Origin of the sequence: Stenotrophomonas sp. SBJS02 (assembly GCF_020428325.2) — a bacterium.
GTDB classification, from domain to species: domain Bacteria; phylum Pseudomonadota; class Gammaproteobacteria; order Xanthomonadales; family Xanthomonadaceae; genus Stenotrophomonas; species Stenotrophomonas africana.
Genome location: NZ_CP109812.1, coordinates 1,847,888 through 2,078,573, shown reverse-complemented (window position 1 = coordinate 2,078,573; position 230,686 = coordinate 1,847,888). Strand labels below are relative to the sequence as shown.

The window sequence follows — 230,686 nt, the reverse complement described above, 5'->3', positions numbered from 1 at the left end:
CGTACGTCGAAGGCGTGGTGGCCGATCGGCATCAGGTACTCGGCAGCGAACTTGCGGTCCTGGTCCAGCGGATAGCTGTCGCCGTTGATCTTCAGCGCGGCACCGAGCGGCAGGTCACGGCCACGCAGGCGAACCCGCGAGCCGTACACCGGGATGTTCTGCTGGCGCAGGCCGTTGCTGTCGAACACCTGCTGCAGCAGCGACAACGACGCTGCCTGGTTGGCATCCACCGCAGTCCCGCGGCGGTCCTCCAGCGCGTCACGCAACTGCTGATTGCCACGTTCGAACTCCGCCGGGGTCACCAGCTGCATGGACTGCGCGGCGGTCTCATCCACATTGCCCTCGGCATCGAAGGCACGCAGCACATAGACCAGGCGGTCGCCGCGACGCAGCGATGTCGAGGTCGGCAGCGTGCCATCCCAGCAGCCCTGCGCGACGGCGGCCACCGGCAGTTCGAACTGCGCCAGCGGTGCGACGCGGTCGGTGTCGCTGCCGCGATAGAGGCTCACTTCCAGGCGCTGGATGAAGGCGGTGTAGTTGCCACGCACATAGAACTCGACCGGTCGCACGATGCGGCCTTCGTCGAAGGCGACCATGCCCGGCGCCGACACCGACAGCTCGGGCTGGCCCATGGCCGGGTCTTCGGTGGCCCAGATCGCGCCCCCTTCCGGCAGGCGGATCATGAACTCACCACGCACGGTGGCCTTGCCCGGCTCATCGATCGCCAGACTGACCCGGCGGTCCGGTTGCAGGGCCTGCGAGCTGGAACGCGTGGACGTTCCCTCGGTCACCGGTTCGTCGTAGCTGCGCGAGCGCAGGCTGAACAACAGTTCGCCCTCGGCGTTGCACTGGTTGCCGTCACAACGGATCGGCGCCGGCTCGTTGGCCGGCGGCGCAGCCTGGGCGGCACCGGCCAGGCCGAGCAGCAGGGCCTGGTACAGAACGGCGCGCTGCAGGTGGGCCGCGCGACGCGCGGTAGAGTGATGCGCGCTCATCGGCGTGCCTCCTGTTGGCGGGCGGCCGCGCGGGTGGCGGCGCTCTCCTCGTTGCGCACGCGCAGGCGCTGCTGCACGGCTGGGCTGAGCTGGCTGCGCAGCGCCTCGAACACGGCATTGGCACGACGCAGGCCCAGCGCTTGGTTATAGGCATGGCTGCCACGCACATCGGTGTGCCCGACCAGGCTGACCTGACCACCCCCCATCTTCTCCAGGCGCGCGGCGATGGCCGCCAGCAGCGGCTTGAACTCCTCGCGAACGACCGCCTTGTCGGTGTCGAACAATACGTTGCCCAGCAGCGCGCCAGCGGCATCGACACCGGCCAGCAGCGAGTGCGGATCCTGCACATCGGTACGCAGCTGCACGGTCAGGCCTGCGCGCGCACTCTCTGCCACTTCGGCCTGCAGTGCGTCGCGCACCACCGCCGCACGGGCGAACGCCAGCGCCTGGCTTTCGCCATTGGCCGCGATCACCACGTCCCCGCCCTGGTAGCGGTCCACCACCTCGCCCATCTTCGCCAGCACGGGGTGATAGCTGGCACGCAGTTCGCTGCTACCCGGAGCGAACAGAACTTCGCCGAGGGCAAGCTCCATGCGTTCGGCCGCAGCCTCTGGCGACTGTGGCAGGCGCACACCGAAACTGAAGCGGGTCGGCACGCCCTGGGTGACCCGTCGCAGCAGCGGATTCTCGGTGGTCAGCTCGGCACCGGCCGGTATCGTGGCCGGGTCCAGCTTGATGATGAAGTTGCGCCCCAGGCGTGCATCACCGCCGTGGACATCGGCCAGGTGGTAGCGCCCGAACGGATCGGTCTCCACCAGCAGGCCTTCCACCGTGGCCAGGCGCACACCGGGGATTCCCTGCTCCTGGATGCCTTCGTTGCCGATCACGTAAGCCACTTCGTAGCCGTCGGCCACGCGTGCGACCTCACGGCGTACAGTCGGCGCGGCAGCGGTCAGGCCCTTGCCGGCGTCGCCACTGAGCTGCACGCTCGTACCCCCCTGCGCATCCATCCGCAAGCGATGCCCCTGTGCGCTCTCCAGCACGAAGTCATCGCTGAAGGACAGTTCGCGCAGGCGTTGGCGCAGCACCACCTGATGGGCCTGGGCGGTGTCGGAGGTCGATGCGCGGCCATGGACCACGCCAATCTGCACCCCGTGCAGCAGCGGCGCGCTGGCATCGGCCAGCGGCTGCGGGCCTTCACCACGGTCCAGCGTGGTCGAACCCGGCACATAGGCCACTGCAGCGAACCCGCCTTGCACTCGCACGCCGCTCAGCTCGGCACTGTCCTGCCAACCGTCGCCGTCGCGATCGTCGAACACGGTGCCGAACACCAGGCTGTCTTCCAGCAGCGGGTCCGCATCCATCGCCACTTCAGCAGTGGCCACGTTCGACAACGGACTGCCGTCATCGGCAGTCGCTACCGCCTGGTTCACGTGGGTGCCGCTGCGCACGCCGGCGCCCACCCGCAGCAGATAGGTGATGGTGGCACTGCGACCCACCGCGATGTCCACCGCACCGATACGCAGCGGCGACTGGCTGCTGGCCAGCGCGAACGCACCGTCATCGTCGGCCACGCGCATCGAGCCATCCACGTAGCTGAAGCCCGGGGGTGGTGTATCGACCACCACGCCATCGCGCCAGTGGCTGCCTCCCACGTTCTCCACCACCAGCTGGTAGCGCACCAGGTCGCCCACCTTCACCCGTCGCGGGCTGGCGGTCTTGGTGATGCGCAGCGAGAAATCAGAGATCACCTTGTGATGCGTCTCGCAGGTCGTGCACTCCGGGGGCGGCGAGCCATCCGGGTACTGCCCGCGTAGACGATTCTGCACCTGGGTCCGCGCTTCCTGGTTGACGATCGCCTGGTAGACGTACTCGTGGCGGCCAACCGGTGTACCGCTCGGCACCGTGCAGACGATGTCCGCGCCCTGCTGCGTACATCCTGCGGGCAGGTTCTCGATGCTCAGCCCAGCGTCGGGCGTATCGACCAGCTGCAGCGGCTGGCGCAGGGCAGCGCGCTCAACGGTGGCAACCAGGGTGTAGCGCAGGCGGTCGCCAGGGCGCACCTCGGTGCCGCTGGCCGGACCGGACTGCTTCTCCAGCACCACGCGCGGATCCGCCAACGCATGTTCGGTACTGCAGTCGCCGCTGCAGGTGGGCGTATCACCGCCACTGCCGAGCACCGCATTGCGTACGCTGCCGGTGGCCTGCGCATTGACCCGCGCGCGATAGCCCAGCGTGTAGGTGCCCGGCGCGGTCCCGGCCGGCAGCGTGCACACCAGTGGGTTGCTGCTGTTGCAGGTGAACGGACCGGGCTGGGTGACTGACTGCAGGTCCAGGCCGCGGCCCAGGGTATCGGTCAGGTTCACCACATCCAGCGTCTGCGAATTGGCGACCGTCACCTCGACGCTGTAGTCCACCGCATCACCGATATCGATCGGCGCCACCGTGCTCGATTGCTTGCGGTAGGTCACCACCGCCGACAGCACCGGCGTGGTGGTGCCGCAGTTGCTGGTACAGGTATTGGTGCCGGTGCCACTGCCCAGCACCGCATTGCTGACGCTGCCCTTGGCCTGCGCGTTCACCTTTGCGGTGTAATCCACCGTATAGGTGCCCGGCGCGGTACCGGCCGGCAGCGTGCACACCAGCGGATTGCTGGCGTTGCAGCTGAAGCCCTGGCTGGCGGTGACCGCGCCGAAATCGAGACCCGGGCCCATGGTGTCGGTCAGGGTGAACAAGGACGTGGTACGCGAACGGCTGACCACGGCGGTGAGCGTGTAGGCGATGCTGTCGCCCACTTTCACCGCACCTGCAGCGGCCGAGGTCTTGCGGTAATCGATCTCGCTGCCTGCCACGGGCGTGGTGGTATCGCAGTTGGCCGTGCACGACGGATTGTCGCCACCACTGCCCAGCACCGCGTTGGTGACCTGGCCGCTGGCCTGCGCATTCACTACGGCGGTGTAGGACAGGCTGTAGCTGCCCGGCACGGTACCGGCCGGCAGCGTGCACACCAGCGGATTGGCGGCATTGCAGCCGTAGGCGCCTGTGCTGGTCACGGCACCGAAGTCCAGACCGGTGCCCAGGGTGTCGGTCAGGATCACCACAGCGGTGGTACGCGAGTTGGTCACCACCGTGGTCAGGGTGTAGGTCAGGTGATCGCCCACCGACACCGGACCGGTGCTGTTCACCGACTTGGCGTAGCTCACGCCCGGCGTTGCCACCGGCGTGGTGGTGTCGCAGTTCACGCTGCACGACGGCGTGTCGGTGCCGCTGCCGAGCACGGCATTGCGCACGCTGCCGCTGGCCTGCGCGTTGACGGTCGCGCCGTAGGTGAGGCTGTAGGTACCGGGCACGATGCCCGTCGGCAGTGTGCAGACCAGCGGATTGGCGGCATTGCAGGTGAAGGCTCCCGCGCTGCTCACGCCTACGAAGTCGAGGCCGTTGCCGAGGGTATCGGTGAGGGTGAGCACACCCGTCGTGCGTGCACGGGTCACGGTCACGCTCAGTGTGTAGTCGATGCGGTCACCGACCCTCACCGGGCCACCGGTGGACGCCTGCTTGGCGTACACCACCTGCGGACTGGCCATCGGCGTGGTGGTATCGCAGCTGCCCACGCAGGACGGGTTATCGGTGCCGCTCGGCACCACCGCGTTGCGCACCTGGCCGCTGGCCTGCGCGTTGACGATGCCGGTATAGGAGAACGCGTAGCTACCCGGCACGGTGCCGGCCGGCAGCGTGCACACCAGCGGGTTGCCCGGCACGCAGCTGAAACCGCCGGCATTGGTCAGGCTGCCGAAGTCCAGGCCGGTACCCAGCGTATCGGTCAGCGTGGCCACCGCCGTGGTACGCGCATTGGCCACTACCACGGTGACGGTGTAGGCGACGCTGTCGCCCACCGCGACCGGACCGGTCGTACTACTGGCCTTGGAGACCGAGATCTTCGGTGCCGCCACCGGGGTGGTGGTGGTGCAGTTGCTGCTGCAGGTCGGCGTATCTGTGCCGGTGCCGACCACGGTGTTGACCACCTGGCCGCTGGCCTGCGCGTTGACGGTGGCGGTGTAGCTCAGGCTGTAGGTGCCCGGTACCGTGCCGGCCGGCAGCGTGCACACCAACGGATTGGCCGCATTGCAGGTGAACGAGCCGGCATTGCTGACACTGCCGAAATCCAGGCCGGTGCCCAGCGTGTCGGTCAGGGTCAACACATCGCGGGTATTGCCATCGGCCACGGTGACGTCGACGGTGTAGCTCACCGTCGCACCCACCGCGACCGGACCGGCCGTGTTGGAACGCTTGGCATAGCTGGCCCGCGTCACCGGCACGGTCACATCGCTGCGCGTGCAGTGGTCGGCATCGGTGCAGCTGCTGCCCGGCACCGGAGGGTTGCCGTTGTTGAACGGATCGTGGCCACCGCCCACGCTGGCGTGGTTGGTCAGCACACCGGTCGCTGCGGCGGTGACCGTCACCGGCAGGGTGAACGCTGACGTTGATCCAGCGCTGCCCGCTGCGGAGAGAACCTGGTTGCTGGTGCAGGTGACATCCTGGCCGCTGGCGGTGCAGCTCCAGTTGCCGCTCACATGCACGCCCGCCCAGTTCGCGACGATGCCGGCAGGCAGCTGGTCGCGCACGGTGATCACACCCGCAGGCACGTTCGGCGGGTTGCCGGTCGGCACATCACTGGTGTTGCTCACCGTCAGCGTGTACTGGGTTCCGGCCTGGCCGTAGTTCCAGATGCCGCCGGTGGCATTGTTGCTCTTCACCACCTTCAACGATGGCGCGGTGATGGTGATCCGGTGATCTTCCACCTCGCCATCATCGGCCACGCCAGTCGGGTTCTGGATCTGTGCCGCGTTGGTGGCATAGCGCAGGCGCACGTAGCTGGTGCCAGCACTCACCGTGTTCGGGACACTCCAGCTGAGGTTGGCCTGCCCGCCGCTGCACGCCGCGATAGTGCTGCGCTCATTGGCATCGAAGCTGCCATTGCGGTTGAAGTCGATCCAGCCAGCCACACTGCCACTACCCACGCAAGCCACCGTCTGGTTGATCTGCGTGCCGGCCTGCATCACGGTCAAGCGGTAGCTGCTCGGCCACGCATCTTCCTCGCGGCTGCCAGCAACGGGCGAGTTATCGTCCCCCAGCGCATCCAGGCTATAGCTGCTCTGCTGTTCGGTATCCGGGCCGAGGCTGCCGAGGAAGTCGGTCAACGGCGGCGCCAGGCCACCCGGTGTGTACGCCGCGGTGTTGATATTGAAGTTGCTGCTGCCCTGCGGAATGCCATCGGAGCGGAACTGCAGGTCATCCACCACGTGCATCGCATCGCCGTAGCTCTGCGGCGCATCGCCGAAGTCGGCGTAGGGCACCAGCAGGCCGATGGCGATGGCGGTGGTCCCGCTGCCACGCATCGAGAAGCCCATGTTCACTGCCAGGTTGCCAGGCGCATGCGCAGCGTTGTCGAAGCTGAGGAAGGTGACCGCCGCCGTGTTGTCGTCGTTGCCGGGGCCGAAGCGGATCACCTGGTTGGCGCCGCTGGTCGACTTGTTGACCAGATACGGCGTGCTGTTGGCCAGGTTCTTGCGGACCTCGACCACGTTCCAGGTGCCCTGCGCGCTGGCTTCAACGAACTCGCCACTGTTGTTGATCGACTCGGCGTCGGCCATCACCACGCCACGCAGGCGATAAGGCGCCCCACCCACGGTCGAGGTGCAGGTGATGCTGAAGCTGGATGTACCACCGGCACGCGCAATGCCGGCAATCAGCTGGTTGCTGCTGCCGGTACCGCCGATGTTGTACAGATCGTCGAGGCTGTCACCGCCAAAGTTGCCGGGACGATAGCTGCGCAGCACGTTGGTCTCGGCCGTGTTCAGCCGGCAGTCGACGCGCAGGTTGATGCCCGATGCGATGGGCAGGTCTATCGATGACGTCGCACCATCGTTGAGTACGACGTTGTTCACTCCGTTGGCACCGCCGCCCCAGGTCAACCACAACACCGTGTTGCGATACGGGCTGCTGCCGCCGGTCGCATACGCGGCCGCCCACGCCAACGACGGCACTGCCATCGACAGCAGCAACAGCAGGCCGCGGGTGATCCAGCGCCCGGGTTTTGAGCACTGCTGGGTTTTCTTGGGATGAACGCATCCACCGCCCGCGCGAATGCGCGACGTCGTCGACTGCCACATGGTGATTTCCCCGGTCGGCTCGCGTGGAGCCGCTGTTCAGTGGGTCGCGTGGGACGAGCTCATGGGCCTGGCCACACGCGCGGACGCACGTTCTGCCGGCTCCATGGCCACTACAACCGTCCCTGGACCCCGTTGGTCAGGTATGAAGTTCTGCAACTACGATACCGCACTGCAACAAAAGTGTGATGAACGTCTCATTTAAACTTGCCGATCCTGGCGTTGTTCGACGACCACAGTTGTAGCAACCCGGAAGTGCGACACCGTGCACGATTCCGGCAGTGCGAACGCCCTTTCCGGCAAGACGTCACGCGAATTCGGCGCGAGTTGCACGCCGCAGCACATCGCGGCGCATTGCGCGCCGCGGACACCCCTATCAGGCCGTCCCAGCACCATGACGGAACGATGCGAGCAGCGTGGAAGCTGCAGATGCCGGTGCCATGCGGCCACGCGCAAGCGACCAGGTAATGCCGTAGAAGCAGGTCCAGTAGAAGTCCGCCAGCCACACCGCGCTGAATTCGACGTTGAACTCGCCTGTCTTCTGACCGCCCAGGAAAAAGGCTTCGAATCGATCGCCTATCGGTGCCCAGCGTTCTGGCAGCAGATGCAGGTCACCCTGCCGCTGCTGCTCTTCCATCATCCGCGCGAACACCAGGGTCACCAGCTCCCAATCGGCGAGCAGCGTGGTGGTGACCTGCTCCAGCACATGCTGTGCATCCGCGCCATCGTCGAACCAACTGGCCGCTGCCTCCAAGCGCTCGAAGCCTGCGGCGAACAACGCCTCGTCGATCGCCTCGCGGGTCGGCGCGAACCGGTACAGGGTGGCGCGACTGATGCCGGCACCCCGCGCCAGCTCACTGAGCGTGCAGCGCGGATGACTGACCAGGGTTGCCGCCAGGGCGTGGTGCAGGTCGCGGCGTGGGCGGGCGGTGGCGGGTCGCATGAAAGGGTCGGAAACCGGGGGTACGAACACGCTAGCATGAATCATCAATTAATAAACTGAATCAAAATTGATTCACCCGAATCACAGATGCGCTACAACGGAGCTGCGTCCGGTGCACCCGGGTCGGTGCATGGCAGGGAACGCGTCACAGGCATCGAAGGAGAAAGGCCATGCTGCATCCACTGCGCGATATCGCTGTGCTGTTCGATGCCAGCGACACCGGACAACGCGTACTGAACATCGCCTCCCACCTGGCACAGGCACAGCAGGCACATCTGGTCGCAGTGTCCACTGCCCAGCATCCCACCGACATCGCCAACGGCTTCGCGCGTGGCGCCGGCATCGCCGCCGCGCTCGATCATGAAGCGCGCGCCGACGCGGCCTGTACCGCACAGTTGATGCAGAACCTGCGCGCACTGTCCGAACCACTGCAGATCAGCACCGAGCTACGCATCGTTTCGGATTATCTGGGCGGAGCCGACCTGGCCCTGCAATCGCTGTACTGCGACCTGATCATCGCCGGCTATCCGCGCACGCCCGGTGCCCCTTCTGGCTGGCACCCGCTGGGAACGCTGCGCCAGACCGGCGTGCCGATGCTGCTGGTACCGCCGCACTGGCAAGGCGATCAGGTCGGCCATCGCATCGTGGTGGCCTGGAACGCCAGCAAACAGGCGCGTCGCGCGGTGGCCGATGCGTTGCCATTGCTCGCGCGTGCACAGGCAGTGCACCTGCTGATGGTCGACACGCCCAAGGCCGAGGCCACACCCGGCGCAGAGATGGCCCAGCATCTGGCGCGGCACGGCGTTGAAGTGGAAATACAGGCGATCAACTCGAGCCAGGGCGGCATCGCCGCGACCATCCGCCAACACGTGCTGGACGCCGAAGCCGATCTGCTGGTTCTGGGCCCCTACAGCCGCAGCCGGGTGGTGGAGCGCGTGCTTGGCGGGGTCACCGAGGACCTGCTTGCCGAAGTGCCGGCGCCGCTGTTCGTATCGCACTAGTCCCACCCAGCCCCGCTCGGCGGTAGCCGGTCAGCGATTGACCGGTATGCCGCCGGAAATACCGGCACAGGTACGACGCATCCTCGAAACACAGGCGATCGGCAATGCGTCCGATCGGCAACTCGCTGTACGTGAGCAGCGCCTTGATCTCCAGCACCACCTGGCGGTCGATCAACGCCTTCGGCGTTTCATCGAAGCATTCGCGGGTGAGCTGCGAGAGATAGAACGGGGTGATGCACAGCGCCTCCGCATAGGACTGCACGTCACGCTGGCGCGTGCTGCGCTGGCCCACCAGCTCCCAGAAGTTCCAAGCCAGGCGTTCTCGCCGGCTGACCTGCGCGGGTACCCTCTTCTGCTTCGGCAGCAACGTGGCCATCTTCAGGAAGAAGCTCTGCAGCAGATTGCGCAGCATCACATGGCGGTGCCGTCCACCGTTGTGCTGCGCGTCCATCATCAGCTGCAGCCACCCCTGCAGCAACGGCACATCCAGCGGTGATGGCCGGCAGTGCGGCTGCTCGTGCAGGAACTGGAACAGCGCATTGGGCAGCACATAGGCCACCTCCGATGCCAGCGCCTTGGGCATCAGACAGACCATCACCACGAAACCACGCGAGCGCTGGCGCAGCAACGCCAGCGTGTCCTCGGCCAACACCAGCACATCATGACGCTGCACCGCTACCTCGCGGAAGTTCAGCGCAAAGCGGGCGCGCCCCGAGACGCATACCAGTGCCGCCAGATAGGCGTGACCGAACGACAACGGGACGCCCTGCCCTTCGGCCAGCGTGCTGACCTCCAGGCGCATGGATTCGTCCTGATCCAGAAGCTGGGGTACGCGGTCCATGGGCCGTTCCGACTGGATTCCGGGGCACAGCATAACGGGCCTCGGCATTGAGTTGTGAAAAGTACCGAAATCATCAAGGTCTGGCCCTGTGCCCGCGATGCGCCGGAACCTAGCCTGTGCACTCTCTTTCCGTATCTGGAACTGCCATGCAGCTACACACCGAACGCCTGATCCTGCGCCCCTGGCGCGACACCGATGCCGCCGATCTGTACGAATACGCCCGCGACCCGCGCGTGGGCCCCATCGCCGGCTGGCCGGTGCACACCAGCGTCGAGGAAAGTACCGAAATCATCCGCACCGTCTTCAACCAGGCGGAGGTCTACGCCCTGCAGAGCCGCGAGGACGGCCACGCGATCGGCTGCGTCGGCATCCTGATCGGCGCCGACAGCAACTTCGAGATCAGCGACCGCGAAGGCGAGATCGCCTACTGGATCGGCGTGCCGTACTGGGGGCGCGGGCTGGTGCCCGAAGCAGTGCGTGAAGTGATGCGGCACGCCTTCATGGATCTGGAGCTGGCTGCGCTGTGGTGCGGCTACTTCGCCGACAACCTGCAGTCGCTGGCCGCGCAGAGCAAATGCGGTTTCCAGCATCATCATACCGAGGTCGACAAGTTCAACAGCTTCCTCGGCGACTACTGCACCGAGCACATCAGCCGCATCACCCGCGAGCAATGGTTTGCCTTGCAGGCCACCTTGCCGGCATGAGCGGAGTTCAGGCCGACGTGCGCTGCATGAAAAGAAGTTCTGGTGTTGAGGACGCTTCAACCTGCTGGAAACCGAGATCGCGGTACAGGGCCACGGCGGCCGTGTTGTCACGATAGACACGCAGGGTGAGCCGCTCGATACCGTCTTCGCGCATGGCCTGTGCACTCATGGCCTGCATGAGCAGCCGGCCAAGGCCGCGCCCGCGTGCCCGTGGGGAAACAATGATGCGGCCCAGGTGCGCAGTGCCTGTGTCGGTCATCCAGTACTGGCCAAAGCCTACACAAAGGTCCTGCTCGTCCAGCAGCGCCCAGCCCGGGCGCACCGCGAGCTCAAGCACCTGCGCGAACCGTTCCGGCGGCAAGGGAAACGGCACGCCGGGGCCCGCCCAGCGCTGGGTGGTTTCGGCGGATTCGGGCCAGCGGGCGACGGTGGCGTAGTGGGAAGGCTGGACGGGGCGAAGGTTCGGTTGCATGACACTCATGGTGCGCCATTTGCACTGGGCAGACACGCTGCACGAGAAGGGTGCCATGGCCCTGTGGGCACGACTGGCGCCGGTGTGGTCTTTGTATGACCGGCTTGATGGGAATCGCGTCATGGCCTGCGCGGCGGCCCTGCTGGGCTGTGCGGCGAAGACTGCCTGTCACTGCCACTGCCTTTGCAGGAGCTGCGGGGCGGTGAGCGTGAGGAGGTGGCGGCGGTGCTGGGCGGGTTGGGGTGTTGTAGAACACCGGACTGCGGTTGCCATGCGGTATGGCGGGTGGTGACCCCGGCCCGATTCGAACGGGCGACCTTCCCCTTAGGAGGGGGACGCTCTATCCAGCTGAGCTACGGGGCCATTGGCAGCAGCAAAGGATACCGCGTCTGGCTGAATGGACCAAGCGCGGGGCGTTCTGCACAGCCCTCGGAGTAGATATGCTGGCCCGCCGCGACCCGTTGTGAACTGGATGTCCGACGTCTGGCGAACCCTCTCCGCCCTCGGCGACAGCCGCTGGCTGCTGCCGATGGCCCTGGTGCTGCTGATCACCCTGCCCCGCGCAGACGCACACCTGAAATGCCGATGGCTGCTGGCCATCGCCGTCACCGCCGGCATCACGCTTGCCTCAAAGCTGGCCTTCATGGGCTGGGGGATTGGCATCAAGAGCGTGCACTTCACCGGTTTCTCCGGGCATGCCGCAATGTCCAGTGTCGTCTATCCGGTCGTTGGTGTACTGCTTGCCGGCCCCGGCAAGCGCGCACGGGCGATCGGCCTGGTAATAGGCGCGCTGTTGGCCACCGCTATCGCCTGGTCACGAATCCCGCTGCATGCCCATAGCCTTTCGGAAGTCATTGCCGGGCTGGCTCTTGGGCTGAGCTGCGGCACGTGGGCACTGCACGCCGCATCACCCATCGCTCGTGCCCCTGCGATGGCTGTTGTCGCTGCCGTACTCGCGGGAATGGTCCCACCCCTCGCCTTGCCGGACGTCCACACGCACCAACTCGTTATTGCACTAGCCAAGCTCATCTCCGGGAGGGCTGAGATCTTCCAGCACTTCTGAAATCTGCCAATTCAATTGCACATTTTCTTCACGTTCCTTGACAGGGCAAATGAATAGCCGCCAACATAGCGGTGGAAAAATTTCCCTCACGGAGTAGGAGACCCCGTAGATGAAGAAGATGATTGCCGCCCTGGCCCTGCTGGGCCTGTCCTCGCCGGTGTTCGCCCAGGAAGCCCCGGTCGCTGCCGAAACCAGCGCTGAAGTCGCTGGCGCTGAAGCCGCAGGCGCTGCCGCCACCGGAACCCTGACCACCGTCGCGACCGTCGGCCTGGGCATTGCCGCCGCCGGCGTGCTGTACAGCGTTGCCGCTGACAGCAGCAAGGATGACGCGGGCAACAACGGCGGCACCGGCACCACCAACCCGCCGACCGGCACCACGGGTACGACCGGCACCACCGGCACCACCGGCACCAACTAATCGGTCAACCGAAGCGGCACCCCCGCCCTCGCCGGGCGATGTTCGGCGAGGGTTTTTTCATGCCCGTTCGGGCCAGGAACAGATTTCGATGGACTGCAAGCGTTTCGTAGCCACAATGACGGTGGCACTCACCCTGACCGGCTGCATGTGGGCTCCAGGTCAGCATCTTCGCTCGAGCACTTTCGCTCGCGATGATCAGCCCATCGGCAATGACCAGATCGATCTGATTCCGATCACGCCCAAGCTGATTGCCATGGAGCGCGCCACCCGCGATGTCGCGTCGATCCCCGCTGCCCTGACCCAGTATCAACCGGGTCCGTATCGCATTGGCGCCGGCGACATCCTCTACATCACTGTCTGGGATCATCCGGAACTGACGGTGCCGGCAGGCCCGCAGCAGCAGCTCAACGCCGCGGGTCGCCTGGTGCAGTCCGACGGCACGCTCTTCTACCCTTACATCGGCAAGATCACCGCCACGGGCAAGACGCCCGGCGAACTGCGCGAAGAGATCACGACCAAGCTGGCGCGCTACATCGAAGCGCCGCAGGTGGACGTGTCGATGCTGACCTACGCCAGCCAGCGCGTCTGGGTCACCGGCGCCTCGCGCCAGGCAGCCACCGTTCCACTGACGGTAACCCCGCTGACCATGGGCGATGCCATCAGCCAGGCAGGCCTGGATCCGACACAGGCTGACCTGTCCGGCATTCGCCTGACCCGCGATGGAACAACGTACACCATCGACCTCGACCGACTGGGCCGCAGCGGCGGCGGTGACACCAACGTGTTCCTCAAGGCAGGGGACCACATCTACGTGCCCTACCTCGATCACAAGGAAGTCTTCGTGGTCGGCGAAGTCAACCAGCCCGGCGCAATGAACTTCAAGACCGGCGAGATTTCCCTGAGCCAGGCACTTGGCCGCGCGCGCGGCCTGCTGCAGACCACCTCCAACGGCAATGCTGTGTACGTGATCCGCGGTTCGAACGACCTGCAGAGCACCCCCTCGAAGGTGTTCCACCTGGAAGCCAAGTCCCCGACTGCGTTCGCTGTGGCCAGCCAGTTCGACCTGCAGCCCGGCGATGTGGTGTTCGTCGGTGCCGCTGGCGTGACCCGCTGGAGCCGGTTCGTGAACCAGCTGCTGCCATTCACCTCCATCATCAGCAACGCCGCCAGCGCGCGTAGCGACCTGGATAAGTAAGGTGGTCCGCACCATGAGCAGGATCGCTCAGGCTGCCACCCGACATGCAAGCCGCCAGCGCCCCGTGGCGCTGGCCTTGCTTGTTCTCATCACCGCAACCAGTTGCGGTGTCGTGGGCAAGACCAGCGTCAAGTCGGTGCAGATCGCACTGCAGGGCAAGCCCGATGTGGAGCCAACGGCTGCCGAGGTTGCTGCCAATCGGTTCCCGCAGATCAAGGTCACCGGGCCTGCGGGTGGCGCGGTCCTGGTGCTTGGCAACATCGATTCCGGGCGCCAGGCGTGGTACAGCTCCGAGCGAAGCATCGTCTTTCTCAGGGATGGCATCGTCGTCGGCACCCACGGCAGCAACCCGGAACTGCAGGACATGACGCTCGAAGGGGATTCCCCCTTCCACGCCCTGCACCGGATAGCAGACGGCACGACCGTGCAGCGTCGCTATGACGTCATGCCTGATTACAGGTATGGAATGAACGTCACCGGCACCCTGGCCACCTTGGGCAAAGAGAAGGTCCGGATCCTGGAGAGCGAGCGCGAGCTGTTGCACGTGCGGGAGCAGCTTAAGGGCAACGGCTGGAAGCGCGACAACCACTACTGGGTCGATCCTGCCAACGGGTTCATCTGGAAGAGCATCCAGGCCATCGCACCCGACACCAGCCTTGAAGTTGTCCAGCTCAAGCCCTACTCGCAGGACCTGCAGAACCGATGACACTGCGACCGATCATTCTTGCGCTGGCACTGGGGCTGGTTCCCCATGCGCACGCCTCATCGCCGATCAACGTCGAAGCGGCCGGCCATGTTCGCAATCCCGGCATGCACACGCTTCCCGCCGAGGCCCGCCTCAGCGCAGCCGCACTCGCTGCAGCGCCGGATGAAGAAGCCTATATGCTGGGCGCCGCTCTTCTTCGGCAACGCTCGCTGCTGTCCCAGACCCGCCTCAAGGCCGGCCTGCTATTCGATCTGGAAACGCTCGCCTCTCAGGAGGATGCCCCGGAGCTCGCCGATGCGGCCGCACAACTTGCGCGCGAACTCGGCGATCTGCCAGTGACCGGACGCGAACCGCAGCTTCTTGATCCGCGCCGACTGGAAGCCAGTGCCTCGGAGAATCGGCCCGCGCTGGCGGGCGACCGCGTCGTCTATCCTGGCCGACCCGAAACCGTGCAGGTTGTTGGCGCAGTGGTACAGCCTTGCAAGCTGCAGCATGAAGCCACACTCGACGCACGAAGCTACCGCAACGCGTGTGCCTTGCTGCCAGTGGCCAGCCCGGATGATCTCTACGTCATCCAGCCCGATGGCAAGGTGGAGCAACTCGGCGTGGCCCTATGGAACCGCAGTGCGCCCGTGCGCCTGGCGCCCGGCGCTGTGATCTACGTACCATTGAGCGCTGCGAAGATCCGCACGATCGCCCCCGATGTCAACGAGGATGCCGTGCGCTTCCTTGCCACCCAGGTGCTGGATGCACCCGGAGTTTCGTACTGATGCGCCATCGCTCCATCCCACTGGCACGCGCCGGTGTCGCCCTTCTCAGCCTCAGCGTCAGTGCTGTATTGCACGCACAAACTGCCCCTTCTCCCACCGCAAGCGATTGGGGCGGCGTTGGCCTGCTGCAGACCCCCACCGCACGCATGGCCGACGACGGCGAGGTGAGCTTCACCGCAAGCCATACCTCGCCCTACAGTCGCTACAACGTGGTGATGCAACCTCTGCCCTGGGTCGAAGGCGCATTCCGCTATGTTTCAGTAGCGAACCGCCGCTATGGCCCGGAATGGCTGAGCGGCAAGCAGAACTACAAGGACAAGTCGATCGACCTGAAGGTCCGGCTGTGGCAGGAAAGCCGGTGGGCGCCCGAGCTGTCCGCAGGCTTCCGCGATATCGGTGGCACCGGCCTGTTCTCCAGCGAATACCTGGTTGCGAGCAAGCGGTTCGGACCGATCGATGCAAGCCTCGGCGTTGCCACCGGCTACATTGGCAATCGAGGTGATTTCTCGAATCCGCTTCGGGTGATCAGCGATCGCTTTGAAGAGCGTCCGCGCGCGCAGGGCACCGGCAACTTCAACAGCAAGGGCATGTTCCGCGGTCCCGTCGGCATCTTCGGCGGCATCGCGTACCAGACACCGTGGGAACCCCTGCAGCTGAAGCTTGAGTACGACGGCAACGACTACAAGCGCGAACCACAGAACAACAGTCAAACACAGAAGAGCCCGATCAATCTGGGCGCAAGCTATGCCGTGAATCCCAACGTGCAACTGCATCTTGGCTGGGAGCGCGGCGACACAGCCATGTTCGGCATTACCCTGCGCGGCAATGTGGCACGAGCGAAATCCACGCCCAAGCTGCTGGATCCGCCTCCGGTTGCGCGAGCATCCGCGGCACCCTCTGCGCAGTCAATGGATGACATCGACTGGCCCGCCTTGAGCCGAACCCTGGAAGAGAACGCCGGCCTCCGTGTCACAGGCATCAGCCGACGTGGATCGGAAGTCATCGTCAGCGGTGAACAGCGGCGGTTTTACTACCCGGCGCAGGGCGTTGGCCGAGCGGCACGCATCCTGGATTCGGAACTGCCATCCGATACCAGCTGGTTCACGATCGAGAACACCCGCTTGGGCGTACCCATCGTGGAAAGCAGCATTGAGCGCAGCACCTTCAACAGCTACCTCGACAATCGCACTCCACTGAGCGAATTGGCCGGCCACATCGAGCAGGCAGCGCCTGCGCAGCAGCGCCGTGAGAGCCTCTATGCGGCGCCACTTCGACGCTACGATGGCGCGTTCAATATTGGATACCAGCAGCAGCTCGGCGGTCCTGATGGCTTCTTCCTGTTCCAGGTCGCAGGCACCTACTCGGCCAACTTCCACTTCACGCGGAATACCTGGCTGAGTGGAACGGCCAGCTACAACGCGTACAACAACTACGACCGCTTCCGCTACGACGCGCCAAGCAACCTGCCCCGGGTCCGCACCAACATCCGTAAGTACCTGACCACGGAAGACCTGACCCTGACCAACCTGCAGCTCACCAGCAATCATCAGCTGGGCAAAGACCTGTATGGCTCGGCCTACGCCGGCCTGTTCGAGGCCATGTACGGCGGCGTGGGTGGCGAGATCCTCTACCGACCCTTCAACGAGCGCTGGGCTGTGGGTGCCGAGCTGAACTGGGTGAAGCAGCGCGATTTCGATCAGCGCTTCAGCTTCCGTGACTACAGCACCACTACCGGCCACGCCAGCTTCTACTATCAGTGGGGCGATGAGCACAAGATCACCAGCATGATCAGCGCCGGCCGCTACCTGGCGAAGGACTGGGGTGCCACGATCTCGGTTGCGCGCGCCTTCGACAACGGCGTGAACATGGGCGCGTACGCCACCAAAACCGACGTTTCATCCAAGGACTTCGGCGAAGGCAGCTTCGACAAGGGCATCTTCATTTCGATTCCCTTCGACTTCCTGCTGCCCCGATCCACGCGCGCGCGTGCGACGTTCGCATGGAATCCGCTGTATCGAGATGGTGGTGCGCGGTTGAGTCGAAGCTATGCGCTGTACCAGCTGACCTCAGAGCGGGATCCGGACTTCTTCTTCGACAATCTCGACAGAATCGACGACTGACGGCGGTCACCCACTCCATTCGACAGAGACCAGGAAAGGGCCGGTTGCCAGCGCAGCCGGCCCTTCTCGTTTGCCTGCGCTGCTCCAGTGTCCTGCAGCCAAAAGAAAGGGCCGGCTGCACATGCAACCGACCCATTCTGTCTCTCGGAGGGAAAAGCTACTCAGCTCACCCCGTCCGAGCAATCACTTCTCGCTTGACGCGTACTCGTAGTAACCATAGCTGTAATAGCCCGTGGCACGCTTCTCGACGGCGTTGAAGATCGCGCCCTTCACCTTTACGCCATTCTGCTCGAAGCGCTTCATCGAAAGCTCGATCTCCTTCGGCTGGTTCACGCCGAATCGAGTCACCATCAAGGTAGAGCCTGCGTGGTTGGCCACAATGGCGGCGTCAGTGACAGCAAGAATCGGCGGCGTATCGACGATCACCAGGTCGTACTCCTTGGCCAAACCCTCCAGCAACTGCAGGAACCGAGGATGCATCAGCAGCTCGGACGGGTTCGGCGGAATATCACCGCGGGTGATGTAATGCATGTTCTCCAGGCCCGGGACAGCATGAATCGCATCCTGCAGGCTCACCTTGCCGGCCAGAACATCAGACAACCCCCCCGAATGCGACACGCCCAGCACCTTGTGCAGGGTGCCCTTTCGCATATCAACGTCGACGACAAGAACCTTCTGGCCCGCCTGAGCGACGACAGCCGCCAGGTTCGCCGAAATGAAGGTCTTGCCGACACCGGGCCGCGGGCCCGAGATGGCCAGAATGTTGTTCTTGGCCTCGAGCATCGCAAAGTGCAGGCTAGTGCGCAGGCTGCGCAGTGCTTCCACCGCGAGGTCGGCAGGCTCGGCGGCGGCCAGAAGGTGAGAGCGACCATCTCCCACCACACGCTTCTTGCCACCCTTGCCCTTCTGAACCTTCAGTAGATTCCGCGAGTTGCTCAGCGGAATGGCCGCGTACACCGGCAGCCCCAGTTCCTCGATCTGCGCCGGATCCTCCACGCCAGGATTGAGCATGCGGAGCAGGAAAACCGCGGCCGTGGACAGGAATGCGCCCAACAGGAACGCCACAAGCACGATCAGCGGCTTGCGAGGTTTCACCGGCTTGCTGATATCGACGATCGCGTCATCAACGATCCGGACGTTACCAACCGTACCAGCCCGCGCAACATCCAACTGCTGCGCCTGGTTCAACAGGGCGGTATACAGTTCGTTGCTGACCTGCAGATCACGGGTATGTCGCAGCAGCTCCTGCTGCGTATCAGGCAGTGCGCTGACCTCGCGGCGGAAACCACTCTTGCGCGCCTCAAGCTCACCGATCTGGTTCAGCATCGCACGGTAGGCGGGATGCTCACGTGTGAAGCTGCGGTCCATCTCAGCCTGCTTCAGGCGCAGCTGCTGGATGCTTGCCTCAACGGCAACCTCCTGCTCGAGCAGACCCTTGGTCTGCATCGTAATGTCAACGGAGTTCGAACGGGACTGGTAGGCCGCCATTGCCGCCTGGGCGTCCTCAACCTGCTTGCGAACGGTTGGGAGCTGGTCCTTCACAAAGGCAAGCTGTGTTGCCGCCTCGGCAGAGCCTCGGTCGACATTCTGTCGCACATACGCTTCAGCAATGTTCTGCACCAGCGCCTGCGCACGAACCGCATCGGTGTCTTCATAGCTGACACGGAGGATGCCAGAGTCCTTGCCCTGCTCGGACGCGCGGATGTCTTCCTGCAGTCCGGCAATGACGTCCAGGCGACGCTGCTTGGTCAGCGTGAAGCGCATGCCCGGATTGGCATTCAGGCTCGCGACTTCAATCCTGATCCCGCGCGCCTCGGCGGGCATGCCGACCTTGCCGGCAAGAATGGCTTCGCCCTCGTCATCAAGCAGCGAGTATTCCCCAGCCTTGTCACCTGCGACAAGCATCATCGGCTCGTCGAGCAACCGTGCGGGAACGTCCAGGCGATGGATCTTCAGCTCATCGCCGCCCCAGCCATAGCTGGAAAGCCCCAGAACCGGAGCCGCCACTTCGCCCTCAGTCTCGCCCGAGAAACGACGCGCAATCAGTCCGCCCACCAATGGGAAACGCCGGGGCTCGATGACCGTCTCGAGCTGCATCTTGTCGACCGCAGTACCGACAATCGTACGCGAGGTCAGCAGCGCAACTTCGGTGGTGGATGCGGTACTACCGCCTCCGCCCAGAGAGGTCAGATCTGCTAGACCCGGAATGGTGGGCATCTTCGACTCAACCTGCACCGTGGCCTCAGCCCGATACACCGGCGGCGTCAGGATCGCGTAGGCGGCGCCAACCAGCGCGAAGAGGAAGGTTGTTCCCAGGATCCACCATTTGCGGTCAATGAGAACGCCCAGCAGATCCCGCAGATCAATCTCGTCGTCTTCGCGGGCGGGCCGCGCACTGGTTTCCTTGGTCATAGCTTCCGTTTCTTGAAAAAACCGCACCAGTGCGGCAATTACTTGATATGGCTGGCCCAGCGGGCAACGCCCTGCTCGATCAAACCGTAGACGTGTTCGAACGCAATCCGCTGCTGGCGGTAGGGATCGGGGATCTCCGACCTTCCATCCCAATGCCCCAACAGGAACGTCTTGCCGCTCACCTGAGGAACCTCGCGGGCGATTCGCGCCACATGGGACTGCTCCATCACCAGCACCAGGTCAGCCGCCGCCAACACAGACGGCGTTGCCAGACGCCCTCGATGGGCGCTGGGATCATGCCCCTTCTCCCGAAGCAGTTCTCCTGCGGTCTCATCTATCGGCCGACCGACCAATGCCTGAAGCCCTGCAGAGGAGACCTCTACCCCTGTGCGGTCCCGAAGCTGGTGCCGCATGAGCACTTCTGCGGTTGGGCTTCTACAGATGTTTCCGATGCAGACCAGCAGCACCTTGTTGAACATGAGCCAATCCTCTGGCGGGCGACGTGGAGCGCGTACGCCAGCAGGCAACGCTACGCATACGAAAGAAAGTTAGCCAAGCAGCATACCTGACATGAAGGTGTAACTGAACCCAGCCCTACCAGGTCAACGGAGCGGCACCCCTACCCCGGAAATCCTGACCCGGGTCACGTTTGGGTGAAGGTTCTGTTATCATCGTGTGATCGATTGTAACAGCTAACTGGTTGGACTGACCGCCGGATCGGCGCCGCCAGCCCCCCGGGCAGCGAGGCGATTGCTGGATGCACGGATCCTCAACAAGGAAGAAATCGACATGTCTTACATGCCCGCACGGCACCATGCCGGGCTCTGGAACGTCTCGGGAAACAGGTTCACTCCTGCGCTCAGCTTGGCCTTGAGGATCGGGGATCCCATCGTCTTGGTGGCGGCTGCACTGACCGCCTATGCAATCAGATTCGGCGATCTGCACATGCCGATGAACTACGCCCGACTGGTCTCCATCACAGTTCTTTTCGCACTTCTGGTCCTTGGATCCTCGTCATTGTACGAAAGCTGGCGCGGGCGCGGCCTGCTCGCGGAACTCGGCAAGGTCGTGATGAAGCTTGCCGTGATCTTCGGAGGCCTTCTCGCCTACTCGACCGCAATCCAAGTCACGGATGAGCTTTCGCGCATCTGGCTTGCTACTTGGTTTGGCTTGAGCTTGGCTGGCGCATTTGCCCTGCGAATTGGCGTTCGCGGCATCGCTGGCTGGATCCGCGCTCGTGGCGCAGACCTCCGCAGCGCGGTCATCGTCGGTGCAACTACCGACTCGGAGCACATTGTCAGCTCCTTGCGATCGGCGACCTGGGCAGGCATCGATGTGCGCGGCTGGTTCGCGACCCCGTCTGATCGAGGCAGCGTGCAGCACGCCAGCAGACTGGGCGATCTGGAAGGGCTCGGCGCCTACGTAGAGGCTAATCACATCGACCAGGTGTGGATTGCACTCCCCATGCGCGATGAAGAGAACATCGCAATTGCCCTGAACCAGCTTCAGCACTCAACGGCCGACATCAAGTTCGTGCCTGACATGTTCGGGCTGCACCTGCTGAACCATTCCGTCGAGCAGGTCGCCGGCCTTCCCGTCATCAATCTCCAGCAGACTCCGCTCCAGGGCGGCGCCCGCCTGATCAAGGCATTGGAAGACCGTATCCTTGCCGGCCTCATCCTGCTCATGATCTCCCCGATCATGCTCGCGATTGCGGTGGCGGTGAAGCTGAGCTCCCCAGGCCCGATCTTCTATCGGCAAGAGCGGATGAGCTGGAACAACAAGACGTTCTGGATGCTGAAGTTCCGCTCGATGCCGGTCGACGCAGAAGGTGCGTCTGGCGCAGTGTGGGCAAAGGCCGGCGAAAATCGCGCCACTCGCGTGGGCAGTTTCCTTCGGAAGACCAGTCTCGATGAACTGCCGCAGTTCATCAACGTCCTCCTGGGCGACATGTCGATCGTTGGACCGCGGCCGGAGCGGCCGGTCTTCGTGCACAAGTTCAAGCACGAGATTCCGTCCTACATGAAGAAGCACATGGTCAAGGCAGGCATCACCGGCTGGGCCCAGGTCAACGGCTGGCGAGGTTCGACCGATCTCCACAAGCGCATCGAGTGCGATCTTTTCTATATCGAGAATTGGTCGCTTTCGTTTGATCTGAAGATTGTCTTTTTGACGATCTTCAAGGGGTTCATCAACAAGAACGCGTACTAGCCAACGAATGCGGCATTCAAGGGAATGCCCTCCCACCCTTCAGTAGAACTGCTCCAAGCAGCATGCCGGGCTAAATGAGAAAGAAAAATCGCTCCTTCGCCCATAGCATCGCCTGGAACTTGGCTGGAGCCGGGATTCCGCTCGCTTTCGCCTTCTTTGCCATCCCCAGCCTTTTAGCAGGCTACGGCAACGAACGTTTTGGACTATTGACGATAATCTGGGCTCTGATCGGCTACTTCAGCATCTTCGATTTCGGCATTGGGCGCGCACTTACAAAGCTTGTCTCGGACAGGCTAGGTAGCAAAAGTACAGAAGACATTCACGACGTCACAAAGACAGCCATGACGACCATGGCTGTCCTCGGCTTGCTAGCATGCACGCTACTGGTTGCTACTGCCCCGCTAATTGCCGGAGCTCTCAAACTTGATGCCAGCTTTCGGGATGAGAGCGTACTCAGCCTCCGAATTCTTGCGCTTGGCATTCCCTTCGTAATCCTGTCAGCCGGCCTTATTGGACTACTGGAAGCACGAGCGGAGTTTCACGCGATCAATCGGGTTCGTCTGCTGATGGGAATGTTGAACTTTGGCGCCCCCCTACTGATGCTCACATGGTCCCATAGCCTGGTACCAGCTACGATTTCACTTGCTGTGGCCAGAGCCGCCACCACGGTGCTCTATTATCAAATTTCCATCCACAAAGGCGCACTGGATGTAGGCACCGGCCGCTTCAACCGCAGTAACCTACGCGAGCTTCTCGGGTTTGGCAGTTGGATCACGCTGAGCAACTTGATCAGCCCTCTGATGGCACAACTGGATAAGGTTGTAATCGGCAGCGTGGTTGCACTGCACCTCCTGCCCTACTATGCGGTGCCTGGGGATCTGGTCAACCGCCTCAGCTTCATTCCCATTGCACTCATAGGCGTGTTCTTTCCGGCATTCGCAGCACATTGGAGTGCGCGGAGACCAGACAAGCTGACGTCACTTTACAAGAGTGCGGCGATTGTAATGTTCTCTACCGTCTATCCGATTGCGCTGGGCATATACGTTCTCGCACCTGAAGGCCTTTCGCTGTGGATCGGCGAGCAGTTCTCCCGGCAATCAACGCCACTGCTCCACTGGCTCTGCGTCGGCTTGGTCATAAATTCAATCGCCAGAATTCCCCACGCACTTCTGCAAGCGGCCGGCCGCCCAAGCATCACCGCCAAACTGCATCTGATAGAGCTTCCCGTCTATGCCATCGCGCTATGGCAGCTGCTAAGCCATTTCGGCATCATTGGCGCTGCCATAGCTTGGTCCGGAAGAATGGCACTCGACTATCTCCTCCTCAGCATATGTTCGAGCACAACCATCCCAGAGTTACGCCGCCCATCAATACTAATGCTCGCAGCGGTGATTATCGGAATCGCCGTAATGACGGCCGCAGCACTTATTCCATCCCCCCTACTCAGACTTGTTCTTACAATATTCTTTGGATTAGCGGGAATAGCTTTGGCAGCCCCTATCGTTCTACGTTTACGTCACGATGATTGAGCCTCTAAAATTCGACGCCACCGTGCGATCAACGACATTGGTTACGGTAACCTATGCGGACCGCATCGAGTATCTGAGTGAACTGCTTCGCCGCGCATTCGAATGCGAGGGAGTGAATCAGGCAGTCGTTGTGAGCAATGCATCGACGTCCGACCTCAGAATCATCGAAAATGAATGGGGTGATAGACTTCGCGTTGTCCGCCTGAGCAGCAACAGTGGATCTGCAAATGGATACTCGGTGGGAATCCAGGCAGCACTCGCTGACAACGCTGAGTTCATTTGGCTAATGGACGATGACAACGCGCCCCGGAAGGGAGCACTGAGGAAGCTTCATTCACAACTTGAAATAACCGCCAGGGCTTATGGGGCCGACAGGTCGGCAGTTTTGGGATTTCGGCCGAGCCACCAGGCGGATATCGCACAAGGCGTGGATCCAGAGCGCGCATATCCTTTGCGATCAAGCTTCTTCGGATTTCACTATCGGCAACTCATCTTCAAAATCAAGCGTCGCATTGGGCCCAAGGCACCGCTCGGCGAAGCGCCCTCCTCCGTCCAGATTCCCTATGCGCCGTACGGCGGACTAATGGCCTCACGAAAGCTGTTTGAAGCCATTGGACTCCCGAACGTCGACTTCGTTCTATATGCCGATGACACCGAGTACACAAGGCGCATAACTGCACGAGGCGGCACGATCTGTCTTGCTACAGACGCGGAACTTGAAGATCTCGAGGAGTCTTGGAATCTAAAGGAAAGCTACCCCAACACCTTCCTGGGCTGGCTGAAGGGCGGATCCGATTTCCGGGCATTCTACGCGGCACGCAATCAGGCCTACTTTGACAGCAAAATCTGGACGAGCTCATGGATCGAGTACAGGATGAACCGTTGCATTTATCTCGGACTATTGACGTTCTTTGCGATCAAGACGCAGAGCTTCGCGCGATATCGCCTTTTACTCAGGGCAATCCGCGATGGCAAGAATTCCCGGCTGGGAATTTCCAAAAGCTTCCCGCTTTGAATCGTCAGAATCCAATGCACCCATGAAAATACTGTTCCTGAATACATATGACGATCCGGCAGACGGCGGTGGCGTGGAGCTTACTGTTTGGACGCTGATCCGCGCCCTGAAGGAAAAAGGCCACGAGTGTATTCTCGTCTCGACCCAACCAGGACGGGCACTTGACCTCCACGAGCGCGAAGGCGTGCGCATTTGGCGCGCCGGCATCCGCAACCTGTACTGGCCAACAAAAGAGAAGATTGCATCTTCGCTATCCAAGCTCGCCTGGCATACGGTTGATGGCTACAGCCGCTTGATGCAGAGCCACCTGAAGCAGGTTCTCGAACTGGAGAAGCCGGATGTTGTGTCAGTACACAGCCTGCCCGGCTGGTCGGCCTCATCTTGGGCGACCATAAGATCATTGAGCATCCCCGTCGTACAGGTTCTGCATGACCAGTACGCAATCTGTGCCCGGAGCTCGATGTTTCGCAATGAGCACAACTGCGAAGTTCAATGCACGGACTGCAAGTTGCTGCGTCTTCCCCACCGAAAAGCGAGTAGTCTGCCATCTGCCGTTATCGGGGTCAGTCAGTTCATTCTCGATCGCCATATCCAGCACGGGTATTTTCAAGGGGTGCCGATCAAAGCGGTCATCAACAATACGCGGAACCCACAATCTCTCGACGTTGGCGCCCTTACGCCTGAACATAAGGGCATTCGCTTTGGCTTCATCGGCCGCCTGGATCCAAGCAAAGGCGTGGAGATTCTTCTACAGGCCTTTTCACGCTTCGAGCACGAGGATGCACAACTCTGGATCGCAGGTGATGGCGACCAGAAGTATGTCGCAGCTCTCAAGAAGCAAACCAAGGACGTACGGGTAAAATTCCTGGGCAGAGTCAAGCAGCGAGACTTCTTCCCGGAAGTTGATGCCGTCGTCGTCCCCTCTCTCTGGAATGACACCTTCCCGGGCGTGGTTTTTGAGGCTCTCGCCTTCGGCAAGCCCGTTCTGGGTTCGCTCCGAGGAGGGATACCTGAAATGATCCAGCACGGCCAGAATGGCTTCCTCTTTGAACCAGACAACGACGGCGAACTTCTCAGCCTTCTGAATCAAGTTGCCAGCAACCCGGAAGAGCGTATCGCTATGGGAGCCGCGGCCAGAGTCTCTTCGCGCCCATTCATGGATACCGAAGCGTGGTTGGACAAGTACCTGGCTCTGTATGCACAGCTCGGAAATCCCGCATGAAACAAGTCACCGTTTCGCCGCCCGTCGCCCAAGCCGATCATGGAAAGCTTGACTCCATTCAAGCACTCCGAGCCGTCGCAGCATTTGCAGTGGTAGTTCATCACGTTGGACTGACCCTCAACAGCTACTACCCCGCTCCTCTCAGCTCCACGCTCACCCTACTGACAGGACTTGGGGCAGCAGGCGTCGACCTGTTCTTCGTCATAAGTGGCTACATTATTTTCAGAAGCACTTCCAAGCTGGAGTCAGGCTTCTCTTCGGCACGGAGCTTCCTGCGGAAGCGAGTGCTTCGTATCTATCCTGCCTACTGGATTTGGACTTCAGTGCTGCTTCTCATGTGGATTGGCGGACTAGCGCTCAAATCCCATCAGTACTCCTTCTCCGTCATCGCGGGCTCATACCTCCTTGTGCCAGTGACCAGAGCGGATGGATCGCTGCACCCCGTCCTCGATCAAGGATGGACGCTGTCGTTTGAAATGTATTTCTACCTCATTTTTTCTTTCATCATCCTTTTTGGCTGGCGTAAGAAGGGCCTTGCATGGATCGCACTCCCCTTCCTGCTAATCGCCTTCGTTGGGCTTCTTCCCGCTGTCCCTGCCAGCATACAAAGCGTGGTTTCATCCCCCTTGGTCATGGAGTTCCTCCTTGGCGTATGCATTGGATGGACTCTCTCCAAACACCCACCCGCATCGCGATCCATCCGCCCTATCCGGTGGGCTTTGATAGCTATCGGAACAGGCCTCTTGGTGTTCGCCTTTCTGCAGGGAGAAGTCAAGGGAACGGGTATTGACAGGCTGGTTATATATGGGGCCCCCAGCGCGGTACTGGTAACGCTTGCGCTGCTTGCTCCTTCAGCACCGATGTTACGTCGAGCAACCTGGTTGGGCGATGCGTCATATTCGATATATCTGACGCATGGCTTCTTCACTTTGGCTCTTGGAACATTATTGAAAGGCGGCTTCAGCCTCGGAGGAGCACCAGCAGGCGTCGTACTGGCCGTGGTCTCGCTCGCCATCCTGCTGATCTCCTCCACGGCCTACTGGCTTGTGGAAGAACCCGTAGCAAGGCTGCTTACCAGAACCGGAAAAACAGGCAACCCAGTTGCTGCATCGCCACTCACCTAGTCCCTCCATGCCCCGCAACCATCGGCTAATAGTCATTGCATCGTGAAAATTCGTACGTCCCGAATCATACTGATTTCGCCGGTTGGCTTCGCCATGATTGCCTATGCATTCTTCTGGGCATGCACCATGGTTCCGCCGTCGGCATATCAAGGCATCATGCATGAGAACAACTACATGTTCATGCATCTGCCATCCCACCTTTTGGTTGGTGGATGCGTTGTCGCGTTCATCTTGGGCGCAACGGTTTTCGGAAGGAGAGCGCCTCATCCTTCGAGCGACCTAAGCAATCGCAGACCCATGGGCTCTGCGCTTATTGCCCTCCCCATTGTAGGGCTTTCGATAGTCAATCTGATTTCCATTGCACTTCTTCTGAACAACAATCCCAACCTATTGACGGGATGGCTTAGTGACGGACGAAGCGCAAAGATGGATCTGGACGCGACCGGAGCAATGACCAACGCGCTCCCGGCACTCTACGCCGCTTGCTGGTGGGGCGCATGGCGCTTGATGGATCGCGAACACTTAACTGGCAAGCGGGAATGGATATTACGATTCGTACTGACTGGCGGGATACTGATCGCCATTTATAGCGCGCTAATCAAAGTCGCGCGCTACGACCTACTCCCCTGCGTATTTGGTCTGGCCGTCGTATTCCTGGCTCATCGATACAGCACTGGCAGATTGAAACTCGCCAAGAGCATGACCTCCTTCCTGGTCATGGTCGCAGCAGTCGCAGCGCTGTTTCTGGCGATGGCATGGCTTCGCGGGAGCGACGAGCTTGCCGCACTAGGCAAGAACGTGATCGGATACACCGCTGCAAGCTACAATCGACTAGCCGCCCTTCTCGATGGGGACATCAACTTCCCTTACTCCGGCACTGGCGTCTACTCGTTCAAATTCCTTACATACATTCCGGTTTTGAATAGATGGATTGATTTCGCATCCCTGTTTGGCATGCCTACCAAGGAAGAAGCCTGGATAAGCGAATTCGGAGCAATCGCACAGTCGGGGCTTGACGGAAGCTACATATGGGCATCCGCGTTCGGCTATGTCTACTCAGACATAGGCATACTCGCAGTGGCCTACTTCTTCTTCATCGGCCTGGCATCAATGGCTGCTTGGCGGAGCATGATCACAGGGCACGTCGCAGGCTTAACAATATATCCATGGATCGCATTCTCCATCCTATTCTGGATGGGTGACAATTTCCTCGCCTACTCGAAGCTTATCGTGTTCGCTGGAACTGCGGTTCTTATGGGGGGGTACGAGAAGCTAGCACGAGCAAAGCGCCACCAGAGCTGATTTGAAAAATCATGATTCGATCGATTAGGAGCTCATTCTTGCTGCTTCCCCAACCCAGCGGGCCAGCCGCGATATGAATAAGTCACTCCACCGACCAACCAAAGTTCTAATGATCACAGCTCGCGCAGACCATGGCGGTGGGCCGCGACATCTGGAATTGCTTCTTCGTGATGGCGCAGGCTGGATCACCCCTTACTTGGCCTGCCCCGAGGACGATCCATACTGGGCGAGATTCAACGAAATTACTGGTGGCCGCGTATTTCGAATCCCCCATAGGAAATTCGAACTTCGCCAAGCTTGGCGCTTGGCAATGCATGCGCGCCGCGAAGGAATTCATCTAGTTCACGCACATGGGAAAGGCGCAGGGCTGTATGCGCGTTTCGTTTCTGCCATAGCGCGAATCCCAGGCGTTCATACCGCGCATGGAATTCATGTTGGAGAGTACGGACGGATTAGCAGAAAGATCTATGGCCTTTATGAGAACGCAAGTTCACTCTGGGTGGAGCACGTAATTCACGTATCAGACGAAGAGAAATCGCAGGCGCGGGCGATTGGATTGTGGCGGAAGCGGCCATCGACCGTTATCTCCAATGGCGTAGTCAGCCACACATCAAGTGAAATCAGCGATATGCGCGACCGAGCGCGCCAAAAGTTGGGCGTGCAGGACGGAAGGCCCATCGCCGTCACCGTCAGTCGATTCGACTATCAGAAGAACATGCCGGAAGCATATGCCATTGCAAAAGCTCTGCCAGATATGCACTTCATCTGGATAGGTTCCGGCGTTGACTCTCCGACGCTAGCAGAGCGCGCCGCATCAGAGGGAGTGAGCAACATCACTTTCCTCGGTCAGGTTGATAACCCATTGAACTACTTGGCGGCCGCGGACGTCTATCTCTCAACTTCGCGGTGGGAAGGCCTTCCTCTGGCTGTGCTGGAAGCAATGTCCTTGGGTATTCCTTCTGTTCTGTCGGATGTTACTGGACATGTCGAGCTTGTACGTAAACATGGCGTCGGGCTTCTCTACACGCTGGGAGACGTCGGCTCGGCCACAGCCGCACTACTGCGTGTTGCACACGAAAAGCCGCTTCAGAAGGCACTCTCGGAGCAGGCACTTCATTCGCAGCTGCACAAATTCTCATCGAAGGTCGTCGCAATGGAGACCGCCGCCATTTACAAGAAAGTACTGAAAGAATGAAAGTAGCGATCATCCATTACTGGTTCGTCACTTGGCGAGGCGGTGAAAAGGTAATTGAGCAACTACTCAGGCTCTATCCAGAGGCCGATGTCTTCACACATGTTGCAAGCCCAGAGATAGAACATAAGCACCTTGCGGGGCGTCGGGTGCAGAAAACTTTTGTATCCAGACTGCCTGGAGCTCGAAAGCGCTATCAGAAGTATCTTCCGTTCATGCCCATTGCCTTGGAGCAACTGGACCTTACCGGCTACGACCTGATCATATCGAGCGAGTCCGGGCCCGCGAAGAACGTCATTACACATCCTGATGCAGTACACATCTGCTATTGCCATAGCCCGATGCGGTATGTCTGGGACATGTATCGGCTATATCTCGCGGATGCTGGATGGCTGACCAGGCTGTTGATGCGACCATTGATGCATTACATGCGAATCACCGATTCCGTGTCGGCCTCTCGCGTTGATCACTTCATTGCAAACTCGAAGTTCATCGCACGCCGCATAGACAAGTGCTATCGCCGAAGCGCTGAGGTCATCCACCCTCCGGTTGAGGTAGACGACTTTGAAGCGCGCGCCGAGAAGCAGGACTATTACCTGCTCCTCGGCCAGTTAACTGCCTACAAGAAAGCTGATCTGGTAATGGATGCGTTCCTTCGCAGCGGGAAGCGCCTGGTCATCATCGGTGAAGGTGAGCAACTGGCGGCCATGCAGGCGCGGGCAACGGATCGAGTCATCGTTCTCGGGCGGCAACCGTTCCCTGCACTGAAGGAGCACTTGGCCAATGCGAGAGCTTTGGTGTTTCCTGGCGTAGAGGATTTCGGCATCGTCCCGCTTGAGGCGATGGCCTCCGGAACTCCCGTCATCGCATTTGCAAAAGGAGGCGCGCTCGAGACAGTTGTAGAAAGCGACGACCCCGACGTGGCCACGGGATTGTTTTTCCACGAGCAATCCGTTGAAGCGATCAATGATGCCATCGCTCGTTTTGAGGCGCGTCCAAGGCCCATTTCGGCTACCGCATGCCGTGCGAGGGCTGAGAAGTTTGGGCCTGATCGATTCAGGGAAGAGCTCTCGTCTTTCATCCAGGCAAAGATCCGCAAGGAAGCCTGATCCAATTAGCCTTTAGGGAAGAATATGAAGGTTCTCATCTGCGGCGGCGCCGGCTACATCGGCAGCCACATGGCCCAGTATCTGGCCGAAGCCGGCCACTCCGTAACCGTGCTCGACAACTTGTCTACTGGTCACCGCGATGCCGTCCGCTGGGGTGAACTGCTGGAAGCCGATCTACTGGCCCCCGAAACACTCGAGCGCGCCCTCCAAGGCCGTCACTTTGACGCCGTGATGCACTTCGCCGCACGTTCGCTGGTGGGCGAATCGGTTTCCGCTCCTTATACCTACTACGCCAACAACGTCACCGGCACGTTGAACCTGCTGGAGGCCATGCGCCGCCACGACATTGATCGCATCGTGTTCTCCTCCACCGCTGCGGTATTCGGTAATCCACAGTCGGATGTGATCGACGAGGACCACCCCAAGGCGCCGATCAACCCCTACGGCGCCAGCAAGCTGATGGCAGAGCGGATCCTCGCTGACGCAGCCACAGCCTACGGCCTGCGCTCGACCTGCCTGCGCTACTTCAATGCCGCTGGCGCCCTGCCCGACCACGGCATTGGCGAGGCCCATGCCTGCGAAACCCACCTGATCCCCAATGTCCTGCGTGCCGCATTGGGCATCGGCAACGCCATGAAGGTGTTCGGCGATGACTACGCCACGCCCGATGGCACCTGCGTGCGCGACTATGTACATGTGCAGGACCTGGCCCAGGCCCACGCGCTCGCTCTTGAGTACATGGACCACACGCCCGGCGCGCATGCATTCAATCTCGGCAATGGCCAGGGCTTCTCTGTCCGCGAAGTCATCGCCGCTGCAGCAGAGGTGAGCGGGCGCAGCATTCAATTTGAGTTGGCAGAACGCCGGCCGGGCGATCCAGCCAGCCTCGTCGCCTCCTCCACCCGCGCTCGCCAATTGCTGGGGTGGCACCCCAAATGGACCGAGCTGGCACCGATCATCGAGAGCGCGTGGCAGTGGCATCGCAACCCGCCCGCATGGTCGCCACAGCCGGCCATTCCTGACACCGCGCGCAGCCTGGACGAAGCCCTGCCAGCCTGAACAGGCACCCCGTACAGGGATGGCCTATCGGTGCGGTTCCACCCCGCACCGCACCAAAGCCCAACCACCTCCCTCTGCTACCATCGGCGGTTCTGTTCATCGCGTCCCCCACCTGCCCGCGATGGCGCCAAACAACGTAACGAAACACAGGAGTCTGCATGTCTTCCGAGCTGCTCAAGTCCCTTGGCCTCGACGCGATCAACGCTGGCACGTACCTGGGCAACGGGGAGTGGTCGAGCGCGACCAGCGGTGAGCTGATCACCCCGGTCAACCCGACCACCGGCGAGCCGATCGCGCAGGTCCGCGCGACCACCGAGGCCGAGTACGAGACCGTCGTCGCCCGCGCCCAGGAAGCCTTCAAGATCTGGCGTACCACGCCGGCCCCGCGCCGCGGTGAAGCCGTGCGCCTGTGCGGCGAAGCACTGCGCAAGCACAAGGACGCCCTGGGTTCGCTGGTCGCCCTGGAAATGGGCAAGAGCAAGCCGGAAGGCGATGGCGAAGTGCAGGAGATGATCGACATCGCCGATTTCGCCGTGGGCCAGAGCCGCATGCTGTACGGCTACACCATGCATTCCGAGCGCCCCGGCCACCGCATGTACGAGCAGTACCACCCGCTGGGCCTGGTCGGCATCATCTCGGCCTTCAACTTCCCGGTCGCGGTGTGGAGCTGGAATTCGTTCCTGGCCGCCATCTGCGGCGACGTGTGCATCTGGAAGCCGTCCAACAAGACGCCGCTGACCGCCATCGCCTCGCTGAAGATCTGCAACGACGCCCTGCGCGAAGCCGGCTTCCCGGACATCTTCTTCCTGATCAACGATGCCGGCACTGCGCTGTCGGAAAAGATGGTCGATGACCGTCGCGTGCCGCTGATCAGCTTCACCGGCTCGACCCAGGTCGGCCGCACCGTCAACGAGAAGGTCGCACGCCGCCTCGGCCGCTGCCTGCTGGAGCTGGGTGGCAACAACGCCATCATCCTGGACGAAACCGCCGACCTGAAGCTGGCCGTGCCGGGCATCGTGTTCGGCGCGGTCGGTACCGCCGGCCAGCGCTGCACCACCACTCGCCGCCTGATCGTGCACCGCTCGATCTACGCCGACGTGCTGGCCACCCTGGTCAAAGCCTACAAGCAGGTGGAAGGCAAGATCGGTGACCCGACCGATGCCGCCAACCTGATGGGCCCGCTGAACAGCGATGGCGCCGTGCAGCAGTTCCTCGATGCCATCGCCCAGGCCAAGTCCGCCGGCGGCACCATCGAAACCGGTGGTACCCGCATCGACCGCGCAGGCAACTTCGTGCTGCCGGCGATTGTCTCGGGCCTGAAGAACAGCGACGCCGTGGTCCAGCACGAGACCTTCGCGCCGATCCTGTATGTGATGCCATACGACAGCATCGACGAAGCCATCGATATGCAGAACGGCGTGCCGCAGGGCCTGTCGTCCTCGATTTTCACCCAGAACCTGAAGACCGCCGAGAAGTTCCTGTCGGCGGCCGGCAGCGACTGCGGCATCGCCAACATCAACATCGGCACGTCCGGTGCGGAGATCGGCGGCGCCTTCGGTGGCGAGAAGGACACCGGCGGTGGCCGCGAGTCCGGCTCGGATGCGTGGAAGGTCTATATGCGTCGCCAGACCAACACCATCAACTATTCGGATTCGCTGCCGCTGGCCCAGGGCATCAAGTTCGACCTGTAACGCTGTTTTGTAGTGCCGAGCCATGCTCGACAGGACGGGCCATGAACACTGCAGGAAGTGCCGCCGAGCATGGCTCGGCGCTACAGGCTGACAAGCCGGTGATTGATTTCACCGGCCGCCGCGTGCTGATCGCCGGCGGCAGCAAGGGCATCGGTCGTGAAATGGCACTGGCATTTGCCGGCGCCGGTGCGCAGGTCTCGGTCTGCGCGCGCGGCCAGGCCGGTCTGGATGCCCTGCGTGCCGATGCACGGGTGCAGGGCTTCGAACTGCACACATTCTCCGCCGATCTGGCCGATCCCGGCCAGATCCAGGCCTGGCTGCAGGCAGCCGCCGATGCACTTGGTGGCATCGATGTGCTGGTCAACAACGCCACTGGCTACGGCATGGCAGACGACGAGGACGGCTGGGCCGCCAGCCTGCAGATCGATCTGATGGCCGCCGTGCGTGCCTCGCGTCTGGCCCTGCCCTGGCTGCGTGCGTCCAGTGACGCCTGCATTCTCAATCTCTCTTCGATCGCCGCGCAGCAGCCGCGCCCCGGTGGTGCCCCCTACGCCGCCGCCAAGGCCGCGCTTTCGCACTACACCACCTCGCAGGCCCTTGCGTTGGCCAAGGACAGGATCCGGGTCAATGCCATCGCACCGGGGTCGATCGAGTTCGATGACGGCCTCTGGGACCGCCGCCGCACCGAAGATCCCGCCCTGTACCACGGTACGCTGGCGAAGATCCCGTTCGGTCGCTTCGGCCACCCGCGCGAGATCGCCGATGCCGCCCTGTTCCTGTGCTCGCCGTTGGCGCGCTGGGTCACCGGCAGCGTGCTCAACGTGGATGGCGGCCAGGTGTTGATGGGCTGACACCGGCACTCGGGTAGCCGCCAACCTTGGTTGGCATGCCTTTCGTCGACCAAGGTCGACGCCTACCCTGCTGAATTGCCCTTTGTCGACCAAGGTCGACGCCTGCCCTCGCATCCGCCGGGCATGGGATTGCCCGGGCAGAGGCACTATCATGTGCACACTGCCAAGGAGGACCCCGATGAGCGTGGCACCCCGACAGACAAGCGCCCTGGCCGTGGTGAGCCTGGTCATGGGCATCGCCAGCTGGACCGTCCTGCCCTTCGTGGCCAGCATCGTGGCCATCATCACCGGCCACATGGCCCGCGCCGAGATCCGCCGCCGCCCGCATGAACTGGAAGGCGATGGCCTGGCCGTCACCGGCCTGGTACTGGGCTGGGTGATGGTCGGCGCCGTGCTTGCCGCCATCCTGGTCTTCATCCTGTTCTTCGGTGGCCTGGCGTGGCTGGCGGCGGTGTCGAACTGACGCCATGACCGCCTCCGACAGCACTGAACGCTTCAGCAGCCGCGTCGCCGACTACGTCCGCTACCGGCCCGATTACCCGCCGGCCCTGCTGGAATGGCTGCACGGCCCGATGGGTGTCAGCCGCGAGGCCCGGGTGGCCGACATCGGTGCTGGCACCGGTATCTCCAGCCGCCAGTTTCTGGCCAGCGGTCACCCGCTGGTGGCGGTCGAGCCGAATGCCGCCATGCGCGCCGCCGCCGAACAGTGGCTGGCGCCACAGTATCCGGACTTTTCCGCCGTCGATGGCCGCGCCGAGGCCACCGGCCTGGACGATGCCAGCGTTGATCTGGTCAGCGTCGCGCAGGCCTTCCATTGGTTCGACACCGTGGCGGTGCGCGCCGAGTGGCAGCGCATCCTGCGTCCGGGTGGCCTGGCACTGATCTATTGGAATTCACGACTGCTCGATGCCAGTCCGTTCCTGATCGGCTACGAACAGTTGCTGCTGGACTACGGTACCGACTACACCGCCGTGGCCGAGCGCTACCAGGACGATGCCACCATGCAGGCCTGGTTCGGCCCCGGTCTGCGCGGCAGGGTGGAGCTGCCGAACGTACAGCATCTGGATTTCGATGCCCTGCGCGGGCGCCTGCTGTCCTCCTCCTATGCCCCGCAATCTGGTCATCCGCGCCACGCGCTGATGATCGACGCTCTGCAGGACCTGTTCGCCGCCCACGCGGTCGACGGCCAGGTCGCTTTTGAATATCGAACCCGAGCCTTCCTCGGCACGCTGGACTGAAACCTACGCATGTATTCGCTTGCCCGCCCCTTCCTGTTCTCGCTCGACGCCGAGCGCGCCCACGGCCTCGGCCTGTCCGCACTGGACCTGGCCTATCGCACCGGCACCACGCCGCTGCTGGCCGCACGCATCGCGCCGATGCCCAGCACGGTGTTCGGGCTGACCTTCCCCAATCCGGTCGGCCTGGCCGCCGGCCTGGACAAGAATGGCGAGCACATCGATGCATTGTTCGCGCTGGGTTTCGGCTTCGTCGAGATCGGCACCATCACCCCGCGCCCGCAGGCCGGCAATCCGCAGCCGCGGCTGTTCCGCCTGCCGGCGCACAACGCGATCATCAACCGCATGGGCTTCAACAATGCGGGCGTGGACGCGCTGGTACGCAATGTCGAACGCGCGCGCAACCGCCGCGGCATGCTCGGCATCAACATCGGCAAGAACAAGGACACTCCCAACGAACAGGCCGTGGACGATTACATCGCCTGCCTGGACAAGGTCTATCCGCTGGCCGACTACATCACCGTCAACATCTCCTCGCCCAACACCGCCGGCCTGCGTGAACTGCAGGAAGAGACCGCACTGCGCCAGCTGGTCAGCCAGCTGCGTGACCGCCAGGAAGACCTTGCTGCCCGCCACGGCCGCCGCGTGCCGATGCTGGTGAAGGTGGCGCCGGACCTTAGCGAGCGCGACATCGACGCCGCTGCCCGCGTGCTGGGCGAGCTGCAGGTGGACGGCGTGATCGCCACCAATACCACCATCGACCACAGCAAGGTGGCCGGCGATCCGCTGGCCAACGAGGCCGGCGGCCTGTCCGGCGCGCCGGTGCTGGAGCAGTCCACGCTGGTGCTGCGCCGCCTGCGTTCGCGCCTGCCCGAATCGGTGCCGCTGATCGGCGTCGGCGGCATCCTGTCCGGTGCAGATGCGGCGGCCAAGATGGCGGCCGGTGCCGCGCTGGTGCAGTGTTACAGCGGCCTGATCTTCCGTGGCCCAGCCCTGGTCTCCGAATGCGTGGAGGCGATCCGCCGCCGCCGCGAAGCGCCGAGCCGCGGCGCGGTGGCCCCACTGTGAGCGCGCCCATGGATACCGTCGACGGCAACGCCCCGCTGCGCTGGACGCTCACCCGCAATGCGCCGCTGCAGGCGCTGAACACCTTCCATGTGCAGGCCAGCGCAGCCCAGCTGCTGGAACTGCACGATGCCGCACTGCTGCCGGAAGTGCTCGCGCTGCCCGACGTGGCCAGTGGCCCGCTGCTGGTGCTGGGCAGCGGCAGCAACGTCCTGATCGCCGAAGACCTGCCGGGCACCGTGCTGGTGTTCGGCAACCGTGACATCAGTTTCCTTGAACACCGCGCCGACCATGCGGTGATCCGCGCCGGTGCCGGCGTGCCCTGGCACGGGCTAGTGATGTGGTCCCTGCAGGAGGGCCTGTCCGGCCTGGAGAACCTGGCGCTGATTCCCGGCACCACCGGTGCCGCGCCGATCCAGAACATCGGTGCCTACGGCGCGCAGGTCGGCGAATTCATCCAGGCCGTGGAGGCCTGGGACTGCCAGGAGCGGGCCTGGGTGCGGCTGGACAACGAACAGTGTGGCTTCGCCTACCGCGACAGCGTGTTCAAGCAGCAGCCGGATCGCTACCTGATCACCGCCATCGAGCTCAAGCTGCCGCTGCTGCACGATCTGCGCATGGACTACGCCGGCATCCGCGAGGAGCTGCAGGCACAGGGCGTGGAGCTGCCGAGCGCAGTGGACGTGGCCAACGCGGTGATTGCGATCCGCCGCCGCAAGCTGCCCGACCCGGATGTGCTGGGCAACGCCGGCAGCTTCTTCAAGAACCCGGTGCTGCCGCTGGAACAGGTCGACGTGCTGCTGCAGCACTTCCCCGAACTGCCCGTGTTCCCGGCAGACCGCGAGGACAAGCGCAAGGTCTCGGCGGCATGGATGATCGAGTCCTGCGGCTGGAAGGGTTTCCGCGAAGGCGATGCCGGTGTTGCACCGAGCCACGCACTGGTGCTGGTCAACCACGGCAACGCCACCGGCGCTGAGCTGCTGGCGCTGGCGCGCCGCATTTCCGCTTCGGTGCTGGAAAAGTTCGGCGTGCCCATCGAACCGGAGCCCCGCCTGCTCGGCGCACAGTGGTGAACACCCCCGCCTTTTCCCCCAGCGCCACCCCGATGCGGGCGGCGCTGCTGATGCTCGGCAGCACCATGGCATTCGGCCTGATGGCGGTGGCCATCCGCTATGCCACGCGCTACGTGCCGACCCAGGAAGTGGCGTTCTTCCGCAATGCCTTCGGTCTGCTCGCGTTGCTGCCGATGTTGCTGCGTCCCGGCCACGCGCCGCTGAAGACCCGGCAGCTGCCGCGCTATTTCGTGCGCAGTGCGATCGGCCTGGGCTCGATGCTGTGCGCGTTCTGGGCACTGGGCCACCTGCCGTTGGCGCAGGCGGTTTCGCTCTCGTACTCCACGCCGCTGTTCGTCACCATCGCCGCCGTGCTGTGGCTGGGCGAGACCGTGCGCGTGCGCCGCTGGGCCGCAGTTGTGGTCGGCTTCATCGGTGTACTGGTGATCGTCCGCCCCGGCACTGCCGGCTTCACGGCCGGCAGCCTGGTCGCTGTCGGTGCGGCCGTGCTCAGCTCGCTGGTGGCGATCCAGATCAAGCAGCTGACCCGTATCGACAGCGCGGACACCGTGGTGCTCTATACCTACGTGTTCTGGGTACCGCTGTCGCTGGTCCCGGCATTGTTCGTCTGGGTCTGGCCCACCGGCATGGCGTGGCTGTGGCTGCTGGCCACCGGCGTGCTCGGCACCGTCGGCCAGCTGTTGTGGACGCGTGCGCTGCGGCTGGGCGAAGTCTCGGCGCTGACCCCGATCAGCTTCCTGCAGCTGCCGCTGGTCACGCTATGCGGCTGGCTGCTGTTCAACGAAACGGTGGACCGCTGGACGATCATCGGTGCCGGCATCATCCTCGCCGCCAACGCGTACATCGCCCATCGCGAGGCCGTGTTGTCGCGCCGCGCCGCAAGTGCTGCTGCCTCGGCAGCAGCCAAGCCCGCAGAATGAAAACCATCTGCATGGACAAGCCATGGGGCCTGCACGGGCAAGCCACGGGTCGTGCATGGACAGGCCATAGGTAGAGTCGACTGTTAGTCGACTGCTTTTCGTTCGGAGCGGGCAGAAACCGCGCTGCGCGCGATAGTCGACTAACAGTCGACTCTACCCGGGGCGATGCTGGCAACGGCCCAGAACCTAATCCAGTGCGCGATACACCCGCTCCGCCGCATCGAACACATTGCCCGGTGCGAACTGCTCCCCCAGGTAATGCAATGACTGCCGGCGCAACTGCGGCGAACGCTCCTCCCCATCGCTGCCCAGCAGCACCTGCTGGAACTCGATCAGGTCCTGCAGAATGCGCCAATGCCGGTACCAGGCGATCCAGCGCGGGTCGCCGCGGTCGCTGCCGTAGCCCTCCTCGAAGCCCAGCGGATTCTCGCGCCCCCAGCGCCCACCAACGGCAGCACCGATGAACATCAGGTCGCGCTCACGCGGTGCCAGCGACAGGCCATCCCAGTCGATCAGGTGCAGGCCACCGTCATTGCCCATCAGCAGGTTGCCGGCATGCAGATCGGTGTGGCACAGATACAGGTCTACCGGCACGTCCTGCAATGCCGCGAGCAGTTCCCGTGCCTGCGCATGCAGCGCCGCGATGCGCGCATGCTGCTGGTCCCATACCGAAACGAATGCGCGGCCCAGCCCGTCCTTCGCGGCCGCCAGGTCTTCGCCGGCCAACCATTGCCCGACGGTCTCCAGTGCCGCAGTTTCCAGCCGGACGATCGGCAGCGCCCGCTGCAGTTCCACCGGCAGCTGTGCGCCGTGCAGGTGCCGCAGCACCTCCCCCAGCCGTTTCCACTGCGTGCGGCTCAACGCCGCCTCGAACCCGGACTGGCCTTCCACATAAGGGAACAGGGTGAACTGCAATCCCCAGCGCTGCACCGACGCACCACCGGTCAGTGCCGGCCACGGCGCGACGATCTCATCGATCCCCAGCGTGCCGCGCAACCAATGCAGGCTGTCCCACACGGCCGGGTCGACCTGGTAGGTGCGGCATTTCAACCACCACTGCCCGTGTCGCGCATCGACGCGATACACGCTGGCATTGGCGTCGGCGCCCACCGGGCGTGGCACCACGGCGGTGGGGGTGATGCCATAGGATTGTTGCAGGACTTCGCCGAGATGCTGCGCCGAAGCGAATGACATGGATGCAAGCGGAAAGTGTTACCTGCCACCACTATCGCAGATGCGCTCACCACGACACAGACATGTCCGTCACAACATCGCCTCGGCAGGACCGGAGAACTAGCCTGCGATGCGCCGCATCACCGTCTCCAGCGGGCCGCGTGCGAACTGCCACGACCACAGCCATGCCGCGCCGGTCGCCAGCATCAGGAACAGCAGTGCCCAGAGCAGCACCGACGCGAGCGATGCACTGCCATCGAGCAGGCCCAGGCTTTCCAGCGTACCCTTGCCCAGCAGGATGTGGCCGACGTACAGGGTCAGGGTCATGCGCCCGGCCGCGGTGAACGGTTCCATCCAGTCACCCGGTCGCACACGTGTCAGCCACAGGCAGGCGGCAATGACACTGCACGCCGCGCCCGCACCGGTGAGTACATAGGCGGGCCCCGGCGGCATCGGCTGCGTTCCCAACCACACCTGCCAGGGCGTTCCCTGCGCAAGCTGCTGCACGCCATGTCCAGCCGCGATCAGCAGCAGGCCCAGTACCAGCAGCGCGCGCTGGACCCGCGGTTGCGACAGCTGCAGGCGTGCCAGCAACATCCCCAGCAGGAAGAAGCACAGCCACGGCAGCAGAGGATGGAAGCCATTGAACAGCAGGTTGCGGGCCGCGCCCGGCCAGTGCCACAGACCGGCGTACTCCAGCGTCTGCCAGTTCCACCCCTGGCTGTAGTCCCAGTGCAGCAACGCCCAGAACGAACCGGCCGCCAGAGCGATGATGCTGTCCAGCAACACCCGCGGCGAGGCCCGCAGCCACAGCACCGCCAACCCGAAATACACCGCGTAGTAGTGCAGGATATCGGCCGGGAACAGGGTCAGGTTGAGCAGGCCCAGCACCAGCAGGAACAGTGCGCGCCGCCAGGTCTGCACACTGGCCGGCCACCACCCCTGCCGCTGCGTGGCCAGCACCAGGCCAAGACCGGCCAGGGTGACGAAGGTCGCCGAGGCCTTGCCTTCCAGCAGATGGAAGAACCCTGCCAACCAACCCTCTCCCTCTGCGGGCACGGCCATCGCCAGGCGGAAGTTGACCAGCACCATGCCGGCCAGCGCCAGGTAACGCGCCAGATCAAGGCCGTGCAATCGCCGGTCAACGGCGTTCATGCGCGCGCCCCGAGCAGCAGCGCGAGCAGGCCAGGATCCAGCGAAGCCTCATCGCTGCCATCGGCTTCGCCCAGCCCCCGACGCAGCGCATCGCTTTCGATGGCATCCAGCAGCACCTGAGCCTGCAGTGCCGGCGCCAGCACGGGACGCCGACGTTCGCGCTGTGCCACCTGCTGCAGGGCTTCGGCCAGGGTCGCCTGCAATTGCCTGCGATTGGCCGCGAATGCCTTGGCCACGGCCGGATTGCGTGCGCTCTCGGCCAGCACTTCGACGGCGAGCGTCGCCCATTCCGGCTGCCGGCAGAGTGCGTGGAAGTCCCGAAGGAACACCAGCACCTGTGCGCGCTCGCCATCGGACGCGGCCAGTCGCTGCAGCAACGGTGCCAGTTCTTCGCTCTCGGCCACCGCCACTGCAAGGATGATCGCTTCCTTGCCCGGGAAGTGGTTGTAGAGATTGCCCAGGCTGACACCGGCCGCCTGCGCGATGTCACGCATGCTGGTCTGGTGGAATCCCCTTGCGACGAAGCACTGCAGTGCCGCTTGCAGGATCAGGATCATGCGCTGCTCATTGCGGTCGATTCTGCTCATGCCATAAATAGTGAACGAACGTTCGTCCATTTTGAAGAGGGTAACCCGGCCACCACCGGACTTCGTTCAGGCAGCCTTGACCTCAACCGCTGTTGAGGCCCGATGCTGCCCGCCCCGCCCAACGCTCAACCCGGAGTTGCTGCATGCCACGGATGATCTCCACCCTGTTCGACAGCCGCGTGCTGTGGTTCCTCGCCCGACTGCTGCTGGCCGTGGTGTTCCTGTCCTCGGGTCTGGCCAAGCTGCTGGCGTGGGACAACAGCGTGGCCGAAATGCAGGCGGCCGGGCTGCAACCGCCCGCGCTGTTCAACATCGCCAGCGCCGTGGTGCTGCTGGGTGGCTCACTGTGCCTGCTGCTCGATCGCCTGCTATGGCTGGGCAGCGGCGCGCTGGCGGTGTTCATGCTGCTGACCATCGTCATCGTGCATAACTTCTGGACCAAGCACGGCGCGGAACAGCAGCTGGCGATGTTCTTCGCGCTGGAACACCTGAGCGTGGTCGGCGGCCTGATCTGCGCGGGCATCGCCAGCCATGCGCGGGCTCAGAAGAACTCGTCGAGCAACCGGTAGAACGCCAGCCGACGCTCGTCGACCAACGCGCCGTAGCGCTGGAACAACGGCGCCACCCAACGCGTGTCGCCGAAGTTGTGAACCAGGCTGCGCGCGGCCAGCGCCAGGTCCTGGTAGCGGTCGGCCACGCCCAGCCGCCCACAGTCGATGAAACCACTGAAACGCCCCTCGACCGCCATCAGGTTCGGCAGGCACGCATCGCCATGGCTGACCACCAGATCTTCATGGTCGGGCCGGGTGCTGCACAGTTCGGCGAACACCTGCTGTGCGCTCTGCCCCAGGCGCTCGTCATCGAAGTCATCGGCGTCGACCAGACCCGCCTCGACGCGGGCGGCGGCGGCCTGCAAGCGCGAGGCCAATCGCTGGTCGAACGGACAGGCTGCCACCGGCAACACATGCAGCCTGCGCAGCGCGTCAGCCAGCAGTTCCACCAACTGCTGCGGCGCAAGTTCCGGCGACGAGGCCAGGTCGCGGCCGGGCAGCGCGCTCATCAGCAACCAGCGCCGGCCCGCTTCTTCGGCGGTGGCAATCACCGTTGGCGCCGGCAGTCCCTGTGCCTGCAGCCAGCGCAGGCGCGTGATCTCATCGCCCAGCTCACTGAAGGCGTCGATCACTTCCGACTTCACGAAGGCATCGGGCTGGCCTGGCTGCTGCACACGAGCAACATCCGCACGCGACACGCCGATCGACCGCCGCTCGATGCGCGCATCGGCCAACGCTTCCTGCCACGCCCGCGGCAGCGGCAGGCCATCAGTGAAGGGATCGGGTGCTCCCATGTCGGGATGCTCCTGTTGCTGGGGACCCTACGGATTCTCGCCGATCCCGAAGCACACCGCCCAGCAGAGCGCGCAATGGAAGGAAGCAACATGAAATTGATGGTCATCGGCGCCAGCAGGGGCCTGGGTCGGGCGTTTGTGGAAGGCCTGAGCAGTGCGGGCGACACCGTCATCGGCGTTTCGCGCAGCCGTCCGCGCGATCTTGAATGCCCCGAGGGCGTCACCCTGCAGTGGATCGAAGCCGATCTGTCCCAACCTACCTTGGCTGCCAATCACATCGCAGCGCAGGCACCGGCCGATCTGGATGTGCTGATCCACAACCTGGGCATCTGGGAAGAGACCGCCTTCAGCGACGAGTACGCCTTCCTCGACGAGAGCGATGCCGCGCTCACCCAACTGGTCGACGTCAACATCACCGCCACCCTGGTGCTGCTGCAGCGCCTGCTGCCGCGAGTGCTCGGCGCACCACGCCCGCAGCTGGTGCTGACCGGATCAACCTCGGCACTGCCGCGCAGTGGCCGCCCGGAAGTGGCGTTCGGCGCATCCAAGTTCGCACTCAACGGCATCGCCGATGCACTGCGCGAGGGTTTCCGCGATCGCCGCCTGGCGGTGACCAGCCTGCAGCTGGGCTACCTCAACACCGACGATGCACTGTCGGTGCCAGCTGCAGAGGCCGCAGCGCGCGGCGACGGCGAGCTGGTGCCGGTGCACGACGTCGTTGCAATGGTGCGCGCGTTGCTGCAGTTGTCACCGTCCGGCTTCGTGCGCGAACTGGTGCTGCCGGCCATCGCCGACCCGCGCTACTGACTGTAGAGGCCTCGGCCCGGGGCCCTTGGTGGCCGCTCGGGCGCCTGTGGTTTACCCTGCTCCTCACTGGCCGTCGGTCACAGGCGGGAACCTGCTATGGATGCGCTTTCACGGGTCTCGGCCCAGGTCCTGGACAGCGCCCTGCCCAGCCTGCCGCTGTACCTGCTGCAGGCCACGGCGGTCATCGGCATGATCGGCGTGCTGTTGATCGCCACCCGCCGCGCCGGCCATGCCATTGAAGGCCGCCGCCTGTACGTGGGCGTGGCGCTGGGCCTGATCTACCTGTTCAATTCCTGGTTCGTGGCCCGCTACACCCAGGGTGTGGTCAAGCTCCACCTGGGTTTCGACATCCTGCTGATCAGCGGCCTGCTCGGCGGCTGGCGCGGTGGCCTGGCCTGCCTTGGCGCGAGCCTGCTGGCCCGCTACCAGTTCGTCGGCACCCAGTATTTCCTGCCGGCCGGCCTCGAGGCCACGCTGCAGATGCTGGCAGGCGTCTGGCTGCGCATGCGCCTGCACCCGCGCATGCTCAATGAACTCTCGCTGCGCATGATCCTGCAGGCCTGGGGCGTGCGTATCGTCGTCACTGCGTTGGGCCTGGCAATGGGCGTAGCTATCATCGGCGCCCATCAGCTGCCCGTGGATGAGCTGGCAATCCAGCGCCTGCTGGCACTGCCACTATCGCTGCTGATGCTGGGTGCGGTGTTCGCACTGGTCTACAACGATGCGCAGATCGATGCACAGCGTCAGCGCGAACACGCCTGGCTGCGCGTCGATCCGATCAGTGGCCTGCCCAACATGCGTGCGCTCGGCGAGCGCCTGCAGCACTACTGGCGCGACAACGACGGCATCGGCAAGGCCTGCCTGATCGTGGCCGAGATGGGCAACCTGCGCGACCTGCGCCTGCGCTACGGTCCGCTGCAGGACAACGGCCTGTGGCAGCGCGACAGCACCGAAGAGGTGCATCGGCTGCTGCCCTCGCTGCCGGCCGGGCAACTGGAGATCTACCAGTTCGGCGATGCCGCGCTGGCGATCCTGGTGCGCGACCTGACCTTGTCCGAACTGCGCACGCAACCGCAGATCACCGAGCTGGCCAGCAACCTGGCCGATCAGGTCGGCCGCGATTGGCCCGGCTTCCGGCCGCTGTTCCGCTGCGCGGTAGTCGAACTGAAGCCACCGGCCGCGGCAGACGATGGCCACCTGCCCTTCCGGGCAATCACCGTGGCGCTGAGTGCGATCGAATCCGGCGTCGTGTTCTTCGACGACCCGATCCAGCGCGACAGCGAGATCGACGCCCTGATTGAAGTCGCCCTTGATCACTGGCTGCAGCAGGGCGACGCCCCGCTGTGCTACCAGCCCAAGCATCGCCTGCAGGATCGCCAGCTGGTCGGCGCCGAAGCACTGCTGCGCATGCGCGACGGCGAGGGTCGGCTGATCGCGCCGATGCGGGTGATCTCGCTGCTGCGCCGGCAGGGGCGGCTGGCTGAACTGGAATGGGCCACGCTGCAGTCGGCCATCCACTTCCTGCAGCAGTGCCGACGCGATGGCACGCAGCTGAAAATCGCCGTGAATGTTTCGGCCGAGTCACTGCGCCTGCCCGACTTCGGCCTGCGCCTGCAGGAACTGCTGCAGCTGCACGATGTGCCCGGCGTGATGCTGCGCCTGGAGATCGTCGAATGGACCGAAATCGTCGAGCGCGACGTCGTCGATGCCAACATCGCGCAATTGCTGGCGGCCGAGGTCACCCTGTCGCTGGACGATTTCGGTGCCGGCTATTCAACCCTGATCCTGCTCTCGCAGCTGGCCATCGCCGAGGTCAAGATCGAGCAGGCGCTGATCGCCACGCTGTCCGACGCCAAGTCGCAGTCGATCGTGCGCTTCATCGTCGAAGTCGCGCACCGCTGCGGCGCCATCGTGGTGGCCGAAGGTACCGAAACCCTGGCGCAGGAACAGCAACTGCGCGCACTGGGCGTGGATGTCGGCCAGGGCTATCTGTACTCGGCCGCGCTGCCGGCCGACGAGTTCCGCCGCTTCGCCGCCAGCTAGACCGCGTAGAACCCCAGGAACATCGCCACCGCCGATTCGGCCACGCGTGCACGCTCCTGTGCGTTCAACGGCGCCTGCCCCATCGTCACCTGTGGCCAGAACGCAAAGCTCTTCACCAGCCCGTGCAGCTGGTGGCCAGCAAATTCCGGATCGACCTCGCGCAGCCGGCCATCAGCGATGGCCGCGCGGATCCAGGCACTCTCGCCGCTTTCCTTTTCACCCATGCGGCAGACGACGGCCTGCGCACGCTCCGGTGAGTGGATGATCTCGGCCATCGCCACCCGCGCCAGGTCGATGAAGTTGGCATCGCTGAGCAGTTCCAGCTTCTGGCCCAGCAACTGCAGCAGCTGCGCCTGCAGCGGCTGGTCGGCGCGGTACGGCAATGCATCGCTGGCCACGCTGCGTTCCCACAGTTCCTCCAGGATCATCGAGAACAACGCTTCCTTGCTCGGGAAGTGGTTGTAGACGGTGCGCTTGGAGACCCCGGCCGCCTCTGCAATGCGGTCCATGCTGGTCGCCTCGTAGCCCGATGCACGGAACTCCTCCACCGCCGCGCGCACGATGGCATCGCGTTTACGGTCGGTCAGGCGTTGTGGGGCACGGGGCATGGCGGGAACCGGATAACTGAACGGACGCCACCATTTTACACCCATCAGTGTACTTTTGAAGAAGGCGAAACTACACTGTGCAGTGTACCCAGCGGACGTCACCCATGAAGCGCCTGCTCCTTGTCCTCCTGCTTGGAATCCTCGCCGTGACCGCCTACAGCTTCTGCAAGTCCTGGTCCCTCCCCGACTTCCCCGATTCGCCGCAGTACCGTGATGGCAAGTTCCGCAATGCCCTGCCCCGTCCGGCGATGGGCCTGCGCGACGGTGCGGAGATCTGGTGGACGTTCCTGTTCAACAAGCCCAAGGGCACCGTCCCGGCCCACCCCATTCCGGTGCAGCCGCTGGACCGCGCTACCCTCGACGCTGCGCCGGACCGCAGTCTGTTCCGGCTGGGGCACTCCACGATCCTGCTGAAGCTGCGCGGCCAGTACTGGCTGACCGATCCGGTGTTCTCCGAGCGCGCCTCGCCGGTGCAGTGGATGGGCCCGGCCCGCTTCCATGCGCCACCGATCAGCATCGACGATCTGCCGCCGATCGCCGGCGTGATCCTCTCGCACAATCACTACGACCACCTCGACCACGCTGCGGTGATGCAGCTGGCTGGCAAGACCGCGCGCTTCATTGCACCGCTCGGCGTCGGCGACCAGCTGATCGCCTGGGGTGTGGACGCCAGCAAGGTCGAACAGCTGGACTGGTGGCAATCGACCGAAGCCAACGGCCTGCGCCTGACCGCCACCCCGGGCCAGCATTTCTCTGGCCGCGGACTGGGCGACAGTGATCGCAGCCTGTGGGCGTCGTGGGTGATCCAGGACGGCGACTTCCGCATCTTCTTCAGCGGCGACACCGGCTACTTCGACGGCTTCAAGGCCATCGGCGAAAAGTATGGCCCGTTCGATCTGACCATGATCGAGACCGGCGCCTATGATCCGCGCTGGGCGTTCGTGCACATGCAGCCGGAACAGACCCTGCAGGCGCACCTGGACCTGCGCGGCAAGTGGCTGCTGCCGATCCACAACGGCACCTTCGACCTGGCCCTGCACGCATGGCAGCAGCCGTTCGAGCGCATCACCGCATTGGCGGCCGCAAAGAATGTGCCGGTGGCCACGCCGATGATGGGCGAAGCACTGGACATGCAGGCGCCGCAGGCGGGTACGCGCTGGTGGGAGACGGTGGAGCTGTAGCGTGCGGTGCGCTTGACCCGCCGGAAACCATGTGGAGCCGAGCCATGCTCGGCTGCGTCAACCACAGAAGCGGCCTGCGGCGCTGCAGTGCGTCATGTAACCGATTACATCCCTTGCTAGCGTAGCGCTCGCCCGATTCCGGTCGAACCTGCGAGGCTGTCCGTAATGACGTTGCGCGCCGAACGCTCCAAGGTCTCCACACCGCTTTTCCCGTTGCGCCCTGCCGCTGCCCTGCTGTTGGCCGCCCTGGCCTCCAGCGCACAGGCACAGACCCTCCCCCCGCGCAGCCAATGGCAGGCCAGCAGTTCCTCGCAGCAGGTACCGGCGATGGCGATCAGCCACCTGATCGACGGCGACCCGAAGACCGTCACCGGCGGCGCCTTCAGCCCCGGCCACTGGTTCCAGATCGATCTGGGGGCCCCCGCGATGATGGCCGGCGTACGCCTCACCTGGGATGTCTCCAACCCGGAAGGCTATTCGCTGCAGACCTCGCTGGACGGCCAGCAGTGGCAGACCGCGTACACCATGGCCAATTCGCTGGGCGACGTGGAAACGCTGTACTTCGCGCCGCGGCAGGCGCGCTACCTGCGGCTGGCCAGCCCGCAGCGCACCTCCGACTGGGGCGTGTCGATCTTCGAGATGGAGCCGTTGGACAGCACGCTCAGCGCACGCATCAGCGGTATCGATGCAACGCAGGCAGCGGCGCTCTGGCAAGGGGGTGGCACGGTCGCAATGCCGGCCGGAAAGGGAGGCGCTCACGCGTTTGAGATCACCCTGCCCCGCGCGCAGTCCACGGCTGGCCTGGTAGTGGAATGGGCGGATGGTGCGCGCGGCGCTGCTCGATTGCAGGCGCAGGACGCGCAAGGCCGCTGGCAGGATCTCGCACACGATGCACAGGCGGCCAGCCATCGGCAAAGCTGGTTGGCCGCCACTGCAGCACAACCCTTGCGTGCATTCCGCCTGAGCGTGGACGGCGCCGCACCGCAGATCGCGCGACTGCGCCTGCTCGGCCCGAAAGCCGTGATGACACCGATGAAGCAGTACCAGATCGCCGCCAGCGGCGCGCAGCGCGCGTTGTTCCCGGCGTCGCTGCAGATGCAGCAGACCTATTGGACCGCAGTGGGCGTGCATGCGGGCCGACAGAAATCGATCTTCGACGAATACGGCAATCTGGAAGCCTTCAAGGGCGCGCCACTGGTGCAGCCGATCTGGCGAAGTGCTGACGGCCGCGCCGCTGGCGCGGCAGGACAGCCGATACAGCACGCGCTGCGGGATGGCTGGAAGCCGATGCCCTCCGCTACGTGGTCACCGCAGCCCGGGCTGGAGTTGCGCAGCGAGGTATTCGCCATCGAGCGCAACGGCCAGCCGGTAACGTTCCTGCGTCATCGCCTGCACAACACCGGAAAAACCCGGATCGACGGCACACTCAGCCTGGTCGTGCGCCCGATGCAGATGAATCCGACGTGGCAGAACGGCGGGCTGTCACCCATTCGCGATGTGGCGATCGATGGACAGGCTGTGCGCATCAACGGGCGCACGCTGCTGCGGTCGCTCACGCCGGTGGCTGCGTCTGGTACGGCGCCGTTCGGCACGGATGGCGCCACGGAAATCACCGCGAACATTGCTGCCGGCCAACTGCCTTCCGCGCAACGGGCGCACGATGACCAGGGTCTTGCCTCGGCTGCGTTGAACTACCGCGTCTCGTTGGCGCCGGGCGCCAGCGATGCCATCGTGGTCGCGTTCCCCTTGGGTACCGCCGCCGCCGATACCAAGGGCGCACTGCCCGAAGCGCCTGCGCTCGATCTGGCCACGCTGCCCCGCGATGCCAATGCGGCGTTCGATTCCCTGGCCACGCAGGCCTCCGCCGACTGGCAGGCACGGCTGGGTCAGGTCGGCCTGCGCCTGCCCGATCCCGCACTGGTCGACATGCTGCGCGCGCAGGCCGCCTACATGCTGATCAACCAGACCGGCCCGGCGATGCAGCCCGGTCCGCGCAACTACAACCGCTCCTTCATCCGCGACGGCATGGCCACCTCGGCGGTGCTGCTGCGCATGGGCGAAGCACGCGTCGCGCGCGACTACCTGGCCTGGTACAGCGAACACGGCGTGCATGCCAACGGTCTGGTCTCGCCCATCCTCAACGACGATGGCACTGTCAACACCGGCTTCGGTTCGGACATCGAGTACGACAGCCAGGGCCAGTACGTCGCGCTGGTGGCCGATGTCGCGCGCCTCGATGGCGGGCCCGGGTCGGTGCGTGCCTATCTGCCGAAAGTGAAGGCCGCGCTGCGCTTCCTGCAGGAACTGCGCGAACGCACGCTGGTGCCCGGCTACAAGGCCGACCAGCCGGCGCCGGAGCGCTTCGCCGGCATCCTTGCGCCGTCGATCAGCCATGAGGGCTATCCGTCGCCCACCCACAGCTACTGGGACGACTACTGGGGCCTGAAGGGATGGCACGACGGCGCATGGCTGGCCGAGGCGCTGGGCGACCACGAGACTGCTGCCTGGGCGCGCGAGCAATACAAGCTGCTCTACGACGCGCTGCACGCCTCGATCAGGGCGACGATGGCGTGGAAGGGCATCGACTTCATTCCCTCTTCGGCCGACCTGGGCGATGGCGATCCAACCGGCGTATCGATCGCACTGGACCCCACCGGTGCGCAGAGCGTGCTGCCGCCCGAGGCGTTGCGCACCACCTTTGCCCGATATCTGGACGACGTGCGCAAGCGCAGCCAGCCCGGCGCGCTGTACGCCTATACGCCGTATGAGATCCGCAACGTGCTGAGCTATGTGCACCTGGGCCAGCCGCAGGTGGCCGATGAGCTGCTGCAGGGGCTGCTGCATGATCGGCGTCCGCTTGAGTGGCAGGTGCTGGCCGAAGTGGTGCATTCGCGGCTGCGTTTCCCGCGCTATCTCGGCGACATGCCGCACACCTGGATCGGCGCCGAGTACGGCCGCACGCTGTTCGGCATGCTGATGCGCGAGGACGATGATGCGTTGTCGCTGCTGCCAGGTACGCCACCGTCGTGGGTGGCTGGCGATGGGCTGGTGGTGGAACGCCTGCCAACAGCGTATGGCACGCTGCAGATGCAGGCGCGGCAGCGCGACGGCGCGCTGACGGTCACGCTGGGCAAGGGGTTGCGCAGCGGGACGGCGGTGAAGGTCTGGTGGCCGGCGCGCACGATGCCGAAGACGGTACGTGTGGATGGGCGTAGCGTTTCAAACTTCGATGCCGAGGGGGTGCGTTTGGCAAAGCCGTTCAAAACGCTGGAGGCGCGTTGGTAGAGGCGAGCTTGCTCGACTGCATGTCGCCGATCACCATGCGCCAGTCGAGCAAGCTCGACTCTACAGGGGCCCTCCGGGCCACGCCCGGTATCATTGCAGCGTCGGCAATCCCGGCGGGTTGGTCTGCGACTGCGGCACCGCCTCCTCGGCCACATTCCACCGTTTCAGCGCCTGCGCATAGGTGCCGCTGCCGATCTGGGTGTTCAATGCCTGCGTCACCGCATCGGCCAGGCCGCTGCCCTTACGGGTGGTCACCGAGATCGCCGCGGCGTTCGGCCAGCCGCCAGGGAACAGGCCCACACGCCGCACCTTGCCGTCGCGTGCCGAGTACGCGCCGGTGGCATTGGGCTCGAACGAGACATCGGCGCGGCCAGTGATCACCGCCAACCGGCCGACCACGGCGTCATCGAAGTACTGGTACTCCACCGGCTTCAAGCCGGCGGCAATGTTCTGCTGGTCCCACTGCCGCAGGATCTGGTCCTGATTGGTGCTGGCACCCACTACCACCTTCAGCCCCGCCACATCCGCCGGCTTCTCGATCTTCTGGATCGGCCCATCTGTGCGCGTGTAGATGCCCAGCAGGTCGTAACGGTAGCTGGAGAAATCGAATTTCTTCTTGCGCTCCTCGGTGACCGTCACGTTCGACAGCACCGCATCGTACTTGCCCGATTCCAGCCCCAGCGGCCAGTCGGGCCAGGCCACCGGTACGATCACCAGCTTCAGGCCCAGCGCATCGGCGATCAGGCGGGCGATGTCGGGCTCGATGCCGACTACGTCCTTGCTGTCGGCCCCATAATCGGCCAGAGGCAGCTGTCCCGGATGGGTCGCCACGGTGAACGTACCGGGGGTGACGAAGCGATAGTCGGCCGGGATCAACGCCTGCGCCTTCGGGTCAAACGTGCCCTTCAGCACGGCGGTGTTGGTGCCGGCCAGGCTGGTCGCGGCTTCGGTACCGGCATCCGGTGCCTGGCGTACGCGCGAATAGACAATGCCGGCGATGCCGATGACCAGCACGCCCACGATCAACAGGGTGCTGCGCGAGGGACCACGCGGTGCTGCAGGGCTCATGGTGTTCCTTCCGGGGTTACAGGGTCTTGGCCAGGAAATCGGCGGTGCGTTGCTGGCGCGGGCGCTCGAACAGAGCCTCGGGCGTGCCCTGTTCGATCACCCTGCCCTGGTCCATCATCACCACGTGGTCGGCCACGCGGCGGGCGAAGCTCAGTTCATGGGTGACGATCACCAGCGTGGTGCCGGAACGGGCCAGTTCTTCGATCACACTCAGCACCTCGGCCACCAGTTCCGGGTCCAGCGCCGACGTGGGTTCGTCGAACAGCAGCACCTTCGGCTGCAGCGCCAGTGCCCGCGCAATCGCGATGCGCTGCTGCTGGCCACCGGACAGCTGGCGCGGGAACGCATCGGCCTTGTCGGCCAGGCCAACCCGCTCCAGCAGCGTCCGCGCCTGCTGCTCGGCCTGCGCACGCGGCACGCCGCGCACCGCCATTGGTGCCTCGATGATGTTTTCCAGCGCGGTCAGGTGCGGGAACAGGTTGAATCCCTGGAACACCATGCCCACTTCCGCACGACGGCGGCGGATCTCACGCTCGGGCAGTTCGTACAACGTGTCACCCTCGCGGCGGTAGCCGATCAGCTGGCCGCCGACAGTCACGTAACCGCCGTCGGCGCGTTCGAGGTGGTTGATCAGCCGCAGCAGCGTGGACTTGCCGGCGCCGGACGGGCCGATCAGCACCGTCACGCTGCCGGCGCGCAGGTCCAGGTTCACGTCTTCCAGCACCGGCTGGTCGCCGAACACTTTGCCTACGCCGTGCAGCGACACCGCAGCTCCCTCGCCCGCTTCCACCTGCGTGGCGATGCGCGGGCGGCTTGCCACGCGCGGCGCGGCTTCGCTCTGCACACGCGGGGGCGATGACACCCGCGACACCGAGCGCTCGCGCTGCAGCTGGCCACGCGCGAAGCGTTGCTCCACGCGCCGCTGCAACAGCGACAGCACGGTTAGGATTACCAGGTACCAGACCGTGGCCACCATCAGCAGCGGCACCACCTCCAGATTGCGGCGGTAGATTACCTGCACGGTGTAGAACAGCTCCGGCAGCGCCAGCACGTAGACCACCGAAGTGCTCTTGGCCAGGCCAATCACATCGTTGAACGCGGCCGGTAGGATCGAGCGCATCGCCTGAGGCAGGATGATGCGGCGCACCTGGCGGCCACGCGGCAGGCCAAGCGCGGCGGCCGCTTCGTACTGTCCGTGGTCCACCGACAGAATCCCGCCGCGGATCACCTCGGCCGAGAACGCCGCCTGGTTCAAGGTAAGACCCAGCACCGCCGCAGTGAACACACCAATCAGCTGCGTGGTCGGATAGGAGAACAGGCTGATGCCGGTGAAGGGAACGCCCAGTTCGATGGTGCTGTACAGATAGCCCAGGTTGTTCAGCAGCAGCAACAGCACCAGCAGCGGAATCGAACGGAACAACCACACGTAGCCCCACGACACCGCCGACAGCAGCGGCGAGCCGGACACACGGGCCAACGCCAGCAAGGTGCCCAGCGCGAAACCGAGGCCAGTTCCGAGTGCGGTCAGCAGCAACGTGCGTCCCAGCCCTTCCAGCACCGGGCGCGCGAAGAACCACTCGGCGAAGGTGCCCCAGCCCCAGCGCGGATTGCCCAGCACGGACTGCAGCCCGATCAGGATCAGAGCCAGTGCCAGCACCGTGCCGAACACCTGCAGCGGGTGCCGGGCCGGCACGATTTTCAGCGCCGGTGCTGGCGCCGGACGAGCGGCAATGCCATCCAATGCGGTCGAAGGCGTGCTCATGCGTGGGCTCCGTGCAGCACGGTCTGCGTAGGCGCAACAACAGGCGCCGGCGCACGTAGATGCTTCTCGAACGGCAGATGCGCGATGGTTTCCGGGTCCGCCTCCAGATCGAACAACGCGGTGTAGCCATGGCTGAGGTACAGACCAACGGCCTCGGGCTGGCGGAAGCCGGTGGTCAGGAACACGCGCCGATAGCCTTGGCGCGCCGCTTGGTCTTCCAGTTCCTGAAGCACGCGACGCGCGATGCCCTGCCGGCGCAGCCCGGGCAGCGTCCAGATGCGTTTGAATTCGGCGGTTTCCGGATCGCGGTGCGGCATGAAGGCGCCGCCGGAGATCGCCACGCCGTCTCGCAGCAGCAGTACGAACGCCCCTACCGGGGCAGCAAAGGCCTGCGCCGGGTAGCGCTGCAGCTCCTCCCGGGCGCTGCCACCGATGCGTCGGCGCACGTCGGCGTAGCGGCTGTCGTACTCCTGTTCCAGGCCATCGAACAGAGGCCGTGCCAGCGGATCATCCACCGAGGTATAGAGGAAGCGTTCGTTGCTGCTCATGCCACGTCCTTCACCAGATAGTCTTCGGCCAGCCGCGCCCACAGGCTGGCGGCCGGTGCGATGGCCGCGTCGTTGAACACGTAGCGCGGGCTGTGCAGCGGCGCACTGTCGCCGTTGCCAACGAACACGAAGCTGCCCGGCCGCGCCTGCAGCAGGAACGCGAAGTCTTCGCTTGCCGTGCGTGGCGCGAATTCCGGCACCACCTGTTCACTGCCGAAGCCCTGCAGCGCCACCTCGCGGATGTAGGCGGTCTGCTGCGGGTGGTTGATCACGCTGGGGAAGCCGCGCGGGAACTCGATCTCGGCACGCGCACCGAACGCGGCGGCGGTCTGCTCGGCAATCCCGGTGACCCGGCGCCGCAGGGTGTCGCGTACCTCGGGCAGGTAGGCGCGCACGGTCAGCTTCAGCTCGACCACGTCCGGAATCACATTGGCGGCCTGGCCGCCGTGGATCGAACCGACAGTGACTACGCCCATCTGCCGCGGGTCGACATTGCGTGACACCACGCTCTGCAACGCGGTAACGATGTGCGCCGCCGCCAGGATCGGGTCAACGCTACCCTGCGGCTCGGCGCCGTGACCGCCCTTGCCGATCACCTTCAGCCGCGCCCAGTCCACCGATGCCATCGCCGGGCCATCGACGAAGCCAAAGTGGCCCACCGGCACGCCCGGCCAGTTATGCAGGCCATAGATCGCATCCACCGGGAAGCGCTCGAACAGGCCATCGGCAATCATCTTCGAAGCACCCGAACCGGTTTCCTCGGCCGGCTGGAACACCAGCTGCAGGGTGCCATCGATATCACCGTGATGGGCCAGATAGTGCGCAGCGGACAGCAGGATCGCGGTATGCCCATCGTGGCCGCAGGCATGCATCAGCCCCTCGGTCTGGCTGGCATAGGCCAGGCCGGAGTCCTCGTGGATCGGCAGTGCATCGATGTCGGCGCGCAGACCGAGACGACGGCTACCCTGCCCGCGCTGCAGCGTACCGACCACACCGGTGCCACCGAGGCCGGTGGTCACCTCGTAGCCCCACTGCTGCAGCAGTTCGGCCACTCGGGCGCTGGTGCGGTGCTCCTCGAAGGCCAGCTCCGGGTGCCGGTGCAGGTCATGACGGATCGCAATGGCCGCCTCGGCGCGTGCCGCGATCTCGGGCAATATGCCAGTGGATTGGGAATTCCGCCGGGAATGGCTCGGCGCTACTGCGGATTCTCCGCTCATCGCCCTACCCCGCCTTCCGCGCCGGTTCGGCATCGGTCGCATGACGGCTGGCCTTGTACGGCAGGTCCAGATGCTCGCGCAGGGTCTGCCCTTCCAGCTCGCGCTGGTGGTAGCCGCGCGCCTGCAGGATCGGCAGCACCTGGGTCACGAAATCGTCCAGGCCTTCGCGCTGTGCGGCGAAGCCGAGAATGAAACCGTCGCTGGCACCGGCGTCGAACCAGCGGATCAGCTCATCGGCCACGTGCTCCGGCGTGCCGATGAAGTTCGGTCTCGGGCTCACCGCTTCAAGCGCCACCTGGCGCAGGCTCAGACCCTTCTCACGCGCATCCTGCTTGATGCGGTCGGTGGTGGAGCGGAACGAGTTGCTGCCGATGTCACCCAGTTCCGGGAACGGCGCATCCGGGTCGTACTGGCTGAAATCGTGGTGATCGAAGAAGCGGCCGAGATAGGCCAGCGCATCCTCCAGCGTCGCCAACGCAGCAATCGCCTGGTACTTGGCCTCGGCCTCCTCGGCAGTGCGGCCGACGATGGGGCCGATGCCCGGGAAGATCTTCACGTCATTGCCGCTGCGGCCATGGGCGATCGCAGAGTTCTTCACCTTCTGGGTGAACGCGCGGGTCTCCTCCAGCGATGGCGAATGGGTGAACACCGCATCGGCGTACTTGCCGGCCAGCGCGATGCCATCGTCGGACGACCCCGCCTGGAAGATCACCGGCTGGCCCTGCGGCGAGCGCTGGATGTTGAGCGGCCCTTCCACCTGGAAGAAGCGTCCCTTGTGGTCGAGGCGGCGGAACTTTTCCGGCGCGAAGAACGTGCCACTGTCGCGCTCACGCACGAAGGCATCGTCATCCCAGGAATCCCACAGCCCTTGCACCACGTCCAGGTACTCGTCGGCGATCTGGTAGCGCAGCGCGTGCTCCGGATGCGGCCGACCGTAGTTGCGGCCCGAGCCCTCCAGTGGCGAGGTCACTACGTTCCAGCCGGCGCGGCCGCCGCTGAGCAGGTCCAGCGAAGCGAACTGCCGGGCGACGGTGAACGGATCGCTGTAGGAGGTCGACAGCGTGCCGGCCAGGCCGATCTTCTTCGTTGCCGTGGCCAGCGCCGACAGCAGTGAGATCGGCTCGAAGCGGTTGAGGAAGTGCGGGATCGACTTCTCGTTGATGTACAGGCCATCGGCCACGAAACCAAAGGCGATGCCGTTGTCCTCGGCGGTACGCGCGATGTCGATGTAGAACTGCAGGTTGACGCTGGCATCGGCCGGGTTGGATGGATGCTTCCAGGCATGCATGTGACTGCCGGGGCCCTGCAGCATGATGCCGAACGGAATGTGGCGCGGGGTCGTGCTCATGGGAATCGCTCCTGCAGGTCAGGCCACCGCCGCGCGCGGCGCGGGCGACAGCAGTTCAAGGGATGTCAGGCGTGCGTCGAGGTCGGCCACCGGCGCATCGAGAATGAACTCGCCCACGCCGAAGCGCCGGTGCAGCGCATCCAGTTCGTCACGCACGTGCTGCGCATCGCCAGACAACACGCTCGGGCGGGTTTCCTCGATGCGGAAGTCGGCCACGCCCACCTGGCGCGCGTACTCGGCAGCCGCCTCCGGGCTGGGCAGGTTCACCGCTTGCCCGGGACCGAGGTGCAGCTTGTAGACCCGCAGCGCACCGATGTGACGCGCTGCGGCTTCAGCAGTCGGTGCTGCGAAGGCCACCGTGGCCAGCAGCGGTGGCTGCGAGGAGACGCTGCGATAGGCATCGAACGCAGCCTCGATGTGTTTCGGGTCGCCATCAAAGTGCGCGGCGTAGACGAAGCGCCAGCCCAGCTCGGCCGCCTGCTTGGCGCTCTGCGGGCTGGCACCAAGCAGAAAGCGCTCCGGCGCCTGCTGCGGGATCGGGCGCGCCTGCGCCTCGGCGTCGGTACCCGACAGGTAGCCCTCCAGGTCGCGCAGCTGCTGGTCGAAATCGGCAAACGCCGGCCGCCCCGCTGCCAATGCAGCCGTAGAGGCCGGCAGGCCACCGGGTGCCTTGCCCACGCCCAGGTCCACGCGCCCTGGCGCCAATGCCGCCAGCAGGTTGAAGTTCTCCGCCACCTTGTACGGCGCGTAGTGGCGCAGCATCACCCCACCGCTGCCGATGCGGATGCGCCGGGTCTGCGCGAGTACCCAGGCCGCGAGCACTTCCGGTGCGGGGCTGGCCAAGGTCGGCGCGGCATGGTGCTCGGCAAACCAGTACCGGTGGTAACCCAACTGCTCGGCACGCTGTGCCAGCTGCAGGCTGTTGCGCAGCGCCTGCTCCGGTGAGGCGCCCTCGGCCACCGGGCTCTTGTCCAACACGCTGATCTGATAACTCATGGTCGCGTCCTCGCTCAGGGATGGGCCACGGGAATGCCAAGCAACCCGTTCAGCGCAGCCAGGATCGGTTCGGCACCGGAGATGTACTGGCGATCCTGGTGCGCGCCACTGGCCAGGTCGCTACGCACGCCCTGCGGCAGCACCAGCTTCGGCAGCGACTGGTCCTGCTCGCCGATTTCGGCGATCACCTCGCGGCGCGGCCGTGCGAAGCCGATGCGACGTACGTCCAGCTGCGCGTCGAGGCCGTCGATGCTCGACAGCGCCCCTTCCAGCAACAGGCTGTGCCGGCAGAAGAAGCGCTGGCCGGGAATCTGTCCGTCCTCGAACTCACGGTCGAGCAGGAACAGGATGGGCTTATCGGTTGCGTCCAGACTCACGGGGTCGTCCTCATCGGGGGCGGCAATGCGATGCCGCTTCGATATCGATGCTAGAGATGGCGGCGACCGACACGGCGATGCCAGGCGACAATCGGCGGTCAGATCCGGCCATGCAGATGCGCCTTGGCCATAAGCAAAGCGCCGCCGGTTATGCCGTCAGGCGATGCGTCGCAGCGGCGCCGCTACCGCCAGCGACTGCGTGGTCAGATGCCCGGCCGCACGCTCGGTCGCCAGCGCGATGCGCGCCTGCAAGGCCACACTGGTGATGTGCTCACCGTCGAAGTCGGCCGGCGTGGCGTACACCCCGATCGGCAGCGTGTGCGCCTGCAGGAAACTGAACAGCGGCCGCAGCTGGTGATCGATCACCAGCGCATGGCGCTCACTGCCACCGGTTGCCGCCAGCAGTACCGGCGTATCCACCAGCGCTTCCAGTTCGATGAAGTCGACCAGGTGCTTGAACAGGCCCGGATACGATCCACGGTGCACGGGCGCTGCCACCAGCAGCAGTTCGGCGGTCTCGATGGTCCGCAGCGCCTGTTCCACTGCCGGTTCCACTTCACCCCGCGACAGTGACTGGCCCAGCGAGCGTGCAATCGGCGCCAGCTCCACCCGCTCCACGCTGGCATGCACCCGCTCCTGCAGAGACGCCAGCAGGTACCGCACCAGCAGCAACGTACGCGACGTCGCCGAACTGGTCGGCGACCCCACCAATGCAACCACCTTCAATGCAGAAGACATGAACTGCTCCTCGATGATGCCGGACTACGTCCGGCCGCCCTTTGCCTTTTATAGAGTCGAGCCATGCTCGACTGCTCCAGATCAGAACCGGTAACTGACCCGCCCGTACCAGTACGCCCCAACGTTGCTCAGCACATCGCCGTTGTCCCAGGTCGTCTCGATACTGGCCACATCAGTGGCGCTGCGCGCGTACTCGGGCACCTTGCGCGTGCGCTTGTCGAACACGTTGTTGATGCCCAGCGCCGCGCTCCAGCCCGCCCCCAGCTCCACGCCACCGGACAGGTTGGTCACCAGCACCGGCGGCTGCTTGTACTCCACGCCGTTGTTCAGGCGCTTGATCGGGCCGTAGTAGGTGAAGTCCAGGTTCGAGCGCCAGCGCCCGTTCTGCCAGCCCAGCCCGGCCACCTGGGTGTAGCTGGGCGTGCGGAAGCGCAGCGCGTACTCGCTGGACCTGGTCAGCAGGTTGATGTTCGGCAGCCCCTGCAGCGCCGCCGGAATGTCGCTGACCTTCTGGATGGTGGTACGGCCGACGTTGGCCGCGTAGCTCCAGCGCAGCTTGCCCCACGTGGTTTCCTGATTCGCCTCCAGCGTCAGCTCGACACCGCGTGTACGCGTGTTGCCCACGTTGGTGAAGTAGCTGGCATAGAACGCGTCACCCGGCAGAATGCTGATGCCGGCCGAGCCCAGCAGCGCATCGATGGTGCTCTTCTGCGCCGCACTCAGCACCGTGCCGCTGTTGTCGGTGACGCGCGCCGGATCCTGCGCGTTGTAACCGATCTGGCTTGACTGACCGAGCTGGCCGCGGATGTCGATCTGATAGGCATCCACCGCCAGGTGGAACGCCGGGCTCGGGTCCCAGGTCACGCCCAGGCTGTAGTTGGTGGCTTTCTCGGGCTTCAGCGGCGTGGCACCCAGCGCGATCGCCGCCGGCGAAGACACCTGCGCCACCAGCGTGGTCCCGCACGGGCAGCTGCCAGTGGCTTGGTAGAACTGCGCGCCCAGGCTGGGCGCATGGAAGCCGTTGCTGACCGTGGCGCGCACGCCCAGCGCATCGGTGAAGTCGAAACGCGTGGTCAGGCGGCCGGTGGAGACACTGCCGAAGTCGGAATGGTCTTCCCAGCGCGCGGCCGCATCCAGATACCAGCGCGAGGTGATGTTGGTGGCCGCGCCCACATACATCGCCTTGCTGTTGCGGGTAGCCTTCACCGCATCGGCGGTGGAATAGCCGACGAACGCCGCGGCACCGAAGCCGGTGTACGACTCCCACTGCCCTGCCCCGCGTTCGTACTGTTCGTGCTGGTACTCGGCGCCCGCGCTCACTTCCAGCGGCGAGGCGAACGCTGCCACCTCGAAGCCACGCCGCAGGTCCAGGTTGGCGATGCCCTGCTGGTAGTCCAGCTTGCCGTCATAGAAATCAGTGGGCGAGCCGGGGTACGGCAGCGAGTAGTTCACCGAGTTGCGCGTATAGGTACGCACTGTGCTGCGGTTGCCGGTCAGGCTGGCGTCGTAGTCCCAGCCCGCGACCTGGCCTTTCACGCCTGCGGTGCCCGTGTACTGCTTTTCCTTGGTTTCCAGCACCGGAAGGAAGCCATCGGGAAACACGCTCAGCACGCCGGGTGCCTTGTAGGTAGTGAAGATGGTCGCCGGCAGTCGGAAGTTCTGGATCGCCTGCGCGGTGCGGTCGCTGGCGGTGGCATTGGCGTAGAACTGTGCGCTGTCGCCCAGGCCATGGCCCACGTTCACCGCGAAGGCCTTCAGCACATACGACGGCGAGCTGAGGATGGTATTGGCCTCGGCATTGCGGCTGGCTTCGGCCGGGTTCGGCGTTGCGCCGGCCGGCAACCGGTTGTTCGGACGCAGTGCTACCCGATTGCCGTTCGCATCCACGGCCGGGTAACTCAGGTAGCCATCGATGTAGCGGCGGGTACGAATCGCATGATGCTGGCGGGTGGTCTCGCCGGACAGGTTGATGAAGCCATCCTGGCCCCACGGCAGGCCGACATTGGCGCGCACGCTGGTACGCGAGCCATCGCCATCGATGCTCTGCCCGCTTTCCACGGCAAACTCGCCACCGTGCGCCTGCGATTTCAGGATCACATTGACCACACCGGTAATCGCATCCGAGCCATAGATGGCCGATGCACCATCGCGCAGCACTTCCACATGGTCGATGGCCGAGACCGGAATCAGTGCCAGGTCTGCCCAGGCGTGCCCTGGGAAGCCGCCGCCATTCGCCCCGCTCACATAGGCGCTGGCATTGCGGCGCTTGCCGTTGACCAGCACCAGGGTGTAGCCGGGCGACAGGTTGCGCAGTTGGTAGCCGCGGATCAGGCTCTCCTGGTCGCTCTGGTAGCCGCCGATCTGGCTCAGTGACGGCAGCGCACGCTGCAGCGCTTCCAGCAGGTTGCCCTGCCCGGTAGCGGCAAGGTCCTCGGCGGAGATCACATCGATGGGCGTGGAGCTGTTCTTCACCGTGCGCGTGCTGGTGCGCGAACCGGTCACTACCACTGCATCCAGCGTGGACGCTGCCACGTTGGCAGTCGCGGCGGTGGCGGCAGGATCGGCATCGGCTTCCGCCGCATGGGTGGACGACGCGGCGAGGATAGCTGTGATCAGAACAGCGAGAGTGCTCAGGACAGGGGTGTGGGCGGCAGGCATGGGGGCTCGTGGGGGTGGGCCGAAAACACGCTTCCATTCAAGAGCCTGTTCACCTGGCGCGACAGGCGGGATCACGTCACCCAACCGTCATATCCGGCCACCCACATGACCGCTGGTAATGAGGTTAGGTGGCATTGCCGGTGCACTGCTGTCTGTAGAGACGAGCCCACGCTCGGCTGCTCTTCGTGACGGCGTCAGATGCATCCACTTCTGCCAATTTTGAGCCGAGCGTGGGCTTGGCTCTACAGGAAGGGATCCGACCCCGGGGCCGCACATGCTCCACAGGCATCACCTCATGCCCGCGCACCACTCCGCGCCGCGCACCTCGAACCGTAGCATCAAGCCATGCCCAGTCCATCCGCCGATCCCAACGCGCCGCTCGTCGCCATCGTCGCCTGCCACGGCCAGGGGCTGTTCGAATTCGGCTGTGCGGTGGGCCTGTTCGCGCCGATAAGACCCGAGCTCGGCGTGGCCTGGTACCGCACCCAGCTATGCGCAGGCGAGCCCGGCGCACTGCGCATGCTCGGCAATGCGCAGGTGCAGCTGCCCTGCGATCTCAGCACGGTTGATGACGCCGACATCATCGTCATCCCCGGTTGGCGCGAACCCAGCGAACGCCCGCCGCAGGCACTGCTCGATGCGCTCACCCGTGCCCACGCACGTGGCGCGCGCATCGCCTCGATCTGCTCCGGTGCGTTCGTGCTGGCCTGGGCCGGGCTGCTCGATGGCCGCCAGGCCACCACCCACTGGCGCCTCACTGAAGCGCTCGCACGTGAGTTCCCACGCATCGATGTGCGCGAAGATGCGCTGTATGTGGATACCGGCAGCATCATCACCTCGGCCGGCTCGGCCACCGGCATGGACATGATGCTGCACATGGTCCGCAAGGATTACGGCGCACGCGTGGCCAACCTGGTCGCCGAGCGGCTGGTGCTGGCACCGTGGCGCGATGCCGGGCGCAGCCAGCGCGTCAGCCGCGCGATCCCCAACGGGGAACCGACGCGTCTGGCGAAACTCATGGAGTGGATGCGCCGCAACCTGCGCGAGCCCCATTCACTGGGCAGTCTCGCCGAGCAGGCTGCACTCAGCCAACGCACCTTGCAGCGGCAGTTTCTGGAAGCCACGGGCCTGTCGCCGATCGACTGGCTGATCCGCGAGCGCGTGGCCTTTGCCCGCGAACTGCTGGAAACCACCGACCGGCCATTGCAGTGGATCGCAGAACAGGCCGGTTTTGGTTCGCAGGAATCCTTCCGACGGCACTTCCGAGGTCAGGTCGATGCGAGCCCTACCGAGTACCGCAGCCAGCATCGCGGCGGTATTGGCGCGGATCGGTTGGTGGGCTGCTGATCCAACTCAGCGCTCTCCAGCGCCACGTGAGAAAAGGCTCACGGCGGACGGTGGAGACCCACGTATAGTGATGGGCGTCACACGAAGCCCCTTCCATGCTCCACGCATTTGCTTACTCCAGCCACATGTCGGCTGGGCTTTCCGATGAAACCCTCCGCCTGATCGTCTCGGGCTCTGCCGCGTTCAATCGCCGGGTGGACGTCACCGGAGCGCTGCTCGTCGACGGGCAGCGCTTTTTCCAGTACATCGAAGGCCCGCCCGACGGCCTGGAGGCGGTCAGGCGCCGCATCCATGACAGCCGTTCGCATGCTGCCGTGGTGCCGGTACTGGACATGGCGATCAGTACCCGTGCCGTTCCCTACTGGGCCATGACCCACATCGAGACCGGGCAGATCGTGGTGTCCGGCCTGGTCAATGCGCGATGGGACGAGTTTGGCCACTCCGTTCCCGGCATGGATCAGCTCGTCGGCCTGCTGCGTCCGCACTTTCCGCGCATCGGCACCGCCGGTGCACGACGCGCAACCGCCGGATGCACCTGAACCGCCGCCGTGCGCGCGCGGGCCCGCGCGGCCATGTAACTCCTGCGGCCGTCATCATTCAAAGCGTCTTCCCCACGGTCTTCTCCACGCCCACAGCATGTCTCCACCCGCTCATTCATCAACGGACGCACGCGAATTGCCCGCTGACCTGTTCGAAATCGTCGTCACGCGTGCAGGCACGGCCCTGTTCGCGATCGACGTGCGGGCAGCCATCGAAATACGCGGCCCGGAAAGGTTCGGCCCGGTAGATCATCCGGGCAGGCCGACCCTGGAGGTGCGCGGGCAAGCGTTGCCGGTGGCCGACCTGTGCAGCATGAGCGGTCAACCGGCATTCGAGGGTGGATGCCCGGCCATGCTGTTGATCAAGGCAGGCACTTCAACGCTGGCACTGGCTGTTGACGAGGTGCTGCAGATCGAGACGCCAGACGCATCTCCAGACGTATCCGCGCGTGCCCAAGGTCGATCGTTCAACTTCTGCAGCCGACACGTCCAGATCGATTCCGCACGTTCGGCTGCGCTGATCGAACCGCAGTCGCTGCTGGCTGCACTCGCGGTGCGGGACTGAGGCGCATCTGCTCAAGTTCGCCTGCAAACCGTCTGAAACCGCATGCGCCAGCACTGCGCGGCAAAGCCGATCACAAACACCACCGTCAATCCCAGCAGCGTCTGCAGCACCACCGGGGACATCGGCGCCGCAGCAATCGGATGCACTGCCGGCAAGCGGGTCAACGTTTCATTGACGCCGGGTACCAACGACAGCAGGAAGCTGAAAGACAGCGCGAACGTTGACAGGTAACGCGCTGCGCGCCCCAGCCAGCGCAGCCGGGCGGCCAGCACGCCGCCGAATGCCACCAGCAGCACGATCACCCCGAATGCGTGGCCGGGGTTGATCCCGCCCGTGCTGGACACGGTGAACGACGTGGCCACCGACAGCACCAGTCCGAGCAGGTACAACTTGCCGGAACGTGTGGCTGGGTCGATCGCGCGATGGCGAATGAAGGCATACAGGCCGGCGAACACCGGTACCAGGCTGACTGCCGTGTGGATCACGCCCAGGGGGGACAGAGAGTGCGACATGGAACATCTCCAGAGTTAAATGTACCTACTAGTAGGTAGGCTAAAGGTTCAAAAAGAAGGCCCACGTCGCCGCAGGCCCCACCACAGTCATGTCAGGCAGTCGCGCTCACCCGCGCAATGGCCAATCGCGCCAGTGCCGCGAACGTCGCCGCATCACCGAAACCGCGCGCGGCCAGCATCGCGCCATGCACCGACGACATGAACGCCTTGGCCTCGTCCGCAGGGGAACCCTGCAGGCGCAACTGGCCCTGCGCCGCGCCCTTCTCCAGCGTCACCGTCAGCCACCCGCTCAGATCCTCGAAATGCCCCCGCACTTCATCGGCAATCTCAGCAGGGATCATTGGTGCCTCTGCCGCCAGCATCGCGCAGATGCAGAACGACGACGTGCCGCCCGCAATACAGCTGGACCAGTAATCCACATAGGCGTTGAGCTCCTGCAGCGGGTCGGCCAGCTGCCGGTCCAGCAGCGCCAGGCCTTCGCGCGCCTCGGCCCGGTACAGTTCAACCACCGTGCGCACCAGGTCTGCCTTGCTGGGGAAGTGGTGATGGATGCTGGCCTTGCTGATGTTCACCCGCGCCGAAACGTCCGCATAGCTGAAGCCGTTGTAGCCACCGGCCTCCAGCAGCGTACGGGCGTGGGCCAGGATCTCCTGGGCCTTGGGCGAGAGCGACTGTTTCATGTCGTCAACCTACTAGTAGGTTGACTCGCTGTCAACTTCCCGCTGCTGGGCTCGCCGGGCATGGCCCGGCGCTACCCGCGCCCCGCTCAGTCCTCCTGCACCAGCTTGAACTCGCGAAGCAGCCCGCCGATCTGGGTCTTGTCCAGCTTGTTCATCAGCAGGTTGCGCAGGAACGCTGGCCCGGGAATGTCCAGTTCCTTGCCATCACGCAGGCGTCCGGTCGCGGCCAGCAGCGAGCGCACGTCATACGTGGAATTGAACACCTCCGGCACGCCACGCTCGATCCCCAGCAAGGTGTACACCGCCTCCATCGGCGTGCGCACCGAGTACTCGGTAGTGAAGATGCAGTCGCGCTGTTTCGATTCAGCGAACTGACCGATGAAGGCGAAGTTCACCGCACCTTCCGGCACCACGTCCGGGCGGTCACCTGCCTGGCGTGGCATGAAGAACGCCGTGATGTACGGCATCATCACCGGCACTGTCTTCGCGCCGGTCGCGGCCAGCTCATCGATCTCTTCCACCGGCACGCCCAGGTGATACAGCCATTCGCGGGTGATCTCCTCGCCGGTGCAGTCCTGCATCGGCTTCTTCACGTAGTCGCCGGGCGTATCCACAAACAGCGAGTACACCCAGACTACGATCTGGTCCTTGGGCTGGTTCTTGAAATGCGGCTGGCGGTTCACCGTCCAGCTCATCAGCCAGCGCGAGTCACGCACGCTGACGATGCCGCCGGTCACTACCTTGCCACTGAACGGGTCGCGCTTGGCAATCTTCTGGATGTAAGCCGGAATGCGCGCATCCAGCGTGGTCACCGTTGCCGATTCCCACTTGGTTTCCGGGATGTGCGCGCCGAACACATCCGGGCGGCCGAACGCCGCATCCTTCGCGGCAATGCGTCGCCACAGGTCCCAGGCAGGCGCCGGGCCTTCGTTCAGGCGCGCTGCGGTGTGGTGATCGCCGTTGTCCGAATTCTCGGTCAGCGAACCGATGGTCATGAACAGCAGATCATCCTTGCCGAGATCCACGCCACCGGCTACACCGTCATGCATCCAATGGATGCGCGTCGCCTGCTTGCGGTCCGGCTGCAGATCGAAGTCGACGTCGGTCACTTTGGTGCCGTACTGGAACACCACGCCCTGCTCCTGCAACCATTTCACCAACGGCAGCACCAGCGATTCGTACTGGTTGTACCTGGTGAACTTCAACGCCGAGAAATCCGGCAGGCCGCCGATGTGGTGGATGAAGCGATGCAGGTACAGCTTCATCTCCAGCGCTGAATGCCATTCCTCGAACGCGAACATGGTGCGCCAGTACAGCCAGAAATTGCTGTCCAGGAAGTCGCGGCCCAGCACTTCGTTGATGCGCTTGTTCTCCATCTCCTGCCGGGTGGCCAGGAACAGCGCGATGATGTCCTTCTGTGCCTGTTCGCTCAGGGTAAACAACCCATCGGTGTGTGCATCTTCGCCGCGATTGATGGTGGCGCGCTGCAGCGAATAGTTCGGGTCGTCCTTGTTCAACCAGTAGAACTCGTCCAGCACGCTGGCATCTTCAATCTCCAGCGATGGAATCGAGCGAAACAGGTCCCACAGGCACTCGAAATGATCTTCCATCTCGCGGCCGCGCGGATCACAAAGCCTTTTTCCGGCACCTTCAGGCCATCCAGCGCGCCGCCGGGAATCTGCTGCTGTTCAAGAATGGTGATGCGCTCGCCGGCCATGCGCCCATCACGCACCAGGAACGCGGCGCCAGCCAGCGAGGCCAGACCCGAACCGACGAACCATGCGCGCTTGTCATCGACACCGGCGGGCTTGCGCGGGCGCGCGAAGGCTTCGTAGTTGCCACTGCTGTAGTACATGCGCTACTCCTTCCTGGAGGGGGTCATCAGGAACCCGCAGCGGGATGACACAGCCATCCCGTGCAGGTCATGGCCCTACTCTAGCGCCGAACCGATGTACCGTTTCCTGCACACACGCTGCGACCGAATGACGCAGCCGCGTCAGAGCTGCCGGCCCAGCAGCATGCCCGGCCAACCGTCCACGTTGTACGGTGCGATGCGTGTGTAGCCACAGGACTCATAGAAGCGCACCAGATCCCCATTGCCACCGCCGTAGCAGTCCACGCGTAGATGGTCGAGTCCGGCAGCGCGCGCCTGCTCATCGGCAAACGCCATCAAGTGGCGGCCGATGCCACGTACGCGGCTATCGCGCGAAGCCACCAGCACGCGTACGTACAGCTCTGGCCCATCGGGCGCCGGTACATAGGGCATCGCCTCACCCAGCGCCAGGAACGCACGCACCTCACCCAGTGCGTCCTGCGCCACCCACGCGCCGGGCAGCGCGCAGGCATCAGTCACCTGGGTGATCCGACGCGGCACCGTCGACCACGGCTGGCTGCCCCACTGCTGCAGATTACCGATCGACACGAACCATTCGATCACCTCGTCGAAGAGCCTCAGCACCGCAGGGGCATCGGCCACGCTGGCGCGGCGGATGGACAAGGTGTCCTTTCCAGCTTCAGTCATGCACGCACTCCTTCCAACGCATCAATCGGCTGCGCCGAGGATGCCGGCCAGCGGCCGGCACTACCAGGGCCAGACGTCCGTGGGCCGGATTTGACATGCAGGTATTTACCTGCATATAGTCCACTCGACGGCGGCGTCTGCCCGCCCACGCGAGGAACCTGCAATGGTGGATATCGCACATCGGGTCGGCATCAAGGCCCCTGCAAGCCTGGTGTATCAAGCCCTGGCCACCCCCGAAGGCGTCGCCGCCTGGTGGGCCGACGACACCCATGGCGATCGCGAGACCGGCGGCACGGTCAAGGCGCGTTTCACGAACAACGGCCAGGAGATCGGCGCCATGGAAATGAAGCTGGAACAGCTCATTCCTGGCGAGCTGGTGCTCTGGAAGTTCCTGGCTGGCCCCGCCGAATGGATCGGCACCCATGTGCGCTTCAAACTCAAACAGGAAGGCGACTACTGCATCGTGCTGTTCACCCACGAAGGCTGGAAGGAACGCGTCGAGTTCACCTCCCACTGCAGCACCAAGTGGGCGGTGTTCCTGATGAGCCTCAAAGCGCTGCTGGAAACCGGCCAGGGCCAACCCAACCCGCACGACGTCAGGATCGACAACTGGAACTGAAGACGCCCCGCATGAATGCAGACAAGGTGTTCAAGGCCCTGGCCGACCCCACGCGCAGAACGCTGCTGGACCTGCTCTGCGAAGACAACGGCCAGACCCTGGGCCAGCTGTGCGAACACCTGGACATGGCCCGGCAATCGGTCACCCAGCACCTGGGCCTGCTGGAAGACGCCAACCTGATCAGCACCGTGCGTCGTGGTCGCGAAAAGCTGCACTTCATCAACCCGGTGCCGCTGCATGAAGTCTACGAGCGCTGGGTACGCAAGTTCGAGCAGCAGCGTCTGAGCCTGCTGCATGACCTGAAACGAGAACTGGAAGGAGAATGACGATGTCCGCAGAGTCAACCCGCTTCATCCACGTGATCTATATCGCGTCCACGCCACAGAAGGTGTTCGAGGCCATCACCCGCCCCGAGATCGCCAGTCGCTACTGGGGCCACGAGAACGTCTCGGACTGGAAGCCCGGCTCGCGCTGGCAGCACGTGCGCGCCAACGAAACGCGCTCGGTCGAGCTGGTCGGCGAAGTGGTGGAAAGCACCCCGCCCTCGCGGCTGGTCATCACCTGGGCCGCCGCCTCGCAGGCCGACAACCCCGCTGCCTACAGCCGGGTCACCTTCGAGATCGTGCCCTACCAGGACATGGTGCGGCTGACGGTTACCCATGAGGAACTGGAGCCGGGCAGCGGCATGGATACCGGCATCCGCCAGGGCTGGCCGATCGTGCTGTCGAGCCTGAAGTCGCTGCTGGAAACCGGCAAGGGATTGGATGTGTTTGCGAAGCCAAACTGAGTCGTGCCGCAATCGGCGGCGGAGCGCCATCCGCCGCCAGCGCTCCCTATCCGGTCAATCACTCAATCTGCGCGACCGCCCATAACTGCCATGCACATCCTGCTTGATCCAATCGGCCAGCAGGCGCAGATAGCCGTCGGTGATCCGCGTAGACACGCGATTGCCCTCGGCATCGATGCGGAACTCGACCATGCCGTGGTCGGTGTCCGGGAACAGGTAGGTCTCGATCGGCTGCCCCGACGCGCGCAGGCGCGACAGGATCGAACGCGTGGCGGCAATCGGCGCGGCGCGGTCCTGCTCGGCCAGCACCCACAGCAACGGTACCTTCAGGCGGCGCAGCGCGGCCTCGGCGTCGTAGTCCCAGATCAGCTCCAGGTTGTCGAAGCGCGCGCGACCGATCCGGCGCAGGTCCGCGTCGCTCATGCGCAGCATGTCACCGCTGTATTCGCCACTGATCGTCCTTGCCCACGGTGCGGCGCCGATCTGCGTACGCACCTTCGCCAGCGCCTCGAACCCTTCATTGAAATGCGTGCGCATCAACTGCGCGGTCGCTCCTGAAAGCTGTCTGACCTGCACCAACGCCGCCGCATCCAGCTGCATGCGCTGTGCCTCATCGAACAACTGCTCGCGGTCCTCCTCGATGGGCGACACCACCAGCCCGAAACCGATCGCCACGAAATCCGCCTGCGAGCGCGTCGCCGCCAACGGTGCGATCCACCCGCCCTGGCTGCCACCGAAGTAGCCGGCCCGGCCGAAACGCCCCGCTGCCAGCGCGCGCGCCTTCGCCAGTGCCGCCGCCGCGTCGTCAGCCAGCAGCTCGAAGTTCTGCGTGTACTCACCTTCCGAGTCGCCGGTGCCACGCTTCTGGTAGGCGAACACTGAAATTCCCTGCGCCACCAGCATCCGCTGGTAGATCGCCGCCACCGCCATCGTGCGTTCCGAGCCGTGCACCAGCACCACCAGCGGCCGCGCCGGGTCGGCCGGGCCGGCCGGCTCGATCAACTGCCCAACCAGCCTGGTTCCCGCACTGATGAACGTTGCCTCGGTATCGCGGGTCGGCAGTCGCTGCCAGCGCTGCGTAGCCCCCGCAGGCGACCTGAAGCTGACCACATCGCCGCTGCAGCTCACCGGTGCGTTGGCATCGCCGGTGGCGCCACGTCGCCCGTCCAGCATCAGATAGCGCTGCCCCGTGGCCGGTGCCGCAGCGGGTGCGCCCAGCACCACGATGCTGCCCTGCCCGTCACCGTAGGCGCTGGCCGTGCACAGCTCGGCGGCTGCAGCCGGCAGACCCGAGCACACCAGCACCGCCATCAACAACGAACGATTCTTCCACCCTGCCATGCCCTTCCCCGTTGCAGTAAACCTGCGTTGCGCAGGCGCCGGGCGCAGCCTAGCGCGTCCACTCGCCAGATTCATGTTGCAACCGCTCGCCGTCGCTCCCCTTCGACGGCCATACTGGGCGGACGATACGGACTTCAGAGCGCACCATGCACACCCATCTCGAACAGATCGGCAGCACCCGCATCCTGCGCAGCGCCGATACAGGCCCCCAGCTGGATGGCAACGCCCTGCGCGACCTGGTCGACGATGCCCTCGGGCACCAGGCCGAGTGGATCGCCATTCCGGTGCAGCGCCTTTCGGCAGACTTCTTCGAGCTGCGCTCCGGCATGGCCGGGCAGTGGCTGCAGATGCTGGTGAACTAACGCCTGCGCTTCGCCGTACTGGGCGACGTCAGCGACTACCGCGCGCAGAGCGAGTCGCTCGACGCGTGGATCACCGAATGCAACCGCGGGCACAACGGCTGCTTCGTGGCCGACTGGGACGCCCTGCTGGCACGCCTGCCGGCCCCCGTCAGCGGCGGCTGAACGCCGCCCGCAGGCCGCCCGCACGCTCACCCTCGCCAGACCCGGTTCCGACCCCGCTCCGACGCCCGCCACCACAGCATCGCCCACAGGCATCCTTGGCGACGTTCGATGAGTGCTTCAGACGCAGAGTCCCTGCACAGCAAAGTGGCGGCGGTCACCCTTGGCTTCTGGGTGATGAAGATCGCCGCCACCACGCTCGGCGAGACCGCCGGCGACCTGCTGTCGATGACGCTCAACCTGGGCTACGTGGCCAGCTCGGCCATCCTGCTGGCGATCTTCGCCGGCCTGCTGGGCATGCAGCTGTCGGCACGGCGCTTCCACCCGGCGCTGTTCTGGTCGGTGGTGCTGGCCACCAGCACCGCCGGCACCACCCTGTCGGACCTGATCGACCGCACGCTCGGCCTGGGCTACGCCACCGGCGCCAGCCTGCTGGCTGGCTGCTTGGCGCTGGTGTTGCTGGCATGGCGCATGTCGGAGAAGTCGATCTCGGTCAGCAACATCGCATCGCGCCGCGCCGAAGGCTTCTACTGGACCGCCGTGCTGTTCTCCAACACGCTCGGCACCGCACTGGGCGACTTCCTCGCCGACGATTCCGGGCTGGGCTTCACCGGCGGCGCACTGCTGATCGGCAGCCTCATCGCGCTCACCGCACTGGCCAGCCGCATCAAGGGCATCAACCGGGTCATCCTGTTCTGGATCGCCTTCGTGCTCACCCGCCCGTTCGGCGCCACCTTCGGCGACCTGCTCACCAAGCCGCTGGAAAACGGCGGCCTGGGCTTCGGCACGGTCGGCTCGTCGCTGGTGCTGTTCACCCTCCTCGCCACGTTGGTGGCGCTGCCGATGCTGCAGCGCAAGGCGCAGCCAGCCAGCTAGCGCGCCGTCCAGCCCCCATCCACCGGCAGCGCCGTACCGGTAATCTGGGCCGCCGCGTCCGAGGCCAGGAACACCACCATCTCACCCAGCTGCTCGGGCGTCACGAACTGCAACGAAGGCTGTTTTTCAGCCAGCAGCGCACGCGCGGCGGTCTCCTGATCCGTGCCTTCGCGCTCGGCCAACGCGGTGATCTGCTGCTCGACCAGCGCCGTCCGCACCCAGCCCGGGCAGATCGCATTGGCGGTAATGCCGGTGCCCGCATTCTCCAGCGCGGTCACCTTGGTGAACCCGATCACGCCATGCTTGGCTGCCACATAGGCCGACTTGTTCACTGACCCGACCAGCCCGTGCACCGACGCAATGTTGATGATGCGGCCGGCGCCCTGCCGCTTCATGTGGGGCAAGGCCGCTGCCGTGGCATGGAACACCGCCGACAGATTCAGCGCCAGGATCGCATCCCACTTCTCGATCGGAAATTCCTCGATCGACGCGGTGTGCTGGATGCCCGCGTTGTTCACCAGGATGTCGATGCGCCCCATCGTCGCGACGGCATGCTCAATCATCCCGCGCACTGCCTCGCCACGGGAAAGATCGGCGCCGTCATGCGCCACGCGCACGCCGAACTCGGCTTCCAGTTTGGAACGGATGCGTTCGATCTCCGCCGCATCGCCGAAGCCGTTCAGCACGATATCGGCACCTTGCCGCGCCAGCGCGGTGGCAATGCCAAGACCGATACCACTGGTGGAGCCGGTGACTACTGCAACCTTTCCACTGAACATGGGCGAGCTTCCGTCGGGCGTTGACTACGAGTGTAGCTCCGTGAATCAAGGCCGCGCGTGGATGACTTTCCCTCAACGCTTCTTGCCCCAAGATCCCGCTCCCGGATCAGGGAGGCAGGCCACCCACCGATCAATGTCGCAAACTGCTGGCTATGGGTGCCATTGAACTCGCGACTGCAAGCACAGATACTCATGGAAACGTGTCAAATCGCTGAATAGGTATCGGCCATGCCTCAATCCCATCCTCCCGTACCAGCGAAGCTCCGAGAAATGCTCAGAGACTACCCAGAGCACATCAAGAGCCTGCAGGAAGCACTTAACTCGGTGACCAACAGGCCCATGAAGTCCCTACCGCCATTTGAGGATGCAGTGTGGAAGCTGGAGGATTGCCTCGACGGATTCATCGATGATGCTCAGGGTGAGCTGACTGCAGCTCAGGCATCCGGTAATGCGCAATCCATTGCAGCGGCTGACGAGAAATTCAAACTGATGTTCCGAGCGCGCTCCGGCAACGGCGGAATGAAAGGCCTCCATGAACTGTACGAGTATTTCAAGGCATCGGGAGAACAGCCCTAAGTGGATACCCCGCATCCGCGATTAAGTCCAGAGGAACATGCTGCCCGCCTCAAGGATGTCATCCTTCCGGAATCTCGTTTGGACCAAGTCACAAGCCAGCCGATGCCTCGAGCCATCGTTCTGGCGGGACAACCCGGCGCGGGTAAAGGTGGACTGGTCAAAGCTGTTGAGATTGAGCTTTCCGATGATGTTGTAAAGGTCGATCCTGACGAGCTTCGCGGCGCTCACCCTGATGCTCGACTCCTGCGCCAGCAGCACCCGTACACATGGGCCGGCCATACACATGAAGACGCCAGCCAATGGGCCAAGGAGCTGCGTTCGACAGCAGTAGAGGGGCGTAGGAATCTCATCCTCGACACCACGCTTGGCAATGGTGATAGCGCGGTCTCATTGATCAAGGACCTTCAAGCCAACGGCTACGACGTAGAGATTCGAGGCGTCGTGGCGCATCGGTTGGAAAGTGAACTTGGCGTGGACGCCCGCTTTTCCAACTCTCTGGATAGCAGAGGCTTCGGCCGCTACGTCCCCGAAGACGTGCGCAAACACGTTTACGATGCCCTGCCCGGCAATCTGGACAAGGTCCAGGCCGAGACCGGCATCCAGATTCGGCTCTACGGACGCGAAGGTGCTCAGGTCTACGACAGCCATAGCGATACCCGCCTACCGGGCGCAGCGCTGGAAGCCGAACGCGAAGCTCGGCTGAAAGACCCTCGAATCACCCAATCATTGCGCGATGGCTGGCGCGCACAAGGCCGCTGGCACGCCGAGCTTGGGGACACCCTGCCCCTCAACGACAAGGTCAGTCCACCAACAACGGCAGCCGTTTTCGATGAGCGCGCAACGCTCAAGGTTGTTGAAGGCATTACACCCAACATCCAGGAAGCACGCGTCATCGACCACACCATCCGCGTGCGTCCAAACATGGTGCGGGGCGCCGTCATCGGTGGCGCCGCAGCGACGGTCGTTGAAGCCGCGACGGAAGGAACAAAGATTGCCGACCTGTACGCGCGCGACAACCGGACGGGCGCGGAAGCCGCGCTGCTGGACCTCGGAGCACGCAGCGTCGGCGGTTGGACCGGCGCGGCAGTGGGCGCCAAGGTCGGTACGCTGCTGGGCATCGAGTCCGGCCCTGGCGCCATTGTCACCGGCATCATTGGTGGCGGTTTAGGCGCCTGGGGTGGCAGTGAGATCATCGATTGGATCGAGAAATACCAGATCAACAACCAGGCCGACGGCACCGGCAGGGTCTGGACGTTTGACCCGGCGCATCCCGAAAAGGGCTGGACGCACGGCGAGCGGGAGATCATAGGCACCGTCGGCACCCTGGCCGATCGCCCTATCTACGGCGCGACTACACTGCTCACGGCCGACGCCGAATTGACCCAGCAACTGAACTACCAGGCCTCAAGCCGGGCCGTCGGGCTGCGGCTGTCCGCGCCGGATCAACCGATCAATCCCTTCAGCATTGCCGGCGATGCCAGCGATACACCCAGCGCACTGCCACGCCCCTGGGAGCGCAATCCGGAAACCGGCGAATGGCGGCGCGAGGTCGTCCATCAGGTCCTCGAGCACGGCGTCAAGAACACCACGGTCGAAGTGGCCGACGCCGTCAAGTCCGCCCAGCTTGACGAAGCCGCACAGGGCATCATGGCCTTCAACGCCGCCCGCAGCTCGGCGGCCTTTGCCAAGCAGTACGAGCAGGCCTACACCGCACAAGGCTGGTCCCAGTACGGACCGATTCCGGATGAAGTGATCTGGGCCCAAGACCATCCCGATCACGTACTGGCATCCGATGGACGCACCTATCAGCAACAGGGCGACGGCGAATGGCTGCATGACGGCTGGATCTACGATTCGCTGGCCGAGGGCAACATCCGCGACGAGTTGAACGGAACCTACTCGCAGATCCGCGCCATCCAACAGATGGAGGCGCCCGTACCCGGCGCCCACGGACGCAGTATCGAGGCACTGACCGTCAACGAGCGCGAAGCCCGCGACCAGGCCATGCAGGAAGCCAATCGACTGGGTGTCGCTGCACCGCAAGCGCAGCAGGTTGCCGCCGCTGCCGTGGCTGAGGTTCGCGGCGAGCACGCCGAAGAACGGCTGACGCCACAAGCCGTGATCGATGCGCACAGCGCTGAACGCGCTGCACTGTCGCCCAACACATCACCCTTGGTACAGGAGCATCGCGCTCCTGCGCCTGCAGCGCCGACGCCTTCGGATCGTGTGGAATCCGTGCAGGAACCGGCTCGCCGCGAAGGACCACGACGGGAGCCGATCGCGGCCGCTGCAACGCAACCTGCACCGGATGAGTCAAGCGAGCGGCAAGCGCATACCGAGGCAAATCCTCCTGCGCACCCGATGCCGGCAGCCCCTGTGCCGTCACGCGGCATTCCCTCCGCTGAGCGATCTCCCGCACAGCCAGAAGTGAGTGCATCATCTACGTCGGATGTCGGGCACCCCGCTCCTGCGCAGGAGCCCGTTGCAACTCACACCCACTCCCCGACCCCGTCGATTCAGACCGAAGTGGCTGTTACTGCTCGTCTCCACGAAGCCGAAGCAACACCAGCGCCAGTCCAGCTTGAGCCAGACGTTCCACCCCCCCTCGCAGCAGCCGAGCCCGCTGTGCCCCCGCTGATAACAGACGCCGCGCCCAAGGTCTCGGAGCACGAGCCTCCTTACACGCCACCACCCGTCGAAACAGAGGCAGCACCACCATCAAGCGCAACGGCCCAGTGCGAACTCAAAGCGCCACCCGCCCCCCTGCTGCCTACCCAGCCTGAGCATCCCGATCACGCCCTCTACCAACAGGTGCGCGAAGGCGTAGCCACGTTGGATGCAAAGCACGGCCGCACGTTCGACGAAGCCAGCGAGCGCATGACTGCCAGCCTGCTGGTGCTGGCAAAGGACAACGACCTGGACCGCGTCGACCACGTACTGCTGAGCAATGCCACGGCAGACAAACCCGCCGGTCACACCCTGTTCGTAGTCCAGGGCGAGCCCAGCGACCCCGCACACCAGCGCGCCGCGATGCCGACTGAACTGGCCGCACAGACCTCGGTCGAAGAATCCATGCAGCAGTTCGACGCCGTCAGCCGCGAAGCGCATCAACGTGCCATCGCCAACCAACTTGAGCAGCAGCTGGAAGATCAGCGCGTGCAGCACGATATTCAGGCCCGCGCCGCCAGCATGGGCTGAGTGGGCAAGACACGTGCGAGATCATTCGCAACAACCCGCCCTCCTGGCCCCTCTGTTTGCCAATCGGCGCCACTGATATCGCCGCACAATCAGAAGAACAGACTCGCTCGCTCAACGGTCGCGAGCGGGTTTGCCTTCCGCACCGCCTCCAGAAAGAGCAGGAAGTCGCGGTTGAACAGCGTCAGGTTGTTGGTGAACGTCACGCACTTTCTGCCCGACGCTTTGCTGAAGCACACCTGCCAGACATAGCGCGCATAGATGACGTCGGACGTTCGAGTGACTGAGGTGATCTGCGAAAGCGGAACTGCCGTGGGCACCGGGCCCCGCCGCAGGAAGAAGGATTCTGTATCAAAGAAGTAGTGCTCGCGATCCTCTTTGCCATCCGCCATCACCAAGGTCATGGACGTGCCGGAAATCCGGCGCGGGGCATCCAAACGCAGCCCCGTTTTTACGGAAGAGCGGGCAGTCGCTGACATTCGCCGAAGGGTGAACCAGAGAATCACCAACGGAAGTGCCGCAAGGACAACAAAGCCTACGGTCTTCAAAACAGTTTCCAGCGTGGTGGGCACACAGATCTCCAGGATGAACTTTCAGGCGATGCCCAAGTAGATCCACGCCATGCGTGGATGACTCTCCCTCAACGCCCCATCACTTCCAATGATCCGGCCCCAAAAACGGCAGGCTCAACACAAATACCGGAACCGCCACCGGCACCAACGCCGCGCCCAGCACCTTCCCGGCCGCCGTGCCAACACCCGGCTTGTCCGTATCGTCCGGTCGGATCCGCTCAGCCCGCGCGGTGATCGACTGCGGCAGCTTTGCCTTCGTGGCCAGCGCAGCGGCATCCGGCAACTTCACTCGCTCGCCGTCACTCTCGAACAGCGCGCTGTAGTAGCTGCCACCCTGCCTGGAAAGGTTGCAGTCCGGGTTGGCCGCCAGCTCGTAGCGGGTCCGGGCTTCAAGGATGTACGGCTGGCGCGTCAACGCAGCGGTGGCCTTGGCCACCCGCGGGCTGATCTCCAACCGCTCCAGCTTGAACTGCGCCGCCTGTTCGGGCGTCACCTGCTCCGGCCGCAGCAGCAGCGCGTAGCTGCCATGCACCTTGGTCCTGTCGGCCGGCACGCGCCAGTCCTCACGGAAGTACAGCTGCGCGCAGACCACGGCCTCGCGCAACGGGCTGTCCATCAGGGCGCGGTAATCACGGAACGGCGCCGCATCAAAGCGCATCGGTTCGTCATAGACCGGCAGCAGGTACAGCTTGCCGTCGTCGGCCACGAACGCGCCGGTAATCTCGCGATTGGAATGGTAGTAGTCCGGCCCGCTGGCGCAACCAGACAGCAGGCCAAGGCACAGCGCGGAGAGAATGAAGCGGATGGACGTTCGCATGTCGTGTTGAATGGCTTCCTTGGAAAACCGGCCTCGCCGATAAGGATGAGGCCAGTCCGCCATGGTGCCACGGCACCGCATGCGATGGAGAACCCGGCTTACTTCAACCGCTCCACCAACCGCTGCCCCACCTCCAGCGCCGATGCCGGGTTCTGCCCGGTAATCAGCTCGCGGTCCACCACCACATGCCCCGTCCACGGCGTGGTGTTGCTACTGAACGTCGCACCCGCTCGCTGCAACGCCGTCTGCGGGTAGAACTTCATCTCGCCACCACCCAGCAGCGGCTTGGCCTGCTCCTCTTCCTGGTTGCTGATCACCGTCATCTGGTAGCCGCTGTAGATCCACTTCGGCGTGGCCGGCATCGCACCCGCCTCCAGCTTCGCCACGAACCCAGCGGCATCCGGCAGCGTGGACAGCAGCGCGATCGGCCCGTGGCAGACCAGCGCGGTGGTCTTGTTGCGCTGGTGGAAGTCGGCCAGCAACCGGCCCAGCGCCGGGCTCTTCAGCAGGTCCTGCATCGGCGCGTGGCCACCGGGAATGTAGACCGCATCAAAACGCGCATAGCCCTGCTGCTCGACGCGCGCCAGGCTCACCACCGGCGATGCCGTCGGCGAGGTCAGCGCCAGCTTCTCCAGCAGGTCCTTGTGCAGCGTCAGCTGCGCGGCATCGTTGCCGAAGTACGCCGGCGTCACCGAGGACGCATCCATCGTCGGCGCCCGCCCCTGCGGCGTGGCGAAGGTCACCTCGTGGCCCGCATCCAGCAGCAGCTTGACCGGCTGCATCAGCTCGTTGAGATAGAAGCCGGTGGACAGCACCTTGCCGTCCTTCAGGTCCAAGTGGTTTTCGTCGGACAGCACCACCAGCACGTTGGCGGCATGCGCGCCGCTGGCGGCCAGGGTCAGGGCCAGCGCGGCGGCTAGCCGGGTCATCAGGTTCATGGGGAGCTCCTAATCGGGGAATGGCCGCCACTTTATTCATCGCTCCAGCGGCGATAAATTGGCCCGATTGCAAAACATCTGTTCGCCGGAGAGCCAAATGAGCCGCAAGTTCGACTACCTGGGCGATGTGGAGGTGTTCCTGGCGGTGGTCGAGCACGGCTCGTTCACGGCCGGCGCGGTGGCGCTGTCCACCACGCCCTCGGTGCTGAGCCGCGCGGTCACCCGTCTGGAAGCGCGGCTGGGCCGCCAGCTGCTGCAGCGGACCACCCGCCGCGTGGGCCTGACCGACGCCGGGCGGCTCTACCGGGAACAGGTGCGCACCGCCTTCGGCCTGCTGGACGACGCCGAGCGCGACGTGCAGGGCCAGGACGGCGCGCTGGCCGGCCGCGTGCGACTGAGCGTGCCCACCACCTATGGCCACTACCGGCTGCCGCCCGTGCTGGCGCGCTTTGCGCAGCAGTACCCGCAGGTGCAGGTGGAACTGAACATCACCAACCGCAACGTGGATCTGGTGGCAGAGGGTTTCGACCTGGCCATCCGCCTGGGCCAGCTGCCGGACAGCGGGCTGGTGGCACGCAAGCTGGAAGACGCGCCACTGCTGCTGGTGGCAGCGCCGGAGTACCTGCAGCGCCGGGGTACGCCGCAGATGCTGGACGATCTGCAGCAGCACCTGTGCCTTCCGTTTGTGATGCCTCGTACTGGGCGGCTGGCGCCATGGATCTTCCGCGACGATGGGCGCGACGTGGACTGGCTGCCGCGTTCGTCCATCGAGACCTCCGACGATGTGCTGGGCGTGGTGTCGCTGGCCGAACAGGGCATCGGCATCTGCCAGAGCTATGCGTTCATCGTGCGCGAGCGGCTGCAGCGTGGGGAGCTGGTGGAGGTGCTGCCGCAGCTGCGCGGGCGGTCGCGGCCGTTCTCGGTGATCTATGCGCCGCATCGGCGGCAGTCGGCGGCGGCGCGGGCGATGATTGAGTTGCTGGTGGGGAATGCGGCTGGGGTTGGGGATGGGGGTGATTGAGGCTGCGATGCTTGCTGGCGGTGTCGTGTTTGAACCGGTTTTCTGGCTGTGCGGCTGATGGAGCGCTGTTGCGATCTGCTGCGACTTAGGAGTTGTTGCAAAGAAGGGGGTCGCGCTATTCGCTTATGGCATGGGCGATTAAGCCACTTCTATTCGCAATCAACAGAGCCACTGCGCGAATGCGTCTCGCGGTGTCGCGTGTTGCACGAATGGTGCGTGCAACAATAGTTCTTCGCTCTCGAATTCCGCGATTCCTTCGCCAGCCTCTTGCGGGAATGGGTGATTCGCTCCCATGCCCCGTTAGTCCGCCTCCAGTACCTGCGGCACATAGATGCGGCGCAACGGCAGCAGGCCCTTGTATCGCGCATCGAACTGCTCGTAGTGGGCGAAGACCAAGTCCACCAGTTCATCGCCGTCGATCAGGCGCAGGTTGCCTTTGCCCTGCTCAAAACTGCGGCAGGCCGGACTATAGCTACCCAAGGTCACAAACAGCCCGTACTCGCCATGGGACAGCTTGCCGTACAGGGCCGACACGTCCTTGTCGGTCACTGTGTTGGGGCTGCTCTTGACCTGCACCTTGATGATGGGCGGCTCGATGCCCAGGTGGTCCTTGTGGGCAATCACGTCCACGCTGGGTTCGTTCACCCGGGTCTTGCGCGCGTGGTAGCCCATGCATTGCAGCAGGTGCACCACGAAATCCTCCAGCGGCAAGCCCTTCAATTCTTGCGCCAAGCGTTTGAGCACGAAGTCGCGGGTGGTGTCTTCCATATCATCGGTGACCAGGCCCACCGAATGGTCCTGGTCCACCGGCAACGCAGGTGGGGACTTGCCGCCCACCGCCGCGCGGAATTCGTCGGCATAGCTTTTGACCTGGAACAGGCTGAGCGCCGAGCCGATTTCGTACAGCGCGCCTTGGGTGAACTGCAGGCGTGGCACGTGGCTCAGCCATTGCACGCTGCGGCGGTGCGGATAGCCTTGGATGGCATCGGCCACGTACTGGTACGGGCCAGTGACGCGGCCAATGTGCACTTGTTTGTCCTGCTTGGAGGGGTACACCAACAGGTCGCCGGCCTTCATCTCGTGCAGGAACCGGTAGGGAATACCCGAAACGGTGGCAATGCCGCCTTTCTTCGCCTCCGGGTAGGCCTGCACATAGCAATGCCGAAAGGCGTCGCGGTCGGCTGCCAGCCGCGACAAGTCGCCCATGGCATCCCAGCCAATGGCAATGCAGCCTTGTTTGAGGAACAAGGCATCGGCATCGCCGGTGCGGCCTGCATGGATGCCCCACACCACTTCATTCATCTGGATGGCCTCGTGTCTGCATGTGGGAGTCAGCCGTCTTCACGGATATTCAGCGGTGGCAACGCAGCGACGATCTTCTGGGTTTCGAGGCTGACGGTGACCACGCGCTGGAACAGTTCCAGCGGGTACTTCGGATCGTGCATGGTCTCGATGGCCCAGTCGTTGGCGTCGTTGACGATGCCGCTGGCCTTGTCCACGCGCACGGCTTGGCGTTCCATCACCCAGTCCAGGGCGGCCTTGCCGTTGACCACGTAGTCCCAGGCGGCTTCGGGGATGCCGGTGAGGGTGATCTTGCTGTTGTAGATCACGGTGCTGCGGTCATTGACCGACTTGCCGGTGTCCGGGTCTTTCTTCTTTCCGAACTTCATCTTCTCGACGCGGTAGTCGGCGTCGGTCAGCTTGCCCTTGGCTTCGATGGTCAGCGGATACTTGCCCGCCGTCTCGTAGTTCAGGTGCAGCGCGGCGAGGTCGCGGCCGGCTTGACTAAAATGCCGGAAATCGGCGGCAGTGCGCACGCGCGGGATACGCGGCAGCTCCTTGCTCAGGTTGTCGGCATAACGTTCTCGGTAATTGGGCGAATGCAAGATGCCGTAGATGTAATAGAACAGGTCCTGCTTGCTGATTGCTTCGCCCGGATAGGCGGCCTGGAAGTGGGCCAGGCCGGCATCGGTGATGGCGTCACGGCGGCGCGGGCCGTCGCCGACCTTGCCGACGAACAGGCCATCATCGGATTGCTGGGTGGCTTCGTCGTAGAGATACAGCGGGAAGTTTTGACCGTTAAACTGAACCTGCAAGTCGGTGACGACATCAGAAACGATTGCGCTCACTCGATCCGAACCGACTCCCGTGATCTGAATCACCAAATTTTCCGAACTTGCATCCGGAAAGATACGCGGCATCTGGTAGACGCAGTTGTTGAAGTGGCGATCGAAGTACAGCCAGTTCTTTGAGAACGGCCGGTAGAGTGCGCAAACAATTCCTTCTGGTCGATAATGCCTTTCATTTTTCCGGCCAAGATCCTGTTTCACTTCTCTGGTCCAACTAATGGAAGTTGAATCGAAATCCAAAAATCCTTCAACGTCCGGCCAGAGATTTTTTGGAATTCCCTCGCAGGCGGACGTGTAGCGAACAACCTCGCCGTTGTAGTAGTCGATCATTTCAGTAACAGTAGATGCCAACTTTCCACGGGAAAAGTTGTAGACCCACGCGTCACGGTTGGTTTTGACGCCGTTCGAGAAACTATCGAACACGGCAGGATCATTTCCTTTTTTGTCTCCAAGTGCGATGAATCTCCCAAAGCTGTCATCACGCTGCTTCAGCCAGTCGCCATGCGTATCCGGGATGATGCGCTGCCAGTCCTGTTTGGGAATGCCGCCCACGCTGCCATAGACTTCGATCTTGGCCAGCTTTTCCTCACGGCTCAGGTAATCGCCGATGTCGTGGAAGAAGATGCGGCCATGCTCGGTGGCCTGCGGATTCTTGACCAACAGCGAGATGGCGATGGGCGCGCGGCTGCCGCTGCCGAAGATCTTGCCGCCTTCCTTGCGCGAAGTTTCGCCGCTGGTGCGCTGGTTGCCACGCAGGTGGAACACGTAAATGTCCGAGTATTCCTCGGCCAGGCTCTGGCGCAAGCCATCGGCGGTGTTGGCTTCCACAAACCCGGCATTGGTGACGAAACCGATAATGCCGGCATTACCGATGCGATCAGATGCCCAGCGGATCGCGCGGATGTAGCTGTCGTACAGCGCGTTCTTCAGCGTGGCGTCCGAGCGTGCCGCGTAGGTTTCGCGGATGCGCGCATCCAGCGAAGGGTAACCAACGTTCGCATTGTTGTCGTTCGCACTGGCTTGCCCCGCCGAGTACGGCGGATTCCCCACAATCACACGGATATCCAGCGCCTTCTGCCGCCTGCGCCGCTTGCTGTTGTCCACCAGCAACGCATCGACGAGATCGTCCTTCTCGTACATCTGAAAGGTGTCGGTGAGCAGGATGCCTTCGAACGGCGCGTAATCGCCGCCGGCCAGCTCGTGATACGTCGCCTCGATATTGATCGCGGCGATGTAGTAGGCCAGCAGCACGAGCTCATTGGCGTGGATCTCGTGCCGGTACTTGTGCGCCAGTTCCTCAGGCTTGATCAGGCCCGACTGCAGCAGGCGGGTGATGAAGGTACCGGTGCCGGTGAAGGGGTCGAGGATGTGCACGCCCTTGCTGCCGAGGGTCTGCCCGAACTCCTGCTGCAGCAGGTGGTCGACGCTGTGCAGGATGAAGTCGACCACTTCCACCGGGGTGTAGACGATGCCCAGGCGCTCGGTCATCTTCGGGAAGGCGTTGCGGAAGAACTTGTCGTACAGCTCGACCACGATCTTTTGCTTGCCGGTGGCGCTGTCGATGCCTTCTGCCCGTAGCTTCACGCTATCGTAGAATTCCTGCAGGGTGTCGGCCTCCTTCTCCAGGTGCAGTTCGTCGAGCACGTCGAGCACTGCCTGCATGGCCTTGGACATGGGGTTGTGGCTGGCGAAGCTGTAGTCGGCGAACAGCGCGTCGAACACCGGCCTGGTGATCAGGTGCTGGGCCAGCATCTCGATGATCTCGGCATCGGAGACCTTGTCGTTGAGGTCGTCGCGCAGTTCGCTTGCAAAGGCGCTGAAGGCGTCGCGGGCCTTGGCCTGCGTCTCGTCCTCCAGCAGGGCCTTGATCCGGTCGATGTGAGTCTGGGCGATCTTCGCGATGTCGTTAGCCCAGTCTTCCCAGTGGTGGCGGTTGCCGCACTTCTCCACCACCTTGGCGTACAGGGCGCGCTCGACTTCGCCGATCTCGAACTCGAATTCGCTTTGCACTTCGGCTTCGTAGCCAGGCTGGGCTTCACCGATACTGTGCTTGCCCTTGGCATTGGCCGCCTTGCGGGCATTGCCGTCCACCAGCCGCGCGGTCTTGCGCTGCACGGTTTCCGCGACGGCGACGACTTCCATCCGGCTGCGGTCCGGGCCGACCAGGTCGAGCTTGTTGACCATCGCGTCGAAGCGGTCGTCATGGCTGCGCAGCGCCTGCAGCACCTGCCAGACCACGGCATAGGTGCGGTTGTCGTTCAGCGCCTCGTGCGGCTCGATGCCGGCGGGAATCACCACCGGCAGCACCACGTAGCCGCGCTGCTTGCCCGGGGCGTTGCGCATCACCCGGCCGACCGACTGCACCACGTCCACCTGCGAATTGCGCGGCGTCAGGAACAGCACGGCGTCCAGCGACGGCACGTCCACGCCTTCGGACAGGCAGCGCACGTTACTGAGCACGCGGCAAGTGTCGGGCGGCGTGGCTGCCTTGAGCCAGTCGAGCTTCGCTTCCTTCTCGCCGGCGTTCATGCTGCCGTCGACGTGCTTTGCCTCGCAGGTCATGCGCGCGGCGTCCTCGATGTCCTCGGCGTCCTGGTAGGCGTCCACGACCGCCTTGAACATGTCGGCGATTTCCTTCGAGCTGACCTTGTGGGTCTTGCCACCCCGGCTGGGCTCGATGACCTGGCAGAACGCGACCGCGCGCTTCATCGGTTCGGCGCTTTCGCCGGCACCCTCGTGAATGCCGAGCTTGGCCAGCGCCTTCCAGCAGCCAACGATCTTGGCGGCATCGTCCACTCGCAGGCTGTTGTTCTCGTCCTTCAGCAGAGTCTGGAGGCGGCGATTGATGTGGCTTTCCTCGACTGCCAGCACGATGACCTTGTAGTCGACCAGCAGGCCACGCTTAACGGCTTCCGAGAAGGTGATGACGAACAACTGCTTGCCGTACCAGGCCTCGTTGTCCATCGAGTACAGAGCCACGTTGTCGCGCTCGGCGACGGCCTTGGCCTCGTTGCCGTAGATGCGCGGGGTGGCGGTCATGTACAGGCGCTTGGCCGCGCGGATGTACCCTGCGTCGTGCACGCGCACGAAGGCGGATTCGTCATCGCCTTCAAAGGTGGCGCCAGTGGTGCGGTGGGCCTCGTCGCAGACGATCAGGTCGAACTCGGCCAGGCCCTGCTGCTGGGCCTCGTGGATGACGGCGATGGAGTGGTAGGTGCTGAACACCACGGTCATGTGGTCGCCGTCGCTGCGCGCGGCCACGCCCTTGGCCAATGCGCGGGCATCGGTGGTGGCCGGGTAACGCAGTTCGTGGGCCAGGGTCTGGATGGCGTCGTCCTGCTTGCGGCCCTTCTTTTTGCCCACGTCGCTGTCCGAGCACACGGCAAAGCTATGCAGCGGGATGGCGCTTTCCTGGGTCCATTCGGTCAGGGTCTGCTGCAGCAGCGACAGGCTAGGCACCAAGAACAGCACGCGCCTGCCTTTGCCGGCTAGGCTTTCGGCAATCCTGAGACTGGTGAAGGTCTTGCCTGTGCCACAGGCCATGATCAGCTTGCCGCGGTCGGCATCCGCCAGGCCGGCGGTGACAGCCTTGAGCGCGGATTCCTGGTGCGGGCGCAGCGATTTCTTCGGCTTCAGCGCGACGGCGGCCTTCGGCTGGAATTTCGCCCAGTCGATCTGGCTGGCTTCCAGGTCATGCAGGGTGATCTTGCTGACAGGCGGCTGTTGGTCGATCAGCGCGTTCTCGGCGTTGTCGCTCCAGTGATCGGTGCTGCTGACGATGACGCGGTGGGCGAAGGGCTTGCGGCCCGAGGCGGTGAAGAAGCTGTCGATGTCCTTCTTCTGCAGCCGGTAATCGGGGTCGTAGAACTTGCACTGGATGGCGTGGATGGCGCCGGTGCCGACTTCCTCGGCGACCAGGTCGATGCCGTCGTCCTTGGCGCTGAAGCCGTGCGTGGGCGCCCATTCGGCCCAGGTCCACACCTGGCGATAGAGGTCCTTATAGGTGGCCTCGTTGCGCAGGTAGGCGAGAATCAGGTCCTCGAAATAGGTGCCCTTTTCGCGCTCGGTCATCGAGCTCTGGCGGAGGGTGTCGAGTAGGGTCTCAAGTGCGGTCACGAATCCGGATCCTGAAAAGCGGAAAATCGAAGGAAGAAATGGACGCGACAAGACTCCAACGCCTTCTGAAATCAATGACATGCTAGGCATCGCATGCCCCGTCCAGCCCTTGATTGTAGGGGCCACCGGCTCAAAGGGCGACTAGCGGGGACGATCGGCAGCCGGAATTATTGCCCGGATCCACGTAGACCCGCGGGAACCAGCCTGCGGGGTCGGCGGAAGGACTTCGCACTCGCCCCTAGACGCCGTCAGCTACCGGATGACCCGGGCGGACTCCAGCCTGTCGACAAGATCATTGACGGGGGGTGTAGAAGTTCGGAATCCGCTCGTTCTCTTCGTCGGTGAATACCCAGTAGGCAAGTCTCCTCTTGGCGAATCCCTCACGTTGAGCTTCGTCACGGGCGGCGTACTGGGTGATGAAGAGCCTGTACAGCGCCCGCTCCTGGCGGAAGCTCCGACGCACCCAGTTGGTTGTAGAAGGCGATCCAGTCAGCGATCACCCGCGTGGCGTGTACCTGGCTCTCGAATCTATGCCGGTGCAGGCGTTGCTCCTCCATTGTCCGCATCACGCGTCGAGGTACTGGCCCAGGACGGTGCGCTGGCCGGCCGCGTGCGCCTGAGCGTGCCCACCACCTATGGCCACTACCGGCTGCCGCCCGTGCTGGCGCGCTTTGCGCAGCAGTACCCGCAGGTGCAGGTGGAACTGAACATCACCAACCGCAACGTGGACCTGGTGGCCGAAGGCTTCGACCTGGCCATCCGCCTGGGCCAGCTGCCGGACAGCGGGCTGGTGGGGCGGAAGCTGGAGGATGCGCCTTTGGTGCTGGTGGCGTCGCCGCAGTACCTGCAGCGCCGGGGTACGCCGCAGACGCTGGACGACCTGCAGCAGCACCTGTGCCTGCCGTTTGTGATGCCGCGCACCGGGCGTCTGGCGCCGTGGGTGTTTCGGGATGGCGGGCGGGATGTGGATTGGCTGCCGCGTTCGTCCATCGAGACCTCCGACGATGTGCTGGGCGTAGTGCCGCTGGCCGAACAAGGCATTGGCATCTGCCAGAGCTATGCGTTCATCGTGCGCGAGCGGTTGTTGCGTGGGGAGCTGGTGGAAGTGTTGCCGCAGCTGCGGGGGCGGTCGCGGCCATTCTCGGTGATCTATGCGCCGCATCGGCGGCAGTCGGCGGCGGCGCGGGCGATGATTGAGTTGCTGGTGGGGAATGCGGCGGTGGTTGAGGACGGCGTGGGATGAGGGTTCCGCTGCTTTCCCGCCGTGTCGGCTTTGGACCGCTTTTCGGCCGGCCTGACTGATCGCGCGGTGCTGCGGCCCGGTTCGGAATACGAATTGTTGTAAAGGCGGCTGTCTCGCTATCCCCTGAAGGTGCGGGCGATTGCGACGCTCTTGTTCGCGATTAGCAACGCGTGTGCGCGAATGCGTCGGATCATGAGGCCTACGGCACGAATAGTGCGTGCCACAATAGATTTCCGCTCTCGAATTCTGCGATCTCTTCGCGAATTTCAATTGGTATTCGGAGCGACTGCGTAAACAACATGGCGCGCCACCAAAAAAGGTGGCAGCGGGTCTGCAAACCCGTGATGAGAGATGCACCTGTAGTTTGCGCTTGTCCGTCGGCACCGTCCCCAAGCGGTGCCGGCGGGCAATCCGTCGGCCTGTATGGCGGGCGGTGCGTGGGGGCCTTCGGGCCCACCGGTCTATGGTGCTATCTCATCCCGGTTTGCAGCCACGCATCGTCCGCCACCTTTTCACGGTGGCACTGTTAAGTACAGCCACGGAAGCCGACGCCATGAAAAAGTCCGACACCTTTTCCTCGTACACCGTTGTTGAGCCCATCAACGACGACACGCCCCTGCCCGACTTGAACTCCCTGCTCGGCATCCTCACCCGCATTCGTGCGGGTGAAGGAGCCGATGGGCTGCCCTGGCCGGAGAACGATGTATCACCCGGCCGCCGCGTAAGCCTGGCGAAGAGCGAACGCGCAATGGTGGGGGCGCTAACGGTGCTGGAGGTGCTGCACGCGGCTGACCGCTGCCGGGTGGCAGCGGAGCCGGAGCGGCATTTGGATGAGGGGGTTGTGGACGGGTTGTTTCTGGCTTGCCGGGGGCTGGTTGAGTGGGCTTGCCATGAGGTAAGGCCGGGGTGATCTTAACCGATCACCCTAGGCCACATAGATATCGGATGCTGAGACCAGCGCCGCTGCACCGGGACGACTAGGCAACAACTGCAGCGCCTGCAACACTCTTTTCAAATCTATCGCCAGGCACCTCTCGTGATTAGGGTGACTGGTCTTCCAAAAATTTCGCCAGGATTGCAGCTGACGGGTAGCTCGACATAGACGCGATGCCATTGGCGAGCTCAACGGGGAAAAGTGCCCCCTCAAATTTATGGCTGACTATCGATGGCAGAGTAGCCAAGATTCGCTTTAGCCCGATCAAGTCCTGAGGGACCGGTCGGTCTCCAGCATCAATGTAATCTCCCGTTGGAACATTCAGGACCATGGACATTCCCGGGTCCAACTTGAGGAATAGCTTCTCCCCCCAATTGGTACGTTTACCATAGGGATTAGACAAATCTGGCGAGCGATAGACCTCGCGACGAACATAATTGTGATCCAACGCGGCATAGCTACCCCGCTCTCCCCGCTCGTGCGGAGCAGCGAAGTGCACGATTGACTGCAAGTGATCGACGAAGGCACCGCTCTTTTCCTGTCCGATGATGTGCACAGCCCTGCCTTGCTTCACGGCGAAGGAGAGGAACTCGCGGATGTTGGGGACGAGCTTGGAGTACTGGCTACGGAGCGATAGCGGGCCGTCCTTTATAAATAGAGTCTCGCCGACCAACGACTTGTCGGTATGCCCCCATGCGACCCGAATGGCGGTGAAAAGCATCAGATGCTCCATGACGAGCATGTAGGACGATGCGACCGAGTCGGGCGCACTGTCCTCATCCATGTCGAGATGGAAGCCGATCAGGTCCGACACAAAGACGACCTGCTTACAATGATCGCAAGTACCCTCGTCGGCATCGTGAGGCAAGCCACCGATCAAGGTGTGGCAATGCGGGCATTCGAAGGAAGGGGACGACGAAGTGCCATCGGACCACTTTTTGTAGACCAGCCACTTGAGAGTGTCGAAGAACGCCCCACCCTGATCGATTTTGAACGAGTCTCGGACAATGTGACGGACAGCGTCGTAGTTGCTTCCCAGCGTGGTGCGCACGTTCTTGAGCGGAAACACGGTGGAATGATAGATCGCACTGCCCCTGAGAACATCCTGCAGCAGAAGCGGGTGCGGATTCTCCTTGTCGATCGCATCAATCTTGACTCGATCGACCAGCAGAAGCGCGGTCTTGACGAACGCGACTTCCTTGGGAGGTTTCCCTTCTGATCGCACCGCAACGAAGGAGCCATCCACTGCCCAGACGCTGCGCAGGGGCAGTACACCCTGAGTGTCGATGGTCTGCCATAAAGTACCAGAGTTATCCGTTGCTGGTGCTTTCGCTTGCTCGAAATCCCTGACCAGCTCCTTCACCCACGTGCTCTGAACCACCGCTAGATGGCCCAACTTGGAGGCCGACTCGAAGGGCAACCTTGTCCCGCCACTGTAAGGCATGTCAGATCGCCTCGAACTTGTTTGCCTGCACAGGAATGACGAACCGGTGCGACATCGTCAGCATACGCATATACCCTGGGGTCTTCGACCTAAGGATATCCTGCTCGATGCCTTCAAAGGCGATCTGCACCCGACCCAACGCACGCGCCTCATCTTGACTGGAGAGATGGCCGACAAAGAAGTTCTCTGTCTGAGCCAACAGGTCCTTGTTGATCGTGGAGGGTGACTGGGTCGAATACACCATGCCAATGTGGAACTTCGCACCCTCCTTGGCAAAACGAGCATAGACGCCTGTTAGGTCTCGCGCATCCGGAGGAAACAGATTATGGGCCTCCTCGAAGTACAGCTGCACAAAACGCCCATCCAAGGTATTGCTGACAAACTTGCGCTCCTGGTGCGCGAATACAGCCTTGGACAGCATGTCAGCAAAATAGCGCCGGATTTCATCTGTCGCATTGCCGAGGTCGAGGATAACCGTAAGCCCGTTGTCCAGTAGGACTAGGATCTCATTAATAAAGTCGCCAGCATGCGGAGAGTGAAAATTCTTGTAGGCTCGCAGCATACTTGGACCTGTACGCCCTGCTGCAGGACTTAGAAAGTCCAGCAACGCAATGTCGTCTGGATCGAACGTGGCCTTCTTCGACTTCTTAGACGTAAGCACCGGATCGGACGGATTGTCACGACGAAATTGAGCAATTACCTCAAGCTCCGTCTTGAGAAGGTCAATGGAATCGATCGATGAGGGAGGCGTTCCTGCACCGGTAGCCGAATAGGCTGCCGACCGGAGATCCACGCTAAAATGCGGATCAAAGTGTTTGGCGACACGAGATACCAGTCCAAGTGCTCGTAGCCGCTTCTCGTCAATATCAAAGCCCGCCTTGCTCAGGATTGCCCAGAACATCTGGATTTTCCGGATCGGCCGAACCTTATCTTCTTCAGGGAGCGACTTGATCCCTTCAATGGAGGGCAGTGTCGCACTGGTAAAACTCTTAACGTAGTGCGCCGTATTGTTATCCTGCTCCAGCATCGAGCCAAGAATTTGGATAGCGGAGTCGGTCTGCTCGTAGAAGTTCAGTCGCAACGGCTTGGATGGCGTCTCCGGGCGGATAGTCAGAGCATAAACCTCACATCGATCTGCATTAGCCGAGCGAATGGATTTGTTCCCATCCTGCGGATTGTCGTTGGCATACTCCCCGTTCACATCGAAGATCAGCTGACCAACCGACTTATCTTCTGCCGTTGCATCAAGCATGCCCTTAGCAATGAGCTTGACCACATTGGATTTACCAAGCCGGGTCTTTCCGAACATCGCAGTCCGGCAGCCCTTGAAATCTCGCATCGAGATTGAAACAGGGATGCGGCTGGTGCTTGCGCTGGACAGGCCGCACTCCATCGTCCTTAGCGCGCCGATCTCGATCTGGCTCTCTGGCTTGACCATGCCATTGACAATCAGCTTCAACAGCGCATCGTCAGGGGAGAAAACCTTGTAGCGATGGGCGCTCACCACATTATTCACATCACCCGAATAGGCTAGCCGCTGCATCGCAGCGGGATCGGCATAGAACATGCCCAGCACGTCGCAGTCCAGCGCACCCCACTGCAATTCGCTTTGCGTCCACACGTCCAGTTCAGGCATAGATTTCTTATGCAGTTCGAAATACGTCTGCTGAACCTGACTACTAAGGGGTGTGGGCGATACGCCCGTGACGCGAAGGAGGGTGAAATGCGCTGGTGCCGCGGCAGCATTCACCGGCGTCATGATCAGAAACGAACCTCGCGGAATGCCTCCGACCGCCAGCTTGTAAGGGTCGCTGGTGATGATCTTTGCGGAGTCAAAGCCCAACTCAAGTACGTACCCCACAAAGCGCATTTTGCCTACTAGCTTTGCAGCTTCATTATTTGCCTCGGTCTCAAGAAAGCTTCGCAAAGCATCGATCGGATTGCCTTGCGTTGCCGAGGTCTGCATCAAGCTTCCAAGCGTGGACATGGCGACTCCTTCAAATATTGCAGGTAATGATGAGCTCTTCGAATTGCTTTCGACTTGCGCCGTCAGCTGAGATTTGCGAAAACCGGCTTGCCGAGCGCGTCAGGAAATCCCAGCTTTCATAAAGCGAGCGGACAGAGTGATGATTGGCATTGGTGGCCACGACCTTGGCCCCGCGCGCAGCCGCGCGCTTGAGCGCCCGTGCCAATCGCTCCTGATCAGCCCATGAAAATAGGATTTCGTTATATTTTATAAAACCATTGAGGTTATGCCGCACGGTGTATGGCGGATCCGCAAAAACAAGATCATCCTCACCGGCCTCATCGATGATTCTTTCGAAATCCCCCACCCGAAGATCGGCCGTGGCTAGTAAGGCGGCCATCGACTTGAAGTCGTCGGTGTCCATCAGGACGCTATCCTTGCTGCCCCGCGGCACATTGAACTCGCCCTGGCGGTTTACACGGTAGATACCGTTAAAGCAGGTCCTGTTGAGATAGATCATCCTCGATGCCTGCTGCACCAAGGTTTTGGGCGTTCGCCCACGGACGGCATAATAATAGCCATCGTCGGCATCGTGATAGCGCTGATGGTAGGCCAAGCTTTTCTTAAGACCAATCCAATGCTCTTTGATGGCCCTATACGCAGCGATCACCTCGGGGTTCACATCATTGAGCACCGCACGCTGCGGGCGCAGGTGGAAGTAGACGGCTCCGCCGCCCAGAAAGGGTTCGAAATACCGGTTGTAGGTAGCAGGAAATAAGCCTCCATGATGCCGGACAAACCAGCGCTTACCTCCAGCCCATTTCAGGAATGGACTGAGCGCTTCCGTGGCGCAATCTACTGGCTCCATGTTCCCCAATTCGCTCCCTATAGCCACGGACTCCACGCCTGCCAGGCAAATCTAGCAGGAATTCATGTCTCGCAACACGCCCGATCATTACTTCCGAGCAATTGCGTCGACCCAGAGGCTCCATGCGTCCCCAAGCCTTCCCTACAGGCATCGCACGCAAGGTAGGCCCCGTGGATTCCCAGGTCCATGCCCCACTGTAATCGGAATCGGCGCAAAACCGCACGTCCCAACACACTTCAGCTGCCGCTCTTCCTACTCGCGCACATCCCGGAGCAAACAGCAGAAAAACGGACTTCAACACCTTGCTTTGATACCTGCACCCCCTATGTGCGCTTGAATGAATTTTTTGAAACTAGCGATCGCCAGAAATCAATCTAGCGATCGCCCACCTGCGGCTCTAATTCAACAGTTTGAATTAGAGCCGGGCACTTCAAAGTTTCACTAAGGGCTCCGGGAACTCATTCCCACTCAATAGTAGCCGGCGGCTTCCCCGAGATGTCATAGACAACCCTCGACACCCCCCGCAACTCATTGATGATCCGGTTGCTCACCGTACCCAGGAACTCATACGGCAGATGCGCCCAATGCGCGGTCATGAAATCAATCGTCTCCACCGCCCTTAGCGCAATCACCCACTCATAAGCGCGCGCATCACCCACCACGCCCACCGACTTCACCGGCAGGAACACGGCAAACGCCTGGCTGGTCTTGTCGTACAGGTCCGCCTTGCGCAGCTCATCAATGAAGATGGCATCGGCCTTGGCCAGCAGCTCGGCGTATTCGCGCTTCACTTCGCCCAGAATGCGCACGCCCAGGCCCGGGCCCGGGAAAGGATGGCGGTAGACCATGGTGCGTGGCAGGCCCAGCTCGACGCCCAGGCGGCGCACTTCGTCCTTGAACAGCTCGCGCAGCGGCTCCACCAGGCCCAGCTTCATGTGCTCCGGCAGGCCGCCCACGTTGTGGTGGCTCTTGATCACATGCGCCTTGCCGGTCTTGCTACCGGCCGACTCGATCACGTCCGGGTAGATAGTGCCCTGCGCCAGCCACTTGGCGTTCTTCAGCTTGTTCGACTCTTCGTCGAAGATCTCAACGAACAGGTTGCCGATGATCTTGCGCTTGGCTTCCGGGTCGCTCACGCCTTCCAGCGCGGCGAAGTAACGGTCGGCGGCATTTACGCGCACCACCTTTACGCCCATGTGCTCGGCGAACATCGCCATCACCTGGTCGCCTTCCTGCCAGCGCAGCAGGCCGGTGTCCACGAACACGCAGGTCAGCTTCTCGCCGATGGCCTTGTGCAGCAGCGCGGCCACCACGGACGAATCGACGCCGCCGGACAGGCCCAGGATCACCTCGTCATCGCCCACCTGTTCGCGCACGCGGGCGATCTGGTCGTCGATGATGTTGGCGGCGGTCCACAGGGTCTGGCAGCCGCACACGTCCACCACGAAGCGGCGCAGCAGCGCCTGGCCCTGCAGGGTGTGGGTCACTTCCGGGTGGAACTGCACGCCGTACCAGCGCTTTTCTTCGTTGGCCATGGCGGCCACCGGAATGCGGTCGGTGGTGGCGGTGATGGTGAAGCCCGGCGGCGCAACGGAGACGTGGTCGCCGTGGCTCATCCAGACATTCAGCTTCGGCTCGCCGCCGTGGTCGCTCAGGCCCTTGAACAGTGCATCGGGGTTGATGACGTTCACTTCGGCGTGGCCGAATTCGCGCTGGTCAGCCGCTTCGGTGGCACCGCCCAACTGCGCGGCCAGGGTCTGCATGCCGTAGCAGATGCCGAAGATCGGCAGGCCGCTGTCGAACACTTCCTGCGGCGCGGCGGGCGCGCCCGGCAGCGTGGTCGATTCCGGGCCACCGGACAGGATGATGCCCTTGGCGCCAAAGCCGGCAATCTCGGCCGGGTTGTGGTCCCACGCCCAGATTTCGCAGTAGACGCCCAGCTCGCGGATGCGGCGGGCGATCAGCTGCGTGTACTGCGCGCCGAAATCGAGGATGAGGATCTTGTCGTTATGGATGTTGGTCATGGTGCCGTTCCAGTGGTGTTTTTCGCAGCGCCCGGCGCTTCAAGGCTCTGCGTCAGCGTGGCGATGAACGCCTCGCGTTGTTGAATATGTGAGGGGTCTTCCTCGTCCCAGCGCAGCATCAGCAGGCCATGCGGTGCGTTGGGGTTGGCGCGATCGGCGCGCGGCAGCTCGGCGATTTCCTGCACTTCGGTGCCGGGCACGATGCGCCGTTGCAGCGCCGCCATCGAAGCGCCCGAATCCGCAGCGCCCCAGGACGCCCAGCGTACGCTCATCCGTGCGGGCTCCAGCGCGCCCAGTACTGGCGTCAGCACCGGATCATCCGGCCCGTGCAGCAGCTCGGTAATGCACTGCAGCGTGACCTGCAGCGGGCGCTCGCCTGTGCCATTCAGCAGCCAGCGCTGCTCGCCGGCGGCCTGCACCTGCCAGCCCTTCGGCAGCGAGAACGCGTTCTGGCACGCCTGCACGTCCTGCAATTGCGAAACCGCCGCGCCCGGAGACCCGGAGCGCGGCGGCGGTTCGGACAACGAACAGCCTGCCATCAGCAGGCTGCCCGTAATCGCAAGAGCAGTTCGCAAGCGCATCAGGCGCGGTAGTTCGGCGGCTCTTTGGTGATCGTCACGTCGTGGACGTGGCTCTCACGCTGGCCGGCGCCGCTGATCTTCACGAACTTGGGCTTGCTGCGCATGTCTTCGATGGTGGCGCAGCCCACGTAGCCCATGGTGGCGCGCAGGCCGCCCATCAGCTGGTGGATGATGCCGCCCACCGGGCCGCGGTACGGCACGCGACCTTCGATGCCTTCCGGCACCAGCTTGTCGGCGGTGGCGGCGTCCTGGAAGTAGCGGTCCTTCGACCCCTTCTCCATGGCAGCCAGCGAACCCATGCCGCGGTAGCTCTTGTACGAACGGCCCTGGTACAGCTCGGTCTCGCCCGGCGATTCCTCGGTACCGGCCAGCAGGCCACCGACCATGATGGTCGAAGCACCGGCGGCCAGCGCCTTGCCGATGTCGCCCGAGTAGCGGATGCCACCGTCGGCGATCAGCGGGATGCGGTCCTGCAGCGCTTCGGCCACCAGATCAATGGCGGTGACCTGCGGCACGCCGACGCCGGCGACGACGCGGGTGGTGCAGATCGAGCCCGGGCCGATGCCGACCTTGACCGCATCCGCGCCGCTGTCCAGCAGCGCCAGTGCGGCTTCGCCGGTGCAGATGTTGCCACCGATGACCTGCACGTTCGGGAAGTTCTTCTTGACCCAGCTGACGCGGTCCAGCACGCCCTGCGAGTGGCCGTGCGCGGTATCGACCACGATCACGTCCACACCGGCGGCGACCAGCGCTTCCACGCGGCGGTCGGTATCGCCACCCACGCCGACGGCCGCGCCGACCAGCAGGCGGGTCGACAGGTCCTTGGCAGCGTTCGGGAAGTCGGTGTTCTTCTGGATGTCCTTGACGGTGATCAGGCCACGCAGTTCGAACGAATCGTTGACCACCAGCACCTTTTCGATGCGGTTGCGGTGCAGCAGCTGCAGCACCTCGTCAGACGCGGCGCCTTCCTTGACCGTGATCAGGCGATCCTTCTTGGTCATGATGTGGCGGACCGGATCGTCCAGCTCGGTCTCGAAGCGCATGTCGCGGTGGGTCACGATGCCGGCCAGCAGGCCGTCGCTGCCCACCACCGGCACGCCGGAGATGTTGTGCGCCTGGGTCAGGGCCAGCACGTCGCGGATGGTGGTTTCCGGGCCGACGGTGATCGGGTCGCGGATGACACCGGCCTCGAACTTCTTGACCTTGGCCACTTCCGCGGCCTGCTGTTCCAGGCTGAGATTCTTGTGGATGATGCCCATGCCGCCGAGCTGGGCCATGGCGATGGCCAGGCGGGCTTCGGTGACGGTATCCATGGCTGCGGACAGGATCGGAAGCTTCAGCTTCAGGTCGCGAGTCAACCGCGTTTCGAGGTTGACGTCCTTGGGCAGGATGGTCGAGTGGGCGGGGACGAGCGAGACGTCGTCGTAAGTAAGTGCTTCAGCCTGGATGCGCAGCATCGGCATACCCGAGATGTGGGGAAGCGCGACATTTTACCCTGTTTTCGCGCCGCGTGGCAGGGGGTAGATGCGACGCAGTGTCGCGCGGGCGGTGATTGGTTCAGGGCGGCTTGAGCGGGTGCCAACCTTGGTTGGCACATCCATCCGGCACCTGGACCCCAGATGGGGCCAAGGCCTCTGCCTGTTTGTGCCAACCAAGGTTGGCACCCACCAGGAGCGGGTCATGCTTGGGGGCCCAAGCCACCTTGGATTGCCTTGGGTAGGTGCCAACCTTGGTTGGCACGATCCGTCCGGCACCGGCACTCCAGATGAGCCGATGGCCCTGATGGCTGTGTGCCAACCAAGGTTGGCACCTACCAGGAGCAGGCCAACGGTCGGCACCCGCCCCAAAGGTCAGCTCAGCGCTTCTGCCGCTTCCAGCGTGTTCTGCATCAACGTGGCCACGGTCATCGGGCCCACGCCACCCGGCACCGGGGTGATCCAGCTGGCCCGCTGGGCAGCCGCTTCAAACCCGACGTCGCCCACCAGGCGGCCGTCATCCAAGCGGTTGATGCCCACGTCGATCACCACCGCGCCCGGCTTCACCCACTCGCCCGGCACGATGCCCGGGCGGCCCACCGCCACCACCAGGATGTCGGCGTTGCGCACGGCCTGTTCCAGCACGTCCTTGGGGGTGAACTTGTGGCAGCTGGTCACGGTGCAGCCGGCAATCAGCAGTTCCAGGCCCATCGGGCGGCCGACGTGGTTGCTCACGCCCACGATGGTGGCGTTGCGGCCGCGCACCGGCTGGTCGGTGTGGCCCAGCAGCGTGGTGATGCCGCGCGGGGTGCACGGGCGCAGGCCGAATTCGCGCAGGGCCAGGTGGCCGACGTTTTCCGGGTGGAAACCGTCCACGTCCTTGCGCGGGTCGATGCGCTGGATCAGCCGGCGCGCGTCGGGGATGCCCGGCAGCGGCAGCTGGATCAGGATGCCGTTGATCTTCGGATCGGCGTTGAGCTGGTCGATCAGGTCGAGCAGCTCGGCTTCGGTGGTACCGGCCGGCAGGTCGTAGTCATGTGCTTCGATGCCGACCTTCTCGGCGGCACGGCGCTTGTTGCGCACGTAGACGGTCGAGGCCGGGTCGCCGCCCACCAGCACCACGGCCAGGCCCGGACGGCTGCCGCCGGCGGCCACGCGGGCGTCGACGCGCACCTTCAGGCTGTCGAGCAGGTCCTCGGCGATACGGCGGCCATCGAGGATGCGGGCAGGATGCTGGGGGGCGGAATCGGTCATCGGAGGCAGGCGTGGGGCGGCGGGGACGCTATTGTCCCCGATTCAGGCCCCCTCGCCCACCGCCACGGCACCGACCGACCCGCCCCTGTAGAGCCGAGGCTACGCTCGGCTCACGCGCGCAGCGCGGCTTTATCGCAACCTCACCGAAGCGCAAGCCGAGCATGGGCTCGGCTCTACAGCCGACCGGCCCGCCCTTGTAGAGCCGAGCCTACGCTCGGCTCACGCGCGCAGCGCGGCTTTTTCGCAACCTGACCGAAGAGCAAGCCGAGCATGAGCTCGGCTCTACTCTTCCTCTTCCGGCACGTCCTGCGGGTTCAACGTCTTGCTTGCCCGCTTCGGCGCGGTGAACGGCGTCGGCGTCGGTACGCCCTGCGGGCTGTTGCCGTAGATCATCCGCGCGCCGGCATTCAGACCACCACCGGCAATCTCCAGCTCGAAGCGCTCGGCGTCGCGGCGGCGGATCTGCTCGGCAATTTCGATCGCATCGTCTTCGTCCGCACCCAGCTCCACCAGTGCGGCCTGGCCAAACAACACCGCCGATTCAAACGTCTCGCGGATCTGGAAATCGACACCGGCATGGATCAGCCGCAGCGAATGTTCGCGGTCGAACGAGCGCACCATCAGCTTGGCCTGCGGGAACTCGTGCGCCACCAGCTCGACGATGCGGTCGGCGGCCTCGGCCTTGTCCACGCACACCGCAATCGCACGTGCGGTGGCCGCACCCGAAGCATGCAATACATCCAGACGCGTACCGTCGCCGTAATAGATCTTGAAACCGAAGCGCGCCGCGCTCTGGATCATCTCCACATCGTTGTCGATGATGGTCACGTCCACGTCGCGCGCCAGCAGCGACTGGCTGGCGACCTGGCCGAAGCGGCCGAAGCCGATCAGCAGCACGCTGCCGGACAGGCCCTCGGCCTCGTCCACGCCGTCCATGTTTACCGTCGGCTTCGGCGCGATGCGCTTGTAGAGCAGCACCACCAGCGGGGTCAGCGCCATCGACAGCACCACCACCGCGGTGAAGTTGGCATTGATCTCCAGGTTGATCACGCCGGCCGATGCGGCGGCGGAGAACAGCACGAAGGCGAACTCGCCGCCCTGCGCCATCAGCACGCCGCGATCGAGCGCCTGCGCGTGGTCGCTGCCCATGATGCGCGCGACCACGTAGATGCACAGCGCCTTGGCCGCCATCAACGCCAGCACCAGGCCAAGGATCAGCTGCCAGTTGCCAGCCACCACGCCCAGGTCCAGCGCCATGCCCACGCTGAGGAAGAACAGGCCGAGCAGGATGCCGCGGAACGGTTCGATGTCCGCTTCGATCTGGTGGCGGAAGGTCGATTCGCTCAGCAGCACGCCGGCCAGGAACGCGCCCATCGCCATCGACAGGCCGGACAGCTGCATCAGCAGCGCCGCACCCAGCACCACCAGCAGCGCGGCGGCGGTCATCACCTCGCGCGCCTTCGATTCGGCCAGCACGCGGAACAACGGGTTAAGCAGGAAGCGGCCGACCAGCACCAGGCCGACGATGGCACCCACACCGATCGCCACCGACAGCCAGCGCGAACCCTCGCCATCGGCACTGCCCGCACTGGGACCCATCCAGGCCACCAGCGCCAGCAACGGCACGATCAGCAGGTCTTCGAACAGCAGGATGGAGACGATCTTCTGCCCAGACGGCAGCGCGATGTCACCGCGCTCGGCCAGCAACTGCATCACCACTGCAGTGGAGGTGAGCACGAAACCGGTGGCGCCGATGAAGGCCACCTGCCACGGCAGGCCGAACAGCTTGGCGATGCTGGTCAGTACCAGCGCACAGGTGACGATCTGCAGCGTGCCCAGCCCGAAGATTTCCTTGCGCAGGCTCCACAGGTGCGAGGGCCGCATTTCCAGGCCGATCACGAACAGGAACATCACCACGCCGAGCTCGGCGGTATGCAGGATGGCCTGCGGGTCGGAGAACCAGCCCAGCCCGAACGGTCCGATCGCCAGGCCAGCGGCGAAGTAGCCCAGCACCGAGCCCAGGCCGGCCCGGCGGAACAAAGGCACCATCACCACCGCCGCGCCCAACAGGGCCACGACCTTGACCAGCTCGCTGGTCGCTGCTTCTACCGCCATGCGGTGTTTTCCCCAAGATCCAGAATCGGGTTCAACAATAGAGCAATGCCCATGACGGCAATAGCACGCCTGTTGCGTCGGATTGTCTTGGGGATGGAACGATACCGGGCGTGACCCCCTGCATCATCCCGAAACCATGTACGCGCCTCAATGGGTGCCAACCGTGCACCCGCCTTCGGTGGGTGCCAACCTTGGTTGGACGAAAACGCCGACCAAGGTCGGCATCTACCAAGGCATTCCCCGGCCAGCCTCACCCACCCCGGCAGAACGCGGCGTAATCGATATATCCCGGGAACGGCACGCCCGGCGCACACACCGGGCAATGCGGGTCCGGCCGGATGCAGGATCCCGAACCCATGCACCCGCTTCGGTAGGTGCCAACCTTGGTTGGCACGAAAACGCCGACCAAGGTCGGCATCTACCAAGGCATTCCCCGGCCGGATTCACCCACCCCGGCAGAACGCGGCGTAATCGATATACCCCGGGAACGGCGCGCCCGGCGCGCACACCGCACAATGCGGGTCCGGCCGGATGCCGGTCTCGCGGAAGCGCATGCCCAGCGCATCGAAGCGCAGCAGGCGGCCGACCAATGGTTCGCCGATGTCCAGCAGCAGCTTCAGCACCTCGGTCGCCTGCAGCACGCCGGCCAGCCCGGGCAGCACCCCCAGCACGCCGGCCTCGGAACAGTTCGGCGCAAACTCCGGCGGCGGCGGCTCGGGGAACAGGCAGCGGTAGCACGGCGCCACGCCGCGCTGGCGACCGGCGTCAAACACGCTTACCTGGCCGTCGAAGCGCTCGATGGCGGCGTACACCAGCGGCGTGGCGTGCTTGATGCAGGCGTCGTTGAGCAGGTAGCGCAGCGGGAAGTTGTCCGAGCCGTCCAGCACCACGTCCACGCCGTCCAGCAGCGCATCCACGTTCTCGGAGGTGACCCGCTCGGGCACGGCCTCGACCTCGATCGACGGGTTCAGTGCCAGCAGGCGCTCGCGCGCGGAATCGACCTTGAGCTGGCCGACGCTGGCTTCGGTATGCACGATCTGCCGATGCAGGTTGCTGCGCTCCACGCGGTCGTGGTCGGCGAAGCGCAGGCGCCCTACCCCCGCGGCGGCCAGGTAGAAGCCGGCCGGGGCACCCAGCCCGCCCGCGCCCAGCACCAGCACGCGCGACTGCTGCAACCGGCGCTGGCCGGCCTCGCCTACCTGTGGCAACAGCAGGTGCCGCGAATAACGGTCGTAGAAGTCGCGGTCGGCGGCGCTGGCCAGCGGCTGCACCAGCGGTAGCGACTGCTCGCGCCAAGCCACGGTGCCGCCCGTCACGGAAGCGACGTTTGTGTAGCCGGCCTCCAGCAGGAACTGCGCGGCATCGACCGAGCGCTTGCCGCTCTGGCAGATCAGCAGGATTTCCTGGTGGAGTCGCGGCAGATGCGCGGCCGGGTCGGCCTGCAGCTCGCACTTGGCCACGCCGCGCGCGCCTTCGGCCATGCCGCCCGCCCGTTCGTGCGCTTCGCGCACATCAATCAGCACGGCGCCATGGGCCAGGCGCTCACGTGCCTGCGCGGGGGAAAGCTCTTGGATGCTCATGTCCGCATTATCGCGCAGGCCGTTCTGCCTTGCCTTGGCCAATGCCCGGCGCTATGCGCGCTGTCCGCGCCCGCCGTGCTGTTCCTGAAGAAGACCGATCAGCGCTTTCAGCCCGGGCGGCACATGCCGATGGCCCGGGTAGTACAGCGAGAGGCCAGGAAATTCAGGACACCAGTCCTCAAGCAGGCGCAGCAGGCGGCCATCGGCCAACGGCTCCAGTGCCAGATGCTCGGGAACGAAGGCAATGCCGATACCTTCAATGGCCGCGTCGACCATCAACGGCTGGTCCGTCAGCGTGATCGGCCCGGAGACGTTCACCCGCTCGGCAGTGCCTTGACGCTCGAACTCCCACCGGTAGATCGCCCCACTTTCGAAGCGGAAACGAATGCAGTCGTGCTGATGCAGATCCAGCGGCCGCAGTGGCCGGCCACGCGCCTGCAGGTACGCCGGCGAGGCAACTGCCGCGAACCGCATGGGCGCGGTCACCGCTATCGCGACCATGTCCCGCGGCACCGCTTCGGTCAGGCGGATACCCGCATCGAAACCGTCCGAAACAATATCGCCCAACCTGCCGTCACTGACGATGTCCAGGTGGACCTGCGGGTACTGGCGCAGGAACCGCGCAAGCACCGGCTTCAGTACGAGCCGTATGGCGCCCTCACTGGCGTTGATGCGGACCGTGCCGCGCGGCGTGCCCGCTTCGGAATCCACGGACTGCAGGGCCTCCTCGATCGAGGCCATGGCCGGCCGCAGCTTTTCCGCCAGGCGCTCCCCGGCGTCGGTCAGCGAGACGCTGCGCGTGGTGCGGTTGAACAGGCGCGCGCCCAGCCGCTGCTCGAGCGCCTTGATCGCATGGCTGATCGCCGACGGGGTGATGTTCAACTCTGCCGCCGCGCTGCGGAAGCTCCGATGCGCCGCCACCGCCAGGAACGCGGTGAAGGTGGTCAGATCCCCTCCGCTCGTTTGTTGAATACGGTTCACCATATCGTGAAATATTGAAGCGATTGTCGTGATAGTCAACCGATTCTACGCTCCGGGTTGTCTGCGGGCACCCGCCCTCGGCGCTCACCCACCGGAACAGGATCAAGACGATGAAGACGATGAAAGCGGTTGTGATGACCGGGCCGAATGCGCCGTGGCAGGTACAGGACGTGCCGATGCCCGTGATCGAACCGGGCCAGGTACTGGTCAAGGTCCACGCATCGGGCATGTGCTACACGGACGTCTGGGCAACCCAGGGCTATGGCGGCGACATCTACCCGCAGACCCCGGGGCATGAAGTGGTCGGCGAGGTCGTGGAAGTAGGCGCGGGCGTGCACACGCGGCGGGTGGGTGATCGCGTGGGCACCTCATGGGTCCAGTCCGCGTGCGGCCGATGCCCCTACTGCCGCGAGAATCGCCCCTTGTCCGGGCAGACGGCGATGAACTGCGATGCACCTCGCACCACCGGCTTCGCCGCCCAAGGTGGCCATGCGCAGTACATCGCCATCTCCGCCGAAGGCACGGTACTGCTGCCTGACGGCCTTTCCTACGTGGACGCGGCGCCGATGATGTGTGCCGGCTACACCACCTGGAGCGGACTGCGTGATGCGGCGCCCCAGCCACGGGAGAAGATCGCGGTACTGGGTATCGGTGGACTGGGCCATGTCGCCCTGCAGCTGTCCAGGGCCTGTGGCTTCGAGACCATCGCCATTACCCATTCCGCAGACAAGCATGCGCTCGCCCTGCAGCTTGGCGCCGACCAGGTCGTGGCCAATGGCAAGGAATTGAAGGCCATCGGCGGCGCTGATGTGCTGCTGGTGACCACCAATGAATTCAGCTCGGCCGAAGAAGCGATGACCGGCCTGCGTGTCGACGGGCGCGTTGTGCTGTGCGGCCTGGACTTCAGCCAGCCGTTCTCGATCTCGTCCGAGGGCGTGCCGTTCCACATGATGCGCCAGCGTGTGATCGGCGCCACCCATGGTGGCCAGCACTACCTCAGCGAAGTGCTGCAGCTTGCCGCTGCCGGCAAGGTGAAACCGATGGTCGAGACCTTTGATCTGGACCGCGCGACCGAAGCCTATGATCGGCTTTCGTCGGGAAGAATGAGGTTCCGTGGCGTGCTGTTGCCGTGGGGCCACGCCTGAGCAAGGCGGCCGCGCATGCACCACAATGAAAAAGGCGGCCCTCAGGCCGCCTTTTTCTACATCACTTGCCCTTGACGTGCTTCATCAAGCGCCGCTTGGCCTTGACCTGCCGCTCGGTGAGGACGTTCTTCTTGCCCTCGTACGGGTTGGTACCCTCGCGGAAGATGAAGCTCACTGGCGTGCCGATCAGCTTGAAGCGTTTGCGGAAGAAGTTCTCCAGGTAGCGCTTGTACGATTCCTGCAGCTCCTTCAGGCGCGTGCCGTGCACGATGAAGGTCGGCGGGTTCGCGCCGGCCGGGTGCACGTAACGCAGCTTGGAGACGTGGCCGCGGATGGTCGGCGGCGGATTGGTCTCGTAGGCCACTTCCAGCGCCTTGTTCACTTCGCTGGTGGTGAAGGTCTTGTTCGCCGATTCGTGCGCGCGGTGCACCGCACGGAACAGCTCGCGCAGGCCCGAGCCATGCTTGGCCGAGATGCGCACGGACTCGGCCCACGGCACGAAGCCCAGCTTCAGCGACAGCATGGTTTCGGCCTGCTCGCGCTGGTACTCGGTCAGGCCATCCCACTTGTTGATGGCGATCACCAGCGCGCGACCGGCGTCGAGCACGGCACCGAGCACGGTGGCGTCCTGGTCGGTCACGCCTTCGGTGGCGTCGAGCATCAACACGGCTACCTGGCACTGCTCGATCGACTGCATGGTCTTGACCACCGAGAACTTCTCGACGACCTCGTCCACGCGCGAACGACGGCGCAGGCCGGCGGTATCGATCAGGCGGTACTCGCGGCCGTCGCGCTCCAGGTCCACTGCGATCGAGTCGCGGGTGGTGCCCGGCACGTCGGAGGCGATCATGCGCTCCTCGCCGAGGATGCGGTTGACCAGGGTCGACTTGCCCACGTTCGGGCGGCCGACGAAGGCGATGCGGATGCGGTTCGGATCGTTGTCCAGCTCTTCGCCACTGCCCTCTTCCGGCAGGCGCTGGATCACTTCGTCCAGCAGGTCGTCCAGACCCTGGCGATGCGCAGCCGACACGGTCAGCATCTCGCCGAAGCCGTAACGGGCGAACTCCGAACGCACGGTGTCCTCGTCGGTGCCGTCGATCTTGTTGATCAGCAGCAGCGTCGGACGCGACAGCTTGCGCAGCCAGGCCAGGATCTCGTCATCCATCGCCGAGGTACCCTCACGGGCATCGACCACGAACAGGATCAGGTCGGCTTCCGCCGCAGCGGCGCGGGCCTGGCGGGTGGTAGCCCCTGCCAGACCCTCTTCCTCTTCCGCGATACCGCCAGTGTCGACGACGAGGAAATGATTGTCCTCGTCCAGACGACAGACGCCGTAGTTGCGGTCGCGGGTGACGCCGGGCTGGTCATGGACCAGCGCATCACGGGTGCGCGTAAGCGCATTGAAAATAGTCGACTTGCCGACATTCGGCCGTCCAACCAGGGCGACCAAAGGCAGCATCGCGATTACTCCAATTTTTAATTTGCCAACCGGAAGGCGGTCAGCTTGCCATCAACGTTCTGCACCAGCAGCACCCCGTCTACGACGACCGGCTGGGCCAGCAGGGCGTCGCCGCCACTTTTTGCCCGTGCCGCCATCGCACCATCAGAGGTCTTCAACCAGTGCACGTATCCCTTGTAGTCGCCGACGACCACGTAATCGCCGTGCAGCGCCGGACCGGTCAGCGATCGACGCGCCAGCTCGGTCTGCGACCACATGGCGGCGCCGGTCGCCTTGTCCAGGCCGAACACGCCACCCTTGTTGTCGGTGACGAACACATTGCCCGACGACACCGCCACGCCACCTGCACCGCCATGGTCGCGCGCCCACAGCGGGCGACCGGTCGGGCCTTCGATGGCCATGGTCTGGTTCTTGAAGCTGCTCACGTAGAGGGTATTGCCCTCCAGCACCGGGGCGCCGTCGACGTCGGCCATGCGCTCCAGCTCGGTACGGCCTTCGCCGTTGCCGAGGTTCTGCTCCCACAGGGTACGGCCATCCTGCATGGCGAGCGCGGCAACCGCGCCTTCGTCCTTGCCGATGAACAGCACGCCCGGGCCGGTGACCACCGGCGCGTTGCCGCGCACCGTCAGCGCCGGCAGCTCGCTCGGGTTGAACCACTTCTGGGTGCCGTTGCCGGCATCGAAGGCGGTGATGCGGCCATCATTGCTGCGCACGAACACCAGGCCCTGGGCCACGGCCGGCGCCGCAATCACTTCACCCGGAACACGGGCGCGCCACTTCTCGCTGCCATCGTTGATGTCCAGGGCGATGACCTGGCCATCCAGCGTGCCGATCACGACCAGGTTCTCACCGACACCCGGGCCGCCGGACAGGCGCAGCTTCGGCTTCTTCTTTTCCTTGGTCGGCTCCCAGGTCCAGACCTTCTTGCCGGTCTGCAGGTCGATGGCGTGCACGCCGCCGGTGATCGCCGCAGCGAACACATGGCCGTTGGCCACGGCCGGGCCCTGGCGCACGCCGATGCGGCGCTCGCCCTTGCCGAGGTTGACCGACCAGGCCTTGTTGACCTTCACGCTCGGCTCGAACTTGACCAGCTCAGCCGGCTCCTGGGCCTTCTTCGCTGCCGCGTCCTTGCCGGCGAACCAGCCCTTCATGGTGCTGCAGCCGGTCAGGGCCATGCCCATCAGGAGCACGGTGGCGACGCGGGTGATCATGACCTTCTGACTCATCAAACCGACTCCGCAGGGGCGGCGACCGTGCCGCCGGCATCCATAACCTTGGTTTCCAGCAGGCGCCGCTGCGGCGCTGCCACGTCCAGCGACTTCAACGCCTTCTCGTACTGTGCACGGGCATCATCACGCTTGCCCTGCGCCAGCAGCGCGTCGCCATGGATTTCCAGGCTGCTGCTGTCGGTGGCGCTGCCCAGCAGCTTGATCGCCTCGTCGCTCTTGCCGGTGGCCACCAGCAGGCGGGCCACACGCTGGTCGACCACGCGCTGCAGGTCACCTTCGACCTTCACGGCGCGCAGGGTGGCCAGCGCTTCTTCATTCTTGCCGGCGTCGACCTGGGCCTTGGCCAGCTGCAGCGCCGCGAGGTCGCCATAGATGCTGGACGGGCCGGCTTCGAGCGCCTTCACTGCCTTGGCAGCGTCGTCGAGCTTGTTCTGCTGCAGGCCGACCAGCGCCTTCTGGTACTCGACATTGGCCGAGGCCAGCTTGCCGCCCTGATCCTTCTGGTACCACTGCCAGCCGGCAATGGCACCGATCGCGATGGCTACGCCACCGAGGATGCTGGCGCCATTCTTCCGCAGCCAGCTGCGGACGCGTTCACTTTGTTCGTGCTCGTCGAGCAGATCGTCGATCGCCATGCGTACTCTCGCCCCGCCCGTCGGGAGGGACCATTGGGATTAATCGAAGGTGGTGAAACCGCGCCTCAGTGCGAAACCGGGACTACGGAGCCTTCAGAGGATACCTGAAAGCGTGCCACGTTGGCTCGCTGGTAGGGGGTCAGATCGACGATAGCGCCGTTCTGCTGAACCTGGACCGCCGATGCGTTGCCCAGGGTCACCCGGGTCACCTGGCCCGGGGTGAAGCTGCGGCTTTCGCCGGACTTGATCAGCGCCTTCTCGACGGTGCCACCGTCCGGACCGCCGATATCAACCCAGCTGTCACCGCTGAACTGCATTTCCAGCGTGTTGCCGACCGCAGCCGGCGCCGGGGCCGAACGCGGCACCGGGGCCAGCGAGGCCACGTACGGGGTCGCGGCCGGCTTGCTGGCCGGAACGCCCGCCACATCAGCCGGTGCCGTCGGCTCAACGCCTGCGGCAGACGGGGTCACCGGCACGGCGGCCGGGATCGCATCCAGCGAGGCCGTGTTCGGCGACGGGGTGGCACTGCCACCGAAGTGACCGCGGGTGGCGAACCACACCGGCACGGCCAGCACCGCGGTGATGCCGACATAGAGCATGCGCCGGCCAAGGTTCTCGGCAATACGGCGCGCACGCGGGGTATGGGTATGGCTGACCAGGGTGGGCGGCACCACCGGCCCGACCTGGGCCTGCTCCAGCAGCTGCCCCACGTCCACGTTGAGCAGGCGCGCATAGCTGCGCAGCTGACCGCGCACGAACACCGGTGCGCCGAGCTTCTGCCATTGTTCTTCTTCCAGCGACCTGACCACCTGGACCGGCATGCGCAGGCGCGAGCCGACATCTTCGAGGGTCAGTCCGGCCGCCTCACGGGCCTGGCGCAGGCGGGTGCCGCAGCCGGCCGCAGTCTCGAGAGCGCTCACAGTCTGGTCATCAATCACAATGCATCAACCCTGGAGTTTAGGAGCCCGCGTCCTGCGGAAATTCCTGTCGAATCCGCTGAAGATAGCGATCAGATGCCGCCCGATCACCCAGCCGCGCTTCGATTTGAGACGCAAGTTGTAACACGGAACGCGTTGCGGGTGCAGCCGCAATCCTACGTTCGGCGAAGGCCCGGGCCTCCATGAAGCGGCCCTGGCGGAAGCTGAGCTGGGCCATCGCCTCCAGCGCGACCGGGTTTCCGGGCAGCGTCGCCAGCGCCGCACGCAGGTCGCGCTCGGCACGTTCGAACTGGCCGGCATCCAGCGCACAGCCCCCGGCATTGGCCTGGGACTCGGCCGGCGTGGCGTAGCCCGGCGCCTGCAGCGCACGATCGAACCAGACCAGCGACTCGGCCGGCCGGCCCTGCTGGCACAGCCACGCGCCGTAGTTGTTGAGGATGTCCCCGCGCTGCGGCGCCTGTTCGGCAGCCCTGCGGAAGCTCTCGCCAGCCTGCTGGGTACGGCCACGGCGCTCGTCGATGCCCGCCAGCAGCACCAGCGCATCGGGAGATTCAGGGGCCAGCTTCAGCGCCTCGCGCGCCTTGCGTTCGGCCGCATCGAGGTTGCCGACCTGCATGTCGCGGGCGGCCAGTGCCAGCAGGTCCTGCAGGCGCACCTGACGCCGCACGCTGTCCGGATCACGGACCGAGTAGACCGGCGCCTCGCTGGGGCCCAGCTTGGCCTTGGGTTGGGATTTGCAGCCGCCGACCGCAACGGCCAGCACGCCTGCGAACAGAACCAGCCAGAGGCGGTCAGGCCGCGGCATCGCTCCCCTTCCCCGCCTGCAGCGTCTTGTTGAACTCCGCCTGGCGGCGGGTGCGGTCCATCACCTGGCCCTTGAGCTGGCCACAGGCGGCGTCGATGTCGTCGCCACGGGTGCGGCGGACCATGGTCAGCACGTTGCTGTCGAGCAGGATCTTCTGGAAGGCGCGGATATGCGCTTCTTCCGAACGCTCGTAGCGGGTACCCGGGAACGGGTTGAAGGGAATCAGGTTGACCTTGCCCGAATCCTTGGCCTGCACCGCGTTGTCGAACTGGCGCATCAGGCGGGCCAGCTCGCGGGCATGCTCGGGCTTGTCGTTGATGCCCTTCATCAGGGTGTATTCGAAGGTGACCGATTCGCGGCGCTTGTTGGCGCGCAGGTAGCGTGCGCACGAGGCCATCAGCTCGGCGATCGGGTACTTCTTGTTGAGCGGCACCAGGGTCTCGCGCAGCGCGTCGTTCGGCGCATGCAGCGACACCGCCAGCGACACGTCGCTTTCGGCAGACAGGCGGTCGATCTGAGGCACCAGGCCGGAGGTCGACAGGGTCACGCGCTTGTTGGCCAGGCCGTAGCCCAGGTCGTCGCGCATCACGCTCATGGCGCGCACGACGTTGTCGAAATTCATCAGCGGCTCGCCCATGCCCATCATCACCACGTTGGTGAGGCGGCGCATCTGGTGCGGCACGTTGCCCAGATGACGCGCGGCAACCCACACCTGGCCGATGATCTCGGCAGTGGTCAGGTTGCGGTTGAAGCCCTGGGTAGCAGTGGAGCAGAACGTGCAGTTCAGGCCGCAACCGACCTGCGAGGACACGCACAGCGTGCCGCGGGTCTTGTCCGGGATGTACACGGTCTCGATGGCGTTCTTGCCATCCACGCCCATCGCCAGCAGCCACTTGTGGGTGCCGTCGGCGGAGGGCTTGTCGAACACGATGTTGGGAACCAGCACCTCGGCATGGGCCTGCAGCTTGGCGCGCAGAACCTTGCCGAGGTCGGTCATTTCATCGAAGTCGGTGACGTAGCGATGGTGGATCCACTTCATCACCTGATGGGCACGGAACTTCTTTTCGCCGAGAACCTCGACGAAAAACTTCTCCAGGCCCGCGCGATCGAGGTCGAGCAGGTTCTGCTTGCCAGCCGTGGGTGCCGACTTCGGCAGCGGCTGGATGGCGGGGGACTGTACGACCTCGTTCACGGCATTACTCTCAGCGCGAGACGACTTCGGTGGCGGCGAAGAAGTAGGCGATTTCAATCGCGGCATTCTCGACCGAGTCCGAGCCGTGGGCGGCGTTGGCATCGATGGATTCGGCGAAGTCGGCGCGGATGGTGCCCGCAGCGGCTTCCTTCGGGTTGGTGGCGCCCAGCAGGTCGCGGTGGGCCAGGACGGCGTTCTCGCCTTCCAGGGCCTGGATCATCACCGGGCCGGAGATCATGAACTCGACCAGCGCGTTGAAGAACGGACGCTCGCGGTGCACGGCGTAGAAGCCTTCGGCTTCACGGCGCGACAGCTGCTTGTACTTGGCGGCCACGACCTTCAGGCCGGCCTTCTCGAAGCGGGCGTAGATTTCGCCGATGACGTTCTTGGCAACGGCGTCCGGCTTGATGATCGAAAGGGTGCGCTCCAGCGCCATGGGATGTCTCCAATGGAATCGGGCCGCTGATGGCCCGAAGGGTAACATGAAAAAAACCCGCGTCGGGACGCGGGCTTAGCCTGATAAACGTAGGCGAATTGTAAAAGATAAAGCGCTGGCGTGGTAGTGCCGGCCGCTGGCCGGCATTGGCCGCCATTCAACCTCCGGGCTGCCGGCCAGCGGCCGGCACTACCCCATTCACCCACCTGAGTGAAATCTGACCGGGCCGGCCGGTTTTGCTGCACTGCAAAATGCCATACGGTACCGTCTGGTCCTAGTATCAAACAATCGTTTGATTAAGGTCCGCCCGCCGATGGCCAAACCCGCCCACTTCTCGACCAAGGACCGCATCCTCGGCGCGGCCGAGGAGCTGTTCGCACAGCATGGCTTCGCCGGTACCTCGCTGCGCCAGGTGACCAGCCAGGCCGACGTCAACATCGCCGCGGTCAACTATCACTTCGGCTCCAAGGAAAACCTGGTCAACGAAGTCTTCCGCCGCCGCATGGACGAGATGACCGGCGCGCGCCTGGCGCAGCTGGAGCGCGCCCGCAGCGAACACCCCGGGCAGCTGCGCCCGGTGCTGGCCGCCTTCGTCGAGCCGGCGCTGGCGCTGGCCCAGGACCGCCAGAACGGCGGCGCCTTCGTGCGCGTGATCGCCCGTGCCTACGCTGAAAAGAACGACAACCTGCGCAAGTTCCTGTCCGACCACTACGGCCACGTGCTGCGTGAGTTCGGCAAAGCGATCGCCACCTGCGTGCCCGGCCTGAGCAAGGAAGAGCTCTATTGGCGCCTGGATTTCCTCGCTGGCTCGCTGACCTATGCCATGGCCGATTTCGGGCTGATCAAGCGACCTGCCGGTGTCACCGAAACGGCGCATCGTGCCCATGCCGCCCATGAACTGATCCATTTCGCCGAGGCCGGATTCCGTGCCGCCGCCCGCAGCGGCAGCGCCCTGCCCGCCTCCATTGATTCCACCCAGTAACTGCTGACCAACAAAGGCCCTACACCATGTCCAATTCCCTGCTAGTCCGCCGCGCCGCCGTGCTGGGTGCCGGCGTCATGGGTGCCCAGATCGCCGCCCACCTCACCAATGCCGGCGTCGACACCGTGCTGTTCGACCTGCCTGCCAAGGAAGGTCCGGCCGATGGCATCGTGCTGAAGTCGATCGCCAACCTCGGCAAGCTGAGCCCGGCGCCGCTGGCCAGCAAGTCGCTGGCCGAAGCCATCACCCCGGCCAACTACGAGACCGGCCTGGAACAGTTGAAGGACTGCGACCTGATCATCGAGGCCATTGCCGAGCGCATGGACTGGAAGCAGGACCTGTACAAGAAGATCGCGCCGTTCGTGGCCGACCACGCGGTGCTGGCCTCCAACACCTCGGGCCTGGGCATCAACAAGCTGGCCGACGTGCTGCCCGAGCAGCTGCGTCACCGCTTCTGCGGCGTGCACTTCTTCAACCCGCCGCGCTACATGCACCTGGCCGAGCTGATCCCGGCCACCACCACCGATGCCGCCGTACTGGAAGGCCTGGAAGCATTCCTGGTCACCACCCTGGGCAAGGGCGTGGTGTACGCCAAGGACACCCCGAACTTCATCGGCAACCGCATCGGCGTGTTCTCGATCCTGTCCACCATTTACCACACCCAGCAGTTCGGCCTGGGCTTCGATGAAGTGGACGGCCTGACCGGCCCGCTGGTCGGCCGCCCGAAGTCGGCCACCTACCGCACCTCCGACGTGGTCGGCCTGGACACCATGGCCCACGTCATCAAGACCATGGGCGACACCCTGCCGAACGACCCGTGGCATGAGTTCTTCAAGTCGCCGAAGTGGCTGGACGCGCTGATTTCCAAGGGCGCACTGGGCCAGAAGACCGGTGCCGGCATCTTCCGCAAGGTCGGCAAGGACATCGTCGTGCTCGACCTGGAGAAGCAGGACTACCGCCCGGCCGACCGCACCGCCGCACCGGAAGTGGTCGAGATCCTGAAGATCAAAAACCCGGCCGAGAAGTTCGCCAAGCTGCGCGAGAGCCAGCACCCGCAGGCGCAGTTCCTGTGGGCGACCTTCCGCGATCTGTTCCACTACAGCGCCTACCACCTGGCCGACATCGCCGAGACCGCGCGCGACGTCGACCTGGCCATCCGCTGGGGCTACGGCTGGTCGCTGGGCCCGTTCGAAACCTGGCAGGCCGCCGGCTGGAAGCAGGTCGCGCAGTGGATCGCCGATGACATCGTGGCCGGCAAGAGCATGAGCAACGCCCCGCTGCCGGACTGGGTGTTCGATGGCCGCGACGGCGTGCACGCCGCCGAAGGCAGCTACAGCCCGTCGCGCAACGCCAAGCTGCCGCGCTCGTCGCTGCCGGTGTACCAGCGCCAGCGCTTCCCGGATCCGCTGCTGGGCGAAAAGTTCGCGCCGGGCGAGACCGTGTTCGAGAACGACGGCCTGCGCATGTGGCACGACGGTGATGGCATCGCCGTGGTCAGCTTCAAGACCAAGATGAACACCGTGTCCGACCAGGTGCTTGATGGCCTGCAGGAATGCGTGAGCCGCGCCGAGAAGGATTTCCAGGGCCTGGTGATCTGGCAGCAGAAGGAACCGTTCTCCGCCGGTGCCGACCTGGCCGGCGCGCTCGGCCTGCTGCAGGCCGGCAAGGTCGACCAGTTCGAAGAGATGGTGCACAACTTCCAGCGCACCAGCCAGCGCATCAAGTACTCCCTGGTGCCGGTGGTGGCTGCGGTGCGCGGCCTGGCACTGGGTGGCGGTTGCGAGTTCCAGATGCACAGCGCCAAGACCGTGGCCTTCCTGGAAAGCTACATCGGCCTGGTCGAGGCCGGCGTCGGCCTGCTGCCGGCCGGTGGTGGCCTGAAGGAACTGGCCGTGCGCGCCTCGCAGGCCGCGGGCCCGGGCGGTGACGTGTTCGCGGAACTGAAGAAGACCTTCGAGACCGTGGCGATGGCCAAGGTGTCCAACTCGGCGGTCAACGCCAAGGAACTGGGCCTGCTGCGCAGCACCGACAAGGTGGTGTTCAACAGCTACGAGGCCCTGCACATCGCCAAGGCCGAAGCACGCGCCCTGGCCGAAGCGGGCTACCGCCCGCCGCTGCCGGCACGCCGCATCCAGGTCGCCGGTGACGTGGGTATCGCCACCTTCAAGATGATGCTGGTCAACATGCTGGAAGGCCGCTTCATCAGCCCGTACGACTACGAGATCGCCGAGCGCATCGCCACCGTGCTGTGCGGCGGCAAGGTCGACCGCGGCACCCTGGTGGACGAAGAGTGGCTGCTGACCCTGGAGCGCAAGCACTTCGTCGAACTGGCCCAGCAGGAAAAGACCCAGGCCCGCATCGCGCACATGCTGAAGACCGGCAAGCCGCTGCGTAACTGATCGCCCCTCCCTGCTTCCGGTGGGTGCCGACCGTTGGTCGGCACTCCGGCTAAAAAATTCAAGAGATCACTGCAATGACCAAGCAAATCCAGGACGCCTACATCGTCGCCGCCACCCGCACCCCGGTTGGCAAGGCGCCCAAGGGCATGTTCCGCAACACCCGCCCCGATGACATGCTGGCCCACGTGCTGCGCAGCGTCGTCGCGCAGGCACCGGGCGTGGACGTCAACCGCATCGATGACGCGATCATCGGCTGCGCCATGCCGGAAGCCGAGCAGGGCATGAACGTGGCACGCATCGGCGTGCTGCTGGCCGGCCTGCCCAACACCATCGCCGCACAGACCGTGAACCGCTTCTGCTCCTCCGGCCTGCAGGCCGTGGCGCAGGCCGCCGACGCGATCCGCCTGGGCAATGCCGACCTGATGCTGGCCGGCGGCACCGAGTCGATGTCGATGGTGCCGATGATGGGCAACAAGATCGCGATGGCGCCGAGCGTGTTCGACAACGACCACGTGGCCATCGCCTACGGCATGGGCATCACCGCCGAGAAGGTCGCCGAAGAGTGGAAGGTCTCGCGGGAAGACCAGGACGCCTTCGCCCTGGCCTCGCACCAGAAGGCCATGGCCGCCATCCAGAACGGCGACTTCAAGGACGAGATCAGCCCATACGAGATCGTCTCGCACCTGCCGGACCTGGCCGATGGCCAGCGCATCATCACCCGCAACAAGATCGCCGACACCGACGAAGGCCCGCGCCCGGATTCGTCCGCTGAAGGCCTGGCCAAGCTGCGCCCGGTGTTCCGCAACGGTCAGTTCGGCGGCACCGTCACCGCCGGCAACTCGTCGCAGATGAGCGATGGCGCCGGCGCCGTGCTGCTGGCGTCGGAGCAGGCGATCAAGGATTACGGCCTGACCCCGCTGGCCCGCTTCGTCAGCTTCTCGGTGGCCGGCGTGCGCCCGGAAGTGATGGGCATCGGCCCGATCGCCGCGATTCCGAAGGCGCTGAAGCAGGCCGGCCTGACCCAGGACCAGCTGGACTGGATTGAACTGAACGAAGCGTTCGCCGCGCAGTCGCTGGCGGTGATCCGCGATTGCGGCCTGGACCCGAGCAAGGTCAACCCGCTGGGTGGCGCAATCGCCCTGGGCCACCCGCTGGGTGCGACCGGCGCGATCCGTACCGCGACCCTGCTGCACGGTCTGCGTCGTCGCCAGCAGAAGTACGGCATGGTGACGATGTGCATCGGCACCGGCATGGGCGCAGCGGGTATTTTCGAGGCGCTGTAAGGTTCAAAGCGTTGCCGGCTGATTGTTGGTTGGCTGTGGGGCCCGGGTGGGTGAGGCTGCCCGGGACACGCCGTAAACCCGTCCCTGGGGGCTTGGCAGCGGCATCCATGCCGCTGACAGTCCCGGTCAGCCTCACCCACCCGCGCCACCCAACATTCCGCGCGGCGGAGGGGTGAGCAAAGGCAGGGTCAAAGGCCGGGGTCAGAGCCCTTTGCTGCGCAAAGGGATCTGACCCCAACAATCAAAAAAAGGCAGCCAGAGGCTGCCTTTTTTGATTGTGCTTCTGCCTTTGATTCCGCCCATCCCGTCCGCGCCGCACGGAAACTGTCGAGAGGGGGCGGATGGCCCTCTCCAAAACCGTTGGCGCCATGGATGGCGCCATCGAGCACCATGGAAGGGCTTTGGCGTGTTTTGGAGAGGGCCATCCGCCCCCTCCCCCACGTATCAATCAAGGCGCCGCGAACGGAGCGCTTGATAAACCTTATTCCGCCAACATCGCCGTCAGTTTCTCCCGCGCCGGGCCGGCCAGCTTCGGGTTGTCCAGCGCGAAGCGGATCGTCGCTTCCACCAGCCCCAGGTGCGTGCCGCAGTCGAAGCGGGTGCCCTCGAAACGATAGGCATCCACCTCTTCGGTCTTCAGCAGCTGCGCGATCGCATCGGTCAGCTGGATCTCGCCGCCGGCACCGCTGCCGGTCTGCTCCAGCAGCTCGAAGATCTTCGGGCTCAGCACGTAGCGTCCGACCACCGCCAGGTCGCTCGGGGCGTCCTCCGGCTTCGGCTTCTCCACGATCTGCGAAATGCGTCCCTTGCGGCCATCGAAGGCCTCGGTCGCGACGATGCCGTAGCTGGCGGTCTTGTCGTGCGGCACATCTTCAACGGCAATGACACTGGCGCCACTGGCTTCGTTGAGATCGGCCATCTGCTTCAGCGCACCAGCACCGCGGTTCCAGATCAGGTCGTCCGGCAGCAGTACCGCGAACGGCTCGTCACCGATCACGGCCTTGGCACACAGCACCGCATGGCCCAGGCCCAGCGCCTCGGCCTGGGTTACGAAAACCGCACGCACGCCGTTGGGCAGCACGTGACGGATCAGCTCCAGCTGCTCCTGCTTGCCGGCACGCTCGAGCTTCTGCTCCAGTTCGTAGGCCTTGTCGAAGTAGTCGGCAACCGCATGCTTGTAGCGGTTGGTGATGAACACCAGGGTGTCACAGCCCGCTTCGATCGCTTCATCCACAGCGTACTGGATCAGCGGACGATCAATGATCGGCAGCATTTCCTTCGGCACCGTCTTGGTTGCCGGCAAAAAGCGCGTCCCTAGCCCTGCCACTGGAAAAACTGCCTTGCGAATTCGCTTGCTCATTGGTGCCTGTTGGCCTCACGTGCTGGAAAGGGCACGACTTTAGCGGATGAAATGTAAGCATCCTGTTCGATCGGTGAGAACTCCGGCATCGTCGCGAACAGGACTTCCTTGATGGTGTCGGTGTCGTAGCTGCACACCGCTTCGCGCAGGCGCGGCACGTTACCCAGCACCAGATCGCGCGAGAACATGCGTACACCGGCCTCGAGGATCTTCGGGTGCGCGGTGGCGCGGTAGTCTTCGTCCGAATAGAACAGCGTCTCGTGCAGCTTCTCGCCCGGACGCAGGCCGGTGTAGATGATCGGGATGTCCTTGTACGGCTGCTTGCCTGCCAGGCGGATCATCTGCTCGGCCAGCAGCCGGATCGGCACCGGCTCGCCCATGTCCAGCGTGTAGATCGCACCGTGCGATGCCGAGGCGGCCGCCTGCAGGATCAGCTGGCAGGCCTCGGGAATCGTCATGAAGTAGCGGCTGACTTCCGGATCGGTGACCGTCACCGGCCCGCCACGCAGGATCTGTTCGCGGAACAGCGGGACCACGCTGCCGGCCGAGGCCAGCACGTTACCGAAGCGCACCGTGACGAAACGGGTATGCGTGGACCTCTGGTCCAGGCTCTGGCAGATCATCTCGGCGTAGCGCTTGCTGGCACCCAGCGCATTGACCGGGTCGACCGCCTTGTCGGTGGAGATGAACACGAAATGTTCGACACGGGCCTCAAGGCAGGCGCGCGCCACGTTCTCGGTCGCCAGGATGTTGTTGCGCACGGCTTCGCGCAGCTGCCGCTCAAGCACCGGCACATGCTTGTAGGCCGCAGCATGGAAGGCGGTATCGACCGGATGCAGCGACAGCGCATGGCGGATCACCGCCGGGTCACCGCAGTCACCCAGTACCGCTTCGATCTCGACATCGGGGAAACTGCGGCGCAGCTCACCCTCGATGGTCAGCAGCAGCAGTTCACTCATCTCCAGCAGGATGATGCGGCCGGCGCCATGGCGCGCACACTGGCGGCACAGCTCCGAACCAATCGAACCGCCGGCGCCGGTCACCATCACGGTACGCCCGCCCAGCCAGCCTCGGATGAGGCTCCAGTCCGGGGTGATCGGCTTGCGGCCGAGCAGGTCCTCGATCGCCACTTCCTTCAGCTGGCCCGGCAGCGACTGGCCCTGCAGGATGTCGCTGAGCTTGGGCACGGTCCGGAACGGCACGCCGGTGCTTTCACAGATGGCAACCACCCGTTGCATGCCTGCGGCGTCCAGCGAGGGCATGGCGATCACCAGCAGCTTGGCGGCGGTCTCGCGGACCACTGCCGGGGCATCATCCAGGCTGCCGAGGATGGGCAGCCCCTGCAGCTTGGCGCCACGCAGGTGCGGTGCATCATCCAGCAGACCGACCGGCTCGAAGTTGCCGGAACGGCGCAGGTCACGGACCAGGGTTTCAGCCGCCTGCCCGGCGCCCAGGATCAATACCCGGCGTGCGCTGGAATCCGACTGCAGCGCCTGATAGTCCTTCCAGGCCCGGTACAGCAGCCGCGGCGCGCCCAGCAGCGCCGACAGCGCGAACGGATAGATCACCAGCACCGACATCGGAACGCCATCGAAGCGCTTCCACATCAGTACCAGCACGATGCCGACCAGGCCGATGAAGCTGGCCTTGAAGATGTTCAGCAGGTCGCTGACGCTGGCGAAACGCCACAGGCCGCGATACAGGCCCACGCGCCAGAACACCAGGCCCTGCAGCAGCAGCACCAGCGTGGTATCGACATTCCAGAGGGGCAGCGCCGGCGCGTTGGGGAGAATCGAGTACCGCCCCGCGTGGAGCAGCTGCCAGCATGCCCAGACCATGAACAGGTCGTGGCAGACGATGGCCGAACGCGGCATCAGGCCGAGAATTCTGTCCCGCCAGGGTGAAGCCATAAGTCAGGTAGTTCCTTGTCGGTGACGCAATCCATTGCGCAGGAAGAGCCAGAGGGCGCTCAGCGCAATGAACCACGCGATCGCCACGACAGCCTCCCACCTCGGCTGCAAATTCGAGCAGACATTAAGCACTGTAATACTGAACAGGCCCAAAGCAAAGTACATCCCTGTCACCTGGGCATGGCTGGCTCCTGCCTGCACCGCCCGCTGGTAGACGTGCTGGGTATGGGGTTCCATCCAGCGTTGCCCTGAAATGATGCGCGCCAGCAGCGTGAAGCCTGCGTCCACGAGGAACGCCGAGGCCGGCACCAGCAACAGGATCCAGTGGATATCGGTCTTCAGGCTTGCGATCGCCAGAACGACGGCAACCGCATATCCGAGTGCGCCACTTCCGACATCACCCATGAAGATCCGCGCCCGTGGGAAGTTGAACGGCAGAAAACCCAGGCAGGCCAGACCGAGGGCCACGGCCGCAAGCGAGTACGGCCAGGGCAGCACTGGTGCCAGGCCCAGCGCGACCACGACAGCCTGGCTGGCGGCAATGCCGTTGATGCCATCCATGAAGTTCCAGATGTTGATCAACGAGGCAGTGAACAGCAGCACCAGCACGGCCAGCAGCCAGCTGCCACCGTGCACCTTTACCAGTGCGGCCAGCAGTGCGGCGGCAATGAAATGCACCATCAGACGGCGCATGGCCGGCAGCGGCCTGTGGTCGTCCCACCAGCCGATGCCCGCCACCAGCACCAGTCCCAGACTGACAAGCAGCAGGCTCGGCATTGCTGCGGGCCAGATCCACATCGCCACGCCCGCAGTGACCAGGAGGCTGATGACGATGGCGATGCCGCCGCCGCGCGGGGTCGCCACGCTATGGCTGCGACGCTCGCCCGGCTGGTCCATCAACTGCTCGCGCAGGGCATAGCCCCGCGCAGCCCACGTCAGCACCGCACTCAGCAGGGCCAGCCCCAGCAGCGCGCCCATCACGAGCCACGGCATGGATCAGAGCACCGCGTAATTCAGCAGCGGCTTGACCGTGCCCCACTCCTTGCAGCTCGGGCACTGCCAGTGGTGAGTGCGTGCACCGAATCCACAGCGGGTGCAGCGATAAGCAGGGTTGCGCACCAGCAGCTGATCGGTGATGTGCTTGAGGTCGTGCAGGGTGGCGGTGGAATCGGCGCCTTCGGCCAGCGTCAGGTCGATCAGCGCGGACTCGCCACGTACCGACGGACGATCTTTCAGCTGGCGACCGAGGTAGGCACGGGCCGGGGCCACGCCCTCCTGCTCTTCCATCAGACGGGTCAATGCCAGCACCGGCGCAATGCCACGGTAGTGCTCGGTCATTTCCGAAAGGAAGGCACGCGCGCCACCGAGATCACCGACCTTGCGATAGTTCTGCATCAATGCGGGCAGCAACTCCGGCAGATACTCGGGGTCGTTGCGGGCAGCGCGCTCGAACGCACGCACGGCGGCTTCGGCGTTGCCCGCATCCGTCTCCAGGCGCCCTTCGATGATGCCCGCGCGTACCGACATGGCATCGGCCTGGTAGGCACGAGCGATCGCCGCCCTCGCCTCTTCCAGCTTGCCGGCGCCGCGGAAACGCTCGGCCAGCTCGCATTCGAACTGCCCGATCAGCTTGCCCATCGGCTCGCCGGTCACGTCTTCGAAGCGGGTGGCATTGTCGATCGCCTTTTCCCAGTCGCGCTCGGCCTGGTAGATGCCGATCAGGTGCTTCAGCGCCTGCGGTGCACGCTGGTCCAGCTGCGCCAGCTCGGTGAACACGGTCTCGGCGCGGTCCAGCAGACCGGACTTCATGTAGTCCTCGCCCAGCGCCAGCAGGGCCTGCACGCGCTGTGCATCGCTCAGGTCATGGCGGTTGACCAGGCCCTGGTGCAGGCGGATCGCGCGATCCACCTCACCGCGACGGCGGAACAGGTGGCCCAGCGCGACCTGGGTCTCGAAGGTTTCCTTGTCCAGCTCGGCGATGTGCAGGAACAGCTCGATGGCCTTGTCCGGCTGTTCGTTGAGCAGGTAGTTCAGACCGCGGAAGTAGGTGCTGGACAGTCGGCTCACCTGGTTGTCACCGTGGCGTTGACCGCCACGCCGTCCGATCACCCACCCGGCCAGTGCAGCCAACGGAACGAACAGAAAGAACCAGAACCACTCGGTGACGAAATCCATCTTCGATCAACGTCCATCAAAAGATTGGGGGGAAACGCCTGCGGCCGGGGTGGCCGCCACGGACTTGTTGGCGCGGCGCAACTGGCTGTAGAGCGGAATGACCACGCTCACCAGCACCAGACCGGCGCCGACCACGACACCGATCAGCAGGGCGGCAATCAGCGCCACACCGACGGAGGTGTTCAATTGGGTAAACAGCAGGTTGATCGACATTGCGGTCATGTTGACCGCACCAATGATCAGCCCAAGGATCAGGACCGCCAGCAGGACCAGCAGACGAAAAACCTTCATGCGACAGCTCCAGTGGCAGGAGTCCGTAGCTTATCCGACTCGCGGCTGGATTCGCACGCGGTGGCGCGACGGGGCTCAGGCCGGATCGGCGTCCAGCGGCAGCACACTGCTGACCCGCTCGCGCAGTTCCTTGCCCGGCTTGAAATGGGGGACATGCTTGCCCGGCAGGGCAACCGATTCGCCGGTCTTCGGGTTGCGACCCAGGCGCGGCGGACGATAGTGCAGCGAAAAGCTGCCGAAACCACGGATTTCGATGCGATCCCCGGCGGACAGCGATCCGCCCATCATTTCCAGCAACGACTTCACCGCCAGATCGACATCATCGGCCTTCAGGTGCGCCTGGCGGCGCGCAAGGATTTCGATCAGTTCGGATTTGGTCATCACCGGCTCACATCAGGGGCATCTCAGCCTGAAACGCCCGGGCAATGCCCGGGCCGTCCAGGAAACAACGAACAGCGTAAGGCCGATTACTCGGACTTGTTGCCGTTCAGCTGTGCACGCAGCAGCGCGCCCAGCTGGGTGGTGCCGCTGGAAGCCGAAGAGGACTGGTATTCCTCCAGCACTTCGCGCATTTCCGCGTCATCCTTGGCCTTGATCGACAGCTGCAGGGTGCGGCCCTTGCGGTCCATGCCCACGAACTTGGCTTCGACCTTGTCGCCGACCTTCAGGTGCTGGGTAGCGTCGTCAACGCGCTCGTTGGCGATGTCGCGAGCCGACACGTAGCCTTCGATGCCGTCGGCCAGTTCGATCACGGCGCCCTTGGCGTCGACTTCCTTCACCACGCCTTCGACCTTGGAGCCCTTCGGATTGGCAGCCATGTACTGGCCGAACGGATCCTGCTCCAGCTGCTTCACGCCCAGGGAGATGCGCTCGCGCTCCGGGTCGACGGCCAGGACGACGGCGTCCAGGGTATCGCCCTTCTTGAAGTTGCGAACGACGTCTTCGCCGGTGGTGGCCCAGCTGATGTCGGACAGGTGAACCAGGCCGTCGATGCCGCCGTCCAGGCCGATGAAGATGCCGAAGTCGGTGATCGACTTGATCTGGCCCGACACCTTGTCACCCTTCTTGTGGGTGGCAGCGAAGGTTTCCCACGGATTGGCGGCAACCTGCTTCATGCCCAGCGAGATACGGCGACGCTCTTCATCGACGTCCAGCACCATCACTTCGACTTCGTCACCAACCTGCACAACCTTGGACGGGTTGACGTTCTTGTTGGTCCAATCCATCTCGGAGACGTGCACCAGGCCTTCGACGCCCGGCTCGATCTCAACGAACGCACCGTAATCGGTGACGTTGGAGACCTTGCCAAAGACGCGGCTGTTGGCCGGGTAACGACGGCCGATGTTGTCCCACGGATCCTCGCCCAGCTGCTTCAGGCCCAGCGAAACGCGGTTGCGCTCGCGGTCGAACTTCAGCACGCGGACGTCCAGCTCGTCGCCGACGTTCACGACTTCCGACGGGTGACGCACGCGCTTCCACGCCATGTCGGTGATGTGCAGCAGGCCGTCGATACCGCCCAAGTCCACGAACGCGCCGTAGTCGGTCAGGTTCTTGACGACACCCTTCAGGATCGCGCCTTCCTGCAGCTTGTCCATCAGCTGCTCGCGCTCTTCCGAGTGCTCGCTTTCGACGACAGCGCGGCGCGAGACCACGACGTTGTTACGCTTGCGATCCAGCTTGATGAGCTTGAACTCGAGTTCCTTGCCTTCCAGGTAGGCCGGATCGCGCACCGGGCGCACATCGACCAGGGAACCCGGCAGGAAGGCGCGGACATCCTTGATGTCCACGGTGAAACCACCCTTGACCTTGCCGCTGATGCGACCGGTGATGGTTTCGTTCTTTTCCAACGCTTCTTCCAGCTCGTCCCACACCATCGCGCGCTTGGCCTTCTCGCGCGACAGGACGGTTTCGCCGAAGCCGTTCTCGATCGAGTCGAGGGCGACCTTGACGATGTCGCCTTCGGCGACGTCGATTTCGCCAGCGTCGTTACGGAACTGTTCGATCGGCACGATGCCTTCGGACTTCAGGCCAGCGTTGATCACCACGACGTCGCCGCGGACTTCAACAACGGTACCGCTGACGATGGCGCCCGGCTTCAGCTTGGCCAGGTTGGCCTGGCTGGCTTCAAACAGTTCGGCAAATGATTCGGTCATTAGATTTACTCTGTTGGACACATGGGTCGGTAGCGTCCCCTTCAGGGGAATGGCGACCGCCCGCCTGTTGGTCGACCCCGGAAACGCAGGTCGTGTGTAGTAGGAAAACCGCCACGCATCATTGCGCGACGGAGCTGGTACAGCACTGCTATGCGCGACCACCACCGATGTTGCTGGCAGTGCTCCCGCGCGAACGGATCAGGCAGCCGGAACCGGAAGCAGATCCATCACTCTGGCAACGACATCTGCGATGCCGATGCCTGTGGTGTCGATGAGGACAGCATCGTCTGCCGGCTTCAGGGGCGCCACGGTACGCTGAGCATCACGGGCGTCGCGGGCCATGATCTCGCGCAGGAGGTCATCAAAGTTAACAGAAACCCCCTTGTCTTTCAACTGCTTATGCCGGCGCTCAGCGCGCTCCTCGGCACTGGCGGTCAGGAAGACCTTGTAGGGGGCGTCCTTGAAGATCACCGTGCCCATGTCGCGGCCATCGGCGACCAGGCCGGGCAGCTCCCTGAATGCGCGCTGGCGCTCCTTCAGGGCGGCCCGGACCTCGGGAATGGCAGCAATGGCCGAGGCCAGCGCGCCGGTGGTCTCCAGCCGCAGCTCGTCGGTGGCATCGGTGCCGTTCACCATGACCCGCATGGCTTCACCCTGCTCGACAAACTGAACGTGGGTATCGAAGGTGCAGCGGACCAGCGCCGAGGCATCGGAGGTGTCGATGTCGGCCCAGCTCGCGGCCACGCCCACCGCCCGGTACAGCGCGCCCGAATCCAGGTAATGCCAGCCCATCCGGCGCGCGATGATGCGGCTGATGGTACCCTTGCCAGCCCCTGAAGGGCCGTCGATGGTCAGGACGGGAGCGAGTGGATTCATGGGGTTCCCAGAGCGTGTGAAGGGGTCATTCTAGCCCCTGTCAGACGCCCCCAACGGGATCTTTTGTGCAACCACTTGAAACCACGAGGAAAAGCCCGGTAGAATGGCGGGCTTGAACGAGCGTCAACTGCCGATTGTCTTTCGCATATCGCGGCCACGCTCCACCCGAACAACTACTGTTTACGCCGAGGTATGCCATGAAAGTCCTGTCCTCCCTGAAGTCGGCGAAGGCCCGTCACCGTGACTGCAAGGTCGTGCGTCGTCGTGGCAAGATCTTCGTCATCTGCAAGTCGAACCCGCGTTTCAAGGCGCGTCAGCGCTAAGCCCAACAGCCTTCGCGGCTGCGGCTGGCCCTACGCGGGGCCGATCCGATGCAAAAAGCCGCCTTCGGGCGGTTTTTTGTTTATGCGGCTTTTTCCTGCCGTTTTTGCTGTAATCGCCTTTCTTGACCACTGGGGAGTAGATCGAGATGAAGCGTTACCTGTCCGCCCTGGCCGTGATGGCCACCCTGGCCGCCGCCACACCGGCGATGGCCGATACCCTGCTTGTCGACCGTGCCCGCGAGAAGCCGGCCGGTGCCCTGCCCGTGCGCGGCCAGAGCATGCAGCAGGTGCAGGCGCAGTTCGGCGCGCCGAGCGAACAGCTGCAGCCGCGTGGCGGGCAGAAGCGGCAATGGCCGACCATCAACCGCTGGGTGTACCCGCAGTTCACCGTCTACTTCGAGAAGCAGAAGGTGATCGACGTGGTGGCCAACCAGGCGGACCCGAACGAAATCGGCCCGAAACCGCCGATCCGTTGATCCCTTTACCCGCCGTGGGCGGGCCTGTGTAGCGAGACCATGAACCAGACCCTTCGTTTTCCTGCCGAGTGGGAAGCCCAGAGCGGCGTCCTGATTGCCTGGCCCACCGCCGACACCGACTGGGCCGACCGCCTGGGCCAGGTGGAAGAGACCTACATCGCCCTGGTCGCGGCCATCACCCGCTTCCAGCCGGTGCTGATCTGCGTGGCCGACGACGATGTGGAGACCTACGCCGAGATGCGGCTGCGCTCCAACCGCATCGACATGGACAAGGCCCACTTCACCACGGCGGCCTACGACGATACCTGGCTGCGCGACTCCGGCCCGATCACCCTGCGCCGCGCCGATGGCGGGTTCCAGCTGCTGGATTTCCGCTTCACCGGCTGGGGCGGCAAGTTCGACGCCACCCTGGATGACCAGCTGGTGGGCGTGCTCGACCAGGCCGGCGTGTTCAACAACGCCCCGGTGCGCAGCATTCCGTTCGCGCTGGAAGGCGGCGGCATCGAGACCGACGGTGAAGGCACCCTGCTGACCACTTGGAAGTGCCTGCACGAGCGCCACCCGGACCGCGACCGCGCCAGCCTGAGCGCCGACCTGGCCGATTGGCTGCAGCAGGACCGCGTGCTGTGGCTGGACCACGGCTACCTGGAAGGCGACGACACCGACGCACACATCGACACCCTCGCCCGCTTCGCCTCGGCTGACAGCATCGTCTACCAGGCCTGCGACGACGAGAGCGACTCGCACTACGCCGAACTGCAGGCGATGGGCAATGAGCTGGCGGCGCTGCGCACCAAGGACGGCCAGCCGTACCGCCTGTTCCCGTTGCCGTGGGCACAGCCGGTGATCGACGAAGGCCGTCGCCTGGCCGCGTCGTACGCGAACTACCTGATCGTCAATGGCGCGGTGCTGATGCCGGCCTATGGCGATCCAGCCGACGATCTGGCCCGCGATGTGCTGGCGCAGGCGCACCCGGGCCGCGAGATCGTGCAGGTGCCCTGCCGCTCGCTGATCTGGCAGAACGGCAGCCTGCACTGCATCACCATGCAGCTGCCGGAAGGCCTGCTGAAGGCATGACGGATGACGCCGGGCCACGCCCGGCGCTCCCCCTGTAGCTTCGAGCCATGCTCGACTGGCCTTTTGTAGAGCCGAGCCCACGCTCGGCTGGCGCGCTCGCGCGACCGGAGCAGAACGCAGCCGAGCATGGGCTCGGCTCTACAACACCGGCCCATTCAGCGCGCGACACGCGGTCGCTGCCCATCCGCGCTAACATGCAGGTTTTCCCCCGCAGGAACGCCCCGCATGAACTCGCGCAGCCCCCTTACCGTCGCCCTGATCCAGGAGCGCAACCACGGTGATGCCGCCGCCAACCTGGCGGTGATCGAAGCACGCGTGGCCGAGGCGGCTGCGCAGGGCGCGAAACTGGTGCTGCTGCAGGAACTGCATAACGGCCCGTACTTCTGCCAGCACGAATCGGTGGACGAGTTCGACCTGGCCGAGCCGATTCCGGGCCCGAGCACCGAGCGCCTGGGCGCGCTGGCGAAGAAGCACGGCGTGGTACTGGTCGGCTCGCTGTTCGAGCGCCGTGCTGCCGGCCTGTACCACAACACCGCGGTGGTGTTCGAGAAGGACGGTACGCTGCTGGGCAAGTACCGCAAGATGCATATCCCGGACGACCCGGGCTTCTACGAGAAGTTCTACTTCACCCCGGGCGACATCGGCTTCACGCCGATCGATACCTCGGTGGGTCGCCTTGGCGTGCTGGTGTGCTGGGACCAGTGGTACCCGGAAGCGGCGCGCCTGATGGCGTTGGCCGGTGCCGAACTGCTGCTGTACCCGACCGCGATCGGCTGGGACCCGGACGATGTGCAGGACGAGAAGACCCGCCAGCGCGACGCGTGGGTGCTGAGCCACCGCGGCCACGCCGTGGCCAACGGCCTGCCGGTGCTGAGCTGCAACCGCGTCGGCCACGAGGCCTCACCGCTGGGCGCGTCGGGCATCCAGTTCTGGGGCAACAGCCACGTGCTGGGCCCGCAGGGTGAGTTCCTGGCCGAAGCCGGCACCGATGCCACGGTTCTGCTGTGCGATGTCGACCTGCAGCGCAGCGAGCATGTGCGCCGCATCTGGCCGTTCCTGCGCGACCGCCGCATCGACGCGTACGGTGACCTGCTCAAGCGCTACATCGACTGAGCTGGAGCCCGCGCATGGCCGTCCTCATCCGTGATGCCGGCCCGGCCGACATCGACGCGATCACCGCGATCTACGCGGTGGAAGTGACCGACTTCGTCAACACCTACGAGTACGACATCCCGGACGCGACCGAGATGCTGCGCCGCATGCGCGACATCATCGATCGCGGCTTTCCCTACCTGGTCGCCGAAATCGACGGCCAGGTGGCCGGCTATGCCTACGCCAATACTTACCGCACCCGCGTTGCCTACCAGTGGACCGTGGAAAACTCGGTCTACGTCGATGCCGCGTTCCAGGGCAAGGGCGTTGGCACCGGCCTGCTGCAGGCGTTGATCGACGCCTGCGTGGCGCGTGGCTACCGGCAGATGGTGGCGGTGATCGGCGAACCGACCAATACCGCTTCAATCAAGCTGCACGAACGCTTCGGCTTCGAGCTGGTGGGCGTGTTCCGTGGCCTCGGCCGCAAGCATGGCCGCTGGCTGGATACCGTGCAGATGCAGCGCGCGCTCGGCGACGGCGCCGACACCGCACCTTCCAATGAATGAACCCATGACCGAAACCCTTCCCGAGACCGGCGACGACCTGTTCGCCGGCCAGCCGGTGCGCGTCGTTGAACGCGACGGCGTGCGCTACACCCTGCTGGGCACTGCCCACGTCTCCCGCGCCAGCGTCGAGGCGGTGGAGAAAGCCATCGACAGCGGCCGCTTCGATGCCGTTGCCGTTGAACTGGACCCGCAGCGCCTGCAGGCGCTGAGCGACCCCGACACGCTGGCCAAGCTCGACCTGGTCGAGGTGATCCGCAAGGGCCGCGTCGCCCTGTTCGCCGCCAACCTGGCCCTGTCCGCCTACCAGCGTCGCCTGGCCGAACAGCTGGACATCGAGCCGGGCGCCGAGCTGAAGCGCGCGGTGGAACTGGCGCGCGAACGCGACCTGCCGGTGCACCTGATCGACCGCGAGGTCGGCCTGACCTTCCGCCGCGCCTCGCAGCGGCTGGGCTTCTTCGGCAAGCTGAAGCTGGTTGCCGGTCTCGGCGCCGGCCTGTTCTCGTCCGAGGAAGTGGGCGAGAACGAGATCGAGAAGCTCAAGCAGGGCGACATGCTGGAATCGAGCTTCGGCGAGTTCGCCAGCGAGAGCCCGGCACTGTACGAGACCATCATCGGCGAGCGCGACCGCTACATGGCCACGCGCCTGCGCGAGGAACACAACCCGCAGCAGCGTGAAGTGCTGGCGGTTGTCGGTGCGGGTCACCTTGCGGGTCTGGCGCGCTATCTGGAAACCGACACCGAAGCACCGGCGCCGCTGCGCGCCGAGCTGGAAGCGGTGCCGAAGAAGCGCAACATTCCGTGGTTCACGCTGGGCATCCTGGCGATCGTGGCGACCGGTATCGGCGTGGGCTTCTACCGCGGCGGACTGGGCGTGGGCACCGAACTGCTGGCGACCTGGGCGATGTATACCGGCGGCCTCGCCGGCCTGGGCTGCCTGTTGGCCGGCGGCCATCCGCTGAGCATCCTGACTGCGATCGCAGTGGCCCCGTTCAAGCCGTTCCGCCTGAGCATCCCGACCGGCGCATTCTCGGCGCTGGTGGAAGCGCGCCTGCGCAAGCCGGCTTACGAAGACTTCCTGAAGCTGCGCGACGACGCGCAGAGCCTGAAGGGCTGGTATCGCAACCGCGTCACCCGCGTGGTGCTCACCTTCATGCTGACCAACATCGGCAGCATGCTCGGCCTGTGGCTGACCACGTTCAAGGTGTGGGGCAAGGTGGCGGGTTGATTGTTCCGTGTAGCGTCGAGCCAAGCTCGACTGCGCTCTGGTAGGTGCCAACCTTGGTTGGCACGCCATGCCCGGCAAAAAAAGGGGGAGCCGCCCCACTACGACCGGCCTCCCCCACACCACAACACGTTGACGTGTATTAGAGCCGGGCAGCGCCCGGCTCTACCCTCTCCAGGCCGCGTGCGCGGCGGACCAGCCGCGTCACGGCACTGCGAATGTCATCCAGCACCGCATAGATGGTCGGCAGGAACAGCAGGCTGACCACGGTCGAGAACGCCAGGCCACCGGCAATCGCGCGCGCCATCGGCGCGTACTCGGGGCCATTGCCGAACATCTGCGTGTTGGTCAGCGAGATCGGCACCATCGCCAGGATCGCCGTGCCCATGGTCATCATGATCGGGCGCAATCGTTCGCGTGAACCCTCCACCAGCGCCTGCGTGCGTCCCATGCCGCCGCGCCGCAGGTTGTTGATGTGCTCGATCATCACGATGCCGTTGTTCACCACCACGCCCATCAGCACCAGGATGCCGATGAAGGACATGATTCCGAACGAGGTGCCGGTGATCCAGAACAGCCAGAACACGCCGAAGATCGAGAACAGCACGCCACTCATGATCGCCGCCGGGAACAGCAGCGACTCGAACACCGCCGCCATCACCACGTAGATCATCACCAGCGCGATCAGCAGGTTGAACACCATCTGCTGCATCGCCTCGTCGTCGTTGCCGTAGTCGCCGCCATCGAAGGTGAAGCCATAACCGGCCGGGAAGTTCATCGGCTTGAGCACGGACTCCATCGCCTTGCGGCCATCGGGCGCGGTGACCTTCTCGGCCAGGTTGGCCTTGATGGTCAGCGTGGTCTGGCGGTTGGTGCGTCCGATCTGGGTGGCTGACGAACCGACGTCGACGGTGACCAGGCTCAGCAGTGGCACGCTGCGGCCGTCGCCGGTGCGCACGCTGAAGCCGGCCAGGTCTTCCGGGCTGCTCTGCTCGGCACCGGCAAAGCGCACCCACACCGGCACTTCGTTGTCACCGCGGCGGAACTCACGCAGCGGCGCACCGCGCAGGGCCAGGCCGACGAAGCTGGCCACCTGCTCGGCATTGAAGCCGAATGCGGCGGCACGCTCACGGTCGACGCGCACCTTCAGCTCGCCGCCCTTCTCGCCATTGTCGATGCGCACATCGCGCAGCTCGGCACGCTGGGCCAGCAGTGGCACCACTTCCTGGCCGATTTCCTGCAGCATCGAACTGGAGTCGCCCACCAGCTGCACCTGCACGCCCTGATTGCCGCCACCACCGCCGCCATCCCCCCCCCTGGTTCCCGACGAAGTAGTCGGTGCGGGCCGACTTCGGAAGACCCTTGCGCAGCTCTTCCTGCAGCGACTTGATGTCCTTGGCGTACTTCTCGTCCAGGGTGACCACGGTCGAGCTGCCTTCCTGTTCGCTGTACCAGGAATACACCTGCTTGACGTGCAGGCGCTCGCGGTTCTCGTCGATCCAGTTCTCCACCCGTGCCACTTCCTCGGACATCTGGCGGTAGGTGTAGGCGCCCTTCCACATGTAGCCGATGAAGATGTCCTTGCCGCCGTCACCGCCGAACATGTCGATCTTGGTCAGCTTCATCGGCACCAGGCTGACCAGCACGACCAGCAGAATGCCGAGCAGGCTCCAGCCACGATGGCGCAGCGACCAGTCCAGCAGTTGCGCGTAGCGGCGCTGCAGGCGCGCGATCATGCCGGTCTTCGAGTGCACCAGCTTGGGCGTGGCCATGCGCGCGGACAGCATTGGGATCAGGCTGACCGCGACCAGCCATGAGGCCAGCAGCGAGACCGAGATGGTGATCGCGATCTGCGCCATGAAGATGCTGATATTGTTGGTCTCGCCAAACAGGTTCGGCACGAACACGATGCAGTGGCACAGCGTGCCGGCGCTGAGCGCGATGGCCACGTTGCGGGTGCCGATGATCGAGGCCAGCCGCGGCTGCCCCGGCAGCCGCTCGCGCTCCTGGTAGATGCTCTCGACCACCACCACGGCGTTGTCGACCAGCATGCCCACCGCCAGCAGCAGGCCCATCATGGTCAGGATGTTCAGCGTCACCCCCACGAAGTACATGAAGCCCAGGGTGATGGTGAAGCAGATCGGAATGGCCAGGGTCACCATCAACGTGGATGGCCAATGGCGCAGGAAGAAGAACAGCACCGTCACCGACAGGATCAGGCCGACGGCACCGGCCTCGGCCAGTTCCAGCAGCGAGGACGTCACCGCCTTGCCCTGGTTGTCGATCACCTTGATCTGCACGTCGCGCATCGACGCCTCCGCACGGATCGACTCGACCTCGGCCAGCGCCGCGCGCGAGACTTCCACCAGGTTGGCGCTGCGCTCCTTGAAAATATCCAGGCCGACGGCCGGGTTGCCATCGAGGCGTCGCCCGTAGTTCATCCGCGCCGGCTTCAGGCGCACGTCAGCGATATCCCCAAGGCGCAGGCCCTTGGCGTTGATCACCAGGTCGCGCATTTCCTGCAGGTCGGTGATCTCGCCCACCGGCTGCACGCGCACGCGCTGGCCGTTGTCGTCGATCTGCCCGGCCGAGATCGAGAAGTTCAGCGTGCGCAAACGCTCGCTCAGCTCGTTGATGCTCAGCCCGTGCGCGTTGAGCCGGTTCGGATCGATGGCGATCTCCACCTCGTTCGGCGGCGCACCGGTGATGTCGACGCGCGCCACGCCGGGGATGCGCTCGATGCGCCGCTTGAATTCGCGGTCGAGCATGTCATAGGCGGTGGTCAGGTCGGTGGTGCTGGCCAGTCGCACCTTCAGCACCGGCTGGTCACTGCTGGACCACTTGAACACGTTGTAGCGCTGCAGGTCGTCCGGCAGGTCGCTGCGGATCGCGTCGATGCGCTCGCGTGCATCGGAGGCAGCGATGGCGATGTCGCGGTCCCAGTCGCTGAACTCGATGAAGATCAGGGCGGCCTCGGAGGTGGCCGACGAGCGCATGCGCTTGATGCCGGTCATCGTCGCCAGCGATTCCTCCACCGGGCGGATGATGGTTCGCTCCACTTCCTCCGGAGTTGAACCGGTATACGGGATCTGCACGAACAGGAACGGCGCGGAGATGTCCGGCAGCGCCTCCAGCGGCAGCCGGAACGAAGCGATCAGGCCGATCACCACCAGTGATACGAAACACATGATGGTGGTGACCGGGCGGCGGATGGAGAACTCGGCAACACTCATGCCGGTTCCTCCGCACCCGCCGCGCTGCCCGCCGCACCCGGTTCGATCTCGCCGGCATGCTTGCGGCCGCGTTCGCGGTAATAGGCATCACCGCGACGATCCATCAGGTCGTACACCACCGGAATCACCAGCAGGGTGAGCAGGGTCGACACCAGCAGGCCGCCGATCACGGTGATCGCCATCGGCGCGCGCACTTCGGCACCCTCGCCCATCGCCACCGCCAGCGGCAGGAAGCCGAACAGCGTGCACAGGGTGGTCATGATGATCGGCCGCAGGCGCGAGCGTGCCCCTTCCACCAGGGCCTCGTGCTTGGCCACGCCGGCCTCGCGCAGCTGGTTGACCTTGTCGATCAGGATGATCGCGTTCTTGGTGACCAGGCCGACCAGCAGGATCAGGCCGATGAACACCACCACCGAAATGGGCTTGCCGGTCAGCATCAGCGCCAGGATCGCACCGACCAGCGCCAGCGGGATGGTGAACAGGATCACGAACGGATGCAGCAGCGACTCGAACTGCGAGGCCATCACCAGGTAGACCAGGAAGATCGCCAGGCCAAAGGCGAAGATCAGCGACTTCGCCGCCTGCGCCAGCTCCTCACCCTGGCCACCGATGTGCAGGCCGACACCCGCGCCCAGCGGCTGCTCGGCCACCATCTGCTGCACTTCGCGCATGGCCGCGCCCAGATCGATATCGCGCAGGTTGGCCGACACGACGGCGACGCGGGTCTGGTCGGCGCGATGGATCTCGCTGGGGCCGGTGGTGGCCACCACATCGGCCACCGCATCCAGCGTGACCGGACGGGTGCTGCCCGGATTGACGATCAGCCGACGGATGCTTTCCACGCTGGCACGATCACCTTCCTGCGCACGCACCAGCACGTCGATCTTGCGGTCACGGAAGCTGTAACGGGTGGCCACGTCGCCACGCACCTTCTTCACCACCACGTCAGCGATCTGGCGCGTGGTCAGGCCCAGCGCACCCGCGCGTTCCTGGTCGAAGCGGATCTGGATTTCCGGGAAGCCCTCTTCCACCGTCGACTTCACGTCGGCGTAGTGCGCGTTACCGCGCAGCATCGCCGCCAGGCGCTGGCCGGCCACTTCCAGCGTCGCCATGTCCTGCCCGCGCAGCTCGATTTCCAGCGGCGTGGAGAAGCTGAACAACGCCGGTCGTGCGAAATCGACCTGTGCACCCGGATGCTGGCCCATGGTGTCACGCAGGCGCTCGGTGATCTCCGCTTCGGTACGTGCATTGCCGCCGCCTTCCATCACCACGGTCAGCTTGCCGATGTTCTCGCCGCTCTCGGTCGGGCTGGCATCCAGGCGGGTGCCGCTGCCACTGACGCCGTACAGCGATGCGACGCCCTGCCCCTTGCCGTGCGCCAGCTGCAGCTCGCGCACCAGCGCATCGGTCTGCTTCAGCGGCGTGCCGGCCGGCAGCTTCACCGTCATCTCGAAGCGGTCCTGGGCCAACTGCGGGATCAGGTCGGCGCCGAGCATCGGCACCAGCGCCATGGTCGCCACGAAGATGATCGTGGCCACCCCCAGCACCTTGCCCGGATGGGCCAGCGCGCTCGGCAGCAGCCGCAGGTAGCCGCGCTCGGCACCGGCATAGGGCTTCATCGCCAGGTCGCTGGCCTTGCGCATCACCGGGCCGACCACCGCGACCACCCCACGCCACAGGCGCACGATCAGCCAGGCCAGCGCGTAGAAGCCCCAGCGCGCGGTCGCCACGGCGCCACGGCGGCCCAGCGCAACCGGCTTCTGCCAGCGGCTCTGCGGTTGCCACGGTTCGTTCGGCGCCTCTTCCGGGAACGCCAGCGGCGGCCGTCCCTTCAGCGAGCTCAGCATCGGAATCAGGGTCATCGACACCAGCAGCGAGATCGCGATCGCGATCGCCACGGTCAGTGCCTGATCACGGAACAGCTGGCCGGCGATGCCGTCGACGAACACCAGCGGCAGGAACACCGCGATGGTGGTCAGGGTCGAGGCGACCACCGCCATGCTCACTTCGCGGGTACCGACGATCGCCGCCTGCAGGATGCCCAGGCCACGCTCGCGGGCCTTGGCAATGCTCTCCAGCACCACGATCGAGTCATCCACCACCAGGCCGGTGGCCAATGCCAGGCCGCCCAGCGACATCACGTTCAAGCTCAAGCCGAGCTGGCCCATGAAGAAGAACGTGGCGATGATCGAGACCGGCAGCGACAGGCTGATCACGAACGTGCTCCAGCCATCGCGCAGGAACAGGAAGATGATCAGGATCGCCAGCAGGCCACCGATCACCGCATCCTTCTTGACGTCGGCGATGGCGTGCTCGATGAAGCGCGACTGGTCCTCGATGGTGGTCATCTCGACATCGGACGGGAACGTGCCCTTGATCTGCTCCAGGCGCTTGCGCAGCGCTTCGGCGGTGGACACCGTATTGGCGTCGCCTTCCTTGTAGATGGCCAGTTCAACCGATTCCTTGCCGCCCAGCCGGATCACCGCTTCGCGCTCCTTGTAGCCCTGGCGAACGGTGGCCACGTCCTTCAGGCGTACCGGCACGCCATTGGCGACCACGCTGGAGCCAGCACCGGACGATGCGCTCTGCGCCGCCGAGGCCGCTGCGATGGCCGCGGCCGAACCAGTCGACGCGGCGATGTTGAACATCTGCTGCAATGCCGAGTCGGCTGCACTTCCGTTCGAGCCCTGGGTGGTGACCAGCAGGTTGCGGATCTCCTCCAGGTCGGCGAACTGGTTGACGGTGCGCACCAGGAAGCGCTGCGAACCCTCCTCCAGGCGACCGCCGGAGATGTTGATGTTCTCGTCCTTCAGGCGCTTGATGACGGTGTCGATCGGCAGATTCAGCTGTGCCAGCTTCTGCTGGTCGATGTCGACCTGGATCTCGTCCTCAAGGCCGCCACCGACCTTGACCGCTGCCACGCCGGTGACCGGCTCCAGCTTCTTCTTCAGGTCTTCGTCGGCATAGCGGCGCAGGCCGGTCAGCTCGCGGACCGCATCGGCATCGCTGGCCGGTGCGGTCTTGCTGGACAGCACCAGGCGCATGATCGGCTCCGTGGACGGATTGAAGCGCAGCAGCACCGGGGCCTTGGCCTCCAGCGGCAGGTTCAGCGCTTCCATCTTGTCGCGCACCTCCAGGCTGGCCTGGTCCATGTTGGTGCCCCAGGCAAACTCCAGCACCACGTCGCTCTGGCCGGTGCGCGAGACCGACTTCAGCTTGCGCAGGTTCTTGACCACGCCCACCGCTTCTTCGACCGGCTGGGTGATCAGGGTTTCGATTTCGGTCGGCGCCGCGCCGGTGTACTCGGTTCGCACGGTCAGCGTCGGGTAACTCAGGTCCGGCAGCAGGTTGACCTTGAGGTTGCCCAGCGCGATCAGGCCGAACAGCAGCAGCGTGACCGTGCACATGGCGATGGTCACGCGGCGGCGGGTGGCGAATTCCACCAGGCCGCCGCGCATGCCGGCGGCGGCGCCGTCGCTCGCCGGCGAGGCACCGTGGTCGTGGCCCGGGCCGGTCATTGCTTGCTCCCGGCCTTGTCTGCCGGCTTGGCGGCCGCTGCGACCGTCTTTGCCTTTGCCTTCGGATCGGCGATCACCTGCACTGCGGTGCCGTCGCGCAGGGCGACCTTGCCGGCGGTGACCACCTGATCACCGGCCGCCAGGCCATCACGGATCTCCACCCACGGGCCCTCGGCGTAACCCAGCTTGACCGGAACGCGTGCGACCTTGCCTTCGCGCACCCGGAACACCGCCGGCTCACCGTCGTCGAGCAGCGCCAGGCGCGGCACCACCAGCGCATCGGCACGCTGGTCGTAATCAATGCGGATGCGCCCGAACATGCCGGGCTGCAGCGCGTGCGCGGCGCCGTCGAAGGCACTGACCACGCGAAACGTGCCGCTGCCCGAATCCACCACCGGCGCGATGCGATCGACGGTGCCGGTGAAGCTCTGCCCCGGCAGCGCATCGGCGGCCAGCGTCACCGGCTGGCCGGCGCGCAGGGTGGCCAGCTCACGCTCGGGCACGTTGAGGGTGGCTTCCAGCCGCGAGTTGTCGACGATGCGGAAGATCGGTGTATTGATCTGCACGAAGTTGCCGGTCTTGATCGAGCGCGAGGCGATCACGCCGGAGATCGGTGCCACGACGGTGGTGTAGGACAGCTCCAGCGTAGCCAGGCGGTACTGCGCACGGGCGTTTTCCAGATCAAAACGCAGCTGGTCGACATCGGCGGCGCTGACCATCTGCTGGCCAACCAGTTTCTGTGCACGCTGGTAGTTGTTTTCCAGCTTGCGCATCTGCGCTTCGCTCTGGGCAACGGCCAGGCGTGCACGGTCCGGGTCCAGGCGCACCAGCGGCTGCCCGGCGGTGACCCGCTGGCCTTCCTCGACCAGCACCGCCAGCGCCACGCCGGAGGTCTTGGCCACCACCTGCGATTCGGCGCGCGGTTCCAGCGCAGCGGTGCCGGTGTAGCTGGCGGCAACCGCGCGATGGCTGGCCACGGCCACTTCGACGGGGACCGCGTCAACCTTCTTCTCCTCCTTGGTCTCGGCAGCCTTGGCTTCGGAATTGGGCCCTGCGGCGCAACCGCCCAGCAGCAGGGAGGTGGAGATCAGCAGTGCGGCAGCGCAGATTCCGCTGCGACGGCCGGACAGGAAGGTTGGGTGTGACATCGTCAGGTCCCTGGAGGATGCGTGGACAGGTGTGGTAGCAAAGTAATGCACCACTTCACGGCAACACCATATCCCAAAGGTCATGGTCTCTTCACGCCGCTGGTCGGGCCACCCCCATTTCAGCTAGATGAAACCTGAGGCTATACTCGGGGCGTTCCGTACCCCACGCCGGAACGACCAGACCCGAATCCCCGGAAACGACACCATGCGCCCGCAGCCGCTCGCCGCTTGTCTCGCTCTGGCCGTCCTCCTGCCCCTTGGGGCCGCCGCACAGCCCGCTCCTGCTCCTGCCACACCTGCCCCGGCCCCGGCTCCCGCCGCTGCCCCGGCGCCTGCCGCCCCCACCGGCAACTTCGACAATGGCCGTGTCCTGGCCTATACCTGCCAGGGGTGCCATGGCATCACCGGTTACAAGAACGCCTACCCCAGTTACCGGGTGCCGAAGATCGGCGGCCAGACCCAGCAGTACCTGGCCCAGGCCCTGACCGAGTACCGCCAGGGCAAGCGCAGGCATCCGACGATGCAGGCGCAGTCGATGAGTTTCAGCGAACAGGAGATCGCCGATCTCGCTGTTTACCTGTCCACCGTCAAGTAAGGCCCGCCCATGTCGAAAGCCGCGCATCCGATGCGTCACGCCATCGCCCTGTCCGTTGCCCTGCTGCTGGCGGCCTGTTCGCAGTCGCAGGTGGAGAACAGCGAGAAATCCGCCGCCGACCCGGGCCATGCCAGCGGCGAACACGGTTCATCGTCCTCCGCCGGCCTGCCGGCAGGTCGCGAGGCAGCAGGTGAAGCCCGCGCCAAGGTGAAGGGCAAAGCCACCAACCAGAGTTGCATCGACTGCCACGGGGCCGACGGCAATGCGCCGATCGATCCGACCTATCCGAAGCTGGGTGGGCAGTACGGCGACTACCTGGCGCATGCGCTGCAGGCCTACCGCGCCGGTGACCGCCAGCATGCGCTGATGACGCCGCAGGCGAAGGACCTGAGTGATCAGGACATTGCCGATCTGGCGGCGTATTTCGGCAGCCGGCCGACCCAGCTGCGGGATCTGCACGGGGTCAAATGACCGCCGGCCCCCGGTCTGTGCGGACCGTTGATTGGTGGGTGCGGACCGTTGGTCCGCACAGATCCGGATATCCACGCATGGCGTGGATCTTATCTCTTGCCGATCTGGCACCTTGGGGGCCGAGAGCCCGGCGTGGGCGACCGTGTGGATCCAGGTCTTGCGACCGAGAAGTAGCTTGGGTCCCCACGCCGGATTCTCCCTGAACCGCCCGAACAGTTGGTTGAGTTGGCGCTCGAACTGATAAGACTGGGCAAGCGGGGAGAGCTCTCGACCCTGTCAGCCTAGCGGAGTTCTGCCATGTTTGGGATCGGGATCGATGTGAGCAAAGCCACGCTGGATGTGGTCGTCCATGGAGAGCAGTTTCGCCAATTCAGCAACGACAAGCGCGGCTTTGTGCGCTTGATTCGGTGGCTGAAGACGTGGCCGATCAAGCAGGTCGTTCTTGAGGCAAGCGGGGGTTACGAGCGTGCTGCTCTGGATGTATTGCACGCCGCCGGCCTGCCGATGGTGCGAATCAATCCGGCGCGTGCACGGCGATTTGCCCAAGGCACGGGCCGTGCCGCCAAGACCGATCGGCTCGATGCGACAGTGCTGGCGCAGATGGCCCATTTGTTGCCGCTGACCCGCTACGTACCGCCTGCCCCTTGGCGGCAGCGTCTGGCTGAATTTGCGCAATGCCGCAGGCATTTGGTGCAGATGCGGGTCAGTGAGATGCAGCGCTTGCGGCGATTGGTCGATCCGGATCTGATTGCGATGAAGCAACGCCATATAGCCCAGCTATCTGACGACCTGAAGCAACTGGATAAAGCTATTGCCGAGCAGCTTGAGGGACAGCCTGGCTGGAAGAATATCGGCACGCTCAAAGGCGTCGGCCCCATCCTGATCAGCACACTGGCCTGCGAGTTGCCCGAACTGGGCAGCTTGGGAAGCAAAGCCATAGCATCGCTGGTGGGGTTGGCCCCGATGAACCGCGAAAGTGGCACCTGGCAGGGCCAACGGCGGATCAGTGGTGGGCGCGCAGTGGTACGCGAAGCCCTTTACATGGCGGCCCTGACGGCCATCCGGTACGAGCCAGGACTGCGCGCGTTTTACGCTGGCCTGAAGGCCAAGGGCAAAGCGAGCAAGGTGGCGCTCGTGGCGGTCATGCGCAAAATGCTGGTGATCCTCAACGCCCGTAAGCGGGACGCCGAGGTGGCCCTCGGCTGCCCCTGACAAGACAGTTGCTACTGAGCCGAGCGTGGGCTCGGCTCTACATCAATCGGCGCAACCGCTGGCGCCGGTCAACGCTCAGCCTTCCAGCTCTTCCCAGCGCGCGTACGCGGCATCCAGCTCGGCCTGCACCTTGGCCAGCTGCTGCGTGTGCGCGGTCACTTCGGCACTGCTGCGGGTGTAGAACGACGGGTCGTTCATCGCCGAGGTCAGGCCTTCGACATCGCCTTCCAGCTTCTCGATGGTCTTCGGCAACTGCTCCAGTTCGCGCGCTTCCTTGTAGGCCAGCTTGCGCTTGGGCGCAGCCGGAGCAGCGGCCGTGGCGGCCGGTGCAGCTGCCGCCGGCTTGGCTGCCGGAGCCGCAGCAGGCGTCGCCACACTGGCCGCATAACGCTGCCAGTCGCTGTAGCCGCCAACGTACTCACCGATCACACCGTCGCCTTCCATCACCAGCGTGGAGGTCACCACGTTGTCGATGAAGTCACGGTCGTGGCTGACCAGCAGCAGGGTGCCGGTGTAGTCGCCCAGCAGCTCTTCCAGCAGCTCCAGGGTTTCCACGTCGAGGTCGTTGGTCGGTTCGTCCATCACCAGCAGGTTGGACGGCTGCGCGAACAGCTTGGCCAGCAGCAGGCGGTTGCGCTCGCCACCGGACAGGCGGGTGATCGGCGCACGTGCACGTTCCGGGGTGAACATGAAGTCCTGCAGGTAAGCATGCACATGCTTGCGCTTGCCGTTGAACTCGAGGAAGTCGCGGCCTTCGGCCACGTTCTCGATCGCGCTCCAGTCTTCGCGCAGCACCGCACGGTACTGGTCGAAATACGCGATCTGCAGGTTGGTGCCCGCATTGACCTCACCCTTGGCCGGCTGCAGTTCGCCCAGCAGCAGCTTCAGCAGCGTGGTCTTGCCGCTGCCGTTGGGGCCGATCAGGCCGATGCGATCGCCACGCAGGATGGTGGTGGTGAAATCGCGGACCATGGTGCGCTCGCCGAAGGCGAACGAAATGTCCTTGACGTCGATCACCTTCTTGCCGGAGCTGACGCCCTGCGCGGCTTCCATCTTGACGTTGCCGCTGAGGTCGCGACGCTGCGAACGTTCGTTGCGCATCGCCTTCAGGCGGCGCACACGGCCTTCATCGCGGGTGCGGCGGGCCTTGATGCCCTGGCGGATCCAGACTTCTTCCTGCGCCAGCAGCTTGTCGAAGCGTGCGTTTTCCTGCGCCTGTGCATTGAGGCGTTCCTCGCGGCGGCGCTCGTAGTTGGCCCAGTCGCCCGGCCAGCTGGTGACCTGGCCGCGATCGATCTCGACGATGCGGGTGGCCAGCGCACGCAGGAAGCGGCGGTCATGGGTGACGAACACCACGCTGCCGCTCCAGCCCTTCAGGAACGCTTCGAGCCAGTCGATGGCCTCGATGTCCAGGTGGTTGGTCGGTTCGTCCAGCAGCAGCACATCGGGGCTGGACACCAGCGCGCGGGCGAGCAGCACGCGGCGCTTCATGCCGCCGGACAGGCGGCCGAACTCGGCCTCCCCATCCAGGTCGAGCTTGGTCAGGGTTTCGCTGACGCGCTGGTCCAGGCCCCAGCCGTTGGCGGCATCGATCTTGGCCTGCACGTTGCCGAGGGCTTCGCCATCGAAGACCTCGGCATGGCTGAGGTGGTGGAACTCGGCCAGCCACTGGCCCAGTTCGCCGAGGCCATCGGCGACGACGTCGAACACCGAACCGGCCGCGCCGTGTGGCACTTCCTGCTCCAGGCGGGTGACACGCACGCCCTGCTGCACGCGGACTTCGCCGTCATCGGGCTTGTGGTCGCCGGACAGCAGCTTGAGCAGGGTGGATTTGCCGGCGCCGTTGCGGCCGATCAGGGCGATGCGTTCGCCCGGCTCGATCGACAGTTCGGCCTTTTCCAGCAACAACGGGCCGCCGACGCTGAAGTCGACGTTCTGTAGGGTAATCAGAGGCATCCGGATATTGTACGGGTTGGGGGCGTCGGCCGGGTTGCACCCGGCACCCGCGGTAGTGCCGGCCGCTGGCCGGCAATCTCAACGGCAACGTCAAAAGCCGGTTTCCTGTGGGATGGCGGGGCGGTGTGGGCCTGCAGGACAGGCCGTAAACCCATCCATGGGGGCTCGATGGCGCCATCCATGGCGCCAACGGTCCTGCAGACCCACACCACCCCGCCTCTGACAGTTTCCCGCGATCTGTCGGAACGGCATTCTGCTCTGGTGGGTGTCGACCTTGGTCGACACGATAGATCCACGCCATGCGTGGATGAGCGCTGCAGGGACTGTCGATGGATGGAATCGACTAGGGGTCTGATGACTTACTCCACCTCCCCCAGCAACACCTGCAACCCCGGCAACCATTGCTTGCCCGGGTGGCGTACCAGCCACAGGGTGCGTTGCAGGGCGGGCAGCGGGGTCTCGAGCACGCGCAGGCGGCCCAGGGCCAAGGGCTCTTCCAGCGCGTGGCGCGAGAGGCAGGCCAGGCCGAGGCCGGCGATGGCGGCCTGCTTGATTGCTTCGGTATTGCCCAGCTGCAGGGTCTGGGCGAAGCCACGCAGGTGCGGCAGCAGCGCCTGTTCCACGGCTTCGCGGGTGCCGGAGCCCGGTTCGCGCAGCAGCCAGCGCGCGCGGCGCAGTTCTTCCAGCGTCCAGCGCGCGGGGGTGTCGGCGGCAGCCACGATCACCAGCGGATCCTGCTGCCAAGCGGTGACCTGCAGGCCACGCTCGTGGCACGGGCCTTCGATCAGGCCGGCGTCCACATCCAGGCGCTGCACGGCGGCGACCACGCCGGCACTGTTGTCGATGCGCAGGTCGACCTCGGCCTGTGGTGCCTGGCGCAGCAGTTCGGCGATGCGTGGCGGCAGCAGGTAATTGCCGATGGTGGTACTGGCGGCCAGCACCAGCCGCAGCGGCGCGCCCTGCGACGGGTCGCCGCCGGCGGCCAGCTGCCGCTCCAGATCGGCGGCGTTGACCAGCAGGGTGCGCGCCGGCTCCAGCAGTGCGCGGCCGTGCCCGTTGAGCGCCAAGCGGCGGCCGATGCGGTCGAACAGCGGGGTGCCGAAGTGCGCCTCCAGTTCGTGCAGCGCGGCGCTGCTGGCCGACTGCGAGAGCGCAATGGCCTGTCCGGCGGCGGTGGTGCTGCCGTGGTCGGCAATGGCGACGAATACCTGAAGCTGTCGCAACGTCAGTCGCATGCTTATTACCTTCTAGATAGGTAGGTTTCACCCATATTATTCGTTTTACAGGTCGGTCAGGCAGGCGCACGCTTGCCCCCATCCTTCCAGCCCTGCCCTTGCCATGAACGCCCCCGCTCTCTCCTCCTGGACCCTGCCTGCCCTGCGCCAACGCTGGCAACCGCGTCTGCCCGGCCTTCTGCTGGTGGGCCTGATCGCGGCGGCATCGCTGTACCTGGCCGAGCTTCCCTGGCTGCAGGCGCATGGCTTGAGCGCACTGACCGTGGCCATCGTCGCCGGCATCGTGGTCGGCAACACCCTTTACCCGCGGCTGGCACCGGGCAGCGCGGCCGGCGTGGGCTTCTCCAAGCACTGGCTGCTGCGCGCCGGCATCGTGCTGTACGGTCTGCGCCTGACCTTCCAGGACATCGGCCATGTCGGCGTCACTGGCGTGCTGATGGACGTGCTGGTGGTTGCCAGCACCTTCGGCCTGGCCTGCTGGCTGGGCGTGCGCGTGTTCAAGATGGAGCGCGAGGCGGCCATGCTGATCGGTGCCGGCAGCGCGATCTGCGGCGCGGCGGCGGTGATGGCCGCCGAGCCGGTGGTGCGCGGCCGCGCTGCGCAGGTCACCGTCGCGGTCTCTACGGTGGTGGTCTTCGGCACGCTGGCGATGTTCCTGTACCCGGCGCTGTATGCCTTGGTGCAGTCGCACGGCTGGCTGGCGATGGACGCGCGGCAGTACGGTCTTTTCACCGGTGCGACGGTGCATGAAGTGGCACAGGTGGTGGCGGCAGGCCGCGCGGTCAACGAAGCAGCGGCCGACACAGCGGTGATCACCAAGATGGTGCGGGTGATGCTGCTGGCGCCGTTCCTGATCGCGCTGTCGCTGTGGCTGGCCCGTGGCGGCAAGGCCAGCGCCGAGGGCAGCAAGGCGCGCATCGTGGTGCCGTGGTTCGCGTTCGGTTTCGTGGCGGTGGCCGGTTTCAACTCGCTGCACCTGCTGCCGGCTGGCCTCCAGGCCGGGCTGGTGCAGCTGGATACCGTGCTGCTGGCGATGGCGATGGCCGCGCTGGGACTGACCACCCACGTCTCGGCGCTGCGCCAGGCGGGCCTGAAGCCGCTGCTGCTGGCACTGATCCTGTTCGCCTGGCTGTTGTTCGGTGGCCTGGCGATCCACCAGGGTGTGCTGGCAATGCTGGGCTGATCAAGAGCGTGCCGACCAGGGTCGGCACCCACATGGATGAGGACCCCAGAGCAGGGAGCCGCCGCGCGGACGGGTACAATGCGCCATGACTGACTTCTCGACCCTGCCGCTGAGCCCGGCCCTGCAGCCCGGCCTGGATGCCCTCGGGTACACCACCCTCACCCCCGTGCAGGCGCAGAGCCTGCCGGCTATCTTGGATGGCCGCGACGTGATCGCACAGGCGCCGACCGGCAGTGGCAAGACCGCCGCCTTCGGCCTGGGCCTGCTGCAGGCCATCGACCCCAGCCTGATCCGCGTGCAGGCGCTCGTGCTGTGCCCGACCCGCGAACTGGCCGACCAGGTCGGCAAGCAGATCCGCAAGCTGGCCACCGGCATCCCCAACCTGAAACTGTTGCTGCTGGTTGGCGGCGTGCCGCTGGGCCCGCAGTTGGCGTCGCTGGAGGGCCATGACCCGCACGTGGTGGTCGGCACGCCCGGCCGTGTGCAGGAGCTGGCACGCAAGCGCGCGCTGAATCTGAGTGCGGTGCGCACGCTGGTGCTGGACGAGGCCGACCGCATGCTCGACATGGGCTTCGAAGAGCCGATCCGCGAGATCGCCGGCCGCACCCACAAGGACCGCCAGAGCCTGCTGTTCTCGGCCACTTTCCCCGACAGCATCCGCGCCATGGCGCGCGATCTGCTGCGCGACGCGGTGGAAGTGACCGTGGAAGGCGCCGACCAGGCACCGGCGATCCGCCACCTGTTCTGCGAGGTGGAACCGGCGCATCGCCAGAAGGCGCTGGCCGGCCTGCTGCTGAAGTACACCCCGGAATCGGCGGTGGTGTTCTGCAACACCCGCAAGGACGTGGACGAAGTTGCCAACTCGCTGCAGCAGTTCGGCTTCTCCGCACTGGCTCTGCATGGCGAGATGGAACAGCGCGACCGCGAGGAAGTGCTGTTGCTGCTGGCCAACCGCAGCTGCAACGTGCTGGTGGCCAGCGACGTGGCCGCACGCGGCCTGGACGTGGAAGAGCTGGCGGCGGTGATCAACTACGAGCTGCCGACCGACGTGGAGAGCTACCAGCACCGCGTGGGCCGCACCGGCCGGGCCGGTGCCAGCGGCCTGGCGATCAGCCTGGTGGCCGGTCGCGAGAAGACCCGTGCCGAAGCCATCGAAGCGCAGATGGGGCAGCCGCTGGACTGGCAGAAGACGCCGCTGGCAACCGCGCGCCCGGCCGAATTGCCGCAGGCCGCGATGCGCACCCTGCGGATCGACGGCGGCAAGACCGACAAGCTGCGCCCGGGCGATATCCTCGGTGCGCTGACCGGTGATGCCGGCCTGTCGAGCAAGTTCATCGGCAAGATCGCGATCTTCCCGACCCGCTCCTATGTGGCGATCGCGCGCGAGCAGGCCAGCAAGGCCGTGGCCAAGCTGGAAGCCGGCAAGATCAAGGGCCGCCGTTTCCGAGTGCGGATGATGTGATTGAAGCAGCGTTGCCAACCCCGGTTGGCAACGATCTGGCCTGGTAGCGGCCAACCTTGGTTGGCCCGTCCATGGCACCCGTCGCGAAAAGTGCTGCCAACCAAGGTTGGCAACTACCGGCTCCCGGCCATTCGCTCTGGTAGATGCCAACCTTGGTTGGCACCTGCCCTTCGATCAGAACACCAGTTCGGTGTGCAGCGGCAGATCCGATTCCCAGCGGGCGCGACCACCGAGGCCGTCCAGTTCGACCAGCACGCCGGCGCCGACCACTTCAACACCCAGGCGGCGCACCAGCGACAGCGCAGCGACCAGCGTGCCGCCAGTGGCCAGCACGTCGTCGATGATTGCCACGCGGGCACCGGCCGGCAGCGCATCGGCGTGCACTTCGATGCAGTCGCTGCGGTATTCCAGCGTGTATTCCTCGCGCAGCACCTGGCCCGGCAGCTTGCCCGGCTTGCGCACCGGCACGAAGCCGACGCCCAGTTCCAGCGCCATCGCGGCGCCAAGGATGAAGCCACGCGATTCGATACCGATCACCGCGTCCAGCTTCTGGTCGCGCCAGCGGTCGGCCATCGCGGTGATGGCACCGCGGAAGTCCTCGCTGTGGGCGAGCAGCGGCATGATGTCCTTGAAGAGGATGCCGGGCTTGGGGAAGTCGGCGATGTCGCGCAGGCGGGAGGCCCACTGCGGAGCGACGATGGCGTCGGTCATGTCACATTGGCTATCTGACGGCGGCATAGGGTACCTGTTCCGGGCGCCGCCTGCCTGTTGGGGGTATCGGCCGGGCTGCGCCCGGCACCTGCAGAGGCTTCAAGCCAAGGCAACAGCAAGAGCAACGGCAACAGCAGGATTCCTGTGGGATGGCGGGGTGGGTCCGGTGGCGGGAGACGCCGTAAACCCGTCCTTGGGGGCTTGGCCGCGGCATCCATGCCGCGGACACTCCCGCCACCGGCCCCACCCCGCCTTCGACAGATTTCTGCGATCTGTCGCGAATCCACGCCATGTGTGGATGAATCTCAATCGAAATCGAATATTTCGAGAATTGAACGAAGAGCATCCACGCATGGCGTGGATCTACCGTGTCGACCAAGGTCGACATCTACCCACAGCAGCGGGAATCTGTCGGAGGTGGGGCGGTGTCGGAGTGCGGGGTGTCAGCCGCATGGATGCGGCTGCCAAGCCTACACGGACGTACTTGCGGCGTCCCCGCACTCCGACACCGCCCCGCCAAACCACGGAATCCAGCTTTTGCTCTGGCTGTTGCGGTGGCCTCTGCGGGTGCAGGGCGCAGCCCTGCCGAAACCCACCCTCAGGAACTGCAGGACAGCATCGAGCAGCCGGCGCGATTGTCCGCCCACGCCGGGCGCTTGCCGGCGAAGTGTTCCAGGCCGGCACGCTCGGTGTATGGATCGCGCAGTACGTCCTGCAACGCATGAATACCGCCGAGGTCGCCCTGTTCGGCGCGGTCGATCGCCTCCTGTGCCAGCCAGTTGCGCAGCACGTACAGCGGGTTGGCCGCTGCCATCTTCGCCAGGCGTTCGCTGGCCGACAGCGGATCGCTGCGCAGGCGCACCGCGTAGTCCTGCAGCCACTGCTGCAACGGTGCCTGCACCGCCTGCTGGCGCGCCTCGTCGTAGTACACCGCGTCCAGAACGCCCGCATCGGGCGCCACCGGATCGATCCGCATCAGCGCGCGCCAGGCCAAGGTCATGTCCATGGCACCGTCCTGCATCAGCTGCTGCCAGCGCAGGTAGAGCTGCAGGTCGTCATCGTCGGCTGCGGCCAGGCCGAGCTTGGCTGCGGCGTCGCGGCGCGTGCAGGCCACGAAGGTGGACTGGTAAGCCGCCAGACCGGCCTGCAGCGGTGCGACATCGGCAAACAGCGGCGATAGTGCCTGCGCCAACCGGCTCAGGTTCCAGTACGCGACCTGCGGCTGGGTACCGAAGCGGTAGCGGCGGCCCTGCGCGTCGGTGGTGTTCGGTGTCCAGTCCGGATCGAAATCCTCGACCCAGCCGTAGGGACCGTAGTCGAGCGTGAGGCCGAGCACGGACAGGTTGTCGGTATTCATCACGCCATGCACGAAGCCGACGCGCATCCAGTGCGCGATCATCTCGGCGGTGCGCACCGCGATCTGCGCGAACCAGTCGCCGTACAGCGCCTCGCCCTGCCCTTGCAGTCCAGGGAAATCACGCGCGATGCAGGCATCGACCAGCTGCTGCAGCAGGGCGGTTTCCCCGCGCGACGCCGGCAGTTCGAAGGAACCAAAGCGCAGGAACGACGGCGACACCCGGCATACGATGGCGCCGGGCTCTGCACGCGGATGGCCGTCGTAGAACATGTCGCGCACCACGTCGTCGCCGGTACCCACCAGCGACAATGCGCGCGTGGTCGGCACGCCCAGGTGGTGCATGGCCTCGCTGCAGAGGAATTCGCGGATGGATGAGCGCAGCACGGCGCGCCCATCGGCGCCGCGCGAGTATGGCGTCGGGCCAGCACCCTTCAGCTGCAGCTCCCAGTGGCGGCCATCCGGCGCGACCAGTTCACCCAGCGAGATCGCACGGCCATCGCCGAGCTGGCCGGCCCAATGGCCAAACTGATGGCCGCCGTAGTTGGCGGCCCATGGCTGCATGCCGGCGTACAGTGCATTGCCGCCAAACACCTGCGCGAAGCCTTCGCTCTCGACCTCAGCGGTATCGAAACCAAGCATCGCGGCGACGTCCGGTGCCCAGGCCAGCAGCGTGGGCGCCGTCACCGGGGTCGGCATCACCGGCGACCAGGCCGCGCCCAGCACTTCGCGCCGGCGCGGGCCGGATTCGGGGTCGCCCGGCAGGGTCTGCAGCAGGCGGTTGTCGAAACGGGGGCTGTCGGTATCCATGGTGCTGAAGATGGGGGCGACGGCCGCCCTCCTCAATTGCCGCTGAGCGCCTGCAGGTGGCCGCCGTGGGCCTCGGCACGCTGGTAGGCCGGGCGCTCGCCGATACGCTTGAGGAAGCCACGCAGTGCCGGCTTGTCGTCGAGGCCACCGCCGCGCGCGGCGGCAGCCTGGATCGGGAAGCTCATCTGGATGTCGGCCGCACTGAAGCGCTCGCCGGCGAACCATGGGCTTTCGGCAAGGCGGCGCTCCATCCAGTCCAGGTGCAGGCGCCGCTGTGGGCCGATGAAGCCACGTTCGGCCTTGTCGGCGATGCTGCGCGCGATCGGGCGCGCGAAGAACGGCATCGACGCGTTGCGGATGCGGCCCATCACCAGGGTCAGCAGCAGCGGCGGCATCGCCGAGCCTTCGGCGTAGTGCAGCCAATAGCGGTAGGCGATGCGCTCGGCACCATCGGCCGGCATCGGCGACGGCGACAGCTGGCGCTGCGTGTCGTAGCGGTCCGCGAGGTAGTCGAGGATCGCGCCGGACTCGGCCAGTACCAGTTCGCCATCCTGCAGTACCGGCGACTTGCCCAGCGGATGCACGTTGCGCAGTTCCGGCGGCGCCAGCAGCGTCTTCGGATCACGCGGATAACGGCGCAGTTCGTAGTCCAGCCCCAGCTCCTCCAGCATCCACAGCACGCGCAGGGAACGGGAGTTTTCCAGGTGATGGACGATGCGCATGGGGATGATCCTTGGGGAGGAATTTCATCCTACCGCGCAGAGTGCATGCCGCTTGTAGAGTCGAGCTTGCTCGACTGATTTCCAGAGACAGTCGAGCAAGCTCGACTCTACAAAGCAGCGGGCAATAAAAAAACGCCGGAAGCTTTCGCTTCCGGCGTTCTGGCTACCAAAAGGTAGCAGACGGATTAGACCGCCTGCACCTGGTCAGCCTGCATACCCTTCTGACCCTGGACGGCGATGAAGGTAACCTTCTGGCCTTCCTGCAGGGTCTTGAAGCCGGTGCCCTGGATGGCACGGAAGTGCACAAACAGGTCCGGGCCGCTTTCCGGGGTGATGAAGCCGAAGCCCTTGGCGTCGTTGAACCACTTGACGGTGCCGGTCTGACGATCAGACATTTGACTAACTCCTGAAACACATGTTGAAAAAATCGCAGCCACCGGGTATCGGGGCCGAGACTGAGTTGCAGGCGTTGGTAAAGCGGATCGATGAGCGGATCGTGAGATCAACTGCACCAGGCCACGATTCACGGTGACCCTAGCAAACACAGTGGGACGAACGATACGCGTGTTTTCTGCAAAAAGCGATAGCCCGGACGTTCATGGGCTGGCCCCGCCCGCTAGACGTGACAAGGGCTGGCAGCCGATCGAGGCTAACCCCGAGTCCCCATTCAGGATTTTCCTACCCTACACTGGGTAAATGACTGAAGCTGAAACCCAAGCTGAACCCGCCCTCCCCCGCATCTGGGTGGACGCGGACGCCTGCCCCACCGTCATTCGCGACATCCTGTTCCGTGCCGCTGAACGCGTTGGCATCGAGCTGACCCTGGTCGCCAACCAGTGGATCCGGACCCCGCCCTCACGCTGGCTGCGCTCGATCCAGGTGCCCCAGGGCCTGGACGTGGCCGACAGCGCCATCGTCGAACGGGTCGCCGCCGGAGACCTGGTCGTCACCCAGGACATTCCGCTGGCCGCGCTGGTGCTGGAGAAGAAGGCCGTGGCGCTGAACCCGCGCGGCCAGCTGTACACCCCGAACAACATGGCCGAGCGGCTGTCGATGCGCAATTTCATGGAAGAGCTGCGCGGCGCCGGAGTGCAGACCGGGGGCCCTCCGCCGCTGGGCCCGCGCGACCGGCAGCTGTTCGCCGCCGAGCTGGATCGCTGGCTGGCCCGACGCCCGGTTCGCTGAACGGCCCTACCCGCTCTGGCCGGGCAGGCACAGGCGCCGCTGGCTGCTGAACCGCCGTGGCTCCCCGCTCAATGGGTCATCGAAGGCCAGCCCCTGCGCCAGCAGCTGCAGGGGCGACTCGAACGTGTCATCCCGGCGCGGCCTCAGCTGCGGATACAGGTCATCGCCCTCGATGGGTGCGCCCAACATCGCCATATGCACGCGCAGCTGGTGCTTGCGGCCGGTTTCCGGCCGCAGCCGGTAGCGCCAGACCGGCCCTTCGGCCTCGATCAGCTCGATCCGACTGCGCGCATTGGGCTCGCCCGGCACTTCGGCCATGCGAAAGAACGGCTCCCCCGACACCAGGCGGCTGTCGCGCTGCAGCGGAAACTCCAGCCCGGGCAGCGCCGGTGCCAGCGCCTCATAGGTCTTCTCGATGCGCCGCTCGCGGAACAGCCGCTGATAGGCATCACGCGTGGCTGCCTGGGTCGAGAACAGCACCAGGCCGGCGGTCAGCCGGTCCAAGCGGTGCAACGGCGCCAGTTCGGTGTTTCCGGTACGTGCGACCAGGCGCGCCAGCAGGGTTTCGCGTACATAGCCACCGGCCGGCGTCACCGGCAGGAAGTGCGGCTTTTCGGCCACCAGCAGGTGCGCATCCAGATGCAGGATGGTCTCGGCGAAGGGAATCACAGGCTCGTCGGCCACTTCGCGGAAGTACTGGATTTCCAGCCCAACCTGCCAAGGCAAGTCCGGCGCCAGTGCCCTGCCCCGCGCATCCTGCACACGGCCTCGGGCGAAACGATCCTGCCATTGCGCGCGGTCGATGCGCGGGAAACGCGCGCACAGGCCATCGAGCAGGCTGGGCCAGTGGCCGGGCGGCAGCTGCAGGCGGCTGGGCAAGGTCATGGCGTCCACTCCGGCCACGGGAAAGAGCGCAAGAGTGCCACCGTTGACGCTGCGCAGACAGACCGGCAACGGACACCCCTGGAGCAAACCTCTATCATTGTCGTCTTTAGTCCACGGACCCCCCATGGCTCTCACCGCCACCATCCGCAAGGCCGAACTGCAGATCAGCGACATGGATCGCGGCTACTACGTGACCCACAACCTGACCCTGGCCCAGCACCCGTCCGAGACCGACGATCGCCTGATGGTGCGCCTGCTCGCCTTCGCCCTCAATGCCAGCGATCGCCTCGAATTCGGCCGCGGCCTGAGCACCGATGACGAGCCGGATCTGTGGGAACACGACTACACCGGCGACATCCTGCAGTGGATCGACCTGGGCCATCCGGACGAATCGCGCATCCGCAAAGCCAGCAACCGCAGCCGCCAGGTGCAGGTGATCAACTACGGCGGCAACGCCTCGGACATCTGGTGGAGCAAGCAGAGCAAGGGCCTGGCGCGCTTCGACAACCTTTCGGTGGTCGACCTCGACGGTGCCTTCGTCGAACTGTGGGGCCAGCAGATCCAGCGCGCCATGCGTTGGAGCGTGTTGATCCAGGACGGTGAAGTGCAGCTGCTCAACGACCAGATCCAGCTCGACGTGATCCCGAACTGGCGCAAGCGCGCCAAGGCATGAGCACGATCCGTTGCGATGTGGTGGTCATCGGCGCCGGCGCGGCCGGGCTGATGACCGCGATCACGGCTGGCCAGCGCGGCCGCCAGGTGCAGGTGATCGACCATGCCAACAAGGTCGGCAAGAAGATCCTGATGTCCGGCGGTGGCCGTTGCAACTTCACCAACACCGGCACCACCCCGGCCAACTTCCTGTCGGCCAACCCGCACTTCTGCAAGTCGGCGCTGGCGCGCTACACGCCCTGGCACTTCATCGAGCTGGTGCACAAGCACGGCATCGCGTATCACGAAAAAGAGCTGGGCCAGCTGTTCTGTGATGTCTCGTCCAAGCAGATCGTGAAGATGCTGGTGGATGAATGCCAGGCGGCAGGCGTGCAGGTCCGTACCGACTGCAGCGTGCAGCGCATCGAGCACGGCAGCGATGGCTTCCGTGTGCACACCCCCCATGGCCTGTTCCATTGCGCCTCGCTGGTGGTTGCCACCGGCGGCCTGTCCATTCCCAGCATGGGTGCTACCGGCTTCGGTTATGAAGTGGCCCGACAGTTCGGCCACCAGGTGCTCCCGACCCGCGCAGGCCTGGTGCCACTGACGCTCAGCGGCAAGCACCAGGAACGGCTGGCCGATCTCAGCGGCGTCGCTCTCCCCATCGAGGCGCGCTGCAACGGAAAGAGCTTCCAGAACTTCATGCTGCTGACCCATCGCGGCGTGAGTGGCCCGGCGATCCTGCAGATCTCCTCGTTCTGGCAACCTGGCGACGCGCTGGAGCTGGACCTGCTGCCCGGCCAGGATGCCGGCGAGTGGCTGCGCCAGATGAAGCGCGAACGACCCGCCGCCGAGCTGCGCACGGTGCTGGGCGAGGTACTGCCGAAGCGGCTGGCACAGCGGCTGTGCGAACACTGGCTGCCGACCGGCCCGTCCGGCAGCTGGACGAGCCGGTGCTGCGCCAGGCCGCGCAGCTGCTGGGCGCGTTCCCGCTGGTGGCCAGCGGCACCGAAGGCTACCGTACCGCTGAGGTCACCCTGGGCGGCGTGGACACCGCCGAGGTCTCGTCTTCGACGATGGAATCCAAGCGTGTGCCCGGCCTGCATTTCGTTGGCGAGGTGCTGGATGTGACCGGCTGGCTGGGCGGCTACAACTTCCAGTGGGCCTGGGCCAGCGGCCACGCGGCCGGTGGCGTGGTGTGAACCACATCGCCGTTCGATGCGTGCAAGGGGTGCGCGCATGGACGGTTCGGCGCGCATCGTGTATCTAGATTTGCAGATTGGGGAGCAGTGCATGCAGAACGCGAACGACATCACCATCCGCCTGCTGATCGTCGATGACAGCGGCGAAAATGCCGAGGCCATCGTCAGCACCCTGCGCAACAGCGGCATCGCGGTACGCCCGTGGCGCCCGCAGGATGCAGCCGAGCTGGCCCAGGTGCTGGCCGGCCAGGCCATCGACCTGGTGCTGGCTTCGCCCTCCCAGGGCATTCCGCTGCCACTGGTGGCCCAGCATATTGCTGCCAGCGGCAAGGACATTCCGCTGGTACTGCTGGCCGAGCGCATCGACGAAGACGAACTGGTGCAGGCCAGCAGCCACGGCATCCGTGCCCTCGCCCTGCGCCAGCGTTCCGAGCACCTGCTCGCTGTGGTCCGTGACCAGTGGGTGGACCTGCAGGCACGTCGTGGCCTGCGCCGCATCGAGGCGCAGATGCGCGAGACCGAGCGCCGCTGCGATGCCCTGATCGCCTCCTCGCGCGACCCCATCGCCTACGTGCATGAAGGCATGCACATCCGCGCCAACGATGCCTATCTGGAAATGTTTGGTTACGAGCATTTCGACGATATCGAAGGCATCTCGCTGCTGGACATGGTCGCCGCGCAGCACGTGGAAGGCTTCAAGCAGCTGCTGAAGGGCCTCAGCCGTGGCGAGGCGCCGCCGCCGCAGTACCAGCTTGATGCCCGTCACGAGGATGGCAGCGCGTTCCCGGCGACGATGGAATTCACCGCCGCCACCTACGAGGGCGAATCCTGCCTGCAGGTGGTGCTCCGCCGCCGCATGGAGTTCGATCCGGAGCTGGCGCGCGAGGTCGAGGACCTGCGCCAGCGCGACCAGGTCACCGGCCTGCTCAACCGCCCGACCTTCATGCTGCAGCTGGAGAGCGCGGTGGCGCAGGCCGGGCGCAGCGAGGGCCAGTTCGGCCTGCTGCTGATCGAGCCGGACCACTACGCGCGCCTGCTGCCGGACATCGGCCTGGCGTCGGCCGACACCCTGATCGGCGCCCTGGCCGGCCTGCTGGCCGAGGTGGTTGGCGAGGACGCGCAGCTGGCCCGCTTCGGCGAACACAATTTTGCCGTGCTGCAGGCCGGGCCCTACGCGCAGACCGTGGCGCTGGCCGAGCGCATCCGCGAAGCCTACGCCGCACACGTCTTCAGCATCGGCGCGCGTTCGGCCACGGTAACGGTCAGCATCGGTGGCGTGCAGGTGGGCGAGAAGATCGCCAGCATTGGCCAGGTGCTGGCACGCGCCAGCGAATGCACGCAGGCCGCCGCCGAACTGGGCAACACCTGCCGCATCTTCGACCCGGCCGCCGCCGACCGCGTGGAGGAAGAGCGCGTGCTGCGCTGGGTCGCCCGTATCCGTGAAGCGCTGGCCGGTGATGGCTTCCAGCTGCACTACCAGCCGGTGCTGAACCTGCAGGGCGAGTCGCTGGAGCTGTATGAGGCCTACCTGCGCCTTGAGCACAACGGCGAGCTGCTGAGCCCGACTGCGTTCCTCGGCATCGCAGAGGAACACGGCCTGCTGGCCGACATCAACCGCTGGGTGGTGTCACAGGCCATCGCAGTGCTGGGCCAACGTGCACGCGAAGGCCATGCCACGCAGATGCTGGTGAAGGTGACGCCGGAATCGTTCGACGACCCGCAGATGATCGCCACCCTGCGACGCGAGCTGCAGGCACAAGGCGTGCCCGGCGAACGCCTGTGGCTGCATGCGCCGGAAGCGAAAGTGTTCACCCACCTGCGCAGTGCGCAGCAGTTCCTGGCCGAAGTGGCGCCCCTGGGCTGCCGCATCGGCCTGGAGCAGTTCGGTTCGGGGCTGGACTCGTTCCAGCTCCTGGCCCACTTCCAGCCGCAGTTCCTGAAGCTGGACCGCGGCTTCACCAGCGATCTGGCGGCCACCCGCGAGAACATCGACCGCATCAGCCAGATCACCGCGCGCGCGCAGGGAGCCGGCATCCGCACCATCGCCGAGTTCGTCAGCGACGCCAATTCGATGACCCTGCTGTTCAGTGCCGGCGTGGACTACGTGCAGGGCGACTTCGTTGGCCCCGCGCTGCCGGAAATGGGCTTCGAGTTCGGGTGACCCCTACCTGCAGAGCCGAGCCATGCTCGGCTGCCGGACTCAAGCGAAGCGCAGCCGAGCATGGCTCGGCTCTACACAAGCGAAAATGCCGGCTTTCGCCGGCCTTTTCATTGATCAGGTCATGTCGACCAGATTTTCGATCTTCACGTCCGGATTGACGTCGGCTTCGTAGTCAACGCCCTCCACGCCGAAACCGAACAGGCGCAGGAAGTCGGCCTTGTAGCCGGCCAGATCGCTGATCTCGTAGAGGTTCTCGTTGGTCACCTGCGGCCACAGCGCAACCACCTTGCCCTGCACGTCCGCAGCCATTTCCTTGTAATCGGCACGCAGGCGGCCTTCGTCATCGACCAGCGCAACGGTGTGGCCATCGCCATCGACCAGGTCGTGGCGCAGGCGATCGATCGCCACGCCGTCGGCCTTGCCGCCGTAGAGAATGTCGTACAGCACGTCGAGCTGCTCGATGCAGCCTTCGTGCGTGCCCTTCTCCTTCATCACCTTGAACAGCAGCGACAGGTACAGCGGCATGGTCGGAATGGCCGAGCTGGCCTGGGTGACCACGGCCTTCAGCACCGACACGCGCGCATCGCCGCCGATCTTGGCCAGCTTCTCGCGCAGGCCCAGCACCTTGGTGTCCAGGTCCTTCTTGGCGGCGCCGATCGAGCCGTTCCAGTAGATCGCCTGGGTGATCTCTTCGCCCACATAGGTGAAGGCGGTGGTGGTGCAGCCGTTGGCCAGCACGCCGGCGTCGGCCAGCGTGTCGATCCACATCTGCCAGTCCTCACCGCCCATCACCGCGACGGTACCGGCGATCTCTTCCGGGGTAGCCGGCTGCAGATGGGTCTCGGTCAGCACTTCCTTGTCGGTATCCAGGCCACGCAGCGTGATCGGCTCGCCGATCGGCTTCAGCGTGGAGCTGATGATTTCACCGGTCTTCGGGTGCTTGCGGCGCGGCGCGGCCAGGCTGTAGACGACCTGATCGACCTGACCGAGATCAGCCTTGATCATCTCGATGGTCCTGGCCTTCACTTCATCGGAGAAGGCGTCACCGTTGATGCTCTTGGCGTACAGGCCGGCCTCGTCGGCGTACTTGTGGAACGCGGCCGAGTTGTACCACCCCGCCGTGCCCGGCTTGGTTTCGCTGCCCGGGCGTTCGAAGAAGATGCCCAGGGTGGCGGCGCCACTGCCGAAGGCAGCGGTGATGCGCGCAGCCAGGCCGTAGCCGGTCGAGGCGCCGATCACCAGCACGCGCTTGGGGCCGTTCTGGATCGGCGGGCGCGCGCGGATGTAGTCGATCTGCTGCTTGACCGCGGCCTCGCAGCCGGTCGGGTGGGTGGTGACGCAGATGAAGCCGCGGACGCGCGGTTTGATGACCATGGATACCTCGGGTTGGCAGATGCGGCGCGCGGGGCGCTCAGCAGGAATACGGGTGCGCGCCTGCGCGCGCGAACCGCAGGATCGTAGTGCGCGGGGGAAGATTGCACAACCGACGCTGGCGTAGGGTGGGGTTTCTCTTTGCAGGGCTGCGCCCTGCACCCGCTAAAAGCCAGTGCCGAAGCAACAGCAAAAAGCTGGTTTCCTGCGGGTCGGCGGGGTGGATCCGGTTGCGGGGGACGCTGCAAGTACGTCCATGTAAGCTCGGTCGCCGCATCCATGCGGCTCACGCCCCCTCAACCGGACCCACCCCGCCTTCGACAGATTTCCGCGATCTGTCAGGACGGCTTTCTGCTCTGGTGGGTGTCGACCTTGGTCGACACAGTAAATCTGATCCGAGTTTGATTATCGATATCTCACAGAAGTGTCGACCAAGGTCGACACCTACCGACAGCCACAGGAGTCTGTCAGAGGTGGGGCGGTGTCGGAGTGCGGGGTGTCAGCCGCATGGATGCGGCTGCCAAGCCTACAGGGACGTACTTGCGGCGCCCCCGCACTCCGACACCGCCCCACCAATCCACGGAATGCCCGCTGTTGCTGTTGCTGTTGCCTCTGCAGGTGCAGGGCTGCAAGCCCTGCCAACAAAAAACCCCGCTTGCGCGGGGTTCTCTGCGTGTTGCGTGCAGCGCGAACGCTTACGGGCGGCGGGCCAGGGCCTCGACGTCCTTCGCCTTCGGCAGCAGGTCCTGCTTGCTGACGCGCAGGAAACCGATCGTCAGCATCGGCACCGCCACCAGGATCGAGGACAGCACCACGATCACCGCACCGATCATGTGCGTCTCGGCCAGGCCTTCCATCGAGCTGCCGCCGTACATGTACAGGGCAAGCGCCGACAGGAAGAACATCACCGCGGTGATCACCGTACGCGACAGCGTCTGGTTGATCGAACGGTTCAGCACTTCCATCGAGTCCACGCGCAGGCTGCGGAAGTTCTCGCGGACGCGGTCGAAGACCACGATCAGATCGTTGATCGCAAAGCCCATCACCGACAGCAGGCCGGCCAGCACGGTCAGGTCGAACTCACGGCCCAGCAGGGACACGTAAGCCACCGTCACGATCAGGTCGAACATCGCCACGATGCTGGCGGTGACCGCGAACTTCCATTCGAAGCGCACCGCGATGTAGATCAGGAAGCCGGCCAGCATGAAGATGGTGGCGTACAGGCCATTCATCGCCAGGTCCTTGCCGATCTGCGGACCCACGAACTCGTTGCGGAGCACGGTGGCCTGGTTGTCGGCAGTGGACAGGGCCTTCACCACGGCTGCGGCGGTGGCCTTGTCTTCGTGCGCGGCGTCGCCGGTACCGGCAGCGTGCTCACCGTGCGGGGCCAGGCGGATCAGCAGATCGGTGTTGCCACCGACACTCTGCACCTGGGCACCGTCGAAGCCACTTTCCTCAAGCTTGGTACGGACCTGCTCGACGTCCACGGCCTTGTCGAAGCGGGCTTCGATCAGGGTGCCGCCGGTGAAGTCCAGCGCGTAGTTGAAGCCCTTGATGCCGATGATGGCGACCGAGGCCAGGAACACGATGACCGTGACGACCATCGCGACATGGCGCCAGCGCATGAAGTCGATCTTGGTGTCGTTCGGGAGGATGTGCAGCGGAAACAGTTTCATGTGCGTGTCGTCCCGTCAGATGGCCACGTTCTGGAGCTTCTTGCGGCGGCCGTAGATCAGCGTCGCCAGCGCACGCGATACGGTGATCGCGGTGAACATGGAGGCGAAAATACCGATGATCATGGTCAGCGCGAAGCCCTTCAGCGGACCGGTACCGAATGCGAACAGCGCCACACCGACGATCAGGCCGGTCAGGTTGGCGTCGAGGATGGTGCCCGAAGCACGTTCGTAACCGGTCACGATCGCGGTCTTGCCCGGCACGCCGGCACGCAGTTCTTCACGGATACGTTCATTGATCAGCACGTTGGCGTCGACCGACAGGCCGACCGACAACGCCAGGCCGGCGAAGCCCGGCAGGGTCATGGTCGCGCCGAACAGCGACATCACCGCGACCACGATCAGCAGGTTGAACAGCATCGCGATCGAGGTGATCACGCCGAACATGCGGTAGTAGACGCTGAAGAACACCAGGGTGAACAGGAATGCGAACACGACCGCGCGCATACCGTTCTTGACGTTCTCGGCACCCAGGCTCGGGCCGACCACGCGCTCTTCGACGAAGTCCATCGGCGCGGCCAGCGAGCCGGACTTCAGCAGCTTGGCCAGGTCCTCGGCTTCCTTCTTCTGCAGACCGGTGGTCTGGAAGTTCTTGCCGAACACGCCGTTGATGTTGGCCACCGAGATCACTTCCTCGTTGACCTTGAAGCCACGCACTTCCTGGCCGTCGACGACGGTCACGGTCGGCACGCGTTCGGTGTAGACCACCGCCATCGGCTTGTTCACGTTGGCGCTGGTGAAGTCGAACATGCGCTGGCCACCGACATTGTTCAGCGTCACGCTGACCGCCGGGGAGCCGCTGTTCGAATCGGTCACGGCCTGCGCGCCGACCATCTGGTCACCGGTGACGATCACGCGCTTGTTCAGCAGGATCGGGCCGCGGCCGTCACGCTGCTGGTAGACCTTCGCTTCCGGCGGGATGCGGCCGGCGGCGATGGCATCCTGCGCGTTGCCTTCAACCACCGCACGGTACTCCAGGGTAGCGGTGGCGCCGATCATGCGCTTGGCTTCGGCGGTGTCCTGCACGCCCGGCAGCTGCACGACCACGCGGTCGGCACCCTGACGCTGGATGATCGGCTCGGCCACGCCCAGCTGGTTCACACGGTTGCGCAGGGTGTTGATGTTCTGCTCGATGGCACCGTTGGCAATCTGTGCGATCTCGGCGTCCGGCACGGTGACCGTGATGCGGTTGCCGCTGACGTCGTAGCCAAGGGTCGGCTGCGCCTTGACCAGCGCGGCGCGGGCACGCTGCGCGGCATCGTCACCCGCCGACGGGCTCAGGTTGGCCACGATGCTGTTGTCAGCACGGCGTTCCACCGACTGGTAAGGAATGCGCGCGTCACGCAGGGTGCTGCGCACGTCTTCGGTATAGGCGTCCAGACGCTTGTCCAGAGCCGCCTTCTGGTCGACCTGCAGCACGAAATGCACGCCGCCCTGCAGGTCCAGGCCCAGCACCATCGGGCGGCCACCGAGTTTGGCCAGCCAGTCCGGCACGGTCGAGGCCAGGTTCAGGGCCACGGTGTACTTCTCGCCGACGGTGTCACGCAGGGCGTCGCTGGCAGCGGACTGCGCCTTCAGGTCCGGCAGGCGGACAATCAGGCTTTCCCCTTCCTTCTCGACACCGACGGGGGTGACACCGGCCGTCTTCAGGTCGGCCAGCACACGGTCGCGCAGCGCATCGTCGATCTGCCCGCCACGGTTGGCGGTGATCTGGAGGGCCGGGTCCTTCTGGTAGATGTTGGGCAGCGCGTACAGCGCACTGAGCGCCAGTACGATCAGGATGACGACGTACTTCCAGCGTGGAAATTCGAGCATTGCTTGGGTCCCGCGCGGCGCCATCCCCGGCGCCGCGGTTGTGCATCGGAAAGGGAGTGGCTTACTGGGCCGACTTCAGGGTACCGGCCGGCAGCACGTTGCCGACAGCGCCCTTCTGCACGCGGATGCGCACGTTGTCAGCCACTTCAATGGTGATGAAGTTGTCGCCGATGTCGGTGACGATGCCGGCGATGCCGCCATTGGTCAGCACTTCATCGCCACGCTTGATCTTCTCCAGCATGGCCTTGTGCTCCTTCTGCCGCTTCATCTGCGGGCGGATCATCAGGAAGTACATGATGGCGATCAGGATGACCGGGAACAGCAGCGTGGTCAGGCCCATGCCCTGCGGTTGGCCGCCGGCGGCCTGGGCGTGGGCGGCGGGAATCAGGAAGGCAAGCAGGTTCATCGTTGGTCCTTTGGTTGGGCGGCGCTTCGGCCGTTTCACGGGCACGAGGTGTCGACCGCGGATCTGGGTCAGCCTTGAAGTATGCCACGGCCCCGGGCGTTCGTCCTTGGGCCGTTTGGCAGGGGGCGTTCGGGTTAGAGGGGCGGGGCCACCGCCCCGCGTGCCGCGTAGAAAGACTCACGGAAGGCCAGGAAGGTTCCCGCCTCGATGGCCGCACGGATGTCGGCCATGAGCTTTTCGTAATAGAACAGGTTGTGCAGGGTGCCCAGCATCGGCGCCAGCATCTCGTTGCAGCGGTCCAGGTGGCGCAGGTAGGAACGGGTGTAGCCACCAGTGCAGGCCACGCAGCCGCAGCCCGGCTCGATCGGGTCCATGTCGCGCGCGTACTGGGAGTTGCGGATGCGGACGGTGCCGAACGAGGTGAAATAGTGGCCGTTGCGCGCATTGCGGGTCGGCATCACGCAGTCGAACATGTCCACGCCACGTGCGACACCCTCGACCAGATCCTCCGGCCGGCCCACACCCATCAGGTAGCGCGGACGGTCGCCCGGCAGCTCCGGGTCCAGGTGGTCGAGCATGGCGTTGCGCTCGTGCTCCGGCTCGCCCACGGCCAGGCCGCCGATGGCGTAGCCGTCAAAGCCGATCGCCTGCAGGGCCTCGGCCGAACGGCTGCGCAGGTCGGTGTGCACGCCCCCCTGGACGATGCCGAACAGGGCCGCGTCGTTGCCGAGCTCGTCATGCGCGTTGCGGCTGCGCTGGGCCCAGCGCAGGCTCAGCTCCATCGAGCGGCGCGCCACATCCTCGGTGGCCGGGTAAGGGGTGCACTCGTCGAAGATCATCACCACGTCCGAATCGAGCACCTTCTGGATCTTCATGCTCTCTTCCGGGCCCAGGAACACGCGGGCACCATCGGTGGGCGAGGCGAAGGTCACGCCCTGCTCGGTGATCTTGCGGCGGTGGGCCAGCGAGAACACCTGGAAGCCGCCGGAGTCGGTCAGGATCGGGCCATCCCAGCGGCAGAAGCCGTGCAGGCCGCCGTGGTCGGCGATGATGTCCAGGCCCGGGCGCAGGTACAGGTGGAAGGTGTTGCCGAGGATGATCTCGGCGCCCAGCGCACGCACCTGGTCCGGCAGGATGCCCTTGACCGAGCCATAGGTCCCCACCGGCATGAAGGCCGGCGTTTCCACCGTGCCACGCGGGAAGGTCAGGCGGCCACGGCGGGCACGGCCGTCGCGGGTCTGGAGCTGGAACTGCAATCGGGACATGGAGCGGTCATTCGGGCAAATAGTTGCCCATTGTCTCCCAAGAAGGCGCGCGCACCAAGGTGCGCGCCTACAGGGGTCTCCGCCCTCCCAGAGCCTCCAGCCTCTTCAGTCGGTCTGCGGGAACAGCAGCATCGCGTCGCCGTAGCTGAAGAAGCGGTAGCGCTGCTCGATCGCGTGCTGGTAGGCCTCGAACACGCGTTCCTTGCCGGCAAACGCGGAAATCATCATCAGCAGGGTGCTTTCCGGCAGGTGGAAGTTGGTCACCATCGCGTCGACGCTGCGGATGCGGTAGCCCGGGGTGATGAAGATCTGCGTTTCACCGGCAAACGGCAGCAGTTCGCCATCACGCATCGCGCTTTCCAGCGCGCGCACCACGGTGGTGCCGACGCCGATCACCCGGCCGCCGGCGGCGCGCGTGCGCCGCACCTGCTGCACCAGCTCAGCGCCGACGTTCAGCCACTCGCGGTGCATCACGTGGTCCTTCAGGTCATCGGCGCGCACCGGCTGGAAGGTGCCCGCTCCCACGTGCAGGGTGACGTGGCCGAAGTCCACGCCCTTGTCCTTCAGCGCGGCCAGCAGCGGTTCGTCGAAATGCAGGCCGGCGGTCGGCGCCGCCACCGCGCCCACTTCGCGCGCGAACACGGTCTGGTAGCGCTCGCGGTCGTCCACGCCCGGCTCGCGCTGGATGTAGGGTGGCAGCGGCAGGCGACCGGCGTGCAGCAGCCACTGTTCCAGCGATTCCGGCACATGGAACTGCAGCACGTAGAACTCGCCATCGCGGCCCAGCACCTCGGCTTCACCACCGGCATCCAGCGCGATGCGGCTGCCGGCCTTCGGCGACTTGCTGGCGCCCACCTGGGCACGTGCCTGCTGGCCGCCGAGCAGGCGCTCGATCAGGATCTCGACGCGGCCGCCGCTGGCCTTCTGCCCGAACAGGCGCGCCGGGATCACCCGGGTGTCGTTGAACACCAGCAGGTCGCCCGGCTGCAGCAGTGACGGCAGGTCGCGGACCTGCAGATCGGTGAAAGCATCGGGCGCCGGCGGTACCAGCAGCAGGCGGCTTGCGGAACGTTCGGCCAGGGGCGCCTGCGCGATCAGTTCAGCCGGCAGGTCGTAGTGGAAATCGGACTTCTTCAAGGCAGTGGGCGGCAACAGGTCGACAATGGCGCGCATTGTACGTCCAGCGTCTGCGAGCCGGCGCACTTCGCGGCGAACGTCGCGCAAAATGCTGCTATGCAGCAGGCTTTTGCGGGGTTATCGCGCAAAAAAACAAGTGCTAGCATCGAGCCGGAAGTCCGCTGCACGAGCCTGCCCCAAGCGCGCGTGATGACGCGCGTTTTGCTTTTGAAGACCCGTGCGACCCATTGTTTCAGGAGATCTGCAATGAGCTTCATCGAACGCCTCGCCCCCCTGCGCAACCAGCCCGGCACCCGCCTCACCTCCGGCCTGGACGACGCCACGCTGACCGCCCTGTCCGCCAACCACCCGCAGCTGATCGCCGCGGTGGACGCCGCCGCCGAGGAATTCGCGCGCGTGCAGGCCGACCTGGGGCCGCTGCTGGCGCAGGACGAACAGGCGCAGATCGACGCGATGCAGGACGGTTTCGTCAATTTCTACGCCGATGACGCGGTGACCCCTTACGTGGCACTGGCTGCGCGCGGCCCGTGGGTGGTCACCCTGAAGGGCGCCGTGCTGTACGACGCTGGCGGCTACGGCATGCTCGGCTTCGGGCACACCCCGGACGCCGTGCTGGAGGCAATGGCCCGCCCGCAGGTGATGGCCAACATCATGACCCCCAGCCTGTCGCAGCAGCGCTTCATCACCGCCCTGCGCGCCGAGATCGGCCACCGCCGTGGCGGCTGCCCGTTCGCCCGTTTCATGTGCCTGAATTCCGGCTCCGAAGCGGTCGGCCTGGCCGCGCGCATCGCCGACGTCAACGCCAAGCTGCAGACCGACCCGGGTGCGCGCCACGCTGGCGCTGCGATCAAGCGCGTGGTGGTCAAGGGCAGCTTCCATGGTCGTACCGACCGCCCTGCCCTGTATTCCGATTCCAGCCGCAAGAGCTACATGCAGCACCTGGCCAGCTACCGTGGCGAGGATTCGGTGATCACCGTGGCGCCGTACGATGAGGCTGGCCTGCGCAAGGTGTTCGAGGACGCCGCACGCAACCAGTGGTTCATCGAGGCGGTGTTCCTGGAGCCGGTGATGGGCGAAGGCGACCCGGGCCGCTCGGTGCCGCCGTCGTTCTACGCCGTGGCCCGCGAACTGACCCGTGCGCATGGCAGCCTGCTGCTGCTCGACTCGATCCAGGCCGGCCTGCGTGCGCATGGCGTGCTCTCGGTGGTCGATTACCCGGGCTTCGAAGGCCTGGACCCGCCGGACATGGAAACCTATTCGAAGGCGCTGAACGCCGCGCAGTACCCGCTGTCGGTGCTGGCGGTGACCGAGCATGCCGCGCAGCTGTACCGCAAGGGCATCTATGGCAACACCATGACCAGCAACCCGCGTGCACTGGACGTGGCCTGTGCCACCCTGGCCCAGCTGACCCCGCAGGTACGCGCCAACATCGCCGAGCGCGGTGCCGAGGCGGTGCGCAAGCTGGAGCAGCTCAAGAGCGAACTGGGCGGCCTGATCACCAAGGTGCAGGGCACCGGCCTGCTGTTCTCCTGCGAGCTGGCGCCGCAGTTCAAGTGCTACGGCGCCAATTCCACCGAGGAATGGCTGCGCCAGCACGGCATCAACGTGATCCACGGTGGCGAGAACTCGCTGCGCTTCACCCCGCACTTCGGCATGGACAGCGAGGAGCTGGACCTGCTGGTGGGCATGGTCGGCCGCGCGCTGCGTGAAGGCCCGCGCCGCGAACAGGCCGCCGCCGCGTAAGCCTCGTTCTTTGTAGAGTCGAGCTTGCTCGACTGCACTTCGTTCAGGCAACGCGATGGTCGAGCGAGCTCGACTCTACTGAACGAAGAGCAGCCGAGCATGGCTCGGCTCTACAGAAGGGCTCATAATCCAAGGACACCCCGTCCCTGACCGCTCTGCGGTCGGCGACGGGGCGTTTTCGTTTCCGGCCAAGAGACAGGAAGATCCATGAAATCGATCTGTGTGTACTGTGGTTCCAACGCCGGCAGCAAGCCGGCCTATACCGAACGCGCCATTGCACTGGGCGACCGCATCGCCCGTGACGGCCTGCGCCTGGTGTACGGCGGCGGCAACGTCGGCCTGATGGGAACCGTGGCCAATGCGGTGCTCGCCGCGGGTGGTGAGGTGACCGGTGTGATTCCGCGCCAGCTGGCTGACTGGGAAGTGGCCCACCGCGGCCTGACCGAACTGGAAATTGTCGGTTCGATGCATGAGCGCAAGTCGCGCATGTTCGACCTCGCCGATGGCTTCGTCACCCTGCCCGGCGGCTTCGGCACCATGGAAGAGATTTTCGAGATGCTGACCTGGCGGCAGCTGGGCATCGGCAACAAGCCGTGCGCATTCCTCGACGTGGAAGGCTTCTATGCCCCGCTGATCGGCATGATCGACCGCATGGTGGAAGAGCGCTTCCTGCACCCGGACCAGCGCCAGGACCTGTGGTACGGCTCGGACATCGAAGAGATGCTGGAGTGGATGAAGAACTACCAGCCGGCCCAAGCCTCGAAGTGGATCGACGAGAAACGTCGCGCCGCCCTGCGCTGATGCCTTCCTGCGCGGCGGCTCAGACCGCCGCGCAGCTCCATGGTGCGGGCCGCCCCAGCAGATAGCCCTGGCCGTAGTCGCAGCCGAGCTCGCGCAGTGTCTGCTGCTGTGCCTCGGTTTCGATGCCCTCACCGATGGTCTCGATGCCCAGCGTACGCGCCAACGACAGCACGCCCTCGACCAGCGCACGCGTGCTCTGCACTTCCGGCCCATGCAGGCCAGCGATGAAGCTCTGGTCGATCTTCAGCGTGCTGATCGGGAAGCGGTGCAGGTAGGACAGTGCCGAGAAGCCGGTACCGAAATCGTCCAGCTGCACCTGGATGCCACGTTCGCGCAGGCCCTGCAGGATGCGCAGGGTGTGCGGACCATCATCCAGCAGCGCGACCTCGGTGATCTCCAGCCGCAGCCGCTGCGGATCGGCGCCGTACTCGTCCAGCAGGCCGAACAGTCGGCCGCTGAACTCCGCGGAGCGGAAATGACGCGGCGATACGTTCACCGATACGTAGCTGTGCCCGCCTTTGGCCAGGCCGGCGATGACCTGTTCGTAGATCAGCCAGTCGACCTGTTCGATCAGGCCGCTCTCCTCGCCCAGCTCCAGGAACGCGCCTGGCAGCAGCAGGCCACGGCGCTCGTGCTGCCAGCGCAGCAACGCCTCGTGACCCACCACCTCGCCGTCGGACAGACGCACGATCGGCTGGTAGAACGGCACGAAATCGTGGTTGTTGATCGCACGCCGCAGGTCGGCTTCCAGATCAAGGCTGCGCATGGCCTGCTCGCGCATGTCCTCGTCGAAGATCGCGCAACGATCATGCCCCTGCGCCTTGGCGCGGTACATCGCCGCATCGGCGTCTCGCAGCAGCTCCTCACCGGTCCGGTAGCGCGGGTTCCACAAGGCAATGCCGAGGCTGCCGGAAGGGAACAGCTCGCGTCCGGCGATCCACATCGATTCCTGTAGGGCCAGCAGCAGGCGCTGGCCGAAATCCAACGCCTGCGCCAGGCCCTGCGGGCACTGCAGCAGCACCGCGAATTCATCACCGCCCAGGCGGGCCACCACGTCCTCGGTGCCGGCCATCGAAACGATGCGCTTGGCCACTTCCACCAGCATGCGGTCGCCGGCGGCGTGGCCGATGCTGTCGTTGACCAGCTTGAAGCGGTCCAGATCGAGGAACAGTACGGCGAACACCGGTCCGCCCTCGCGCTTGGCCAGCGCCAGCGCATCCTGCAGGCGGTCCAGCAGGTGCAGGCGGTTGGGCAGGCCGGTCAGCGCATCGTGCATGGCCTGGTGGGTCAGGCGCTGTTCGGCGCGCAGGCGCTCGCCGATCTGGCCGAGCAGCTTTTCGTTGACCTCGGCCAGTTCGCGCGTGCGCTCCTCCACGCGTTTCTCCAGCTCGGCATGCGCCGAGCGCAGGCGTTGCTGGTCGCGCTGACGCGCCAGGCCGGTACCGATGTTCTGCGCGACGAAGGTCAACAGGCGCTGGTCATGCACGCTGAAAATGCTGTTCTCGCTGTAGCTCTGCACCACGATCGCACCAACCACTTCGTCGTCGCGCAACAGCGGTACGCCCAGCCAGCAATGCGAACGCGCACCGGATTCACGCACTTCGCCACTGGCCAGCAACGCATCGATCTGCGCGCGTGACGCCAACAGTGGCCGCCGGTTGCGCACCACGTATTCGGTCAGGCCCCGGCTGAAGGGCCGTGGCGCGCGGCTGGCGTTGTGCTCGTCCACCGAATACACGAAGTCCAGGCCGTTGCCGGCCGGGTTGACCAGGGCAATGTAGAAATTGCGTGCGTCGAGCAGGCGCCCGACCACCCCATGCACCTGCCCATAGAACTGGGCCAGGCTGTCGGCCGACATTGCCATCTCGGCGATGTTGTACAGGGCGGTCTGCAGCTGTTCGGCGCGGCGACGCTCGGCCACCTCGTCCTGCAGGCTGTGGTTGGCGCGCTGCAGTTCCTGGGTGCGCCGCTCCACCTGCTGCTCCAGCCGCACCTGCGCCTGGCGCCGGTCCATCGCGGTCTGCACGTGCTGGGCAACGAATCCCAGCAGGGCCCGCTCTGCTTCGCCATAGCGCGCGGCATGCTCATAGCTCTGCACCACGATGGCACCGCAGACGCGGCCATCGCGCAGCATCGGCACGCCCAGCCAGTCCAGGCTTTCGGGACCGCGCTGCGGGTCATGCTCCTGTTCCATCACCTGCGCCAGCAGTTTGCGCGAAGGGCCACTGAGCGGCTTGCCATGGCGCAGCAGCGCCACGGTCAGGCTGCGCGGCATCTCGCTGGCGTCATGGCTCTGCGTGGGATCGGCGACGAAGTCATCGACCTGATCGGCAAAGTACAGGAACCGGATCTGGTCGCGCACATCGTCGTATTCCACGATGTAGCAGTTCTCGGCATACATCAGCGTGCCCAGCACACCATGCACGTGGCGCAGCATCTCGGGCATTTCCAGATCGGCACCGGCCAGATCGGCAATCTGGAACAGGGCCTGCTGCAGCCGCTCGGCCTCTTCCAGTGCCTTGATCTGGCCGGCTTGGCGGCCGCGCTGCAGCGCCAGTTCCATCGCCTGCCGGGCAACCCCCCACCATGCAGGCGAAGGCGCCGCCCCGGCTACCGACAACAGCAACCGCGCACCGTCGTATTCCCAGCCATGCTGACCCTCGCCGATTCCCGGCTCCGCAGCCCCCTGGCCGGCAACCGCTGGCGACGGCCAGCCGCCCTGGCCACGACCGAGCTGCGGGTCGTCCCAGCCAACGCGAACCACGGCCGTTTCCGGCAAAAGCGCATGCAACGCGCGCACCAGCGCCGTGCTCAGCACGGCCTCGTGTGGTGACTCTTCCGCCGGTTCAGCATGCGTGGACAAATGACAATCTCTTGGCGCCGTCTGTGCGTCGCCTCCCCTGAGCCGCCGAGCATAGCGCGCCACCCGGGGGGCAATGGAAGCCCGTAAACCCCGAATCGTGCACCCGTACGTTTTTCCTGCTGTCCGTAGCCCCATCCGAGCCATGACCCTCGCCCTGCCCGCCCCCGCCACCGGCTATGCGCCATCGCCCGCAGGCCTTACCCTGTACGCCGTGGAAGCCAGCGCACTGCCAACCGATGAAGCCTTGATGCTGGCCTGGGCCGGTGGCGACCTGCGCGCCTTCGAAAGCCTGTATGCGCGCCACCGCAAGCGCCTGTTCGGCTTCCTGCTGCGGCAACTGCGCGACAACGCGCTGGCCGAGGAGATCTTCCAGGACGTCTGGCAGCGGGTGATCAGCGCCCGCGCCGGCTGGCAGCCCGAGGCAGCGTTCAGCACCTGGCTGTTCCGCATCGCCCACAACCGCCTGAATGACCATTGGCGTGCCGCCCGTCATCGCCCCGCCGCGCCGGCCGACGCCGATCTGCGCCTGGCCGCGATCGAGGATGGGCAGACTCCGGAAGGCGAGCTATCCGAATTCGAACAACGTCGCCGCATCCAGCTGGCGATGGAGCAACTGCCGCCGGAACAGCGCGAAGTGCTGCAGCTGCGGCTGGATCAGGAACTGAGCCTGGAGGAGATCGGCCAGATCACCGGCGTAGGCCGGGAAACCGTGAAATCGCGGCTGCGCTATGCGATGGACAAGCTGCGTGCGGGATTGAACGCATGAACCGAGACGAACCACTGACGCCGGAAGAACGCGAGCTGTCCCGCCTGCTCGGCCGTCGCGCCGAACAGGCACCGCCGGCTGCACTGGACACCGCCATTCTGGCCGCGGCCCGTGCCGCCGTGGATGCTCCGGCTGCCGATGCCACCGCCTTGCCGGACGCGCCCCGCGTGCGGCGCACCCGTCCGCGCTGGCCTGCGGTGTTCGGCATCGCCGCCTCGATGGTGTTCGCCATCGGCATCGCCTGGCAGCTGCGCCCGGAACCGCCCCCGATTCCTGCCGGTGAGACCGCGGTTGCCCCGGCACCGGCCAACGCCGAAATTGCCGCCGCCGACCAGACTGCTGAAAGCCGTGCGGCCGACAGCGCGACTGCAGCTGCAGAACCGGCAGCAACGCCGGCAGCGCCGCCTGCAGCCCCAGAAGCGGCGGCGCCGCCGGGCGCCGATACCCCTGCACCTGCCACCGCGCGCGCGCGCCAACCTGCACCGATGGAAGCGCCTCAACCACCGGCACCGGCTGCACGGTCGATGGCTGCAGAGGCCGCCACCGACACTTCGTTCGCAGCGCTGCCGCCCTCCCCGGCCGCGGCCCCTCCTGCGCCACCCGCTCCTGTGGCGTACTCGGCACCGGCACCGACGTTCGCTCCGGCTCCGGCAGCCGCGTTGAAGCCGCGTACGGCAGCCGCGCCGGTCGCCAATGCTGCCGACGGCGAATCCGCGATGATGCAGGACCGGGTCGAAATCACCTCGATGAAGCGCGAGGCGCCCCGCCGTTCTGCGCCCGGCGTCATGCAGCGCAGCAGCGATGCGGGCCTGAGCGCGGATGCGGTGCAGGCTGAAGTGAGCGCCGATGCGCGCCTGCCGCGCCGGCAATGGCTGGAAAAGATCCGCGAACGCCGCGATGAGGGCCAGCGCGACCTCGCCCGCGCCAGCCTGGAACGCTACATCCAGCAATACCCGGAATCGCGCCTGCCGCGCGACCTGCGCCCGCTGCTGGACGACTGAGTGCCACGGAAATCGGGAGCAACACCGTAGAATGGTGGCAATGCCCGATACTCTCGCCCAGCCGGTCAGCCATACGCTGGAAGTCAAGCACAGCCGTTTCATCGCCCATGCCACGCCGATCGACGGTGGTGTGGCGGCGATGGCGTTCCTGCAGCAGGTTGCAGTGGCCGATGCCACGCACAACTGCTGGGCATACCGGCACGGGCAGGATTACCGCTCCAGCGACGATGGCGAACCGGCGGGCACCGCCGGTCGACCGATCCTGGCTGCCATTGATGGCCAGGGCTTCGATCGGGTGATGGTGGTGGTGACGCGCTGGTTCGGTGGCATCAAGCTCGGCGCCGGCGGACTGGTGCGCGCCTATGGCGGCGCCGCAGCCGAGTGCCTGCGTACCGCGCCACGCCTGCCGCTGATCGCCATGTCCCGCCTGCAGCTGCTGGCTGGCTTCGAGGACCTGGGCACCCTGCATGCCGCCCTGCCCGTCTTCGGCGCCGAGAAGCGCGATGAACAGTTCGATGCCAATGGCGTGTGCCTGCGGGTCGAATTGCCTGCCGATCAGGTCGATGCATTGAAAATCCGCCTGCGCGACGCCACCCGTGACCGTATCCGCATAGAAGACGACATCCAGGATGACTGACAAGGACGACGCCCCCGCTTCGACCCCGCCGCTGCGCCGCCTCGGCAGCCTGCGCACGCTGTGGCCGTTCGTGCAACGCCACAGCGGCCTGTTCACCGCCTGGCTGCTGGCCCTGGCGGTGTCTTCGGCGGCGACGCTGAGCCTGCCGCCGGCCGTGAAGCAGATGATCGATCACGGTTTCAGCAGCGGCGGCCAGATCAACCGTGCCTTTGCCCTGCTGATGCTGGTGGCGGTGGTGATGGCACTGGGCACCGCCGCGCGCTTTTACTTTGTATCGCTGCTGGGCGAAAAGGTCGTCGCCGACCTGCGCAGCCAGCTGTATGCCCACCTGATCCAACTGGGCGCTGGCTTCCACGACCGCAGCCGCAGCGGAGAGCTGGTCTCGCGCCTGACTGCGGACACTGAACTTCTGCGCAGCGTGGTCGGCTCGACCATGTCGGTGGCCCTGCGCAGCACGGTCACTGTCATCGGCAGTCTGGCGATGCTGTTCGTCACCAGCCCGCGGCTGGCCGCATGGTCGCTGCTCGGCATTCCGCTGGCGGTGCTGCCCATCATCATCGGCGCACGCAAGCTGCGCACGGTTGCACGCAACAGCCAGGACCGCATCGCCGATGCCAACAGCCTGGCCAGCGAGACGCTGGGCGCGGTACGCACGGTGCAGGCACATGCACGCGAGCCGTACGAGCGCGGGCGCTTCGACAAGGCACTTGGTGATGCCATCGGTGCCGCCCGCCGCCGCATCGGCGCGCAGTCGCTGGTCACCGCCAGCGCCATCCTGCTGGTGTTCGGCGCCATCGTCGGTGTGCTGTGGCTGGGCGCGCACGATGTCATCGACGGCCGCCTCAGTGCCGGTACGCTGGGCCAGTTCGTGCTGTATGCCTTGATCGGCGGCGGCTCGGTGGGCGCCCTGGCCGAAGTATGGAACGAGCTGCAGCGCGCGGCCGGCGGCATGGGCCGCATCGGCGAACTGCTGCAGGAAGACATCGAGATCCGCGCACCGGCCCTGCCGCACGCACTGCCGCAGCCGCTGCGTGGCGAAATCCAGTTCAACGACGTGGTGTTCCACTACCCGCAGCGACCCGACCAGGCCGCCCTGGACCACTTCAACCTGCACGTGCGCCCCGGCGAGACCGTGGCGCTGGTGGGTCCGTCGGGGGCAGGCAAGAGCACGGTGCTTTCGATGCTGCTGCGCTTCCATGATCCAGCCAGCGGCCGCATCGACGTGGACGGCATCGACGTGCGCCAGGTCGACCCGGCCGAGCTGCGTGCGCAGCTGGCGCTGGTGCCACAGCAGCCCACCCTGTTCGCGGCCAGTGCGCGCGACAACATCCGCTATGGCCGCCTGCAGGCCAGCGATGCCGAGGTCGAGGATGCCGCACGAGCGGCCGAGGCCGACGGTTTCCTGCGCGCCTTGCCGCAGGGCTACGACAGCGAGCTGGGCGAACGCGGTGCCCGCCTGTCCGGTGGCCAGCAGCAGCGTGTGGCGATTGCCCGTGCGCTGCTGAAGGACGCACCGATCCTGCTGCTGGATGAAGCCACCAGCGCGCTGGATGCGCAGAGCGAGCACAGCGTGCAGCAGGCGCTGGAGCGGTTGATGGCCGGCCGCACCACACTGGTCATCGCCCATCGCCTGGCCACCGTGCTCAAGGCCGACCGCATCGTGGTGATGGACCAGGGCCGCATCGTCGCCGAGGGCACGCACGCACAGCTGCTGGCCGAAGGTGGTCTGTACGCTGAACTTGCACGCCTGCAGTTCATCGATTGATGACGTCCGGCTAACATCGGCGCGGCCAAGCTGGCCGCGCAACAGCAGCATCCGCTGAAGGAGGTGCACGATGTCGTTCCGTCAGTTCCCCGCCGTCGACAGCAATGGCGAAAGCCACATCATCATCGAGTTCAAGCCCGAGGCGAACGGCAGCGGGCACCATTCCGAAGCCACGCCACGCTACGAACTGGACGACGGGCGGCCGCTGGTACGCGATGGCCGCGAGTTCACCACCAGTGGCGGTGAGCTGAGGCTGACGATCTGAGGTTCTCCGGGCATGGCCCGGCGCTACCGGATTTCGTGCCGCCCCGCTCTGGTGGGTGTCGACCTTGGTCGACACGCCTTTTGCTTCTGGTAGGTGTCGACCTTGGTCGACACGCCCTTTGCTTCTGGTAGGTGTCGACCTTGGTCGACACGCCCTTTGCTTCTGGTAGGTGTCGACCTTGGTCGACACGCTTTTCGCCAAAGGCGGTCGAGCATGGCTCGACGCTACAAAAAAGCATGGTCAATTTTTCACCAAGCATCTTGACAGCCTTTGCTGCCAAGGGCTGCGTGCGGTTATCCACATGTTTGCTCAGAATCCATCCACACCACCTGTGGATGAATGTGCTCAGCCCAGTACCCGTCCGATGCCGCTGGCGTCCACCTCGGCCGCCGCCCGACGGATCGCCGTCGGATCACTGCCGGCCACGAATCCGATACGGAAATGCACCTCGCCCCCGGGCGTGCGTGAGGAATGGATCGAGGCCAGGCTGATGCGGTGCTGCTCGAACACGTTCAGCAGTTCACGCAGCGAGCCCGGCCGGTCCTCCGGCAAATGCACCGACAGCGCGTTGCGCTCGGTCAGGTCCGCCAACAGGTAACCCACGCGTTCGAACGTGTAGTTGCCGTCAGCCAGTGCCTGCTCGCCGAAGGCATTGCGATTGGCCAACAACAGCTGCTCACGGAATGCACCGCGCGCACTGTCGTCGCCCTGCCCGACCTGCGCCTGCAGAGTCTGCAGCTGACCGATCAACCGCTCCAGCATCGGCGCCACGTACGGGTTGCCGAACTGGATGTCCTCGTAGATCGCCGGGTTGAGCGAGAGGATGCGCGAGATGATCGCGGTATCCAGCTCGAACGATGCCGAGCGGTACGGCATCATCGCGGCCAGATCACCCAGCTGCGGCTGGTACTTGCGCAGCACACCGGCCTGGGCCAGGTGGGTGGCATGCACCATCGCCTGCACCAGCGCCATCATCTGGTCGTGATGCTGCGGCGTGGCGCGCACGTACTCAGCCTGCAACGCCGTGCACAGCGTATCAACCCACGGTTGCCAGTGCCGCAGCCGCGCTTCGCAGACCACCATCACCCGGCCCTTCAGGGTCGGCGCCTTGGGCGGCGCGGTCATCGGGTGCAGGCCGACCACTTCGGCTTGAGAGGCCAACATCGCCTGCACCGGCGCTTCTTTTACCGAGGTCACGTCCAGCCACAGCCGGTCCTGCTCGCGGCCGGCCGACTGCTGCACGTACGCGGCAATCAGAGCCGGCGTATGCCGGATCGGTGCCGAGAACACCAGCACGTCAGCCTGCACCAGCAGCTGTTCCGGCGTATGCGAGTCCGGATCGGCCGGATCGTGGCCGATCACCTGCAGCTGCATGTGCTGCTGGAAGAAGCGGGTCAGCCAGCGCCCGTAGGCGCCGGCACTGCCGATGATGCCGACCGTGCGCGGCGTGCGTGGGTCCAGGCCGCTCATGCCACGCGTTCGGCGCGGAAGCGCGTTCCTTCGGCCAGCGCCGCCGGCGCTGCAGCAATCACGTCGAACTCTTCGAAGCCGTTGTCGAGGGTCGCCTCCAGCGCCGCATGGGTGCCGGCAATCGCGCGCGAGATCGCCTGCTGCATCGATTCGCCGCGCAGCAGGAACGACACCACCAGTGACATCAGCACATCGCCGGTACCGGCCACATCCACCGGCAGCAGGGGCGAGGTCCAGCGCCAGGTCTCCTCGCGGCCGACCGCCAGGGTCACCAGTTCACCCGGGTCGCCGCCCACGCTGTGTGCGATCACCCAGTGCGGGCCACGGTCCAGCAGCGTGCGCGCGGCGGCGCTGGCATCGGCCTCGGCCAGCGCCGGCAAGCCGGTCAGGCGGTTCAGTTCGAAAGCGTTCGGCGTCACCAGCCAGGCATGCGGCAGCAGGCGCTCGGCGAAGATCGCTTCCAGTCCCGGTTCCACGTAGGGACCGGTGTGGGTATCACCAATCACCGGATCCAGGCAGTAACGCAGCTGCGGGCAGGCCGGCAGGATGTCGTCCAGCCAGTCTGCGAAGGCGGCACCGTTGGCGGTGCTGCCGAAGTAGCCGGAGACGAGCATCTTCGCCCGCTGCGGCAGGCCGCGTTCGTGCGTGCCCCGCAGCAGGTCGGCGAACCAGTCGGCCGGCAGCACGCGGCCACGCGTGGTGTCGTAGAACGGCGCGTTGCTGAGCAGCACGGTCGGAATTTCGGCTACACGCACGCCCAGCGCGCGCATCGGCGGTACGGCGGCGCTGTTGCCGGCATGGCCGTAGACAAGTTGCGACTGGACCGAGATGACATCGATCGGCGACGGGCCGTCGGGCCGCTGGCGGCGGCCGTGGACCAGGTGGTTATCAAGGGATTCGCTCATGGCCGCATTCTACGCCCAAGGGGGTTTTCGGCAGGGCTTGCAGCCCTGCACCTGCTCAATGCAACGGCAACGGCCAAAGCCAAAGCGGCATTCCGTGGGTTGGCGGGGCGGTGTCGGACTGCGGGGACGCCGCAAGTACGTCCCTGTAGGCTTGGCAGCCGCCTCCATGCGGCTGACACCCCGCACTCCGACACCGCCCCACCTTCGACAGGTTCAAGCGGCTGTTGGTAACTGCGGCTGTTGTGCCGCACGACTGTTGGTAGGTGTCGACCTCGGTCGACACATCTGTCAGATATCGAATGAATTCATCCACGCATGGCATGGATCTACCGTGTCGACCAAGGTCGACACCTACCAGAGCAGTACGCCGTTCCGGCAGATCACGGAAAACTGTCGAAGGCGGGGTGGGTCCGGTTGCAGGGGTGTCCGCGGCATGGATGCCGCGGCCAAGCCCCCAGGGATGGGTTTACGGCGCCCCCTGCAACCGGAGCCGCCCGCCAACCCACGGATAGCCCGCTTCTGCTGTTGACGTTGCCTCTGCAGGTGCAGGGCTGCAAGCCCTGCAAACCCAACCCCCTCAGTGAGCAGCAGGCCGGGACGGCGGCAGCCACGCCGCCACGATACCGAGCAGCGGCAGGAACGCGGTCAGCTGGTAGACGTACTCGATGCTGGTCTTGTCCGCCAGCAGGCCGAGCACGGCAGCACCGAGTCCACCCATTCCGAAGGCGAAGCCGAAGAACAGGCCGGACACCATGCCGATGCGATGCGGCATCATTTCCTGTGCGTACACCACAATCGCCGAGAACGCCGAGGACAACACGAAACCAATCAGCACCGCCAGCACCGTGGTCCAGAGCAGATCGGCATGCGGCAGCATCAGCGCGAACGGGGCCACGCCAAGGATCGAGGTCCAGATGATCGGCTTGCGGCCGATGCGGTCGCCCAGCGGACCGCCGAGGAAACCACCGGCGGCCGACGCCACCAGGAATGCGAACAGATGCAGCTGCGCCTGTGCCACCGGGATGCCGAAGTGGTGGATCAGGTAGAAGGTGAAGTAGCTGCCGATGCTGGCCATGTAGAAGTACTTGCTGAAGATCAGCACCAGCAGGATCGCCAGCACCTTGGCCACGGTGCGCGACGGATGCCGCGGGGCCATAGACGCGGTGCTGGCCGGACGCGGGGTGCCCAGGTGCAGCGCGTACCAGCGGCCGACATAGGTCAGCAATGCGATGCCGATCAGGGCGGCGCCGGCAAACCACGATGCCGCGTGCTGGCCATACGGCACTATCACTGCGGCGGCAATCAACGGGCCCAGCGCTGTTCCGAAATTGCCACCCACCTGGAACACCGACTGCGCGAAGCCATGGCGACCGCCCGAGGCCAGCCGCGCGATGCGCGAGGCTTCTGGATGGAAGATGGCCGAACCAATGCCGACCATCGCCGCCGCCATCAGCACCACCGCGTAGTTCGGTGCGAAGCCCAGCAGCAGCATGCCGCACAGGGTCGAAGCCATGCCGATCGGCAGCGAGTACGGCGCCGGGCGGCGGTCGGTAGCCATGCCGATCAACGGCTGGAAGATCGAGGCGGTGAGCTGGTAGGTCAGTGTGATCAGGCCGATCTGGGTGAAGCTGAGGTTGAAGCCGCCCTTGATCACTGGATAGATGGCCAGGATCAGCGACTGCATCATGTCGTTGACGACATGCGAGGTGGAGATGGCGGCCAGCACGCCGGGGGCCACCGGGCGTGAGGTGGTTGCGGGAGAAGCCAGGGTCGACATGGATACAGTCAGGTTGGGGGCGAGCCACGCATGCTACGGTGACCTCCCCCTCCCTTCTGCCGCGTTCGGGTCATGGCATATCGCAAAAAGGACATCCCCTGCCAGGTCCGCGAGACTGCGCCGTGGAACGAGGTTCCGGTGCACCGCCCGGTGACCTGCCGCGCCCGCCATTACAAGCCCGGGACCACATCGCGCCCCACCGGCACCGCCGTCACCAGCTGGTGTTCGCCATGTCCGGACTGATGGTGGTGCGTGCAGACGGCGGCCGCTGGGTAGTGCCTTCAACCCGCGCGATCTGGGTCCCGGCCGGCATGGCCCATGCGGTGGACTGCATCGCCGAAGTACACATGCGCAGCCTGTACGTGGAACCGGACTTCGCGCCGCAGCTGCCGGACGAAGCGTTCGCGGTACAGGTGGCGCCGCTGCTGCGCGAGCTGCTGCTGGCCGCCAGCCTGATCGAGACCGCGCATGTGGACGACAGCCGCGACGGCCGCGTGGTGCGCCTGCTGCTGGACGAGCTGCACCGCATGGACGCGCTGCCGCTGCACCTGCCTTCACCCACCGACCCGCGCCTGCAGCGGATCTGCCAGCACATCCAGAAGCATCCCGGCGACGACGCCACGCTGCAGGATTGGGCGCAGGCCCTGCAGGTGGACGTGAAAACCATCCAGCGTCATTTCGCCAGCGAACTGGGCATGACCTTCGGACAGTGGCGACAACAGGCGCGGCTACTGGCCGCGATGGAACGGCTGGCGGTCGGCGACAAGGTCATCGATGTCGCGCTGGCAATGGGTTACGACAGCCCAAGCGCGTTCACCAGCATGTTCAAGCGGCAGCTGGGACAGACACCAGCGGCGTTTTTTTCGATGATGCTAACGGTCCGCGGGCACATGTGGATCGCGCATCAGACGAAATTCCCATGTATCACTGTCCACCAGCGGATAGTGCAACGGGAAAACCTGTCCTGCCACGCGTGCCTGCACCGGCACACCCTCGATCCGGCAACCTCCGGGCTGCTGGAATCCGACCAGCTCGGTAATGCTCAGATTGTCGGTGTCGTCCTCTGCAGAGAAGTACGCGGCAAACGCCGGATTGCCGCTGACACGACGCCGCAGTACGACCCGCCCAACGTCGGGTGCGTACCAGCTGATGCTTCGCTCCAGGCCCTCGACCACGCCATCACCTGCATTGGGCCTGTCCGCCCCGGCAACTGCGCGCGCATTGGACTTCCGCCAGCGCGCTTCACGCTCGATGCGATAGGCGCTGACTTCTCCCACTGCAGTGCGCACGGTTTCGATGGCCGTTACCCGGCTCTGGCCCTGTTCTTCGTAGTCGTAACGATAACGGCCGGAACGCGCGTTGAACTCTCCGGGCTCCTCGAACCTGTCCTGCCACTGGTCACCCACCTTGAGCGGGAAGCGCAGCAGCACTTTGTCGCCCTTGCGCAGCGGATTGACGTCGGCGTACGTATCGATCCATTCACGCCGCAGAGTGCCCTCCGCAATCTCCAGTTCACGCTGACCGTTCTGGACTGCCTTCAGCAGCATCGGCGTCGCCGGCAAACCCGCTCCCCCGGAGTAGGTCCATTGCGTGCCCGGAGCTGATGCCGGCGCTGCCTGCGGGCCGGACAAGGGCGTGTCCAAGCGGCACTCGTCGGCCGATACCGTGCCGATGAAGGACAAGGCTGCAGTCAACGCCCCGTACAGAATGGCGCGAGGTGCCATGCGCGGTTCGAAATGCAGGTGCAGGATCATGTCGCGCATTGTAAGACCCTCGGACACGAAAACGCCGGGCATGGCCCGGCGCTACCGTTCAACACTTGCGTTGAAAACTCAGGACGTCATCCGGTCCCAGAAGCCCTTCACGCCATCCATGAAGGTGGCCGACTTCGGCGAATGCTTGCGCGCCTCCTCGCCGACGAAGGTGGCTTCGAACTGCTCCAGCAGCTTGCGCTGTTCGTTGGTGAGGTTGACCGGAGTCTCCACCACCACGCGGCAGTACAGGTCGCCCTCGCTGCGGCTGCGCACCGAACGCACGCCCTTGCCACGCAGGCGGAACAGCTTGCCGGTCTGGGTCTCGGCCGGGATGCGGATCTCCGCCTCGCCGCCCAAGGTGGCCACGCGCACGGTGTCGCCCAGTGCCGCCTGCGAGATGCGGATCGGCACTTCGCAGTGCAGGTCATCGCCATCGCGCTGGAAGATCGCATGCTCGCGCACACGTACTTCCACGTACAGGTCGCCCGGCGGCGTACCGGCCGGACCGGCCTCGCCCTCGCCCTGCAGGCGGATGCGGTCACCGGTATCCACGCCCGCCGGCACCTTCACCGACAGCACTTTGTCTTCCTCGACACGACCGTTGCCGTGGCAGGTCTTGCAGGGCTTGGCGATGATCTGGCCACGGCCGCCGCAGTTGTGGCAGGCCTGCTGCATGGCGAAGATGCCGCGCTGGATGCGCACCTGGCCGCGGCCATGGCACACGTTGCAGGTCTCGACCTTGCCGTCCTCGGAGCCACTGCCATCGCAGTCGCCGCACTCGGCCAGGGTCGGGATCTCGATCCGGCGCTCGACGCCGCGCACGGCTTCTTCCAGGTCTAGTTCCATCACGTAGCCGATGTCGGCACCGCGACGGGCCTGGCGCGGACCACCGCCGCCACCGCCAAAAATGTTGCCGAAGATATCGCCGAAGATATCGTTCATGTCCGGGCCGCCCGGACGCCGCCACCGCCCATGCCGTGCTCGAACGCGGCGTGGCCGTGGCTGTCGTACATGCGGCGCTTGTTGCCGTCGGACAGCACTTCGTAGGCTTCCTTGCACTCCTTGAAGGAGGCTTCGGCCGCCGTATCGCCCGGGTTGCGGTCCGGGTGGAACTTCATCGCGCAGCGACGGTAGGCCTTCTTCAGCTCTTCGTCGGTGGCGGTGCGGGCAACGCCCAGCACTTCGTAGTAATCGCGCTTGCTCATATCGTGAATCGGGTTCCGGAAAGTCGGGATTCGTCAAAGCGGAAGAGCGGAACCAGGTCCGCTCTTGCGTCGGGCGCCCCGACACGCCGGTGGGCGGTCAGGACCCTGATGCGACAACGGGACGCTGATGGCCAGCGTCCCGTGTCGGTCCGGATCAGGACTTCTTGTCGTCCTTGACTTCGGTGAACTCGGCGTCGACCACGTCGTCCTGCGCCTTGCCGGCATTACCGGCGTCGGCACCCGCGGCACCGCCCTGGTCGGCCGAAGCAGCGGCGAACAGCGACTGGCCAGCTTCTTCCAGCGCCTTCGACTTGGCTTCGATCTGTGCCTTGTCGTCACCCTTCATCGCGGTTTCCAGGTCGGCCAGGGCCGCCTCGACCTTGCCGATCACATCGCCACCGACCTTGCTGCCGTGCTCGGTGATCGCACTACGGGTGCCGTGGATCAGGGCGTCGGCCTGGTTACGGGCCTGCACCAGTTCCTGGAACTTCTTGTCTTCTTCGCGGTTGGCTTCCGCGTCGGCGACCATGCGCGCGATCTCTTCCTCGGACAGACCCGAACCGGCCTTGATCTCGACCTTCTGTTCCTTGTTGGTCTTCTTGTCCTTGGCCGACACGTGCAGGATGCCGTTGGCGTCGATGTCGAAGGACACTTCCACCTGCGGCAGGCCGCGCGGGGCCGGCTCGATGCCGGACAGGTCGAACTTGGCCAGCGACTTGTTGAAGCGGGCCTGTTCGCGCTCACCCTGCAGCACGTGCACGGTCACGGCCGACTGGTTGTCCTCGGCGGTGGAGAACACCTGCGAGGCCTTGGTCGGGATGGTGGTGTTCTTCTCGATGATCTTGGTGAACACGCCGCCCATGGTCTCGATGCCCAGCGACAGCGGGGTCACGTCCAGCAGCAGCACGTCCTTGACGTCGCCGCCCAGCACGCCGCCCTGGATCGCCGCACCCAGTGCCACGGCTTCGTCCGGGTTGACGTCCTTGCGCGGTTCCTTGCCGAAGAACTCGGTCACCGCCTGCTGCACCTTCGGCATGCGGGTCTGGCCGCCGACCAGGATCACTTCGCTGATGTCGCTCGAACGCAGGCCGGCATCGTTCAGGGCGACGCGGCACGGCTCGATCGACTTCTTGATCAGGTCTTCCACCAGCGCTTCCAGCTTGGCGCGGGTCAGCTTGATGTTCAGGTGCTTCGGACCCGACGCGTCAGCGGTGACGTACGGCAGGTTCACTTCGGTCTGCTGGGCGCTGGACAGCTCGATCTTGGCGCGCTCGGCAGCATCCTTCAGGCGCTGCAGGGCCAGCGGATCCTTGCGCAGGTCGATGCCCTGGTCCTTGTTGAACTCTTCAACCAGGTACTCGATGACGCGGTTGTCGAAGTCTTCGCCGCCCAGGAAGGTGTCGCCGTTGGTGGCCAGCACTTCGAACTGCTTTTCACCGTCGACGTTGGCGATTTCGATCACCGAGACGTCGAAGGTGCCGCCGCCCAGGTCGTACACCACGATCTTGCGATCCTTGTTGTCGCCCTTGTCCAGGCCATAGGCCAGCGCGGCCGCGGTCGGCTCGTTGATGATGCGCTTGACGTCCAGGCCGGCAATGCGGCCGGCGTCCTTGGTTGCCTGGCGCTGGCTGTCGTTGAAGTACGCCGGCACGGTGATGACCGCTTCGGTGACCTTCTCACCGAGGAAGTCCTCGGCGGTCTTCTTCATCTTCTCCAGCACCTTGGCCGAGATTTCCTGCGGGGCCATCTTCTTGCCATCGCTGGTCGACACCCAGGCATCGCCGTTGTCATGGGCCAGGATGCCGTACGGGACGTGGGCGATGTCCTTCTGCACTTCGGCGTCGGTGAACTTGCGGCCGATCAGGCGCTTCACCGCGTAGAAGGTGTTCTTCGGGTTGGTGACGGCCTGGCGCTTGGCCGAGGCGCCGACCAGGACTTCGCCGTCCTTGGTGTAGGCGACGATCGACGGGGTGGTGCGATCGCCTTCCGAATTCTCGATGACGCGGGCCTTGCCGCCGTCCATGATCGCCACGCACGAGTTGGTGGTGCCGAGGTCGATACCAATGATCTTGCCCATGGGGGAGACTCCTGAGGATGCTTGTTGGTGTCAGTCCGGCCGTTCGGCCGGTGGATGAATACGATGTGGGGGAGGCTCGTGGAACATTCAAGCCACCTCCCGAACGCTGTGTTCAGCGCCTGGAAAAGCTTGCCAGGCGTTGCCTGGCGCGACCGCGGCCGGGCATCACCCGGCACGGCCGATCAGTCGGCGGCCACCACCACCAGCGCCGGCCGCAGCAGGCGCCCGTTGAGCAGGTAGCCCTTCTGGAACACGGTCACCACGCTGCCCGGGGCGGCGCCCGGCGCCGGCACCTGGCTGATGGCCTGGTGGTGTTCCGGATTGAACGGCTGGCCGGTCGGATCCAGCAGGACCAGACCGTTGTCGGCGGCGACCTTCAGCAGCTGCTTGTAGGTCAGCTCCAGGCCTTCGCGCAGCGGATGCGGGTCGTCGCCAGCCGCCTTCAGGCCTGCATCCAGGCTGTCGAATACCGGCAGCAGCTCGCCCAGCAGCTTCTCGTTGGCGAACTTGCGGGCCTGATCGATGTCACGGGCAACGCGCTTGCGCTGGTTCTCCAGGTCGGCGCGCTCACGCAGCGCATCGGCCCTGACCTGCTCAACTTCGGCGCGCAGGCGCTCAACTTCGTCGTTGACGCCGGCGGTGGCGGCCGCATCGGCGGCACTCTGCTGGGATTCGATATCTGGATGTTCGTGGTTCATGTCTGGGTCCCTGGCGGTCAATCTCCGCCTCCACCCACCCTAGTGTGGGCGGGATGCTGCGTTTCAAGCGTCGGATGTTCCGGGAGTGCGCCCGGCCGGTGAAAAGGCTGCGCCGAGTACATCGGCGGTGGCCTGGACCAGCGGGATCATGCGGTCGTAGGCCATCCGCTTGGGGCCGATCACGCCCAGCACGCCCAGCACCTGGCCATTGGCGGTGTACGGGGCGGTGACCAGCGAGACGCCCTGCAGCGGCATCATCCCGGTCTCCTCGCCGATGAAGATGCGCACGCCCGGCGCCTGGATGGTCCGCTCCAGCAGCTGCAGGATCTCGCGCTTGCTGGAGAACAGCTCGAACAGCTCGCGCAGGCGCTCCAGGTCGGACAGGTCCTGCACCCCCATCAGACGGGTCTGGCCGGCCACCAGCATGTCGTCGGCAGCCGGCTGCAGGGCCTGCTCGGCCAGCTCGATGCTGTGCGCCAGCAGCTGCTCCAGCTCGGAACGGGCGTCGCGCAGCTCCAGCAGCAGGCGGGTGCGGATCTCGGCCATCGGCAGGCCAGCGAAATGGGCATTGAGGTAGTTGGCCACCTGCTCCAGCTGGCCCGGCGCGAACTCCTGGCGGGTCTCGATGACCCGGTTCTGCACCTCGTTGTCGGCAAACACCAGGATCGCCAGCACCCGGCGCCCGTCCAGCGCCACGAAATCGATCTGGCGGAAGGCGAACTGCTCGCGCCGCGGCGCGCTGACCACGCCGACGAAGTGGCTCATCGCCGACAGCAGCTCCGAGGCGCTGCCAAGCAGGGCCTGGGTGCTGCCACCGCCGGCCAGTTCCTGGCGCAGCCGGGCCAGTTCGCCCTCGCCCGGCGGCTGCATCTGCAGCAGGCTGTCGACGAACACCCGGTAACCGTGCGCGGTCGGGATGCGGCCGGCCGAGGTGTGCGGCGACGCCAGCAGCCCCAGGTCCTCCAGGTCGCCGAGGATGTTGCGGATGGTGGCCGGGCTGACCTCCAGGCCGGCCACGCGCGCCAGTGTCTGCGAGCCGACCGGCTCGCCGTCCTGGATGTACCGCGCGATCAGCGTGCGCAGCAGATGGCGCGCACGTGGGGCAAGCTGGTCGGGAGAACCGTGCATGGAATCAACCTGTGAGACACGGACACTAGATAATGGCGACGCATCACCTTGGCAAGTCATTGGACCTCCCTCGCGCGCGTGCTAGCGTTGCGCGGCTGCTGATACCCCCTTACCCATGCTCAGACATCTTTCGATCAAGGATTTCGCCGTCGTCCGCGCCACCGAACTGGAGTTCGGGCCAGGCATGACCGTGGTTTCAGGCGAGACCGGCGCCGGCAAGTCGCTGATGGTCGACGCGCTGGGCTTCCTGTCCGGCCTGCGCGCCGACAGCGGCGTGGTCCGCCACGGCGCCGCCCGCGCCGAGCTTTCGGCCGAGTTCGCGCTGGACCAGCTGCAGGCCGCACGCCAGTGGCTGGCCGACAACGAGCTGGACGATGAGGAGCAGTGCCAGCTGCGCCGGGTGATCCGCGCCGATGGCGGTTCGCGGGCCTGGATCAATGGCCGACCGGTGACCCTGGCGCAGCTGGGCGACCTGGCCTCGCTGCTGGTGGAGATCCATGGCCAGCACGAACAGCAGGCCCTGCTGACGCGCCCGTCGCAGCTGGCCCTGCTGGATGCCTATGCCGGCAACGAGAACGAGCGCCGCCAGGTCCGCCGCGCCGCTGGCGCATGGCAGGCGCTGGTCGATGAATCGCTGGCCCTGTCGCAACAGGGCGACGTCAGTGACCGGATCGGCTTCCTGGAGCACCAGCTGCGCGAGCTGGACCGCGAGGACCTGGAACCCGAATCGATTGCCGCACTCGGCGCCAGCCACCGTCGCCAGGCCCATGCCAGCGCCCTGCTGAGCGCCTGCCAGGCCGCCAGCAACCAGCTCAACGGCGACGACGGCAGCTCTGCGCTGGACCTGCTGCAGCAGGTGCGCCACGAGCTGTCGCGCCTGATCGAGCACGACCCGCGCCTGGGCGAGGTGGACGGCCTGATCGAGAACGCCTCGATCCAGCTTCACGAAGCCCTGTCGCTGCTGGACCGGGTGCATGACGACCTCGACGCCGACCCGGAACAGTTCGAGGAGAACGAGCGCCGCCTGGGCCGCCTGCACGACCTGGCCCGCAAGCACCGCGTGCCGATGGACGAACTGGGCGCGCAGCGCGAGCGCATGCACGCCGAAGTGGAGCAGCTGCGCGGCGCCGACGAACGCCTGCAGCGCCTGGCCGGCGAGATCGACAAGGCCGCCGCCGCCTGGCGCGCACAGGCCGACGTGCTGACCGCCAGCCGTCGCAGCGCTGCGGCCGAACTGTCGGCCACCACCACCGGCATCATCGCCGAGCTGGGCATGGGTGGCGGCCAGTTCCTGATCGAGCTGGAGCCCCAGGATTCCGGCAAGCCCGACCCGCAGGGTGCCGAACGGGTGGAGTTCCTGGTGGCGGCCAACGCCGGCCAGCCGCCGCGCGCCCTGCGCAAGGTGGCCTCGGGCGGTGAACTGTCACGTATTTCGCTGGCCATTGAAGTGGCCGCACTGGATCTGGATGCGGTGCCGACCATGGTGTTCGACGAAGTCGACTCCGGCATCGGTGGTGCAGTGGCCGACATCGTTGGCCAGAAGCTGCGCGCGCTCGGCGAGAAGCGCCAGGTGCTGTGCGTGACCCACCTGCCGCAGGTCGCTTCCAAGGGCCATGCCCACTACCGGGTCAGCAAGGCCCCGGTGGAAGGCATGACCCAGAGCGCGGTGGAAAAGCTGGACAGCAAGGCGCGCGAGGAAGAGCTGGCGCGCATGCTGGGCGGCGTGGAGGTGAGCAAGGAAGCGCGCGCCGCCGCACGGAAGCTGCTGCAGGTGTAATGCCGGCACCCGTGATCGGGGGCCGAAGACCGTGAGGTTGCCGGCCAGCGGCCGGCACTACCCCCGTGGCTGCGTCAGGTCGACGTTCTCCACCAGGAAATCAAGAAACGCGCGCACCCGCAGCGGCAGGTAACCGCCCTGCCCCAGGAACACCGCGTGCACCTCTTCCAGGTCACCTGGGTTGGCCTCTTCCAGCACCGGCAGCAAGCGCCCGGCGGCGATGTCCTGCTGCACCTGGAACGCTGCCAGGCGTGCCATGCCCAGCCCTCCCAACACCAGCTGCCGCAACGCATCGCCATTGCTGGCGCGGGCATTGCCACTGGGCAGCACCATCCGCTCGCGTCCGTCCTGCAGCAAGGGCCAGCCCTGCATCGCACGCGCATGGCCGATGTCCAGACGGTTGTGCGACAGCAGCTCCTCAACGTTGCGCGGCAGTCCATGCCGCTGCGCGTAGGCCGGCGCGGCCACGATCATCATCCGCGTCGCGCCCAGCCGCCGTGCCACCAGGCTGGAGCTCTTCAGCGGACCGGCGCGCACCGCCACGTCGGTGCGCTGCTCAAGCAGGTCGATCACCTCGTCGTTGAGAGTCAGGTCCACACCCACCTGCGGATTGCGCTCGAGGAACGCCGGCAGCAGTGGCAACAGGAAGTGCTGGCCGAATGGGACATTGGAATTGACTCGCAGGCGTCCGCGCGGCTCGGCATGAGCGCTGGCGCAGCGCTCGGCCTCCTCCAGATCGGCCAGTACGCGCAGGCCGCGCTCATAGAATGCACAGCCCTCCGGAGTCAGCTGCAGCTGGCGGGTGGAGCGCTGCAGCAGGCGCGTACCCAGCCGCTGCTCCAGGCGGGCCACAAGTTTGCTCACCGCCGACGGCGTCATGTCCAGCGTGCGGGCGGCGGCGGAGAAGCCACCGGTCTCGATCACCCGCACGAACACTTCCAGTTCGCCGGATCGGTTGATGTCGGGGCGCGCCATGGCGATGAATCCGGTTCACAGATGATTGTCCATGCGCAGTCTAGTTCACAGATGCGTGCGGAATCACCATGGCGCTCCCTTCACTCAGGACCGCCCGATGAACCGCTTGCGCCTGCTCACCGCCACCGCCCTGCTCACCTTGTCCGGGGCCGCCGGCGCCTCAACTGTCCCTCACTGGGTCGCCAGCTGGCAGGCCAGCCCGCAACCGGTCTGGGGTGGGGCGTTCCTGTTCCCGACCCTGGTCCCGGCCGCACTGCAGGACCAGACCTTCCGCCAGATGGCGCGAATCAGCCTGGGCGGGCCTCGGCTGCGGGTGCGACTGAGCAATTCCTACGGCACGCAGCCGCTGCGGATCGGAGCGGCGAGCGTGGCCGCCCGGGCGGGGGACATCCCGCAGCCGCTCAGTTTCGACGGCCAGCCCGGGGTGCTGATCGGCCCCGGGCAGGAACGGCTGAGCGATCCGCTGCCACTGGCCACGGATAACCGGCAGGCGCTGCAGGTCAGCGTCTTCGTGCCGGGACCGACGCCAGCGCAGACGTTCCATTGGGAGGGTCGGCAGACCAGTTGGATTGCGCCCGGCGACCAGAGCCTGGCCCAGGCTCTGAGCGGGGCCAGCAGCACCACTGCCCGGCTGTTCCTGGCCGGCATCGAGGTCGAGGCCGCCGCCAACACACGCAGCGTGGTGGTGCTCGGCGACTCGATCACCGACGGCGCCACCGCCAGCCTCGACCAGGACCAGCGCTGGACCGACCACCTGGCCGCGCGTCTGGCACCGCGGGGCGTTGCCGTGATCAACGCCGGTATTTCCGGGGGGCGGCTGCTGCGCAATGGCATGGGCGAATCCGCCTTGGCCCGCTTCCAGCGTGACGTGCTGGATCAGCCCGGCGTGGCCAGCGTGATCGTGCTGATCGGCATCAACGACATCAGCTGGCCCGGCACCGCGTTCGCCCGGAGCCAGGCCCGGCCCACGCTGGCCGAACTGCAGGCGGGGTATCGCGCCCTGGCCGAGCAGGCCCGAGGCCGAGGTGTTCGGATCGTAGGTGCCACCCTGACACCGTTCGCCGGCGCCCTGCCCGGCACGCCGCTGGACGACTACTACCGCCCGGACAAGGAGGTCCTGCGCCAGCAGCTCAATGCCTGGCTGCGCACGGACAGCCCGTTTGACGCGGTGATCGACCTGGACGCGGCGCTGCGCGACCCGGTCGCCCCCTCACGGATGGCCGCCGCCTACGACTCCGGCGATCACCTGCATCCGGGTGATGCGGGCAACCGGGCGATGGCCGAGGCGGTGGATCTGGAGGTGCTGATGGGTCCATCCACGCATGGCGTGGATCTACCGTAAACAACGAAAAACCCCGGGCAGGCCCGGGGTTTCGTCGCATCTGGCTGGCCGGAACGGCTTACTTGCGCTTCTTGCGCACGTACAGCACCAGCGAGTGCTCTTCCAGCTCGTAGCCATGGTCGGCTGCGATCTTGCGCTGCAGCTCCTCGATCTCGTGGCTTTCGAACTCGATGATCTTGCCGCTGTCCACGTCGACCATGTGGTCGTGGTGGCCGCCGCGGTCCAGCTCGTAGACGGCCTGGCCGCCTTCGAAATTGTGCTTGAGCACGAGGCCGGCGGCCTCGAACTGGGTCAGCACCCGGTAGACCGTCGCCAGACCGATCTCGTCGCCATGCTCGAGCAGCTGGCGGTAGATGTCTTCGGCGGTCATGTGGTGCTGGGCATTGCGCTGCTCGAGCAGCGCCAGGATCCGCATCCGCGGATGGGTCACCTTCAGGCCGACTTTACGCAGGTCGTGGGTTTCCATAGGTCTCCGTTCATTGGCGATTTAGCGCCAGCTGCCTCGGATTGGGTCGCGGTGGCACGCCGGGAGTGTATCATCGGTTTGATTTCCCCAACCGCCAGTCCCGATGCGCAATCTCCTGTTGGTCGCCGCCGTCGCCCTGTCCACCACCGGGTGCGGCATCATCTACAAGCAACCCATCTATCAGGGCAACCTGATCCGGGAAGATGCCGTGGCCAAGCTGCAGGTCGGGCAGAGCAAGCAGCAGGTCACCGCGCTGCTGGGCACCCCGTCCATTCCCGACCCGTTCCACGCCCAGCGCTGGGACTACACCTCCAGCCAGCGCGTGAACCGCCTGGGCCGTACCGAGGTGAAGAACTTCGTGGTGTTCTTCGAGAACGACAACGTGACCCGCTGGGAAGGCGACTACTTCCCGGGCAACGACAAGGCCCTGGCCCAGCAGACCGTGCGCCAGTTCGGCCGCAACCTGCCGAAGGACAAGAAGAAGAAGGGCCGCTGAGGCCCCTGCCCGTCCTCCGGGACGGGTCGCGGGAACTAGCCGCCGAGCGCGCGTCGCCGGCGGTTGTCCTTGGGGTCGGCCTGCAACGGGCGTAGCAGCTCGATGCGGTCGCCATCCAGCAGTGCCTGCTGCGGGCGCGCCAGCACCCCATGCACGGCCACCGCCGGGCAGTCGGCACTGCCTTCCAGCGCGGCAGCGGCAATCGCCTCGGCCACGGTCGCGCCCTCGTCCAGCTGCAACCGGCGCGAAAGCACCCGCTGCGGCCAGACCAGCACCACCTCGACCTCGATCATCGCTCAGGCCTCGTCGGCAACGCGGATGAAGTCGTTGACCATGCGGTCGGCCAGGCTCTGGAAGCCCAACGCCAGCGCCGGACCGAGCAGGCGCGAACTGGGCTCGAAATCCAGGGTCAGGGTGACCTTGCAGGCATCTTCGGCCAGCGCATGGAACTCCCAGCGGCCGTGCAGCTGCTTGAACGGGCCATCGCGCAGCTGCATGTCGATGCTGTGCGGGCGCTGCAGGGTGTTTTCAGTCTGGAACCAGGTGCTGAACGAGCCCAGGCCCAGGTCCAGACGCGCCACCAGGCGGTCCTCGCCCTGCTCCAGGATCTGGGCGGCCGAGCACCAGCGGAAGCGGCGCGGATAGGCCTGGACGTCATTGACCAGGTCGAACATGCGCGCGGCCGAATGTTCGACCAGGGCGCTGCGGCGGATAGTAGGCATGAATACAGGACGTTTCGGCAATCGACCGGGCAGGCCCGAATCGGAGACAATACGGAAATGAGCAAGAACAGCGGCAAGGATAAAGCAAAGAGCGCGACGGCCACCAAGACCATTGCGTTGAACAAGCGTGCCCGCCACGAGTACCACATCGAAGACCGCTTCGAAGCCGGCCTGGCCCTGCAGGGCTGGGAGGTGAAGTCGATCCGTGCGGGCCGCGGCAACATCGTCGACGCCTACGCCTACGTGAAGGATGGTGAGATCTTCCTGATCGGCGCGCAGATCACGCCGTTGATCCAGGCCTCGACCCATGTCGTGGCCAACGACCGGCGCGATCGCAAGCTGCTGCTGCACCGGAGCGAGATCGACAAGCTGGTGGGCAAGGTCGAGCGCGATGGCTACACGATCGTGCCCACCGCGATGTACTGGAGCAAGAACAAGATCAAGCTCGAAGTCGCTCTGGCCAAAGGCAAGCAGACCCACGACAAGCGCGATGCCGCCAAGGACCGCGACTGGGCGATCGAGAAGCAGCGTGTCATGCGTCGCGGCAACCGCGACGCGTAAGGCGGCTGCGCAGCACCCTGTCGAGTCGAGCCATGCTCGACTGCCTTGGTTTTCTGTAGAGCCGAGCCATGCTCGGCTTCGGTAAGAAAAGCAGTCGAGCATGGCTCGACTCTACAAAAGGCGGGTCAACCCGCCAGCACGCCCTGCCCGCGCATGCGCGGTGCCAGGGCTGCGTGCATCACCGCCAGGTGCATCACCACGGCCAGTTCCGATGCACAACGGTCATCACCTGCCCGCCATTTCCGGGCCAGTTCGGCAGCATCCGCTGGCAACAGTGCCAGCAGCTGGGCATCGTCCAGCGCATCAGCCGCGCCCTGCAGCTGGCGGGCCATCTGACGCGACTGCCACACGTGCACGCCAATACTGAGACTGGCCAGCGACATCAGCACCACGGCCAGCCCGTGCTCGAACCACTGCGACAGCACTTCCGGCCCCCACAGCAGGGCCGCGAGCACCGCCAGGCCCGGCAGGCGCCACCCCAGCCAATGGATGCGGCCGCGCTGTGACCAATGCACCACCACCGCACTGGCGACCAATGCCGCGGCCGCGGTTGCCGGCAGTTCGGTCAGCCATGTGGCCGCGAGCAAAACCGCCAGCACCGCCCAGACCCAGCCCGGCGGCAGCGCACGACGCTGGTAATCGGCACCGACCGGCCCGATCAGCTGCCGCAGGCTGCGTTGTTGGCTTGCATCGGTCACCCACAGTCTCCGTGTCTGTCCTGGCCCGGATGGTCGTCGCCAGTGTGTCGCAAATCCGTGCCAATGACGTTAGCAATCCGCTATGACACTGGCTCTACAACATGTTGTGGATTGCCAAGGTGACTGTTCAGCTGATTTGGCGTAGCATTGCCAGCGTTGGGCAGGCACTGGCCGTGGCGACACGGAACAGGCCTTGTACCTTGCAGAACTTGAAGAAACCGGGGGTGCATTGGTTTCGACGGGGGTTGTGAAGTCGCCTGGCGCATGCCGAGGGGGTAGCTTTCCTCGTAAATCCAGCTGCAAAACTCTAGTTGCCAACGACGACAACTACGCTCCGGTCGCTCTCGCAGCCTAAAAACTGCGGTGCGTGACCTTCTGCCGACTTAGGCGGAGCCTCGAAACTGCTTGTGTCCATGCTCGCAGCGTAGAGTCATTATCATGGAATCGCGCTGGGCGGCTGCCTGTCAGTCCGGCACTAGAACACAACAGGCTGGTTCCCGGGTGCGCTTTGCACACCGTGCTGCTCGGGGATGAGATTCAACGGTGAGCTAAGCATGTAGTGCTGGGGATGGAGTGCCTTCGGACGGCGGTTCAATTCCGCCCACCTCCACCATCTGTAAGCAGTTCAGCTGTATCTTGCTGATTCTGTTGGGTTTTGGCAGGGCGCGATACCGAAAAACGATCTTTCCAAAAGGATCTTTTGAGGTATCGCCCCTTGCCTAAGCCCTATCTTCTACGCCGACCTAGCGGACTTCATGTCCGCTTTCTTGTTCCTGTAGACCTGCGCGAGGCTATCGGCTCACGCTTCTTGGTCCGCCGCCTTCCTCCGTCTGCTGTTGACCTTGCCCGCCTCGTCGCGGCCCGCATGGCTGTGGCACTCTCCGAAGCATTCGAGCGCTGGAGGGGTAGCCGCATGGATGACAAGGATAGAGAGGACCTGCTGAAAGTCGTCAGCGGCTCCATCAACCAGTGGACCGGAAACATCCAGCTGCCGAATGGGACTAAGCTCACCGGCCTGAACGTCAATGGGCGAGAAGATGCTCAAGCACTTCTGGAAACGATCAGAGGCTTGGCGTTGCCTGAGCTCTCGGTTGTGAGACTGCCCAATGGACCCACCCGCGCAGATTTCACGCTATCCGACCGCATCGCCCTGTATCTGGCGGACCTGAGGAATGCCAAGACCTCACCCGGCAATCTTCTAGATAGTGAGAACACGCTCATCATCTTCGAGGAAGTTGCAGGACCTGACCTGCTGATGTCGAAGGTCGGGGAAGCTCAAGTCAGAGCGTTTCTGACAGGACTCCATCACTGGCCAAGCAATGCGAGGAAGAAGAGTGACTACAAAGAGCTGACTGCACCACAGATCATGGCCAAGGTCAGGCAGCAGAGAGATAAGGGCATCGTTGTTGCCGGTCTCTCAGATCGGACCCTCGGAAAGCACCGAGACCGGCTTGCCAGCTTCTTTAACGCACAAGTGGCCAGCGGCATCATCGCGCGCTCGCCCTTGGACGGGATCAAACGGCAGAACTCGGCACAATCTGTGGCTGCCCTGCCCCGCCGTCAGTTCACGATTGAAGAGATCAACAAGATCTTTGACCCAGAGAATTTCCTGCCTTGGGCTAAAGGGCGACCTGATCGCTACTGGGGCGTGCTGCTGGCGGCAGGCACCGGGGCGCGGGTCAACGAAGTTGGCCAGCTTTATGCGGAAGATGTTGCAGAAGTGAACGGCATCTGGGGGATCCACATCCGCGCCGTCCATCGCGACCAGAAGCTGAAGAACGCCAACTCGCTGCGCTTCATTCCACTACATCCCCGCCTCTTGGATGCTGGGATCCTCACCTATGCCCGTGATGTCATGGCAGCAGGCCATGAGCGCCTGTTTCCTCACCTGCCTTGGCATAAGAAGGCAGGCTACGGGGATGCCCTCGGAGATCAGTTCCGTGCCTATCTTGTGGGATTGGGCATGATGCAGCCCGGCATGGGCTTCCACTCGTTCCGACATACTGCGAGCACTCGACTTCTCTACGCGGGGGTGCTTAGCTCTATTGCCGCAGCCATTACGGGGCACAAGGCGCACATGCCCGGCGAGCTTGGAACCTATGTAGATGTGCCGACACTCCAATCGCGCGCAGACGCCGTGGCGCTTCTCCCCGTTCCCGAAGGTTTGCCGGTCTATCAGCCCGGAGAGGCTGCGCAGTCTCTCAGGCAAGCGCAACTGAGAGCGAAGCGGAGGGCAGTCAATGCGGCTGCACGTGAACGAAAAGCAGTCGCTCTCGCCAAAAGCGCGCACGCTAAGATGCCAGCAAGTCGCGCGAGGAAGCCATCGAAGGCGTCGTAGCGCCCGGGGGATCGCGGCGACAATGATTAGGCAACGCCATCAACCACTCTAGGCGCTCAAGATTCGGGGCCGGAACCTTGCGATCAACGCAAATGATGGTTTTATGAAAGCTCCCCCACGTTAGGAGCTCCATATGCCCTTAGAAAGAAAGCTGGCTATCGCTAGTCGAGTGTTGTGCCCTTTGATTGCCCAAGACCGGACACGAGACACCCAGGAGCGGATCGAGGACATCATCCATGCTCTCGAAATCGCCGACGAACTGATTAATCGATGCATGGCTCCAAAACCCCCGGCTGACGACCACACTCTGAAGCCTGCCGTTAGGGTCAGAGAAGCCGTGGTAGAACGCGATCAGGTGCAGCTGAGCGACATGATCACAGAACGCCGTGGCGCAGTGTCCAAGCCCACTCGCGGGCCTACCTACCACTGAGTTTTCGAAACGAGGTTGGCTAAGGCCCCGGTTCGCCGGGGCCTTAGCTTGTCTATCAGTGCAACCGGGCTCCAGGCTCTCTGACAGGATTGATTAGGAGCAAGGGGTCCGCTGGAATAGGGGCTTCAGGAGTGTCAATGGGCGCATCCTCCACCGGATATCTACGCAGCAGCACTTCGCTCCAATTCTCCAGCTGCGAGAGGGACTCATCTGTCTGACGGCTGTAGTCCTTCTGAGCGGCGGGGCCAGTGGCCTCGTGAGCGCGTTGATACTCCTCGCGCCCCAGCTCAACAGCCCTGACCCGGCGCGCCCGACGCCGCGACCAGTCTGAGCGATTCAAGAGGCCCGGCCTTGGGTTCTGGCTTTCGAAGCTCTCCAGAGCAAATTCCGCCTGTGCTAGCCCATGCTGAGCACGGTCTTCAGCTTTCAGCCTACGCTTGAAGCGTAGAGCGTCCCGCTTCAACTTCTTCAGTCGCACGAGCAGTTCTTCCAAGTCGCCACGGAGCTTGGGCGCCGACACATGAGCGGATATCAAAGCGGAACTGTTGCGCAGCAACCTGCGCGTGAATTTGAGCCTATCTCGCAGGGCTTCGATCCACGCCTCCGCCCAAATTTCTAAGACTGCTTTCAAGGCAGGGTGGGACGCCGTAGCCCTCTGCTGCATCCGATTGTCGACCGTGATCCCACGCGGCGAGTCTTGACCCATCGCCACACCCAGAGGGCCAACCACATGAAAATGCGTCGGGGTCTGGATGACGGGAGTAGGTTCAACTACGCGCGGCGCGACCGGCCCAATCTGATCGGATGCGGGGTCCATCAACCTGCCCTCTCCTGCGATCTGGGCCATGGCGCGATCCCAAGCAGCATTGTTAGCCTGTTCAATCCGGTCATTGCCCTGCTTAAGGACTGTATCGGCGCCTCGGCGATGCAGCGCTGTCGCATCTTTGCCCAAATGAAGGCCTGGGACGCGCGAAAGCTCCGCCGCTGTAAGCTCATCTCCTTGCTCTGCAGCCTCCGCCGCTTGGTCCTTAAGGCTCCGGTGGTCCACACGGGTCGAAACACCGGCTGCGGCTAAGTGAGCATTGATGGCTTCCCCTACCATCGCGCGGATCCATTCCACTTCGCCTCGGCCTGAAGGACCACCATCCAGCTCCCTGGTCTTGTCCTTCAACCCGTCTGCGTCCATACGCCTGGTCGTAGCAAGGATGTGGACGTGGTAGTTGAGCCCGTCAGCGGTCTGCGGCTCATGGATGCTTGCCTGGACTGCGAACCTGTAACGCTGGACCAGACAGCGCGATATCTCGGCTGCCAGGTCTGAACGCTGCTCATTGCTCAGTTCGTGCGGCAGCGCTACTTCGAACTCCCTAGCGACCGTGGCGTCTTTTCGGCGCTCCGAAGCCTCTGCCGCTGGCCAGAGCTGCCGAGGATCGAAAGCCCAATCGGGAGCGTCGTCGGGAGCGAGGCAACGGGTCTCAACGACCCCACCGCGCCTTCGGTAGTCGTGTCGAAGCCCCGTTCGCTCATCAAGGATCAGCAGGCCTGCACGATAGGCCGCTGCAGCGGTAGAAGCGTGCCCCTGGGCACGGCTGAAAGTCTTTACTCTGGTGTGATAAATGGCCATTGATGCTCCCTATTCTTGGCCCCCGCCCTTGCCTTTATGCCTACGTTTTAGGCTTTGGCAAGCGCTTTTCTAGGGGGTCAAGGGGCACAGCCTCTTGCGCACGCATTGCCCGAAGGGCAATGCCTAAGTGCGCTCTTGCTTGTGACTCTCGCGCTTAGTTTTAGCCCCGGGAGGCCCTATGCCCACCCGATATCAGCGAGCAACTGCGTAAGCCACAGCGGGGGAAACTTCCAAACCACCACAGCCACGCCCAGCAGCGGGGGCACCCAAGCCAGCGCATTGAACGTCCCGATCACTCTGCTCGCGAACGCGCGCCGTTGGCGGAAGGTACCTTCCAGATCATCAAGGCTTTCCGAGACACCACCGCCAGCCGAAGCGCGGGCACGCATACCAGCGAGCGCAGCCTCAAATGCCGTTGTCGTTGTTGCCATCTGCAAACGCACAGCTCTCGCTACACCGCTTACAACGAGAGCAACGATCACAGCACCCGCACAAACAAGCAGGTCATTGCCGATAGAGCTCCCCCCAACCACCGCAGCGACGGCCACAAGGGATATAGGTATGCCCAAGAACTTCGTGGCATTCTCTACTACCGCAGTATTCATCCGTCCAACAAAGTTTAGCTCGGCCTCGACTATCTCGCGCCGAAGCCCTTCAAACGAAATTCGATCCACCAGGCATTCAACGTCATACCGGAATCGACGTAGAACGCCTCCCCAGTGATCCAACAAAACTCCAAATCTAGCCTCTGCGGTAGGCTCATCTGCACACGCACCGGCAACCGCGAGCCGGAAAATGGCTTTGTACTCTTCCGTTCGAACCTTCCCCTTCCCACTCTCTGTTAAGAGATCGCTCAAGACAGCCAGATCAGGGAAATCTCCTTCGAGCATCTTCGCTTGGATGCGCGTAGTGATCTCAACCGTGACCGGAGGTGAACCGGACGAGGCCGGCTTCACGAACACTAGGTGTGATGGTCGCCCGGCCTCGGCGGCAAGGTCCCCACTCACACTTAACTCGCTTAGCAAGCGGATGAGCTCACAAAGATTCTTCAAAACGAGCAGCTCACGGCTCTCTTCCCCTAGCTCTTCGCCAGAAAAGAAATCAAGCGCGGCGATGTAGAAATTTTCAGGAAACTGGCCGCGATGTATTGACTCGCATCTAGCTACAAGATCATCCACTGATCCGTAGAAGCGCCCTGACTCGTTAACGGCGAGAGCCCAAGTGAACTCAAGCTCATCGCCGTCATAGTCAGGGCCGTCCGCGAAGTGACCAAAGCCTGCACCAAGCTCCTGACACCGCTGAACCGCGCTCCTTAATAGCTCATCTGCCGAACCCTCGAAGGAAAACCGCCCCCCTGAGATCAAGGGCATGCCCGCCGCTCGATAGAGTTTGACAACGTCGGAAAACATGATTACAGCTGCCCACGAGCGCGAAGCGCTGCTTCGATACTATCAACGGTCTCTGGCGGCAGGTCGGTCAGCATAAGACTCTTTCGCGCAGCGTCGTAGAGAAGTTCTGAATTGCTGGTACCGACTATACCCGTCTCAAACCACAGCCCCCAGTTCGCCTTCTTAGCGTTGATCCGGATATGCGGCCGGAGCGCCTGGCGGCTAAGGGAGAACTCTTCAGGAATCTGGCATTCGTCCGAATTAAGAAACACTTTCAGAGGATCGAGATGCTGGGCAAATGTGGGATGAACCTTCGCCTTCGCAGCTTGAACAACTTCGTCGAGCTTAACGACTTGGCTGCTATCGAGTGACTGCATGTAATCAACCACCCCTTGCTTGATCTCAGCATGAGAGTCAGCGATCTCCGGCACATTCCGTACGAACTGCTTGACGAACCTCAGCAATTTAGTGGTCAGCTGGGAAGAAGACGTTCCTTTTACGCAACCCAGCGCGTCCACGAAATAGTCCGCGACATCCTCTCTACCCTTTCGATTCACAAAGCAGAGATAAGTCTTCTCCTCAGTCTCTGTAGCCTTCGTGCTTTCCGCATCGTCGTTTCCACTGGGGGCGCTAAGGTGAACTTGGTAGCGCGCCAAGTTGATGCGAGCAGCTTGATGAAGCTTAGACATGTCGATCTCTTTGATCTCCGTAGGTCGAAGATCCTCAGATAAGGTGATCGCGCCCTTCTGCTTGATCATTGCCACCAAGAGGAAATCTGAACCCTTGCTCTGGTATTGACCAAAGAAGATATGACCTCCCGTTGCCCCAGTCTTTTTCTCAGCCTGCTCGCGCAGTTCCTTCATAGCGACTAGCGAAAGATCCATCAGCAGCGTTGGACAGAACTGTGCCGCAAGCAGAGTTCGAACCGAACCTGGAAAGTCCCCCTCCCGATTGGCTGGGGCAAATTGCCCCCATAGCACTGCGCTGCCTTCCTTGCCGACGAGATCTGCCAACTGTTGGGCCAAGCGATTCACCATCTTGTCCGACACGTCTAGCGGATCATTGGCTTTCCGCACCGTCGTCATCGAGTCGTGCGCTTCCTTCTCCAGACTGTGAATCACAGCCCCCTTCAAAACATCCATTTCGCCCCCTGCTCCTCCGGCAAACCGCCGACCGGCCAATAGTACGGCAAGCGCAGCAGTCGAAAAACTATACCTACGGTCAATCTCATAGAGTGAGAGCCTCCCCGGTCCCTTGCCAGACCGGCAAAGTTCCGGGATCCGCCCTCCCCTTAGGTGTTGGCGACGGGGGAGTCAATCACGCCTGCGAGCAAAGGGCATGGATCCCGTATGGGAGGACTGCGACAGTATCGCTAACGGACAAAATAGTGGTTACCTCAGATCCTGCCAACTCGCCGATTACAAGGTCTGAGAGATCCATGCCTTCATCCTAGCGAACCACTCGTCCCGCTCAGATTCATTGACTGCAGTGCTTTTGAGCCAACGATCAGAGTGGCGCACGAAAGGAACCAGCCAGAGCGGGTGAACGACATCCCGCACTTGCACTTCCAGGCGATGAGTGACAACGCCTTTGTAGTTGTATTCCCCAGTGCGGATGGAGAGCACTTCAGCCCGCCGCAGGTAGCGCTCGCCCTTCACGGGGTCCCGAACCCAGATAGTGTCCCTGCCCAGGTCCAAGGCAATGTGATCATGGGATACCGTGGGCTCGAACTCTTCAGGCCTATGCTTCTTCAGTTTGGGCGCTCGGCGACGGAACAGCCACGGCAAGCCCCACAGTAGCGCAAGGGGCCAGAAGACCAGCTGTCCAAACAGCATCAGCCCGAAGACTGCTCCGTCAGCCGTCGTGCCGTCTTCGAACACGGCACCGCACAGCCACCAAAGCGCGAGACCGGTGATGATCCAGCGGATTACCTTGAACAAGGTCCACATACAAGCTTCCTAGCTTTGGTTGGCGGGCTTGAATTCAGCGACGGTCTACAACAGTCCAGTTGCCGCCAACTTTGTCGATAACGAACGTACCAACGAGCTGCTGCTGCTCAATGCGAGTGCCGATCTGGTAGCGGGCCGTTCCAGTGACACTGCACGCGTAACCGGGACTGTCCCCACGCACGCAGTCTCCTACCTTCAAGTGCTCAAACGTCATCGTCGTTCCCGTCGCTTCCTTGAAATACACCGTCAGCGCCTTCTCAACATCGCCACTACCAGGACCACCAGAGCAAGCAGCCAGCAGCGCAGCGGCGGAAACCATCCAAAGCTTCTTCATATGTGTTCCTCGATCAGTCGATGAGTAGGCAGTGATTGCCGGGATTCGTTGCAGTGCCAGGCAGGACTTCGCTATCGATCACTGACCCGGCCTTGTTGATGACCACGACGATCTGGCTAGGCCGGGCGGACGAGTCCTCCTCACGCTCACCGAGGTAAGCCAAGGCAACGACTCCCCCGAAGTCGTAGACCTTGCCGAAGCCAACCACGCTATGCGCTTCCGGAGGCAGCAGAATGGGCTTGCCATCCAGCTTGATAGCGCGTTTGTAGTCTCGGCCCTCTACAGGGTCGATGCGGCCGATCCTGGTTCGGATGGGGCCAGTAGGCGTTGTGGAGCCATGACCCGTGGCCCAGATGAAAGCGGAGACCTTGGGCTTTCCTCCCCCACCCGCGTTGAACTGGCCGCTCTGCAGCTGGCACGACAGGCTGGGCGCTGCCTCGGTAGAAGCAGCGAACGCCAGGAGACCCACCACTGCCCAGCACCTCATATCCATACGACAGCCTCCAGGCTCACTTTTGCGCTGAACGCAAATGACCGGCTAAGCTTATGCGGTCAAACTCTGGAGAGTCAACGTGTTTGTTTCTACCGGATGCCCGCCCCTCAGCCCACGCCCACAGCCCTCGGTCATCGCCTACGCGCAGCACGCGTCGCCAAAGGCTGGACCCAAGCTCAGCTAGGCGAAATGCTCATGGGCGTGGATGACTCAAACACGACGGCGCCTCGAATCAGCCGATATGAACGAGGGATGCACAAGCCAGACCTGGAGACCATCGAGAAGCTCGCGGAGCTTCTGGACCTTCCTGCGGCCTACTTCGTGGCGGCATCGGATGTAGTGGCCGAGGCCATCTTAGTGCTATCGCAACTAGACGGCCCCAAACAGGCAAAGGCCTTGCAACTGTTGAAGGCTCTAGCGAATAAGTAAGCCGTAAGAAGCCTTTGAGCAGAGGAGTTTATGGTGCTATATCAAGGAACGAGACGCGAACGCTTGCGAAGCTTCATTTCCAAAAGTCGCCTTCGCTTGGCTATTTGGTGGGCAGGTCTTGGCAAGAAAAAGGACCCACCCCCGCCGAAGCGAAGGAACAGGCCGCTCCTCTAACAATTTCGCCAACGCTAAAATTATTTGTAGTTCACCGCACTTCCATCAGGATCAGCCTTTCTCACGTGCCAAACAACTCTGCGGCGCCCTCTCGTTATTCCGACGTAAGCAAGCCGGAGCGCCTCATCCGCGCACGCATCATCGTAGCTGTAGCCGGGATACATTCCGCTGACCCTATAAATTAGGTTGCGAAGAGGATGCGGGCTGCCCGCCCTGCAATCATCGATCATGAAGGCAACATCAGCCTCTAGGCCTTTAGCTTTATGATATGTACTGATGGCTAATCCAGGGTAGTCCTTTGGCTTAAAAGCGCTGCGAAGCGCCTTAGATATCTCACCGGATCGCGTCATTACAATCAGGTGATCTTTGTGCTTGCTCTTCATCTTCAGCGCAAGCGCATACTGTGCACCGACCGCTTTCACAAGGTGATCGAGCGCCTCTCTATCGGTGGTTCGCGCCTTAGCCTTACCATACTCAATCAACTTGACACCGTGATCTCCTTCACTCGTGGTGATCTGTGCCCGACAGATCTTCTCCACCTTTGAAGTGACCTTGCTAATGAGCCGTTCCGAGTCCCGGATGATCTGGTCGATAGAGCGAAAATTGGCGGTGAACTTAAGTTGTGGGGCTGGACCCAATTGGGAGTGGGCGGGGAAATACTTCTGGAAGTCAATGAATAGCTGAGGCGAGCTGCCCCGCCACCCATAGATGGACTGCCAGTCATCGCCGATTGCCATGATGCTTACAGGAAGCCCCACATTGTCGGCCAAGATCCTTCTCTGCATGGCCTTTATCCATGCGGCAATCTGAGGGGAGATGTCCTGGAATTCATCGATCAGCAGATGACGCATGGACTGGATCTTTGCTGGTGAGAAGGCTATCGAAGGCGCCCCTCTAGCCATTGCGAGAAAAACTTGATTGAAGGTGTGCAAGCCGGAGTCGGCCATGCAGCGCCGCAGATGTGGCCAAAATAGCGCAAGAGCATCAATGAAGTTGGCGTTGACATCAGCCACTTGAGGAGCCGGAAGTTTGGCGATCAGTTCAGCAACCTCGAAGCCGTGACTCTCAATAAATGAGCCTTGGGCATACATCGCCTCGAAAATCTGGAGAGATGACAGCTCCCCTTGAATCTTCAGAGGAAAGATCGGCGCATCACCCAACTTATCGTTAGCTCCGGATATCGCCAGCCACTTTTGCCGAAGCTGGAACGCGGCGACATCCTCGTGTGACCTAAGCAAGATATAAGGGGTTTCGGCATATCTTGAAATGATCTTAAGCTTGCTATTAACGGCAAGGGCTATGGATACAGGTTTTTGTCCTACCAGCGTTTCACGACCGTTGGCATCAACAGAGTGGTGAATATCCAGCACAATTGGAATTCCAGTCGCGGCTTCGCGCCCATCCGCATATATGCTGTTGTTTCCAATGCTGGCCTTGATCTTGAAGTCACCCGTCTCGACCCCATCGAATGGCCAGCCATCTACTGCCCACGCAGATTCAACAAATCGGCGAACTTGGTAGTCACGCTCGCTGGCGTATGAGAGCTGATAGTTTTTGAGATCTTCTCCGTCACGATCCGAGCGTCTTACAGCCAGCTCACTCTTCAAGATCGACAGAATTTTCCCCCGAAAAATATCGTCATCATTAAAGAGGGAAATATAGGCCTCCCTCAACACGCTCGACTGAGCATCGTTTAGTTTTGAAGCGCCAATTGGGTTATCAACTAAAAACTCATCGACAGGTCCGTCGCCCGCCTTTCCGCCATTATAGAAATCGAAGAACTGGCGCCCTGGGAAAGGAACAGAAGCTAGACCATACAAGACAGAGTGGAATGTCCTGACTCGATTCTTAGCCCACTCATCGTCAACATTGCGCCCCCAATGACGCATCACCTTCACAAGCGACCTGCACAAGTCCGAGCAGGATGCTTTCGTGAAGGAAATGACGGTCAACTGCTCGTCAGGAATCTGCAAATGAACCAGCATGAAGACCACCCTTAAAACCAAGGTGGTTGATTTACCCGACCCAGCCCCTGCCGAGATACAAGTAGCCGGATGATCGGCCAAAATCATGTCCCATTGCTCGTCTGTTGGCGGACTCACCACCTTCGCTTTGACTGCTGCAGCCACCTCGGCTCGCATCGCCGCCTCGACGGGCCCCACAACAAACGGAAACGGCCCATACAGGCCTTGATCGACTGGCTTCGGTGCAGGCGCAGGCAAGTCCTCCACTCGATAGATCAGTTGGCCTTCCTCAAAACCCTTCTTGTAGCCCGAGGAATGCCCATCTTCATATCCATTCCTGAAGCCTAGACGCCTAGCTTCGCCCTGCAGCTTGTCAATGTGTTCGCGAATTATTAAGGCAAGAAGACTCGTTCCCCAACGTTTCAATTTGGGGAGAATTTCCTGAGAGAAAGGCGGCATAGAGATCCAACACTTCTTGACAGCTAGTCACACTAGCAGAATCAAAGAAGGCGCCCAACACCGGCATTTTTATGACGCAAACTGGACGGAAGCGCCGGATAATTGGCGCACAGGCCCCGGCGCGTGCAATCTAATCGCAGGACAGGATTGATACTATTGTGCGACCTAAGGTTGAGGCATGACTCTCGCATACGATTTTCCCTTGACTACTCTTTCGACCTGCTCCCGCTTGGCACCAATCTGTTTAGCAATATCGTCGGCCGAAACACCGCCTGAGGTCAGAAGCCTGATCTGAAGCACCTGGTCAACATTCAATCTGTCATCCCGACCGCAGATCACCTGTGACGCGTATTCAGGCCTCTGCCAAGCCTCAGCAATCCATGGCGCCGGACTCCCCTTTCGAGGATGGTCTTTCGCCCACTCTTCCAAGGCCCCCTCGACCTTGTCAGGAGTAGGCCTAACCTGCTCATCAAGCATTCGGTGCCGATAAAGATAGGCGATACCTGCTTTGCCGCCAGGAATCATGTTCAGCAGGCGCTCGTCGTCCCAGTGGCCTTGTACGAAGGTCTCCTCCAGGTCTTGTATCTGGTCAAGGCTAGGCGCCACACCCATCACCTTGTGATGGACATAGGTCAAGGCGCGTTCCGCAATCCTTTCTCGGTAAACCCTGTGAAACTTGTGACCTGAACCACGCTGTATAGCGGCCCAGTGCTCCCTCCAACGCTTCTTCCAGTCTCGTGATGTGATGCCTATATAGAATGGGCCATCATTGGGGTATTCCGCCCCAGAGCCGAAGATATGTTGATAGAGCGTGTATTTTTGTTGCAAGAAGCGCCCGGCGACTCCTCGCCTAAGCAGTGCAATAGGAGCTGTGAGCAACACTGAGGGAATCGCAACATCTTTCCCGCCTTCGTTGAACTTTCGCATAAGTTTAGCGTCGGCGCGCAACTCATCTGCCGAGGCATAGGACCGACCTCTCATCGTTTCAAAGACGTTGAGAGAAGGATCAGCTACAACTTCAAAACAGAATTGGGGTTGAGCTATCGCCTTCGTTGACGCCCCGTCCTCGCTGACAAAGCGGTGCCCTTCTTTGATTGCGTAGGTTTCAAATGGAAGCTGGAAATAGCGCCATCGTTCCCTGTCTTTCATAGCCACAAGGTGGATGACTGGATATCGCTTTTTCGCAGAAAATAGATGAAACGGGTTGGCCACCAGCGTAGCCGTGCTGCGATCCTGGCGAACCGCTGACGCGAGCAACCTGTCAAAAGCAGCAAAGTGATCATGCAACTCGCTAGGGGCATAGTGCCTATAGGCTTGCCGATCCAAGATCAGTTCCATAGACATCCCTATTGCCCCCCCATCAGCGCGAAATTTCAAGTTTGCTACCCGAACCCCAACTCCAACTCCAACACAGTTGAAGATGGTGCTTGATCAGTCTTGATTCCAGCGTCGCCTCAGCAGAACGACAAAGTCCTCGATCACTCGACGTGCATCCATCGACAGCACCTGCCTGACTTGGTGCGCGGGAGCCAGGAATACAGCCTCTTCATGCTCACCTTGTCGCCATGGGAACTGTCCCGAATTGGGGCTCGCTTCATGCTCCGCCCTGGTGCGCCAAGCACCACCACCATCCCCACTGAGCCTGACGGCTGGCACGACGTGGGTGATTCTCTCAGTGGGATCGATCCGCGACAGCAGCCATGCCGCATATCCAACAGCGCTGGCCAGTTTGCCAGCTACGTCTTCTTCCAAGACCACTGGCAACCCCATCCCCCGCGCCGGAGGTGGCACGGGAAGACTGATCAACAGATCACCGTTTGGCGAAAGGCGCACCGATGCCCCAGACCTGTGGCCGTCCTCTTGGTCCACAACGAGCGCCTCACCTTCCAACCGAGATCGGCTACCGGCCGCCCTATCAAAGATTGGGTGACTGCCAAAGAGTGCGCTCTGCTGCATCTCCGCAATCAGGGACGGGGCCTCCATCTCTGCAGGTCGAAGGATGGCTGAGACGGGACCGCTGGCTATTGCCAGCTGAAGCGTATTCGCCCCATACCCCCTCTCCAGCGCAGGAAGGAGCCTAGTCGCCCTAGCCTTCAACTCTTCAGGATTCAGTGGCGCTACGGCATGCGCCAGCGCGTGCCGATGAATGGCGCGGGTCACCTTGTCTTCCAAGTCCTCTGGGGACGTAAATTCCTGTCGGAAAAGCCCTCCCTCCCAACCTCCGACTTCATTGATCAACGCAACCTGGCTGTCTTCCGGCTGAGCACCTGCCTGCAGGAAGACGAGGATCGGCTTCCGGTTTCGCGCTTCCAGAATCTCTTCGTGAGTAGCCGAGACCCCGCCCGCCTGGGGCACACCGTAGCGAGGCCCCAAGACCAAGATCACCAGATCGGATTCCCGCACTCCGCCAAGGCAAGCAACCTGGGGGGAGCTAGGCCTAGCGCCGAAGTCCTCCGCCATAATGGGACCGTGACCCAGCCTCTCGACGGCACGCTTCACAGCGGCTCGTTCGGCTTCCATTCCGGAAATCAGCGAACTAATGAAAACCTTCATCTCGACACCCCAGATACGACGGTTGAGCGCCAGCGTTAAGCCGGACCAAGAGCCAAGGCTCCATTAGACGATCAGGCGGTCTCCCAAGATGAGACAGCAGGGCGCAAGGCCGCCCCTGCTTGGATGAATTATCCAGGGAACGCCGGGAACTTTTCGTTGGGATGGGAAGCCTTCCAAGTTGTGTAAGCGGAAGTCCCTTCCCATGCAGCGAAGGCACGAGGGGTCCTACCCCGGCCGCTCCAGGTTTCGCCCGTATGTGGCAGCCAATACTTGGGCGCGACTTCCTTCTTCACACCTCCCGCCTTCTTAGGGCCATCCGCCGCCAGCATGCTGACGATCTCGGCGCGCTGCTTCGCAGAGAAGCTCTTGCCGTATTGGGAAACGAGGTTGGCAACCTCCGCGAAGGCATCAGCGGCTTGCTCTTGCAGAAGCTGAACTTCCTGCTCCTCAAGCTTGCGCAGCTCTTCAGCAAGCTTGGCTTTAGCGGAGGCAATGGAATCGAGTGACGGCTTGGTCATTCTTAAAAAACCTGAGTTTGGAATAGACGGAGTGGCGGGGACAAGGAAGCGCCTGAAAACACGCAAGCAACTGCCCCGGCCAGCAATGACAAGTTACGACTTCTACACGCCACAAACAACTCCACAGACGCACTAGAAGGAACTGCACACGCCCGCAATGTGAGCTGAGCAGTCAAGTTGCCTAATAACGTCACGGACCAAAACCACGGGATGGGCGAATATATTTATGTGACCGACATCCCAATGCCTAAATGCCAATAATGTAAGAAAAGTACACTTAGGCATCACCTTTAGTGAAATTAAACACTATAGAAAGCTATCCCGCGCCAATATATTTACAGCCAAATATACATTTAGTTTCAATAACTTACCACCACCACTTCAATGACGGAGCACCTCCCTATTGGCAGGAGCGCCACCCATGACTAGGCATCACCTTAGCGTTAAAAACGGTCCATTTTCCAAATTGACGAAAGCTCTCCCTGCCCTATCAAGGTTTCATCTTACTGATAGGAAGCAACATGAAAGAAGAGCTAGAAAAGAGAATTGAAGCCTACGTTCGTCAACCCTTTGGTCTTCTGGAAGTTGGGTGCATCCGCATTGGGCGCCACGAATTCAAGGACATTCGTGTCCAAGGGCGTGAGTCTGCGATCCAACTGCAGGAAATGCTCAACTCCGCCTCGGATCGATCCAGGCGCAACCGGCTGCGAAAGGACGGCACTCGCTACTACTCCGAGATGCCAATTGGTGCACCAGCGCGCCTGCTGTCGTCAGAGATCGATGACTACCTCCAATACATGGAACACAGGGGCTTGCGCAGTCGAACAATAGACGCAAATGCCCGGTCTCTAGCACTGCTCATGATCGTAACTGGAGACATCCCAGTATCAAGGATCGACACCAAGCACATCCACAAGTTCTGGCAGTTGATGCAATGCGCCCCACCAAGCCTGGCGACTACACCGCGACTTCAGCAGCTTAGTGCCGATGAGCTGATCGACCTCGGGCGGCAGATGGGCGCACCTGTACCAGCCCGGGCGACGCTAGAGCTACATCGTCGCTTCCTGGCCACCTTCTTCAATGGCCTAGTGAAAGCTCAGGCCATCCCGCACTCCCCCTTAAGCGCATTCCCATCTATCAAGAAGGACCTGATAGAAGAAACAGATAGATCCGAGCGTCTGCTTGGCGACGACGATCTGCAGAAGATCTTCAATCCTGACACCTTCCTGCCGTGGGCCATGAAGTTCCCGCATCGATGGTGGTGTCCGATGATCGGCCTTTACACAGGGGCTCGCATCAACGAAGTCGCTCAACTCAAAGTCGCCGACATCATCCACGAGCAAGGCATGTGGTGCATAGCCTTCCGGAAAACCGTTGATGCCGATCTCGCCAACGCGTCAGGAGCGAGAAGCCGCCAGAGCTTGAAGGGAAAATCAGCCATACGCACCATCCCGATAGCCGAGCCCCTACTCGCTGCTGGCTTTCTGGACTATGTAGCGGACATCAAGTCCACAGGACACCCTAGGCTCTTTCCCAACCTCTCGGCTGGCATCAGTCGGAAAACCGGGGAGACAAATGCTCGATACAGCCAGGCGCTGCTTAATCAATATGGCACCTACCTCAAGCAACTCGGCTTCCCGAAAGGCGTCGGGTTCCATGCCTTCAGACATACACTGGCGACAGCATTGGACAACCTGGGAGTGCGCACAGAGGACGTAGCGCTGATCACCGGGCACTCCGTCGTGAAGACAGCACCCGTCCTGCAGGCATCCTACTATCACACCAAGCCCGACTGCGTTCGAGCTAGACAGAAGGCAGCCCTTGATCTCTACAAGCCGCCAGTGGAACTGCCTACATACACCAGAGGTCAGTTCAGAGACCGGATCGGCTGGGGAGCAAAGCTATATCCATGAGCGCAAAACCTCACAGATCCAATGGAAATACCGGCAACAGCCGATCAGGGCCCGAGAATATGGAGTGTCTGCCCCTTGAACCTTGAAGAAAGCCCAGCGATTGGCATAGCACCCCACGATAGCATCTAGGTCGGGCAGTGGTGGTATGCTTAAAATTCAAAAAAAAACAGGCATATCCACATCATGGATGAGAGCATGAAAAAACCGTCGGCATACTGTTTCGAGGTGACGTCTAGTACCGAGAGTTTAGGTTTCCTGACTGTCCCGAGTGAAGGCCATATTCCTCTATCCCTTTACTTTTCCATCAATTCTGACGCCTTCCTCAAACACGCCTCCAACGATTTCATTGTAGAGGCAGACGCCATAGTTGCCGGAAACATTCTTGCCAACCTTCACGAAAATCAGTTGTTGCTCTGCACGACAATGATTAGATTTCACGACCCCAGTACTGGGGTCCAGATTGTTCAAGTGAACTGGCTCAACGGCAAAAGGGAGAGCGTTAAAGCATACTTTGAGCTTCGCTATGATGGACAAGACATGATCATCTATCGCGCCAACTCTTTTGAGTCAATCGGAGCAGACGCAAATGCAGAGATTGCACGAGCTAATCATCGGAAGGCTCAATTGCTCGAAGTGATCCCATACCCCGAAAAATCCGCATCCCCCGACCAGGCCCAACCACCTCGCCGGGTAGACCTTCGTCGAACCTAAGTTGCGCAAGGGGCGCGCGCGCGATGATGACCCTATTGGGCATCATCGCGCTTTGTGACTCACCGGCTTCCGGGGCATTACGCCTTGACTGATGGCAGTTGTCGTGTGGGCTGCCCACTTTTCCTTGGCCGCTCTGTGGCGCAGGCGGAAAGTGAAAATCGGCATCTGTATCTTTTCTGTTGTTTGACATGTTTGCCCACCTGACCTGAAACGGTCAAGCTAGGGCAAACCAGGCATCTGTCAATGTGCAGGCCCGCACAAGATTTTGCGACGCATCAAACCTTCAGAAGGAGGCCGCAAAGTATTTCGCATTCGGAAAGAAGCGACAACCCATAGATGTGCGCCGGTTAGATCTTGCAAATATTCACAGATCCTTCACGGGCCCGGGTTAATTAAATAAACTAGAATTTTGCAGCAATCATGCTGGCAAACCAACCTCCTGCGAATCATCAGGCCTAGCCATGAGCCGAATGCCCTTTTTATTGGGCATCCTTATCACTGAATAATCTAGTCATCGAACGATGGGATTACGGAGCGCAGTCCACTCATGTCGCCCGGAAACAAAGGGGGAAGTCCATCTGGCACTCTCCTCCAGGCCAAATCCACAAACTCTCTATCTTGCTCGAAAGTGTGCATGACCCTGAACTCTGTCACTCCAATGGCGTGAGCTCTTCTCCTGTTGTGCAGACTCATTGCCCGGAACTGGATTGTCCGCATAAGTAGAGAGTAGAGGGACCGCCTCGCCTCAGAGTTGAGCTGAGAGGCGATGGCCTGAAGCTGCGGCTGCTTCCCTATATTGGGAATCAGTTCCAGCATCCCAATCAGCTGGGTCTTGTTAGTCTTTGAGTTGAAACTCACTGAGCAGCACTTACACAGCTGCTTCAAGTCAGCAACCTTCATCCGCTGCAACAATGAAGGAACGGATGGCCGCTGAGACGGCACGGGCTGAGGAAAGTTGAGCGGGAAGCGACCCAGTTCCGAGAAGACCGATAGCCATTCCTCATGCTCAAGCCATCGCCAAGAACGACCTTCGAAGTAGTTCTCCCATACGTGCTCGTAGTATCCGTGAGCATTTAAGAAGCCTCCTTCAACAGCCATGATGTAGTCCTTGATGGCATCTACGTCTTCGGCAGGGATACCCGACACCTTCGCCATCGCTTGGTCGAACACGGCGTCGTAGCAATCGAACACGTCATCGCTTGGCGTGATTTCGAGCGCCTTGTAGCCAGCCTCTTGCGGCACCTGACCTTGAGGAGCGGCAGGACGCCTTGCCCCCACAAGCGACTTCAGAAAGCCAACGATCCCCATAGCTCCCCCCTAAGCCTTCAGCCTGCCTGTATCGCTCTTCTTGCGTTCCTTCCAGGTCTCCACAACAAACAAACACAGCGAGTGCGCTGAGTGGACAACTAGTCGAGCATGGCGCGGAGCGACCTTGTATGTGCGCTTGTGCTGCCCGTGGGCGCTACCCGCATGAGTCCGGAAGGCGCCGATGCCATCGATGATCGAGCTAAGCCCCGCGAGAACTCGCTTGAGGTCATCATCTTCCAGCTGCTCAGGCGACAGTTTGAGGTGCTTGGCGACCACTACCCAAAGCGGCTTGACGGTCTGATTTGAAGGTAGCTCAAGGCCTTCTGTAGCGATGTAATGCTTGCACAACGCCTCAACAATCGCACATGCCGCCGTAACCGCTGCGGCCGGGTCGGACTCAATGAACCTGACGGCGCGTTCAAACTCCTCTTCAACTTCGGAGACAGAGAACTCCTTTAGCGCTTCGCCGAACGCCTTGCTCGGAGCAGTGACCGAGTGCGCACCCAGAATGCGGCCACCGAAACCGTAAGACAGCTGGTAGCGTGCCAAGGCCTCAGTGATCCGCTTACGAGCGTTGAGCTTCTTCTCTGGCTCCCAAGACGGGACCTCGCCATCCATGATGTCTTCGATGAGGTTGCCCAGGATGGAGAAGGACCTAGATACGTCCCCCCTACCCTCTCTGACCAGCCAATTCGTCACCTTATCGACGCAGTTGCCTTCCGGAACGTCCCCGGAAGCGCCTGCTTCATACAGCATCGTCTCCAAGCGTCGATGACTGTAGTAATAGGAACCCACAACGTCACCGATGACGGACGCCAGCGGGCGAGGAAAATCTTTCAGCATGGAGAGTCTCTGTCAATAGACTGGCGGCAGGGCAAGCAACTTGGTTTTACCGCGAAGCATGAAGGCGCCTCCCAATCTGTAGATGAGCCGTGGATGCGCAGGCCCAACGAAGGAAACGAGGACTAGTCCAAGAAGTATAGGCACGGGCGTAATACCGAGATAGTAGGCCCAAGTGAAAGACAGCCGGTCTACCGATGCAAGAGACACGTGGAACTGGACTCGGAGACCGAAAATTAGCCAAGAGGCCAGCGGGCCCAAAACCCAAAGAGCCCAGCCGTGCAGGATACGGGTTCCTCCCCTTCATCTCTCTGCGCGGCATCGCTTTGCTCTCCGTTGATTTCTCATTCCCGGCACACGCTTCAATTCAATCATCACTCAAAAGAGAAGTGATTATTTCATCCACGCCAGACGCATTGTCACGAGCCAAGTTGAACAAATTGTTGATTGAAACCTCAGCCTTCTCGGTCTCAAAAATAACGCGACCCGAAAAATCGAGAATTGCAAAGACGTTGATGAATGACCAGGACCAATCATCGAAGTCGGAGTAATACTTGTAGCGCTTTTCGAAAACTGCCAAGCGCTGATTCTTGTAAGAACACGTTACGTAGACAGAAATGATGTCCGATGTTCCCTGCGTGAGCTGGCCGGGCGGATTCGAGAAGCGCCATTCGACTTTTCCGCTGACCGTCTCCCAGGTGACCTTCTCGACTAGCTTGGCTACGTTGTCATTCATCATTCCACCGACTCCCAGGAATTGTCCTTCTCAATATTTTTAAGAACTTCGATTACGCCAAGCACTTCGTTATGAATCGGCCGTATGCGGCTCACCTCATAAACGTTTTCCAGGCGGACAACTTTGATCTTCTTACGAAGTCTTCTGATGTCACCCCTACTCCAAAATGAAATCTTTCCTGCCGCGCTATCGAGCGAGGATTCAATCCGTGACAAAATTCCGCCCACATCATCAATGTTTTTTGGCTTCATGGCTATCAATAGCTCACTGCTCAACTGCGAAAGATCTCCTCTCAGCTGAGGAACCCTTGCCCGGCGTAAGAACTTTTTCGACAGCTTGCCTGTCAACCTCCATACAAAAAGAGTAACAATGAAACCGACAATTCCTAAGACGTCCGCCACAGTCGAAAGCGTTAGATTTTCCATTTTCCTTCCCGTGCTTTATCTACCCTTATCTGACGGATGAGCTTTCGTCATCGTTTCTTACCGGGCCCTTCGAATAGTTCCTTGCCAATTACTCGACCATCGCGTGAGTCGTAGCAAAGCGCCAGCACAAGTTCAGCCTTCAACCCGTAATTGTAAAAATACGTGCGATCATCCAAGCTGCTCGGCACACTAGGCAACAGGGGCTCCGCCGATGTAAAACGGAATCCATAGGCAAACTGCACCCGGTCTTTCAGAACCGGGGCCTCAGTAATGGAGACTGGACAGGTGTAACTGATTTCCAACCCGTTGTCCTTTACCCAGCGCCGAACCAATTTGGTTGGCACCACGGCATGGAATTGAGTGCCTCTCACCTCACCTGGTGCAGCAGGGATCTGAGCCAGTTGGCAAACCTGATTGCCGTCCTCGTCCCAGTCGTAGCAGCGCATCGTGCCAGCACGAAAGATCTGCTTGTCGGAGTCATACATTGCGTAAGAGGAGCTTAGCGGGAACAGGTGGACATCACCTGTCGCCATAGGCGCTAGGGCTGTATCCAAGTCCTGGATTCGCTTCTTGTAATCGACAGTCGTCTCGAACTCACCTTTGCGAAGCTCAGGGAGCTTCTTACCGAACCACTCCGCAAACATGCGCGGGGAGGTCAGTTGGATCTTGCCAGAGGCCGGGTCAAGTTCGACGTGACTGCTGTGGGGGTCGAACGGCCAAGGACGCCACACCCGAGGCTTGAGTTCCGGCGCCTTGTCAGCGGTTGCTGTCGCACCTGAGCCGAAGGCTGGAGACGCCTCTTCCTTCTGACAACCAGCAAGCGCCAGTCCCAGCCCAAGGACTAGAAAAATGGTAGGCCGCACAAACTTCCCCTGTTCCCATCGATGACCACTTCATTGTAAGCGGAGCGTGAATCCAGTCACATGTCAGAAAAATCTGACAGATGGCCTAGTCAAAAGTGTGAAGCGTCGAAGGGACGATCAAAGAAAAAGCCTCCCGTTTGGGAGGCTTTATTGTTCGACCTTCATACATTAAACCTCTTGACCTACATCACACTACCACCTGCACCATCTTTCGGATCCTTCTGCTCAATAATCTCTTTCAACTCATCCAAGAGATGTTCCTTAGTAACCTCCTCCTCAGTTCTAAAAAGATCCCTGAGCCATACCCAAACCTTCTTAACCAAATCTGCCACGCTCATCTTATCTCCTCTGGTTTTGGTGAGATCTAATTGTATATTATTTGAAGCTGCAAAGCCTCATTCCTAAACGTTTCTTTATCGCCATTCATGATCTGGCAAGAAAAATTCACAACGTTTTCTATCTCTTTTCGACCGAATTTTCGGCTGTAATGAGCGAACACCTCAAGCGCTTCCAAGATATCATCTTCAGTGACCAGATGGCCGCCCGTAAAGACCAAGTTCCGGGCAGTCCCTTCGGCAAAGGAATCACAGGTTGGACCCAGCACGTAGTTCATCGCGTTAAGGCAACGCTCCAAATGAATGCTCGGAGCATTCCTTTTGTCAATGAATACGTCTTCGTCGGATCTTCTATAGGTCAACTGAGTTGGCGCCCAGTCGTGTCCATGCGCGTCAATCAAGCTATCCGCGACAGCATCAATAAGTCCCTCCTCACCCAGGCCTTGAAGCGACTGTAGAGCTGGTCATGGGCGTCATAAGGACCGCCGTTGACGTAGAAGTAGCCTCCACATCGCCGCTATAGGGGGCCATGGCTGGATCGCAGTAGCGCTCCAGGAACCACCGACGCATCGCGTTGGCAATTTGATCATTCGTCGCCTGCATCGATCCCAGCCAATCATTGTCGACCTCGTGCGTCAGCAGGTCAGAGAAGGCCGCATCAGGAGCAGTTCGGGCGAGCTTGGCCGCCCTAGCTTGCTCCAGTGCATGTCGAACCCGGGGAGGAATCTGAGTGCTCACATTAGCGTCCTTGCAGATGTATTGGCGTAGTTCTCAGTATCGCCGAGGCCTAAAGCTTGCGCAGCGCCGCCCAACCAAATTAGGATCATGTATCGTTTGAGGTATCGCCGCGCTAACGCTCGCCACCCCAAGATCATTAGTGGAATCAGTGAGTTATAGGTCTTTTGAGACCTCTCCGCCCACCTCCACCATCTGTATGGCCTGTCGAGGCCGCAAGAAGCCGGATCTCCCGTCAATGGAGTTCCGGCTTTTTTGTTTTCCGAAGATGGCGCCCCCGTCTGATGTCCCGACATCCCCCAATGCCACCCGCATCGGGAGCCAGTCACAGAAGCTGAGATGCGGATCCAGTAAAGTCCCTGCGTCACACGACGTGACCCGAAACCTGAAAGGACATCAGATGAAACGCATCACGCTGTTTATGGGCTTGGCCGTGGCGTTGGCACTGGGGCAGGCTTCCGCTGCCACGCCAGGCTCGCGTTATCTGCAGCTGGCCGCTGACCAGCGGGTACAGCCCGGCACGGCAACGCTGCTTTCGAGCACCATCGATCTGAGCGCCCCCGGCTGGGTGTACGTGCAGTCGGATGGACGGTACTTCCCCGGCGGCAGCTCTGCGGCCAACGCCTACATCACCATCAACGGTGAGGTGGTCTCCAACGACAGCTACATCGACTGGCGGCAGTCGACGTCGGCCCAACAGCACTCCTTCAATGTCATCGGTGCCAAATACCTTCCTGCCGGGCGCCATACGGTCAACCTGGCCGGACAGGCCATCGGTTCGGCCGTCAATTTCGGCTCCGCCAGCAACCTCTCCGTGCTCATCACCTCCGCAGGCTCGGTCACCAACAGCAGCCTTCCGAGCGACACCGCGCAGCTGGACTTCAATACCGTCGGCAGCCCTGAAGGAATGGCATTGCAGGCGAAGGACCGCAAGCTGCTGATGACAGCGCAGGCAGGCAATCCCGGTGGCCCCATCGTGGCAATGGCCTCTGGCCGCGCGTTCGCGTGGGGCAACTACGGCGATGGCATGCTGGGGATTTTCCTGAACGAGCAGGAACCCGGCATCGAATCGATGACCTGGTCGATCAATGACATCTTCAGTGGCGCCGAAACTCAGGCTCCCTTCTATTCGCAGGGCCTGTTCGTCAATCCGCCGGCTTACAGCACCGTCAGCTTCGTCGCGTCCGAATCGCCGTACTACCAACCGCAGGACGCCAACACCAACAACGTAAAGTACAAATTCGGCGCCAACTCGCGACTGGTGACGCTGTCCAACGGATTTGGCGTGGTCGGCAAGGGCTTGAATCCAGGATTCAACTACGCTGCCGCAGGCCCCTACCGCCGCTTCGCCTATGTCTGCGTCGGGACCAATGGCTTCACGCCCGGCTGCCCGTCGGCGGGCTCACAGGTGGTCATTGGTGAGGGCCAGGTCTGCATCCCGCAGGGGCACAACGGGGTGGTGCTGTTCTCCACGAAGTCCCGCGTGCAGGGTGACCCGAACGACGGTGGTGGCAGCGTGTTCCTGTTCCTGAAGATCGATGGCCAGCAGGTGGGCAGCCTCGGCACCCAGCAGTTGGGTTCCAGGCCGGACTCGGTCAGCACCCGTACCATCTCCGCCAGCTACCTGAGCGCGGGATCGTCCGCGCTGGCACCGGGCTGCCACACCGTGCAGGCCGTGGCCCAGGTACTGGGAGATTTCCGCCACATGTCGCTCAATGCCGACATGCCGCTGGTCTGGTTCGACTGACCCATCACGCCGGATGTGGCCGGTGGCCGGGGTCTGTTCGCCCCGCCACCGGCTATTCCTCGACACATTGAAGGACCTGCCATGAAAGCCCCCCTTGCCCTCACCATGTTCCTCGCCGCATTCGCCGCAGCGCAGGCCACGCACGCCGCCGCACCGGCCATTGCTCCGCCTGGCACCTCCACGCTGGAAGCCCTGCTGGCCTGCAAGGCCGGCTCCAACTTCAACGAGGCCGAGGCCATCGATGCACTGCAGGCCGCGGGCCTGGCCAGGAAACCGGGTGGCACCTTCGAGCCGGAGGACAAGCCGGTCGCGCTGTTCGGCGGTACCGTCACCAGTGCCGATGTGAACGTGGCCGAGGGCGAGAAGAGCCTCTTCGTCTACTTGAATGGCGTCGACTCCAAGCGTCTGGCCAAGGCGTGGTCAGTGACCACGGTCAACGAACACGCCAACACGGAGGAGCCTTCATACGTGAAGGCCATCGACAAGCGCCACACCCTGCACGTCATCGCAGGTGACGACTATGAGGGCTATTCCGCTGCGGTGAAGTGCCAGATCACGCCGTAGTGGCCTGATCCGCGCTACAGCCAGCGTCGTACTCGCTGACGGAAGGCGGCGTATGCCTCGGGAAAGCGGGCCGACAGCGCCCGCTCTTCCGGCATGATCTGCAGCCGCGTGATGTACAGCACGAACAGCGGGACAGCCAGCAATGCGACCGGGCTCTGCAGGTACAGCATGACGCCTGCCAGCACCGTGGCCTGGCCCAGATACATCGGATTGCGCGTGTAACGGTACACACCATGCGTGACCAGCGCGCTCGCCATTGCGGGGCGCAGCGGGTTCACCGTGGTACGCACGCGACGGAAAGCCAGCTTCGGCAGCAGGTTCAACGTTAAGCCGATGGCCACCACCCCACCGGCCAGCAGTGCCGGCATCGGCAGCGGAACCACCGGTCCCGCTGCCAGGCGGCTCGCCAGGTAGCCGATGGCGCCACACAGCAGCATCACCAGCGGCGGTGGAACGCGGGTCTCAAGCCAGCGCATCGCAGTCCCTGCATTCGCCCATTCACCTCAGTGTCACACGGGAATACCTGAATCGCTTGCATGGCAGGGGTTTCATGGCACAAACCGACCGCCCGGTATCTTCCGCTTTGACATGCCGACCGCTAGAGTGGCGCCACCGCGCAGGAGGATCGTATGGCTACCACGGGCTTGGGCTTCATTGGCCGCACGACCCTCATCATCACCGTGCTGCTCGCCCTGGGTGGTTGTGCCACGTTGCGCCAGTTCGGGCCGTCGGTACAGGTCGCCTCGGTCACGCCCGGCCAGTACATCGCGCTCAAGCGCGGTGACATCCTCACCACCGGGAAGCTCAGCTCGGCGACGACGGAAACGCTGCGCGTGGCCGGGCTCGATGAAGGCGTCTGTGCCAAGCCGGGCCTGCCCTGCATCGAGGCGATGGAAGCCAGCATCGTGGTGCGCGAGGAAGACAAGCGGTCGAGCCTGGCCGAGTTGTGGCTGCAGTATGCGATGACCCTGCCGGCGCCCAAGCGCGAGTACTCCACGTCAGGCCGCGCCAAGAGCGCGATCACCGAACTGGACGCCGACTTCCAGCCGCGCCTGGACGCGTGGATGCAGGTCGCGCGGCAGGCTTACGCCTATCTGTTCTTCACCGAGCGAACGGCCAACCAGCGGGGTTTCGAGGACCGCCAGACCCAGGTGCGCGACTACTACAACCTGGCCGTGCAGGAAGCCTCGGTGCAGTTGTACAACGCCTATGCCACCGGGCGCGTGCATGCTGAAGCCAGCCATTTCCAGCTCGGCCGCTGGACCTTCGTGCTGGCGCCTTCAGGTGAGGCATCGCCGCTGGACAAGCGTACGCCCACCGAGCTGGTACCGGCGGCCTCGCTGTCGTTCACCGGCACCCTGCGCAGCGTGCATCGCCGCGATGGCTTCGGTGCCGAACTGGTGGCCGTGATGGACGATCCAACCGCCACCCCGGCCACCACGACGCCGGCCACAACACCCGCCACGAAGACCACGCCGGTCCCGCAGAGCTGGAGCGAAATGCCTTCGCCGTCGATGACCGTGCTGCTGCGCTTCTCCGGAAAGAACCTGTGGGAAGTGCTGCACGACGACGAGCCGGAACTGGAAATCCACGATCCCTACCAGGTCACGGAAGTGACCCTGCACGGACAGGAAGTGCCGCTGGCCGCGAACTTCACCGCTGGCTATGCGCTGTGGCTGGCCCGCTCCAACTTCAGTCACCAGTCGCTGCGATCGCTGTTCGGCGGCAAGGGCGGCATCGAAACACCGCATCTGTACATGATGCAGCCCTACGACCCGAACCGCCGCGTACTGCTGATGATCCATGGCCTGGCCAGCAGCCCGGAAGCCTGGGTCAACGTCGCCAACGAGCTGATGCGTGACGACGAGATCCGCCGGGATTTCCAGATCTGGCAGTTCTATTACCCGACCAACATGCCCATCGCGATGAGCCACGATGCGATGCGTCATACGCTGGCCGAGGTGTTCAAGCACTTCGACCCCAGCGGCAAGGCGCAGGCCTCGCATGACATGGTGCTGGTGGGGCACAGCATGGGCGGCGTGATCGCACGGCTGATGATCTCCTCTTCCGGCGATCACCTGGTGGACACCCTGCTGGCGACTGCGCAGATGACGCCGGCACAGCGCGAACTGCTGCGCACCAAAGGCGCACCGGTACTGACCTTCCTGCCGGAACCGGAAGTATCGCGCGTGGTGTTCATTGCCACCCCCCACCGCGGTACCGACGTGGCAGGCACCCGCCTGGGCCGATGGATCGGACGCCTGGTGCGGTTGCCCCTGACTGTATTGGAAGACGTCGCCACCATCGCCAACGACGGCCAGATCGATCGCAGTGACGGCAAGCACGGCTATCAGATGAACAGCATCCAGAACCTGGACAAGGACGATCCTTTCGTCCGCGCCGTGGCCGACCTGCCGATGTCGCCGAAGGTCCGCTACCACTCGATCATCGCGCGCGCCAAGGCCGACGGCCCGCTGGAGAAGAGTGACGACGGGCTGGTGCCATACTGGAGTTCGCACCTGCCGCGGGCGGAGTCGGAGAAGGTGATCGTATCCGGGCACAGCGTGCAGGAAGCCACGCCGGCCATCGTCGAGCTGCGCCGGATCCTGCATGAGGACATGCAGGAGCACGACCGTCAGAACAAGTAAAGCTCAGCGTGGCGGCATCATGGCAGCGGCGCTCTGGCCGGCCGGGACACCGCCACTGCGGCAAGATCGGGATACTCAGCTTTGTCCGTCGGACGCAGCCTCGGTGATCAGTTCGGCCACCGCTACCGGCTGCGACGCCAGCGACGCATGACTGGCATCCAGCGTGATGCAGGCACGTGGCTGCATGCGCGCCGCCATGCGCCGCTGGTTGTCAGGGTGGATCATGTGGTCCGCGCTGGAGACCTGGTACCAGCTCGGCTTGTGCCGCCATGCCGGGTCACTGACGGCATCACCGAACGTGCTCGCCAGCGGCGCCTTCTGGGTGACCGCCATCACCCGCGCCTCGTCGGCCTGCAGGTCCTGGCAGAAACTCTCATGGAACTTGTCGGGCTGCAGCCACAGGTAGCCGTCGCTGTCCGGCGCCAGATTGGCCGCCGCCTGCGGCAGCTGTTCCTGGGTAATGCCGCCGGGACTCTCGCCCGCATCCGGTGCGAACGCGGCGATGAAGACCAGGCCGGTCACGTTGGGTTCGTTTCCGGCTTCGGAGATCACCGCGCCACCATAGGAATGACCGACCAGCAGCACCGGCCCCGGGATCTGACGGATCATGCGCCGGGTCCGCTCTGCGTCGTCGGCCAGCGACGTCAACGGCAGCTCCACGGCATGCAGGTCGTGGAAACCCCGGCGATCGAGCTCCAGTATCACCTTGGCCCAATGCGCGGCGCCGCCCCAGAAACCATGAACCAGAATGATGCTTGGCTTGCTCATCTTGCAGAACTCCTCACTTGGATGGGATCGTTGCCTGACAGCCACCAGTGCTGCCTGAAGCCACCCGACCAGACTACGGATCGCCCCTGCCAGCGGCGATGCACGGACTCCTGAAAACCATGCCAAGGCTCCACATCACCGAATCGCTTCAGGCCGGGTCCGACGCCTTGTTTGCGATCTTCCAGTCCTCGCGCATGCACGGCGGCGACATCACCCGCCACGTCGTGCAGCCCGGTGGATCCCGCATCATTGCCGAGGGACGCGGCTGCTTCCACTTCATCGAACAGGGCACGGCACGCCTGCATGCGGATGCCGCGGTGGTGCCGCTGCAGACCGGCGAGCTGCTGTTGATGCCGCATGGCCGGACACATCGCATCGACTGTGCCAGCGACGCGCCGCAGCCTGCCCATCTGACCACGGCATCCTTTGGGTTTGATGGCCCAGGCAGCCAATTGCTGCTTGATGCCCTGCCCGGCTGGCTGCACGTCCCCGGAGTGGACCGGATGCCGAACGGATTTCCCGCCAGCTCAGCCGATTGGGTGGCGGTAACGCTGGGCGCGATCCAGGTTGAAGCGGCCCGGCCCACGCTGGGCAGTGGACTGATGCTGTCACGCCTGCTCGACCTGTTGTTTGTCTGGACGCTGCGCTATTGGCTGGGAACCTCCAACCCACACAACTGTCAACGCCTGCACGCGTTGGCCGACCCATTGATCGGGCGGGCACTGGCGTTGATGCAGGCACACCCCGCACAGGCGTGGACGGTCGAGTCTCTGGCGGCAAACCTGAATCAATCGCGCTCGAATTTCGCGCAGCGGTTCAGCCTGGCCACCGGCATGTCACCGATGCGCTATCTCGCTGGATCGCGGCTGCAACTGGCAGCGGAGCTGCTGCGCAGCGGAAACCGGCGGGTTTCGCAGATCGCCGGAGACGTCGGGTATCTCTCCGAACCGGCATTCAGCCGTGCGTTCCGCCGCGCCTTCGGCATGAGCCCGAATACCTGGCGCCAACAGATGGCAGCGTCGCGCGAATGAGGGGAAAACCCTCATCGCACATAGGCATCAGCCCTTCTATGCTGGCTCCACTACCCCACTGGAGGTCCGCATGAACACGCAAGAGCCCAGCCGCCACCCCAGCCCCGACCCGGCCGAGCGCGGCGCCTTCTTCCCCTCTCCTTACTCGCTGTCACAGTTCACCTCGGCCAAGAGCAACCTGTCTGGTGCCGACTATCCCGACGCGCGCCGGGATGGTCGCTGGAAGGTGCTGATGATCGCTGCGGACGAACGCTATCTGCCCACTGCCAACGGCCATCTGTTCTCCACCGGCAACCATCCGGTGGAAACCCTGCTGCCGATGTACCACCTGGACAAGGCTGGTTTCGACATCGATGTAGCCACGCTGTCCGGCAACGCCGCCAAGTTCGAGTGGTGGGCGTTCCCGCGCGAGGACACGGAGATAGGCGGCCTGTACGACCGCTACGAAGCCCGCTTCCGCCAGCCACTGCCGTTGGATGAAGTGGTGGCAGGCCTCGATGCCGCATCGGATTATGCAGCCGTGTTCATTCCCGGTGGCCATGGCGCACTTATCGGACTGCCGCAGAGCCGCGCGGTGAAGGCGACCCTGCACTGGGCGATGGCCGAGCAACGCCACATCATCACCCTTTGCCACGGCCCCGCTGCATTGCTGGCCGCAGGCGTCGACGAGGCCGATGGTGGTTCACTGTTCCGCGGCTACCGCATCTGTGCCTTCCCCGATGCGATGGACCGGCAGACGCCGGAGATCGGCTACATGCCCGGGCAGCTGCCGTGGTTCTTCGGTGAGCGCCTGGCACAGCAGGGCGTGCAGATCGTCAACGACGGCATCGATGGCAGCGTGCTGCAGGACCGCCTGCTGCTGACCGGCGACAGCCCGCTGGCCGGCAATGCGCTGGGCAAGCTGGCCGCACGCACGCTGCTCGACGCCCTCGCCGGGCGCTGACCCGGATGAGCGAATTGGTGCAGGCGTTGCTGGAGCTGGAACGCGCCCGCTCACTGAGTGCGGTCGGCGCGGTACTGCGCAGCATCTCTGCACCGCTCGGCTACGACCGCGTGCTGGTGTTCGCCACCGGCACGGGGTTGGAGCGCGGTACCCAGCGCGTGTACTGGATCGAGGGCGACTGGTTCGGTGACGGCAGCAGTACCGACCTCGCGCGCTACCTGCACGCCTGTCCGGTCAATCGCCACGTGCTGGACAGCGACGCGCCATTCTTCTGGAGCAAGCGCCAGGGCGTGCGCGGCGAACGCTATCAGGTGGTGAAGCAGCCACGTGGTGAAGGCCTGCACGGTCTGCAGGTGCCGGTGTTCGGTACCACCGGCCTGGAGGGCGCGATCAGTTTTGCCGGGACAGCGATCAATGCCTCGGCCAGCGCGCGACTGCTGCTGGATGCTGCTGCAACTGCAGCATTCCGTGCCGCACGCCGGCTTGCCGAATCGCCTGCCGAGCGTTCGGGAAGCGCACTCAGCAACCGCGAGCGCGAAGTGCTGCGCTGGGTCGCCGCCGGGCGCCGGCAAGCTGAGATCGCGGCCACGCTTGGGCTTTCCACGCGCACGGTGGAGAACCACCTGCGCCACGCGCGCCAACGGCTGGGTGTGGCTACCACCGCGCAGGCAGTGCGTGCTGCCAGCCGTCGCGGCGAGATCGAAGACTGATCACGGCGAGGCACTTCCGGTGGTCTGGGTCGCGTGTTACACACGCCATGCGCATGTGCGCGATTGCAGAAAGCAAGGATGATGCTGATGAAACTGCAACTGGCCTCGATGGCTGCATTGATGTTTGCATTGGGTAGCGTGGTACCGGCAACCAGCCACGCGGCCGGATCCCCCGGATCGACGACCGATTGCGTGCCCGTAAGACTTGGGCCCAACCTCGTGCATCAGCGCTGCACCGTAACCCGTACTCTGGCAGATGGCACCGTTTTCACGTCGGTGTACTGGATAGACGAGAACGGTCAGTGGTACCTCCCGGCAGACTGATCTGCATTGGACACCGACTACGACTACAAGGAGTGTGATCAATGACGCTGCACAATCGAATCACCGCTTTTTCCTTCGCTGCAGTGGTGACACTTGCCGCGCTGCTGCCTTCAGCACCGGCAAATGCCGCCGAAGAGGTCGGCCTGCAGGAAGAGTGCGTGCCCTTCCGTGCCGGCTTTGGCATCCATCAGCGCTGCACGCTGTACGTGGTCTATGACGACGGCACCCGCGTAGCCAGCGACCACTACAACCGCGACGAGAGCGGGATGATGTACGACCCCTGATCGCGCCCGCGCGATCCGCCGGGCGGCGCCTTCACCGCCCGTCCGGCATCTCCCAGCCGCCCATCCCGGCATACCGCTGCCCTCGCCTTCCATGGCATGCTTCGTGAAACCGTTTTCATGGAATGGAGGGATTCCACGATGTTGTCGCGTTTCCGTCGCCCTGCGCTGTGTGCGCTGTTGGTGCTTGCCCTGCCTGCCGTCGCCTGGGCCGCTACACCGGCGCCACTGAAAGTAATGTCGTTCAACGTCCGCACCCCGGCTGATACCGAACCGGGCAAGCGCTGGCCCGATCGCCGCGACGCGATGGTCAAGGTCATCCTGGATGCGCACCCGGCGGTGATCGGCACGCAGGAACTGGTGAAGGAACAGGCCGACTACCTGTCCGGACACTTGCCCGGCTACCGCTGGTTCGGCGAGGGCCGCCGCGGTGGCAGCGGCGATGAGCACATGGGCGTGTTCTACGACAGCAAGGTGCTGGCCATCGAGGAATCCGGCAACTTCTGGCTTTCGGATACGCCGGACGTGCCCGGCAGCATCACCTGGGGCAACCTGTACCCGCGCATGGTCACCTGGGCCCTGTTCCGGCGTCTGGACGACGGCCGTCGTTTCTACTTCATGAATACCCACCTGCCCTACCGTGACGAGGACGAGCCGCGCCGGGTGAAGGGTGCCGGACTGATCGGAAAGCGACTGGCGACGCTGCCGGTTGACCTGCCGGTGGTGTTGACCGGCGACTTCAACAGCGAACCCGGAGGAGACACCTACAAGGCGTTCACCCGCGTGCTGCAGGACACGCGCACCCAGGTAAAGGCGCCACAGGGCCCGCGCCTCACCTTCCATGACTTCACCGGCAAGGCCACCGTGCAGCTGGACTGGGTGCTGGTGCGCGGCTTCCATGCCCGCAGCTTCGTCACCGATGACCGTCGCATCGACGGTGTGCTGCCGTCGGATCATTTCCCGCTGGTGGTCGAGCTCGACTGGCCCACGCCGTGATCCTGCGCGGCAGCCGCTACGGTGGCGGCTGCCGTGACAACAACCGGTACAGTGCCTGGTGCTGATTGCGTGCCTGGCAGATGCGGGCACCTACGGCAAGGAACACGGCGATGCCGATCAGGCCCAGCCCCAGCAACGGATCCGGCAGGCGCACGAAGCCGATCGCCGCAGCCATCGTCGCCAGTACCAGCAGCACCACAACGGCCACCGACAGCCCGGCATCGGGTGGCCCCGGATCACCGAACAACATGCGCTGGGTATCCCGTTTGTCATCGGTCATCGTCTGTCCTCCCTATAGCCTGCCCCACTAGTTACACGGCGGATACGGCTTCCGGCAGAGTCAGAAACGTCATGACTGTGACCCCGTGCACGGCCCGTGCCGCACCCGCCCATCTTTGGCCATGAAAGAACAAAGGGACGGAAGCCATCGCTTCCGTCCCCTTCGGGTTACTGCACCTGCGCCACGCTCGGTGGCTGAGGCGACTGTCCCCAGCCGCCCAGCGCCTTGTACACACCGACCACGCTGACGTTGACTTCGGATTCGGCTGCGGCCAACGCGTCATCCGCAGCCAGTTGCGTGCGCTGTGCATCCAGCAGCGTGAGGAAATCCTCCGAGCCTTCGCGGTAGCGGATCTGTGCCAGCGATTCGGCACGACGTGCCGCCTGCGCCTGCTCGACCACGATCGCCAATCGCGCCTGCTGCTTGGAATAGCGGGTCAGCGCGTTCTCGGTATCTTCCAGGGCCAGCAGCACGGCCTGCTCATACTGTGCTGCCACGCCTTCGGCTTCCGCCTTGCTGGCGCGCAGGCGTGCACGCACGGTACCGAAGTCAAATGCCGCCCAGCTCAGCGACGGGGTCAGCGACCAGGCCTTGTTGTTGCCATTGACCAGGCCACTGGCATCGCCGCCGAGGAAGCCGACGAAGCCGGACAGCGACAACCGCGGGAACAGATCCGCCGTAGCCACGCCGACGCGGGCGGTCGCGGCCGCCAGGCGACGCTCCGCCACGCGCACGTCGGCGCGTTGGCGCAGCAGCTCGCGGGTATCGCCCAGCGGCAGTGCCTTGGCGAATGCCGGCACTTCGTGCGGCGCAAGCATGGCGGTCAGCGTCTCCGGCCGCTGGCCCAGCAGAACCGCCAGACGATTGCGCGACTGCGTTTCGGCCACTTCCAGCAGCGGGATATCGGCCTCGATCGCCTTCAGCCGCGCACGACTGCTCTGCACGTCCAGCTCACTGCCGGCGCCCAGCTCCCAGCGCGCCTCGGTCAGCTTCTGCGTCTCGCGCAGGTTGACCAGGGTGTGCTGGGCCACGGCGATGCGCTTCTGCGTGCCGCGCAGCTCGAAGTAGTTGCGCGCCACTTCGGCAGCGATCAGTACCTGCGCGTCGGCCAGGTTGGCCTGCTCGGCGTCGAGGTCGGCGCGCGCGGCTTCTGCAGCACGGCGCTTGCGGCCGAACAGATCCAGCTCCCAGCCGGCATCGAAGCCGAGCTGGTAGCTTTCACTGAACACCCGCTGCCCACCCAGCTGCGGATCGGGTTGCTTGCGGCGGTTATAGCTGCCGCCTGCGGTGATGTGCGGTGCCTGGTCGAAGCGGCTTTCGACGAACACCGCGCGGGCCTGGCTGACGCGGGCCACGGCCACGCGCAGGTCCAGATTGTCCGACAGTGCGCCGTGAACCAGTTCTTCCAGCACCGGATCATCGAACTGCGCCCACCAGCTGGCCACCGGCGAAGTAGTGCTGAAGACCGGCTGCTGCGCGCTCTGGAGGACCACTGGTTCCTGCACCGGGGCCTTGTAGTTCGGGCCGACGCTGACACAGCCCGCCAGCACCAGGCTGGAGACGGCCATCGCCAACGTGCGGATCACCATGGCAGCACCTCGCCCAGGTAGGTGAAGCTGCCGCTGGCACCGGATTCGCCGATCAGCGCCATCTGCACGCTGGAGCGCGCGCCTTCTGCGATTTCGATTTCGCCGTTGCCGCCGTTCATGTCGGTCTTCACGTAACCCGGATGCACGGTATTGACCTTGATCGGGGTGTTGCGCAGCTCGTAGGCCAGGCTCAGGGTCCAGCTGTTCACCGCGGCCTTGGACGCGTTGTAGGCGGGAATCTTGAAGTCGTAGATGCCCGATGCGGGATCCGCGTGCAGGGTCTGTGAGCCGAGCATGCTGGACACATTGACGATGCGGCCGGACTTTGCCTGCTTGATCAGCGGCAGGAAAGCCTGGGTGACCGCCACCAGCGCGTACACGTTGGTATCGAAGGTGCGCTTCCAGGTGTCCAGCGACTGTTCCGACGGCGCCTGCGCCGGGTTCTCGATCATGATGCCGGCGTTGTTGACCAGGATATCCAGTCGTCCGTGGCGCTGGCGTACCTGCTCGACCGCTTCGGCGATGCTGGCCGCGTCGGTCACGTCCAGTTGCAGGGCTTCGACCGGCAGGCCTTCAGCCTGCAGCTTCAGTGCCAGCTCGACCGCCGTTTCGCGCTTGCGACCGGCCAGCAGCGTGTGCACGCCCGCCTGGGCGAGCTGGCGCACGGTTTCCAGTCCGATGCCACGGGTGGCGCCGGTGACCAGCGCGATCTTGTTCTGATGGGTATTCATGGATGCATGCCTTGTGAGGGGAAGCCGCCGCCGGCCATTGACGGGCGGCGACGGGGTTCCATGTCAGTGGTGGATGGTCGGCTCGCCGTGCTGCACCAGCTGGCCACCACCGTTGCGGGTGACGAACTTGCGCAGGGCCACGTAGAACACCGGGGTGAGGAACAGGCCGAACAGGGTCACGCCCAGCATGCCGGCGAACACAGTGATACCGGTCACCGAGCGCACCTCGGCACCCGCACCGTGCGACAGCACCAGCGGTACGGTGCCGGCGATGAACGCGATGGAGGTCATCACGATCGGGCGCAGACGCAGGCGGCAGGCTTCCAATGCAGCTTCAACGATTCCCTTGCCGCCCATCTCCAGCTCTCTGGCGAATTCGACGATCAGGATCGCGTTCTTGCACGCCAGGCCCATCAGCACCACCAGGCCGACCTGCACGAACACGTTGTTGTCACCACCGGTCAACCACACGCCGAACAACGCGGACAGCAGGGTCATCGGCACGATCAGGATCACCGCCAGCGGCAGCGACCAGCTCTCGTACAGCGCAGCCAGCACCAGGAAGGCCAGCATGATCGCCACCGGGAACACGATGAAGGCCGCCTTGCCCTGGGTCGCCTGCTGGTAGCTCAGGTCGGTCCATTCGGTGGTCATGCCCACCGGCAACACCTTGCCGGCGATCTCGGTCAGCTTGTTCATCGCCTCGGCCGAGGACAGCAGGCGCGGGTCGGCTTCGCCGGCCAGGTCTGCTGCCGGATAGCCATTGAAACGCAGCACCGGGTCCGGGCCGAAGGTCTGCTTGATGGTGACCATCGAACCGATCGGCACCATCTCGCCACGGTCGTTGCGGGTGCGCAGCTTGCCGATGTCCTCGACCGTCTCGCGGTACGGACCGTCTGCCTGGGCGATCACCTGCCAGGTACGGCCGAACTGGTTGAAGTCGTTGACGTAGGCCGAACCCAGGTAGGTCTGCAGCGTGTCGAACAGTTCGGTGAGCTGCACGCCCTGTGCCTTGGCCTTGACGCGGTCCACCTCGGCATCCAGCTGCGGCACGTTGGCTTGGTAGCTGGAAATCGGGAAGGCCATGCCCGGCGTCTGCGCCACGGTACCCTGCATGGCCTGCACGGCATTCTGCAGTGCGCCGTAGCCCAGGTTGCCGCGGTCCTCGATGAACATCTGGTAGCCGTTGCCGTTACCCAGGCCGAGGATCGGCGGCGGCATCATCGCGAAGGCGAAGCCTTCCTGCAGCCCGGCGATCTTCTGGTTGATCTCGGCATTGATCTGCGCGGCGGTACGGCCATGACGCTCGGCGAACGGCTTGAGCGGAATAAACGCCACACCGGTATTCGGCGTGTTGGTGAACTGCAGCGCGTTCAGGCCCGGGAACGAGATGGTGTGGGCCACGCCATCGGTTTCCTGGGCGATCTTGGCAACCTTGCGCAGCATTTCATCGGTACGCGCAATCGACGAACCTTCCGGCAGCTTCACGCCGGCGATCAGGTACAGCTTGTCCTGGGTCGGGATGAAGCCCGGCGGCACCAGCTTGAAGATCACGCCGGTACCGACCAGCAGGATCGCGTAGACCACGAACACCGCACCACGACGGCCGAGGATGCGGGCAACGCCACGTTCGTACTTCTCCGAGCTGGACTTGAAGAAGCGGTTGAACGGACGGAACACCCAGCCGAACAGGCGGTCGATCAGGCGGCTCGGGCCGTCCTTCGGTGCGCCGTGGGCCTTCAGCAGGCGCGCGGCGAGGGCCGGCGACAGGGTCAGCGAGTTGATCGCCGAGATCACCGTGGAGATGGCGATGGTGACCGCGAACTGCTTGTAGAACTGTCCAGTAACACCCGACAGGAACGCCATCGGCACGAACACGGCGCACAGCACCAGCGCGATCGCCACGATCGGGCCGGAGACCTCGCGCATGGCCTGGTGGGCCGCCGCGGTGGGCGACAGTCCTTCCTCGATGTTGCGCTCGACGTTCTCCACCACCACGATCGCGTCGTCGACCACGATGCCGATCGCCAGCACCAGGCCGAACAGGCTCAGCGTGTTGATCGAGAAGCCCAGCAGGTACAGCGCGGCAAAGGTACCGACCACCGACACCGGCACCGCGATCAACGGAATGATCGAGGCACGCCAGGTCTGCAGGAACAGGATCACCACCAGCACCACCAGGGCGATGGCTTCCAGCAGCGTGGAGACCACGGCCTTGATCGAGTCACGCACGAAGATGGTGGTGTCATACACGGCTTCGTACTTCACGTCGGCCGGCATGGTCTTCTGCATCTCGTCCATCGTCGAGATGACCTGGTCGCGGATCTCCAGCGCGTTGGCGCCGGGCGACTGGAAGATACCGATACCGACCGAGTTCTTGCCGTCCAGCTGCGAGCGCAGGGTGTAGTCACCGGCGCCCAGTTCCAGGCGGGCCACATCGGCCAGGCGTACGATCTCGCCGTCCACACCGCTCTTGAGCACGATGTCGCCGAATTCCTTTTCGGTCTTCAGCCGGCCCTGGGCATTGATCAGGGTCAGGAACTGGCTGTTCGGCAGCGGTTCCGCACCGAGCTGGCCGGCCGAAACCTGCACGTTCTGCTCGCGCATGGCGCGCACCACGTCGCTGGCGGTCAGGCCGCGCGACGCCACCTTGTCCGGATCCAGCCAGGCGCGCATGGCGTAGTCGCCACCACCGAAGATCTGCGCGTCACCCACGCCCGGGATGCGCGCCAACGCATCCTTGACGTGCAGGCGGGCGTAGTTGCGCAGGTACAGGGTGTCGTACTTGCCTTGCGGCGAGGTCAGGTGCACCACCATCAGGAAGGTCGGTGACTGCTTCTGCGTGGTCACGCCCTGCCGGCGCACGTCCTCGGGCAGGCGCGCCTGCGCCTGCGCCACGCGGTTCTGCACCTTCACCGCCGCCGCGTCCGGGTCGGTGCCCGGGCGGAAGGTGACGGTCATCTGCAGCACGCCGTCCGAGCCGGCCACCGACTTCAGGTACATCATGCCTTCGACGCCATTGATCGCCTCTTCAAGCGGCGTGGCGACGGTCTCGGCAATGACCTTGGGGTTGGCGCCCGGATACACCGTGCGTACGACCACCGACGGCGGCACCACTTCCGGGTACTCGCTGATCGGCAGAATTGGAATCGTGATCAGGCCTGCGGCGAAGATCACGATCGACAGCACCGCCGCGAAGATCGGCCTGTCGATGAAGAAACGGGAAAAGTCCATGGAGGAATTCCTGGGAAAGGCGTTCGGCGGGCAACAGCCGCCCTGCCCCTCGTCACGTTGACGAAGGCAGGAACGGCTGCCGCTGGCGCCGGCAGCTAAGCGGGGACGCGGATCAGGAGCCGGCGGATCAGTGGTTCAGCGCAGCGGTGGCATCGCGGCCCGGTGCGGGCTTCGCGGCCTGTGGCTGCATCGCCACGGCCTTTGCCTGCACCGGCATGCCCGGCATGAAGACCTTCTGCACGCCGTCGATGATCACCTTGTCGCCGGCGGCCAGGCCGTGCTCGACAATGCGCAGGCCGTCGGCGGTGCGGCCGAGCTGGATGTCACGGCGCTGGGCCTTGCCATCCTTGTCGACCACGTACACGTACTTGCGGTCCTGGTCGGTCAGCACGGCCTTGTCGTCGATCAGCAGGGCCTGGAACTGGCCGCTGCCGAGCAGCTGCACGCGGGCGAACAGGCCCGGGGTGAACTGGCGGTCGGCGTTGTCCAGCAGTGCGCGGACACGGATGGTGCCGGTGCTGCGGGCGACCTGGTTGTCGAGGAAGTCGACCTTGCCCGCGTGCGGGTACCCCTCCTCACCGGACAGACCGACCTTCACCGGCAGCTCGCTGTCACGCTCGCTGGGGCGCTCGCCCTTGCGTGCCATCTGTGCGTAGCGCAGGAAGGTGCTTTCGTCGGCATCGAAGTAGACGAACACGGTATCCAGCGAAACCAGCGTGGTCAGTACGCTGGCGCTGTCGCCGGCGGTGACCAGGTTGCCGGCGGTGACCATCGCGCGGCCGGCACGGCCGTCGATCGGTGCACGCACCTTGGTGAACTCCAGGTTGAGGCGGGCCGCATCCAGGGCCGCCTGCGCGGCCTGCACGGCGGCGCCGGACTGATCGGCGGCGGCACGACGCTGCTCGGCCGTCTCGGTGGAAATGGCCTGCTGCTCAGACAGACGCTTGGCACGCTCGGATTCGCTACGGGCCAGCGTGGCCTGGGTGCGGGCACGGGCGAGTTCGGCGGCAGCGCGATCATACTCGGCCTGGTAGCTGCGCGCGTCGATGGTGAAGAGCACTTCGCCCTTCTTCACTTCCTGGCCTTCGACGTAGTTGACCTTGTCGATGTAGCCGGACACGCGCGGACGCAGTTCAACGCTCTGTACCGCTTCGACGCGGCCGCTGAACTCGTCCCACTGGCTGACCTGCTTGACCAGCACCGGCGCGGCGCTGACCTGCGGCGGCGGCGGTGCACCGGCTTCTTCGGCATGGCCGCCGCTGCAGGCCGCCAGCACGGCCGCGGCGAGGATCGACACGCCGGCCATCGCAATGCGATGACCGAAACGATGTGGGGTGGAATTGGGGGAAGTCATGGCATGCATCCGTACGGAGGGGTGGTACAGCTAGATGAGAACGTGTTGCAAAAAACAGGCGGCGTATCCTGCGACCTCAACCGTGGTCGAGGTCAAGCGACGCCCGCGGTATCGCGCCAGAGGGGAGGAACGTCCAGGTGCAGCAGGCCGCGCGGCAATTCGGCATCACTGCTGTCGCAGCGGACGATGGCGCGGTTGTCGCGGCAACCATCCAGCAGCGAGACCACGCGGCGGCCGACCAGCAGCGAGCTGGGCCACTCGATGCAGGCATTGGCCGCGTTGGCCGGGGTGCAGACGGGGCTGCAGACTTCCAGCATCTGCGCACGCACCCCCAGCGCCTGCGCTTCCTGGTGCACCACCTGCGCGTACATGCGCAGCGCGGCGGTAGTGATCGAGGTCTCGCCGTAGCCTGCCCATGGCTTGGCGTTGGCCGGGCTGCCGATCATCACGTAGCGGCGCGCATGCACGTTGTCCTGCAGCAGCGGCAGCAGATGACGCACTGCGTGCACGTGCGGCATCAGATCGGCCTGCATCGCGCCCAGCAGTTCATCGCCGTTGCGGTCGGTCACCCGGCCGCGGCGGTAAGGGCCGCCCATTGCGGCGATCACCGCTGCCAGCGGGCGCGGGCGATGCGCAATGCGTTCGGCCAATGCACGGGCCGAGCCGTCATCGCTGAGCGAACCCAGCAGCGTCTCCAGGCCCGGCTCGTCAGCGAACTGCTCATGCAGCGCCGCCAGCCGGCCTGGATCACGACCGACCACCAGCACCGGGCTTCCGGCTTCCAGCAATGCACCCACCACGCCCTGGCCGACGGCACCGGTGCCGCCGAGGACCAGGACTTCGGGCGTCAGTATCCCATTCACGGGACATTTCCTCCCAAATCCGGGATAGTCCCGATTCGACGCAGCCGGTCACCCTTGTGCGGGACCAGGCGGATGGCACCGCCACGCTGCTGACGCATGGGCGCGGTAAACTCACGGAAGTCCTTGTGTACCAAGGAACTCGGACGGGCTTCGACGGTCATCGCCAGGTCCAGGGTGTTCTGGCCGGCGTTCCGGAGTCGGGCAAGAATGTTGCGCAGGCTCATGGCGGACGGGCTCCAATTAACGAATGGCGCCACGATAGACCTCAAACCTTTACTTGATTAGTCCTGATTAAGGGGAATAATCATCCCGCTCCCGGTCCAATCGTTCTGTCACGATTGTCCCATCCCCGACGTCCAGGATCCCCGACCATGTCCCACGATCTCAACGAGACGCTGATCTTCGTCAAAGTGGTCGAGCAAGGCAGCTTCATTGCCGCTGCCAAATCGCTCGGCCTGCCCAAGACCACGGTCAGCCGCAAAGTGCAGGAACTGGAAACGCGCCTGGGTGCGCGCCTGCTGCACCGGACCACGCGCCGCCTCGGCCTCACCGA

191 protein-coding genes, 1 tRNA gene, 1 other RNA gene and 8 pseudogenes (2 of these 201 cut by a window edge) are annotated in these 230,686 nt (G+C 64.1%); 89 read left to right on the top strand and 112 right to left on the bottom strand.

The window, feature by feature from the left end; genetic code table 11:
• The 3 genes from FQS62_RS09830 to FQS62_RS09820 all read right to left on the bottom strand — a co-directional run.
• Nucleotides 1-995, bottom strand: the start of a protein-coding gene (locus FQS62_RS09830) for a TonB-dependent receptor (RefSeq protein ID WP_208043691.1). It extends 2,695 nt beyond the left edge of the window; the window shows 995 of its 3,690 coding nt (coding positions 1-995); its start codon is at nt 993-995; the stop codon falls past the left edge of the window.
• Nucleotides 992-7,165 (bottom strand): CshA/CshB family fibrillar adhesin-related protein, encoded by a 6,174-nt coding sequence (locus FQS62_RS09825; protein ID WP_226053509.1) that lies wholly within the window; start codon nt 7,163-7,165, stop codon nt 992-994. Before FQS62_RS09825 ends, FQS62_RS09830 begins: the two co-directional genes overlap by 4 nt.
• Before the next feature lie 373 nt (nt 7,166-7,538).
• Nucleotides 7,539-8,105, bottom strand: coding sequence for a TetR/AcrR family transcriptional regulator (locus FQS62_RS09820; RefSeq protein ID WP_208043690.1), 567 nt, complete (start codon nt 8,103-8,105; stop codon nt 7,539-7,541).
• A gap of 170 nt (nt 8,106-8,275) precedes the next feature.
• Between FQS62_RS09820 and FQS62_RS09815 the strand changes: the two genes are divergently transcribed.
• Entirely contained in the window at nt 8,276-9,106 is an 831-nt protein-coding gene (locus tag FQS62_RS09815) for a universal stress protein (protein ID WP_049449151.1), read from the top strand.
• Here the strand turns inward: FQS62_RS09815 and FQS62_RS09810 are convergent.
• Nucleotides 9,054-9,947 (bottom strand): AraC family transcriptional regulator, encoded by an 894-nt coding sequence (locus FQS62_RS09810; protein WP_208043689.1) that lies wholly within the window; start codon nt 9,945-9,947, stop codon nt 9,054-9,056. The two genes, FQS62_RS09815 and FQS62_RS09810, sit on opposite strands and share 53 nt — an antisense overlap.
• A gap of 146 nt (nt 9,948-10,093) precedes the next feature.
• Between FQS62_RS09810 and FQS62_RS09805 the strand changes: the two genes are divergently transcribed.
• Complete coding sequence (locus FQS62_RS09805) at nt 10,094-10,651, top strand: GNAT family N-acetyltransferase (RefSeq protein ID WP_208043688.1); 558 nt, start codon at nt 10,094-10,096, stop codon at nt 10,649-10,651.
• Nucleotides 10,652-10,658: 7 nt separating this feature from the next.
• On the opposite strand, the gene FQS62_RS09800 is transcribed toward FQS62_RS09805, so the two are convergent.
• Nucleotides 10,659-11,123 (bottom strand): GNAT family N-acetyltransferase, encoded by a 465-nt coding sequence (locus FQS62_RS09800; RefSeq protein WP_208043687.1) that lies wholly within the window; start codon nt 11,121-11,123, stop codon nt 10,659-10,661.
• Between the two features lie 286 nt (nt 11,124-11,409).
• Nucleotides 11,410-11,486: transfer RNA gene (locus FQS62_RS09795), tRNA-Arg, on the bottom strand.
• 109 nt (nt 11,487-11,595) lie between these two features.
• Between FQS62_RS09795 and FQS62_RS09790 the strand changes: the two genes are divergently transcribed.
• The 6 genes from FQS62_RS09790 to FQS62_RS09765 all read left to right on the top strand — a co-directional run bounded on the left by FQS62_RS09790 (nt 11,596) and on the right by FQS62_RS09765 (nt 17,395).
• Nucleotides 11,596-12,186, top strand: coding sequence for a phosphatase PAP2 family protein (locus FQS62_RS09790; protein WP_208043686.1), 591 nt, complete (start codon nt 11,596-11,598; stop codon nt 12,184-12,186).
• A 109-nt stretch (nt 12,187-12,295) separates the two neighbouring features.
• A complete protein-coding gene (locus FQS62_RS09785) occupies nt 12,296-12,604 on the top strand; it encodes a hypothetical protein (protein WP_010484749.1) in 309 nt (102 codons plus the stop codon).
• Between the two features lie 88 nt (nt 12,605-12,692).
• Nucleotides 12,693-13,799 carry a polysaccharide biosynthesis/export family protein gene (locus FQS62_RS09780; RefSeq protein ID WP_088480621.1) on the top strand — a complete coding sequence of 369 codons (1,107 nt, stop codon included), beginning with the start codon at nt 12,693-12,695 and terminating at the stop codon, nt 13,797-13,799.
• A gap of 13 nt (nt 13,800-13,812) precedes the next feature.
• On the top strand, nt 13,813-14,505 hold the full coding sequence (locus tag FQS62_RS09775; protein WP_088480650.1) for a YjbF family lipoprotein: 693 nt from the start codon (nt 13,813-13,815) through the stop codon (nt 14,503-14,505).
• Complete coding sequence (locus tag FQS62_RS09770) at nt 14,502-15,275, top strand: capsule biosynthesis GfcC family protein (protein ID WP_154348949.1); 774 nt, start codon at nt 14,502-14,504, stop codon at nt 15,273-15,275. The genes FQS62_RS09775 and FQS62_RS09770 overlap by 4 nt, the downstream gene beginning before the upstream one ends.
• Nucleotides 15,275-17,395, top strand: coding sequence for a YjbH domain-containing protein (locus FQS62_RS09765; protein WP_208043685.1), 2,121 nt, complete (start codon nt 15,275-15,277; stop codon nt 17,393-17,395). The genes FQS62_RS09770 and FQS62_RS09765 overlap by 1 nt, the downstream gene beginning before the upstream one ends.
• Nucleotides 17,396-17,578: 183 nt before the next feature.
• Here FQS62_RS09765 and FQS62_RS09760 read toward each other — a convergent pair whose 3' ends face one another.
• The gene (locus tag FQS62_RS09760) at nt 17,579-19,807 is read right to left on the bottom strand and encodes a polysaccharide biosynthesis tyrosine autokinase (protein ID WP_208043684.1); all 2,229 of its coding nucleotides are present in this window, start codon (nt 19,805-19,807) and stop codon (nt 17,579-17,581) included.
• Nucleotides 19,808-19,845: 38 nt separating this feature from the next.
• The gene (locus tag FQS62_RS09755; protein ID WP_049421330.1) at nt 19,846-20,286 is read right to left on the bottom strand and encodes a low molecular weight protein-tyrosine-phosphatase; all 441 of its coding nucleotides are present in this window, start codon (nt 20,284-20,286) and stop codon (nt 19,846-19,848) included.
• 310 nt (nt 20,287-20,596) lie between these two features.
• On the opposite strand from FQS62_RS09755, the gene FQS62_RS09750 reads away from it, so the two are divergent.
• From FQS62_RS09750 to FQS62_RS09675, 16 genes are all read left to right on the top strand, one after another.
• Nucleotides 20,597-22,018 carry an undecaprenyl-phosphate glucose phosphotransferase gene (locus tag FQS62_RS09750; RefSeq protein WP_100442747.1) on the top strand — a complete coding sequence of 474 codons (1,422 nt, stop codon included), beginning with the start codon at nt 20,597-20,599 and terminating at the stop codon, nt 22,016-22,018.
• A 74-nt stretch (nt 22,019-22,092) separates the two neighbouring features.
• Nucleotides 22,093-23,547, top strand: coding sequence for a flippase (locus tag FQS62_RS09745; protein WP_208043683.1), 1,455 nt, complete (start codon nt 22,093-22,095; stop codon nt 23,545-23,547).
• A complete protein-coding gene (locus tag FQS62_RS09740; protein ID WP_100442745.1) occupies nt 23,540-24,562 on the top strand; it encodes a glycosyltransferase in 1,023 nt (340 codons plus the stop codon). The genes FQS62_RS09745 and FQS62_RS09740 overlap by 8 nt, the downstream gene beginning before the upstream one ends.
• A complete protein-coding gene (locus tag FQS62_RS09735; protein ID WP_208043682.1) occupies nt 24,516-25,784 on the top strand; it encodes a glycosyltransferase family 4 protein in 1,269 nt (422 codons plus the stop codon). The genes FQS62_RS09740 and FQS62_RS09735 overlap by 47 nt, the downstream gene beginning before the upstream one ends.
• Nucleotides 25,781-26,908 (top strand): acyltransferase family protein, encoded by a 1,128-nt coding sequence (locus FQS62_RS09730; protein WP_208043681.1) that lies wholly within the window; start codon nt 25,781-25,783, stop codon nt 26,906-26,908. Before FQS62_RS09735 ends, FQS62_RS09730 begins: the two co-directional genes overlap by 4 nt.
• Before the next feature lie 93 nt (nt 26,909-27,001).
• Nucleotides 27,002-28,210 carry a hypothetical protein gene (locus FQS62_RS09725; protein ID WP_154348945.1) on the top strand — a complete coding sequence of 403 codons (1,209 nt, stop codon included), beginning with the start codon at nt 27,002-27,004 and terminating at the stop codon, nt 28,208-28,210.
• A 109-nt stretch (nt 28,211-28,319) separates the two neighbouring features.
• Nucleotides 28,320-29,405: a glycosyltransferase gene (locus FQS62_RS09720; RefSeq protein WP_162292117.1), complete on the top strand. Its 1,086-nt coding sequence runs from the start codon at nt 28,320-28,322 to the stop codon at nt 29,403-29,405.
• Nucleotides 29,402-30,511: a glycosyltransferase gene (locus tag FQS62_RS09715; RefSeq protein WP_154348943.1), complete on the top strand. Its 1,110-nt coding sequence runs from the start codon at nt 29,402-29,404 to the stop codon at nt 30,509-30,511. Before FQS62_RS09720 ends, FQS62_RS09715 begins: the two co-directional genes overlap by 4 nt.
• Nucleotides 30,512-30,535: 24 nt before the next feature.
• The gene (galE, locus tag FQS62_RS09710) at nt 30,536-31,570 is read left to right on the top strand and encodes a UDP-glucose 4-epimerase GalE (RefSeq protein WP_208043680.1); all 1,035 of its coding nucleotides are present in this window, start codon (nt 30,536-30,538) and stop codon (nt 31,568-31,570) included.
• A gap of 158 nt (nt 31,571-31,728) precedes the next feature.
• Nucleotides 31,729-33,261, top strand: a complete 1,533-nt coding sequence (locus tag FQS62_RS09705; RefSeq protein ID WP_208043679.1) for an L-piperidine-6-carboxylate dehydrogenase — start codon at nt 31,729-31,731, stop codon at nt 33,259-33,261.
• Between the two features lie 41 nt (nt 33,262-33,302).
• Nucleotides 33,303-34,112, top strand: a complete 810-nt coding sequence (locus FQS62_RS09700) for an SDR family NAD(P)-dependent oxidoreductase (protein WP_208043678.1) — start codon at nt 33,303-33,305, stop codon at nt 34,110-34,112.
• Between the two features lie 178 nt (nt 34,113-34,290).
• On the top strand, nt 34,291-34,575 hold the full coding sequence (locus FQS62_RS09695) for a DUF4190 domain-containing protein (RefSeq protein WP_005413144.1): 285 nt from the start codon (nt 34,291-34,293) through the stop codon (nt 34,573-34,575).
• A 4-nt stretch (nt 34,576-34,579) separates the two neighbouring features.
• Nucleotides 34,580-35,350 (top strand): class I SAM-dependent methyltransferase, encoded by a 771-nt coding sequence (locus FQS62_RS09690; protein ID WP_208043677.1) that lies wholly within the window; start codon nt 34,580-34,582, stop codon nt 35,348-35,350.
• 9 nt (nt 35,351-35,359) lie between these two features.
• Nucleotides 35,360-36,415: a quinone-dependent dihydroorotate dehydrogenase gene (locus FQS62_RS09685; protein WP_057500944.1), complete on the top strand. Its 1,056-nt coding sequence runs from the start codon at nt 35,360-35,362 to the stop codon at nt 36,413-36,415.
• Nucleotides 36,416-36,423: 8 nt separating this feature from the next.
• A complete protein-coding gene (murB, locus tag FQS62_RS09680) occupies nt 36,424-37,485 on the top strand; it encodes a UDP-N-acetylmuramate dehydrogenase (RefSeq protein ID WP_208043676.1) in 1,062 nt (353 codons plus the stop codon).
• Nucleotides 37,486-37,517: 32 nt separating this feature from the next.
• A complete protein-coding gene (locus FQS62_RS09675; RefSeq protein WP_049449687.1) occupies nt 37,518-38,405 on the top strand; it encodes a DMT family transporter in 888 nt (295 codons plus the stop codon).
• Nucleotides 38,406-38,591: 186 nt separating this feature from the next.
• Here FQS62_RS09675 and FQS62_RS09670 read toward each other — a convergent pair whose 3' ends face one another.
• From FQS62_RS09670 to FQS62_RS09660, 3 genes are all read right to left on the bottom strand, one after another.
• Nucleotides 38,592-39,599, bottom strand: a complete 1,008-nt coding sequence (locus FQS62_RS09670) for an aminoglycoside phosphotransferase family protein (protein ID WP_088480847.1) — start codon at nt 39,597-39,599, stop codon at nt 38,592-38,594.
• Nucleotides 39,600-39,698: 99 nt separating this feature from the next.
• Complete coding sequence (locus FQS62_RS09665) at nt 39,699-40,733, bottom strand: DUF418 domain-containing protein (RefSeq protein WP_208043675.1); 1,035 nt, start codon at nt 40,731-40,733, stop codon at nt 39,699-39,701.
• Nucleotides 40,730-41,320: a TetR/AcrR family transcriptional regulator gene (locus FQS62_RS09660; protein ID WP_208043674.1), complete on the bottom strand. Its 591-nt coding sequence runs from the start codon at nt 41,318-41,320 to the stop codon at nt 40,730-40,732. Before FQS62_RS09660 ends, FQS62_RS09665 begins: the two co-directional genes overlap by 4 nt.
• Before the next feature lie 143 nt (nt 41,321-41,463).
• On the opposite strand from FQS62_RS09660, the gene FQS62_RS09655 reads away from it, so the two are divergent.
• Complete coding sequence (locus FQS62_RS09655; protein ID WP_154348936.1) at nt 41,464-41,889, top strand: DoxX family protein; 426 nt, start codon at nt 41,464-41,466, stop codon at nt 41,887-41,889.
• On the opposite strand, the gene FQS62_RS09650 is transcribed toward FQS62_RS09655, so the two are convergent.
• A complete protein-coding gene (locus tag FQS62_RS09650; RefSeq protein ID WP_208043673.1) occupies nt 41,862-42,665 on the bottom strand; it encodes an APH(3')-II family aminoglycoside O-phosphotransferase in 804 nt (267 codons plus the stop codon). The genes FQS62_RS09655 and FQS62_RS09650 overlap by 28 nt on opposite strands.
• Nucleotides 42,666-42,755: 90 nt before the next feature.
• On the opposite strand from FQS62_RS09650, the gene FQS62_RS09645 reads away from it, so the two are divergent.
• Together FQS62_RS09645 and FQS62_RS09640 are read left to right on the top strand one after the other, a co-directional pair.
• A complete protein-coding gene (locus FQS62_RS09645) occupies nt 42,756-43,472 on the top strand; it encodes an SDR family NAD(P)-dependent oxidoreductase (RefSeq protein ID WP_208043672.1) in 717 nt (238 codons plus the stop codon).
• A 96-nt stretch (nt 43,473-43,568) separates the two neighbouring features.
• Nucleotides 43,569-45,515, top strand: a complete 1,947-nt coding sequence (locus FQS62_RS09640) for an EAL domain-containing protein (protein WP_208043671.1) — start codon at nt 43,569-43,571, stop codon at nt 45,513-45,515.
• Here FQS62_RS09640 and FQS62_RS09635 read toward each other — a convergent pair.
• Nucleotides 45,512-46,123: a TetR/AcrR family transcriptional regulator gene (locus FQS62_RS09635; protein ID WP_208043670.1), complete on the bottom strand. Its 612-nt coding sequence runs from the start codon at nt 46,121-46,123 to the stop codon at nt 45,512-45,514. The two genes, FQS62_RS09640 and FQS62_RS09635, sit on opposite strands and share 4 nt — an antisense overlap.
• A 104-nt stretch (nt 46,124-46,227) precedes the next feature.
• Between FQS62_RS09635 and FQS62_RS09630 the strand changes: the two genes are divergently transcribed.
• Together FQS62_RS09630 and FQS62_RS09625 are read left to right on the top strand one after the other, a co-directional pair.
• A complete protein-coding gene (locus FQS62_RS09630) occupies nt 46,228-47,304 on the top strand; it encodes an MBL fold metallo-hydrolase (protein WP_208043669.1) in 1,077 nt (358 codons plus the stop codon).
• A 165-nt stretch (nt 47,305-47,469) separates the two neighbouring features.
• Nucleotides 47,470-50,589, top strand: coding sequence for a discoidin domain-containing protein (locus FQS62_RS09625; protein WP_208043668.1), 3,120 nt, complete (start codon nt 47,470-47,472; stop codon nt 50,587-50,589).
• 90 nt (nt 50,590-50,679) lie between these two features.
• On the opposite strand, the gene FQS62_RS09620 is transcribed toward FQS62_RS09625, so the two are convergent.
• The 9 genes from FQS62_RS09620 to FQS62_RS09575 form a co-directional block, all read right to left on the bottom strand.
• Complete coding sequence (locus FQS62_RS09620) at nt 50,680-51,657, bottom strand: ABC transporter substrate-binding protein (protein WP_208043667.1); 978 nt, start codon at nt 51,655-51,657, stop codon at nt 50,680-50,682.
• A gap of 16 nt (nt 51,658-51,673) precedes the next feature.
• On the bottom strand, nt 51,674-53,419 hold the full coding sequence (locus FQS62_RS22260; RefSeq protein ID WP_208043666.1) for an amino acid ABC transporter permease/ATP-binding protein: 1,746 nt from the start codon (nt 53,417-53,419) through the stop codon (nt 51,674-51,676).
• Nucleotides 53,416-53,967, bottom strand: a complete 552-nt coding sequence (locus tag FQS62_RS09605) for a GNAT family N-acetyltransferase (RefSeq protein WP_049449642.1) — start codon at nt 53,965-53,967, stop codon at nt 53,416-53,418. Before FQS62_RS09605 ends, FQS62_RS22260 begins: the two co-directional genes overlap by 4 nt.
• Nucleotides 53,964-55,184, bottom strand: coding sequence for a M20 aminoacylase family protein (locus FQS62_RS09600; protein WP_154348929.1), 1,221 nt, complete (start codon nt 55,182-55,184; stop codon nt 53,964-53,966). The genes FQS62_RS09605 and FQS62_RS09600 overlap by 4 nt, the downstream gene beginning before the upstream one ends.
• A 4-nt stretch (nt 55,185-55,188) precedes the next feature.
• Nucleotides 55,189-56,532 carry an LLM class flavin-dependent oxidoreductase gene (locus tag FQS62_RS09595; RefSeq protein ID WP_208043665.1) on the bottom strand — a complete coding sequence of 448 codons (1,344 nt, stop codon included), beginning with the start codon at nt 56,530-56,532 and terminating at the stop codon, nt 55,189-55,191.
• An 18-nt stretch (nt 56,533-56,550) separates the two neighbouring features.
• The gene (locus FQS62_RS09590) at nt 56,551-57,528 is read right to left on the bottom strand and encodes an MsnO8 family LLM class oxidoreductase (protein WP_088480837.1); all 978 of its coding nucleotides are present in this window, start codon (nt 57,526-57,528) and stop codon (nt 56,551-56,553) included.
• 14 nt (nt 57,529-57,542) lie between these two features.
• Entirely contained in the window at nt 57,543-57,905 is a 363-nt protein-coding gene (locus tag FQS62_RS09585; protein ID WP_014646898.1) for a DUF3088 family protein, read from the bottom strand.
• A gap of 156 nt (nt 57,906-58,061) precedes the next feature.
• Nucleotides 58,062-58,643, bottom strand: a complete 582-nt coding sequence (gene msuE / locus FQS62_RS09580; protein ID WP_208043664.1) for an FMN reductase — start codon at nt 58,641-58,643, stop codon at nt 58,062-58,064.
• A gap of 81 nt (nt 58,644-58,724) precedes the next feature.
• A complete protein-coding gene (locus FQS62_RS09575) occupies nt 58,725-61,301 on the bottom strand; it encodes a TonB-dependent receptor plug domain-containing protein (protein ID WP_208043663.1) in 2,577 nt (858 codons plus the stop codon).
• A gap of 345 nt (nt 61,302-61,646) precedes the next feature.
• Here FQS62_RS09575 and ftrA point away from each other — a divergent pair, with 345 nt between their 5' ends.
• The 3 genes from ftrA to FQS62_RS09560 all read left to right on the top strand — a co-directional run bounded on the left by ftrA (nt 61,647) and on the right by FQS62_RS09560 (nt 63,752).
• Complete coding sequence (gene ftrA, locus FQS62_RS09570; protein WP_208043662.1) at nt 61,647-62,648, top strand: transcriptional regulator FtrA; 1,002 nt, start codon at nt 61,647-61,649, stop codon at nt 62,646-62,648.
• A gap of 95 nt (nt 62,649-62,743) precedes the next feature.
• The gene (locus FQS62_RS09565; protein WP_088480409.1) at nt 62,744-63,187 is read left to right on the top strand and encodes a BLUF domain-containing protein; all 444 of its coding nucleotides are present in this window, start codon (nt 62,744-62,746) and stop codon (nt 63,185-63,187) included.
• Between the two features lie 136 nt (nt 63,188-63,323).
• Nucleotides 63,324-63,752 (top strand): chemotaxis protein CheW, encoded by a 429-nt coding sequence (locus FQS62_RS09560; RefSeq protein ID WP_226053514.1) that lies wholly within the window; start codon nt 63,324-63,326, stop codon nt 63,750-63,752.
• An 11-nt stretch (nt 63,753-63,763) separates the two neighbouring features.
• Here the strand turns inward: FQS62_RS09560 and FQS62_RS09555 are convergent, their stop codons facing one another.
• The 4 genes and pseudogenes from FQS62_RS09555 to FQS62_RS09540 all read right to left on the bottom strand — a co-directional run bounded on the left by FQS62_RS09555 (nt 63,764) and on the right by FQS62_RS09540 (nt 67,465).
• The gene (locus tag FQS62_RS09555; RefSeq protein WP_208043660.1) at nt 63,764-64,264 is read right to left on the bottom strand and encodes a hypothetical protein; all 501 of its coding nucleotides are present in this window, start codon (nt 64,262-64,264) and stop codon (nt 63,764-63,766) included.
• A 92-nt stretch (nt 64,265-64,356) separates the two neighbouring features.
• Nucleotides 64,357-64,944, bottom strand: coding sequence for a TetR/AcrR family transcriptional regulator (locus FQS62_RS09550; protein WP_208043659.1), 588 nt, complete (start codon nt 64,942-64,944; stop codon nt 64,357-64,359).
• 86 nt (nt 64,945-65,030) lie between these two features.
• Nucleotides 65,031-66,799: pseudogene (locus FQS62_RS09545) on the bottom strand (oleate hydratase).
• Between the two features lie 141 nt (nt 66,800-66,940).
• A complete protein-coding gene (locus tag FQS62_RS09540; RefSeq protein ID WP_208043657.1) occupies nt 66,941-67,465 on the bottom strand; it encodes a GNAT family N-acetyltransferase in 525 nt (174 codons plus the stop codon).
• 163 nt (nt 67,466-67,628) lie between these two features.
• Between FQS62_RS09540 and FQS62_RS09535 the strand changes: the two genes are divergently transcribed.
• Genes FQS62_RS09535 through FQS62_RS09525 form a run of 3 tightly spaced genes read left to right on the top strand, consistent with a single transcriptional unit; the run spans nt 67,629 to nt 68,871 of the window.
• Complete coding sequence (locus FQS62_RS09535) at nt 67,629-68,084, top strand: SRPBCC family protein (protein ID WP_208043656.1); 456 nt, start codon at nt 67,629-67,631, stop codon at nt 68,082-68,084.
• 11 nt (nt 68,085-68,095) lie between these two features.
• Nucleotides 68,096-68,410: an ArsR/SmtB family transcription factor gene (locus FQS62_RS09530; RefSeq protein ID WP_005416268.1), complete on the top strand. Its 315-nt coding sequence runs from the start codon at nt 68,096-68,098 to the stop codon at nt 68,408-68,410.
• Between the two features lie 2 nt (nt 68,411-68,412).
• Complete coding sequence (locus FQS62_RS09525) at nt 68,413-68,871, top strand: SRPBCC family protein (RefSeq protein WP_208043655.1); 459 nt, start codon at nt 68,413-68,415, stop codon at nt 68,869-68,871.
• A gap of 54 nt (nt 68,872-68,925) precedes the next feature.
• On the opposite strand, the gene FQS62_RS09520 is transcribed toward FQS62_RS09525, so the two are convergent.
• The gene (locus FQS62_RS09520; protein WP_208043654.1) at nt 68,926-70,212 is read right to left on the bottom strand and encodes an alpha/beta hydrolase family protein; all 1,287 of its coding nucleotides are present in this window, start codon (nt 70,210-70,212) and stop codon (nt 68,926-68,928) included.
• A gap of 146 nt (nt 70,213-70,358) precedes the next feature.
• Here FQS62_RS09520 and FQS62_RS09515 point away from each other — a divergent pair.
• Together FQS62_RS09515 and FQS62_RS09510 are read left to right on the top strand one after the other, a co-directional pair.
• A pseudogene (locus FQS62_RS09515) lies at nt 70,359-70,736 on the top strand (DUF4180 domain-containing protein).
• Between the two features lie 108 nt (nt 70,737-70,844).
• Nucleotides 70,845-71,609 carry a COG4705 family protein gene (locus FQS62_RS09510; protein WP_164158412.1) on the top strand — a complete coding sequence of 255 codons (765 nt, stop codon included), beginning with the start codon at nt 70,845-70,847 and terminating at the stop codon, nt 71,607-71,609.
• Here the strand turns inward: FQS62_RS09510 and FQS62_RS09505 are convergent.
• Nucleotides 71,606-72,388 carry a 3-hydroxybutyrate dehydrogenase gene (locus FQS62_RS09505; protein WP_164158411.1) on the bottom strand — a complete coding sequence of 261 codons (783 nt, stop codon included), beginning with the start codon at nt 72,386-72,388 and terminating at the stop codon, nt 71,606-71,608. The genes FQS62_RS09510 and FQS62_RS09505 overlap by 4 nt on opposite strands.
• 270 nt (nt 72,389-72,658) lie before the next feature.
• Here FQS62_RS09505 and FQS62_RS09500 point away from each other — a divergent pair, with 270 nt between their 5' ends.
• A complete protein-coding gene (locus FQS62_RS09500; protein ID WP_088480422.1) occupies nt 72,659-72,964 on the top strand; it encodes a hypothetical protein in 306 nt (101 codons plus the stop codon).
• Between the two features lie 102 nt (nt 72,965-73,066).
• Entirely contained in the window at nt 73,067-76,162 is a 3,096-nt protein-coding gene (locus FQS62_RS09495) for a zeta toxin family protein (protein WP_208043653.1), read from the top strand.
• Nucleotides 76,163-76,251: 89 nt separating this feature from the next.
• Here the strand turns inward: FQS62_RS09495 and FQS62_RS09490 are convergent, their stop codons facing one another.
• The 3 genes from FQS62_RS09490 to FQS62_RS09480 form a co-directional block, all read right to left on the bottom strand.
• Nucleotides 76,252-76,731 (bottom strand): hypothetical protein, encoded by a 480-nt coding sequence (locus FQS62_RS09490; protein WP_226053515.1) that lies wholly within the window; start codon nt 76,729-76,731, stop codon nt 76,252-76,254.
• A 79-nt stretch (nt 76,732-76,810) separates the two neighbouring features.
• A complete protein-coding gene (locus FQS62_RS09485; protein ID WP_099590142.1) occupies nt 76,811-77,548 on the bottom strand; it encodes a hypothetical protein in 738 nt (245 codons plus the stop codon).
• Nucleotides 77,549-77,646: 98 nt separating this feature from the next.
• A complete protein-coding gene (locus tag FQS62_RS09480; protein ID WP_208043652.1) occupies nt 77,647-78,486 on the bottom strand; it encodes a type 1 glutamine amidotransferase domain-containing protein in 840 nt (279 codons plus the stop codon).
• Nucleotides 78,487-78,583: 97 nt separating this feature from the next.
• On the opposite strand from FQS62_RS09480, the gene FQS62_RS09475 reads away from it, so the two are divergent.
• Nucleotides 78,584-79,507 (top strand): LysR family transcriptional regulator, encoded by a 924-nt coding sequence (locus FQS62_RS09475; RefSeq protein ID WP_208043651.1) that lies wholly within the window; start codon nt 78,584-78,586, stop codon nt 79,505-79,507.
• Between the two features lie 300 nt (nt 79,508-79,807).
• Here the strand turns inward: FQS62_RS09475 and FQS62_RS09470 are convergent, their stop codons facing one another.
• Both FQS62_RS09470 and FQS62_RS09465 read right to left on the bottom strand, forming a co-directional pair.
• Nucleotides 79,808-80,809 carry a restriction endonuclease gene (locus FQS62_RS09470; RefSeq protein ID WP_208043650.1) on the bottom strand — a complete coding sequence of 334 codons (1,002 nt, stop codon included), beginning with the start codon at nt 80,807-80,809 and terminating at the stop codon, nt 79,808-79,810.
• A 29-nt stretch (nt 80,810-80,838) separates the two neighbouring features.
• The gene (locus FQS62_RS09465) at nt 80,839-85,752 is read right to left on the bottom strand and encodes a DEAD/DEAH box helicase (RefSeq protein ID WP_208043649.1); all 4,914 of its coding nucleotides are present in this window, start codon (nt 85,750-85,752) and stop codon (nt 80,839-80,841) included.
• Nucleotides 85,753-86,326: 574 nt separating this feature from the next.
• Between FQS62_RS09465 and FQS62_RS09460 the strand changes: the two are divergent.
• A pseudogene (locus FQS62_RS09460) lies at nt 86,327-86,995 on the top strand (substrate binding domain-containing protein); the annotation flags it as partial.
• Nucleotides 86,996-87,548: 553 nt separating this feature from the next.
• Complete coding sequence (locus FQS62_RS09455; RefSeq protein WP_208043648.1) at nt 87,549-87,905, top strand: hypothetical protein; 357 nt, start codon at nt 87,549-87,551, stop codon at nt 87,903-87,905.
• A gap of 130 nt (nt 87,906-88,035) precedes the next feature.
• On the opposite strand, the gene FQS62_RS09450 is transcribed toward FQS62_RS09455, so the two are convergent.
• The 10 genes from FQS62_RS09450 to FQS62_RS09405 form a co-directional block, all read right to left on the bottom strand.
• Complete coding sequence (locus tag FQS62_RS09450; protein WP_226053516.1) at nt 88,036-89,292, bottom strand: hypothetical protein; 1,257 nt, start codon at nt 89,290-89,292, stop codon at nt 88,036-88,038.
• A gap of 82 nt (nt 89,293-89,374) precedes the next feature.
• Complete coding sequence (locus FQS62_RS09445; RefSeq protein WP_208043646.1) at nt 89,375-91,360, bottom strand: ATP-binding protein; 1,986 nt, start codon at nt 91,358-91,360, stop codon at nt 89,375-89,377.
• Nucleotides 91,361-91,370: 10 nt separating this feature from the next.
• A complete protein-coding gene (locus FQS62_RS09440) occupies nt 91,371-92,207 on the bottom strand; it encodes a DNA adenine methylase (RefSeq protein WP_226053517.1) in 837 nt (278 codons plus the stop codon).
• 458 nt (nt 92,208-92,665) lie between these two features.
• Nucleotides 92,666-94,231 (bottom strand): glutamine-hydrolyzing GMP synthase, encoded by a 1,566-nt coding sequence (gene guaA, locus FQS62_RS09435; protein ID WP_012479957.1) that lies wholly within the window; start codon nt 94,229-94,231, stop codon nt 92,666-92,668.
• Nucleotides 94,228-94,704 carry a hypothetical protein gene (locus FQS62_RS09430; protein WP_208043700.1) on the bottom strand — a complete coding sequence of 159 codons (477 nt, stop codon included), beginning with the start codon at nt 94,702-94,704 and terminating at the stop codon, nt 94,228-94,230. Before FQS62_RS09430 ends, guaA begins: the two co-directional genes overlap by 4 nt.
• Nucleotides 94,705-94,811: 107 nt before the next feature.
• On the bottom strand, nt 94,812-96,269 hold the full coding sequence (gene guaB, locus FQS62_RS09425) for an IMP dehydrogenase (protein WP_005409308.1): 1,458 nt from the start codon (nt 96,267-96,269) through the stop codon (nt 94,812-94,814).
• Nucleotides 96,270-96,662: 393 nt separating this feature from the next.
• Entirely contained in the window at nt 96,663-97,541 is an 879-nt protein-coding gene (folD, locus tag FQS62_RS09420; RefSeq protein WP_049402332.1) for a bifunctional methylenetetrahydrofolate dehydrogenase/methenyltetrahydrofolate cyclohydrolase FolD, read from the bottom strand.
• Nucleotides 97,542-97,823: 282 nt separating this feature from the next.
• Complete coding sequence (locus tag FQS62_RS09415) at nt 97,824-99,656, bottom strand: monovalent cation:proton antiporter-2 (CPA2) family protein (RefSeq protein WP_100442742.1); 1,833 nt, start codon at nt 99,654-99,656, stop codon at nt 97,824-97,826.
• A 443-nt stretch (nt 99,657-100,099) separates the two neighbouring features.
• Entirely contained in the window at nt 100,100-101,236 is a 1,137-nt protein-coding gene (gene moeB, locus FQS62_RS09410) for a molybdopterin-synthase adenylyltransferase MoeB (protein WP_208043128.1), read from the bottom strand.
• Between the two features lie 51 nt (nt 101,237-101,287).
• Entirely contained in the window at nt 101,288-102,220 is a 933-nt protein-coding gene (locus tag FQS62_RS09405) for a LysR family transcriptional regulator (RefSeq protein WP_208043127.1), read from the bottom strand.
• 107 nt (nt 102,221-102,327) lie between these two features.
• Here FQS62_RS09405 and FQS62_RS09400 point away from each other — a divergent pair, with 107 nt between their 5' ends.
• Nucleotides 102,328-103,362, top strand: coding sequence for an alcohol dehydrogenase catalytic domain-containing protein (locus tag FQS62_RS09400; RefSeq protein ID WP_208043126.1), 1,035 nt, complete (start codon nt 102,328-102,330; stop codon nt 103,360-103,362).
• A 61-nt stretch (nt 103,363-103,423) separates the two neighbouring features.
• On the opposite strand, the gene der is transcribed toward FQS62_RS09400, so the two are convergent.
• The 7 genes from der to ndk form a co-directional block, all read right to left on the bottom strand.
• Nucleotides 103,424-104,821 (bottom strand): ribosome biogenesis GTPase Der, encoded by a 1,398-nt coding sequence (der, locus tag FQS62_RS09395; RefSeq protein WP_014036905.1) that lies wholly within the window; start codon nt 104,819-104,821, stop codon nt 103,424-103,426.
• A gap of 17 nt (nt 104,822-104,838) precedes the next feature.
• On the bottom strand, nt 104,839-106,047 hold the full coding sequence (bamB, locus tag FQS62_RS09390) for an outer membrane protein assembly factor BamB (RefSeq protein WP_049447870.1): 1,209 nt from the start codon (nt 106,045-106,047) through the stop codon (nt 104,839-104,841).
• Complete coding sequence (locus FQS62_RS09385; protein WP_043884373.1) at nt 106,047-106,685, bottom strand: YfgM family protein; 639 nt, start codon at nt 106,683-106,685, stop codon at nt 106,047-106,049. The genes bamB and FQS62_RS09385 overlap by 1 nt, the downstream gene beginning before the upstream one ends.
• Nucleotides 106,686-106,750: 65 nt before the next feature.
• Entirely contained in the window at nt 106,751-107,623 is an 873-nt protein-coding gene (locus tag FQS62_RS09380) for a RodZ domain-containing protein (protein ID WP_208043125.1), read from the bottom strand.
• Between the two features lie 19 nt (nt 107,624-107,642).
• Nucleotides 107,643-108,428, bottom strand: a complete 786-nt coding sequence (gene pilW / locus FQS62_RS09375) for a type IV pilus biogenesis/stability protein PilW (RefSeq protein WP_107379451.1) — start codon at nt 108,426-108,428, stop codon at nt 107,643-107,645.
• Entirely contained in the window at nt 108,415-109,620 is a 1,206-nt protein-coding gene (gene rlmN / locus FQS62_RS09370; RefSeq protein ID WP_005409296.1) for a dual-specificity RNA methyltransferase RlmN, read from the bottom strand. The genes pilW and rlmN overlap by 14 nt, the downstream gene beginning before the upstream one ends.
• A 10-nt stretch (nt 109,621-109,630) precedes the next feature.
• A complete protein-coding gene (gene ndk / locus FQS62_RS09365; protein WP_008265389.1) occupies nt 109,631-110,056 on the bottom strand; it encodes a nucleoside-diphosphate kinase in 426 nt (141 codons plus the stop codon).
• A gap of 313 nt (nt 110,057-110,369) precedes the next feature.
• Between ndk and FQS62_RS09360 the strand changes: the two genes are divergently transcribed.
• The 3 genes from FQS62_RS09360 to FQS62_RS09350 all read left to right on the top strand — a co-directional run bounded on the left by FQS62_RS09360 (nt 110,370) and on the right by FQS62_RS09350 (nt 114,720).
• Nucleotides 110,370-111,038, top strand: coding sequence for a TetR/AcrR family transcriptional regulator (locus FQS62_RS09360; RefSeq protein WP_208043124.1), 669 nt, complete (start codon nt 110,370-110,372; stop codon nt 111,036-111,038).
• A 26-nt stretch (nt 111,039-111,064) separates the two neighbouring features.
• Nucleotides 111,065-113,437, top strand: a complete 2,373-nt coding sequence (locus FQS62_RS09355) for a 3-hydroxyacyl-CoA dehydrogenase/enoyl-CoA hydratase family protein (protein ID WP_208043123.1) — start codon at nt 111,065-111,067, stop codon at nt 113,435-113,437.
• Nucleotides 113,438-113,511: 74 nt separating this feature from the next.
• A complete protein-coding gene (locus tag FQS62_RS09350; RefSeq protein ID WP_057500646.1) occupies nt 113,512-114,720 on the top strand; it encodes an acetyl-CoA C-acyltransferase in 1,209 nt (402 codons plus the stop codon).
• Between the two features lie 481 nt (nt 114,721-115,201).
• Here the strand turns inward: FQS62_RS09350 and galU are convergent, their stop codons facing one another.
• From galU to cmk, 8 genes are all read right to left on the bottom strand, one after another.
• On the bottom strand, nt 115,202-116,080 hold the full coding sequence (gene galU / locus FQS62_RS09345; protein ID WP_049447862.1) for a UTP--glucose-1-phosphate uridylyltransferase GalU: 879 nt from the start codon (nt 116,078-116,080) through the stop codon (nt 115,202-115,204).
• Nucleotides 116,077-117,990, bottom strand: coding sequence for a polysaccharide biosynthesis protein (locus FQS62_RS09340; protein ID WP_049447861.1), 1,914 nt, complete (start codon nt 117,988-117,990; stop codon nt 116,077-116,079). The genes galU and FQS62_RS09340 overlap by 4 nt, the downstream gene beginning before the upstream one ends.
• A gap of 3 nt (nt 117,991-117,993) precedes the next feature.
• The gene (locus FQS62_RS09335; protein ID WP_208043706.1) at nt 117,994-118,983 is read right to left on the bottom strand and encodes an MraY family glycosyltransferase; all 990 of its coding nucleotides are present in this window, start codon (nt 118,981-118,983) and stop codon (nt 117,994-117,996) included.
• Between the two features lie 3 nt (nt 118,984-118,986).
• The gene (gene lapB / locus FQS62_RS09330) at nt 118,987-120,165 is read right to left on the bottom strand and encodes a lipopolysaccharide assembly protein LapB (protein WP_049447859.1); all 1,179 of its coding nucleotides are present in this window, start codon (nt 120,163-120,165) and stop codon (nt 118,987-118,989) included.
• A 6-nt stretch (nt 120,166-120,171) separates the two neighbouring features.
• Nucleotides 120,172-120,456 carry a lipopolysaccharide assembly protein LapA domain-containing protein gene (locus tag FQS62_RS09325; RefSeq protein ID WP_049447858.1) on the bottom strand — a complete coding sequence of 95 codons (285 nt, stop codon included), beginning with the start codon at nt 120,454-120,456 and terminating at the stop codon, nt 120,172-120,174.
• Between the two features lie 75 nt (nt 120,457-120,531).
• Nucleotides 120,532-120,837 carry an integration host factor subunit beta gene (locus FQS62_RS09320; RefSeq protein ID WP_005409286.1) on the bottom strand — a complete coding sequence of 102 codons (306 nt, stop codon included), beginning with the start codon at nt 120,835-120,837 and terminating at the stop codon, nt 120,532-120,534.
• An 86-nt stretch (nt 120,838-120,923) separates the two neighbouring features.
• A complete protein-coding gene (gene rpsA / locus FQS62_RS09315) occupies nt 120,924-122,609 on the bottom strand; it encodes a 30S ribosomal protein S1 (RefSeq protein ID WP_049447857.1) in 1,686 nt (561 codons plus the stop codon).
• Between the two features lie 198 nt (nt 122,610-122,807).
• Entirely contained in the window at nt 122,808-123,485 is a 678-nt protein-coding gene (gene cmk / locus FQS62_RS09310) for a (d)CMP kinase (RefSeq protein ID WP_049399452.1), read from the bottom strand.
• 197 nt (nt 123,486-123,682) lie between these two features.
• Between cmk and ykgO the strand changes: the two genes are divergently transcribed.
• The 6 genes from ykgO to FQS62_RS09280 all read left to right on the top strand — a co-directional run bounded on the left by ykgO (nt 123,683) and on the right by FQS62_RS09280 (nt 128,244).
• A complete protein-coding gene (gene ykgO / locus FQS62_RS09305; RefSeq protein ID WP_005409283.1) occupies nt 123,683-123,808 on the top strand; it encodes a type B 50S ribosomal protein L36 in 126 nt (41 codons plus the stop codon).
• A 176-nt stretch (nt 123,809-123,984) separates the two neighbouring features.
• Nucleotides 123,985-124,284, top strand: coding sequence for a hypothetical protein (locus FQS62_RS09300; RefSeq protein WP_226053522.1), 300 nt, complete (start codon nt 123,985-123,987; stop codon nt 124,282-124,284).
• Nucleotides 124,285-124,323: 39 nt separating this feature from the next.
• The gene (locus FQS62_RS09295) at nt 124,324-125,361 is read left to right on the top strand and encodes an agmatine deiminase family protein (RefSeq protein WP_208043240.1); all 1,038 of its coding nucleotides are present in this window, start codon (nt 124,324-124,326) and stop codon (nt 125,359-125,361) included.
• Nucleotides 125,362-125,586: 225 nt separating this feature from the next.
• Nucleotides 125,587-126,474 (top strand): carbon-nitrogen hydrolase, encoded by an 888-nt coding sequence (locus FQS62_RS09290; RefSeq protein WP_049442792.1) that lies wholly within the window; start codon nt 125,587-125,589, stop codon nt 126,472-126,474.
• A gap of 14 nt (nt 126,475-126,488) precedes the next feature.
• A complete protein-coding gene (locus tag FQS62_RS09285; RefSeq protein WP_049447852.1) occupies nt 126,489-127,019 on the top strand; it encodes a GNAT family N-acetyltransferase in 531 nt (176 codons plus the stop codon).
• The gene (locus FQS62_RS09280; RefSeq protein WP_010484557.1) at nt 127,012-128,244 is read left to right on the top strand and encodes a TraB/GumN family protein; all 1,233 of its coding nucleotides are present in this window, start codon (nt 127,012-127,014) and stop codon (nt 128,242-128,244) included. Before FQS62_RS09285 ends, FQS62_RS09280 begins: the two co-directional genes overlap by 8 nt.
• A gap of 139 nt (nt 128,245-128,383) precedes the next feature.
• On the opposite strand, the pseudogene FQS62_RS09275 reads toward FQS62_RS09280, so the two are convergent.
• The 3 genes and pseudogenes from FQS62_RS09275 to FQS62_RS09265 form a co-directional block, all read right to left on the bottom strand.
• Nucleotides 128,384-131,474: pseudogene (locus tag FQS62_RS09275) on the bottom strand (efflux RND transporter permease subunit).
• A pseudogene (locus tag FQS62_RS09270) lies at nt 131,471-134,926 on the bottom strand (efflux RND transporter permease subunit); the annotation flags it as partial. The pseudogenes FQS62_RS09275 and FQS62_RS09270, both read right to left, overlap by 4 nt.
• A gap of 62 nt (nt 134,927-134,988) precedes the next feature.
• Entirely contained in the window at nt 134,989-136,140 is a 1,152-nt protein-coding gene (locus FQS62_RS09265; RefSeq protein ID WP_208043236.1) for an efflux RND transporter periplasmic adaptor subunit, read from the bottom strand.
• Between the two features lie 205 nt (nt 136,141-136,345).
• Between FQS62_RS09265 and FQS62_RS09260 the strand changes: the two genes are divergently transcribed.
• The 3 genes from FQS62_RS09260 (at nt 136,346) to FQS62_RS09250 (ending at nt 138,418) form a co-directional block, all read left to right on the top strand.
• The gene (locus FQS62_RS09260; protein WP_049447846.1) at nt 136,346-136,735 is read left to right on the top strand and encodes a c-type cytochrome; all 390 of its coding nucleotides are present in this window, start codon (nt 136,346-136,348) and stop codon (nt 136,733-136,735) included.
• 9 nt (nt 136,736-136,744) lie between these two features.
• Nucleotides 136,745-137,206: a c-type cytochrome gene (locus FQS62_RS09255; RefSeq protein WP_049447845.1), complete on the top strand. Its 462-nt coding sequence runs from the start codon at nt 136,745-136,747 to the stop codon at nt 137,204-137,206.
• A gap of 297 nt (nt 137,207-137,503) precedes the next feature.
• Nucleotides 137,504-138,418, top strand: a complete 915-nt coding sequence (locus FQS62_RS09250; RefSeq protein WP_268924577.1) for an IS110-like element ISStma6 family transposase — start codon at nt 137,504-137,506, stop codon at nt 138,416-138,418.
• A 75-nt stretch (nt 138,419-138,493) separates the two neighbouring features.
• Here the strand turns inward: FQS62_RS09250 and FQS62_RS09245 are convergent, their stop codons facing one another.
• Complete coding sequence (locus FQS62_RS09245) at nt 138,494-140,374, bottom strand: ATP-binding cassette domain-containing protein (RefSeq protein ID WP_049447843.1); 1,881 nt, start codon at nt 140,372-140,374, stop codon at nt 138,494-138,496.
• A gap of 359 nt (nt 140,375-140,733) precedes the next feature.
• Nucleotides 140,734-141,609: a LysR family transcriptional regulator gene (locus FQS62_RS09240; RefSeq protein WP_154348899.1), complete on the bottom strand. Its 876-nt coding sequence runs from the start codon at nt 141,607-141,609 to the stop codon at nt 140,734-140,736.
• Nucleotides 141,610-141,712: 103 nt separating this feature from the next.
• Here FQS62_RS09240 and FQS62_RS09235 point away from each other — a divergent pair, with 103 nt between their 5' ends.
• The gene (locus FQS62_RS09235) at nt 141,713-142,792 is read left to right on the top strand and encodes a YeiH family protein (RefSeq protein ID WP_208043728.1); all 1,080 of its coding nucleotides are present in this window, start codon (nt 141,713-141,715) and stop codon (nt 142,790-142,792) included.
• Nucleotides 142,793-142,877: 85 nt separating this feature from the next.
• On the top strand, nt 142,878-144,254 hold the full coding sequence (gene dbpA / locus FQS62_RS09230) for an ATP-dependent RNA helicase DbpA (RefSeq protein WP_208043729.1): 1,377 nt from the start codon (nt 142,878-142,880) through the stop codon (nt 144,252-144,254).
• Between the two features lie 174 nt (nt 144,255-144,428).
• On the opposite strand, the gene FQS62_RS09225 is transcribed toward dbpA, so the two are convergent.
• The 4 genes from FQS62_RS09225 to FQS62_RS09210 form a co-directional block, all read right to left on the bottom strand.
• Nucleotides 144,429-144,965, bottom strand: coding sequence for an adenine phosphoribosyltransferase (locus FQS62_RS09225; RefSeq protein WP_049447839.1), 537 nt, complete (start codon nt 144,963-144,965; stop codon nt 144,429-144,431).
• Nucleotides 144,966-145,563: 598 nt separating this feature from the next.
• Nucleotides 145,564-147,129, bottom strand: a complete 1,566-nt coding sequence (locus FQS62_RS09220) for a protein adenylyltransferase SelO (protein WP_208043617.1) — start codon at nt 147,127-147,129, stop codon at nt 145,564-145,566.
• A gap of 32 nt (nt 147,130-147,161) precedes the next feature.
• On the bottom strand, nt 147,162-147,851 hold the full coding sequence (locus tag FQS62_RS09215; protein ID WP_208043616.1) for a glutathione S-transferase family protein: 690 nt from the start codon (nt 147,849-147,851) through the stop codon (nt 147,162-147,164).
• 185 nt (nt 147,852-148,036) lie between these two features.
• Nucleotides 148,037-148,246 (bottom strand): cold-shock protein, encoded by a 210-nt coding sequence (locus FQS62_RS09210; RefSeq protein WP_004153307.1) that lies wholly within the window; start codon nt 148,244-148,246, stop codon nt 148,037-148,039.
• A 301-nt stretch (nt 148,247-148,547) separates the two neighbouring features.
• On the opposite strand from FQS62_RS09210, the gene FQS62_RS09205 reads away from it, so the two are divergent.
• On the top strand, nt 148,548-149,036 hold the full coding sequence (locus FQS62_RS09205; RefSeq protein ID WP_010484520.1) for a YaiI/YqxD family protein: 489 nt from the start codon (nt 148,548-148,550) through the stop codon (nt 149,034-149,036).
• 6 nt (nt 149,037-149,042) lie between these two features.
• Here the strand turns inward: FQS62_RS09205 and FQS62_RS09200 are convergent, their stop codons facing one another.
• Entirely contained in the window at nt 149,043-149,921 is an 879-nt protein-coding gene (locus tag FQS62_RS09200; RefSeq protein WP_208043615.1) for a pseudouridine synthase, read from the bottom strand.
• Nucleotides 149,922-150,045: 124 nt separating this feature from the next.
• Here FQS62_RS09200 and FQS62_RS09195 point away from each other — a divergent pair, with 124 nt between their 5' ends.
• From FQS62_RS09195 to FQS62_RS09185, 3 genes and pseudogenes are all read left to right on the top strand, one after another.
• Nucleotides 150,046-150,594 carry a YaeQ family protein gene (locus tag FQS62_RS09195; RefSeq protein ID WP_049447615.1) on the top strand — a complete coding sequence of 183 codons (549 nt, stop codon included), beginning with the start codon at nt 150,046-150,048 and terminating at the stop codon, nt 150,592-150,594.
• A pseudogene (locus tag FQS62_RS09190) lies at nt 150,591-151,774 on the top strand (NAD(P)/FAD-dependent oxidoreductase). Before FQS62_RS09195 ends, FQS62_RS09190 begins: the two are co-directional and overlap by 4 nt.
• Nucleotides 151,775-151,865: 91 nt before the next feature.
• Entirely contained in the window at nt 151,866-153,935 is a 2,070-nt protein-coding gene (locus FQS62_RS09185; protein ID WP_099590060.1) for an EAL domain-containing response regulator, read from the top strand.
• Between the two features lie 114 nt (nt 153,936-154,049).
• On the opposite strand, the gene fabV is transcribed toward FQS62_RS09185, so the two are convergent.
• The 6 genes from fabV to queA form a co-directional block, all read right to left on the bottom strand.
• Nucleotides 154,050-155,309, bottom strand: a complete 1,260-nt coding sequence (fabV, locus tag FQS62_RS09180; RefSeq protein WP_099590055.1) for an enoyl-ACP reductase FabV — start codon at nt 155,307-155,309, stop codon at nt 154,050-154,052.
• Nucleotides 155,310-156,001: 692 nt separating this feature from the next.
• On the bottom strand, nt 156,002-156,982 hold the full coding sequence (secF, locus tag FQS62_RS09175; RefSeq protein WP_049445754.1) for a protein translocase subunit SecF: 981 nt from the start codon (nt 156,980-156,982) through the stop codon (nt 156,002-156,004).
• Between the two features lie 15 nt (nt 156,983-156,997).
• Nucleotides 156,998-158,854 (bottom strand): protein translocase subunit SecD, encoded by a 1,857-nt coding sequence (gene secD / locus FQS62_RS09170; RefSeq protein WP_049445752.1) that lies wholly within the window; start codon nt 158,852-158,854, stop codon nt 156,998-157,000.
• Nucleotides 158,855-158,915: 61 nt separating this feature from the next.
• Nucleotides 158,916-159,260, bottom strand: coding sequence for a preprotein translocase subunit YajC (yajC, locus tag FQS62_RS09165; RefSeq protein ID WP_005409257.1), 345 nt, complete (start codon nt 159,258-159,260; stop codon nt 158,916-158,918).
• A gap of 134 nt (nt 159,261-159,394) precedes the next feature.
• On the bottom strand, nt 159,395-160,525 hold the full coding sequence (tgt, locus tag FQS62_RS09160; RefSeq protein WP_029379947.1) for a tRNA guanosine(34) transglycosylase Tgt: 1,131 nt from the start codon (nt 160,523-160,525) through the stop codon (nt 159,395-159,397).
• Nucleotides 160,526-160,630: 105 nt separating this feature from the next.
• Nucleotides 160,631-161,698: a tRNA preQ1(34) S-adenosylmethionine ribosyltransferase-isomerase QueA gene (gene queA, locus FQS62_RS09155; RefSeq protein ID WP_154348893.1), complete on the bottom strand. Its 1,068-nt coding sequence runs from the start codon at nt 161,696-161,698 to the stop codon at nt 160,631-160,633.
• A gap of 210 nt (nt 161,699-161,908) precedes the next feature.
• Between queA and FQS62_RS09150 the strand changes: the two genes are divergently transcribed.
• Entirely contained in the window at nt 161,909-163,405 is a 1,497-nt protein-coding gene (locus FQS62_RS09150; protein WP_099588491.1) for an aminotransferase class III-fold pyridoxal phosphate-dependent enzyme, read from the top strand.
• A 207-nt stretch (nt 163,406-163,612) separates the two neighbouring features.
• Entirely contained in the window at nt 163,613-164,206 is a 594-nt protein-coding gene (locus FQS62_RS09145; protein WP_049428514.1) for an LOG family protein, read from the top strand.
• A 19-nt stretch (nt 164,207-164,225) separates the two neighbouring features.
• On the opposite strand, the gene FQS62_RS09140 is transcribed toward FQS62_RS09145, so the two are convergent.
• Nucleotides 164,226-167,069: a bifunctional diguanylate cyclase/phosphodiesterase gene (locus tag FQS62_RS09140; RefSeq protein WP_049445743.1), complete on the bottom strand. Its 2,844-nt coding sequence runs from the start codon at nt 167,067-167,069 to the stop codon at nt 164,226-164,228.
• A gap of 247 nt (nt 167,070-167,316) precedes the next feature.
• Between FQS62_RS09140 and FQS62_RS09135 the strand changes: the two genes are divergently transcribed.
• From FQS62_RS09135 to FQS62_RS09115, 5 genes are all read left to right on the top strand, one after another.
• The gene (locus FQS62_RS09135; RefSeq protein WP_229301621.1) at nt 167,317-167,835 is read left to right on the top strand and encodes an RNA polymerase sigma factor; all 519 of its coding nucleotides are present in this window, start codon (nt 167,317-167,319) and stop codon (nt 167,833-167,835) included.
• A complete protein-coding gene (locus tag FQS62_RS09130; protein WP_049445740.1) occupies nt 167,832-168,836 on the top strand; it encodes a hypothetical protein in 1,005 nt (334 codons plus the stop codon). Before FQS62_RS09135 ends, FQS62_RS09130 begins: the two co-directional genes overlap by 4 nt.
• A 40-nt stretch (nt 168,837-168,876) precedes the next feature.
• Nucleotides 168,877-169,473, top strand: a complete 597-nt coding sequence (locus tag FQS62_RS09125; protein WP_107380807.1) for an IMPACT family protein — start codon at nt 168,877-168,879, stop codon at nt 169,471-169,473.
• The gene (locus tag FQS62_RS09120) at nt 169,466-171,238 is read left to right on the top strand and encodes an ABC transporter transmembrane domain-containing protein (RefSeq protein ID WP_208044005.1); all 1,773 of its coding nucleotides are present in this window, start codon (nt 169,466-169,468) and stop codon (nt 171,236-171,238) included. The genes FQS62_RS09125 and FQS62_RS09120 overlap by 8 nt, the downstream gene beginning before the upstream one ends.
• A gap of 70 nt (nt 171,239-171,308) precedes the next feature.
• Nucleotides 171,309-171,503 carry a hypothetical protein gene (locus tag FQS62_RS09115; protein ID WP_005409247.1) on the top strand — a complete coding sequence of 65 codons (195 nt, stop codon included), beginning with the start codon at nt 171,309-171,311 and terminating at the stop codon, nt 171,501-171,503.
• A gap of 345 nt (nt 171,504-171,848) precedes the next feature.
• Here FQS62_RS09115 and FQS62_RS09110 read toward each other — a convergent pair whose 3' ends face one another.
• From FQS62_RS09110 to FQS62_RS09100, 3 genes are all read right to left on the bottom strand, one after another.
• Entirely contained in the window at nt 171,849-172,973 is a 1,125-nt protein-coding gene (locus FQS62_RS09110; RefSeq protein ID WP_107379439.1) for a prephenate dehydrogenase, read from the bottom strand.
• On the bottom strand, nt 172,970-173,878 hold the full coding sequence (gene pdxY, locus FQS62_RS09105; RefSeq protein WP_049445735.1) for a pyridoxal kinase: 909 nt from the start codon (nt 173,876-173,878) through the stop codon (nt 172,970-172,972). The genes FQS62_RS09110 and pdxY overlap by 4 nt, the downstream gene beginning before the upstream one ends.
• Nucleotides 173,879-174,455: 577 nt before the next feature.
• Complete coding sequence (locus tag FQS62_RS09100; RefSeq protein WP_014036855.1) at nt 174,456-175,655, bottom strand: MFS transporter; 1,200 nt, start codon at nt 175,653-175,655, stop codon at nt 174,456-174,458.
• A gap of 72 nt (nt 175,656-175,727) precedes the next feature.
• On the opposite strand from FQS62_RS09100, the pseudogene FQS62_RS22255 reads away from it, so the two are divergent.
• Nucleotides 175,728-176,518: pseudogene (locus FQS62_RS22255) on the top strand (helix-turn-helix transcriptional regulator); the annotation flags it as partial.
• A 969-nt stretch (nt 176,519-177,487) separates the two neighbouring features.
• Here the strand turns inward: FQS62_RS22255 and dnaJ are convergent.
• The 4 genes and pseudogenes from dnaJ to hrcA all read right to left on the bottom strand — a co-directional run bounded on the left by dnaJ (nt 177,488) and on the right by hrcA (nt 182,517).
• A pseudogene (dnaJ, locus tag FQS62_RS09090) lies at nt 177,488-178,614 on the bottom strand (molecular chaperone DnaJ).
• Nucleotides 178,615-178,768: 154 nt separating this feature from the next.
• Nucleotides 178,769-180,691, bottom strand: coding sequence for a molecular chaperone DnaK (gene dnaK, locus FQS62_RS09085; RefSeq protein WP_049446311.1), 1,923 nt, complete (start codon nt 180,689-180,691; stop codon nt 178,769-178,771).
• Nucleotides 180,692-180,873: 182 nt separating this feature from the next.
• The gene (grpE, locus tag FQS62_RS09080) at nt 180,874-181,389 is read right to left on the bottom strand and encodes a nucleotide exchange factor GrpE (RefSeq protein ID WP_208044004.1); all 516 of its coding nucleotides are present in this window, start codon (nt 181,387-181,389) and stop codon (nt 180,874-180,876) included.
• A 63-nt stretch (nt 181,390-181,452) separates the two neighbouring features.
• A complete protein-coding gene (gene hrcA, locus FQS62_RS09075; protein ID WP_008266321.1) occupies nt 181,453-182,517 on the bottom strand; it encodes a heat-inducible transcriptional repressor HrcA in 1,065 nt (354 codons plus the stop codon).
• Between the two features lie 115 nt (nt 182,518-182,632).
• On the opposite strand from hrcA, the gene recN reads away from it, so the two are divergent.
• Nucleotides 182,633-184,294, top strand: a complete 1,662-nt coding sequence (recN, locus tag FQS62_RS09070) for a DNA repair protein RecN (RefSeq protein WP_049446307.1) — start codon at nt 182,633-182,635, stop codon at nt 184,292-184,294.
• A gap of 57 nt (nt 184,295-184,351) precedes the next feature.
• Here recN and FQS62_RS09065 read toward each other — a convergent pair whose 3' ends face one another.
• Nucleotides 184,352-185,269 carry a LysR family transcriptional regulator gene (locus FQS62_RS09065; RefSeq protein WP_049446306.1) on the bottom strand — a complete coding sequence of 306 codons (918 nt, stop codon included), beginning with the start codon at nt 185,267-185,269 and terminating at the stop codon, nt 184,352-184,354.
• A gap of 97 nt (nt 185,270-185,366) precedes the next feature.
• Here FQS62_RS09065 and FQS62_RS09060 point away from each other — a divergent pair, with 97 nt between their 5' ends.
• A complete protein-coding gene (locus tag FQS62_RS09060; protein WP_208044003.1) occupies nt 185,367-186,611 on the top strand; it encodes an SGNH/GDSL hydrolase family protein in 1,245 nt (414 codons plus the stop codon).
• Between the two features lie 58 nt (nt 186,612-186,669).
• On the opposite strand, the gene fur is transcribed toward FQS62_RS09060, so the two are convergent.
• Nucleotides 186,670-187,077 (bottom strand): ferric iron uptake transcriptional regulator, encoded by a 408-nt coding sequence (gene fur, locus FQS62_RS09055; protein ID WP_005409235.1) that lies wholly within the window; start codon nt 187,075-187,077, stop codon nt 186,670-186,672.
• Between the two features lie 103 nt (nt 187,078-187,180).
• Here fur and bamE point away from each other — a divergent pair, with 103 nt between their 5' ends.
• The gene (gene bamE, locus FQS62_RS09050; protein WP_049446301.1) at nt 187,181-187,573 is read left to right on the top strand and encodes an outer membrane protein assembly factor BamE; all 393 of its coding nucleotides are present in this window, start codon (nt 187,181-187,183) and stop codon (nt 187,571-187,573) included.
• A gap of 35 nt (nt 187,574-187,608) precedes the next feature.
• On the opposite strand, the gene FQS62_RS09045 is transcribed toward bamE, so the two are convergent.
• Both FQS62_RS09045 and FQS62_RS09040 read right to left on the bottom strand, forming a co-directional pair.
• Nucleotides 187,609-187,866, bottom strand: coding sequence for an RnfH family protein (locus tag FQS62_RS09045; RefSeq protein WP_107379435.1), 258 nt, complete (start codon nt 187,864-187,866; stop codon nt 187,609-187,611).
• A 3-nt stretch (nt 187,867-187,869) separates the two neighbouring features.
• The gene (locus FQS62_RS09040; protein ID WP_010484449.1) at nt 187,870-188,295 is read right to left on the bottom strand and encodes a type II toxin-antitoxin system RatA family toxin; all 426 of its coding nucleotides are present in this window, start codon (nt 188,293-188,295) and stop codon (nt 187,870-187,872) included.
• Nucleotides 188,296-188,352: 57 nt separating this feature from the next.
• Between FQS62_RS09040 and smpB the strand changes: the two genes are divergently transcribed.
• Nucleotides 188,353-188,856: an SsrA-binding protein SmpB gene (gene smpB, locus FQS62_RS09035; RefSeq protein WP_049446298.1), complete on the top strand. Its 504-nt coding sequence runs from the start codon at nt 188,353-188,355 to the stop codon at nt 188,854-188,856.
• Nucleotides 188,857-188,981: 125 nt separating this feature from the next.
• Here smpB and FQS62_RS09030 read toward each other — a convergent pair whose 3' ends face one another.
• On the bottom strand, nt 188,982-189,554 hold the full coding sequence (locus FQS62_RS09030) for a hypothetical protein (protein ID WP_049446296.1): 573 nt from the start codon (nt 189,552-189,554) through the stop codon (nt 188,982-188,984).
• A 220-nt stretch (nt 189,555-189,774) separates the two neighbouring features.
• Here FQS62_RS09030 and ssrA point away from each other — a divergent pair.
• Together ssrA and FQS62_RS09020 are read left to right on the top strand one after the other, a co-directional pair.
• Nucleotides 189,775-190,167, top strand: a transfer-messenger RNA (tmRNA) gene (gene ssrA, locus FQS62_RS09025).
• 300 nt (nt 190,168-190,467) lie between these two features.
• Nucleotides 190,468-191,892: a site-specific integrase gene (locus FQS62_RS09020; RefSeq protein WP_208044002.1), complete on the top strand. Its 1,425-nt coding sequence runs from the start codon at nt 190,468-190,470 to the stop codon at nt 191,890-191,892.
• A gap of 485 nt (nt 191,893-192,377) precedes the next feature.
• On the opposite strand, the gene FQS62_RS09015 is transcribed toward FQS62_RS09020, so the two are convergent.
• The 6 genes from FQS62_RS09015 to FQS62_RS08990 all read right to left on the bottom strand — a co-directional run bounded on the left by FQS62_RS09015 (nt 192,378) and on the right by FQS62_RS08990 (nt 198,086).
• On the bottom strand, nt 192,378-193,943 hold the full coding sequence (locus FQS62_RS09015; protein ID WP_208044001.1) for a MobA/MobL family protein: 1,566 nt from the start codon (nt 193,941-193,943) through the stop codon (nt 192,378-192,380).
• A 176-nt stretch (nt 193,944-194,119) separates the two neighbouring features.
• Entirely contained in the window at nt 194,120-195,352 is a 1,233-nt protein-coding gene (locus FQS62_RS09010; RefSeq protein ID WP_208044000.1) for a hypothetical protein, read from the bottom strand.
• A 2-nt stretch (nt 195,353-195,354) separates the two neighbouring features.
• Nucleotides 195,355-196,473, bottom strand: a complete 1,119-nt coding sequence (locus tag FQS62_RS09005) for a nucleoid-associated protein (protein ID WP_208043999.1) — start codon at nt 196,471-196,473, stop codon at nt 195,355-195,357.
• A gap of 276 nt (nt 196,474-196,749) precedes the next feature.
• Nucleotides 196,750-197,280: a hypothetical protein gene (locus FQS62_RS09000; RefSeq protein WP_208043998.1), complete on the bottom strand. Its 531-nt coding sequence runs from the start codon at nt 197,278-197,280 to the stop codon at nt 196,750-196,752.
• Between the two features lie 34 nt (nt 197,281-197,314).
• Nucleotides 197,315-197,614, bottom strand: coding sequence for a hypothetical protein (locus FQS62_RS08995; RefSeq protein ID WP_208043997.1), 300 nt, complete (start codon nt 197,612-197,614; stop codon nt 197,315-197,317).
• 13 nt (nt 197,615-197,627) lie between these two features.
• Nucleotides 197,628-198,086, bottom strand: a complete 459-nt coding sequence (locus tag FQS62_RS08990) for a hypothetical protein (protein ID WP_226053535.1) — start codon at nt 198,084-198,086, stop codon at nt 197,628-197,630.
• Nucleotides 198,087-198,203: 117 nt separating this feature from the next.
• Here FQS62_RS08990 and FQS62_RS08985 point away from each other — a divergent pair, with 117 nt between their 5' ends.
• Nucleotides 198,204-198,536 (top strand): helix-turn-helix domain-containing protein, encoded by a 333-nt coding sequence (locus tag FQS62_RS08985; RefSeq protein ID WP_164222068.1) that lies wholly within the window; start codon nt 198,204-198,206, stop codon nt 198,534-198,536.
• A gap of 194 nt (nt 198,537-198,730) precedes the next feature.
• On the opposite strand, the gene FQS62_RS08980 is transcribed toward FQS62_RS08985, so the two are convergent.
• From FQS62_RS08980 to FQS62_RS08965, 4 genes are all read right to left on the bottom strand, one after another.
• Nucleotides 198,731-201,100, bottom strand: coding sequence for a UvrD-helicase domain-containing protein (locus FQS62_RS08980; RefSeq protein WP_208043995.1), 2,370 nt, complete (start codon nt 201,098-201,100; stop codon nt 198,731-198,733).
• A 198-nt stretch (nt 201,101-201,298) separates the two neighbouring features.
• Complete coding sequence (locus FQS62_RS08975; protein WP_208043994.1) at nt 201,299-202,471, bottom strand: GIY-YIG nuclease family protein; 1,173 nt, start codon at nt 202,469-202,471, stop codon at nt 201,299-201,301.
• A 93-nt stretch (nt 202,472-202,564) separates the two neighbouring features.
• Nucleotides 202,565-203,653: a DUF4062 domain-containing protein gene (locus FQS62_RS08970; protein ID WP_243747416.1), complete on the bottom strand. Its 1,089-nt coding sequence runs from the start codon at nt 203,651-203,653 to the stop codon at nt 202,565-202,567.
• A 161-nt stretch (nt 203,654-203,814) separates the two neighbouring features.
• The gene (locus tag FQS62_RS08965; RefSeq protein WP_208043992.1) at nt 203,815-204,204 is read right to left on the bottom strand and encodes an H-NS histone family protein; all 390 of its coding nucleotides are present in this window, start codon (nt 204,202-204,204) and stop codon (nt 203,815-203,817) included.
• 521 nt (nt 204,205-204,725) lie between these two features.
• Between FQS62_RS08965 and FQS62_RS08960 the strand changes: the two genes are divergently transcribed.
• Nucleotides 204,726-206,117: a site-specific integrase gene (locus FQS62_RS08960; RefSeq protein ID WP_208043991.1), complete on the top strand. Its 1,392-nt coding sequence runs from the start codon at nt 204,726-204,728 to the stop codon at nt 206,115-206,117.
• A 195-nt stretch (nt 206,118-206,312) separates the two neighbouring features.
• Nucleotides 206,313-206,828: a hypothetical protein gene (locus FQS62_RS08955; protein WP_208043990.1), complete on the top strand. Its 516-nt coding sequence runs from the start codon at nt 206,313-206,315 to the stop codon at nt 206,826-206,828.
• Nucleotides 206,829-207,335: 507 nt separating this feature from the next.
• Here the strand turns inward: FQS62_RS08955 and FQS62_RS08950 are convergent.
• The 6 genes from FQS62_RS08950 to FQS62_RS08925 all read right to left on the bottom strand — a co-directional run bounded on the left by FQS62_RS08950 (nt 207,336) and on the right by FQS62_RS08925 (nt 211,338).
• Nucleotides 207,336-208,136 carry a hypothetical protein gene (locus FQS62_RS08950; RefSeq protein WP_208043989.1) on the bottom strand — a complete coding sequence of 267 codons (801 nt, stop codon included), beginning with the start codon at nt 208,134-208,136 and terminating at the stop codon, nt 207,336-207,338.
• A gap of 9 nt (nt 208,137-208,145) precedes the next feature.
• Nucleotides 208,146-208,979, bottom strand: coding sequence for an abortive infection family protein (locus FQS62_RS08945; RefSeq protein WP_208043988.1), 834 nt, complete (start codon nt 208,977-208,979; stop codon nt 208,146-208,148).
• Between the two features lie 364 nt (nt 208,980-209,343).
• A complete protein-coding gene (locus tag FQS62_RS08940) occupies nt 209,344-209,712 on the bottom strand; it encodes a hypothetical protein (protein ID WP_208043987.1) in 369 nt (122 codons plus the stop codon).
• Nucleotides 209,712-210,137 (bottom strand): hypothetical protein, encoded by a 426-nt coding sequence (locus FQS62_RS08935; protein ID WP_208043986.1) that lies wholly within the window; start codon nt 210,135-210,137, stop codon nt 209,712-209,714. Before FQS62_RS08935 ends, FQS62_RS08940 begins: the two co-directional genes overlap by 1 nt.
• 47 nt (nt 210,138-210,184) lie before the next feature.
• Nucleotides 210,185-211,000: a hypothetical protein gene (locus FQS62_RS08930; protein WP_208043985.1), complete on the bottom strand. Its 816-nt coding sequence runs from the start codon at nt 210,998-211,000 to the stop codon at nt 210,185-210,187.
• Nucleotides 211,001-211,182: 182 nt separating this feature from the next.
• The gene (locus tag FQS62_RS08925) at nt 211,183-211,338 is read right to left on the bottom strand and encodes a hypothetical protein (RefSeq protein ID WP_208043984.1); all 156 of its coding nucleotides are present in this window, start codon (nt 211,336-211,338) and stop codon (nt 211,183-211,185) included.
• A 41-nt stretch (nt 211,339-211,379) separates the two neighbouring features.
• Between FQS62_RS08925 and FQS62_RS08920 the strand changes: the two genes are divergently transcribed.
• The 3 genes from FQS62_RS08920 (at nt 211,380) to FQS62_RS08910 (ending at nt 214,381) form a co-directional block, all read left to right on the top strand.
• On the top strand, nt 211,380-211,793 hold the full coding sequence (locus FQS62_RS08920) for a hypothetical protein (protein ID WP_208043983.1): 414 nt from the start codon (nt 211,380-211,382) through the stop codon (nt 211,791-211,793).
• A 677-nt stretch (nt 211,794-212,470) separates the two neighbouring features.
• The gene (locus FQS62_RS08915) at nt 212,471-213,817 is read left to right on the top strand and encodes a hypothetical protein (RefSeq protein WP_208043982.1); all 1,347 of its coding nucleotides are present in this window, start codon (nt 212,471-212,473) and stop codon (nt 213,815-213,817) included.
• Between the two features lie 81 nt (nt 213,818-213,898).
• Nucleotides 213,899-214,381 carry a hypothetical protein gene (locus FQS62_RS08910; RefSeq protein WP_208043981.1) on the top strand — a complete coding sequence of 161 codons (483 nt, stop codon included), beginning with the start codon at nt 213,899-213,901 and terminating at the stop codon, nt 214,379-214,381.
• Between the two features lie 14 nt (nt 214,382-214,395).
• Here FQS62_RS08910 and FQS62_RS08905 read toward each other — a convergent pair whose 3' ends face one another.
• Nucleotides 214,396-214,857, bottom strand: a complete 462-nt coding sequence (locus FQS62_RS08905; protein WP_107379422.1) for a methyltransferase family protein — start codon at nt 214,855-214,857, stop codon at nt 214,396-214,398.
• A gap of 153 nt (nt 214,858-215,010) precedes the next feature.
• Between FQS62_RS08905 and FQS62_RS08900 the strand changes: the two genes are divergently transcribed.
• The gene (locus FQS62_RS08900; protein WP_208043980.1) at nt 215,011-217,029 is read left to right on the top strand and encodes an esterase/lipase family protein; all 2,019 of its coding nucleotides are present in this window, start codon (nt 215,011-215,013) and stop codon (nt 217,027-217,029) included.
• A gap of 75 nt (nt 217,030-217,104) precedes the next feature.
• On the opposite strand, the gene FQS62_RS08895 is transcribed toward FQS62_RS08900, so the two are convergent.
• Nucleotides 217,105-217,797, bottom strand: a complete 693-nt coding sequence (locus tag FQS62_RS08895) for an alpha/beta hydrolase (protein ID WP_208043979.1) — start codon at nt 217,795-217,797, stop codon at nt 217,105-217,107.
• Nucleotides 217,798-217,844: 47 nt separating this feature from the next.
• Between FQS62_RS08895 and FQS62_RS08890 the strand changes: the two genes are divergently transcribed.
• The 6 genes from FQS62_RS08890 (at nt 217,845) to FQS62_RS08865 (ending at nt 222,082) form a co-directional block, all read left to right on the top strand.
• A complete protein-coding gene (locus tag FQS62_RS08890; protein WP_226053534.1) occupies nt 217,845-218,828 on the top strand; it encodes an AraC family transcriptional regulator in 984 nt (327 codons plus the stop codon).
• A gap of 70 nt (nt 218,829-218,898) precedes the next feature.
• A complete protein-coding gene (gene hchA / locus FQS62_RS08885; protein ID WP_208043978.1) occupies nt 218,899-219,771 on the top strand; it encodes a glyoxalase III HchA in 873 nt (290 codons plus the stop codon).
• A 5-nt stretch (nt 219,772-219,776) separates the two neighbouring features.
• Nucleotides 219,777-220,481 (top strand): PA1136 family autoinducer-binding transcriptional regulator, encoded by a 705-nt coding sequence (locus FQS62_RS08880; protein ID WP_049446285.1) that lies wholly within the window; start codon nt 219,777-219,779, stop codon nt 220,479-220,481.
• 87 nt (nt 220,482-220,568) lie between these two features.
• A complete protein-coding gene (locus tag FQS62_RS08875; protein WP_080392814.1) occupies nt 220,569-220,805 on the top strand; it encodes a hypothetical protein in 237 nt (78 codons plus the stop codon).
• A 41-nt stretch (nt 220,806-220,846) separates the two neighbouring features.
• Entirely contained in the window at nt 220,847-221,089 is a 243-nt protein-coding gene (locus tag FQS62_RS08870; protein ID WP_208043977.1) for a hypothetical protein, read from the top strand.
• A 138-nt stretch (nt 221,090-221,227) separates the two neighbouring features.
• On the top strand, nt 221,228-222,082 hold the full coding sequence (locus tag FQS62_RS08865) for an endonuclease/exonuclease/phosphatase family protein (RefSeq protein WP_208043976.1): 855 nt from the start codon (nt 221,228-221,230) through the stop codon (nt 222,080-222,082).
• 16 nt (nt 222,083-222,098) lie between these two features.
• Here FQS62_RS08865 and FQS62_RS08860 read toward each other — a convergent pair whose 3' ends face one another.
• From FQS62_RS08860 to FQS62_RS08830, 7 genes are all read right to left on the bottom strand, one after another.
• Nucleotides 222,099-222,362, bottom strand: a complete 264-nt coding sequence (locus FQS62_RS08860; RefSeq protein WP_049446280.1) for a hypothetical protein — start codon at nt 222,360-222,362, stop codon at nt 222,099-222,101.
• 167 nt (nt 222,363-222,529) lie between these two features.
• Nucleotides 222,530-223,951 (bottom strand): efflux transporter outer membrane subunit, encoded by a 1,422-nt coding sequence (locus FQS62_RS08855; RefSeq protein WP_208043975.1) that lies wholly within the window; start codon nt 223,949-223,951, stop codon nt 222,530-222,532.
• On the bottom strand, nt 223,945-224,682 hold the full coding sequence (locus tag FQS62_RS08850; protein WP_088479959.1) for an SDR family oxidoreductase: 738 nt from the start codon (nt 224,680-224,682) through the stop codon (nt 223,945-223,947). Before FQS62_RS08850 ends, FQS62_RS08855 begins: the two co-directional genes overlap by 7 nt.
• Before the next feature lie 63 nt (nt 224,683-224,745).
• The gene (locus FQS62_RS08845) at nt 224,746-227,916 is read right to left on the bottom strand and encodes an efflux RND transporter permease subunit (RefSeq protein ID WP_208043974.1); all 3,171 of its coding nucleotides are present in this window, start codon (nt 227,914-227,916) and stop codon (nt 224,746-224,748) included.
• 127 nt (nt 227,917-228,043) lie between these two features.
• Nucleotides 228,044-229,270 (bottom strand): efflux RND transporter periplasmic adaptor subunit, encoded by a 1,227-nt coding sequence (locus FQS62_RS08840; protein ID WP_057499355.1) that lies wholly within the window; start codon nt 229,268-229,270, stop codon nt 228,044-228,046.
• A 92-nt stretch (nt 229,271-229,362) separates the two neighbouring features.
• Nucleotides 229,363-230,133: an SDR family NAD(P)-dependent oxidoreductase gene (locus tag FQS62_RS08835; RefSeq protein WP_049446271.1), complete on the bottom strand. Its 771-nt coding sequence runs from the start codon at nt 230,131-230,133 to the stop codon at nt 229,363-229,365.
• Nucleotides 230,130-230,357, bottom strand: a complete 228-nt coding sequence (locus FQS62_RS08830; RefSeq protein ID WP_049414419.1) for a hypothetical protein — start codon at nt 230,355-230,357, stop codon at nt 230,130-230,132. Before FQS62_RS08830 ends, FQS62_RS08835 begins: the two co-directional genes overlap by 4 nt.
• Before the next feature lie 147 nt (nt 230,358-230,504).
• Between FQS62_RS08830 and FQS62_RS08825 the strand changes: the two genes are divergently transcribed.
• Nucleotides 230,505-230,686 carry the beginning of a LysR family transcriptional regulator gene (locus tag FQS62_RS08825; protein WP_005409107.1) on the top strand. 850 nt of this gene lie beyond the right edge of the window, so only the first 182 of its 1,032 coding nucleotides appear in the window; its start codon is at nt 230,505-230,507; its stop codon lies beyond the right edge, outside the window.

Bases quoted from the DNA above. Each gene is read 5' to 3' on its own strand.
- FQS62_RS09825 (WP_226053509.1), bottom strand. From the start codon at position 7,165: ATGTGGCAGTCGACGACGTCGCGCATTCGCGCGGGCGGTGGATGCGTT.
- FQS62_RS09820 (WP_208043690.1), bottom strand. From the start codon at position 8,105: ATGCGACCCGCCACCGCCCGCCCACGCCGCGACCTGCACCACGCCCTG.
- FQS62_RS09815 (WP_049449151.1), top strand. From the start codon at position 8,276: ATGCTGCATCCACTGCGCGATATCGCTGTGCTGTTCGATGCCAGCGAC.
- FQS62_RS09810 (WP_208043689.1), bottom strand. From the start codon at position 9,947: ATGGACCGCGTACCCCAGCTTCTGGATCAGGACGAATCCATGCGCCTG.
- FQS62_RS09805 (WP_208043688.1), top strand. From the start codon at position 10,094: ATGCAGCTACACACCGAACGCCTGATCCTGCGCCCCTGGCGCGACACC.
- FQS62_RS09800 (WP_208043687.1), bottom strand. From the start codon at position 11,123: ATGCAACCGAACCTTCGCCCCGTCCAGCCTTCCCACTACGCCACCGTC.
- FQS62_RS09790 (WP_208043686.1), top strand. From the start codon at position 11,596: ATGTCCGACGTCTGGCGAACCCTCTCCGCCCTCGGCGACAGCCGCTGG.
- FQS62_RS09785 (WP_010484749.1), top strand. From the start codon at position 12,296: ATGAAGAAGATGATTGCCGCCCTGGCCCTGCTGGGCCTGTCCTCGCCG.
- FQS62_RS09780 (WP_088480621.1), top strand. From the start codon at position 12,693: ATGGACTGCAAGCGTTTCGTAGCCACAATGACGGTGGCACTCACCCTG.
- FQS62_RS09775 (WP_088480650.1), top strand. From the start codon at position 13,813: ATGAGCAGGATCGCTCAGGCTGCCACCCGACATGCAAGCCGCCAGCGC.
- FQS62_RS09770 (WP_154348949.1), top strand. From the start codon at position 14,502: ATGACACTGCGACCGATCATTCTTGCGCTGGCACTGGGGCTGGTTCCC.
- FQS62_RS09765 (WP_208043685.1), top strand. From the start codon at position 15,275: ATGCGCCATCGCTCCATCCCACTGGCACGCGCCGGTGTCGCCCTTCTC.
- FQS62_RS09760 (WP_208043684.1), bottom strand. From the start codon at position 19,807: ATGACCAAGGAAACCAGTGCGCGGCCCGCCCGCGAAGACGACGAGATT.
- FQS62_RS09755 (WP_049421330.1), bottom strand. From the start codon at position 20,286: ATGTTCAACAAGGTGCTGCTGGTCTGCATCGGAAACATCTGTAGAAGC.
- FQS62_RS09750 (WP_100442747.1), top strand. From the start codon at position 20,597: ATGTCTTACATGCCCGCACGGCACCATGCCGGGCTCTGGAACGTCTCG.
- FQS62_RS09745 (WP_208043683.1), top strand. From the start codon at position 22,093: ATGAGAAAGAAAAATCGCTCCTTCGCCCATAGCATCGCCTGGAACTTG.
- FQS62_RS09740 (WP_100442745.1), top strand. From the start codon at position 23,540: ATGATTGAGCCTCTAAAATTCGACGCCACCGTGCGATCAACGACATTG.
- FQS62_RS09735 (WP_208043682.1), top strand. From the start codon at position 24,516: ATGGCAAGAATTCCCGGCTGGGAATTTCCAAAAGCTTCCCGCTTTGAA.
- FQS62_RS09730 (WP_208043681.1), top strand. From the start codon at position 25,781: ATGAAACAAGTCACCGTTTCGCCGCCCGTCGCCCAAGCCGATCATGGA.
- FQS62_RS09725 (WP_154348945.1), top strand. From the start codon at position 27,002: ATGATTGCCTATGCATTCTTCTGGGCATGCACCATGGTTCCGCCGTCG.
- FQS62_RS09720 (WP_162292117.1), top strand. From the start codon at position 28,320: ATGATCACAGCTCGCGCAGACCATGGCGGTGGGCCGCGACATCTGGAA.
- FQS62_RS09715 (WP_154348943.1), top strand. From the start codon at position 29,402: ATGAAAGTAGCGATCATCCATTACTGGTTCGTCACTTGGCGAGGCGGT.
- galE (WP_208043680.1), top strand. From the start codon at position 30,536: ATGAAGGTTCTCATCTGCGGCGGCGCCGGCTACATCGGCAGCCACATG.
- FQS62_RS09705 (WP_208043679.1), top strand. From the start codon at position 31,729: ATGTCTTCCGAGCTGCTCAAGTCCCTTGGCCTCGACGCGATCAACGCT.
- FQS62_RS09700 (WP_208043678.1), top strand. From the start codon at position 33,303: ATGAACACTGCAGGAAGTGCCGCCGAGCATGGCTCGGCGCTACAGGCT.
- FQS62_RS09695 (WP_005413144.1), top strand. From the start codon at position 34,291: ATGAGCGTGGCACCCCGACAGACAAGCGCCCTGGCCGTGGTGAGCCTG.
- FQS62_RS09690 (WP_208043677.1), top strand. From the start codon at position 34,580: ATGACCGCCTCCGACAGCACTGAACGCTTCAGCAGCCGCGTCGCCGAC.
- FQS62_RS09685 (WP_057500944.1), top strand. From the start codon at position 35,360: ATGTATTCGCTTGCCCGCCCCTTCCTGTTCTCGCTCGACGCCGAGCGC.
- murB (WP_208043676.1), top strand. From the start codon at position 36,424: ATGGATACCGTCGACGGCAACGCCCCGCTGCGCTGGACGCTCACCCGC.
- FQS62_RS09675 (WP_049449687.1), top strand. From the start codon at position 37,518: ATGCGGGCGGCGCTGCTGATGCTCGGCAGCACCATGGCATTCGGCCTG.
- FQS62_RS09670 (WP_088480847.1), bottom strand. From the start codon at position 39,599: ATGTCATTCGCTTCGGCGCAGCATCTCGGCGAAGTCCTGCAACAATCC.
- FQS62_RS09665 (WP_208043675.1), bottom strand. From the start codon at position 40,733: ATGAACGCCGTTGACCGGCGATTGCACGGCCTTGATCTGGCGCGTTAC.
- FQS62_RS09660 (WP_208043674.1), bottom strand. From the start codon at position 41,320: ATGAGCAGAATCGACCGCAATGAGCAGCGCATGATCCTGATCCTGCAA.
- FQS62_RS09655 (WP_154348936.1), top strand. From the start codon at position 41,464: ATGCCACGGATGATCTCCACCCTGTTCGACAGCCGCGTGCTGTGGTTC.
- FQS62_RS09650 (WP_208043673.1), bottom strand. From the start codon at position 42,665: ATGGGAGCACCCGATCCCTTCACTGATGGCCTGCCGCTGCCGCGGGCG.
- FQS62_RS09645 (WP_208043672.1), top strand. From the start codon at position 42,756: ATGAAATTGATGGTCATCGGCGCCAGCAGGGGCCTGGGTCGGGCGTTT.
- FQS62_RS09640 (WP_208043671.1), top strand. From the start codon at position 43,569: ATGGATGCGCTTTCACGGGTCTCGGCCCAGGTCCTGGACAGCGCCCTG.
- FQS62_RS09635 (WP_208043670.1), bottom strand. From the start codon at position 46,123: ATGCCCCGTGCCCCACAACGCCTGACCGACCGTAAACGCGATGCCATC.
- FQS62_RS09630 (WP_208043669.1), top strand. From the start codon at position 46,228: ATGAAGCGCCTGCTCCTTGTCCTCCTGCTTGGAATCCTCGCCGTGACC.
- FQS62_RS09625 (WP_208043668.1), top strand. From the start codon at position 47,470: ATGACGTTGCGCGCCGAACGCTCCAAGGTCTCCACACCGCTTTTCCCG.
- FQS62_RS09620 (WP_208043667.1), bottom strand. From the start codon at position 51,657: ATGAGCCCTGCAGCACCGCGTGGTCCCTCGCGCAGCACCCTGTTGATC.
- FQS62_RS22260 (WP_208043666.1), bottom strand. From the start codon at position 53,419: ATGAGCACGCCTTCGACCGCATTGGATGGCATTGCCGCTCGTCCGGCG.
- FQS62_RS09605 (WP_049449642.1), bottom strand. From the start codon at position 53,967: ATGAGCAGCAACGAACGCTTCCTCTATACCTCGGTGGATGATCCGCTG.
- FQS62_RS09600 (WP_154348929.1), bottom strand. From the start codon at position 55,184: ATGAGCGGAGAATCCGCAGTAGCGCCGAGCCATTCCCGGCGGAATTCC.
- FQS62_RS09595 (WP_208043665.1), bottom strand. From the start codon at position 56,532: ATGAGCACGACCCCGCGCCACATTCCGTTCGGCATCATGCTGCAGGGC.
- FQS62_RS09590 (WP_088480837.1), bottom strand. From the start codon at position 57,528: ATGAGTTATCAGATCAGCGTGTTGGACAAGAGCCCGGTGGCCGAGGGC.
- msuE (WP_208043664.1), bottom strand. From the start codon at position 58,643: ATGTCTTCTGCATTGAAGGTGGTTGCATTGGTGGGGTCGCCGACCAGT.
- FQS62_RS09575 (WP_208043663.1), bottom strand. From the start codon at position 61,301: ATGCCTGCCGCCCACACCCCTGTCCTGAGCACTCTCGCTGTTCTGATC.
- ftrA (WP_208043662.1), top strand. From the start codon at position 61,647: ATGCCCAGTCCATCCGCCGATCCCAACGCGCCGCTCGTCGCCATCGTC.
- FQS62_RS09565 (WP_088480409.1), top strand. From the start codon at position 62,744: ATGCTCCACGCATTTGCTTACTCCAGCCACATGTCGGCTGGGCTTTCC.
- FQS62_RS09555 (WP_208043660.1), bottom strand. From the start codon at position 64,264: ATGTCGCACTCTCTGTCCCCCCTGGGCGTGATCCACACGGCAGTCAGC.
- FQS62_RS09550 (WP_208043659.1), bottom strand. From the start codon at position 64,944: ATGAAACAGTCGCTCTCGCCCAAGGCCCAGGAGATCCTGGCCCACGCC.
- FQS62_RS09540 (WP_208043657.1), bottom strand. From the start codon at position 67,465: ATGACTGAAGCTGGAAAGGACACCTTGTCCATCCGCCGCGCCAGCGTG.
- FQS62_RS09535 (WP_208043656.1), top strand. From the start codon at position 67,629: ATGGTGGATATCGCACATCGGGTCGGCATCAAGGCCCCTGCAAGCCTG.
- FQS62_RS09530 (WP_005416268.1), top strand. From the start codon at position 68,096: ATGAATGCAGACAAGGTGTTCAAGGCCCTGGCCGACCCCACGCGCAGA.
- FQS62_RS09525 (WP_208043655.1), top strand. From the start codon at position 68,413: ATGTCCGCAGAGTCAACCCGCTTCATCCACGTGATCTATATCGCGTCC.
- FQS62_RS09520 (WP_208043654.1), bottom strand. From the start codon at position 70,212: ATGGCAGGGTGGAAGAATCGTTCGTTGTTGATGGCGGTGCTGGTGTGC.
- FQS62_RS09510 (WP_164158412.1), top strand. From the start codon at position 70,845: ATGAGTGCTTCAGACGCAGAGTCCCTGCACAGCAAAGTGGCGGCGGTC.
- FQS62_RS09505 (WP_164158411.1), bottom strand. From the start codon at position 72,388: ATGTTCAGTGGAAAGGTTGCAGTAGTCACCGGCTCCACCAGTGGTATC.
- FQS62_RS09500 (WP_088480422.1), top strand. From the start codon at position 72,659: ATGCTCAGAGACTACCCAGAGCACATCAAGAGCCTGCAGGAAGCACTT.
- FQS62_RS09495 (WP_208043653.1), top strand. From the start codon at position 73,067: ATGCCTCGAGCCATCGTTCTGGCGGGACAACCCGGCGCGGGTAAAGGT.
- FQS62_RS09485 (WP_099590142.1), bottom strand. From the start codon at position 77,548: ATGCGAACGTCCATCCGCTTCATTCTCTCCGCGCTGTGCCTTGGCCTG.
- FQS62_RS09480 (WP_208043652.1), bottom strand. From the start codon at position 78,486: ATGAACCTGATGACCCGGCTAGCCGCCGCGCTGGCCCTGACCCTGGCC.
- FQS62_RS09475 (WP_208043651.1), top strand. From the start codon at position 78,584: ATGAGCCGCAAGTTCGACTACCTGGGCGATGTGGAGGTGTTCCTGGCG.
- FQS62_RS09470 (WP_208043650.1), bottom strand. From the start codon at position 80,809: ATGAATGAAGTGGTGTGGGGCATCCATGCAGGCCGCACCGGCGATGCC.
- FQS62_RS09455 (WP_208043648.1), top strand. From the start codon at position 87,549: ATGAAAAAGTCCGACACCTTTTCCTCGTACACCGTTGTTGAGCCCATC.
- FQS62_RS09445 (WP_208043646.1), bottom strand. From the start codon at position 91,360: ATGTCCACGCTTGGAAGCTTGATGCAGACCTCGGCAACGCAAGGCAAT.
- FQS62_RS09440 (WP_226053517.1), bottom strand. From the start codon at position 92,207: ATGGAGCCAGTAGATTGCGCCACGGAAGCGCTCAGTCCATTCCTGAAA.
- guaA (WP_012479957.1), bottom strand. From the start codon at position 94,231: ATGACCAACATCCATAACGACAAGATCCTCATCCTCGATTTCGGCGCG.
- guaB (WP_005409308.1), bottom strand. From the start codon at position 96,269: ATGCTGCGCATCCAGGCTGAAGCACTTACTTACGACGACGTCTCGCTC.
- folD (WP_049402332.1), bottom strand. From the start codon at position 97,541: ATGACCGATTCCGCCCCCCAGCATCCTGCCCGCATCCTCGATGGCCGC.
- FQS62_RS09415 (WP_100442742.1), bottom strand. From the start codon at position 99,656: ATGGCGGTAGAAGCAGCGACCAGCGAGCTGGTCAAGGTCGTGGCCCTG.
- moeB (WP_208043128.1), bottom strand. From the start codon at position 101,236: ATGAGCATCCAAGAGCTTTCCCCCGCGCAGGCACGTGAGCGCCTGGCC.
- FQS62_RS09405 (WP_208043127.1), bottom strand. From the start codon at position 102,220: ATGGTGAACCGTATTCAACAAACGAGCGGAGGGGATCTGACCACCTTC.
- FQS62_RS09400 (WP_208043126.1), top strand. From the start codon at position 102,328: ATGAAGACGATGAAAGCGGTTGTGATGACCGGGCCGAATGCGCCGTGG.
- der (WP_014036905.1), bottom strand. From the start codon at position 104,821: ATGCTGCCTTTGGTCGCCCTGGTTGGACGGCCGAATGTCGGCAAGTCG.
- bamB (WP_049447870.1), bottom strand. From the start codon at position 106,047: ATGAGTCAGAAGGTCATGATCACCCGCGTCGCCACCGTGCTCCTGATG.
- FQS62_RS09385 (WP_043884373.1), bottom strand. From the start codon at position 106,685: ATGGCGATCGACGATCTGCTCGACGAGCACGAACAAAGTGAACGCGTC.
- pilW (WP_107379451.1), bottom strand. From the start codon at position 108,428: ATGCCGCGGCCTGACCGCCTCTGGCTGGTTCTGTTCGCAGGCGTGCTG.
- ndk (WP_008265389.1), bottom strand. From the start codon at position 110,056: ATGGCGCTGGAGCGCACCCTTTCGATCATCAAGCCGGACGCCGTTGCC.
- FQS62_RS09360 (WP_208043124.1), top strand. From the start codon at position 110,370: ATGGCCAAACCCGCCCACTTCTCGACCAAGGACCGCATCCTCGGCGCG.
- FQS62_RS09355 (WP_208043123.1), top strand. From the start codon at position 111,065: ATGTCCAATTCCCTGCTAGTCCGCCGCGCCGCCGTGCTGGGTGCCGGC.
- FQS62_RS09350 (WP_057500646.1), top strand. From the start codon at position 113,512: ATGACCAAGCAAATCCAGGACGCCTACATCGTCGCCGCCACCCGCACC.
- galU (WP_049447862.1), bottom strand. From the start codon at position 116,080: ATGAGCAAGCGAATTCGCAAGGCAGTTTTTCCAGTGGCAGGGCTAGGG.
- FQS62_RS09340 (WP_049447861.1), bottom strand. From the start codon at position 117,990: ATGGCTTCACCCTGGCGGGACAGAATTCTCGGCCTGATGCCGCGTTCG.
- FQS62_RS09335 (WP_208043706.1), bottom strand. From the start codon at position 118,983: ATGCCGTGGCTCGTGATGGGCGCGCTGCTGGGGCTGGCCCTGCTGAGT.
- lapB (WP_049447859.1), bottom strand. From the start codon at position 120,165: ATGGATTTCGTCACCGAGTGGTTCTGGTTCTTTCTGTTCGTTCCGTTG.
- FQS62_RS09325 (WP_049447858.1), bottom strand. From the start codon at position 120,456: ATGAAGGTTTTTCGTCTGCTGGTCCTGCTGGCGGTCCTGATCCTTGGG.
- FQS62_RS09320 (WP_005409286.1), bottom strand. From the start codon at position 120,837: ATGACCAAATCCGAACTGATCGAAATCCTTGCGCGCCGCCAGGCGCAC.
- rpsA (WP_049447857.1), bottom strand. From the start codon at position 122,609: ATGACCGAATCATTTGCCGAACTGTTTGAAGCCAGCCAGGCCAACCTG.
- cmk (WP_049399452.1), bottom strand. From the start codon at position 123,485: ATGAATCCACTCGCTCCCGTCCTGACCATCGACGGCCCTTCAGGGGCT.
- ykgO (WP_005409283.1), top strand. From the start codon at position 123,683: ATGAAAGTCCTGTCCTCCCTGAAGTCGGCGAAGGCCCGTCACCGTGAC.
- FQS62_RS09300 (WP_226053522.1), top strand. From the start codon at position 123,985: ATGGCCACCCTGGCCGCCGCCACACCGGCGATGGCCGATACCCTGCTT.
- FQS62_RS09295 (WP_208043240.1), top strand. From the start codon at position 124,324: ATGAACCAGACCCTTCGTTTTCCTGCCGAGTGGGAAGCCCAGAGCGGC.
- FQS62_RS09290 (WP_049442792.1), top strand. From the start codon at position 125,587: ATGAACTCGCGCAGCCCCCTTACCGTCGCCCTGATCCAGGAGCGCAAC.
- FQS62_RS09285 (WP_049447852.1), top strand. From the start codon at position 126,489: ATGGCCGTCCTCATCCGTGATGCCGGCCCGGCCGACATCGACGCGATC.
- FQS62_RS09280 (WP_010484557.1), top strand. From the start codon at position 127,012: ATGAATGAACCCATGACCGAAACCCTTCCCGAGACCGGCGACGACCTG.
- FQS62_RS09265 (WP_208043236.1), bottom strand. From the start codon at position 136,140: ATGTCACACCCAACCTTCCTGTCCGGCCGTCGCAGCGGAATCTGCGCT.
- FQS62_RS09260 (WP_049447846.1), top strand. From the start codon at position 136,346: ATGCGCCCGCAGCCGCTCGCCGCTTGTCTCGCTCTGGCCGTCCTCCTG.
- FQS62_RS09255 (WP_049447845.1), top strand. From the start codon at position 136,745: ATGTCGAAAGCCGCGCATCCGATGCGTCACGCCATCGCCCTGTCCGTT.
- FQS62_RS09250 (WP_268924577.1), top strand. From the start codon at position 137,504: ATGTTTGGGATCGGGATCGATGTGAGCAAAGCCACGCTGGATGTGGTC.
- FQS62_RS09245 (WP_049447843.1), bottom strand. From the start codon at position 140,374: ATGCCTCTGATTACCCTACAGAACGTCGACTTCAGCGTCGGCGGCCCG.
- FQS62_RS09240 (WP_154348899.1), bottom strand. From the start codon at position 141,609: ATGCGACTGACGTTGCGACAGCTTCAGGTATTCGTCGCCATTGCCGAC.
- FQS62_RS09235 (WP_208043728.1), top strand. From the start codon at position 141,713: ATGAACGCCCCCGCTCTCTCCTCCTGGACCCTGCCTGCCCTGCGCCAA.
- dbpA (WP_208043729.1), top strand. From the start codon at position 142,878: ATGACTGACTTCTCGACCCTGCCGCTGAGCCCGGCCCTGCAGCCCGGC.
- FQS62_RS09225 (WP_049447839.1), bottom strand. From the start codon at position 144,965: ATGACCGACGCCATCGTCGCTCCGCAGTGGGCCTCCCGCCTGCGCGAC.
- FQS62_RS09220 (WP_208043617.1), bottom strand. From the start codon at position 147,129: ATGGATACCGACAGCCCCCGTTTCGACAACCGCCTGCTGCAGACCCTG.
- FQS62_RS09215 (WP_208043616.1), bottom strand. From the start codon at position 147,851: ATGCGCATCGTCCATCACCTGGAAAACTCCCGTTCCCTGCGCGTGCTG.
- FQS62_RS09210 (WP_004153307.1), bottom strand. From the start codon at position 148,246: ATGTCTGATCGTCAGACCGGCACCGTCAAGTGGTTCAACGACGCCAAG.
- FQS62_RS09205 (WP_010484520.1), top strand. From the start codon at position 148,548: ATGACTGAAGCTGAAACCCAAGCTGAACCCGCCCTCCCCCGCATCTGG.
- FQS62_RS09200 (WP_208043615.1), bottom strand. From the start codon at position 149,921: ATGACCTTGCCCAGCCGCCTGCAGCTGCCGCCCGGCCACTGGCCCAGC.
- FQS62_RS09195 (WP_049447615.1), top strand. From the start codon at position 150,046: ATGGCTCTCACCGCCACCATCCGCAAGGCCGAACTGCAGATCAGCGAC.
- FQS62_RS09185 (WP_099590060.1), top strand. From the start codon at position 151,866: ATGCAGAACGCGAACGACATCACCATCCGCCTGCTGATCGTCGATGAC.
- fabV (WP_099590055.1), bottom strand. From the start codon at position 155,309: ATGGTCATCAAACCGCGCGTCCGCGGCTTCATCTGCGTCACCACCCAC.
- secF (WP_049445754.1), bottom strand. From the start codon at position 156,982: ATGAAACTGTTTCCGCTGCACATCCTCCCGAACGACACCAAGATCGAC.
- secD (WP_049445752.1), bottom strand. From the start codon at position 158,854: ATGCTCGAATTTCCACGCTGGAAGTACGTCGTCATCCTGATCGTACTG.
- yajC (WP_005409257.1), bottom strand. From the start codon at position 159,260: ATGAACCTGCTTGCCTTCCTGATTCCCGCCGCCCACGCCCAGGCCGCC.
- tgt (WP_029379947.1), bottom strand. From the start codon at position 160,525: ATGTCCCGATTGCAGTTCCAGCTCCAGACCCGCGACGGCCGTGCCCGC.
- queA (WP_154348893.1), bottom strand. From the start codon at position 161,698: ATGCGCGCCATTGTCGACCTGTTGCCGCCCACTGCCTTGAAGAAGTCC.
- FQS62_RS09150 (WP_099588491.1), top strand. From the start codon at position 161,909: ATGAGCTTCATCGAACGCCTCGCCCCCCTGCGCAACCAGCCCGGCACC.
- FQS62_RS09145 (WP_049428514.1), top strand. From the start codon at position 163,613: ATGAAATCGATCTGTGTGTACTGTGGTTCCAACGCCGGCAGCAAGCCG.
- FQS62_RS09135 (WP_229301621.1), top strand. From the start codon at position 167,317: ATGCTGGCCTGGGCCGGTGGCGACCTGCGCGCCTTCGAAAGCCTGTAT.
- FQS62_RS09130 (WP_049445740.1), top strand. From the start codon at position 167,832: ATGAACCGAGACGAACCACTGACGCCGGAAGAACGCGAGCTGTCCCGC.
- FQS62_RS09125 (WP_107380807.1), top strand. From the start codon at position 168,877: ATGCCCGATACTCTCGCCCAGCCGGTCAGCCATACGCTGGAAGTCAAG.
- FQS62_RS09120 (WP_208044005.1), top strand. From the start codon at position 169,466: ATGACTGACAAGGACGACGCCCCCGCTTCGACCCCGCCGCTGCGCCGC.
- FQS62_RS09115 (WP_005409247.1), top strand. From the start codon at position 171,309: ATGTCGTTCCGTCAGTTCCCCGCCGTCGACAGCAATGGCGAAAGCCAC.
- FQS62_RS09110 (WP_107379439.1), bottom strand. From the start codon at position 172,973: ATGAGCGGCCTGGACCCACGCACGCCGCGCACGGTCGGCATCATCGGC.
- pdxY (WP_049445735.1), bottom strand. From the start codon at position 173,878: ATGAGCGAATCCCTTGATAACCACCTGGTCCACGGCCGCCGCCAGCGG.
- FQS62_RS09100 (WP_014036855.1), bottom strand. From the start codon at position 175,655: ATGTCGACCCTGGCTTCTCCCGCAACCACCTCACGCCCGGTGGCCCCC.
- dnaK (WP_049446311.1), bottom strand. From the start codon at position 180,691: ATGGGCAAGATCATTGGTATCGACCTCGGCACCACCAACTCGTGCGTG.
- grpE (WP_208044004.1), bottom strand. From the start codon at position 181,389: ATGAACCACGAACATCCAGATATCGAATCCCAGCAGAGTGCCGCCGAT.
- hrcA (WP_008266321.1), bottom strand. From the start codon at position 182,517: ATGCACGGTTCTCCCGACCAGCTTGCCCCACGTGCGCGCCATCTGCTG.
- recN (WP_049446307.1), top strand. From the start codon at position 182,633: ATGCTCAGACATCTTTCGATCAAGGATTTCGCCGTCGTCCGCGCCACC.
- FQS62_RS09065 (WP_049446306.1), bottom strand. From the start codon at position 185,269: ATGGCGCGCCCCGACATCAACCGATCCGGCGAACTGGAAGTGTTCGTG.
- FQS62_RS09060 (WP_208044003.1), top strand. From the start codon at position 185,367: ATGAACCGCTTGCGCCTGCTCACCGCCACCGCCCTGCTCACCTTGTCC.
- fur (WP_005409235.1), bottom strand. From the start codon at position 187,077: ATGGAAACCCACGACCTGCGTAAAGTCGGCCTGAAGGTGACCCATCCG.
- bamE (WP_049446301.1), top strand. From the start codon at position 187,181: ATGCGCAATCTCCTGTTGGTCGCCGCCGTCGCCCTGTCCACCACCGGG.
- FQS62_RS09045 (WP_107379435.1), bottom strand. From the start codon at position 187,866: ATGATCGAGGTCGAGGTGGTGCTGGTCTGGCCGCAGCGGGTGCTTTCG.
- FQS62_RS09040 (WP_010484449.1), bottom strand. From the start codon at position 188,295: ATGCCTACTATCCGCCGCAGCGCCCTGGTCGAACATTCGGCCGCGCGC.
- smpB (WP_049446298.1), top strand. From the start codon at position 188,353: ATGAGCAAGAACAGCGGCAAGGATAAAGCAAAGAGCGCGACGGCCACC.
- FQS62_RS09020 (WP_208044002.1), top strand. From the start codon at position 190,468: ATGGATGACAAGGATAGAGAGGACCTGCTGAAAGTCGTCAGCGGCTCC.
- FQS62_RS09015 (WP_208044001.1), bottom strand. From the start codon at position 193,943: ATGGCCATTTATCACACCAGAGTAAAGACTTTCAGCCGTGCCCAGGGG.
- FQS62_RS09010 (WP_208044000.1), bottom strand. From the start codon at position 195,352: ATGTTTTCCGACGTTGTCAAACTCTATCGAGCGGCGGGCATGCCCTTG.
- FQS62_RS09005 (WP_208043999.1), bottom strand. From the start codon at position 196,473: ATGGATGTTTTGAAGGGGGCTGTGATTCACAGTCTGGAGAAGGAAGCG.
- FQS62_RS09000 (WP_208043998.1), bottom strand. From the start codon at position 197,280: ATGTGGACCTTGTTCAAGGTAATCCGCTGGATCATCACCGGTCTCGCG.
- FQS62_RS08995 (WP_208043997.1), bottom strand. From the start codon at position 197,614: ATGAAGAAGCTTTGGATGGTTTCCGCCGCTGCGCTGCTGGCTGCTTGC.
- FQS62_RS08985 (WP_164222068.1), top strand. From the start codon at position 198,204: ATGCCCGCCCCTCAGCCCACGCCCACAGCCCTCGGTCATCGCCTACGC.
- FQS62_RS08975 (WP_208043994.1), bottom strand. From the start codon at position 202,471: ATGGAACTGATCTTGGATCGGCAAGCCTATAGGCACTATGCCCCTAGC.
- FQS62_RS08970 (WP_243747416.1), bottom strand. From the start codon at position 203,653: ATGGAAGCCGAACGAGCCGCTGTGAAGCGTGCCGTCGAGAGGCTGGGT.
- FQS62_RS08965 (WP_208043992.1), bottom strand. From the start codon at position 204,204: ATGACCAAGCCGTCACTCGATTCCATTGCCTCCGCTAAAGCCAAGCTT.
- FQS62_RS08960 (WP_208043991.1), top strand. From the start codon at position 204,726: ATGAAAGAAGAGCTAGAAAAGAGAATTGAAGCCTACGTTCGTCAACCC.
- FQS62_RS08955 (WP_208043990.1), top strand. From the start codon at position 206,313: ATGAAAAAACCGTCGGCATACTGTTTCGAGGTGACGTCTAGTACCGAG.
- FQS62_RS08950 (WP_208043989.1), bottom strand. From the start codon at position 208,136: ATGGGGATCGTTGGCTTTCTGAAGTCGCTTGTGGGGGCAAGGCGTCCT.
- FQS62_RS08945 (WP_208043988.1), bottom strand. From the start codon at position 208,979: ATGCTGAAAGATTTTCCTCGCCCGCTGGCGTCCGTCATCGGTGACGTT.
- FQS62_RS08940 (WP_208043987.1), bottom strand. From the start codon at position 209,712: ATGAATGACAACGTAGCCAAGCTAGTCGAGAAGGTCACCTGGGAGACG.
- FQS62_RS08935 (WP_208043986.1), bottom strand. From the start codon at position 210,137: ATGGAAAATCTAACGCTTTCGACTGTGGCGGACGTCTTAGGAATTGTC.
- FQS62_RS08925 (WP_208043984.1), bottom strand. From the start codon at position 211,338: ATGAGCGTGGCAGATTTGGTTAAGAAGGTTTGGGTATGGCTCAGGGAT.
- FQS62_RS08915 (WP_208043982.1), top strand. From the start codon at position 212,471: ATGAAACGCATCACGCTGTTTATGGGCTTGGCCGTGGCGTTGGCACTG.
- FQS62_RS08910 (WP_208043981.1), top strand. From the start codon at position 213,899: ATGAAAGCCCCCCTTGCCCTCACCATGTTCCTCGCCGCATTCGCCGCA.
- FQS62_RS08905 (WP_107379422.1), bottom strand. From the start codon at position 214,857: ATGCGCTGGCTTGAGACCCGCGTTCCACCGCCGCTGGTGATGCTGCTG.
- FQS62_RS08900 (WP_208043980.1), top strand. From the start codon at position 215,011: ATGGCTACCACGGGCTTGGGCTTCATTGGCCGCACGACCCTCATCATC.
- FQS62_RS08895 (WP_208043979.1), bottom strand. From the start codon at position 217,797: ATGAGCAAGCCAAGCATCATTCTGGTTCATGGTTTCTGGGGCGGCGCC.
- hchA (WP_208043978.1), top strand. From the start codon at position 218,899: ATGAACACGCAAGAGCCCAGCCGCCACCCCAGCCCCGACCCGGCCGAG.
- FQS62_RS08880 (WP_049446285.1), top strand. From the start codon at position 219,777: ATGAGCGAATTGGTGCAGGCGTTGCTGGAGCTGGAACGCGCCCGCTCA.
- FQS62_RS08875 (WP_080392814.1), top strand. From the start codon at position 220,569: ATGAAACTGCAACTGGCCTCGATGGCTGCATTGATGTTTGCATTGGGT.
- FQS62_RS08870 (WP_208043977.1), top strand. From the start codon at position 220,847: ATGACGCTGCACAATCGAATCACCGCTTTTTCCTTCGCTGCAGTGGTG.
- FQS62_RS08865 (WP_208043976.1), top strand. From the start codon at position 221,228: ATGTTGTCGCGTTTCCGTCGCCCTGCGCTGTGTGCGCTGTTGGTGCTT.
- FQS62_RS08860 (WP_049446280.1), bottom strand. From the start codon at position 222,362: ATGACCGATGACAAACGGGATACCCAGCGCATGTTGTTCGGTGATCCG.
- FQS62_RS08855 (WP_208043975.1), bottom strand. From the start codon at position 223,951: ATGGTGATCCGCACGTTGGCGATGGCCGTCTCCAGCCTGGTGCTGGCG.
- FQS62_RS08850 (WP_088479959.1), bottom strand. From the start codon at position 224,682: ATGAATACCCATCAGAACAAGATCGCGCTGGTCACCGGCGCCACCCGT.
- FQS62_RS08845 (WP_208043974.1), bottom strand. From the start codon at position 227,916: ATGGACTTTTCCCGTTTCTTCATCGACAGGCCGATCTTCGCGGCGGTG.
- FQS62_RS08840 (WP_057499355.1), bottom strand. From the start codon at position 229,270: ATGACTTCCCCCAATTCCACCCCACATCGTTTCGGTCATCGCATTGCG.
- FQS62_RS08830 (WP_049414419.1), bottom strand. From the start codon at position 230,357: ATGAGCCTGCGCAACATTCTTGCCCGACTCCGGAACGCCGGCCAGAAC.